This is a genomic window from Methylomonas rapida (genome assembly GCF_024360925.2).
Lineage (GTDB): Bacteria > Pseudomonadota > Gammaproteobacteria > Methylococcales > Methylomonadaceae > Methylomonas > Methylomonas rapida.
Map to the genome: position 1 here is coordinate 114,446 of NZ_CP113517.1, position 230,686 is coordinate 345,131.

At 54.8% G+C, this 230,686-nt stretch carries 210 protein-coding genes, 1 tRNA gene, 1 other RNA gene and 2 riboswitches (2 of these 214 cut by a window edge); of the genes, 91 read left to right on the plus strand and 121 right to left on the minus strand.

All coding sequences use genetic code 11. The features are described from left to right. Window positions 1-1,193: the 5' portion of an anthranilate synthase component I gene (trpE, locus tag NM686_RS00520; RefSeq protein WP_255189992.1), read on the minus strand. 289 nt of this gene lie to the left of the window's left edge; only the first 1,193 of its 1,482 coding nucleotides appear in the window; it begins with the start codon at window positions 1,191-1,193; the stop codon falls past the left edge of the window. Between the two features lie 145 nt (window positions 1,194-1,338). Here trpE and NM686_RS00525 point away from each other — a divergent pair, with 145 nt between their 5' ends. Both NM686_RS00525 and NM686_RS00530 read left to right on the plus strand, forming a co-directional pair. Beyond that, window positions 1,339-2,211: a fumarylacetoacetate hydrolase family protein gene (locus NM686_RS00525; protein WP_255189993.1), complete on the plus strand. Its 873-nt coding sequence runs from the start codon at window positions 1,339-1,341 to the stop codon at window positions 2,209-2,211. A gap of 270 nt (window positions 2,212-2,481) precedes the next feature. Next, window positions 2,482-3,006, plus strand: coding sequence for a hypothetical protein (locus NM686_RS00530; RefSeq protein ID WP_269022136.1), 525 nt, complete (start codon window positions 2,482-2,484; stop codon window positions 3,004-3,006). On the opposite strand, the gene NM686_RS00535 is transcribed toward NM686_RS00530, so the two are convergent. Further along, complete coding sequence (locus NM686_RS00535; protein ID WP_269022138.1) at window positions 3,003-4,889, minus strand: potassium transporter Kup; 1,887 nt, start codon at window positions 4,887-4,889, stop codon at window positions 3,003-3,005. The genes NM686_RS00530 and NM686_RS00535 overlap by 4 nt on opposite strands. A 181-nt stretch (window positions 4,890-5,070) precedes the next feature. On the opposite strand from NM686_RS00535, the gene NM686_RS00540 reads away from it, so the two are divergent. From NM686_RS00540 to NM686_RS00550, 3 genes are read left to right on the plus strand one after another with little or no spacing between them, the layout of a single operon-like run. After that, on the plus strand, window positions 5,071-5,898 hold the full coding sequence (locus NM686_RS00540) for an energy transducer TonB (RefSeq protein WP_255189996.1): 828 nt from the start codon (window positions 5,071-5,073) through the stop codon (window positions 5,896-5,898). A 15-nt stretch (window positions 5,899-5,913) separates the two neighbouring features. Then, the gene (locus NM686_RS00545; RefSeq protein WP_255189997.1) at window positions 5,914-6,579 is read left to right on the plus strand and encodes a MotA/TolQ/ExbB proton channel family protein; all 666 of its coding nucleotides are present in this window, start codon (window positions 5,914-5,916) and stop codon (window positions 6,577-6,579) included. A gap of 8 nt (window positions 6,580-6,587) precedes the next feature. Then, window positions 6,588-6,998, plus strand: a complete 411-nt coding sequence (locus NM686_RS00550; protein WP_255189998.1) for an ExbD/TolR family protein — start codon at window positions 6,588-6,590, stop codon at window positions 6,996-6,998. A 35-nt stretch (window positions 6,999-7,033) separates the two neighbouring features. On the opposite strand, the gene rimK is transcribed toward NM686_RS00550, so the two are convergent. The 7 genes from rimK to rsmI form a co-directional block, all read right to left on the minus strand. Then, a complete protein-coding gene (gene rimK / locus NM686_RS00555) occupies window positions 7,034-7,930 on the minus strand; it encodes a 30S ribosomal protein S6--L-glutamate ligase (RefSeq protein ID WP_255189999.1) in 897 nt (298 codons plus the stop codon). A gap of 21 nt (window positions 7,931-7,951) precedes the next feature. Then, window positions 7,952-8,626 (minus strand): acireductone synthase, encoded by a 675-nt coding sequence (gene mtnC, locus NM686_RS00560; protein WP_255190000.1) that lies wholly within the window; start codon window positions 8,624-8,626, stop codon window positions 7,952-7,954. After that, window positions 8,623-9,180 (minus strand): 1,2-dihydroxy-3-keto-5-methylthiopentene dioxygenase, encoded by a 558-nt coding sequence (locus NM686_RS00565; protein ID WP_255190001.1) that lies wholly within the window; start codon window positions 9,178-9,180, stop codon window positions 8,623-8,625. The genes mtnC and NM686_RS00565 overlap by 4 nt, the downstream gene beginning before the upstream one ends. After that, window positions 9,177-9,800: a methylthioribulose 1-phosphate dehydratase gene (locus NM686_RS00570; protein WP_255190002.1), complete on the minus strand. Its 624-nt coding sequence runs from the start codon at window positions 9,798-9,800 to the stop codon at window positions 9,177-9,179. Before NM686_RS00570 ends, NM686_RS00565 begins: the two co-directional genes overlap by 4 nt. A gap of 32 nt (window positions 9,801-9,832) precedes the next feature. Next, window positions 9,833-10,182, minus strand: an RNA gene (rnpB, locus tag NM686_RS00575) — RNase P RNA component class A. A 198-nt stretch (window positions 10,183-10,380) separates the two neighbouring features. Further along, window positions 10,381-10,842 carry a CBS domain-containing protein gene (locus NM686_RS00580; protein WP_255190003.1) on the minus strand — a complete coding sequence of 154 codons (462 nt, stop codon included), beginning with the start codon at window positions 10,840-10,842 and terminating at the stop codon, window positions 10,381-10,383. A gap of 108 nt (window positions 10,843-10,950) precedes the next feature. Continuing rightward, window positions 10,951-11,796, minus strand: a complete 846-nt coding sequence (gene rsmI / locus NM686_RS00585) for a 16S rRNA (cytidine(1402)-2'-O)-methyltransferase (protein WP_269022142.1) — start codon at window positions 11,794-11,796, stop codon at window positions 10,951-10,953. A gap of 48 nt (window positions 11,797-11,844) precedes the next feature. Between rsmI and NM686_RS00590 the strand changes: the two genes are divergently transcribed. The 3 genes from NM686_RS00590 to NM686_RS00600 are packed head-to-tail and all read left to right on the plus strand — an operon-like array spanning window position 11,845 to window position 14,598. Next, complete coding sequence (locus NM686_RS00590; RefSeq protein ID WP_269022144.1) at window positions 11,845-13,635, plus strand: penicillin-binding protein activator; 1,791 nt, start codon at window positions 11,845-11,847, stop codon at window positions 13,633-13,635. Beyond that, window positions 13,632-14,003 (plus strand): YraN family protein, encoded by a 372-nt coding sequence (locus NM686_RS00595; protein WP_255190006.1) that lies wholly within the window; start codon window positions 13,632-13,634, stop codon window positions 14,001-14,003. The genes NM686_RS00590 and NM686_RS00595 overlap by 4 nt, the downstream gene beginning before the upstream one ends. A 7-nt stretch (window positions 14,004-14,010) precedes the next feature. After that, window positions 14,011-14,598, plus strand: coding sequence for a phosphoheptose isomerase (locus tag NM686_RS00600; protein ID WP_255190007.1), 588 nt, complete (start codon window positions 14,011-14,013; stop codon window positions 14,596-14,598). Between the two features lie 164 nt (window positions 14,599-14,762). On the opposite strand, the gene NM686_RS00605 is transcribed toward NM686_RS00600, so the two are convergent. Next, entirely contained in the window at window positions 14,763-16,247 is a 1,485-nt protein-coding gene (locus NM686_RS00605) for a S8/S53 family peptidase (RefSeq protein ID WP_255190008.1), read from the minus strand. A gap of 512 nt (window positions 16,248-16,759) precedes the next feature. Between NM686_RS00605 and NM686_RS00610 the strand changes: the two genes are divergently transcribed. The 5 genes from NM686_RS00610 (at window position 16,760) to NM686_RS00630 (ending at window position 24,967) form a co-directional block, all read left to right on the plus strand. Further along, on the plus strand, window positions 16,760-20,182 hold the full coding sequence (locus NM686_RS00610) for a site-specific DNA-methyltransferase (protein ID WP_255190009.1): 3,423 nt from the start codon (window positions 16,760-16,762) through the stop codon (window positions 20,180-20,182). A 3-nt stretch (window positions 20,183-20,185) separates the two neighbouring features. Beyond that, entirely contained in the window at window positions 20,186-20,722 is a 537-nt protein-coding gene (locus tag NM686_RS00615) for a zeta toxin family protein (RefSeq protein ID WP_255190010.1), read from the plus strand. Next, window positions 20,719-20,937 (plus strand): hypothetical protein, encoded by a 219-nt coding sequence (locus tag NM686_RS00620; protein WP_255190011.1) that lies wholly within the window; start codon window positions 20,719-20,721, stop codon window positions 20,935-20,937. Before NM686_RS00615 ends, NM686_RS00620 begins: the two co-directional genes overlap by 4 nt. Before the next feature lie 40 nt (window positions 20,938-20,977). After that, window positions 20,978-21,499, plus strand: a complete 522-nt coding sequence (locus NM686_RS00625; protein ID WP_269022881.1) for an REP-associated tyrosine transposase — start codon at window positions 20,978-20,980, stop codon at window positions 21,497-21,499. 93 nt (window positions 21,500-21,592) lie between these two features. Further along, window positions 21,593-24,967 carry a DEAD/DEAH box helicase family protein gene (locus NM686_RS00630; protein WP_255190013.1) on the plus strand — a complete coding sequence of 1,125 codons (3,375 nt, stop codon included), beginning with the start codon at window positions 21,593-21,595 and terminating at the stop codon, window positions 24,965-24,967. 360 nt (window positions 24,968-25,327) lie between these two features. Here the strand turns inward: NM686_RS00630 and NM686_RS00635 are convergent. Both NM686_RS00635 and NM686_RS00640 read right to left on the minus strand, forming a co-directional pair. Continuing rightward, window positions 25,328-25,404 (minus strand) — tRNA-Pro (locus NM686_RS00635). Between the two features lie 286 nt (window positions 25,405-25,690). Further along, a complete protein-coding gene (locus NM686_RS00640; RefSeq protein WP_255190014.1) occupies window positions 25,691-26,701 on the minus strand; it encodes an asparaginase in 1,011 nt (336 codons plus the stop codon). A 50-nt stretch (window positions 26,702-26,751) separates the two neighbouring features. Between NM686_RS00640 and NM686_RS00645 the strand changes: the two genes are divergently transcribed. The 6 genes from NM686_RS00645 (at window position 26,752) to phoU (ending at window position 34,417) form a co-directional block, all read left to right on the plus strand. After that, entirely contained in the window at window positions 26,752-27,279 is a 528-nt protein-coding gene (locus NM686_RS00645) for a dihydrofolate reductase (RefSeq protein WP_255190015.1), read from the plus strand. 222 nt (window positions 27,280-27,501) lie between these two features. Further along, entirely contained in the window at window positions 27,502-28,491 is a 990-nt protein-coding gene (locus NM686_RS00650; protein ID WP_255190016.1) for a PstS family phosphate ABC transporter substrate-binding protein, read from the plus strand. A 393-nt stretch (window positions 28,492-28,884) separates the two neighbouring features. Beyond that, on the plus strand, window positions 28,885-31,164 hold the full coding sequence (locus NM686_RS00655; protein WP_255190017.1) for an ABC transporter permease subunit: 2,280 nt from the start codon (window positions 28,885-28,887) through the stop codon (window positions 31,162-31,164). Further along, on the plus strand, window positions 31,161-32,816 hold the full coding sequence (pstA, locus tag NM686_RS00660) for a phosphate ABC transporter permease PstA (RefSeq protein ID WP_269022149.1): 1,656 nt from the start codon (window positions 31,161-31,163) through the stop codon (window positions 32,814-32,816). The genes NM686_RS00655 and pstA overlap by 4 nt, the downstream gene beginning before the upstream one ends. Window positions 32,817-32,852: 36 nt before the next feature. Beyond that, window positions 32,853-33,686 (plus strand): phosphate ABC transporter ATP-binding protein PstB, encoded by an 834-nt coding sequence (pstB, locus tag NM686_RS00665; RefSeq protein ID WP_255190019.1) that lies wholly within the window; start codon window positions 32,853-32,855, stop codon window positions 33,684-33,686. Between the two features lie 11 nt (window positions 33,687-33,697). Next, window positions 33,698-34,417, plus strand: coding sequence for a phosphate signaling complex protein PhoU (gene phoU / locus NM686_RS00670; RefSeq protein ID WP_255190020.1), 720 nt, complete (start codon window positions 33,698-33,700; stop codon window positions 34,415-34,417). 166 nt (window positions 34,418-34,583) lie between these two features. On the opposite strand, the gene NM686_RS00675 is transcribed toward phoU, so the two are convergent. The 6 genes from NM686_RS00675 to NM686_RS00700 form a co-directional block, all read right to left on the minus strand. Beyond that, window positions 34,584-35,867 (minus strand): ERG4/ERG24 family protein, encoded by a 1,284-nt coding sequence (locus NM686_RS00675; RefSeq protein ID WP_255190021.1) that lies wholly within the window; start codon window positions 35,865-35,867, stop codon window positions 34,584-34,586. A gap of 20 nt (window positions 35,868-35,887) precedes the next feature. After that, complete coding sequence (locus tag NM686_RS00680) at window positions 35,888-36,457, minus strand: ERG2 family protein (protein ID WP_255190022.1); 570 nt, start codon at window positions 36,455-36,457, stop codon at window positions 35,888-35,890. 304 nt (window positions 36,458-36,761) lie between these two features. Further along, window positions 36,762-37,874: an inorganic phosphate transporter gene (locus NM686_RS00685; protein ID WP_255190023.1), complete on the minus strand. Its 1,113-nt coding sequence runs from the start codon at window positions 37,872-37,874 to the stop codon at window positions 36,762-36,764. Window positions 37,875-37,885: 11 nt separating this feature from the next. Next, a complete protein-coding gene (locus NM686_RS00690) occupies window positions 37,886-38,515 on the minus strand; it encodes a DUF47 domain-containing protein (protein ID WP_255190024.1) in 630 nt (209 codons plus the stop codon). A 426-nt stretch (window positions 38,516-38,941) separates the two neighbouring features. Continuing rightward, window positions 38,942-39,559, minus strand: coding sequence for a class I SAM-dependent methyltransferase (locus NM686_RS00695; protein ID WP_255190025.1), 618 nt, complete (start codon window positions 39,557-39,559; stop codon window positions 38,942-38,944). Window positions 39,560-39,561: 2 nt separating this feature from the next. Then, entirely contained in the window at window positions 39,562-40,503 is a 942-nt protein-coding gene (locus tag NM686_RS00700; protein ID WP_255190026.1) for a Tim44 domain-containing protein, read from the minus strand. A 141-nt stretch (window positions 40,504-40,644) separates the two neighbouring features. Here NM686_RS00700 and NM686_RS00705 point away from each other — a divergent pair, with 141 nt between their 5' ends. From NM686_RS00705 to NM686_RS00735, 7 genes are all read left to right on the plus strand, one after another. Continuing rightward, on the plus strand, window positions 40,645-41,034 hold the full coding sequence (locus NM686_RS00705) for a hypothetical protein (protein WP_255190027.1): 390 nt from the start codon (window positions 40,645-40,647) through the stop codon (window positions 41,032-41,034). A 118-nt stretch (window positions 41,035-41,152) separates the two neighbouring features. Next, window positions 41,153-42,466: a TolC family protein gene (locus NM686_RS00710; RefSeq protein WP_255190028.1), complete on the plus strand. Its 1,314-nt coding sequence runs from the start codon at window positions 41,153-41,155 to the stop codon at window positions 42,464-42,466. Next, window positions 42,463-43,554 (plus strand): efflux RND transporter periplasmic adaptor subunit, encoded by a 1,092-nt coding sequence (locus NM686_RS00715; RefSeq protein WP_255190029.1) that lies wholly within the window; start codon window positions 42,463-42,465, stop codon window positions 43,552-43,554. The genes NM686_RS00710 and NM686_RS00715 overlap by 4 nt, the downstream gene beginning before the upstream one ends. Next, window positions 43,554-46,616 carry an efflux RND transporter permease subunit gene (locus NM686_RS00720; RefSeq protein WP_269022154.1) on the plus strand — a complete coding sequence of 1,021 codons (3,063 nt, stop codon included), beginning with the start codon at window positions 43,554-43,556 and terminating at the stop codon, window positions 46,614-46,616. The genes NM686_RS00715 and NM686_RS00720 overlap by 1 nt, the downstream gene beginning before the upstream one ends. Beyond that, window positions 46,613-46,918: a DUF3240 family protein gene (locus tag NM686_RS00725; RefSeq protein WP_255190030.1), complete on the plus strand. Its 306-nt coding sequence runs from the start codon at window positions 46,613-46,615 to the stop codon at window positions 46,916-46,918. Before NM686_RS00720 ends, NM686_RS00725 begins: the two co-directional genes overlap by 4 nt. Window positions 46,919-47,232: 314 nt before the next feature. Next, window positions 47,233-47,961 carry a DUF3240 family protein gene (locus NM686_RS00730; protein WP_255190031.1) on the plus strand — a complete coding sequence of 243 codons (729 nt, stop codon included), beginning with the start codon at window positions 47,233-47,235 and terminating at the stop codon, window positions 47,959-47,961. Between the two features lie 21 nt (window positions 47,962-47,982). Further along, window positions 47,983-48,417: an RNA recognition motif domain-containing protein gene (locus NM686_RS00735; protein ID WP_255190032.1), complete on the plus strand. Its 435-nt coding sequence runs from the start codon at window positions 47,983-47,985 to the stop codon at window positions 48,415-48,417. A 59-nt stretch (window positions 48,418-48,476) separates the two neighbouring features. Here the strand turns inward: NM686_RS00735 and fdxA are convergent, their stop codons facing one another. From fdxA to NM686_RS00760, 5 genes are all read right to left on the minus strand, one after another. Then, on the minus strand, window positions 48,477-48,800 hold the full coding sequence (fdxA, locus tag NM686_RS00740; protein WP_255190033.1) for a ferredoxin FdxA: 324 nt from the start codon (window positions 48,798-48,800) through the stop codon (window positions 48,477-48,479). A 148-nt stretch (window positions 48,801-48,948) separates the two neighbouring features. Continuing rightward, window positions 48,949-51,054 (minus strand): elongation factor G, encoded by a 2,106-nt coding sequence (gene fusA / locus NM686_RS00745; protein ID WP_255190034.1) that lies wholly within the window; start codon window positions 51,052-51,054, stop codon window positions 48,949-48,951. 126 nt (window positions 51,055-51,180) lie between these two features. Beyond that, complete coding sequence (locus tag NM686_RS00750; RefSeq protein WP_255190035.1) at window positions 51,181-52,128, minus strand: ketopantoate reductase family protein; 948 nt, start codon at window positions 52,126-52,128, stop codon at window positions 51,181-51,183. Continuing rightward, entirely contained in the window at window positions 52,128-52,823 is a 696-nt protein-coding gene (hda, locus tag NM686_RS00755) for a DnaA regulatory inactivator Hda (protein WP_255190036.1), read from the minus strand. The genes NM686_RS00750 and hda overlap by 1 nt, the downstream gene beginning before the upstream one ends. Before the next feature lie 11 nt (window positions 52,824-52,834). After that, the gene (locus NM686_RS00760; RefSeq protein ID WP_255190037.1) at window positions 52,835-53,173 is read right to left on the minus strand and encodes a DUF2069 domain-containing protein; all 339 of its coding nucleotides are present in this window, start codon (window positions 53,171-53,173) and stop codon (window positions 52,835-52,837) included. An 80-nt stretch (window positions 53,174-53,253) separates the two neighbouring features. On the opposite strand from NM686_RS00760, the gene NM686_RS00765 reads away from it, so the two are divergent. Next, entirely contained in the window at window positions 53,254-53,907 is a 654-nt protein-coding gene (locus NM686_RS00765) for a YceI family protein (protein WP_269022158.1), read from the plus strand. Between the two features lie 82 nt (window positions 53,908-53,989). Here the strand turns inward: NM686_RS00765 and NM686_RS00770 are convergent, their stop codons facing one another. Next, window positions 53,990-55,627, minus strand: a complete 1,638-nt coding sequence (locus NM686_RS00770) for a GGDEF domain-containing protein (RefSeq protein ID WP_255190039.1) — start codon at window positions 55,625-55,627, stop codon at window positions 53,990-53,992. Window positions 55,628-55,961: 334 nt separating this feature from the next. Here NM686_RS00770 and NM686_RS00775 point away from each other — a divergent pair, with 334 nt between their 5' ends. Then, a complete protein-coding gene (locus NM686_RS00775; protein ID WP_255190040.1) occupies window positions 55,962-57,167 on the plus strand; it encodes an HD-GYP domain-containing protein in 1,206 nt (401 codons plus the stop codon). A 24-nt stretch (window positions 57,168-57,191) separates the two neighbouring features. Here NM686_RS00775 and NM686_RS00780 read toward each other — a convergent pair whose 3' ends face one another. After that, window positions 57,192-57,722, minus strand: a complete 531-nt coding sequence (locus NM686_RS00780; RefSeq protein WP_255190041.1) for a flavin reductase family protein — start codon at window positions 57,720-57,722, stop codon at window positions 57,192-57,194. A 126-nt stretch (window positions 57,723-57,848) separates the two neighbouring features. On the opposite strand from NM686_RS00780, the gene NM686_RS00785 reads away from it, so the two are divergent. Continuing rightward, window positions 57,849-58,517 carry an ABC transporter ATP-binding protein gene (locus tag NM686_RS00785; RefSeq protein ID WP_255190042.1) on the plus strand — a complete coding sequence of 223 codons (669 nt, stop codon included), beginning with the start codon at window positions 57,849-57,851 and terminating at the stop codon, window positions 58,515-58,517. Further along, window positions 58,498-59,289 (plus strand): ABC transporter permease, encoded by a 792-nt coding sequence (locus NM686_RS00790; protein WP_255190463.1) that lies wholly within the window; start codon window positions 58,498-58,500, stop codon window positions 59,287-59,289. The genes NM686_RS00785 and NM686_RS00790 overlap by 20 nt, the downstream gene beginning before the upstream one ends. Window positions 59,290-59,384: 95 nt before the next feature. Here the strand turns inward: NM686_RS00790 and NM686_RS00795 are convergent, their stop codons facing one another. Continuing rightward, window positions 59,385-60,203 (minus strand): hypothetical protein, encoded by an 819-nt coding sequence (locus NM686_RS00795; protein WP_255190043.1) that lies wholly within the window; start codon window positions 60,201-60,203, stop codon window positions 59,385-59,387. A 364-nt stretch (window positions 60,204-60,567) separates the two neighbouring features. Between NM686_RS00795 and NM686_RS00800 the strand changes: the two genes are divergently transcribed. The 9 genes from NM686_RS00800 to NM686_RS00840 all read left to right on the plus strand — a co-directional run bounded on the left by NM686_RS00800 (window position 60,568) and on the right by NM686_RS00840 (window position 68,579). Beyond that, on the plus strand, window positions 60,568-62,457 hold the full coding sequence (locus NM686_RS00800) for an ATP-binding cassette domain-containing protein (protein WP_255190044.1): 1,890 nt from the start codon (window positions 60,568-60,570) through the stop codon (window positions 62,455-62,457). A gap of 2 nt (window positions 62,458-62,459) precedes the next feature. Then, entirely contained in the window at window positions 62,460-62,972 is a 513-nt protein-coding gene (locus NM686_RS00805) for a hypothetical protein (RefSeq protein ID WP_255190045.1), read from the plus strand. Between the two features lie 7 nt (window positions 62,973-62,979). Continuing rightward, complete coding sequence (locus tag NM686_RS00810) at window positions 62,980-63,420, plus strand: universal stress protein (protein WP_255190046.1); 441 nt, start codon at window positions 62,980-62,982, stop codon at window positions 63,418-63,420. Continuing rightward, on the plus strand, window positions 63,413-63,934 hold the full coding sequence (gene cobU, locus NM686_RS00815) for a bifunctional adenosylcobinamide kinase/adenosylcobinamide-phosphate guanylyltransferase (protein ID WP_255190047.1): 522 nt from the start codon (window positions 63,413-63,415) through the stop codon (window positions 63,932-63,934). Before NM686_RS00810 ends, cobU begins: the two co-directional genes overlap by 8 nt. A gap of 302 nt (window positions 63,935-64,236) precedes the next feature. Then, window positions 64,237-65,277 carry a nicotinate-nucleotide--dimethylbenzimidazole phosphoribosyltransferase gene (gene cobT, locus NM686_RS00820; protein WP_255190048.1) on the plus strand — a complete coding sequence of 347 codons (1,041 nt, stop codon included), beginning with the start codon at window positions 64,237-64,239 and terminating at the stop codon, window positions 65,275-65,277. A 6-nt stretch (window positions 65,278-65,283) separates the two neighbouring features. Continuing rightward, the gene (locus NM686_RS00825) at window positions 65,284-65,697 is read left to right on the plus strand and encodes a TM2 domain-containing protein (protein WP_255190049.1); all 414 of its coding nucleotides are present in this window, start codon (window positions 65,284-65,286) and stop codon (window positions 65,695-65,697) included. Between the two features lie 53 nt (window positions 65,698-65,750). Continuing rightward, window positions 65,751-66,473: an adenosylcobinamide-GDP ribazoletransferase gene (locus tag NM686_RS00830; protein WP_255190050.1), complete on the plus strand. Its 723-nt coding sequence runs from the start codon at window positions 65,751-65,753 to the stop codon at window positions 66,471-66,473. Beyond that, window positions 66,470-67,120 carry a 5,6-dimethylbenzimidazole synthase gene (bluB, locus tag NM686_RS00835; RefSeq protein WP_255190051.1) on the plus strand — a complete coding sequence of 217 codons (651 nt, stop codon included), beginning with the start codon at window positions 66,470-66,472 and terminating at the stop codon, window positions 67,118-67,120. Before NM686_RS00830 ends, bluB begins: the two co-directional genes overlap by 4 nt. Continuing rightward, window positions 67,110-68,579 (plus strand): cobyric acid synthase, encoded by a 1,470-nt coding sequence (locus NM686_RS00840; RefSeq protein ID WP_255190052.1) that lies wholly within the window; start codon window positions 67,110-67,112, stop codon window positions 68,577-68,579. The genes bluB and NM686_RS00840 overlap by 11 nt, the downstream gene beginning before the upstream one ends. Window positions 68,580-68,583: 4 nt before the next feature. Here the strand turns inward: NM686_RS00840 and mltB are convergent, their stop codons facing one another. The 4 genes from mltB to NM686_RS00860 all read right to left on the minus strand — a co-directional run bounded on the left by mltB (window position 68,584) and on the right by NM686_RS00860 (window position 72,404). Then, on the minus strand, window positions 68,584-69,747 hold the full coding sequence (mltB, locus tag NM686_RS00845) for a lytic murein transglycosylase B (RefSeq protein WP_255190053.1): 1,164 nt from the start codon (window positions 69,745-69,747) through the stop codon (window positions 68,584-68,586). 6 nt (window positions 69,748-69,753) lie between these two features. Further along, a complete protein-coding gene (locus NM686_RS00850) occupies window positions 69,754-70,887 on the minus strand; it encodes a PilT/PilU family type 4a pilus ATPase (RefSeq protein WP_255190054.1) in 1,134 nt (377 codons plus the stop codon). A gap of 15 nt (window positions 70,888-70,902) precedes the next feature. Then, window positions 70,903-71,940: a type IV pilus twitching motility protein PilT gene (locus tag NM686_RS00855; RefSeq protein WP_255190055.1), complete on the minus strand. Its 1,038-nt coding sequence runs from the start codon at window positions 71,938-71,940 to the stop codon at window positions 70,903-70,905. 122 nt (window positions 71,941-72,062) lie between these two features. Next, entirely contained in the window at window positions 72,063-72,404 is a 342-nt protein-coding gene (locus NM686_RS00860) for a TraR/DksA family transcriptional regulator (protein WP_255190056.1), read from the minus strand. A gap of 191 nt (window positions 72,405-72,595) precedes the next feature. On the opposite strand from NM686_RS00860, the gene NM686_RS00865 reads away from it, so the two are divergent. After that, a complete protein-coding gene (locus tag NM686_RS00865) occupies window positions 72,596-73,822 on the plus strand; it encodes an NADP-dependent isocitrate dehydrogenase (RefSeq protein ID WP_255190057.1) in 1,227 nt (408 codons plus the stop codon). Window positions 73,823-73,856: 34 nt separating this feature from the next. Here NM686_RS00865 and NM686_RS00870 read toward each other — a convergent pair whose 3' ends face one another. Continuing rightward, entirely contained in the window at window positions 73,857-74,450 is a 594-nt protein-coding gene (locus tag NM686_RS00870) for a DUF502 domain-containing protein (RefSeq protein ID WP_255190058.1), read from the minus strand. A 119-nt stretch (window positions 74,451-74,569) separates the two neighbouring features. Between NM686_RS00870 and NM686_RS00875 the strand changes: the two genes are divergently transcribed. The 3 genes from NM686_RS00875 (at window position 74,570) to NM686_RS00885 (ending at window position 76,813) form a co-directional block, all read left to right on the plus strand. Next, complete coding sequence (locus NM686_RS00875) at window positions 74,570-75,706, plus strand: efflux RND transporter periplasmic adaptor subunit (protein WP_269022883.1); 1,137 nt, start codon at window positions 74,570-74,572, stop codon at window positions 75,704-75,706. Continuing rightward, complete coding sequence (locus tag NM686_RS00880; RefSeq protein ID WP_255190060.1) at window positions 75,703-76,365, plus strand: ABC transporter ATP-binding protein; 663 nt, start codon at window positions 75,703-75,705, stop codon at window positions 76,363-76,365. The genes NM686_RS00875 and NM686_RS00880 overlap by 4 nt, the downstream gene beginning before the upstream one ends. A gap of 286 nt (window positions 76,366-76,651) precedes the next feature. After that, window positions 76,652-76,813, plus strand: coding sequence for a hypothetical protein (locus tag NM686_RS00885; protein WP_255190061.1), 162 nt, complete (start codon window positions 76,652-76,654; stop codon window positions 76,811-76,813). 23 nt (window positions 76,814-76,836) lie between these two features. Here the strand turns inward: NM686_RS00885 and NM686_RS00890 are convergent, their stop codons facing one another. From NM686_RS00890 to lptF, 3 genes are all read right to left on the minus strand, one after another. Continuing rightward, window positions 76,837-77,145, minus strand: a complete 309-nt coding sequence (locus NM686_RS00890) for a hypothetical protein (protein ID WP_255190062.1) — start codon at window positions 77,143-77,145, stop codon at window positions 76,837-76,839. Window positions 77,146-77,230: 85 nt separating this feature from the next. Beyond that, window positions 77,231-78,298: an LPS export ABC transporter permease LptG gene (lptG, locus tag NM686_RS00895; protein ID WP_255190063.1), complete on the minus strand. Its 1,068-nt coding sequence runs from the start codon at window positions 78,296-78,298 to the stop codon at window positions 77,231-77,233. Further along, entirely contained in the window at window positions 78,295-79,365 is a 1,071-nt protein-coding gene (gene lptF, locus NM686_RS00900) for an LPS export ABC transporter permease LptF (RefSeq protein ID WP_407942377.1), read from the minus strand. The genes lptG and lptF overlap by 4 nt, the downstream gene beginning before the upstream one ends. 201 nt (window positions 79,366-79,566) lie before the next feature. Between lptF and NM686_RS00905 the strand changes: the two genes are divergently transcribed. Together NM686_RS00905 and NM686_RS00910 are read left to right on the plus strand one after the other, a co-directional pair. Next, window positions 79,567-81,051 carry a leucyl aminopeptidase gene (locus NM686_RS00905; protein WP_255190065.1) on the plus strand — a complete coding sequence of 495 codons (1,485 nt, stop codon included), beginning with the start codon at window positions 79,567-79,569 and terminating at the stop codon, window positions 81,049-81,051. Further along, complete coding sequence (locus NM686_RS00910) at window positions 81,038-81,511, plus strand: DNA polymerase III subunit chi (protein WP_255190066.1); 474 nt, start codon at window positions 81,038-81,040, stop codon at window positions 81,509-81,511. The genes NM686_RS00905 and NM686_RS00910 overlap by 14 nt, the downstream gene beginning before the upstream one ends. A 154-nt stretch (window positions 81,512-81,665) precedes the next feature. On the opposite strand, the gene NM686_RS00915 is transcribed toward NM686_RS00910, so the two are convergent. From NM686_RS00915 to hemF, 6 genes are all read right to left on the minus strand, one after another. Further along, entirely contained in the window at window positions 81,666-82,868 is a 1,203-nt protein-coding gene (locus tag NM686_RS00915) for a glycoside hydrolase family 5 protein (RefSeq protein ID WP_269022180.1), read from the minus strand. A 525-nt stretch (window positions 82,869-83,393) separates the two neighbouring features. Then, on the minus strand, window positions 83,394-84,356 hold the full coding sequence (locus NM686_RS00920) for a hypothetical protein (RefSeq protein ID WP_255190068.1): 963 nt from the start codon (window positions 84,354-84,356) through the stop codon (window positions 83,394-83,396). A gap of 173 nt (window positions 84,357-84,529) precedes the next feature. Then, window positions 84,530-85,282, minus strand: coding sequence for a hypothetical protein (locus NM686_RS00925; protein WP_255190069.1), 753 nt, complete (start codon window positions 85,280-85,282; stop codon window positions 84,530-84,532). Window positions 85,283-85,613: 331 nt separating this feature from the next. Continuing rightward, window positions 85,614-86,594: a DUF3592 domain-containing protein gene (locus NM686_RS00930; RefSeq protein WP_255190070.1), complete on the minus strand. Its 981-nt coding sequence runs from the start codon at window positions 86,592-86,594 to the stop codon at window positions 85,614-85,616. Window positions 86,595-87,027: 433 nt separating this feature from the next. After that, on the minus strand, window positions 87,028-89,199 hold the full coding sequence (locus NM686_RS00935) for a zeta toxin family protein (protein WP_255190071.1): 2,172 nt from the start codon (window positions 89,197-89,199) through the stop codon (window positions 87,028-87,030). Between the two features lie 141 nt (window positions 89,200-89,340). Beyond that, window positions 89,341-90,255 carry an oxygen-dependent coproporphyrinogen oxidase gene (hemF, locus tag NM686_RS00940; RefSeq protein ID WP_255190072.1) on the minus strand — a complete coding sequence of 305 codons (915 nt, stop codon included), beginning with the start codon at window positions 90,253-90,255 and terminating at the stop codon, window positions 89,341-89,343. Between the two features lie 146 nt (window positions 90,256-90,401). Here hemF and NM686_RS00945 point away from each other — a divergent pair, with 146 nt between their 5' ends. The 9 genes from NM686_RS00945 to NM686_RS00985 all read left to right on the plus strand — a co-directional run bounded on the left by NM686_RS00945 (window position 90,402) and on the right by NM686_RS00985 (window position 102,477). Continuing rightward, a complete protein-coding gene (locus NM686_RS00945; protein ID WP_255190073.1) occupies window positions 90,402-90,995 on the plus strand; it encodes a Tll0287-like domain-containing protein in 594 nt (197 codons plus the stop codon). A gap of 79 nt (window positions 90,996-91,074) precedes the next feature. Continuing rightward, complete coding sequence (locus NM686_RS00950) at window positions 91,075-91,605, plus strand: mechanosensitive ion channel domain-containing protein (RefSeq protein WP_255190074.1); 531 nt, start codon at window positions 91,075-91,077, stop codon at window positions 91,603-91,605. Between the two features lie 367 nt (window positions 91,606-91,972). Beyond that, complete coding sequence (locus NM686_RS00955) at window positions 91,973-94,399, plus strand: site-specific DNA-methyltransferase (RefSeq protein WP_255190075.1); 2,427 nt, start codon at window positions 91,973-91,975, stop codon at window positions 94,397-94,399. Continuing rightward, window positions 94,396-96,891 (plus strand): DEAD/DEAH box helicase, encoded by a 2,496-nt coding sequence (locus tag NM686_RS00960; RefSeq protein WP_255190076.1) that lies wholly within the window; start codon window positions 94,396-94,398, stop codon window positions 96,889-96,891. The genes NM686_RS00955 and NM686_RS00960 overlap by 4 nt, the downstream gene beginning before the upstream one ends. A gap of 17 nt (window positions 96,892-96,908) precedes the next feature. After that, window positions 96,909-97,463, plus strand: a complete 555-nt coding sequence (locus NM686_RS00965; protein ID WP_255190077.1) for a Panacea domain-containing protein — start codon at window positions 96,909-96,911, stop codon at window positions 97,461-97,463. A 3-nt stretch (window positions 97,464-97,466) separates the two neighbouring features. Beyond that, window positions 97,467-97,895, plus strand: a complete 429-nt coding sequence (locus NM686_RS00970; RefSeq protein ID WP_255190078.1) for a hypothetical protein — start codon at window positions 97,467-97,469, stop codon at window positions 97,893-97,895. A gap of 92 nt (window positions 97,896-97,987) precedes the next feature. Then, window positions 97,988-100,720 (plus strand): DNA polymerase I, encoded by a 2,733-nt coding sequence (gene polA, locus NM686_RS00975; protein WP_255190079.1) that lies wholly within the window; start codon window positions 97,988-97,990, stop codon window positions 100,718-100,720. A 13-nt stretch (window positions 100,721-100,733) separates the two neighbouring features. Beyond that, entirely contained in the window at window positions 100,734-101,576 is an 843-nt protein-coding gene (locus NM686_RS00980; RefSeq protein ID WP_255190080.1) for an HDOD domain-containing protein, read from the plus strand. Window positions 101,577-101,589: 13 nt separating this feature from the next. Next, entirely contained in the window at window positions 101,590-102,477 is an 888-nt protein-coding gene (locus NM686_RS00985; RefSeq protein ID WP_255190081.1) for an MBL fold metallo-hydrolase, read from the plus strand. Between the two features lie 90 nt (window positions 102,478-102,567). Here NM686_RS00985 and NM686_RS00990 read toward each other — a convergent pair whose 3' ends face one another. Continuing rightward, entirely contained in the window at window positions 102,568-103,452 is an 885-nt protein-coding gene (locus NM686_RS00990; RefSeq protein ID WP_255190082.1) for a M28 family peptidase, read from the minus strand. 215 nt (window positions 103,453-103,667) lie between these two features. Here NM686_RS00990 and NM686_RS00995 point away from each other — a divergent pair, with 215 nt between their 5' ends. The 3 genes from NM686_RS00995 (at window position 103,668) to NM686_RS01005 (ending at window position 104,791) form a co-directional block, all read left to right on the plus strand. Then, window positions 103,668-104,105 carry a CBS domain-containing protein gene (locus NM686_RS00995; protein ID WP_255190083.1) on the plus strand — a complete coding sequence of 146 codons (438 nt, stop codon included), beginning with the start codon at window positions 103,668-103,670 and terminating at the stop codon, window positions 104,103-104,105. Then, window positions 104,083-104,325: a hypothetical protein gene (locus NM686_RS01000; protein ID WP_255190084.1), complete on the plus strand. Its 243-nt coding sequence runs from the start codon at window positions 104,083-104,085 to the stop codon at window positions 104,323-104,325. Before NM686_RS00995 ends, NM686_RS01000 begins: the two co-directional genes overlap by 23 nt. Window positions 104,326-104,488: 163 nt before the next feature. Then, the gene (locus NM686_RS01005) at window positions 104,489-104,791 is read left to right on the plus strand and encodes a hypothetical protein (RefSeq protein WP_255190085.1); all 303 of its coding nucleotides are present in this window, start codon (window positions 104,489-104,491) and stop codon (window positions 104,789-104,791) included. Between the two features lie 42 nt (window positions 104,792-104,833). On the opposite strand, the gene yihA is transcribed toward NM686_RS01005, so the two are convergent. Next, window positions 104,834-105,448, minus strand: coding sequence for a ribosome biogenesis GTP-binding protein YihA/YsxC (yihA, locus tag NM686_RS01010; protein WP_255190086.1), 615 nt, complete (start codon window positions 105,446-105,448; stop codon window positions 104,834-104,836). 109 nt (window positions 105,449-105,557) lie between these two features. Here yihA and NM686_RS01015 point away from each other — a divergent pair, with 109 nt between their 5' ends. From NM686_RS01015 to NM686_RS01040, 6 genes are all read left to right on the plus strand, one after another. Continuing rightward, window positions 105,558-106,238: a c-type cytochrome gene (locus NM686_RS01015; protein ID WP_255190087.1), complete on the plus strand. Its 681-nt coding sequence runs from the start codon at window positions 105,558-105,560 to the stop codon at window positions 106,236-106,238. 92 nt (window positions 106,239-106,330) lie between these two features. Further along, entirely contained in the window at window positions 106,331-108,289 is a 1,959-nt protein-coding gene (locus NM686_RS01020) for a cytochrome c biogenesis protein ResB (protein WP_255190088.1), read from the plus strand. A 7-nt stretch (window positions 108,290-108,296) separates the two neighbouring features. After that, window positions 108,297-109,454, plus strand: coding sequence for a c-type cytochrome biogenesis protein CcsB (gene ccsB, locus NM686_RS01025; protein ID WP_255190089.1), 1,158 nt, complete (start codon window positions 108,297-108,299; stop codon window positions 109,452-109,454). After that, window positions 109,454-110,059, plus strand: coding sequence for a thiol:disulfide interchange protein DsbA/DsbL (locus NM686_RS01030; protein WP_255190090.1), 606 nt, complete (start codon window positions 109,454-109,456; stop codon window positions 110,057-110,059). The genes ccsB and NM686_RS01030 overlap by 1 nt, the downstream gene beginning before the upstream one ends. Window positions 110,060-110,170: 111 nt before the next feature. Further along, complete coding sequence (locus NM686_RS01035) at window positions 110,171-111,688, plus strand: GGDEF domain-containing protein (RefSeq protein WP_255190091.1); 1,518 nt, start codon at window positions 110,171-110,173, stop codon at window positions 111,686-111,688. Window positions 111,689-111,717: 29 nt separating this feature from the next. Further along, window positions 111,718-113,034: a GGDEF domain-containing protein gene (locus NM686_RS01040; RefSeq protein WP_255190092.1), complete on the plus strand. Its 1,317-nt coding sequence runs from the start codon at window positions 111,718-111,720 to the stop codon at window positions 113,032-113,034. Window positions 113,035-113,037: 3 nt separating this feature from the next. Here NM686_RS01040 and NM686_RS01045 read toward each other — a convergent pair whose 3' ends face one another. Next, complete coding sequence (locus NM686_RS01045; protein WP_255190093.1) at window positions 113,038-113,724, minus strand: hypothetical protein; 687 nt, start codon at window positions 113,722-113,724, stop codon at window positions 113,038-113,040. A 159-nt stretch (window positions 113,725-113,883) separates the two neighbouring features. Continuing rightward, window positions 113,884-115,470 carry a glycoside hydrolase family 17 protein gene (locus NM686_RS01050; protein ID WP_329959158.1) on the minus strand — a complete coding sequence of 529 codons (1,587 nt, stop codon included), beginning with the start codon at window positions 115,468-115,470 and terminating at the stop codon, window positions 113,884-113,886. Window positions 115,471-115,813: 343 nt separating this feature from the next. Between NM686_RS01050 and NM686_RS01055 the strand changes: the two genes are divergently transcribed. Continuing rightward, a complete protein-coding gene (locus NM686_RS01055; protein WP_255190095.1) occupies window positions 115,814-117,541 on the plus strand; it encodes a multicopper oxidase domain-containing protein in 1,728 nt (575 codons plus the stop codon). Between the two features lie 83 nt (window positions 117,542-117,624). Here NM686_RS01055 and cbiB read toward each other — a convergent pair whose 3' ends face one another. The 3 genes from cbiB to NM686_RS01070 form a co-directional block, all read right to left on the minus strand. Beyond that, the gene (cbiB, locus tag NM686_RS01060; RefSeq protein ID WP_255190096.1) at window positions 117,625-118,542 is read right to left on the minus strand and encodes an adenosylcobinamide-phosphate synthase CbiB; all 918 of its coding nucleotides are present in this window, start codon (window positions 118,540-118,542) and stop codon (window positions 117,625-117,627) included. Between the two features lie 96 nt (window positions 118,543-118,638). After that, window positions 118,639-119,214 (minus strand): hypothetical protein, encoded by a 576-nt coding sequence (locus tag NM686_RS01065; protein ID WP_255190097.1) that lies wholly within the window; start codon window positions 119,212-119,214, stop codon window positions 118,639-118,641. Between the two features lie 15 nt (window positions 119,215-119,229). Continuing rightward, the gene (locus NM686_RS01070) at window positions 119,230-121,047 is read right to left on the minus strand and encodes a TonB-dependent receptor domain-containing protein (protein ID WP_255190098.1); all 1,818 of its coding nucleotides are present in this window, start codon (window positions 121,045-121,047) and stop codon (window positions 119,230-119,232) included. A 109-nt stretch (window positions 121,048-121,156) separates the two neighbouring features. Then, window positions 121,157-121,379, minus strand: a riboswitch (cobalamin riboswitch). Between the two features lie 114 nt (window positions 121,380-121,493). Between NM686_RS01070 and fliW the strand changes: the two genes are divergently transcribed. Further along, on the plus strand, window positions 121,494-121,955 hold the full coding sequence (gene fliW, locus NM686_RS01075; protein WP_255190099.1) for a flagellar assembly protein FliW: 462 nt from the start codon (window positions 121,494-121,496) through the stop codon (window positions 121,953-121,955). A 41-nt stretch (window positions 121,956-121,996) separates the two neighbouring features. On the opposite strand, the gene panD is transcribed toward fliW, so the two are convergent. The 5 genes from panD to pcnB form a co-directional block, all read right to left on the minus strand. Beyond that, window positions 121,997-122,377: an aspartate 1-decarboxylase gene (gene panD, locus NM686_RS01080; RefSeq protein ID WP_255190100.1), complete on the minus strand. Its 381-nt coding sequence runs from the start codon at window positions 122,375-122,377 to the stop codon at window positions 121,997-121,999. Between the two features lie 84 nt (window positions 122,378-122,461). After that, window positions 122,462-123,328, minus strand: coding sequence for a pantoate--beta-alanine ligase (gene panC, locus NM686_RS01085; RefSeq protein ID WP_255190101.1), 867 nt, complete (start codon window positions 123,326-123,328; stop codon window positions 122,462-122,464). A 4-nt stretch (window positions 123,329-123,332) separates the two neighbouring features. Continuing rightward, window positions 123,333-124,142, minus strand: a complete 810-nt coding sequence (panB, locus tag NM686_RS01090) for a 3-methyl-2-oxobutanoate hydroxymethyltransferase (protein ID WP_255190102.1) — start codon at window positions 124,140-124,142, stop codon at window positions 123,333-123,335. Beyond that, window positions 124,139-124,642, minus strand: a complete 504-nt coding sequence (gene folK, locus NM686_RS01095; protein ID WP_255190103.1) for a 2-amino-4-hydroxy-6-hydroxymethyldihydropteridine diphosphokinase — start codon at window positions 124,640-124,642, stop codon at window positions 124,139-124,141. Before folK ends, panB begins: the two co-directional genes overlap by 4 nt. Further along, window positions 124,639-126,018 (minus strand): polynucleotide adenylyltransferase PcnB, encoded by a 1,380-nt coding sequence (gene pcnB, locus NM686_RS01100; protein ID WP_407942378.1) that lies wholly within the window; start codon window positions 126,016-126,018, stop codon window positions 124,639-124,641. The genes folK and pcnB overlap by 4 nt, the downstream gene beginning before the upstream one ends. A 244-nt stretch (window positions 126,019-126,262) precedes the next feature. Between pcnB and NM686_RS01105 the strand changes: the two genes are divergently transcribed. From NM686_RS01105 to NM686_RS01115, 3 genes are read left to right on the plus strand one after another with little or no spacing between them, the layout of a single operon-like run. Further along, entirely contained in the window at window positions 126,263-126,442 is a 180-nt protein-coding gene (locus NM686_RS01105) for a hypothetical protein (protein ID WP_255190104.1), read from the plus strand. Then, on the plus strand, window positions 126,443-126,922 hold the full coding sequence (locus NM686_RS01110) for an RDD family protein (protein ID WP_255190105.1): 480 nt from the start codon (window positions 126,443-126,445) through the stop codon (window positions 126,920-126,922). Continuing rightward, window positions 126,864-127,361, plus strand: coding sequence for a hypothetical protein (locus NM686_RS01115; RefSeq protein WP_255190106.1), 498 nt, complete (start codon window positions 126,864-126,866; stop codon window positions 127,359-127,361). The genes NM686_RS01110 and NM686_RS01115 overlap by 59 nt, the downstream gene beginning before the upstream one ends. A gap of 44 nt (window positions 127,362-127,405) precedes the next feature. On the opposite strand, the gene NM686_RS01120 is transcribed toward NM686_RS01115, so the two are convergent. Continuing rightward, entirely contained in the window at window positions 127,406-128,419 is a 1,014-nt protein-coding gene (locus NM686_RS01120; protein WP_255190107.1) for a TIGR03790 family protein, read from the minus strand. 287 nt (window positions 128,420-128,706) lie between these two features. Here NM686_RS01120 and cysD point away from each other — a divergent pair, with 287 nt between their 5' ends. Further along, window positions 128,707-129,615 carry a sulfate adenylyltransferase subunit CysD gene (gene cysD, locus NM686_RS01125; protein ID WP_269022196.1) on the plus strand — a complete coding sequence of 303 codons (909 nt, stop codon included), beginning with the start codon at window positions 128,707-128,709 and terminating at the stop codon, window positions 129,613-129,615. Window positions 129,616-129,651: 36 nt separating this feature from the next. Beyond that, window positions 129,652-131,280, plus strand: coding sequence for a sulfate adenylyltransferase subunit CysN (gene cysN / locus NM686_RS01130; RefSeq protein ID WP_255190109.1), 1,629 nt, complete (start codon window positions 129,652-129,654; stop codon window positions 131,278-131,280). A 54-nt stretch (window positions 131,281-131,334) separates the two neighbouring features. Here cysN and NM686_RS01135 read toward each other — a convergent pair whose 3' ends face one another. From NM686_RS01135 to NM686_RS01160, 6 genes are all read right to left on the minus strand, one after another. Then, a complete protein-coding gene (locus NM686_RS01135) occupies window positions 131,335-131,607 on the minus strand; it encodes an oxidative damage protection protein (protein WP_255190110.1) in 273 nt (90 codons plus the stop codon). Beyond that, window positions 131,591-132,658 (minus strand): A/G-specific adenine glycosylase, encoded by a 1,068-nt coding sequence (gene mutY, locus NM686_RS01140; RefSeq protein WP_255190111.1) that lies wholly within the window; start codon window positions 132,656-132,658, stop codon window positions 131,591-131,593. The genes NM686_RS01135 and mutY overlap by 17 nt, the downstream gene beginning before the upstream one ends. Before the next feature lie 86 nt (window positions 132,659-132,744). Next, a complete protein-coding gene (gene guaA, locus NM686_RS01145; RefSeq protein WP_255190112.1) occupies window positions 132,745-134,325 on the minus strand; it encodes a glutamine-hydrolyzing GMP synthase in 1,581 nt (526 codons plus the stop codon). Window positions 134,326-134,446: 121 nt separating this feature from the next. Then, entirely contained in the window at window positions 134,447-135,910 is a 1,464-nt protein-coding gene (gene guaB / locus NM686_RS01150) for an IMP dehydrogenase (RefSeq protein ID WP_255190113.1), read from the minus strand. Between the two features lie 85 nt (window positions 135,911-135,995). Continuing rightward, a complete protein-coding gene (locus tag NM686_RS01155; protein WP_255190114.1) occupies window positions 135,996-136,469 on the minus strand; it encodes a hypothetical protein in 474 nt (157 codons plus the stop codon). Then, window positions 136,441-137,049 carry a CPBP family intramembrane glutamic endopeptidase gene (locus NM686_RS01160; RefSeq protein ID WP_269022200.1) on the minus strand — a complete coding sequence of 203 codons (609 nt, stop codon included), beginning with the start codon at window positions 137,047-137,049 and terminating at the stop codon, window positions 136,441-136,443. Before NM686_RS01160 ends, NM686_RS01155 begins: the two co-directional genes overlap by 29 nt. 102 nt (window positions 137,050-137,151) lie before the next feature. Here NM686_RS01160 and NM686_RS01165 point away from each other — a divergent pair, with 102 nt between their 5' ends. From NM686_RS01165 to NM686_RS01185, 5 genes are all read left to right on the plus strand, one after another. Then, window positions 137,152-137,424: a YcgL domain-containing protein gene (locus NM686_RS01165; protein ID WP_255190116.1), complete on the plus strand. Its 273-nt coding sequence runs from the start codon at window positions 137,152-137,154 to the stop codon at window positions 137,422-137,424. 90 nt (window positions 137,425-137,514) lie between these two features. Continuing rightward, window positions 137,515-138,534, plus strand: a complete 1,020-nt coding sequence (locus NM686_RS01170; protein WP_255190117.1) for a DUF2333 family protein — start codon at window positions 137,515-137,517, stop codon at window positions 138,532-138,534. A gap of 4 nt (window positions 138,535-138,538) precedes the next feature. Beyond that, complete coding sequence (locus tag NM686_RS01175; protein ID WP_255190118.1) at window positions 138,539-138,841, plus strand: DUF4389 domain-containing protein; 303 nt, start codon at window positions 138,539-138,541, stop codon at window positions 138,839-138,841. Window positions 138,842-138,844: 3 nt separating this feature from the next. Further along, on the plus strand, window positions 138,845-139,933 hold the full coding sequence (dinB, locus tag NM686_RS01180; RefSeq protein ID WP_255190119.1) for a DNA polymerase IV: 1,089 nt from the start codon (window positions 138,845-138,847) through the stop codon (window positions 139,931-139,933). A 380-nt stretch (window positions 139,934-140,313) separates the two neighbouring features. Then, window positions 140,314-140,853, plus strand: a complete 540-nt coding sequence (locus NM686_RS01185; protein ID WP_255190120.1) for a C40 family peptidase — start codon at window positions 140,314-140,316, stop codon at window positions 140,851-140,853. An 87-nt stretch (window positions 140,854-140,940) separates the two neighbouring features. On the opposite strand, the gene NM686_RS01190 is transcribed toward NM686_RS01185, so the two are convergent. Beyond that, entirely contained in the window at window positions 140,941-143,157 is a 2,217-nt protein-coding gene (locus tag NM686_RS01190; protein ID WP_255190121.1) for a primosomal protein N', read from the minus strand. A gap of 305 nt (window positions 143,158-143,462) precedes the next feature. Then, the gene (locus tag NM686_RS01195; protein WP_255190122.1) at window positions 143,463-143,966 is read right to left on the minus strand and encodes a disulfide bond formation protein B; all 504 of its coding nucleotides are present in this window, start codon (window positions 143,964-143,966) and stop codon (window positions 143,463-143,465) included. Between the two features lie 281 nt (window positions 143,967-144,247). Here NM686_RS01195 and NM686_RS01200 point away from each other — a divergent pair, with 281 nt between their 5' ends. After that, the gene (locus NM686_RS01200; protein ID WP_255190123.1) at window positions 144,248-145,468 is read left to right on the plus strand and encodes a potassium/proton antiporter; all 1,221 of its coding nucleotides are present in this window, start codon (window positions 144,248-144,250) and stop codon (window positions 145,466-145,468) included. A 211-nt stretch (window positions 145,469-145,679) separates the two neighbouring features. On the opposite strand, the gene NM686_RS01205 is transcribed toward NM686_RS01200, so the two are convergent. After that, on the minus strand, window positions 145,680-146,630 hold the full coding sequence (locus tag NM686_RS01205) for a hypothetical protein (protein WP_255190124.1): 951 nt from the start codon (window positions 146,628-146,630) through the stop codon (window positions 145,680-145,682). A 566-nt stretch (window positions 146,631-147,196) separates the two neighbouring features. On the opposite strand from NM686_RS01205, the gene gltA reads away from it, so the two are divergent. Next, complete coding sequence (gltA, locus tag NM686_RS01210; RefSeq protein WP_255190125.1) at window positions 147,197-148,492, plus strand: citrate synthase; 1,296 nt, start codon at window positions 147,197-147,199, stop codon at window positions 148,490-148,492. Window positions 148,493-148,812: 320 nt separating this feature from the next. Here the strand turns inward: gltA and NM686_RS01215 are convergent, their stop codons facing one another. The 4 genes from NM686_RS01215 to NM686_RS01230 all read right to left on the minus strand — a co-directional run bounded on the left by NM686_RS01215 (window position 148,813) and on the right by NM686_RS01230 (window position 152,708). Beyond that, entirely contained in the window at window positions 148,813-149,082 is a 270-nt protein-coding gene (locus NM686_RS01215) for a late competence development ComFB family protein (protein ID WP_255190126.1), read from the minus strand. Between the two features lie 88 nt (window positions 149,083-149,170). After that, window positions 149,171-150,370 (minus strand): ABC transporter permease, encoded by a 1,200-nt coding sequence (locus tag NM686_RS01220; RefSeq protein ID WP_255190127.1) that lies wholly within the window; start codon window positions 150,368-150,370, stop codon window positions 149,171-149,173. A 4-nt stretch (window positions 150,371-150,374) separates the two neighbouring features. After that, entirely contained in the window at window positions 150,375-151,580 is a 1,206-nt protein-coding gene (locus NM686_RS01225; protein WP_255190128.1) for an ABC transporter permease, read from the minus strand. Between the two features lie 321 nt (window positions 151,581-151,901). Then, window positions 151,902-152,708, minus strand: a complete 807-nt coding sequence (locus NM686_RS01230; protein ID WP_255190129.1) for an ankyrin repeat domain-containing protein — start codon at window positions 152,706-152,708, stop codon at window positions 151,902-151,904. Window positions 152,709-153,066: 358 nt separating this feature from the next. Between NM686_RS01230 and NM686_RS01235 the strand changes: the two genes are divergently transcribed. Beyond that, window positions 153,067-154,032 (plus strand): L-threonylcarbamoyladenylate synthase, encoded by a 966-nt coding sequence (locus NM686_RS01235; protein WP_255190130.1) that lies wholly within the window; start codon window positions 153,067-153,069, stop codon window positions 154,030-154,032. Continuing rightward, on the plus strand, window positions 154,029-154,484 hold the full coding sequence (gene tadA, locus NM686_RS01240; protein WP_255190131.1) for a tRNA adenosine(34) deaminase TadA: 456 nt from the start codon (window positions 154,029-154,031) through the stop codon (window positions 154,482-154,484). The genes NM686_RS01235 and tadA overlap by 4 nt, the downstream gene beginning before the upstream one ends. 26 nt (window positions 154,485-154,510) lie before the next feature. Here the strand turns inward: tadA and NM686_RS01245 are convergent, their stop codons facing one another. From NM686_RS01245 to NM686_RS01270, 6 genes are all read right to left on the minus strand, one after another. Next, on the minus strand, window positions 154,511-155,287 hold the full coding sequence (locus NM686_RS01245; RefSeq protein ID WP_255190132.1) for a class I SAM-dependent methyltransferase: 777 nt from the start codon (window positions 155,285-155,287) through the stop codon (window positions 154,511-154,513). Window positions 155,288-155,431: 144 nt separating this feature from the next. Further along, complete coding sequence (gene motB / locus NM686_RS01250; protein WP_255190133.1) at window positions 155,432-156,385, minus strand: flagellar motor protein MotB; 954 nt, start codon at window positions 156,383-156,385, stop codon at window positions 155,432-155,434. Between the two features lie 4 nt (window positions 156,386-156,389). Beyond that, window positions 156,390-157,238: a flagellar motor stator protein MotA gene (gene motA / locus NM686_RS01255; protein WP_255190134.1), complete on the minus strand. Its 849-nt coding sequence runs from the start codon at window positions 157,236-157,238 to the stop codon at window positions 156,390-156,392. 300 nt (window positions 157,239-157,538) lie between these two features. Beyond that, entirely contained in the window at window positions 157,539-160,235 is a 2,697-nt protein-coding gene (locus NM686_RS01260; protein ID WP_255190135.1) for an MMPL family transporter, read from the minus strand. 2 nt (window positions 160,236-160,237) lie between these two features. After that, the gene (locus tag NM686_RS01265; protein ID WP_255190136.1) at window positions 160,238-161,212 is read right to left on the minus strand and encodes a calcium/sodium antiporter; all 975 of its coding nucleotides are present in this window, start codon (window positions 161,210-161,212) and stop codon (window positions 160,238-160,240) included. Window positions 161,213-161,272: 60 nt separating this feature from the next. Continuing rightward, window positions 161,273-162,100: an undecaprenyl-diphosphate phosphatase gene (locus tag NM686_RS01270; protein ID WP_255190137.1), complete on the minus strand. Its 828-nt coding sequence runs from the start codon at window positions 162,098-162,100 to the stop codon at window positions 161,273-161,275. A 558-nt stretch (window positions 162,101-162,658) separates the two neighbouring features. Next, window positions 162,659-162,741: riboswitch (cyclic di-GMP riboswitch) on the plus strand. A 71-nt stretch (window positions 162,742-162,812) separates the two neighbouring features. On the opposite strand from NM686_RS01270, the gene NM686_RS01275 reads away from it, so the two are divergent. From NM686_RS01275 to NM686_RS01305, 7 genes are all read left to right on the plus strand, one after another. After that, a complete protein-coding gene (locus tag NM686_RS01275; RefSeq protein ID WP_255190138.1) occupies window positions 162,813-163,955 on the plus strand; it encodes a choice-of-anchor E domain-containing protein in 1,143 nt (380 codons plus the stop codon). Window positions 163,956-164,016: 61 nt separating this feature from the next. Next, entirely contained in the window at window positions 164,017-165,972 is a 1,956-nt protein-coding gene (locus NM686_RS01280) for a thrombospondin type 3 repeat-containing protein (protein ID WP_255190139.1), read from the plus strand. Window positions 165,973-166,064: 92 nt separating this feature from the next. Further along, window positions 166,065-166,652: a hypothetical protein gene (locus tag NM686_RS01285; protein WP_255190140.1), complete on the plus strand. Its 588-nt coding sequence runs from the start codon at window positions 166,065-166,067 to the stop codon at window positions 166,650-166,652. A gap of 195 nt (window positions 166,653-166,847) precedes the next feature. Beyond that, window positions 166,848-167,537 (plus strand): tRNA (guanosine(46)-N7)-methyltransferase TrmB, encoded by a 690-nt coding sequence (gene trmB / locus NM686_RS01290; RefSeq protein ID WP_255190141.1) that lies wholly within the window; start codon window positions 166,848-166,850, stop codon window positions 167,535-167,537. A gap of 111 nt (window positions 167,538-167,648) precedes the next feature. Then, window positions 167,649-168,614 (plus strand): helix-turn-helix transcriptional regulator, encoded by a 966-nt coding sequence (locus tag NM686_RS01295; protein WP_255190142.1) that lies wholly within the window; start codon window positions 167,649-167,651, stop codon window positions 168,612-168,614. An 86-nt stretch (window positions 168,615-168,700) separates the two neighbouring features. Next, complete coding sequence (locus tag NM686_RS01300) at window positions 168,701-170,173, plus strand: polysaccharide biosynthesis C-terminal domain-containing protein (RefSeq protein ID WP_255190143.1); 1,473 nt, start codon at window positions 168,701-168,703, stop codon at window positions 170,171-170,173. Between the two features lie 111 nt (window positions 170,174-170,284). Then, window positions 170,285-171,919 (plus strand): SulP family inorganic anion transporter, encoded by a 1,635-nt coding sequence (locus tag NM686_RS01305; protein ID WP_255190144.1) that lies wholly within the window; start codon window positions 170,285-170,287, stop codon window positions 171,917-171,919. Between the two features lie 204 nt (window positions 171,920-172,123). On the opposite strand, the gene NM686_RS01310 is transcribed toward NM686_RS01305, so the two are convergent. The 14 genes from NM686_RS01310 to NM686_RS01375 all read right to left on the minus strand — a co-directional run bounded on the left by NM686_RS01310 (window position 172,124) and on the right by NM686_RS01375 (window position 188,302). Next, window positions 172,124-172,408 carry a hypothetical protein gene (locus NM686_RS01310; RefSeq protein ID WP_255190145.1) on the minus strand — a complete coding sequence of 95 codons (285 nt, stop codon included), beginning with the start codon at window positions 172,406-172,408 and terminating at the stop codon, window positions 172,124-172,126. Window positions 172,409-173,026: 618 nt separating this feature from the next. Next, window positions 173,027-173,479: a hypothetical protein gene (locus tag NM686_RS01315; protein WP_255190146.1), complete on the minus strand. Its 453-nt coding sequence runs from the start codon at window positions 173,477-173,479 to the stop codon at window positions 173,027-173,029. 9 nt (window positions 173,480-173,488) lie between these two features. Continuing rightward, window positions 173,489-174,712 (minus strand): type II secretion system F family protein, encoded by a 1,224-nt coding sequence (locus tag NM686_RS01320; protein WP_255190147.1) that lies wholly within the window; start codon window positions 174,710-174,712, stop codon window positions 173,489-173,491. A 1-nt stretch (window position 174,713) separates the two neighbouring features. Continuing rightward, on the minus strand, window positions 174,714-176,366 hold the full coding sequence (locus NM686_RS01325) for a GspE/PulE family protein (protein ID WP_255190148.1): 1,653 nt from the start codon (window positions 176,364-176,366) through the stop codon (window positions 174,714-174,716). Window positions 176,367-176,374: 8 nt separating this feature from the next. Further along, window positions 176,375-177,085: a hypothetical protein gene (locus NM686_RS01330; RefSeq protein ID WP_255190149.1), complete on the minus strand. Its 711-nt coding sequence runs from the start codon at window positions 177,083-177,085 to the stop codon at window positions 176,375-176,377. Window positions 177,086-177,087: 2 nt separating this feature from the next. Beyond that, on the minus strand, window positions 177,088-178,869 hold the full coding sequence (locus NM686_RS01335) for a hypothetical protein (protein WP_255190150.1): 1,782 nt from the start codon (window positions 178,867-178,869) through the stop codon (window positions 177,088-177,090). 498 nt (window positions 178,870-179,367) lie between these two features. Then, window positions 179,368-180,465 carry a type II secretion system protein gene (locus tag NM686_RS01340; protein WP_255190151.1) on the minus strand — a complete coding sequence of 366 codons (1,098 nt, stop codon included), beginning with the start codon at window positions 180,463-180,465 and terminating at the stop codon, window positions 179,368-179,370. A 65-nt stretch (window positions 180,466-180,530) separates the two neighbouring features. Then, window positions 180,531-181,061: an REP-associated tyrosine transposase gene (locus NM686_RS01345; protein WP_255190152.1), complete on the minus strand. Its 531-nt coding sequence runs from the start codon at window positions 181,059-181,061 to the stop codon at window positions 180,531-180,533. A gap of 320 nt (window positions 181,062-181,381) precedes the next feature. Continuing rightward, window positions 181,382-182,128, minus strand: a complete 747-nt coding sequence (locus NM686_RS01350) for a prepilin-type N-terminal cleavage/methylation domain-containing protein (protein WP_255190153.1) — start codon at window positions 182,126-182,128, stop codon at window positions 181,382-181,384. Window positions 182,129-182,301: 173 nt separating this feature from the next. Continuing rightward, on the minus strand, window positions 182,302-184,086 hold the full coding sequence (locus NM686_RS01355) for a PglL family O-oligosaccharyltransferase (protein WP_255190154.1): 1,785 nt from the start codon (window positions 184,084-184,086) through the stop codon (window positions 182,302-182,304). Window positions 184,087-184,417: 331 nt separating this feature from the next. After that, window positions 184,418-185,383: a type II secretion system protein gene (locus NM686_RS01360; RefSeq protein ID WP_255190155.1), complete on the minus strand. Its 966-nt coding sequence runs from the start codon at window positions 185,381-185,383 to the stop codon at window positions 184,418-184,420. 368 nt (window positions 185,384-185,751) lie between these two features. Further along, window positions 185,752-185,955 carry a hypothetical protein gene (locus NM686_RS01365; RefSeq protein WP_255190156.1) on the minus strand — a complete coding sequence of 68 codons (204 nt, stop codon included), beginning with the start codon at window positions 185,953-185,955 and terminating at the stop codon, window positions 185,752-185,754. A 68-nt stretch (window positions 185,956-186,023) separates the two neighbouring features. After that, complete coding sequence (locus NM686_RS01370; RefSeq protein ID WP_255190157.1) at window positions 186,024-186,485, minus strand: SEL1-like repeat protein; 462 nt, start codon at window positions 186,483-186,485, stop codon at window positions 186,024-186,026. Further along, window positions 186,482-188,302 (minus strand): type II secretion system protein GspD, encoded by a 1,821-nt coding sequence (locus NM686_RS01375; protein ID WP_255190158.1) that lies wholly within the window; start codon window positions 188,300-188,302, stop codon window positions 186,482-186,484. Before NM686_RS01375 ends, NM686_RS01370 begins: the two co-directional genes overlap by 4 nt. A gap of 594 nt (window positions 188,303-188,896) precedes the next feature. Between NM686_RS01375 and NM686_RS01380 the strand changes: the two genes are divergently transcribed. Both NM686_RS01380 and NM686_RS01385 read left to right on the plus strand, forming a co-directional pair. Continuing rightward, entirely contained in the window at window positions 188,897-189,550 is a 654-nt protein-coding gene (locus NM686_RS01380; RefSeq protein WP_255190159.1) for a response regulator transcription factor, read from the plus strand. Window positions 189,551-190,166: 616 nt separating this feature from the next. Further along, window positions 190,167-190,436 (plus strand): DUF6316 family protein, encoded by a 270-nt coding sequence (locus NM686_RS01385; protein WP_255190160.1) that lies wholly within the window; start codon window positions 190,167-190,169, stop codon window positions 190,434-190,436. Window positions 190,437-190,613: 177 nt separating this feature from the next. Here the strand turns inward: NM686_RS01385 and NM686_RS01390 are convergent, their stop codons facing one another. Then, entirely contained in the window at window positions 190,614-192,248 is a 1,635-nt protein-coding gene (locus tag NM686_RS01390; protein ID WP_255190161.1) for an alpha-D-glucose phosphate-specific phosphoglucomutase, read from the minus strand. 74 nt (window positions 192,249-192,322) lie between these two features. Between NM686_RS01390 and NM686_RS01395 the strand changes: the two genes are divergently transcribed. Next, the gene (locus NM686_RS01395; RefSeq protein WP_255190162.1) at window positions 192,323-192,877 is read left to right on the plus strand and encodes a L,D-transpeptidase family protein; all 555 of its coding nucleotides are present in this window, start codon (window positions 192,323-192,325) and stop codon (window positions 192,875-192,877) included. An 82-nt stretch (window positions 192,878-192,959) separates the two neighbouring features. Next, window positions 192,960-193,238: an Lpp/OprI family alanine-zipper lipoprotein gene (locus NM686_RS01400; protein WP_255190163.1), complete on the plus strand. Its 279-nt coding sequence runs from the start codon at window positions 192,960-192,962 to the stop codon at window positions 193,236-193,238. 71 nt (window positions 193,239-193,309) lie between these two features. Here NM686_RS01400 and NM686_RS01405 read toward each other — a convergent pair whose 3' ends face one another. From NM686_RS01405 to NM686_RS01485, 17 genes are all read right to left on the minus strand, one after another. Continuing rightward, entirely contained in the window at window positions 193,310-194,269 is a 960-nt protein-coding gene (locus NM686_RS01405; protein WP_255190164.1) for a L,D-transpeptidase family protein, read from the minus strand. Beyond that, complete coding sequence (gene rdgC / locus NM686_RS01410) at window positions 194,269-195,177, minus strand: recombination-associated protein RdgC (protein WP_255190165.1); 909 nt, start codon at window positions 195,175-195,177, stop codon at window positions 194,269-194,271. Before rdgC ends, NM686_RS01405 begins: the two co-directional genes overlap by 1 nt. A gap of 300 nt (window positions 195,178-195,477) precedes the next feature. Next, window positions 195,478-197,361, minus strand: a complete 1,884-nt coding sequence (locus tag NM686_RS01415) for an ATP-binding protein (RefSeq protein WP_255190166.1) — start codon at window positions 197,359-197,361, stop codon at window positions 195,478-195,480. Window positions 197,362-197,456: 95 nt separating this feature from the next. After that, window positions 197,457-198,707, minus strand: coding sequence for an ISL3 family transposase (locus NM686_RS01420; protein ID WP_255187011.1), 1,251 nt, complete (start codon window positions 198,705-198,707; stop codon window positions 197,457-197,459). A 66-nt stretch (window positions 198,708-198,773) separates the two neighbouring features. Beyond that, window positions 198,774-201,017 (minus strand): PAS domain-containing protein, encoded by a 2,244-nt coding sequence (locus NM686_RS01425; protein ID WP_255190167.1) that lies wholly within the window; start codon window positions 201,015-201,017, stop codon window positions 198,774-198,776. 28 nt (window positions 201,018-201,045) lie between these two features. Continuing rightward, window positions 201,046-201,960 (minus strand): PAS domain S-box protein, encoded by a 915-nt coding sequence (locus NM686_RS01430; RefSeq protein WP_255190168.1) that lies wholly within the window; start codon window positions 201,958-201,960, stop codon window positions 201,046-201,048. Window positions 201,961-201,962: 2 nt separating this feature from the next. Beyond that, window positions 201,963-202,292 (minus strand): circadian clock KaiB family protein, encoded by a 330-nt coding sequence (locus NM686_RS01435; RefSeq protein WP_255190169.1) that lies wholly within the window; start codon window positions 202,290-202,292, stop codon window positions 201,963-201,965. An 11-nt stretch (window positions 202,293-202,303) separates the two neighbouring features. Then, window positions 202,304-202,621: a circadian clock KaiB family protein gene (locus NM686_RS01440; protein ID WP_255190170.1), complete on the minus strand. Its 318-nt coding sequence runs from the start codon at window positions 202,619-202,621 to the stop codon at window positions 202,304-202,306. After that, the gene (gene kaiC, locus NM686_RS01445; protein WP_255190171.1) at window positions 202,618-204,360 is read right to left on the minus strand and encodes a circadian clock protein KaiC; all 1,743 of its coding nucleotides are present in this window, start codon (window positions 204,358-204,360) and stop codon (window positions 202,618-202,620) included. Before kaiC ends, NM686_RS01440 begins: the two co-directional genes overlap by 4 nt. Window positions 204,361-204,362: 2 nt before the next feature. Next, window positions 204,363-205,568 carry a PAS domain S-box protein gene (locus tag NM686_RS01450; RefSeq protein WP_255190172.1) on the minus strand — a complete coding sequence of 402 codons (1,206 nt, stop codon included), beginning with the start codon at window positions 205,566-205,568 and terminating at the stop codon, window positions 204,363-204,365. An 84-nt stretch (window positions 205,569-205,652) separates the two neighbouring features. Continuing rightward, window positions 205,653-206,741 carry a response regulator gene (locus NM686_RS01455; RefSeq protein WP_255190173.1) on the minus strand — a complete coding sequence of 363 codons (1,089 nt, stop codon included), beginning with the start codon at window positions 206,739-206,741 and terminating at the stop codon, window positions 205,653-205,655. Next, window positions 206,720-206,941: a hypothetical protein gene (locus tag NM686_RS01460; protein WP_255190174.1), complete on the minus strand. Its 222-nt coding sequence runs from the start codon at window positions 206,939-206,941 to the stop codon at window positions 206,720-206,722. Before NM686_RS01460 ends, NM686_RS01455 begins: the two co-directional genes overlap by 22 nt. A 190-nt stretch (window positions 206,942-207,131) precedes the next feature. Then, window positions 207,132-207,632, minus strand: a complete 501-nt coding sequence (locus NM686_RS01465) for a hydrogenase maturation protease (RefSeq protein WP_255190175.1) — start codon at window positions 207,630-207,632, stop codon at window positions 207,132-207,134. Then, window positions 207,629-209,128, minus strand: a complete 1,500-nt coding sequence (locus NM686_RS01470; protein WP_255190176.1) for a Ni/Fe hydrogenase subunit alpha — start codon at window positions 209,126-209,128, stop codon at window positions 207,629-207,631. The genes NM686_RS01465 and NM686_RS01470 overlap by 4 nt, the downstream gene beginning before the upstream one ends. A gap of 12 nt (window positions 209,129-209,140) precedes the next feature. After that, window positions 209,141-209,680: an NADH-quinone oxidoreductase subunit B family protein gene (locus NM686_RS01475; RefSeq protein WP_255190177.1), complete on the minus strand. Its 540-nt coding sequence runs from the start codon at window positions 209,678-209,680 to the stop codon at window positions 209,141-209,143. Beyond that, window positions 209,670-210,434 carry a 2Fe-2S iron-sulfur cluster-binding protein gene (locus NM686_RS01480; RefSeq protein ID WP_255190178.1) on the minus strand — a complete coding sequence of 255 codons (765 nt, stop codon included), beginning with the start codon at window positions 210,432-210,434 and terminating at the stop codon, window positions 209,670-209,672. The genes NM686_RS01475 and NM686_RS01480 overlap by 11 nt, the downstream gene beginning before the upstream one ends. Before the next feature lies 1 nt (window position 210,435). Then, window positions 210,436-212,214 (minus strand): NAD(P)H-dependent oxidoreductase subunit E, encoded by a 1,779-nt coding sequence (locus tag NM686_RS01485; RefSeq protein ID WP_255190179.1) that lies wholly within the window; start codon window positions 212,212-212,214, stop codon window positions 210,436-210,438. 37 nt (window positions 212,215-212,251) lie between these two features. Here NM686_RS01485 and NM686_RS01490 point away from each other — a divergent pair, with 37 nt between their 5' ends. After that, window positions 212,252-212,707 carry a DciA family protein gene (locus tag NM686_RS01490; protein WP_255190180.1) on the plus strand — a complete coding sequence of 152 codons (456 nt, stop codon included), beginning with the start codon at window positions 212,252-212,254 and terminating at the stop codon, window positions 212,705-212,707. A 47-nt stretch (window positions 212,708-212,754) separates the two neighbouring features. On the opposite strand, the gene lpxC is transcribed toward NM686_RS01490, so the two are convergent. The 17 genes from lpxC to mraZ all read right to left on the minus strand — a co-directional run. Beyond that, window positions 212,755-213,678: a UDP-3-O-acyl-N-acetylglucosamine deacetylase gene (lpxC, locus tag NM686_RS01495; protein ID WP_255190181.1), complete on the minus strand. Its 924-nt coding sequence runs from the start codon at window positions 213,676-213,678 to the stop codon at window positions 212,755-212,757. 83 nt (window positions 213,679-213,761) lie between these two features. Further along, complete coding sequence (gene ftsZ, locus NM686_RS01500) at window positions 213,762-214,919, minus strand: cell division protein FtsZ (RefSeq protein ID WP_255190182.1); 1,158 nt, start codon at window positions 214,917-214,919, stop codon at window positions 213,762-213,764. Between the two features lie 33 nt (window positions 214,920-214,952). After that, a complete protein-coding gene (gene ftsA, locus NM686_RS01505) occupies window positions 214,953-216,179 on the minus strand; it encodes a cell division protein FtsA (protein WP_255190183.1) in 1,227 nt (408 codons plus the stop codon). Between the two features lie 24 nt (window positions 216,180-216,203). After that, window positions 216,204-216,941, minus strand: a complete 738-nt coding sequence (locus NM686_RS01510; RefSeq protein WP_269022222.1) for a cell division protein FtsQ/DivIB — start codon at window positions 216,939-216,941, stop codon at window positions 216,204-216,206. Between the two features lies 1 nt (window position 216,942). After that, window positions 216,943-217,878 carry a D-alanine--D-alanine ligase gene (locus NM686_RS01515; protein ID WP_255190185.1) on the minus strand — a complete coding sequence of 312 codons (936 nt, stop codon included), beginning with the start codon at window positions 217,876-217,878 and terminating at the stop codon, window positions 216,943-216,945. Continuing rightward, window positions 217,875-218,765, minus strand: a complete 891-nt coding sequence (gene murB / locus NM686_RS01520; RefSeq protein WP_255190186.1) for a UDP-N-acetylmuramate dehydrogenase — start codon at window positions 218,763-218,765, stop codon at window positions 217,875-217,877. Before murB ends, NM686_RS01515 begins: the two co-directional genes overlap by 4 nt. Further along, window positions 218,762-220,192 (minus strand): UDP-N-acetylmuramate--L-alanine ligase, encoded by a 1,431-nt coding sequence (murC, locus tag NM686_RS01525; protein ID WP_255190187.1) that lies wholly within the window; start codon window positions 220,190-220,192, stop codon window positions 218,762-218,764. Before murC ends, murB begins: the two co-directional genes overlap by 4 nt. Then, a complete protein-coding gene (gene murG / locus NM686_RS01530; protein WP_255190188.1) occupies window positions 220,189-221,271 on the minus strand; it encodes an undecaprenyldiphospho-muramoylpentapeptide beta-N-acetylglucosaminyltransferase in 1,083 nt (360 codons plus the stop codon). The genes murC and murG overlap by 4 nt, the downstream gene beginning before the upstream one ends. Next, window positions 221,268-222,434 carry a putative lipid II flippase FtsW gene (gene ftsW / locus NM686_RS01535; protein WP_255190189.1) on the minus strand — a complete coding sequence of 389 codons (1,167 nt, stop codon included), beginning with the start codon at window positions 222,432-222,434 and terminating at the stop codon, window positions 221,268-221,270. The genes murG and ftsW overlap by 4 nt, the downstream gene beginning before the upstream one ends. Next, window positions 222,434-223,801, minus strand: a complete 1,368-nt coding sequence (gene murD, locus NM686_RS01540) for a UDP-N-acetylmuramoyl-L-alanine--D-glutamate ligase (RefSeq protein WP_255190190.1) — start codon at window positions 223,799-223,801, stop codon at window positions 222,434-222,436. Before murD ends, ftsW begins: the two co-directional genes overlap by 1 nt. A 3-nt stretch (window positions 223,802-223,804) precedes the next feature. Continuing rightward, a complete protein-coding gene (gene mraY / locus NM686_RS01545; RefSeq protein ID WP_255190191.1) occupies window positions 223,805-224,887 on the minus strand; it encodes a phospho-N-acetylmuramoyl-pentapeptide-transferase in 1,083 nt (360 codons plus the stop codon). Continuing rightward, window positions 224,888-226,255: a UDP-N-acetylmuramoyl-tripeptide--D-alanyl-D-alanine ligase gene (locus tag NM686_RS01550; protein ID WP_255190192.1), complete on the minus strand. Its 1,368-nt coding sequence runs from the start codon at window positions 226,253-226,255 to the stop codon at window positions 224,888-224,890. It abuts the gene before it with no gap. Beyond that, complete coding sequence (locus tag NM686_RS01555) at window positions 226,246-227,715, minus strand: UDP-N-acetylmuramoyl-L-alanyl-D-glutamate--2,6-diaminopimelate ligase (RefSeq protein WP_269022226.1); 1,470 nt, start codon at window positions 227,713-227,715, stop codon at window positions 226,246-226,248. Before NM686_RS01555 ends, NM686_RS01550 begins: the two co-directional genes overlap by 10 nt. Then, window positions 227,712-229,436 (minus strand): peptidoglycan D,D-transpeptidase FtsI family protein, encoded by a 1,725-nt coding sequence (locus tag NM686_RS01560; protein WP_255190194.1) that lies wholly within the window; start codon window positions 229,434-229,436, stop codon window positions 227,712-227,714. The genes NM686_RS01555 and NM686_RS01560 overlap by 4 nt, the downstream gene beginning before the upstream one ends. Continuing rightward, window positions 229,437-229,709, minus strand: a complete 273-nt coding sequence (gene ftsL / locus NM686_RS01565; protein ID WP_255190195.1) for a cell division protein FtsL — start codon at window positions 229,707-229,709, stop codon at window positions 229,437-229,439. Then, window positions 229,709-230,638 carry a 16S rRNA (cytosine(1402)-N(4))-methyltransferase RsmH gene (gene rsmH / locus NM686_RS01570; RefSeq protein WP_269022891.1) on the minus strand — a complete coding sequence of 310 codons (930 nt, stop codon included), beginning with the start codon at window positions 230,636-230,638 and terminating at the stop codon, window positions 229,709-229,711. Before rsmH ends, ftsL begins: the two co-directional genes overlap by 1 nt. Window positions 230,639-230,643: 5 nt before the next feature. Beyond that, window positions 230,644-230,686: the end of a division/cell wall cluster transcriptional repressor MraZ gene (gene mraZ, locus NM686_RS01575; RefSeq protein WP_255190197.1), read on the minus strand. It continues 425 nt past the right edge of the window; 43 of the gene's 468 nt are visible here — the last part of the coding sequence; the start codon falls outside the window, past its right edge; it ends in the stop codon at window positions 230,644-230,646.

Below are 230,686 nucleotides of genomic sequence, written 5' to 3' on the forward strand. Positions count from 1 at the left end.
ACGGTGCCGGCCGGGAAGGTCGCCGCCAGGACGTCGAAGGCGTTCTTGCCGTCCTGCAGTTCGCCGGTCACATTAGACACGATGTGCATCACGTGCGAGTAGCGTTCGATGATCATCTTGTCGGTCAGTTTGACGCTGCCGATCTTGGCGACCCGGCCGGTGTCATTGCGGCCCAGGTCTATCAACATCAAGTGTTCGGCGATTTCCTTGGGGTCAGCCAACAGCTCTTTTTCCAGCGCCAGATCCTGTTCGTGGGTTTCGCCGCGGCGGCGGGTGCCGGCGATCGGTCTGACCGTGATTTCGTCGTCTTCCAGCCGCACCAGGATTTCCGGCGACGAGCCGACGATGTGGAAATCCTCCAGGTTCAGGTAATACATGTACGGCGACGGATTCAGGCAGCGCAGGGCGCGGTACAAATCCAGCGGTGCGGCGCTGAACGGGATCGACATGCGCTGGGATAGCACGACCTGCATGCAGTCGCCGTCGGTAATGTATTGCTTGGCCTTGCGCACCGCGTCTTCGAAACCTTGCTGGGTGAAGCCGGAGACGAAATCGTCTTCCTGCACATGCTTGCTGGTCGAGTGCGGCTTGGGGTGGGCGTGCGGCTCGCGCAATTTCGCGACCAGCCGGTCCAAGCGAGCCTTGGCGTTATGGTAGGCGTTGTCGTGGGACGGATCGGCGTGGGTCAACAGCAGCATTTTGCCGGACAGGTTGTCGAATACCAGCAAGTCCTGCGACACCATCAACAGGATGTCCGGCGTGCCGATGGGGTCGGGCTTGTCACTCGCCCGCAAGCGAGGTTCGATGTAGCCAATCGTTTCGTAGCCGAAATAACCGACCAGGCCGCCGTTGAAGCGCGGCAGCCCTTCGACATCCGGCACTTTATATTGTTGGCGAAATTCCTCTATCCATTCCAGGGGCTTGGGATGCTCGAAACTTTCGGTTGCGCCCTCTTTTTCCAGCGTGATTGCATTGCCGCTGATTTTGACCCGTGTCTTGCACGGCAAACCGATGATGGAATAGCGTCCCCACTGCTCGCCGCCATGCACCGACTCGAATAAATAGGAATAAGGGCCGTCGGCCAGTTTTAGGTAGGCGCTGAGCGGCGTGTCCAGGTCGGCCAGCACTTCGCGGCAGACCGGGATGCGGTTATAGCCCTGTTGGGCGTATTCGGAAAATTGCGCGGGAGTCATGCTGTTATGTTGGGGTTGCTGTCTGTATGGGCAGGCAAAACGCCGACTTGCTGTGATTGTGCCAAAAACGGCTTTCGATTATATCGTTTTTCGTCCGTTTCGGCTTCGTTATAAAATCGGCGAATTTATCGCAAGGGATACCCTCATGAAACTGGTTACATGCATTTTTAACGGGCAGACAGTCGTTGGCGCCTGCGTCGATGATGGCGTGGTGGTCGCTACCGGCCATATCGAGCATGCCGACAACATGCTGGCACTTTTATCTGCGGGCGAAGCCGGCCTGCAAGCCATGCGGGGCTTGATCGCGTCGGGCCAGCACCGCGTAGGCTTGGATCAGGTGAAATTATTGGCGCCGATTCCAAGACCGGGCAAATTTCTCGGCATTGGCCTCAATTATGCCGATCATATCAGCGAAACCGGACGCGACAAACCGGACTATCCGACCTTTTTTACCAAGCAAAGCACTTGTGTCATCGGTAATGGCGCAGCGATTCATGTGCCCGACATCTCCGAAAAGGTCGATTATGAAGGCGAATTGGCGTTTGTGATTGGCCAGCGTTGCAAACACGTACCGGTGGAAAGGGCGCATGAAATGATCGCCGGTTACACGATTTGCAATGACGTCACCGTGCGCGACTGGCAGCAGCGCACGCCGACCTGGACGCTGGGCAAGTCTTTCGATACTCACGGGCCGATGGGGCCGTGGCTGGTCACGGCCGACGAAATCCCAGATCCGCACAATCTGAGTCTGAAAACCTGGGTGGACGACGAATTGCGGCAAAACGCCAGCACTGGCGAGATGATTTTCAATTGCTATGAAATGGTAGCTTATTTGAGCCAGGCTATGACCTTGGAGCCGGGGGATGTGATCAGCACCGGCACGCCGGCCGGCGTTGGTGTCAAAATGAAGCCGCGCGGCTATTTGAAGCCAGGGCAGACGGTACGGATAGAAATCGAGGGCATAGGCATGTTGACAAACCCGGTCATTGCGGAGCCGGCGGGATTTTGCGTGCAATAGCGGGTTAAGCGTCGATTAAGTCTCTATTGGCTATGCTGGCATCAACCTAAAAACAGCACTAGTCCACGAAAAACACGAAATACACGAAAGCAATCAATGCGTTATCAACTTTATGCCTTCAGTTGTTGGGTGGCATTGTTCGAGGTGATAACGGTTTTAAATTTTTCGTGCTTCTTTCGCCCGAGCTCAGGGCTGGTTTTGTGGCTTTCGTGGACAAAAGTCTTTTTCCAGGATCAACAAAAACTAACAGGCATTGGCCTAGAGGCATTTATGAAAAAGCTGGTTTTGCTTTTTTCCATGCTCGTCGTCGGATTGGCGGGATGCGCGCATCCCGGTTATCAGCGCAGTTATGTCGGCTACAGCAGTGGCTATAGCGGCGGCTATGGCGCGTATCGCTATTCCGATTACCCGTCTCGCACTTATTATCAGCCGGGAGGCGTGATTCGCTACCAGCAGTATTATGCGCCAGCGTATCCGCCCCATCACCATGATCATGGCCATGAGCGTTATGGCAGGCGCGATTGGGATGGGCCTGCCAAACAATATAGAAGCGAGCGTTGGAAACCGAACATGCCGCATAGGTCCTGGCAAGAGCGGTCCGATAGGCCCGGGCAGGCCTGGACATCCGAGGCCAGAAAACGCAAGTCCATGATAGAGTCCAGGCGATTTCCGGGGTTTGAAAGACGCGCGGGCGAGGGTGGACGAGGCGATGTCAGTCGCTCGCAACGCCGAATGGAATCAGGGATGGACTTCCGGCGGGAAAACCGGGATCGCCAGCGTCGGAACAGGGATTAGAGTTCGACCCGAATGCCCAGTTCTATGACGCGCTCGACCGGAATCCTGAAGAAGGCAATCGCGCTGGCGGAATTATGCGTCAAAAATCTGAATAACGATCTTTGCCAGCCTGGCATTGGATTATTGCGGCGGAAAGATAGACGCTCGCTACCGATGAAAAACGAGACGGTCTTTGGGTTGATATCAAGGCCTTCGTGACAGCACAATTGTAACGCTCGACGCACATCCTGTTCTTCCTGGAAGCCGAAATACAGCTTCACGCGGAAAAAATTGCCGGTGTCGCCAAACGAGCGAATCTTCACGCGATGAGCTTCGTCGACATAAGGTTCTTCCTTGGTGACGATGGTCAAGACGATGATCTTTTCATGCATCACATGGTTATGCTCCAGGTTGTGCAGCAATACCTGCGGTACCCCATGCAGACTGCGTGCCATGTAGATGGCCGTGCCGGGCACCTGGGCCAGCGGACGATCCTTCAATTGTTCCTGCAGATCCTCGAACAAGATCCGTTTTTCGTCCAGATATTTGGCCAGCATTTCCTTGCCTTTGATCCAGGTGGTCATCACCGCAAACAGCGCCGCGGCAACAACCAGCGATAACCAGCCGCCGTTAGGTATTTTGAGGCTGTTGGACAGCAAAAACATCAAGTCGATAAATAAAAACACCGACAGAAAGGCGATGCTCGTGAATTTGTTCCATTGCCACAAGGCTTTGATCACGATGAATGCCAGTATGGTATCGACGATCATGGTACCGGTTACCGCGATCCCATAGGCCGAGGCCAAGGCGGATGAATTTCTAAAGCTGACGACCAAAATCAATACCGCCGCCATCAATGACCAGTTGATCACCGGAACAAATACGCGTCCCGCTTCGGCGTTAGCGGTATGCCGGATTTCCATGCGCGGACAGTAGCCCAGCTGAATTGCCTGGCGCGTGACGGTAAATGCGCCAGAAATCACGGCTTGCGAGGTAATCAGAGTGGCCAATGTCGCCAGCAGCAACATCGGATACATCGCCCAGCTCGGCGCCAGCAGATAAAAAGGGTTGCTCAGTGTTTCCGGGGCGTGTATCAGTAAGGCCCCTTGGCCAAAATAATTGAGTAGCAGGGTCGGAAACACAAAGCCAAACCAGGCCAGGCGTATGGCCTTGAGGCCGAAATTGCCCATGTCGGCATATAAGGTTTCGGCGCCGGTGATGGCGAGCACCACGCCGCCCATGATCACAAAGCCCTTCCAGCCCAGTTCCGCCAGTAGGTTAAAAGCATAATAAGGATTGACGGCATTCAGCACATCCGGATGTTTGGCGATATTGATCAGTCCGAGCAGGCCCAGCGTTGCAAACCAGACGCACATCACGTGCGGAAAAAACTTGTTGATTTGGCGGCTCCCTTTGGTCTGCAGTACGAACATCGCGATCAGCAGTATCAGGGTTAGCGGAATCACCAGATTCTCGAATCGGGGCGAGGCGACTTTGATGCCTTCCAGCGCGCTCACGACGGAAATGGCTGGCGTGATGATGCTGTCGCCATAAAACAGCGCGGCACCCAGCAGACCAAGGGTTATCACGAGTTGTTTGCGTTCGGGATGATCACGGGAACCTTGAAGGGCGAGGGCCATTAGCGCGATGATGCCGCCTTCGCCCTTGTTGTCCGCGCGCATGATGAAAACGGTGTATTTGGTTGCCACCACCAGCGTCAAGGCCCAGAAAATCAGGGATAGCACGCCTAAAATATGCGTGGCATCGTTGGCGACGCCACCATGAAATATTTCCTTTACCGCGTACAAAGGGCTGGTGCCGATGTCGGCGAAAACGACGCCAATCGCTCCAAAGGCCAAGGTGGAAAGCGGTTGTTTGGATTGGATGGGGTGATTCAAGGCCATAGGACAGCTACGGAAAAGAGACGTGTGTGGAAATTATGCCACAGATTGTGATTTTTACGCTAAATTGTCGCGCTGATGATCTTTGCCGGACACGCTAAATTACCGAGACATTCACGCTGACGTTGGCTCGGTTTATCTATTACAATGCGTAGAATTTTGGCCGGTTTTTCAAAACTGTTTTATGTTTCCATTCAAAAGCAACGAGGGTGCTTTGCAGAACAACGATTGGATATTTTTCGGTGGATCGTCGAATGGTGAAACTAAGCCAGGGGGGCGGCCTTGGCTGGAACTCTGGGGGGAAGAGCGTCCGCGCAACATGTTGGTGTTGTTGACGTTATTCGTATTGCTGGTACACGTTTGGCTGTTCACCTGGTTGATGCGGCGCCCGGAAGAAAAGCTTACCGAGGCGGTACCGTTGGTCATGGAGGTGTCGATGATAGCCATGTCGGCGCCAAAACCGGCGACCGCGCCGCCCAAGCCGGCACCACCACCTCCGCCGCCGCCGGAAAAAAAGCCGCCTCCGCCTAAAAAGGTCAAGCCCAAGCCGGTCGTGAAGAAGCCGGCGCCGGTGGTGCAAAAGGCGCCGGACTTTGCACCGCAGGAAGAGGTAGAGCCGGTTCCTGCACCCGTGCCGCAAGCCGCTCCGACAACGCAAACGAGCAGCAGCGCGAGCACGACGACATCGACGACGAGTCAGGCCACGTCGGCAAATACGGCGGAAACCTTTACCGAAGCCAATTTCCGAGCCAACTATGCGCATAATCCCAAGCCGGACTACCCGACGATTGCGAAAAGTCGGGGCTGGCAGGGTAAGGTCCTATTGAGAGTCAAAGTATCGGCGCAAGGGTTGAGCGATGATGTGACGGTGGAACAATCCAGCGGTCACGAAATACTCGACGAATCAGCGGTGGAAGCTGTTAGAAAGTGGCGGTTCATCCCTGCCAAGCGGGGCGAGACCCCTGTAGCCAGTTCGGTCATCGTGCCGATTGTTTTTACTTTGCGCAATTAAAATCAGGAGACTTTAATGCCTTTTCATTTCGAAACTGCCTTCATCATCGATGGCACTTTGTACACGTTGCTGGTGTTCTCGTTGGTAACGTGGACATTGATCTTTTTCAAAGTCTGGCAGTTCGCCAAAAACAACTATTACAACAAACGCTACGGTACCGCGTTTTGGAATGCCACGGACCTGAAAGCGGCCGAACAATTGCCCGAAGAAACGAAACGAGGCACCAAATCCCGCGTCGCCGCTTGCGGCTTTGCCTGGCTGGCGGAATTGAAAGATCCCGTCGCGGCGGCTAGTCTGAAATTTCGCGGTTCGCCGCAGGATTTGCTGGAGCAAGCTCTGAAAAAACAGACGCAAGACGAGCAAAAACGCATGGAAAGCGGTTTGACCATGTTGGCCAGCATAGGCAGCACCGCGCCGTTTGTCGGTCTGTTCGGCACCGTGATGGGGATCATGAACGCGATGCATGATATTAGCGCCAGTGGTTCGGCCAGTCTGGACGTGGTCGCGGGTCCCATCGGCGATGCCTTGATCGCCACCGCGATCGGTATCGCCGTGGCCGTGCCGGCGGTATTGGCCTATAACTTTTTTCAACGCCGCGCCAAACATCATCGGGCTTCGCTCGAACATTTTGTCGACGGTTTCTTACACATTGCCTTTGGCGAAAGAACTACGAAGGAGTAGAGCACTCGATGGGATTTAAGACGCAAGCAGACGACGATGAAGCGGTAAGCGAGATTAACGTCACGCCGCTGGTGGATGTCATGTTGGTACTGGTGATCATATTGTTGGTCACGGCACCCTTGTTGACACAATCAGTGAACGTGGCGCTTCCCAAAACCGCATCCACTACCCCTGATACCGAGAAACAGCCCATGCAACTGGGCATCGACGCCCAAGGCGGCGTCACGCTGAATAAAAATCCTGTCGCCGATTTGGCCGCGCTGGAAAAGACGCTGCAAACCGAATTGGTCGCCAACCCGGAACTGACCGTGCACGTTTACGCCGATCAAGCGGTCAATTACGGCAAGGTCGCCGAAGTGATGGCAGCCGTGCAGCATGCCGGCATCTCCAAACTGGCCTTTGTGACCCTCGAACAATAGTCCGGTGGTGGTCGGCTGTGCTGTGAGCCTGGTTCTCAGCCTGCCGGCTTGTTTTTGACACCTGTGCTTTTCTCGATGAATTCAATCATCAAACGTGCGATGTCTTTGCCGGTAGCTTTTTCTATGCCTTCCAGACCGGGTGACGAGTTGACTTCTATGACCAGCGGTCCGCGGTTCGAGCGCAACAGGTCAACGCCGCAGACATCCAACCCCATGATTTTCGCCGCCCTGACCGCGGTGGCGCGTTCCAGCGGCGTCAGGCGTTCCACGCTAGCCGTGCCCCCACGGTGCAGGTTGGAACGAAATTCGCCTTCCCGGCTTTGACGCTTGATCGCGGCGACCACCTTGTCGCCAATCACGAAGCAGCGAATGTCGCTGCCTCTGGCTTCCCGGATGAATTCCTGCACCATGATGTTGGCGTTCAAACCCATGAAAGCCTGAATCACGCTGCGGGCGGCGTTGTCGGTTTCCGCCAGCACCACGCCTATGCCTTGCGAGCCTTCGACCAGCTTGATGACCAAGGGCGCGCCGCCGACTTCGGCGATCAAGTCGTCGATGTTGTCCGGATTGTGGGCAAAGGCGGTGATCGGCAAATCGATATCCTTGCGGGCCAGCAATTGCGTGGAAGCCATTTTGTCGCGCGAGCGGCTGATGGCGGCGGAATTGTTCAGGCAGAACGTATTCATCACTTCGAACTGCCGTAAAACGGCGGTGCCATAAAACGTGATCGAGGGGCCTATGCGGGGAATCACGGCGTCGTAATCGGCCAGATTTTCCCCCTGATAATGAATCGACGGTTTCATCGAAGTGATGTTCATATAGCAATGGGTCGGGTCGAGTACCCGAGCCTCATGGCCGCGAGCCTTAGCTGCTTCCAGTAGGCGCATGCTGGAATACAGCGAGGCATCGCGTGACAGAATGGCGATTTTCATTCAGAAGAGATCGGGCGCGTTTTACAATACGATCGTATCGAAACTGGATACCTGGCGATGTTCGGCCCGAGGGTCCAAGGCTTGCTCCCGTATCAGCCAGCAGGTGTTGAAGCCGGCCGCTTTGGCCGCGTCGAGCTCTTCCTTGATGTCGGACAAAAACAGAATCTGTTCGGCTGGCATAGTGATTTGCTGGGCGATGGCCTGATATGAGCTTGCTTCCTTTTTGCCGCCGATATGGGTGTCGAAATAACCGGAGAACAACGGCGTCATATCGCCATAGGCGGTGTGGCCGAATAGCAGTTTTTGCGCATGCACCGAGCCGGACGAATAGACGTATAGCGCATAACCTTGCTGTTTCCAGGCTTTGAGCTGCCGCGCGGCGTCTTCATAAATATGGCCGTCGAAATCGCCTTTTTGATAGCCGGCTTCCCAGATCAGACCTTGCAGGGATTTGAGCGGGGTGATTTTTTGGTCGCGATCTATCCAGTCAAGCAGCTGCGCTATCAACGCCTCGTCGCTCAGTTCGGCGCCGGCTTCGCGGCGGGCGTCCGCCATCAGGCGCGCGACTTCGGGGTCCTGGGCATGTTGCCTGACGTAATCCGGCAAATGCGTCCGGGCATAAGGAAACAATACATCCTTGACGAAGGACAGCGACGATGTCGTGCCTTCGATGTCGGTAACGATGGCTTTTATCATAGCGTCGCCAGATATTGATCAAAGTTTGGAAAACTGTCGGCAATTTTGTCGCCGGTATATTCGGCGACCCAGCCATCCTCCGTCGTGAACAGGCGTATGCACTTGAAAGCCGGATTTGCGCCCATGTCGAACCAGTGCTTGGTGTTGGCAGGCACGCTGATCAGATCGCCTTGTTCGCACAGTACCGCGTAGACTTTGTTGCCTACGTGCAAATTGAACAGGCCGCGGCCTTCCACGAAAAAGCGCACTTCGAAGTCGCTATGGGTATGTTCCGACAGGAATTTCTGCCGCAACTGCTCCTTGTTGGGGTGATCGGCATTGAGGCTGATGACGTCGGCAGACTGGAAGCCATATTGTTTTTTTAGCCTGTCGACCGAGGCTTGATAGGCGTTCAAGACGTCTTGCGCGTCCGCGTCGGCACCGAATTCGCATTCGGCCTGCCAGCGCTCGAATTGAACGCCTATGGCAGCCAATTCTTCGGCAATGGCGGCAAAATCGCGCGTAGTTGTGCCATCTTGCGCGCTGGCGGCTGGATAAATGGTTAGTGCACTCATGCTTTTTTTACTCCGTGCAGACGTATTTCACAATCGAATAAAAACTCCAGGGCTTCCAGATGACGCAGCGTATCCGCCACCGAGGCGCCCCAGGTGTAAAAGCCGTGACCGGCGATCACGTAGGCGTGGATGTCGCCATGCTGGTCCAGATAATCTTCCACCACAGCGGCCAGGCGCTGAATGTCCTGGTCGTTGGGGAAAATCGGAATCGTGACGCGAGTTTCGTGAGTATCGATGCCGACCAAGGCCTTCAGCAATTCGTAGTCTTCCAGCACGATTTCATGTTTGAACAAGCGCGCGGCCAAGGTGGCGTTGATCGAATGCGGATGTAAAACCGCCTGGATGTGGGGATAACGCCGATACAGCGAGGTATGCAGCAAGGTTTCCGCCGACGGCTTTTTGCCGTCCAGGGATTGCCCGTTGGCGTCGATCAGCATGATGTCGTCGCGTTGCAGGTGGCCTTTATGCCGGCCCGACACGGTGATGGCGATGTTGCCGTCGGCTAGGCGTGCGGAAAAATTGCCGCTGGTGGCCGGCACCCAGCCTTTGCTGTCGATGAAGCGCCCGGCGGCGATCAATGCGTCGGCCTTGCTATAAAATTCGTCGGTTTTCAAGGTCATGAGGGGTGGTTTTGCGGAATGCAAAAGAAAGAAAAGCGAGTTGGCCTGTAAGCCGGGTTCTGTCGAGAACAGCCATTCATCTAGGCGCTTGGTCACCCAAGCGCTCAAGCAATCTACCCAGGCGCCGCGCGGGCCACGCGTATGCGCCTCTATTTGATCTTGCTCCGGGTGGGGTTTTCCCTGCCACGCCTGTTACCAGTCGCGCGGTGCGCTCTTACCGCACCATTTCACCCTTACCGGGCCGTTGCCGGCCAGGCGGTATATTTTCTGCGGCACTTTCCGTAGGCTCACGCCTCCCAGGCATTACCTGGCACCCTGCCCTATGGAGCCCGGACTTTCCTCCCTCCCACTGATGCAGGACGGCGGCTGTTCGGCCAACTCTGCTGGCGATTATACAGAAGTTCAAAAGCAAAAGGGGGGAGGAAATGCAGGACAGGGGAACGGGCGCTGTACGGGAAAAAATGAAGCCTTTTGCTCCGGAACGTATCGGAGTGCAATAGCATCAGCTATTGCACGGGTTTGAATGCGACGCAAGCGACAGTCGATGTCTATCGATATACGTCGTTACCAGCAAAGGGGATTAGCCTTGAGCTTCGCTGATCTTTTTTTCACGTTCTTCGCGGGCATGCTCCAGTTTGGCGAAGATTCTCAAAATGTCGGTGGCGGACAGGATGCCGACCAGTTTGTTGTTTTCCACTACTGGCAACGCGCCAATGCGGTGTTCCGCCATCATTCCGGCGGCTTCTGATAACAGGGTTTCTGGCGTGACGGTATACACGCCGCGATGCATGATGTGGGCGACCTTTTGCGATACCACGTGTAACTGGGTGTTGTCCTTGTTGGCTTCGACGGCGTTGGAATTGCTTTTGGGGCCCAAGGCTTTGTACAAATCACGGTCGGAAACGATGCCGACCAGCTTGCCTTTCTCGACCACGGGCAGGTGGCGAATTTTTTCGTAGTGGATCAAAAAGAAAACCCGATCGATCAAATCACCGGGTTCAACGGTAAATACTTTGCTGGTCATCAACTCGGCGACGCGCATGCTGTTCTCTCCTGAATAAAAAATAGCCGCACAGAATAAGTAAATCGGGCCTGCTTGACAAGAACGGAGTTGAGCCAAAAATCCCGTTTGAAGTGCGGCGCCTTGCCGTCAGTGGCTTTGTTGCATGTCCAGGGCGGCTTGATACAGCAGTTTTTTGCGCTGGCCAGTGATTTCGGTTGCTAACGCCACCGCGGATTTTATCGAGCATTCCTGCAACAGCAGGCGCAAGATTCTGAGCTGTTCGTCACTGACGGCGTCATCATCGGATGTGACTGGGTTGCCGGCGACGATGACGACGAATTCCCCCTTGCGCATGTTCTCGTCGCTTTGCACGCGCTGTAAGGCGTCCGCCAATGGCGCTTTGAGAATGGTTTCATGCAGTTTGGTGATTTCGCGGGCGATCACAATCTCGTGCTCGGCGGGGAAAATCTGCGACAGATCTTCCAGCGCGGCTTGAATGCGGTGGCTGGACTCATAAAAGGCCCACGTCGAACAGTCCTTGAGTTTGCCCTGAAAGAAATTTTTTCGCGCGGAAGACGTGCGCGGCAGAAAGCCTTCGAAGGTAAAGCGGGTGACAGGCAGGCCGGACACCGACAGGGCTGCGATCAACGCGCAGGCACCGGGAATCGGCGAGACCTCCAGTCCTTCCTGCCGAGCGAGTTTCACCAGCGGCAAGCCGGGATCGCTGAGCAAGGGGGTTCCTGCATCGGAAACCAGCGCTATCGACTGGCCCGCCTTGATTTTGTCCACCAGGCCTTGCGAGGCCTTGTCTTCGTTATGTTGGTGCAGTGATACCAAGGGTTTGTTGATGCCATAATGCTGCAGCAGCATCTTGACGTGGCGGGTATCCTCGGCGGCGATCAAGTCGACTTGTTTCAGCACCTCGAGCGCGCGAAAGCTGAAATCCGCCAGATTACCTATTGGTGTGGCAACCACGTATAATTTCCCGGACATCTGTATCAAAAGCCCTCCGCCGCAATGTCTGATTCTGAGTATTTCATTATGCCCCGTCGCTTGGGGCTTTGCTGGATTTTTGCCATGGTGTTGCTGGCGTCATGCAGCAGCGAGCCGGTAAAAGATACCGCGCAAGGGGAAACCCCATACCAGCGCCGGCAAGCCCAAGTGGCCAAGCCAGCGGTGAAAAGTTATGGCTTGAAGGACGATAAAGGCAGTCGGCGTTTATTGAATGCCGAAACCTTGGTTCAGTCCGGAGATAGTCAAGCGGCCCAGGCCGAACTGGATTTGATCAATCAGGCCGAATTGTCACCGGAGCAGCGTGGCAAATTCAATTTACTGGGCGCGCAGATTGTACTCAGCATGGGCGATGCCGAGCAGGCGTTGCAGCAATTACGGCAGATCCGTCCTGCATTGCTGGCGCAGCCGGATAAGATCACTTATTACCAGTCGCTGGCGTTCGCTCATTCTTTGATGGGTGATGCGCTGCTGGCCGTCAGCGCCCGGCTCAAACTGGATAATCTGTTGCAAAAGCCCGAACAACGGCAAGCCAATATTTCCGCCATCATCGACATGCTCAGCATGCTGCCCGAGGCAACGTTGATAGGGCAGCCGGAGCTGGCCGGCGAATTGAAGGGCTGGATGGCTTTGGCCAAAATCCTGAAACAGCGTAATCAGGCCGGCGTCGACATCAACGAACGCATTCAGCAATGGCGTTTCGATTACCCAGGACATGCCGCCAACGCCGAGTTTTTGCAAGCCTATTTGGCCGTGCCGGTCGCGGCCGATCAAAGCGAGGAAGCCAGCCCGGAAACGGCCACCCCGGTAAGCGAAGCCGGCCTGTTGGCCGTGTTGCTACCGGCTTCCGGGCCCTACGCGCCGGCCGGCAAAGCCATCAGGCAAGGTCTGGAAGCCGCCTACCGGCTCGCCGCCAGCACCACTGCTCGTTTGCCGCTGAAGTTTTACGATAGTGCGCAAGATGACATCGTCAGCGTTTACCAGCAGGCCGTGGCCGAGGGCGCCAAACAAGTGATCGGGCCGCTGGTCAAAGAACAAATTCAGGCATTGGCGGCGAGCGCCGACTTGAGCGTGCCGGTGCTGGCGCTGAATCACGTGGAAAATCTGAGTCAAACCCATTTGTATCAATTCGGCCTGAGTCCGCTGGACGAAACCGAAGCACTGGCGACCAAGGCGCAACGCGACGGTCGCCGGAGCGCGCTGGTGCTGGTGCCCAACACTTCGCAAGGCCAGCGCATCGGCAATTATCTGATGTCGTCCTGGCAGAGCAAGGGCGGAACCGTTGCCGGCATCCAGAATTATGACCCCAAACAACACGACATCGGCGCTATGTTGAATCAGCTGATCGCGTCTTCCGCCTATCCCTCCGGCCAGACGCCGCCGCGCGCGATCTTGCTGAGCGCCAACGACGATGCCGCCCGCGAGCTGGCGCCGCAACTCAAATATCATCAAACCGACGACATCGCCGTCTACGCGATGCCGACCATTTATGCAGGCCGGCCCAGCCCTGTTCAGGATGCCGAGTTGGGTTCCTTCAGTTTTTGCGACATGCCGTGGCTGTTTGAGGACTATTATGCCGGCGCGTTGAGCCAGTCGGCGTTACGTGAGAGTCTGCGCGGGCTGTCGGATGCGCAGACCCGGCTGGTGGCGCTGGGTATCGATGCCTACAATCTGCTGGAGCATTTGCCTGAATTGGCCAGCACGCCTTATGCCGGGGCGACCGGCCGCTTGGGTTTGAATGGCGAAAATCGCATCACCCGCCAGCTGGTTTGCGCCCAATTCAAGGGCGGTGTCCCGGTAGCCAGTGGTTTTGCCGAATGAGTCTATTCGACAAAGCCAAGCCCGCTCATTTGCAGAAGGGCGATAACGCCGAACGGCTGGCGCTTGAATTCTTGCAAAGCCAGGGTTTGCAATGGGTCTGCGCTAATTTCCGCTGCAAGGTCGGTGAATTGGATTTGGTGATGCGCGATGGCGAAGCGCTGGTCATCGTCGAAGTGCGTTTTCGCCAATCCGAGCAATTCGGCGGGGCGCTTGCCAGCATCACCCGACAAAAACAGGCGCGCATCGTCGCCGCCACGCAACACTATGTCATAATCAACCGCCTGAGCCATTGCGCCATCCGCTTCGATGTGGTGGCCGTGTCCGGCGATGGCCGCATCCACTGGATTAAAAACGCATTTCAAACCTGAACACGCTATGAGCTTACAAGACCGCATCATCAATCATTTTACCGACAGCATCCAGACCAAGCAGGACGCGATGACCAGCTTGTGCGAACTGATCGAGTTCGCCTCGCAAAAAATCGTCGAAGCGCTCGTCAACGACAAGAAGGTGCTGACTTGCGGTAACGGCGGCTCGGCTGGCGATGCGCAGCATTTTTCCTCGGAAATGCTGAATCGCTTCGAGCGCGAGCGGCCCGCGCTGCCGGCGATTGCGTTGAGCACGGATACCTCGACCATCACTTCGATCGCCAACGACTATACCTATGACGAAATCTTCGCCAAGCAAATCCGCGCGCTGGGCCAGCCCGGCGACATTTTGCTGGTCTACACCAGCAGCGGCAATTCCGGCAACATCATCAAGGCCGTGAAAGTCGCGCATGACCGCGACATGACCGTGATCGCGCTGAGCGGCAAGGACGGCGGCATCCTGGCCGGCACCTTGAACGAGGCCGACATCGAAATCCGCGTGCCGTCGATGTCCACCGCGCGGATACAAGAAGTGCATTTATTGATCTCGCACTGTCTGTGCGATCTGATCGATCACCAGTTATTCGGGGGGTAGTTCTTTGTCGCCTTCTCCTTTATGCCCTGCGGGTGAAGCGGGAGAAGGAGTTATCTTGACTTTACGGCACCTTCCGTCGGCAGCCGGAACCAGCCCCCCCCAAGGAGGGATCGAAGCTTGCCATCCACGGCACTGGTACAGCTTGCGGCCAATTTCCCTCGAACTCAGCCTTTGCGCCGGGTGAAAGCACCAAAGCCGGCCAGCGCGCTGGCAAACAAGTAAAACGCGCCGGGTAAGGGCACGGGCGCTGCCGGGATTGGCGTCATGTGCCAGGCCAGAGCGTAATCCCAATTAAAGTTGGCGGTTTGGCCAGATTTGACCAATAACTCGTAACTATGGCCCATCGCCAGGGCGACCCACAGGTTTTCACTGTTGTCGATGTCGCTATTCGAGAAGGCGGTCGTGCTTTGAGTGGTGACGTCGAACAATTCCAAATCGAGGTCATGCAAGGTGGCGGTCAAATTGCTATCGTTGGAAATACCGATGTTCCATACCAGGGACGCCGCCAAATTTAAATCCGTTGCCGCGTCGAATTTGTAGGTGGCCGTTTTGTTGCTGCCTTGACCGCCGCCAAACGCGCCATCGTAATCGAAACCCGATAAATCAATCCTTCCGCCTCCCGTATGATCATCTTCGGCGCTGCCTTGTTCGCCGGCGGCAATGATTTGATAGCTGTGCAAGACGTTCAATTGGCCGGCGCCGAACCGGTCGTCCAGGCCATTCTGGGTGGCATGGCCGCCGCTTCGGTAATCGGTGATATTGGCGTTCGTAGAGCTGTTGTCCGTCACGCGATCGGCGCCCGCCATCAGGGCGGCCTTAACGGTTTCCGCGCGCTCGGCGTTATAAATCGTGCCAACCCCGGAAACGGTGCTGGAGCCATGGGACAGGCTCGAACCGCCAGCATGTCCCGTTTCGACCAATAAGGCCGACGCAGCCGCGACTAGCGGCGTGGCGGCGCTCGTCGTGGATTGTGGCGCGACGAGATCCGGACGCGTCCTGCCGGCGGTATAGACGCTGTCAACCGCATCGGCGCCGCGATCCTGTCCGCCATCGGTCCTGCCTACGGCGATGACGTTGTAAGCGCTGCCGAGTAGTGGATTGACACTGAGCCCATTGGCCATGCCGACCACCTGGATATATTCATTGCGCTGCACTTCGCGGTCTGCCAAGCGCAGTATCTTGCCGCTGTCGCTTGGGGTGTTGCCGTTGCCGACCCAGCTATGGTTGGCGATTCTGCTGGCATTGACAGGCGCCGACACCGTATTGGCGACAAGGCTGCCGATCCAGTTGTTCGTTTCGTAACTGGTAATGGTGTCGATGCCGTAGGCCATCGCCGAGTTGCCATAAAAGCGGGCGCCTACGCTGGTTGCATGGCCAGAAGCCGAAGTGCTGGCGGGGCCGGGGAAAAGAAAGGTTTTACCTGAAAATTGAGGGTTGTCGGTATCCGGCGCGTAGACCGGATAGGACGGGTCGGCATAAGCCACCGAGGAGGCTTCGACCTGAGCCACATGGACGCCGGCACCGGTCGGCGTATTGCCGCCCAATTGATCGACCAATGCGGTATAGCCAATATCGTCTTTGTAATCCGCAAAAACAGCTTGTGTCCAGCATAAGGCCGGCAGAGCGTACAGCCAGTATTTTTTAGTCATTCTCATCGTATCCTTCGAAAAATCATGCATCAGGTAAGTTGCCGAATTGGTCGGCGCGGGCTTAATTCGGCCCGGCATCGGCAAGCATGAATCATGCCCGCGGTTCAAGGTGTGGTTTTTACGAATGACTTGACGGCGAATTAGGTTATTTGCCAGTCATCGGTGCGTGATTTGACGCAGACACGCATTTAATCCCATCTTATGTTTCGCATAACGGAGGATTGCTTATCTTTATCTAGCGCAATATGTGGGCGGCTTGCTGCTGGCTTTGTATCACCGCATCGGCGAGTGACTGGTTAAGGAGTGGCATGTTTAATGAGAAGTGAATTCTAGTGGTGAAAACAATGGGCTGAGCTTGTTGGTGTTAGCCACTTCGATTTGACCGCAACGCCTCACGCCAATACCATGCCCGAGATAACACCCTCCCCACTTGGAGGGTTACTTTTTTGTAGCGGCTTGAACAAACCAGCATAAACAACAACCCAGCCGAACCGATTATTGAAAAAGGATTTATGAGCAACACCGACAAATACCGCAATCGCCTGATTAACCTGCTGAAAGAGCTGTTTCAACTCGACCAGCCGGAGCTGGATTTTGGCTTTTACAAAATCATGCACGCCAAAAGCGTGCAAATCAGCCGTTTCCTGGAAGACGATTTGCTCGACGTGATTAAGGATGCGTTTGGCGAAGTCGACGAACAACGGCTGGCGGAAGCAAAAGCTCGGTACAAAGCGGCAATCGAACAAGCCAAGAAATTCGGCGCGCCCGATCCGGAACAAACCGACGGCGTCAAAGAAGCCAAGGCCCAATACGAGCAAGCCAAAGATGGCGGCAATGCCGAGAGCGAAATTTACGATCACTTGTACCGCTTCTTCGAACGCTATTACGACAATGGCGATTTCATGTCGCGCCGTTATTACGCCCGCGAAAGCGACAGCCGCGCCGCGCCCTATGCGGTGCCTTACGACGGCCGCGAGGTGTATCTGCATTGGGCTAACAAAGACCAGTACTACATCAAAAGCAGCGAGTACTTGAGCAATTACAGTTTCGACCTCAACGAAGCGATACGCCAGCAAGCGCAAACCGGCAAAACGCCAGGACTGGAACAATTCGCCAGCCACGATGAACAGCCGCTAAAAGTACATTTCCGCATCGTCGATGCCAGCGAAGGCGAGCATGGCAACATCAAAGCCACTGCCAATCAAAAGCGCTTTTTTTTGATTCATGCCGCCAAGCCGGTCGAGTTGCTCCCATTCCCACGGGATGAGGAGGACCGTAGGGTGGATAAGCGCAGCGCATCCACCGATACCGAAGGGCTCATGGTGGATGCGGCTAACGCCTTATCCACCCTACACATCAACTTCGAATACCGCACCGATCCCGACAAAACCGGCCAGGACGCCAAATGGCAGGAAACCCGGCTGCAACAAGCAGAAGCGGCGATTATCCAAGCCTTGCAGGACCTGAAAGCCAGCGCATTTTTGCAAGCCCTGCAAACCCCGGCGCCGACCGACAGCAAGAACAAACGCACATTGTTGGGAAAGTACCTGCAAAAATACGCGGCCCGCAACACCATGGATTATTTCATCCATAAAGACTTGGGCGGCTTTTTACGGCGCGAGCTGGATTTTTACATCAAGAACGAAATCATGCGCCTGGACGACATCGACAACGCCGATGCGCCGCAAGTGCAAAGCTACCTAAGCAAAATCCGTGTGCTGCGTAAAATTGCCCAGCAATTGATCGCCTTTTTGGCGCAACTGGAAGAATTTCAGAAAAAGCTGTGGCTGAAAAAGAAATTCGTCACCGAATGCCACTACTGCATCACGCTGGATCGTATCGACGCCAAGTTTTACCCGGAAATCGCCGCCAACGACCACCAACGCGACGAATGGGTCAAATTGTTTGCCATCAATGAGATTGCCGGTGATTTAGCTACGCCAAGTTACAGCGAACCGCTCACAGTTGAGTTTCTCGCCGCCAATCCGTATTTGCTTGTCGATACCACGTTGTTCAGCGCAGACTTCGAACAACGGTTATTGTCGGAAATACCCAATCTGGACGCGCAATGCGACGGCGTATTGATTCATTCGGAAAATTTTCAGGCTTTGGGCTTGATGCAGGAAAAATACCGTGAACAAGTGAAGTGTATTTATATTGATCCGCCGTATAACACCGATGGCGATGGTTTTGCCTATAAAGATAGTTACCAGCATTCGAGCTGGTTATCGAATATCCATAGCCGATTAGCTTTAGCAAAATCCTTGCAAGCTGTTGATAGCAGCATTTCCGTTTCTATCGACGATAACGAGATGGTTAATTTATCCCTGTTGTTATCGTCGCTATATGGCGATGCTTGCAAAATAGCCGATCTAATCTGGCAAAAGCGATATTCCCCAGATATTCGCAAGGCAATTAGCGATGCACACGAATATATACTGGTTTACGCAACTGATCCTTCAGAATTCAAGGCAAAGCGAAATTTATTGCCTTTAGGAAATGACCAAATCAAACAGTTTTCTAACCCGGATAATGATCCTCGGGGACCTTGGAAGTCAGATAATTTTACGGCGCCTGGTTTCCGACCCAACCAAATGTATGAAATAGAAACACCCGACGGTCGCAAACTTACACCACCGCCGGGACGCTGTTGGATGGTTACACAGGAAAATTATGAAAAATTAAAAGACGATAAACGTCTTATTTTCGGCAAAGATGGCTCCGGTCGTCCTGCGGTAAAACGCTTTTTGCATGAAATGGAAGGCATGGTCCCTTGGACATGGTGGGACCATCAATCTTCCGGACATTCCCAAGAAGGCTTAAAGGAAGGCAGCGATCTTTTTTCCAGAGAAGGCGCGTTTTCTACGCAAAAACCGACCCGAATGATTCAAAAACTACTGCATATCACGACTTCGCAATCGGCGAATGTCTTTGACTTTTTTGCTGGTTCGGGTACAACCGCTCACGCCACTATCAATCTCAACCGACAAGACAAAGGGAATCGCAAATATATTTTGGTCGAACAAAACGACTACTTCAATACCGTCCTAAAACCCCGCATCCAAAAAGTCGTCTATTCCAAAGACTGGAAAGACGGCAAGCCGGTGTCCCGCGAAGGCATCAGCCATTGCTTCAAAACTCTGCGTTTGGAAAGCTACGAAGACGTGCTGAACAATCTGGTGTTCAGGCAAGACGACGCCCGCGAGCGCGCCTTGGACAACAACCCGGAACTGCGCCGCGACTATCTGCTGAACTATTTTCTGGACGTGGAAACCCAGGACAGCCAAAGCCTGCTGAACATCGCCGCGTTTCGCGATCCGTTCGCTTACCAAATGTGGATCAAAAAGCCGGGTAGCGAATCGCAAACCCTACAAAGCGTGGATTTGGTCGAAACCTTCAACTGGTTGATCGGTTTGTGGGTATCGCACATGGCCGCGCCGCAAGGTTTTTCCGCTGAATTCGTCCGCGAAACCGACCCGGATTTGCCGCAAGACCAAAATACCCGCTTGCGTTGTACGCGGTTGAAACCGGTGGCCGATGCCGGTGGATGCGCTGCGCTTATCCACCCTACGAAGGATGACAATGGTAGGGTGGATAAGGCGATAGCCGCATCCACCACGCCCCCAAACCACGACCAAGCGCACTATTGGTTTCGCTTGGTCGAAGGCTATACCTTGAAAGTGCCGGGCGACCCGTCGTCGAAAATCCCGACCTTGATCGTCTGGCGCAAACTCACCACCGACCCGGAAAAAGACAGCGCGGTACTGCAAACCTATCTGCTGGATAAATTGCAGATTTCGCCGCGCGAACAAAACTACGGCGCCATTTACGTCAACGGCAGCCATACCCTGCCCAATCCGGTGATCGAAAGCGAACAAATCAAAGTGCGTTTGATCGAAGAAGCCTTTCATGCGGCGATGTGGTCCGGGGAATAAGGCATGAACGCTAGGCCGTCTTCCACGGTAAAGAAAATCGTCATCATCGCCGGACCGAATGGCGCGGGTAAGACGACCTTTGCCCGCGAGTTTTTACCCAACGAGGCGCATTGCCCGGTGTTCATCAACGCCGATTTGATCGCCGCCGGTTTGTCGCCGTTTGCGCCGGAAGCGGCTGCCATCAAAGCCGGCCGCTTGATGCTGCAAAGCATTGAAGAGCATGTTGCCAGAGGCGACAGCTTTGCCTTGGAAACCACCTTGAGCGGCTTGCATTACGCCAGGGTCATTCCGCAATGGCGGGTGGCCGGTTATGTGGTGAAACTGATTTTTCTGGAACTGCCGAACACGGAAACCGCCATTGCCCGCGTCGCCGCGCGGGTAGCGCAAGGCGGTCACAACATCCCCGCCGAAACCATACTCCGCCGCTTCGAATCCGGTCGGCGCAATTTTCATCAAACCTACAAAGCCTTGGTTGATGTCTGGCTGCATTTCGATAATGCCGGCGATCAACCGCAATTGTTGGACTGGAGCGAATCATGAACACGCAACCTTTGAATCAAGCCAAAGACGAAGACGCCCGCCAGGTCGAAATCGCTTTACGCCGCGCCGCGCAAAAAGCACGGCAGCTGGCCGCGCAAACCGATACGCCGCTGGTGGTGGTACGGAATGGGCAATTGCTGGTTGAGCATGTAACGGCTCAGGATACGATGGATGCGCTACGCTTATCCACCCTACGAACTGTTGATTCAAGGTAGGGTGGATAAGCGCATCCACCAAACCAAAGCAATTACACTCATGAGCGAATACCGCCGCATCTTTGTCCCTGGAGGCCACTACTTTTTTACCGTGGTGACTTATCTCCGCCGCCCCGTTTTTTCCGAGTTTGCTAATGTCGAAGTTTTGCGGGCCGCATTCAAACAGGTGATGGCGGCGAAACCCTTTGAGATCGAGGCCATTGTGATCTTACCCGACCATCTGCATTGCCTTTGGCGCCTGCCTTTAGGAGACGCGGATTTTTCCGGTCGTTGGCGGGAAATCAAAAAATATGTTTCCAAACGGATCGGCGGCGAAGGCAAACGGACAGGCGAGCGCGACGTTTGGCAACGGCGGTTTTGGGACCATCTCATCCGGGACGAAGAGGATTGGCGGCGACATGTGGATTACGTTCATTTCAATCCGGTTAAACATGGGCTGGCGACTGCGCCGAGCGATTGGCCGTATTCCTCGTTTAGAAAATTCGTTGCAGCCGGTTTGTATGATGCCGGTTGGGCTTCCGGTGGATTGCCGGACAACATAAAAGACTTGCACTGCGAATGATTAAGGTAGGGTGGATAAACGCTAGCGCATCCACCAAATTTGCCTTCCATGGTGGATGCGCTGCGCTTATCCACCCTACATTGAGACGATTTAATGGCTGTAAAACCCAAAGCCGCCAAGGTTGGCGGCAAAAAGAAATCCGGGCAAACCTTGGCGTTTGCCGACAAGTTGGTATTGAACCAGTGGATCATGGAATTGTTGGGCGTCGATACGTTTGCCGATCATCAAGACGGCAAGCGCCGCGTCCGTCCGATGCAAATGCTCGCCAAGTTGCTGCGCGACTGCAAGGAAGGTCTGGAGAGCGACAACCTGCATTATTTTTACCAGCAACTGAAAAGCCATTGGCAACCGACGGCAACGCTTAATCCGAATGCTTTGCTAGGTTACGAGCAAAACATTGTCGCGCATACCTTATGGCTGAACGAAGGCCGCGAGCGGCCCATCGAATGGAAGTATTACCAATGGCTGTCGCTGTTGTTTGCCGAGATTTATCTGCATCAATACTTTACTGACCGTGAGCGATTGCTGGAGCAATTAAACGATTACGTCCGCCGGTTTAACGCGCATTGGCAAGCCAAGGAATTTAACACCGGCATCGGCGAATACACGCTGGAAGACTTGAACAAGTTGTGTCTGCAAAACGCCACAGGTTCCGGTAAAACGCTGTTGATGCATATCAATTACCGTCAATTTGCCCACTATGCCACCGAAGCCGGTCAGCATGATTTAGTGACGCGCACCTTGTTGATTACCCCTAACGAAGGCTTGAGCAATCAGCACGAACAAGAGCTGAAACAAAGCGGTATCGAAGTCGCACGCCTGGTGCTGGATAACAACGACATTGGCAGTACAACCAACATTTTCAGTAGTGGTTACGGTCATTTGAGTCGAGTCGATTTCATCGAAATTACCAAGTTAGGCGATAAAGATGGCCCCAATACTATTGCCACCCGTAACTTGGGCGACCGTAACCTGATTCTGGTGGACGAAGGCCATCGGGGCATGGGTAAGTCCGAGGAAGAAGGCTGGATGAAGCAACGCGAGCGCTTGGTGGAAAAAGGCTTTGCCTTCGAGTATTCCGCTACATTCAAGGAAGCGGTGAAAGCTGCCAATAATGCCAAGATCGAGGAAAGCTACGCCAAGGCAGTGCTGTTCGATTATTCCTATCGCTATTTCTACGAGGATGGTTACGGTAAGGATTACCGCATCTTCAATATCCCCAAGTCGCAAGCCGAGCATGAGTTTTTGTATTTGTCGGCGTGTTTGTTGAGCTTTTACCAACAGTTGCGTTTGTATCGCGAACGTAAGTCGCAATATGCGGCCTACAACCTGGAAAAACCGTTGTGGGTGTTTGTTGGTTCGAGCGTTTCCAAAGCGTCGGCAACAACCGGCAGCGACCAGGAAACGGTTTCCGACATTGTCCGTGTATTGAGTTTTATTGCCCAGTTTCTTGCCGAGCCGCAACAAGCCATTAAAACGGTAGCGACGCTGCTGAACGAAAATGCGACATCGACCGGTTTGATCGATAACAAAGGCCACGATATTTTTCACGGCGCATTTTTGTTTTTACGTGAGCGTTTGCGTAAGGGCGAATCGGTCAGTGAGATTCATACCGACATTCTTGCTACCCTGTTCAATAACCGGGCGGGCGGCCAATTACATGTCTGGCGTTTAAAAGGCGACAGCGGTGAATTGGTACTGAAAGCCGGTCATGGCGACAGTTATTTCGGCTTGATCAATGTCGGCGATGCCTTGGGGTTATCGAAACATATTCAAGAAACCTGTCCGCAGATCGTTGTGGATGACAGTGACTTTGTTGCTGCCCAGTTTGCCAGCATCAAAGAATCATCCTCGCCGATCAATCTGTTGATTGGTGCCAAAAAGTTTGTCGAAGGCTGGGATTGTTGGCGGGTCTCCACCTTGGGCTTGATGCGTGTCGGCCGTAGCGAGGGTTCGCAAATCATTCAGTTGTTCGGTCGTGGTGTGCGTTTGAAGGGTTACGAATGGTCGTTAAAACGTTCGCGCGCGGCCACCCCTGCGAAGCAACCTGAATACATTCACTATATCGAAACTCTGAATGTGTTCGGCGTACAGGCCGACTTCATGGAGAAATTTCGTGACTTCCTGGAAGATGAAGGTCTGCCGGCCAATGATCGTAAGGAAGTGTTCCAGATTCCGATGAATGTGACTTACGATTTTGGCCACAAGTTGAAGGTGTTACGCCCCAAGCTGAAAAAAGCCGATGGCCGCGAATATAGCTTTACCCGCGACGGCGCCATGCCGTTGTTTGGCAGCGTGCCCGACGTCATGCGCAAGAGTCGGATCGAGGTCGATTGGTATCCAAAAATTCAGGCGATTGTCGCTCGGCCTGTCGATGCCGGCGCCGCAGCAGCCGTGAACGTCAACGAGGCAGTGTTTTCCGACGAACAGATTGCCTTTTTGGACATCAGCAAGCTGTATTTCGATCTGGAGCAATACAAAGCCAGGGAAAGTTTATACAGCCTGATTATCACGCCGCAAGCCATTCCCGGTTTGTTGAAGCGTACTGATTGGTATGTGTTATTGGTACCCAAGCACCTATTGGGGATGAACAGCTTTGCCAATGTCAGGGTGTGGAACCAGATCGCCCTGGAGCTGTTGAAAAAATACAGCAAGCGCTTTTATCTGCATTGCGTTGACGAATTTATTCGGCCGAGGTTGCAATACCGCGATTTGGAGAGTGGCGACAGCAATTTGCCCACTGACTCCGAGTCTTATCAATTAATTGTCGATGCCACCGAACAGCAACTGATTGATGACATCGAAAAGCTGAAGGCCGAAGTTGCAGCGAACTGGCAATCCAAAACACCCAAGTTGATTGAAGCGGGTCAGTTAAAAGCCATCGTATTGAGCCATCATTTATACCAACCCTTGCTGTATGCCGAGCGCGGTTGTCCGATTACGATTGCTCCGGTATCCCTGAACGACAGCGAAAAGAACTTTGTGGTCGATCTGATGGCTTGGCTGGAAACCAATGAAGCCAAGCTGTTGGAAAGCAAAACGTCGATATTCCTGCTGAGGAATAAGTCACGCGGCAGTGGTATCGGTTTTTTCGAGGCCGGTAATTTCTACCCGGATTTCATTCTGTGGGCAGTCAAGGGCGATCAGCAAGTGGTGGCCTTCATCGAGCCGCACGGTATTGCTCATGAGGGACCGGAGCACCCGAAAGTGCAGTTTCACAAGACGATTAAGGATATCGAGCAGCGCTTAGCCGATAAAGACAATATCCGCTTGGAAAGCTTTATCGTTACGCCTACGCGTTTCCAACTGGTTGAAGCGATGGGGTATGATCGGGAATATTGGGAAGAGAGGCATGTATTGTTTATGGATCTGCCGGCTTATATCAATACCCTGATGGGTAATGTTGTCGGCAATGATTATAGGTGTTCGAGATTTTCCAGAACACTTACGTTTCGGTGTAACGAATAATGCTCGCTACCGGAGGAGTAAGGCATCGAAATGCCTGCGTTCAGCTTGGAACAGTTCTGCACAACGATCAGTTTGCCGGAAACCAACACGAGGTCAAAATCGCCGCAGCCCATTCCTTGAGACAGTTTGCTGAACAATGGCGAGCAAATCTGGGCGAGCTTGTGTATCAAAATACACTTTCTGATTTGTCGCTTGCCTGATGGATAGGTAGTGATTTGTGAGATTAATGATTAACCGCATCAGTCCTAGCTCGACTAGCAATGTGCTTTGAGTCTCTCTGCGCTTATGATGTCCAGGATTGTTTTTTCACTTTAGCTATTTTTAAAGCCGCAATTAAATCGGTAACACATTGATTTAATTTGGTCGGAGTGAGAGGATTCGAACCTCCGGCCCCTGCCTCCCGAAGGCAGTGCTCTACCAAGCTGAGCTACACTCCGATGGTTTCCTGGGATGGAAAGCCAGCCCATTTTAACAAAAGCTCCGGCAAATTTTCATCTCTGTCGCAAGCGATGACGGGATAAATCGGGAAAAACCGAAGCTTTTCACGCCAAAATTGCCGGGGAGTGCGATTGCTTTAACTATCGCAAAAGGTAGGTTGGGCTGAAGGTAAAAGGTAATGAAGCCCAATATTTTGATTCTGTTGGGCTTCGCCGTGCTCCGTTCAACCTAGACATTGTTTTTGTGACATCTACTATAGCAGGGCATGGGCGTTAAGTTGAATCCTCAGGGTTTTTCCCTGGCGACGTCCTGTTCCAGAAAAGTGTCGATCGTTTGGCTGTCGTTGAAATGGGCGAAAGCCAGCGCCAGTTTGGCGTAGGCGGTTTCCAGTGAGGTGTTCCAGATCATCTTGGCGCCGTGGCTCAATATGTCACGGGTGGAGCTGTAGGCCGCGTCCGATTGAAGCGAGGGGGCCAGATACAAAGGTATGTTGGCTTCCCGGCAGCGCTGGCTGAAGTCGATCAGGCTGTGCTGCGGCCCCCATTGCCGCGAGACGCAGGCCGTGCCGGAGTGATAGAGGTCGTGCAGCACGGCGTCCACGCCATGTAGGTGGTAATCGGCGTAGTTCATGCCGGGGTAGGGGCGCAGCAAGAGTATGCGGGCAAATTGGTTTTTTAACGTATGGGTCGGGGCTTCGGGCGGCGGGAGCGGATGCAACTGCCTGAATTTCCCGTCGGCATAACTCAGGTATGCTCTGGATTGCACGCTGATGAAGTCGCCACTGAGCGGCAGACAGGAACTCAGGCGGGTGCCGATATGCACATGCATGGTTTGCTCAGGATTTTGATACGGCACGAACACGCCGGCTTCCTGCTTTTGCAGGATGTAATCGACCGCGCAGATGAAGTTTTTCAGGCCGTTGGCTTCAGGATTATCCAGCGGCAAATTGCTGGAGACCAGTAGCAGCGGAATCTTCAGGTGGTTGAAATAAACGCCGAACGCCGCGGCGGTAAAGGCCAGGGTATCGGTGCCGTGGGTGACGATGATGCCGTCGAAATCAGCCAGCTCTTCGGTTTCTATCGCAGCAATGACTTGCTGCCAAAACGTGGGGTGCAGGTTTTCGCTGAGGATTTGTATCGGCTGCAGCGTTTTGAAGCGAACCCGCGCCTGTGCCGGATGGCATTGTTGAAACAGCTGAATCAGCTTGAAACCGGCAGTGGCGCGGGTGTCTATGGTGCCGTTTTCCACTTGCGAGCCTATGGTGCCACCGGTAAAAACCAATAATATGTTCGTCATAAAATAGTAAGATGAGCGCCTTTGCGTAAGGCGCATCTTAATCTGAAACCATGAAAATTTCATTGATCGTGGCGATGGCCAGCAACCGTGTCATCGGTTTGAATGGCCGGATGCCGTGGCATCTGTCGGCCGATTTACAACGTTTCAAACACATCACGCTGGGCTCGCCCATTCTGATGGGGCGTATAACCTTCGAGGCGATCGGACGGCCGTTGCCGGGACGGGAGAATCTGGTCATCAGTCGCAATGCCGATTACCGGCAGGACGGCTGTCAGGTGTTTACCACGATAGACGGCGCGCTCGAGTATGCGAAAAGTTGCGAGGAATTGTTCGTGATCGGCGGCGCCACGCTGTACGAGGCTTTGTTGCCGGCGGCGGACTATTTGTATTTGACCTTGATCGAGCGCGATTTCGACGGCGACACTTTTTTTCCGGAAATCGATTACGGCGCCTGGCGCGAGCTCAGCCAAGAGGTGGTCGAAGACGACCCGCGAGTCGATTATCGCTATCGGTTTTTAAAGCTGGAAAACCTGTATAAGGAACGAACATCGAATAACCTATGCAAATATTCGGGGTAGGTGCGGATTTATCCGCACAGTGCGAATGAATTCGCACCTACCAATGCCGAGATTATTTCTCGCACATTCCTAAGCATCCAATTCAAACGTTTAAGTGATGGTAAAAAGGCTGGTGCGGGCTTAAAATCGGCCTTTGTCATAAAACTGTCATATTCGCTTCATACTATTGTCACGCTCAAAGGGCAGTATTGCTTCTGGTTTAAACATTGATTGGGAAAGAATATGAAAAAAACATTTCAGCTGAAGTCGCTCATTTGGGGATTTGGCTTTGTGTCTTCCGCGTTTATGGCAAGCGGTGTTGCGGCCGCGCCTGCTGCGGTTGATCCCGCATTAACGGAATATGCCCCTGCCAGCGGCGTGTCGGGCAATATTTCCAGCGTCGGTTCCGATACGCTGGCCAACCTGATGACCCTGTGGGCGGAAGAGTTTGGCAAACTGTATCCCAACGTCAATATCCAGATTCAAGCGGCCGGCTCTTCAACCGCGCCGCCGGCTTTGACCGAAGGTACCTCTAACCTGGGGCCGATGAGCCGGAAAATGAAAGACAACGAAATCGACGATTTCGAAAGCAAGCACGGTTACAAACCGACCGCGATTCCGGTGGCGATCGACGCACTGGCGGTCTTCGTCAACAAGGACAATCCGGTCAAGGGCCTGAGCATTCCGCAAGTGGATGCGATCATGTCGTCCACCCGCAAATGCGGCCACGCCACCGACATCACCACATGGGGCGAAGCCGGGCTGACTGGCGGCTGGGCCGGCAAACCGATTCAATTGTACGGCCGTAACTCGGTATCAGGCACCTACGGTTTCTTCAAGGACGAAGCCTTGTGCAAGGGCGACTTCAAAAACAACGTCAACGAGCAACCCGGTTCGGCTTCGGTGGTGCAAGCGGTTACCACCTCCAGCAATGGTATCGGTTATTCCGGTATCGGTTACTCGACTTCGGGTGTAAAAGCGATTCCGCTCGCGGCCAAAGAAGGTGCGCCGTTCGTCGATCCGACCGCCGAAAACGCGATTTCCGGTACTTATCCGCTGTCCCGCTTTTTGTATATCTACGTCAACAAAAAGCCCAACGATCCTTTGGCGCCGTTGGAAAAAGAGTTCATCAAGATGGTGTTGTCTAAAACCGGCCAGCAAGTCGTCGTGAAAGACGGGTACATTCCATTGCCGGCCAAGGCCGCGGAAAAAGCCTTGGGCATGATTCAATGATCATCATTTAAGGACGAGTGATACAGGGAATGCTTGGCATGGATGCTTTCAAGGAATTTGTCTCAAAATCAATCTGAAATCGAATGGTTAAAGCCCCCTCTCCTCGCGGGAGAGGGCGGGGGTGAGGGGAATAAAATGTACACACCTTATTTATATCCCCTCCTAACCTTCTCCCGGCCGGAGAAGGCACTGTTTTGACTTTTACGACGCCCTCCATCAGAAGAGGAAGCAGATCGGCAATTAGTCCGGTTTTACGCTTTGCTGAACAGTTATGGGTTGATTTTGTGAATCTGCTGAAGCCGATGAATTACCCGGGTGATTTGTCGGCTTTTTTATACTTAACACCCTTGTCCGAAAGGCAAGGGCGGCACGTATCATTACTACCATTTTGCTATGTCAGAGACTCAATCATCCCCAGCGAAATCCACGCTGTTGCAGCTTTCCTCGAGCGATGCCTACCAGCGCTGGCGGCTGTTGAAGGATAGGCTGGTGGCGCATGCCGTCGTGGTTGGCGGCCTGGGCATCATATTCGCGATCGTGTTGATCTTCTTTTATTTGCTCTACGTGGTGTTTCCGCTGTTGTTGCCTGCCCATGCGGAAGCCGTCAGCCAGTATGACGCTCCTGAACCGGCGCTGGGCGGCACCGTATTTCTATCGATGGAAGAGCAAAACGAGGTGGGGGTGCGTTTCACCGATGCCGGCAAAGCGATATTTTTTGCCGTCGCCGATGGCCGCGTGATCAAAACCAATGATTTGCCGGTCCCAGCGGGCGTTCAGGTGGTCAGCTATGCCCATGGCGGCGTGGACAAAGGGGTGATCGTTTATGGTTTGTCCGATGGCCGCGCGCTGGTGGTCAAGCATGATTACAAGCTGTCCTATCCCGGTGGCAAGCGGCTGATCACGCCATCTATCAGCTATCCGATGGGCGCGGAGCCGATAGTCATCGATGGCAATGGGCAGGCGTTGAGCAAGATCACGGTAAAGGTGGGGGCAGATCAAAGCAGTTTTCTGGCCAAAACCGCGGACAACCGCTTGCTGTTGGTGTCGCTCAGTAAAAAGGAGTCGATGTTCGACGACGAAGTCAGCTGGGAACGCACCGAAGCCATGCTGGACATGATAGGGGCCGATGTCGATTTCATGTTGCTGGATAAAGAGTTGCGCAACCTTTACGTGGCCAGCAGTACGGGCGATCTGGCCGTGGTCGATATTTCCGACAAGAGTCAGCCCGTCATCAAGCACAAGCTCACTGTGCTGCAGCACGGTGTGCAAATCACCAGCATGGAGTTTCTGAACGGCGACATTTCCGTGCTGATCGGCGATAGTTCGGGCGAATTGGCGCAGTGGACCATCGTGCGCGACAAACAAAACCGCTATAGCGTGCAAAAGTTGCGTTCGTTCAAGGTGGGCGATGCATCGGTGGTAACCATCAATCCGGAACAGCGGCGCAAGGGGCTGCTGGTCGCGGATGCCAGCGGTAACATCGGTATTTACAACACCACGGCCGAGCGCGAATTGATCAAGGCGCAAGTGGTGAATGGTAAACCGGTGGCGGCGACCTTGTCGCCAAGAGCCAATGCGTTGTTGATGCAAGCCGGGGACGGCAAGATTCAGTACTGGAAGGTCGAAAACGAGCATCCGGAAGTGTCCTGGTCTTCGCTATGGGGCAAAGTCTGGTACGAAAGCTATTCGGAGCCGGCTTATATCTGGCAGTCTTCCGCCGCCAGCAACGATTTCGAACCGAAAATGAGTCTGACCCCTTTGGTATTCGGCACCTTGAAGGCGTCGTTTTACGCGATGCTGGTCGCGATACCCTTGGCCTTGTTTGGCGCGATTTACACGGGCTATTTCATGGCGCCGGGCATCCGCCAGTACGTCAAGCCGGGCATCGAAATCATGGGCGCTTTGCCGACCGTGATTTTGGGCTTTCTGGCGGGTTTGTGGCTGGCGCCGTTCGTTGAAATGCATTTGACCGCGATTTTCGCGCTGCTGATGATCGTACCGTTGGGGGTGATGGTTTTTGCTTACTACTGGCAAATGCTGCCGAAAACCTACCGCAACAAGATTCCAGACGGCTGGGATGCGTTGGTACTGATACCGGTCATCATTGTCAGCAGCTGGCTGGCGTTTGTGTTTAGCCCTTATATCGAAACCTGGTGTTTTGGCGGTGATTTGCGTACCTGGATGCGAACGGAATTTGGCATCGGTTACGACCAGCGCAATACCTTGGTGGTCGGTTTGGCGATGGGCTTTGCGGTGATTCCGATGGTGTTTTCGATTGCCGAAGACGCCATTTTCAGCGTGCCAAAGCATCTGTCCACCGGTTCATTGGCCCTGGGCGCAACGCCCTGGCAAACGCTGTCCAAAGTGGTGATTTTGACCGCGAGCCCCGGCATATTCTCGGCGGTGATGATAGGGCTGGGCCGCGCGGTGGGTGAAACCATGATCGTGCTGATGGCGACCGGCAACACCCCGGTAATGGATATCAGCATCTTCCAAGGCCTGCGGACCTTGTCGGCCAACATCGCCGTCGAAATGCCCGAATCCGAAGTCGATAGTACCCACTATAGGGTCTTGTTCCTGGCGGCTTTGGTGCTGTTCATGTTCACGTTTATCGTCAATTCCCTGGCGGAATTGATTCGTCAGAATCTGAGACAAAAATACAGTTCGTTATGATGAAAGCATGGTTTAAAAGCGGTTCGCCGTGGATCTGGATGACCGCGGGCGCGGTCAGCATCAATTTGTTGCTGGTCTTGTGCTTGCTGATACTGATCGCGATCCGTGGGCTTGGCCATTTCTGGCCGGCCGACATCGTCGAATATCACTATCAGGATAAATCCGGTCAGGACAGCGTGATCATCGGCGAACAGGTCGATGAATCGTTGTTGCACGAAGCTCAAGCCAGGGCGGCCGGTCACGAGGTATTGAATGGCGCCGAGTATCTGCTGCAGTTTTTAATCAAGACCGGTAACCGGGATTTATACGGTAGCGATTTTCGTTGGATACAAGACCAGTATGTTCGCAGTAAAGATACGCCTGACGATCTGATCGCCATCGAGCGTCGTGAATGGGGCAATTTTTACGGACGTTTACGCGCGGTCAAACAAGATGGCGGGGTGATCGCCGAAGGCGAGCAGGCTTGGCCCGTGGCGCAAGAAAAATTGGCCGCTGATCTGGCGCTTTTCGCTCAGATCAAAGCATTGCAAAATGACGACGTCGGCAGCATTAACTACGATTTGGAACGTTTGCGATTGAAGCAGCGCGCACTGGAACTGAAAAATCAGTGGGACGACGCTAAAAAACAGGCGTTTGCCGAACAAAAAGCGGCCTACGAACAGGAATATAAAGTCATTCAAGAAAAACTGGCAGAGTTGAACAAGGAAATCAAACGTTACAGTCTGGTGGTCGTGGAGGCGGGCGGGCGCGAAATCACGGTGCCGCTGCATCGCGTCGTGAAACTGACACGGCCGAACGCGATGAATGTATTCGATAAATCCATCGAATATGTCAAAAATTTCTCGACTTTCGTCAGTGATGAACCGCGCGAAGCCAACACCGAAGGCGGAATTTTTCCGGCCATTTTCGGCACGGTATTGATGGTGATGCTGATGGCGGTGGTCGTGACGCCCTTTGGCGTGATTGCGGCGGTTTATCTGCGGGAATATGCTCAGCAAGGCGTGGTGACTCGGATCATCCGCATCGCGGTCAACAACTTGGCCGGGGTGCCGTCTATCGTCTACGGCGTATTTGGCTTGGGTTTTTTCGTTTATATCATCGGCGGCAGCATCGATAAGTTGTTTTATCCGGAAGCCGCGCCGGCCCCGGTGTTTGGTACGCCGGGTTTGTTGTGGGCGTCGTTGACTTTAGCCTTGCTGACTTTGCCGGTCGTGATCGTCGCCACCGAAGAAGGCTTGTCGCGGATACCCAAATCGATACGCGAAGGCAGCCTGGCCTTGGGCGCGACCAAAGCCGAAACCCTCTGGCGTACCGTGTTGCCGATGGCCAGCCCCGCGATCATGACGGGCCTGATCCTGGCGGTGGCCCGCGCGGCGGGTGAAGTGGCGCCGTTGATGCTGGTGGGCGTGGTCAAGCTGGCGCCTACCTTGCCGTTGGACGGTAACTTCCCTTACCTGCATTTGGACAGAAAATTCATGCATTTGGGTTTTCATATCTACGACGTCGGCTTTCAAAGTCCCAACGTCGAAGCTGCCAGGCCATTGGTTTACGCCACTTCGCTGCTATTGGTTATGGTCATCATCGGCTTGAACATGTTTGCGATCGCCATTCGTAACAATCTCCGAGAAAAATATCGCGCACTGGAAAATTAACGTTGTTCTTCAACACGACACGTTTGGAAAAACACAATGACAACTGAAGTAAGAAAAACGCATGCCATTGACATCAATGCGCTGAATCGTTCGGACAAGAAAAGTCAGGAAAATTTCGATACTTGTATTAGCGTACAGAATCTGAACCTGTTTTACGGCAACAAACAGGCTCTGCACAACGTCTCGATGAACATGCCGCGCAAGAAGGTCACGGCCTATATCGGTCCCAGCGGCTGCGGCAAATCCACGTTGCTGCGCTGTATCAACCGCATGAACGATTTGGTCGATGGCGTCCGTATCGAAGGCAAAATCTTGTTGGATGGCGACGACATTTACGACAAGAACGTCAATGTCGCCGCCTTGCGCCGCCGCGTCGGGATGGTGTTTCAAAAACCCAATCCGTTTCCTAAGAGCATCTACGAAAATGTCGCCTATGGACTGCGCATTCAGGGCATCAACGACAGGCGCATCCTGGACGAAATCGTCGAAAAATCGCTGCGGGGTGCCGCGTTATGGGACGAGGTCAAAAACCGCCTGAACGACAATGCCTTGGGCATGTCCGGCGGCCAGCAGCAACGCTTGGTGATCGCCAGGGCGATCGCGATCGAGCCGGAAGTGATTTTGCTGGACGAGCCGGCTTCGGCGCTGGACCCGATTTCGACCTTGAAAATCGAAGAACTGATCGATGAGTTGAAAGAAAAATACACGATCGTCATCGTCACCCACAACATGCAGCAAGCGGCGCGGGTGTCCGATTACACCGCGTTCATGTACATGGGTGAATTGATTGAATTTGGTGATACCAGCGAATTGTTCACCAACCCCGCCAAAAAACAAACCGAAGATTACATTACCGGTCGCTACGGTTAAGGAGAACAGCCATGGATAACAGTATCATCAAACAGCATATTTCCCGCCAGTTCAACAATGAAATGGAAGATATCCGCAACAAAGTATTGACGATGGGCGGATTGGTCGAACAGCAAGTCGATCTGGCGACCAAGGCTTTCATGAGTTATGACATCGAAAGCGCGGAAAAAGTGATACAGCAGGATCAATTGGTCAATGCACTGGAAAAGGACATCGATCACGAATGCACCGAGATCATGGCCAAGCGTCAGCCGGCGGCCTTTGATTTGCGGATGTTGATCGCGACCCTGAAAATCATAACCGACCTGGAGCGCATCGGCGACGAGGCGGCCCGTATCGCCAAGATGACCATGCGCCTGGAAGGGGCGGATTATTATCAGGACAAATACTACGAAATCGAGCATTTGCTGGAATTGGTCAGGGACATGCTGAATGGGTCGCTGGACGCCTATGCACGCACCGATACCGAGGAAGTGATTGCGATTACCGCGCAAGACAGCAAGGTCGACCGTGAGTACACCAGCATCATGCGGCAATTGATCACCCAGATGATGGAAGACCCGCGCAACATCACCCGCGCGCTGGATATGCTGTGGACAGCCAGGGCCCTGGAGCGCATCGGCGATCACGCCTGCAATGTCTGCGAGCAAGTGATCTACATGGTCAAAGGCAAGGATGTCCGGCACGTCAGCCGGGAAGAACTGGAGAATATGGTCAAAACCGAGCGTTGAACCTAGAAATATCATTTTGTCCACGAAACACACGAAAATCACGAAAAGTTTCAAGCAGTTATCTCACCTAAGAACAGCACCGAACTGGTGAGCCGACAAGCCTCATAACGCAATGATTTCTTTCGTGTATTTCGTGCTTTTCGTGGACTTGCTGCGGTTTTAAGGTTCAGTAGAGTTTGGGCACGATTCGCCACGGCACCCGTGAGCGGTAGCGTAGCCAATCCTCGCCGTACTTCGCCAGGCACATGGCATCGTCTCGCCGCTCCCGATGCAGCAGCAGAATGGTGAAGTAGAGCATATGGAAATAAGGCAGAGGGCTGCCGAAAGCGGCCGGCAGGCACCAGGAAAGTGCGATCAGCAAATCGCCGAAGTAATTCATGTGTCGCGCAAGGCCCCACCAGCCCGAGGTCAGCAACAACGAGCCCCGGTTTGTCTTGATGTATTCGGCCGGGCGGCCCCAGACGGCTCGGTTCGGATCGCGCCGGAAATGGTGTTTCTGGATGTTGGCACCGCGAAATATCGCATAGCCGGTCAGGTTCAAAATCAGGATGGCTGCAGTTCCCCAGACAGGAAGGTCATGGGTGTGGTTGACCAGATATTGAGCTTGTAGCGTATAGGTGAAGGGCAGCCAGACCAGATCGCCCCAGCATAGCATCCAGCCGAATTTTTCATGCTTGATGTCCCATGTCGTCAGCACGGCTTCTTCGTGGATAAAGTAGTCGATCAGGTAAGCGCTTTGAAAGCCGACCACCAGCAGCATCGGCACGCTCACGACGCCATGAAGTTCATATTGTTTGGCCGCCATCGACAGATTCATGAGCATCCAGAAGATCATGCCCGGACGAGCTTCGCAGAAGAGCTTCAGGTCGAGGGAACCTATCCGCGGATTGAGCGCCGTACCCATGAAGTAGTCATACAAGGGCCGTCCCGTCGGCCTCTCCCAATCCGCGCCCCGCAGTCCCCAAAAATAAAGAAAGCCGGCGAAGGCGAACGTAAAGATATTGACCGTGCCGAGCAGCGGACCGAGCTGGTCATACAAGACCGTGGCATCCAGCCAGCCCAAAGCCAGCAGAGTGGCTACCAAGCCCAGTGTGAACAGGAAGGAAAACATGCCGTTCATCCGGTAGTCGAGCCGGCTGCCATCGGGTAATGCCATGCCCTGTACGGTCTGGCCGGGAGCCCAAACCTGCAAGGCCGCCTGGAGCAGGAACCACGCGCCGTAGAGGCTCGCAGCTTCCCAGGTGGGAGGCGAGACGTGGGCGAAAAATTGCTGCCAGGACGCGGTATCGGTGGGAAACACCAAGCGGCCTTGATAATAGGTGACGCAAATCCAGAGGTAATACACTAGCGGCGGCAAGGCCACCATCAGCACGAGCCAGGAAAGGCCGAAACCGTATTTTTGCCGCACAGCATCCACGGCGCGGGTTGTCATCAAATCTTGATCGTCCATTGGTCACCCTTTTGACCGCTTTAGAATTTTCGATTGATCATCAGTTCGCGTAGCGCCATTTTGCCGTACGTCCATACCGTCTCGGCCAGCGTCGTTCCGTCGACAGCGCTGAATACAACGTCGCCAAGGATCAGCGGGAAGGCGGCGGGGATAAAACCTCTGCCATATTCCAGCATCCAGGCTGAGTCTGGTATTTTGAAACCATTGACCTTGCCGCGTTCGAGGACGGTATGATCGCCCGGACGAACGACTTCGCGCACCCCGCAATGGTTTGGCCGGTAAGTCCAGATTTCACCGGCCATCAGAAAATCATGGATATCCATGCGGTAGCGCCCGGAGAAGCCTTCCGTGCCGACCGGCGTCCCGAAGATGAGCAGATATTCGCTGAAAGAAGCGTGGAGTATGGTCATTACCCCGGTAGCGCCCGCCGTCAGACTAAAAAGCCAGCGCCGGGGCTGGCTGGCGTCGATATGGGCGGGGTAGGCCTTGGCGCAGGCTTCCACCACGGTTTTGACCATGTCTTCGTGGGGTTTGCCCATTCCTTGCAAGGCGATGGCTTGCAGCGTCTCGATGTCGAACACATAGCGCATAAATTCCACCCGCGTGAGACTGAGAGGTTTTTTAACAAGTCAGGATGACTTGTACTCTTTTCAAATCAGGATGACAAGAATAACGCGCAACGTTAATCCCAAAAACGGCAGTAAGTCCACGAAAAGCACGAAATAAATCCATGCCTTATCAGCTTTATGCCTTCACCTATTGGATGGTAGCATTCGAGATGATGGCTGTTTGAAAGCTGGCGCGGGCCGGTTGACGGTTTTTGGGAATTGGGTTTGACATTGGCAATCGATGCCAACCCAGATGCATGGCGAAGGTGTCGATCAAATCATGACGTTAGCGTAACAAAGGCAATAAACTGACCATTATCCAGGCAATGCCGCCCGCTGCCGGAATCGTTAGAATCCAGGCCCAGACGATTCTTTCGATGACGGAAAGTTTGAGCGAGTGGGGGTTTTTCGCAAAGCCTACGCCCATGATCGCCGTGGAAATGCTATGCGTGGTGGAAACCGGCATGCCGAAATGGGCGGCGGCCACCAGAATGGTCGCCGAACTGGTTTCCGCGGCGAAACCGTTGATAGGATGCAGTTTGACCATTTTATGGCCAAGGGTCTTGATGATGCGCCAGCCGCCGACCGCGGTGCCAAGCGCCATCACAAAGGCGCAAGTCAACACAATCCAGGTATCTATGTCCTTTTCCCCGCCATCCGGCCGCAAGAATCCAGCCCATTGCGGCAACTGATCCAGCGAACCGGTGCTATTGGCGGTAAAAATGGCCAGCGCGATGATGCCCATGGTTTTTTGTGCGTCATTGCTCCCATGCGCGAATCCCATGTAACCGGCCGACAACAGTTGCGCCTTGCCAAATACGACGTTGATCCATTTTGGCCGCGAGATGCGCGCGGCCAGACCGCCGGCGGAATTCATGCCGCTGATGACGGCCATCAACAGGCCCATGATCAAAATGCCCAGCAAGAAGCCCGCAACCGGCGAGCTAACCATGGGGATGACCACTTTCCACAGCAGGCCTTTACTCTGAGTCCAGACATCCGCGGTTTTTGACCATATCAGGACATGAGGGTTGTTGTGACCGGCGGCCAGCGCGGCGCCACACAAGCCGCCGATCAAGGCGTGACTGGAGGAAGAGGGCATTCCGGATGCCCAGGTAATCAGGTTCCAGATGATGGCGCCGGTCAGCGCGCAGATCAAAACTTCGGAGGTGATATCCACCAGACTGGTATCGACCAGTCCGGAGGAAATGGTTTTGGCGACGGCAGTGCCGGATAAAGCCCCGACCAGATTGGTGGCGGCGGCGAGGATGACGGCCTGGATGGGCGTCAGTACCTTGGTGGCGACGACTGTGGCGATAGAGTTGGCGGTGTCATGAAAGCCGTTGACGAACTCGAATATCAGCGCCACCAGAATGACCAGAAAAAGCAATGTCAGCATGAAAAATCCTGTTATGAATTTTTTAAGACAATGTGATAAACGACATTGCCGGCATCGCGACAACGATCAATGGCTTTTTCCAGGATTTCAAACAAATTCATCTTGACCAGATAGCGGATGGGGTCGGATTCGTTGGCATAAACGTCCCGATACAAATCCAGTATTTGGTTGTCAGCCTCGGCTTCGATAGCCTGCAACTGATCGTTCAATTTTTTCACCTTGTCCAAATCCATGCCTTTGCGCAACTGGCCGACCATTTGCTCTAAAACTTGGCAGGCTTGTTCGAGCATGCGCGCGCGGCTGATGAAATCCACGTCGCCTATGCGTTCCAAGGCCAGCGTATAGCGCTCGGCAAACTTTTCCACCACTTTGGGGATTTTGTACAGCGCGTTATTGAGGGCTTCAATATCCTCGCGGTCCAGCACCGTCACGAAAGTATTGACCAGTTCCTCGCTGATTTGGCCGAATAAATCTTTTTCCCGGCGACGGGCCTGTTTAAACTTGTCCAGTGATTGTTGAGTAGCTGGCGAACCTAGAAGCTCTATCAATGCACCGGCCGACGAACACGCGGACTCCGCACTGGCTTCGAGTAAACCGTAGAATTTATCGCCTTTGCCGAAGATGGTTTGCAATGAGAACATCGTGTTTCCTTATTTTTAGCTATCAGCTATGAGTTAGCAGGGCTAAATATTGTATAACAGCATGATGTCATATGCAGACGATGTCGGCTAAATAGATTGCTGATTAGCCGCGCCGGGCTCCGACGGAGTTATGTTCTCCGGGGGAAATGGTGCATTAATGCAGTGTTGAACCCCAAACCGGCAGCAAGTCCACGAAAAGCACGAAATACACGAAAGAAATCATTGCGTTATGAGGCTTGTCGGCTCACCAGTTCGGTGCGGTTCTTTGGTGGATAACGGTTTGAAATTTTTGGTGATTTTCGTGTATTTCGTGGGCCAAATGATTTTTCTAGGTTGAATAAATCAGTGGCTACTTATGGACCTGGCTATCGAGGCACACTGGAACAAGGAGGCCGCGACGCTTTTGTCCGGTGATTGTGACAAGGATTATTTTACCGCTCTGATCAACTTGATCATGTCGCTGCTGGTGGGGTCGACAAGAATGCTTTTAAATGGACAGGCTTGCACGTTTTTGACCGTTTGGCGATTGATGTTGGCCCCCACTAGCCGAACCATCAGCGGATTGAGCAGATTCATCAGCTTGGCCATCATTTTATTGGAGCTCAAGACGTGCTCCAATAAAAGCAGCTGGCCGCCGGGTTTCAACACCCGGTATATTTCCTTCAAGCCTTTCCGGGGTTGGGGTACCGAGCAAAACACAAAGCTGGCGATGACGGTATCGAAGCTATTATCGGCATAAGCCAAGGATTGCACGTCCATCAAATCCAGATGCACGTCCAATTGCTTGCGTTCGCGTTTGCGCTTGGCTTGTTCGAGCATTTTCGGGCTGAAATCGATGGCGGTCATGCGGGCCCGGTCCGGATAAAACGCAAAATTCTTACCGGTACCGACACCCACTTCCAGCACATGTTCGCCCTGGACTTGCGCCCACAGCCTTTTTCGCAGGCGGCGGAAAATCAGGCCTTCCAGAAAGCCCTCCAGACTATCGAACCAGGGCGCCAGCCTGTCGTAGCGATGGCGGATTTTGTCGCCGCTGACCGACATGCTTACATGTCCAGCTGTTGGATGCCGTCCAGGAACCACTTGGTTTGCTGGCTACTCACCGGTTTGATGAAATGCCAAACCTCGCGCACCTGATCGGTATCGCCATCGTCTTCGCGCATGATGCAGTCGAACAATACGACCGCTTCCAGTTCATTGCCCACTTCGCGTACTTCCAGCAATTCCGGATTGACTTTCAGCACTTCGGTTTTGTTGTTGCCGCCCGACGAGCGAAATTGATCCTGAATTTCGGCGAAGACCTTGTCGGTGGTCAAGCCGCGGATCGCCGCCAGATCGCCCTTGTCCCAGGCGGTCTGCAAGTAGCGAAACGCACTTTCGGCGCCTGCCAAAAAGGCGGCCTGATCGAAGCCGGCAGGTATTTGCATGGCTGGCGCAGCGGAAACTTGCGCGTTTTTGCCGAACATGACGTCGGTGTTGAAGCCAGAGGCGCTTGAGTCCGTTGGTGGAGCGGCGGTGTAATTGGCTTCGCTACCGTTGTCGGTGTAACTGGACCGGCCATACGCGGTATTGGCCGCCGGCTGATTTTGTCTAGCTTTGGAGGCAAACAAGCGGTACAGCAAATAGGCGATACCGGCGAATAACAGCATATCCATCAGATTGAGATTTTCAAAGGCGCCACCGAAGAACAATGAGCCTAATAAACCGCCCAGAGCCAGTCCGCCCAGCATGCCCATCAAACCGCCGCGATTGGCCCAGCTTTGCCGGGCAGCCTGATTTTGTGTCGCGGCTTGTTGTTGACTGGCCGAACGGGTGGGTTGACTGGTTGGGCCTGGTGAAGTCGAACGTTGATAAGGCGTGCTGTAACTGGGCCGGCTGCCGAAGGACTTACCGCCACCCATGCGCTTGGCCTGGGCCTCTTGAATACCTGCCATCATCAGCGTCAACGCAAGGATCAGTGTCGTCAGAATATGGATTTTTCTCTTCATGGTGTTGTGTGCCTTTTATGAAAAAGTCTTGACTAATTTTAGGGTGCAATCGGCAATTTCAAGTAGAATAGCCGTTCGCTAAGCTCTCTACAACCGCCGTCTTGCCTTTAAGACAAACTCACAGACAATCCGATTGACCGAATGGTTGCATACCCACGTTTATTTTTGGTGCTGTTGTTAGTAGTGCTGCAGGTTGCGGCGCCGCTGGTGCATGCCCATGTCGATGACATCGGCGCCAAGCGGGGTTTGCACTTGCACGAATTCGAGGCCTTGCATCTAAAAGCCGATGCCTTGTTTTCGGCCGCCGACGATTATTTCGCCGCGGTGCAATCGGCCATCGTCGAAGTCGGGGCGGCCATCAAAATCCAGCAAACCGAGCAGAGTGATGCGCCGGTTTATTGTCTGAATGGCGATTTGCCGGCATTGCCGGAACAACCCGTGCTCGATGCGATCAACTTCTCGCCGCATCGGCTGGAACGCATCACCGAGCCCTTCCTCGATCAGTATCCCTCGCGCGCGCCTCCCGCCTGACCCCGTATCGACCGACCTGAGCGATGCTGGCCATCGTTTCTTCATGTTCGATACGTCTCCAAAAACCACTGACCGAAATTGACGGTCTTTTCTTAGTTTCATTGTTTTGGAGCCCAATATGACAGGCTATCGTCATATTAAATATTGTTTGCCGCTGCTGTGGTGGTCGGTGAATCCTTGCCTGGCAGAGGAATTAATGCTGTCCCCCCCCGCGCATGAGCAGATTCCGCTGGCAAAAAATGCGGGCGAGTTGGTCATAGAGCATTTGGACCCGATCGACGTCGATCCGCAACTGAACTTGGCGCAATTACTCGAACAAACCCTGGAAAAATATCCCGATCGCTTGATCAACGAAGCCTTGCAGCAGGAAGCGGAAGCGCTGAAGGAACGCGGCGACAGTTGGCTGGCGGGCTCGACGGCGTTGGTTTTGGATTATGCCGACGACACCGTCGGTAGCGATAGAGGGTCCAGGGAGGCTTCGGCCAATGTGGAATTTACCGTCTGGAATTGGGGGCAACGTTCCGCCGCGCAAGACGTGGCCGAGCGCGCCCAGGTGGCGGCCGGCAAGCAATCGAATGCGGTCAAATGGGAAGTGGCGCGCTTGCTGCGTGAGGCCTTATGGGATATGGCTCTGGCGGAAAATCGCCTGCAACTGGCCCGCAATACCATGCAAATCTCCGCACAATTGCTGGGCAAGGTGCGGCGCCGGGTGGAATTGGGAGATTTGCCGCGTGCGGACTTGTTGTTGGCGGAGAGCGATCACTTGCAAAACCAAGCCTTGCTCACACAGGCGGAAGCTGAACTGATGCACAGCCGTAAGAGCTACGCCAGCCTGACCCAGACCACTCGCATTCCGGCTAGTTATCAGGAGACATTGAGTGCGGTCCAAAGCATCCAGCCTGACCATCCGCTGCTGGAAGCCATCAATGCGCTAATCGCGCGCAAGCAGGCGATGGTCGAATGGACAAAAACCACCGACTCCATCAATCAGCCGAAAGTCAGCATAGGCGCCAAAACCACTCGCGACCAGCGTGGTGGCAGCGATGATCAAAGCACCAATATCGGCGTGGTCATTCCGTTTGGCCACAGCACTTACGATGCGCCGGAGATCGCCGCCGCGCATCTGGAGTTGAATCAGGTCTTGGCGCAACGTGAACATTTGCAGCGCCAGCTGGAGAAAAACCTGCATGAAGCCGAGCACGTGCTGGAAGTGAACCGGGCTGAGCTGAAGATCGCCACGCAAATGAAAGACATTGCCGAACAGCACTTGAAGATGATGGAAATCAGCTTCGAGTCTGGCGAAATCAACTTGCTCGATTTGCTGAAAATTCAGGCCCGCAGTCTGGAGGCGATTAGAAATGCCAAGGAACAGGAAGTGAAGTTGCAGCGTAATGTTGCCCTCTATAACCAAGCAGTTGGAGTCTTGCCATGAGAAAAATTGTTTTGATTGTCTTATTGGCAAGCATGCTGAACGTTTCGGCGGAAGACATGCAAATCCGCATGACCCCGGAACAGATCGATAATTTGGCGATCAAGCTGGGGCCAGTGATAGCCAGCCAAAAAATCCCCTTGTTTTCGGCACCGGCTACCGTGGTGGCACCGGCCAATCGCGATGTGTTGCTCAGCACCTCGCAGCCCGGTTTATTGACTCGCTTGAGCGCCAACATCGGCGACAAGGTCGAAAAAGGCCAGATGGTGGCACAAATTCAAAGCCCCGAGCTCGTGGCTTTGCAGCAACAGTTCCTGACCGCGCAGAGCGAACTCAACCTGGTGGGCTTGGAGCTCAAGCGTGACAAAAAATTGTTGGAAGAAGGCGTCATCGCCGAACGACGTTGGCAAGAAACCCAGGCGATGCACGGCAGCAAGGCCGCGCGCGGCAATGAGGCTCGTCAATTGCTAGGCATGGCCGGCATGTCGAAAGCCGAAATCGATGCGCTCGGCAAAAGCCATACGCTGTCCAGCACGCTGAACATAAGAGCCCCCATCAATGGCGTGGTGCTGGAGCGCCTGGCAACCTTGGGTACGCGCCTGGATCTGCAAGCACCGCTATACCGGATCGCGGATTTGTCCGAGCTATGGCTGGAAATCAATATCCCGCAGGAAAAATTGCATGCCGTTCGCATCGGCGATCGCGTGCAAGTGACGGACTCCGATGTCCAAGCGATCATCAGCCTGCTGGGACAAAGCGTGGATCAAAGCAACCAGACCGTCATGGCGCGCGCGGTTGTCCAAGGCAAGCCCGAACACTTACGGATCGGACAACACCTCAATGTGCAACTGATGCAGGATGGCCGGCAAGCGGGTTTTTTGGTGCCCAATACCGCCATCGCGCAAAACGCCGGCCATAGTTATGTGTTCGTGCGTAACCCGGAGGGCTTTGCGGTTACCGAAGTGACGGTGATCGGCAAACAAGGACAGGAGTCGATGATCACGGGGCCGATTGCCGAAAATCAAGCCATTGCCGTGCAGGGTGCGGTGGCTTTGAAGGCCAACTGGCTGGGTTTGGGAGGCGATGACTGATGGCCGCGTTGATACGTTTTGCGCTATCGCAGCGCTTGATGATTTGTTTGATGATGCTGGTATTGGTGGGTGGTGGTTATCATGCTTTCAAAAACATTCCTATCGACGCCTTCCCAGAGGTCTCGCCGACGCAAGTCAAGATCATCGTCAAAGCCGACGGGATGACGCCGGAGGAAGTCGAATCGCGCATCACTGCGCCGATAGAAGTCGAATTGCTGGGGATTCCACATCAAACCATGCTGCGATCGTTGGCCAAATACGCGATTACCGACATTACACTGGATTTCGAGGAGGGCACGGATATTTATTGGGCCCGGCAACAGGTCACCGAGCGCTTGAATGGCATCTGGGGCAATCTTCCCGCCGGCGTGGAAGGCGGCATTGCGCCGATGACGACGCCCTTGGGGGAAATGTTCATGTTCTCTGTCGAAGGCGGCGATTTGAGCTTGATGGATCGGCGCAATCTGCTCGATTGGGTGATTCGGCCGGTATTGCGCACCGTGCCCGGCGTAGCCGATGTCAACTCGTTGGGCGGTTTGGTGCGCAGTTTCGAAGTCGTGCCCGACAATGTAAGGATGGCTGCTCGCGGTATAGGCATGAATCAATTGATCGCGGCCTTGCAAAACAACAATCGTAACGATGGCGCAGGCCGCCTGACCGAAGGCGAAGAGGCATTGATCGTGCGGGCGGAAGGGCGGATCAAGGACGAGCGGGATGTCAGAGCCATCGTCGTCAGCCAAAACAAAGGCCTGCCAATCCGCATAGAAGACATTGCAGAAGTCAAGATCGGCGCGTTGACGCGCTATGGCGCGGTCAGCAAGGACGGCCAGGGCGAAGCCGTGACCGGCGTGATTTTGAGTTTGCGCGGCGCCAATGCCAGGCAAACCGTCGAGTTGATCGAAGCCAAGCTGGCGGACCTGCAAGCGACATTGCCGCAAGGCGTCAGCATCAAGGTGTTTTATAACCGCGGCGTGCTGGTCAATAAAGCCGTCAATACCGTGACCAAGGCGCTATTCGAGGCGATTGGGCTAGTGGTGATTTTATTGATTTTGTTTTTGGGCGATTTGCGGGCGGCGCTGACCGTGGCCTTGGCGTTGCCGATGGCGGCCTTGATTACCTTCATTTTGATGTATGCGTTTGATATGTCCGCCAACCTGATGAGCCTGGGTGGCCTTGCGATTGCGATCGGCATGCTGGTCGATGGCGCCGTCGTGGTGGTGGAAAACATCATCACGCAACTGGCGGATCATGAACGGGCGCAGCGCCTGCCGCGTTTGCACATGATTTATCGGGCAACCCGCGAAGTCGCGGTGCCGGTGACCTCGGGGATATTGATCATCGTCATCGTGTTTTTGCCACTACTGACCCTGCAAGGGCTGGAAGGCAAATTGTTCGGCCCCGTGGCGTTGACGATCGTGTTTGCGTTGAGCGGATCGTTGATATTGTCGTTGAGCGTGATCCCGGTGTTGGCGTCGTTTCTGCTCAAGCATGTCTCGCATGAAGAACCCTGGCTGCCGCGGCATTTGCAGCGTATCTATCAACCCTTGCTGATTTGGTGTCTGGGCAACGGTAAAAAAATATTCACTATTGCCGGCGGACTGTTGCTATTGACGCTGCTGGTGTTCACGCAGATCGGCAGTACCTTCATGCCGACGATGGATGAAGGCGACATCATCGTGCAGTTGGAGAAATTGCCGTCGATTACGCTGCAGGATTCGGTGGAACTGGATCTGCAAGTGCAAAAAAACATCCTGGACCATATTCCCGAAGTCGAAACCGTGGTGTCCAGGGTCGGTACCGACGAATTGGGTCTGGACCCGATGGGCTTGAATGAAACCGACACGTTTTTGATTTTGAAGCCCAAGGAACAATGGCGATTCGCCAGCAAGGAGGCGTTGATCGATGCGATTCGTGGCATCATGCCCCACACACCGGGCATCGCCTTTGGCTTTACCCAGCCGATCGAAATGCGGGTATCGGAAATGTTGACCGGAACCCGCGGCGACGTCGCCATAAAATTATTCGGCAACGACTTGGATGTGCTGAATCATAAGGGTGAAGAAATCGAGGCCTTGTTGCGCAGCATAGCTGGCGCCAGTGACGTATTCATGCGCAAGAACGAGGGCATGCAGTTCCTGCAGCTGACGATCGATAGGCAGGCGGCGGGACGCCTTGGCCTGGATGGCGATAGCATAGAAAACATGCTGCGGGCGCAGATCGAAGGCGTCCAGCTTGGCATCGTGCAGGAAGGCGCAAAGCGCACACCATTGTTGCTACGAGGACAAAGCAACACGGCCGATTTCGCCAGTCTGCAGATCACCTTGCCCAATGGCGAACACGTGCCGATTACCGCGCTGGCGAAAATACGGCAGGTGGAAGGCGTGGTATCCATCGGCCGGGAGAAAGGACAACGTTTCGTCGTGATTCGCAGCAACGTGGAAGGCCGCGATTTGGTCGGTTTCGTCGACGAAGCGCGCAAATTGGTCGCGGAAAAAGTCGAATTGCCGACGGGTTATCACGTCGAATTCGGCGGGCAGTTTGAAAATCAGCAACGCGCCGCCGCCCGTTTGTCGCTGGTCATTCCGGTGTCGCTCGGCTTGATTTTCCTGTTGCTGTTTTCTACGTTTGGTTCGGTCAGGCAGGCCGTGCTGGTGCTGTCCAATATTCCGCTGGCGATGATAGGCGGGGTGTTTGCGCTATGGATGTCAGGAGAATATCTGTCGGTGCCGGCTTCGGTGGGCTTCATTGCCTTGCTGGGTATCGCGGTCTTGAATGGCGTGGTGATGGTCAGTTATTTCAATCAACTTTGCGCCAGTGGCATGCCCGTTTCCAGGGTCGTCGTCGTGGGATCGATGCGGCGTCTGCGGCCGGTATTGATGACGGCCAGCATCGCGGCTTTCGGCTTGATACCGATGCTGTTTGCATCGGGGCCAGGCTCCGAGATTCAGCGGCCGTTGGCAATTGTCGTCACGGGCGGCCTGGTGTCCTCGACCTGTTTGACGCTGATCTTGTTGCCCATTTTGTATCAATTGTTCGGTCAAACCAGTGAGGAGGCCGTATGACGCATGAAACATTTCTGGTAACTATTAATGTTTCTTTGGCCCTGGAAGAGGCCATGGTCGATTGTTTGTTGACTTTTGAAAGCGCGCAAGGCTTTTCCAGCTTTCCGGTCAATGCCCACGATCACCGCAACCGGGGCTTGTCGGTGGCCGAGCAGGTCACCGGCAGGCAACGGAAAATGCGTTTTCAGATGTATATCGGTAAAGAACAGCTCGCCGAATTGGTGGACAAACTCAAGGCCGAGTTCAGTGGCACCGGTTTGCATTACTGGATCGTGCCGGTGCTTGAACACGGCGAGATTTGATTTATTTTTAATGGCTATTAAAGTTGAATGCAACTATCTTATTAAGCGTTTAAGATACCGGCATTAAAAACGCCGCTGTGCGTCCTCTCGCACAGCTTTACCGGACGGGCGAAACAATTCCTTCTACCGTCGGGAGAAGGTTGGGATGAAGGGATATAAGTCAGTTTTACATTATTTATTTCCCTCACTCCAAGCGGGAGGGGGCTTTTACGACAACCTCCAGTGGGCGAGGCAGCAAAATGTGGAATTTATTTTTAAGCAAATCCTTGATAACACGCGGCCAGAGTAACCGATTTCGATGAAGGGCGGATACGATGAATATTTTTTTAAGAAGAATTCCTGCCAATACCCAGCATGTCGAAATTTCGGAGTTCGTCAGTCCCGCGCTTAACAACGGTTTGTTCAGAAAGCCGAGTCGCATTCTGAATATCGAAATTCTGGCATTGCGCGACATTCGAGTCGATTCCATCGAATACCATGGCCTGGTGACGCTGGATTCGGACTGGGCGGTTAAGCGTGCGGTCAACGGGCTCAGAAATCGCCGCTTGAATGGGCGCTATGTGGTGGTTCGGCCTTATTTTCATCGCAGCTGGACTAATGATCCACGGCAGCATTCCCAGATTAATGCCGCCGATTTCGTCGAAAAACGGCAAGGTGACCGGCGCAGAGGTAAATATTTGGAAGTCATCAAAAATGTGTCGGATCAATTCAATACGGAGGACGATTTTTTCAAATCCGTCAATCATCAACCGGTTCAGATCACTTTTATCGTCCCGGCGCAGATCGAAATGGCGGTGGCCGAGTGCTTCGTCGGTTTCGAATTGGAAAAGGCCGCTGCGAAGGCGCAGCCGGACGATGCGATCGACTATCGCATTACTCGATTTTTGACCGAGCTGGAAGGGCCCGAGAAAAAGTCTCGTCGCTTTCAAATCTATAGTACCCGGCCCGTACTGGCGGAACTATTGGAAAAGCTCAGAAGCGAGTTTGCCCAAAACAACATTTATTACTGGATCACGCCGGTCATCGAGTTTGGCGTGATCTAACATCATGGAAGCCTATTCTTAGTGATACTTTTCATTAGAAAAATTCCGGCGAGCAGCAAACTCAGCGACCTCATCGAGTTCGTCGAGCCTGCCATTAAGGGAGGATTATTCCGACGAGCGGGTGCGATCATCAATGTCCGGATTCTGGCTTTGCGTGATGTTCGCTTGAGGACTGTCGAATTTCATGGCCTGGTTACCATAGAGCCCGATGCGGTAGCCTTGAAGGCAATCAAAAAGTTGAAGGGCCGGCGTTTCAAGGGCAAATTTGTCATTGTCAGGCAATATTTTCAGCGCGATTGGCATAACGACTTACGCCAGCCTCATCAGGCCAGGGCTGGACTGCAGGAACGTGAACGGCGGGTTGCCGACAGACGGCGCGGCAAGGATCTGGAGTTTATCGAGGATATTTCCGACTACTTCAGCAGCAGTGGGGATTTCGTGCGCAGAGGCCTATGAGTTAGGCCGAGCATGCGAGCAGCAACCGCCGATCGGGCCATTGCTGCTCGAAAAGCCTGTTATTTTTCCAGTAATTCGAGTTTGCCTGGTTTGCCGTTCCAGTCGTCGGCATCGGGCATGGCGTCCTTCACTTCGGTAATCGAAGGCCAAACTTTGGCCAGTTCGGCATTCAGGGCGATGAATTGTTGTTGATCTTCAGGCACTTCATCTTCCGCGTAAATGGCGTTGGCAGGGCACTCAGGTTCGCACAGGGTGCAGTCGATGCATTCGTCCGGATCGATAACCAAAAAATTCGGGCCTTCATGAAAGCAATCGACTGGGCAGACGTCAACACAGTCGGTGAATTTGCATTTGATACAGTTCTCGGTGATTACAAAAGCCATGGTGTTCTTCCAGGTTAGGTGATGGAACAAGCCTCCTTGGGTGCGGAAGCTTTTTGGTTGAAGGATACCGCCGTTTTCGGCGGTTGGCTATTTTCAGAGTAAGCGCAAGGCTCGAAGACCGGCATCGGCCTTCGAGCTCATGGATCGTTTACTTGTTTTTATTGCGCTCGTTCACTTCCTTGATGACTTCGTCAGCCACGTTTTTCGGACATGGGCTGTAGTGCGAGAACTCCATCGAGAACTGACCGCGACCGGAAGTCATGGTGCGCAGATCGCCGATATAGCCGAACATGTCGCTCAGCGGTACGTCGGCTTTGATGCGGACGCCGGTGACGCCTGGATCTTGCGATTTGATCATGCCGCGGCGGCGGTTCAAGTCGCCGATCACGTCGCCTACATGAGCTTCAGGTGTGAACACGTCGACTTTCATGATCGGCTCCAGCAATTGCGGAGCGGCTTTCGGGATCGACTGGCGATACGCGGCACGGGCGGCGATTTCGAAGGCGATGGATGACGAGTCGACCGCGTGGAACGCACCGTCGGTCAGGTTGACCTTGAAGTCCAAGCAAGGGAAGCCGGCCAATACACCTTTGTCGATACTGGCTTTGAAGCCTTTTTCGACCGCTGGCCAGTATTCGCGTGGCACGTTACCGCCCACGACGCTGGACTCGAACTGGAAGCCGCTGCCTGGTTCGCCTGGTTCGATGATGTAGTTGATTTTCGCGTATTGACCAGAACCACCGGATTGTTTTTTGTGAGTGTATTCGTCTTCGACGCGCTTGGTGATGGTTTCGCGGTAAGCCACCTGCGGTTTGCCGACGTTCACTTCGACGCCGTGGGTCCGTTTCAGGATGTCCACTTTGATGTCCAGGTGCAGCTCGCCCATGCCTTTGATGATGGTTTCGCCGGATTCCTGGTCGGTTTCGACGCGGAACGATGGGTCTTCTGCCACCATTTTGCCAATCGCAATACCCATTTTCTCGTTGCTGCCCTTGTCTTTCGGCGAAATCGCGATCGAGATGACGGGGTCGGGGAATACCATCGGCTCCAGCGTGGCTGGCTTGTCAGGGTCGCACAAGGTATGGCCGGTTTGCACGCTTTTCAAACCGATCAGGGCCACGATGTCGCCGGCTTGCGCGGTTTCGATTTCCGAACGATTGTCGGCATGCATTTCCACCATCCGGCCAACCCGTTCGGTTTTGCCGGTAAAGGTATTCAATACGGTATCGCCTTTTTTCAGCTTGCCGGAATAGATACGCACGAAGTTCAGCGCGCCGAAACGGTCGTCCATGATTTTGAACACCAGGCCACGGAACGGACGTTCTGGATCGACGATCGCATGTTGACCGGTTGGAACGCCTTCGATGTCGGTTTCTGGCTGCGGGTTGACTTCGGTTGGATTCGGCAAATAGTCCACGACGCCGTCCAGCACCAATTGCACGCCTTTGTTTTTGAACGAAGAGCCACAATAGGTCGGGAAGAAGTCCATCGCAATGGTGCCCTTGCGGATGCAGCGTTTGATTTCTTCGATGGTGGGCTCTTCGCCTTCCAGATATTTCTCCATGATCTCGTCGTCCTGGTCCGCGACTTGGTCGATCAGTTTCGCGCGCCATTCTTCGACTTGCTCAACCATGTCGGCGGGCACGTCCTGGATTTCGTATTTCAATGGATCGCCAGAGTTGTCCCAGATCCAGGCTTTACGGGTCAACAGGTCGACAACGCCGGAGAATTCGTCTTCGCGGCCAATAGGCAGGGTCATCACGACAGGTTTCGCGCCCAATACGTCTTCGACCTGCTTGACCACGCGGAAGAAGTCCGCGCCCAAACGGTCGAGTTTGTTGACGTAAATCAGTCGCGAGACTTTGGAGTCGTTCGCGTAGCGCCAGTTGGTTTCGGATTGTGGTTCAACGCCGCCGGAACCGCAAAATACGCCGATACCGCCGTCCAAAACTTTCAATGAACGATACACTTCGATGGTAAAGTCAACGTGACCCGGGGTGTCGATGATATTGAAACGGTGCGGTTGAAATTGGTTTTTGCTGCCGGCCCAATGACAGGTGGTGGCGGCCGATTGAATGGTGATGCCGCGTTCCGCTTCCTGTTCCATGAAGTCCATGGTTGATTCGCCTTCGTGAACTTCGCCGAGCTTATGGATTTTACCGGTCAGTTTCAAAATCCGTTCGGTGGTGGTGGTTTTGCCGGCATCGACGTGCGCGAAGATGCCGATGTTTCTATAAAGCGATAGATCAGTCATGGTTGTACTCTAAATGGAGATGAAAACGTTTTAACCCTCGGCACCATTGCCGCAGCTTTCTTCACAGACTATGTCAATGAAAAATCCACCCATTCTACCCGAAAATCAAAAAAAACAGAATGTCAATTATGGGGCGGATTTTTCTTGGCGGTCTGCCTGAATTTTCAGTTCACGTAATTTCATCAACGCATAGAGTGTCTGCAAAGCCGGACAAGAAACCCGATGTCGCTGAGCCGCGCGTGCCGCGTTACCCAGAATGGCTTCGGTCTCCATCGCCTGCCCGCGCTCGAAATCCAGCAGCATGCTGGTTCTATAGGGCGGCATTGCATAGGTATTTTGAATGTTGCTTTCGACGATGTCCTCCGGCAGAACGTGCCCGCAGGCCGCGGCGATGTCGCAAACTTCCTGCATGATGCGGCGCACCAAGGCTTCCTGGTTTTGCAGGATGTCCAGCGTCGGCAGGCCGCCGGATAACACGGACAGGGGATTGAACGGCGCATTCCAGACGCATTTTTGCCAACGACTGCTGACGATGTCCTCGCTGAGCGTGCATTCGATACCGGCTCGCAAGAAGAGTTGCTGTAAATGCCGGGTTTTTTCAGACACACTACCTGGCAGATTGCCCAGCGTCAGCTTGCCGTAGGACAGATGATGAATGTCGGCCGGCGCCAGACGATTGCAACAGATAAAGGCCAGGCCGCTGACCAGCTCATTATCGGGAAAGGCGGTTTGCAGTTCGGCTTCGATGTCGACGCCGTTCTGGATGAACACGATTGAGGTGTTTGCCTGAACCGCATCGCGTATCAGGGCGACCCGGTCGACGTCGGGAGTCACTTTGCTGCACAAGATCAGATAATCCGCCTCGCCTGAAAACTCGCGGCTATGGCGCAAAACCTGGGTGGGCAGGAATTGCCAGTGGCCCAACGCATAGCTGTTGATCCGATAGCCTTGTTGGCTAACGACATCGTAATCCGAGCGGCAAACCACCGACACCTCTGCGCCGGCCTTGGCCAGCAAGGCGCCATAAAAGCCACCGATGGCGCCCGCGCCTGCGATCAGTATCCTGTCGCTCATCACTGCTCTGCCAGAATCTGCTTCAAGAACGGCACCGTCAGCTTGCGTTGCGCCGCCAGCGTGGCGCGGTCGATTTTTTCCAGCAACAGCCACATGGCCGGCAGGTCGTGCACGTAATGATTCAGCAAAAAACGCCCGACCTTGGGCGGAATGTCAAAGCCGAGATAATGCGCTTTGAAGGTCATCGCGTCGATCAATTGATCGTCGCGCAAGGGCTGGATTTTCAGCGTCAAACCCCAGCTCATGCGGGTTTTCAAATCGGGTAGTTCGTAGGGCAGATATTTGGGAGGGCAGTCGGCGGCCAGAAGCAGCTTGTGATTGTTTTGCCGGTGGCTGTTGTAAAACGCAAAAAGCGCGCTTTCCCATTCGGCATGGCCGGCGATGTTCTGGACGTCGTCGAAACAGACCAATTCCATGTCCTCCAGGCCTTCCAATAACTTCGGAGAAGGCGGTTCGTCGTGGGCGAAGGCCAGGAAAAAAGGGTCCTTGCCTTCGGTCTTGGCTTGCTGGCAACAGGCTTGCAACAAATGGCTCTTGCCGCTGCCGCTTTCTCCCCACAGGTAAATTTGCTGTTCCGCGCCGTCGCCGGCCATGGCCAGCAATTGATTGACGATTTCCGCGTTGTCGCCAGGATAAAAACTGGCAAAGGTCAGATTGGTCTGAAATTCAAACTGCAACGGAAGCTGCGTGCTCATGGCGATCAGGCTTACTCGGCCTTGTAAACGTAAAAGCCGGCACCGAAACACAACAACAGGCTGAAGACGATTTCCAGCAAGGCGTAGGGGCGCAAGATTGGATCGACATAGGCTTCGATCACGCCATGAATGAAGTAAGGCAAACTCAGGTAGCTCATCCAGGTGCAGCTTTTCAGATTCTGGTTCAAAAAACCCTTGAACGGCAACAATAGTGGGCCGACGCCGATGAGCAACAGCACGGCCGTCGGGAATCGGGCCGATGGCGAGATTAAGGTAGGCCAGGCCATCAGCAAAAAAAACAAGCCGAAAAATCCAATCAAGGCGGCGTAGTAAAAATGGATTCGTTGCATGTGGTTGCGTCGGAAAATAGCCGCCGGTCGGCGGGAATGGCCGTTATTATCACAAACTATGTCAAAGAATGCTGGATTCCATGATCGATGCCGCGAAGGAAAAACTTGCCCGCTTGGCGAAAAAAGGCTTATCGTCCGGGTTTTGGATTCGTAGAGAGGATGTCGTCATGATCAAGCGCCTTTTCTGTACCGCCATTGCCGGCTTATGCAGTTTTTCGGCATTAGCCGCCGACAGCTATACCATCGATAGCCGGCATACTTTTCCCAGCTTTGAGATCGATCATCTGGGCTTTTCGACCCAACGCGGCCGTTTCGATGAAACCAGCGGCAAGGTAAACCTGGATGTCGCCGCCGGCAAGGGCAGCATCGAGGTCACCGTCAATATGAAATCCATCAGCACCGGCTTGGCGGAACTGGAAGAGCATCTGCGTGGCCCCGAGTTTTTCGATGTGGCTCGCTATCCCACGATGACCTTCAAATCCGATCGACTCGGTTTCGCCGGCGACAAGCTGATCGGCGCGGACGGTACCCTGACCCTGCATGGTGTCAGCAAACCGGTGCATTTGAAGATAGCTCATTTCCACTGCGGCATGAACCCAATCAAGATGGCGCCTGCCTGCGGCGCCGATGCGGTGACGACCATCAAGCGCTCGGATTTCGGCATCGATAAATTCGTGCCCATGGTGGGCGATGAAGTCAAGATCCTGATTCAGGTCGAAGCAAGCAAGGATTAGCGCGGGACTCGGTTCCCGTTGTGCTCGTGTTGGGGCAGGTTGTGTGCTTGATCGGAAAGCTTTTGGGCTTGGTTTAAACGGCTCAAACCAGCTGTATCCGGTTCCGGCCGTTATTTTTAGCGATATACAACGCAGCGTCCACCCGTTTCATGGCGGATTCGAGTTGGTCGTCGCTTTTCAATAACGTGACACCGATGCTGACGGTGATGCGAATCGATCCGGCATCGGTGGCGATCACCTCGTTTTCGATGCCCAGGCGCAAGCGTTCCGCCGCGATCAGCGCATTTTCGGCATCCCGATTCGGAACGATGACGCAAAATTCCTCGCCGCCAATCCGGCCGATGATGTCGATCTGCCGTAACCGGGTTTGCGCATAGAGGGCGACATGCGATAACACGGCGTCGCCGGCGGTATGTCCATAGCTGTCGTTGACGTGCTTGAAAAAGTCGATGTCCAGCATCATCAAAGCCGAGGCTTGCCGGGTGCGCTGAACCCGCATCAATTCGTTACGCAACTGGTCGCTGAAATGACGCCGATTGGCTATGCCGGTCAAGGCATCCGTGGTTGCCAGTCTCAATAGGTCGTTTTCTTTGTTCTTGTTTTCGATGGCCCGCATGATGATTTCGATAATCGTGTGCAGCAAATCGGAGTCGGCTTTGCCAAGCTTCAAGTTTCGCCTGCCCGAGGCCAGCACCAACATGAATTTATCGCCATCTGCCCTGGCGGTGGATGCGCCGAGCAGGGTTTTGCTGTGCAAGGTTTTTAAAATCGTCTTTTGCATCGTTTGATTTTCCGCCGAGGTTTTGCGGTCGGGCCAATACCAAATGCCGTTATGATCTCTTTGGGATTGCAGCCAGGCTTGGCATTTCTCCGCCAGCGCGGGTATCGCGGACAATAGCGAGGGAGATTCCGCGGGAAAACGCCATTCGATCGGGCAGCGGGTGTTATTCTGTGGGGCGCAATTCAGCAAATAGCAGTGGTTGGCCCTGGACTGGCACGCCAGCAATTGCAGCGCCCATTGAATGTTGCTCTCGATGTTTTCCTGGCTATGCTGAATGAAATGCCGCGATAAATTGCTGGTCATGGCTTCAAGTTTCAAGCGGCTATCCAGTAGGCGCAGGATGTAAACCAATACCAGAACGATGAATAGAAACATAAGGGCCGCAACGCCAAGAGATAGCTGCGTGCTGCGGCGAATTTGGTTTTGGATGGTGTTCTTGTAAGCGGTAATATGTTCCTGTAATCGAGTCAGGCCGGCGGAATAGATTTTCTTGTCCTTTTCATAGTCCGGACTAAACAGGATTTCGCTGGCTTGGCGGAGTTGGCCTTTGCTGGCCAGGCGCAGGGCTTGCAACTCCAGGTCGATTAAATTCAGATTGGCTTCGCGGGTGGCTTCCAAGGCTTCTTGGGCGTCTGGAAACAAGGCAAGGGTGTTTTGTAGCGCCAGATCCAGTTTTGGGACGCAGGCATGATAACGAACTTCCCAGTATTGTTTGCCGGTAAAGGCCGCCATTCGCGCGGACATCGTCAAGACTTCGTCGAAATAGAGAATGGCGTCCGCGTGTTGTTGAAGCTGGGTGGTCTTTTCTTGCGTGTGCTGGTAAGACGAAAAAGCTTTGAAAATCAGCAGCGATAGGCCGATGAACAGCAGGACGGCGAAAAGAATCAGTAACCGGAAGCGGGGTTCGGCCAGAACGGATTGCATTTTGTCGTTTGTCATGAGCATGCCCCGATTGAATATACTGCCAGGCACAGTGGCGACAGTCGGTTGACTGCATGTGCATGACTCGTGTTTTCTATCAGCAAGCCATCCTGTTTATCCTAGAAAAAATCATTTGGTCCACGAAGCACACGAAAATCACGAAAAGTTTCAAACAGTTATCACCCCAAAGAGCCGCACCGAACAGGTGAATCGACAAACTTCATAACGCAATGATTTCTTTCGTGTGTTTCGTGATTTTCGTGGAATTACTGCCGTTTTTAGGTTTATTGGAAATCGAGTGAATGCTAGCAGAGGCAAGCTGTTATCGGCAACATAGGCGGTTAACCCAGGCATGATCAAAAAAATTGAAGTGTCAGACCTTCGCGTCGGTATGTATATACACGACCTCAATCGTGCGTGGGTGGAGCATCCTTTTTTGCGCAATCGCTTTTTGTTGCAATCAGAGCGCGATATCGAGCGCATTCTTGAGCTGGAACTCCATGAAGTCTACATCGACACCGAGTTGGGGCGGGATGCGCCGGCCGCGCGGCCAAACGACGAGGTGGAGCGAATCCTGCACGACAGGCTGCATGATCTGGGCCGGACGCTCAAGCGTATGGCGCCGCAAATTTCGATGCAGGAGGAAATTCGCCAAGCCAGGCATGTCGTCAAGGAAGCCCATGTGATGGTACACGACATCTTGCAGGATTGCCGTTTGGGCAAACAGGTCGAATTGGAAAAAACCCGGCCTATCGTCACCTCGATCACGGAGTCGATTTTTCGTAATCCCGATGCCATCGTCAGTTTGCTCAGACTGAAGCAGGCGGACCAATACACTTATCAGCATTCGGTAGCGGTGGGGACTTTGCTGATCAGCTTTTGTCGGGCCTTGGGCATAGCGCGCGGGGAGATCGAGTTGGCGGGAATCGGCGGCTTGTTGCACGACATCGGTAAAATGAAGGTGCCTGCGGATATCCTGAACAAGCCCGGTAAGCTCACCGATAGCGAGTTTGGCGTGATGAAGACGCACGTCGAGCAAGGTCGCTTGCTACTGCAGGATACACGCGGTATCTCGCCCATTTCGATCAACATCGCCGCGGAGCATCACGAGCATTACGACGGTTCGGGCTATCCCCGGGGCTTGAAAGGCGACCAGATCAGTCAATATGGACAAATGGCCGCTATCGTCGATTTTTACGACGCCTTGACCTCTCAGCGGATTTATCACCCGAGCACCGAACCAACCGCTGTGTTGAAGCAATTACTGGAAGGCGGCGACAAGCATTTCGCGATGCCGCTGGTACATAGCTTCATTCGCACGGTTGGCATTTACCCGGTCGGCACGCTGGTGAAACTGGAAAACGACGACTTGGCCGTGGTCGTCGAGCAGCACCATGAAGATTTGTTGCATCCCAAAGTCAAATCCATCTTCAACTGCCGGCTGCACAGTTTCATCCGGCCAAAGGATTACGACTTGTCCAAGCCTGGCTGCCATCAGCGTATCGTTCGTTTCGAAACGCCTTCCCGCTGGCGCATCGATCCTGCGGCTTATCTCTAGTTTTCCGGGGCAGGTTGCGACCGGTTAGCGCATCTTCGAAACGATATGCAGCCTTTCGCCGTCGACGACGAATCGGCCATAGCCCTGGTGATGAATGGTTTTGGGATCGGTTTGTCTGGGGTCGAGCCAGGCTTGCACCACTTCCAGCACAAAAAGGTTGAATCTAGCGACCAAACTGCTATCGACCACCCGGCATTCCAGGTTGACAAAACATTCGGCTATCAACGGCGCACAGACCTGTTGAGCCGTTACCGGCGTCAAACCGAAGCTGCGGAATTTATCGACGTTTCGTCCGGATACGTTGCCAATGGCGACGACTTTTTCAGCCAATTCGACGGCGGGGATTGCGATGACGCATTCCTGCGTGGCGTTCAGCGCCGTGAAGCTGAAATCGTCGCTGCTGACCACGCAAGCCAATAAAGGTGGCTCGAATTCCACCATCATATGCCACGACAGCGTCATCACATTGCGGCGATTCTGATCGGCCGTGGTCAGCAATACCACGGGGCCAGGTTCCAGTAATTGATACACGTCTGCTAGCGGCAATGCTTTCATGGCGGTTTGATGCGTTTGACTCGTCAGTACAGAGTGTAGACCCGAGCAGGCGAACTGTCCAAACGCGGCAAAAGCCGCGAGAAGCTTTACAATGCCATTCAAATCCTTCATTTTTGCGATTCATCGATGCAGCCTATTATTCGATTCGATCAGGTATCGGTTACGGTTCAGGAAAAAACGCTCCTGTCTCGCGTGAGTTTTTCGCTTTATCCAGGGCAAAAAGCCGTGTTGGCCGGAAAATCCGGCGCCGGCAAAAGCAGTGTCCTCAGAACCTTGCTGGGGCTACACACGATCACGGCCGGCACGGTTTATTTTCAGGAACAGCCGTTGTCTGCACAATCCATTCAAGCCATTCGGGCTTGTACCGCGTATATCGGCCAAGAGCCGGTGCTGGGCGCCGAAAACGTGCGCGATGCCTTGTTGCTGCCTTTTCAATTCAAGGCCCATCGCGACCGGCGGCCGTCCGAGAGCCAAATCATCGAGGTGTTGCGGTGTCTCAAATTGTCACCGGAATTATTGGGGCGTGACAGCCGCCGTATTTCCGGCGGTGAAAAACAGCGTATTGCCCTGGCGCGTGGCTTGTTGCTGGGCAAAACCGTCTATTTGCTGGATGAAGTCACCAGCGCCTTGGATGCGGAAAGCAAACAGGCGGTCTTCGAGGTTTTTGCCGAGCCGCGATTCACCGTGCTGGCGGTGGCGCACGACAGGGAGTGGCTGCGGCGCAGCGACGCCGTTTTTTCAATCGAAGCGGGGCATCTGACCCGGTTGGGTGAACATGGAAACACTGGATATTGATCTGACGCGGTTGGGGCTGCTGTACGTCTTTTGTCTGTTGCCTTGGTCCTTGTTATGGCTGCTCGGAGTCGGCTTGACCCGCGACATCGGTGTCGGCATTGTGCGCATGACCTTGCAATTGGGCCTGGTCGGGATTTATCTGAAAACCTTGTTCACGTTGAACGATCCTTGGCTCAACGCCTTGTGGATGCTGGTCATGTTGATCGTGGCCGACCTCAGCATTCTGAAGCGCTCCGGTTTAAAGGCGCGTTATTTTGCGTTGTCATCGTTCAGTGCGATCGCGGTTAGCATCTTGCTGTCGACCGCTTATCTGGTTTTCCTGGTGATCCGGCCGAGCGAGGTGCATGATGCCCGTTATCTGATACCGTTGGCGGGCATGATCTTGGGGAATTGCATGCAGGGTAACGTCATCGCTTTGGAGCGGTTTTTCAACGCCTTGCGGCACAACCAGCAGGAATACGCCACATTTTTATTGCTGGGCGCCAATCGATGGGAAGCGGTACGGCCTTATTTCCGGCAGGCCGTCAAAGCCGCCATCAATCCCAGTATCGCCAACATGGCCACGATGGGTCTGGTGTCACTGCCGGGCATGATGACGGGGCAGATCCTGGGTGGCAGCGAGCCATGGGTGGCGGTGAAATACCAAATTGCGATCATGATTTGCATCTTTGCCAGCACCACGCTGGGCATATTGTTCAACTTGGGATTGAGCTTGAAAATCGCCTTCAACGAGTTCGATGTGCTGAAAGAAGGCGTGATAGACGGACGGTGAGGCAGTAATCATCAGGTACGGGGCCGCAATGACATGTTGGGCGTTTTCGCGATAGCAAAATGCCAACGCAAATTGAAGTCATTGGGGGTGGCCGGTCATTTTTTCGGCAATTTGACCAGCGCCCTCAGGCGATCGCCAAGTGCTTTGTCATTGTTGGCACCTGTGGGGTTTTCGGTCGGTATGCTGCGGAGCAGCGCCAGTTCCTCGCGGCGCTTTTGTTCGACCAGATTTTTGATGCGTTGTCTCTGGACGCTGGTGATTTCCAGGCGTATGAAATCGCTATCCTTGCGCAGCATGAAGCGGGCGATTTCATCCAGCAGTTCGTCGTTGACGTCCTCGGGCGCAAAGGCCTTTTTGTAGGCGTTGAAGTTTTCGTGATTGTTGATCAGCAGGTGGATTTTCGAGTTGTCATAGTCCACCTCAAAACGGAAACGCACCGGAATCCTGCGCGTTATCGTGAAGACCGCGCTGGGTATGGCGCTACGACCGTCCAGTAACTTCCAGTCGAAGTGGACATTGCGGGAGGTCAAAAAAGCCACTTCGCGTTCTATGCGGTTTTGCCCTTCCAGGTTGTAACTGAACGAGCCGAAACCGACGCAGAAGAAACGCACATTGATTTGCATCAGGCGATCGACGTCGGCGAAACCACCGTGATTGTCCGTGTATATCTTGTAATCCTGCTGTTTCATCTGGCCGAATTGCGGGTACTGGTTGCTATATTCCTCCACCACGACCGCGTGCTCGAGGAAATTCAGATATTCCACCAGCTCCTGCATGAACTTGAACGCTTTTTGCATCGCCGGCAGGATAGCCGCGCGATAACGGTCTTCGCGTTGTTTTTGCAGGTTGGTCTGAGACTCTTGCAGCTTTTGTTTTTCAGCCGCTTCCTGCTTGAGCTGATCGAGAATGCCCATGTTGGAGCCTATTATTCAGATAGGGATGGTATGGCATTGTAAAGCAACCGCAGAGAGTTGCATCGTCTTCTGTGTGCAGGTAAAAGGCTTTTACGCCCAAGAGACTCCAGGATTTTCGGCCCATATACGTGGCAACCAACGTAAAACAAGCCAACAAGCGTAGGGCGGAAGCCGTCAGGCGTTCCGCCAGCAGGGCTGCGGTAGATAAATGCACGCGGGGTAGACGGATAGGCGCGATAGGCCCTTGAAACAATACCCATTCCTCGAAAATCATCGCACCCGCAAAAGCGTCCCGCGATAAAATCTTGCCTCAGCGCTCGGTCGTTTACCGAAGCCATCCATTGAAGACTGTATCCCAACCACCATGCTCAATTTCAAAAACATCGCCATACGCCGCGGCAGCCGCTTATTATTCAGCGGGGCTTCGTTCATCATTCATAACGGCCAGAAGATTGGTTTGACCGGGGCCAACGGCGCCGGCAAGTCCAGTTTGTTTGCGATGCTGCGCGGGGAGCTGCATGCCGACGAGGGCGAATTTTCGATGCCGCCCAATCTGGAAGTGGCGCATGTCGCGCAGGAAACGCCGCCTTTGCCATGTGCCGCGATCGATTATGTATTGGATGGCGACCGTGAATTGAGGCAACTGCAACAACGCTTGGCCGAGGCGGAGGCGGCGCACGACGGCATCAGGCTAGCCGAATTGCATGCCGCACTGGATCATGTCGGCGGCTATACCGCCCAAGCACGCGCTTCACGATTATTGAATGGTTTGGGTTTTACGACCGCGCAAGAACAGCTGCCCGTCAGTTCGTTTTCCGGCGGCTGGCGCATGCGTTTGAATCTGGCGCAGGCGCTGATGTGCCGTTCCGATGTGCTGCTGCTGGACGAGCCGACCAACCATCTGGATTTGGATGCGGTGATCTATTTGCAGGATTGGCTGTGCAAATATCCCGGCACGCTGTTATTGATTTCGCACGACCGCGATTTCCTCGATGCCATCACCGACCACATCGTGCATATCGAGCAGGGCAAGGCCGAGATTTACACTGGCAATTATTCCGATTTCGAACGCATGCGCGCCGAAAAGCTGGCGCAACAGCAAACGGCTTACGAGAAACAGCAACGCGAGATTGCCCATATACAGAGTTTCGTCGATCGTTTCAAGGCCAAGGCCACCAAGGCTCGGCAGGCGCAAAGCCGAATCAAGGCCTTGGAGCGCATGGAAATCATCGCCCAGGCTCACATCGATTCGCCATTCGGTTTCAGCTTTCCACCGCCGAAGAAAATGCCCAACCCGCTACTCAAAATCGAGGAGGCCGATATTGGCTATGGCGACAAGGTCGTGATCAAAAACGCTGCGTTGTCGATTTCGCCGGGCGATCGCATCGGTTTGCTGGGACCGAACGGCGCTGGCAAGTCCAGCCTGATCAAAGTGCTGGCAGGGCAAATGACGGCCTTGAGCGGAAAATTGCAAACCGCGCAGGATTTGAACATCGGCTATTTTGCACAGCATCAGCTGGAATTGCTCAGGCTGGATGAAAGCCCGTTGTGGCATCTGCAACAGCTCGACAAACAGGCCACTGAAAAGGATTTGCGCAATTTCCTGGGCGGTTTCGATTTCAGGGGCGATAAGGTCAACGACCCGGTCGGACCGTTTTCCGGCGGCGAAAAAGCCAGGCTGGTGCTGGCGTTATTGGTTTATCAAAATCCTAATTTGCTGCTGCTGGACGAGCCGACCAATCATTTGGACCTGGAAATGCGCCATGCCTTGAGCGTAGCCTTGCAGGAATACGAAGGCGCCATTGTCGTGGTTTCACACGACAGGCATTTACTGCGTTCGGTGACGGACCAATTGCTGTTGGTGGCAGACGGCAAAATACAGCCTTTCGACGGCGATTTGGAGGATTACAAACAATGGCTGGCCGAGCAGAAAAAATCAGCCGATGAAACGGTGACGAGCGGGGAGACCGCGAACAGCGTTTCCCGCAAGGATCAGCGTAAACTGGACGCCGAACGCCGGCAGCGTCTGAAGCCCTTGCTGGACGCGGTGAAAAAAGCCGAAGCCGCGGTGGAGAAATATCACAAACAGCAGCAGGCGTTGGAGCAGCAACTGGCCGACCCGGCTATCTATGACGACGCAAACAAGGAACAATTGAAGAAACTGTTGAGTCTGAAAAACCAGGTCGATAACGCGCTGGAACAGGCCGAACTCGACTGGATGACTGCCGAAGAAAACCTGTCACAAGCGGAGTAAACATGTACGAATTGGTTTTGCTGTTTTTTCAAATCACCATTTTCAAGAAGGGGCCGCAGGACGTGCCGGTGTCCGCGTTTGTATTGAAGCTGTTGTTGCCGGTTTACGTGGCGGTCAATTATCTGATTTTGCTGATGAACGGCGCGCTGTCCACGGCGCTGCTGCAGATTTTGGCCGATTTCGCGATGATCCTGCTGTTTTGCTGGCCGCTGTTGTATGTTGCCGGCAAAAGCCATCGCTTCCCGCAAACCCTGGCGGCGATGATAGGCACCGACATCGTCCTCAGTTTCCTGGCCTTGCCGGCGATTGCCACCTTGAATACGCAGGCCAACGATCTGGCCTACTTTTCGATGCTGACGCTGGTGTTGTGGCGCTGGCTGGTGACTGGGCATATCATGAAGCACGCGCTGGATAGATCCTTGTTTTTCGCTTTGGGCTTGGCGCTTTTGTATATCATGTTGTCCTCGCAGGTGATGGCCGCGCTGTTTCCCGAGATCGTCAGCAATCCAGAATGAGGTGGAGATGAATAGCTATAAACACATTTTATTGGCCGTGGACTTTTCCGAACACGGCAAACAGGTGTCGAGCAAAGCGCGGCAACTGGCCGAGCAAAACCAGGCCAAATTAAGCCTGGTGCATGTGGTCGAAAATCTGCCGATCACCGATGCCGCGTACGGTCCGATCCCCTTCGATGTCGATCTGACCCAGGAATGGCTGGATGCCTCCAAAAAGCGGCTGGCCGATTTCGGCGCCGAAATCGGCGTGCCCGAGCAACGGCAATGGCTGGAAATGGGCAGCGCGAAACTGGAAATCGTTCGCGTGGCCGAAGAAAACGAGGTCGATCTGATCGTGGTCGGCTCGCATGGTCGCCACGGTCTGGCCTTGTTGCTGGGTTCCACGGCCGATGGCGTGTTGCATCATGCCAAATGCGACGTGCTGGCGGTACGCTTGAAAGATGATTGAGCTGGTACTGGGCGGCGCGCGTTCCGGCAAGAGCCGTTATGCCGAACGGCAAGCCATCGCCGCCAATTTACCGGTGACCTATGTGGCGACGGCCGAAGCCGGTGATGACGAAATGCATCGACGTATCCAGCATCATAGGCAGCGCCGGCCCGGAAATTGGCGGACGCTGGAAGAACCGATTCAATTGGCCGAAATCATCCGGCAGCATGCCAGCCCCGATACTTGTCTGTTGGTGGATTGTCTGACGCTGTGGCTCAGTAACGTGTTGTTCGATAGGCAGGGTAATCTGCAGGAAAGCTTGTTCGAAACCCAACGAGCCGCCTTGCTGGACGCCTTGAGCCAATGTAAAGGTCCCGTGATCATGGTCAGCAACGAAGTGGGCATGGGCGTCGTGGCCGCCGATCCCTTAACCCGTCGTTTCGTCGACGAAGCGGGTTTTTTGCATCAAGCCCTGGCCCAACTGTGCGATAGCGTGGTCTGGGTGGTCGCGGGTTTGCCGCAAAAACTCAAATAAACCTAAAAACATCAATAGCCCACGAAATACACGAAGGCAGGCAATGGGGGCTCTGAAAGTCATAATGAATCAAGCGGCGGAACACTTGGAAAAAGCTAACGCTTTTTCACTCCAACATCACGCGGGGGAGTGCGATGGCTTTAGCTATCGCATTCAGTGCAAATCTTTCCGGCTTGCTCGTTTTCTCCCGGTAGAGGTGACTTTCTTTTTACGGGGTGTTGCGGCACTTTCATGATCGTTCTTCGCCTGAGCTCAGGACAGGTTTTGTGTATTTCGTGGACCAACATCTTTTCCCAGGATAAATGAAAGCTCTATTTGCCCAGATTGCCGCCCCGGATGCGGTGTTTGCACAGCGCGCGCTGGCCAGACAAACCCAACTGACCAAGCCGCCTGGGTCGTTGGGTCTGCTGGAACAGTTGGCGGTCAGGTTGGCCGCGATGCAGCGCCGCGACGATCCCAGTTTGGAAAACATTCATATCAGCATTTTCGCCGCCGATCATGGTATCGCCGATGAAGGCGTTTCCGCGTTTCCGCAAGCCGTGACGATCGAAATGGTGAAAAACTTCGTTGCCGGCGGGGCCGCGGTCAATGTGTTGGCCAGACAGGCGCAAGCCTATTTTGAGGTGGTCGACGTAGGCTTGCGTCAAACCGTCGATTTGCCGGGCGTGGTAACGCAGCGCGCGGGTTGTGGTACCGAAAATTTCAAAATCAAACCGGCCATGACGGCCGAGCAATTGGTTACGGCACTGAATGCCGGCCAAGCGGCGGTCGGGCGGGCGCTTGCCAACCAAGCCGATGTCTTCATCGGCGGCGAAATGGGTATTGCCAATACCACCAGTGCCAGTGCCATTGCGGCCGCGTTGTTGGATGTGAGCGTTCGCGACATTACTGGCGCAGGCACTGGCCTGAGTCCTGAGCAAATCGGCATCAAGGCAGTGATCATCGAGCAAGCGTTGCAATTGCATGGGGCGGCATTGAACACGCCGCTGGCGATTTTGCAACATGTGGGTGGTTTTGAGATCGCGGCGCTGACCGCGGCTTATATCCATGCGGCGCAGCGGGGCTTGCCGGTATTGGTGGATGGCTTCATCTGTAGCGTGGCGGCCTTGCTGGCGGTCAGGGTCAATCCGGACTGTGGCGCCTGGTTTTTTTATGGTCACCGTTCCGAGGAAAAAGGCCATAAAATAGTGTTGGACGCGCTGGCCGCCGAACCGATTCTCGATCTGAAGATGCGTCTAGGCGAAGCCAGCGGCGCGGTGATGGCCGTTCCGATTTTGCAGATGGCGTGTCGCCTGCATAATGAAATGGCCACTTTTTCTCAAGCAAACATAACAACAGGATAATAAAAAATGCTTGGACACTTAGAAAGTTACGACGAACGCTGCCAAACCGGCGTGGTAAAGCACGATGGCAAATTTTACGAATTTCATCTGGATCAATGGACTTCACAGCAGCCGCCCAAGGAAGGCGATGATGTCGATTTCGTCGAAGAAAATGGCGAAATTACCGAGATTGGTCCCGTCGGCGCTTATCTGGTGGATAGCCAGCCGGTAAAAAGCCGCATCGTCGCGGCTTTGCTGGGGGTGGTTTTGGGCGCGATCGGCCTGCATCGGATGTATCTGGGCTTTTGGGGCCTGGGCATCACGCAAATCATTGTAACTTTTATAACCGGCGGCTTTGGTGTAGTCTGGGGCTTTATCGAGGGCGTTTTGATATTTACCGGCCATATCAACAAAGACGCCAAAGGCCGGTTCCTGAAATAATCGGGCAACATGGTACAAGGTCAAACAGACCTTGTGCCCTTTAACTTTTCAACATGGATTCATTTCTAATCGCACTGCAGTTTTTGACGCGTATTCCGGTCAGCCGATCCTTGCCTCACGATGATGCGGCAGTGGGGCGTTCGGTACTTTATTATCCCGTGGTGGGTTTTTTGCTTGGACTGGTGCTGAGCGGCCTGGCGTTGGCCTTGGCAGCGGGGCCGGACATGGTGGCCGCGGCAGTGGTGTTGACGGCTTGGGTCTGGCTGACCGGAGGCTTGCATCTGGACGGTCTGGCCGACTGCGCCGATGCGTGCGTGGGCGGCTTGGGTGATCGACAGCGCAGTTTGGCGATCATGAAGGATCCTGCGGCTGGGCCGATTGCGGTGGTGGTTTTGCTGTTAGTGTTATTGCTGAAATGGGCTGCCGTACTGGCGTTGTTGCAGCAGAACAATTTCATTTGTTTGCTGGCCGCGCCCATACTCGGCCGTAGCGCGGTGTTATTGCTGATGCTGTCCACGCCTTATGTCAGAACGAATGGCGTGGCCGAGAAGATGACGCAACATTTTCCGTTCGTCGAAGCTCGTTGGGTGGTGGTCATTTCGCTGGTTTTTGTCGGTGTGCTGATGGGTTGGGCCAATGTGCTGTTGGCGGGCGTGCTGTTGTTATGGTTGCGCTATGCCGCGTTGGTTCGTTTGGGCGGCGTAACCGGCGATGTGTATGGCGCGGCCGTCGAGTTAATCGAAACCGCCGCGCTGCTGGCGGTGGTTTTATTGTGAATACTCATCGCTTCAGCGACCAGGAATTGGCCGGCGTCTACCGTGCCATTGCCGAACGCCGCGATATGCGCCATTTTTTGCCCGATCCGATTGACCCCGAGACGCTTACGCGACTGCTCAACGCCGCGCATCAAGCCGGTAGCGTTGGCTTGATGCAGCCGTGGCGTTTCATTCGCATTACCGATAACGCATTGCGCGGTCGCATCCATGAACTGGTGGAGGCGGAACGTCGCCTGACCGCCACCGCGCTGGCACAGCGTCACGATGAATTCATGCGCTTGAAAGTCGAGGGCATACGCGACTCTGCCGAGTTGTTGGTCGTTGCCTTACCCGATCAGCGCGAAAAGCATGTTTTCGGTCGACGTACCTTGCCAGAGATGGATCTGGCCTCGGCGGCCTGCGCGATTCAAAATTTGTGGCTGGCGGCGCGCGCGGAAGGCTTGGGGATGGGCTGGGTCTCGCTGTTCGATCCAGCCGCCTTGGCCGAGCTGTTGCAGATGCCGTCGGGTAGCCGGCCGATTGCGATCTTGTGTCTCGGGCACGTCGCCGAGTTTTATCCCAAACCGATGCTGGAACTGGAAAATTGGGCCGTGCCGCAACCCTTGTCAGCGATGGTTTTCGAGAACGGCTGGCGCGATGATTCCTAAAGCGCTGATGGTGCAGGGCACCACGTCCGATGCCGGCAAAAGCACCTTGGTCACGGCCATTTGCCGCTATTACCGCCGGCAAAACATCGCCGTGGCGCCGTTCAAGCCTCAGAACATGGCGCTGAATAGCGCCGTCACGATCGACGGCGGCGAAATCGGTCGCGCCCAGGCCGTACAGGCGGCCGCCTGCGGTTTGCCAGCGCATAGCGACATGAATCCGGTGTTGTTGAAGCCCAATACCGATACCACAGCGCAAGTCATCATTCATGGCCAGGTCTTGCAAAACCAATCGGCCAACCAGTACCACGATTACAAAAAGGTCGCCAAACAGGCGGTATTGGCTTCCTGGGCGCGCTTGAACAGCCAGTATCAAGCCGTCATCGTCGAAGGGGCTGGCAGTCCGGCCGAGATCAATTTGCGTGCTGGCGACATCGCCAACATGGGCTTTGCCGAAGCGGTCGATTGTCCGGTGATATTGGTTGCCGACATCGACCGCGGTGGCGTGTTCGCACATATCGTCGGCACGTTGGCGTTGTTGTCCGCCTCGGAGCGCAAGCGGGTGATAGGCTTTGTGATCAACCGCTTTCGTGGCGACATGGCCTTGTTGCAGTCGGGGCTGGATTGGCTGGAACAGGAAACCGGCAAGCCGGTGCTGGCGGTGTTGCCCTATCTGCATGATTTGTATCTGGAGGCAGAGGATGCCTTGTCCAGTCGTCATGCCCACCAGGCTGGCGAGCAGGCTTTCAGGGTGGTCGTGCCGCATCTGCCGAGCTTCAGCAACCACACCGATTTTGACCCGTTGCAATTGCATCCCAGCGTGGACGTGCATTTCGCCAAGCATCCGGATCATGTCAATGGCGCGGATTTGATCGTATTGCCAGGCAGCAAGTCAGTCCGCAGCGATTTAATTCGGCTAAGACAGCAAGGTTGGGAGGGTTTCCTGCACAGGCATTTGCGCTACGGCGGCAAAGTGCTGGGCATTTGCGGCGGTTTCCAAATGCTCGGCCGGGCGATACACGACCCGCACGGCGTCGAAGGCGAATCGGGCAGCGCCGAGGGCTTGGGCGTGTTGGACATGGAAACGACCTTGCATACTGCTAAATGCCTGCGTCAAGTCAAGGGGCTATTTGCGGAAAAAGCGGTGGCCGTGCAAGGTTATGAAATCCACATGGGCATCAGTCAGGGGGCGGCTTTGTCCAGACCGTTGTTCAAATTGGCCGATAGGGACGATGGCGCGATTTCGGCGGACGATCAAGTGGCGGGCAGTTACGTGCATGGCTTGTTCGACGTTCCCGAAGCCTGCGACGCCTTGCTGGCGTGGGCCGGCCACACACAGCGCCAGGCCGTGGATTTTCATGCCCTGCGCGAGGCCGGCATCGATCGCATCGCCGATGCCTGGGCCGAACATTGTGACTTTGCCAAACTGGATGCGGCGTTGTCGGCGTTCTATGGCGCGTGAAAATCTATGGGTTGCTGGCTACCTGCTGCCGGTAGGCGCTTTTGATGGCTTGCGCCAGCTCGTGCACCGCCATCGCATAATGCGTGCTTTGGTTGTAGCGGGTGATGACGTAAAAATTGGGGTATCCCAGCAGATATTGGTCCTGGTCCGCATGCCTGAGCCACAACAAACGCAAGGGCTCGTTGCACTGGCAGTCTGTCGTTGGCATCAAGCCCGCTTGCTGTAAGGTGCTGAGCGGATATTGTTTGTCCAGACCCGGTTCCAGCGTGGCGACGGACGGATTGCCGCGTATCGGCGACACGACGGGTTGCCCAGGCTTCCAGCCGTGCTTGGCAAAGTAATTGGCCACGCTGCCAATGCTGTCTTCCGGATTCCACAGGTCGCGCTTGCCGTCGCCATTGAAATCCACCGCCCATTCCAGGAAGCTGCTGGGCATGAATTGCCCCAAGCCCATCGCGCCGGCAAAGGAGCCGACGGGTTTGGCCGGATCGAGGCCTTCGCCGCGCGACATCACCAGAAAATTTTCCAGTTCGCCGCGGAAATAATCGCCCCGGCGTTGATAATCGAAAGCCAGCGTGGTCAACGCATCGATGATCCTATGATTGCCGACGAAGCTGCCGAATGTGGTTTCGACGGCCATGATGCCCAGGATGTATTCGTCTGGCACACCGTATTGCTGGCTGGCGCGCTGCAAGGTGGCCTGATGGCGCTGCCAGAAATCGACGCCGGCGTTGATGTGTCTGGCATCGAGAAACTTGGCGCGGTAACGCGACCAACTGCCCTTGCCGGGTTTGCCGCCCAGGCTTTGATCGGACTTGGCCAGATAATCCAGCGTCCACTGTTTCCGCTTGGCTTGGGAAAACAGGCCGTTCAAATAGTCGCGTTCGAAGCCATGTTTCTGCACCATGACGTCGATGAACCGTTGCAAGGCCGGATAGCCGGCGTAGTCGCCGGTGATCGAGCTTGCCCGGTAAGCGCCGATGCTGGTCAGCGGGCGCAAGTACGGGGTGGCGGTTCTGGCTTGGCTGGGCGCCGCTTGCTGGGTTGGACCGCTGCGGGCGCGGTTGAAATTCTGCTCGGTTTTTTCCGGCGACGTAGCGCAGCCGGCAAAAAACAACAGCGTCAGACCAAGAGCCAGACGATTTGAAAAAGAGACTACTGCTTTCATGCTCGGTTATTTATACAGGCTGCCACCGTCTTCGTCGGTTTCGGTCAGCCTCATTTCGTCGTTATCGAAATTCGCGTTTTCAGCGCCCAGTTTGATCATCAACCTGACTTCGTTGCGGGAGTCGGCGGCATTCAAGGCGTCTTCATAGCTGATCTTGCCGGCGGTGTACAAGTCGTACAAGGCCTGGTCGAAGGTTTGCATGCCATGCTCGCGCGAGTTTTTCATCAATTCCTTCAGTTTATGCACTTCGCCCTTGCGGATCAAATCGGAAACCAACGGCGTGTTCAGCAGGATTTCGATCGCCGGATAACGGCCCTTGCCATCGGTACGCTTGACCAGTTGTTGGGCAACGATGCCGCGCAGGTTAAGCGATAAATCCATGAAGATTTGACTGTGCATGTCTTCCGGGAAGAAATGCAGAATCCGATCCAGCGCCTGGTTGGCGTTGTTGGCGTGCAGGGTGCATAAGCATAAGTGGCCAGTCTCGGAGAAGGTGATCGCATGCTGCATGGTTTCCTTGGTGCGGACCTCGCCGATCAGAATCACGTCCGGCGCTTGGCGCAGGGTGTTTTTCAGCGCCACTTCGTAAGACTCGGTATCCAAGCCCACCTCGCGCTGGGTGATGATGCAACCCAGATGCGGGTGCACGAACTCGATGGGGTCTTCTATCGTGATGATATGGCCGTTGCTGTTCTCGTTACGGTGGCGTATCAAGGCCGCCAGCGAGGTCGATTTACCGGTGCCGGTGGCGCCGACGAACAATACCAGGCCGCGTTTGTACATGATCAGTTCTTTCAGAACGGGCGGCAAGTGCAGTTCTTCCGAGGTCGGAACGGTGGTTTCGATGCGGCGCAGCACCATGCCGGCGGCATCGCGTTGGGTAAAGGCGCTGACACGGAAGCGGCCCAGGCCTTCCACGCCCAAGGCAAACTGACATTCCTTGGTATGTTCGAATTCGTCCTTATGCCGTTGATCCATGATGCTGAGCACCACGCGCATCGCTTGATCGGAGTTCAGCACGTTTTTGGAAACTTCAACGACTTTGCCGTCGATTTTCATGCACGGCGGTTTGCCGGCGGTGATGAATAAATCCGAGGCCTTTTTTTCCACCATCAAGGCCAATAATGCTTTGAAATCCATGACAGGCTCCTGAAGTTAACGGAACAAATCTTTGTTGACGGCTTTGACCATGGCCGATTTGGCGGTGATCAAGCCCTTGTCGACCATTTCTTTTAAATTTTGATCCAGGGTCTGCATGCCGTCCTTGCGGCCGGTCTGGATTGCCGAATACATTTGCGCGACCTTGGCTTCCCGGATCAGATTGCGGATCGCCGCAGTGCCGACCATGATTTCGTGGGCGGCAATCCGGCCACCGCCGACTTTTTTCAGCAGTGTTTGCGAGATGACGGCCTGCAAGGATTCAGACAGCATCGAGCGGATCATGTCTTTTTCCGCGGCTGGGAACACGTCGATGATACGGTCTATGGTTTTCGCCGCCGAGGTGGTGTGCAGGGTGCCGAACACCAAGTGGCCGGTTTCCGCCGCGGTCAGGGCCAGACGGATGGTTTCCAGGTCCCGCATCTCGCCGACCAGGATGATGTCCGGATCTTCCCTCAGCGCCGAGCGCAAGGCTTCGTTGAAGCCGAGGGTGTCCCGGTGCACCTCGCGTTGGTTGACCAGGCATTTCTGGCTTTCATGCACGAACTCGATCGGATCTTCGACCGTCAGGATGTGGGCATAATCGTTGGTATTGATATGGTTGATCATCGCCGCCAGCGTGGTGGATTTACCGGAACCGGTCGGACCGGTCACCAGAATCAGGCCGCGCGGCTTGGTGCAGAGCTCTTCGAAAAATTTCGGCGCCCCCAGTTCTTCCAGCGTCAAGACCTTGGAAGGAATGGTCCTGAACACAGCGCCCGCGCCTCTGTCCTGATTGAACGCGTTGACACGAAAGCGGGCGACGCCGGGCAGGGCGAAGGAAAAGTCGGTTTCCAGGAATTCCTCGTAATCGCGGCGCTGCTTGTCGTTCATGATGTCATAGATCAGCGCATGGACTTCCTTGTGATCCAAGGCCGGGATATTGATGCGACGGATATCGCCGTCGACCCGAATCATGGGAGGTAAACCGGCGGACAAATGCAAGTCCGAGGCTTTGTTTTTAACGGAAAAAGTCAATAATTCGGCGATGTCCATGACTCAATTACCAGGGGTTGAAGTGAAAACAAGTGGGGAAGCATAGTACAGGATTGTCGTTGATCTTGCCGGCGATAGGCGTTGGCGAGTCGAAACGTCTCGATAACGCGAAAGTAGCTGCGTCAGCGAAGTTCACGGCGCTGCGCGCATTGGATGCAGTAATTGGCATAAGGCAATGCCGCCAGGCGCTCTTTTCTAATCGGTTCGCCGCAGAGCAAGCAAATGCCGTAGGTGCCGGCGTCGATTCGGGAAATGGCCTGCTTGATTTTTTCCACTTCGGCGCGGGTCGTGTTGCCTAGCGCATCCAACACCTCGTCGTTTTCGGCTTCGACGGCTTGTTCGGAAAAATCCTGATCCAGGGGCTTGTCGATATGTTTGACGTCATCGGTGATTTTGCCCAAACGGTCGTCCAGTTCTTCCAGCATCTCCAGCAGATGATTGCGCACGTCTTGATATTCTTTCATGTAAGGTCTCCGCAGCAAGGCTGCCTATTGCGTGATGGCGCCCATTCCAATGGCGTTTCGAGCGTAGGGTTCTTATACAATGAAGCGGGCACAGGCGCAATATCGAAGCCCCAAGGCTGTGACATGGCGCAAGCGTATCGAGGTATGTCAGACTATACTCGACTTTAACTCATCAGCATTGGGAGCACGGCATGGGCAAGATACTCGTCAAAAACTCTATCGTCGAGCTCGACGGCGACGAAATGACCCGCATCATTTGGCGTTTCATCAAGGACGCGCTGATTCTGCCCTATCTGGATTTGCCCATAGAATATTATGATTTGGGCATGGAAAACCGCGATGCCACCGATGACCAGGTGACGATAGAAGCCGCTCATGCCATCAAGAGGCACGGCGTCGGCATCAAATGCGCCACGATCACCCCTGATGAAGCCCGTGTCGCCGAGTTTGGCTTGAAGAAGATGTACAAGTCGCCCAACGGTACGATACGCAACATCCTCGATGGCACCGTGTTCCGCGAGCCCATCATTTGCAAAAACGTGCCGCGTCTGGTGCCGAATTGGACCCAGCCTATCTGCATCGGCCGCCATGCCTTCGGCGATCAGTATCGCGCCACCGATTTCGTGACACAAGGCAAGGGCACGCTGAAAATCAGCTTTACCCCGGACGATGGCGGCCCCGAGCTGTCTTACGAGGTTTACCATTTCGAGGGCGACGGCGTGGCGTTGGCGATGTACAACACCGACGAGTCCATCGCCGGCTTTGCCCGCAGTTGCTTCAATGTGGCCCTGGATCGCGGCTGGCCTTTGTACCTGTCTACCAAGAACACGATCCTGAAAAAATATGATGGCCGCTTCAAGGACATCTTCGAGGCAATCTACCACGCCGAATTCAAACCGCTATTCGCCGCCAAAGGCATCGTCTATGAACACAAATTGATCGACGACATGGTGGCTTCGGCGCTGAAATGGAATGGGGCTTTCGTCTGGGCCTGCAAGAATTACGACGGGGATGTGCAATCGGACACGGTGGCGCAAGGTTTCGGCTCGTTGGGGCTGATGACGTCGGTATTGGTGACGCCGGACGGCAAGATCCTGGAGGCCGAAGCCGCTCACGGCACCGTTACGCGGCATTATCGCCAGCATCAGCAAGGTCAGCCGACCTCGACCAATCCGATTGCGTCCATCTTTGCCTGGACCCGCGGTTTGGCTTTTCGCGGCAAGCTGGATGGCAACGGCGAATTGATCCGATTTTGCCAGACGCTGGAGCAAGTTTGCGTCGAAACCGTCGAAGCAGGCCTGATGACCAAGGATCTAGCCTTGTGCATCCATGGTGAGCAGTTGCAAGCCTCGGATTATTTGACCACCGAGGCATTTCTGGACGTTTTGCGGGCCAATTTAGAGAAAAGCCTGGCTTGAGGCATTGCAAGCGCGGACTGGGGACAGGGCGTGCTCAATCAGGGTACAGGGCTTTGATATCGTCGGGTTTGGCGTAATCGACGCCGACACTGATGACGAAGCTGGAGACTTGCTCGATGTCCATATTGGAGCTGATTACCTTGGATTTATGCACCATCACGGTAAAGCCCGAGGTCGGATTGGGCGAGGTCGGCACATACAAAATATAACAGTCGCCGATGCGGTTGGTTACATAGGCCGGTACCCACATGCCGTCCTTGGGGTACTCGACGTAAACCGTTTCTCGTACTTGCGATTCTTCCGTGGTCAGAAACAGGTTCAACAATTTGCGGGTGACCCGGTAAAGACTGCCGATCAAGGGTATGCGCAGGATGAAGGATTCCAGGTAATACAGCAGATGGGCCCTGTCATGCTTCAACAACTTGCCGAAGTAGGCTAACAAGCCGATGGCGACGGCAAACAACGCAACCGTTACCAGGGGATTTTCATATCGACCATGCACCAGCAGTACAAAGTCGCGCAGAAAACGCTCTATGTACACCACGATTTGAAAAACCAAGGCAATCGGCAGAAAACCGATGACGCCGATCAGTACATAGTCGATGACTGTTTTCAGGTTGTCTTTCATGATCGATTCCTCTAATAGTTTCGGCAGATTTGAATTACCTGAAGCTGCGCAATCGCCTTGCAATTTATACTTATCGCTGTAGGCTAGAGCTTGTTAATCCTAAACCAATCCACATCGTGATTTCAAAAAAAACTTTGATCATAGCGGTTTCACTGGTTTTCGCCGTTGCGCTCGTCATTTACAGTCGTAGGCCCCGGCTGGTTGAAGTGGAAATCCATACTCTTGCCGACGGTGAAGTGCAAGCGACGGTGGCCAACACGCGGGTCGGTACGGTCAAGGCCTGCCGCCGTGCTTATTTGGCGCCAGCCACCGGTGGCCAGGTTGCCGCGCTGCATGTGCGGGAGAGTGACAAGGTCAAACAAGGGCAATTGCTGCTGGAAGTATGGAATCAGGATTTGAAAGCCCAAGTCGAATTGCAAAAGGCGCAAATCGAAGCCAGTCGCGCCAGCGCGGAACAAGCCTGTTATTTGGCGGGCGGCGCGGAGCGCGAAGCCGAGCGATTGTCGCGCTTGCAACAAAACAAGCAGATCGTTTCGGTAGAGCAGGTCGATAAATCCGTGACCGGCAGTAAATCGCAACGGGCCGCGTGTCGCGCCGCGCGGTTGGCAACAGAAGTTGCTGGAGCACAATTGGCGGTTGCCGAAGCCGCGGTGCGCAGAACCATGGTGCTGGCGCCATTCGATGGCACGGTGGCTGAGGTCAATGCGGAACTGGGTGAATTCGTCACGCCGTCGCCGCCCGGCATTCCGACCTTGCCGCCCATCGATCTACTGGATGTCAGCTGTCTGACGGTGTCGGCGCCGATAGACGAAGTCGATGCCGCCGCAATCAGAACCGGCATGAAGGCGTGCGTGTCGCTGGATGCTTTTGCCGACAAACGCTGTTCCGGCGTCGTGACCCGCATCGCGCCCTATGTGCTGGAAAAGGAAAAACAGGCGCGCACGGTGGAAGTGGAGGTTACTCTGAAAGATCCCAAGGATTTGGCGGAATTGCTGCCGGGTTATAGTGCCGATATCGAAGTGTTGCTGGCGCAAAAAGACCGGGCCTTGCGCCTGCCGGCCGAGGCGATTTTGGAAAATAACCGGGTGTTGCTGATCGACGACAATAATGTGCTGCATGAAAAAACTTTCCAGCCGGGTTTGGCTAATTGGAATTTCACCGAAGTGCTGGCTGGTCTCAAGGCTGGCGATAGGGTGGTGTTGTCGGTGGGCAAGGAAGGCGTGGTGGATGGCGCGCAGGTCAGCATCAAGCCATGATAGAGCTCAATGGTATTCGTCGTTATTTCCAGGTTGGCGAGCAAACGGTACATGCGCTGAATGGTGTCGATTTGTTGGTCGAGCGCGGTGAATATGTCTCGGTGATGGGGCCGTCGGGTTCCGGAAAGTCGACGCTATTGAATATCATTGCCTTGCTGGATCAACCTTCGTCCGGCCGCTATATTCTGAACGGCAATGATGTTACACGGCAGAGCGATGATGAACTGGCACGGGTTCGACGGGACAACATCGGTTTTGTGTTTCAGTTTTTTCATTTGATTCCCCGCCTGACCGCCGCCGAAAACATCGAAATGCCGATGATTTTGGCCGGTATCGATAGTCGCCAGCGCAAACAAAAGGTGAGGGAGGCTTTGCTATCGGTGAATCTGCTGGACAGGTCCGAACACAGGCCGAATCAGTTGTCCGGCGGCCAGCTGCAACGCATCGCGATTGCCCGGGCCATGATCATGCGGCCGGCGATACTGCTGGCCGACGAGCCGACCGGCAATCTGGATAGCAAAGCCGGCTTGGAAATCATCGAGTTATTGGAGCAGTTGAATCAACAGGGCGTGACCTTGATGATCATCACCCATGACAAAGCTATCGGCGAGCGCGCCAAGCGGCGCATCAGGATCGTGGATGGGGCAATTGTAGTTTGATGTCGACGGGGCCGACGATGGTCAAAAGTGGCCTGGGTCTATTCAGACGCTGGGCATGAATCATTTGAGCCTCCAGCTGCATTTCTGCGCATAAGGCACAGGCGGCGCCTTGTAAAAGCGCGGATTCTTCCGCTGAAATTTCGCTGCCGCAGCGTGGGCAATAGACTGTTTTGCGCACTTTTTTCATGGGGACCTCGGGGGCATGAACATGGCATCAGGGTAAGCACTAAGGCCAATGATTTCTGCTGGGTCGTTGGCATTTCCGCCGTTGCACGGCTTTGACAATGTGAAACAGTCCGGAGTTTTAATTTTCCGGCAAAAACAACTTGCCGAAAAGCGATTCCCGACAATATCAGGACATGCTCTTCTGGAGAAATACAGGGAAGTGATTTTTGATGATAATCCCAAAGCTGCCAGCTGTTTGCTGGCAGCTCCGGAGATTGGCTAAAGCAGGCGCGAGGTCAGGTTTTGCTACTGCTTGATGTTTTTGTAGCTTTCCTCGCTTTCGCGCATGATTTTCTGGCCTTCCTCGATCAGGCCGCGGCCTTCGTCGATTTTGGCCTGTCCTTCGCGCTGCAAGGCTTGTCCGCGCTCGACCAGTTGTTTGCCTTCCTGCCAGCGGGTGCCCAGCTGCGCGATGCCTTGGCTGTCACGCAGCATTTGGTCGCCAGACAGGATTTTTTCTTGCGGCGGTGGCGTGGGGTCGCTGGCGCAACCTGTCAGCAGCAATGCTGGCAGGGCGCAGGTCAGTACGAGTGTTAAACGGCTCGTGTTCCGCATCGTCATATTCCCTCGTGTGGATGAACATAAAAAGTAAAACTATCTCAAAACGCCCGTCAAACTGCAATGGCCGTGCTTGCTCGGATCAACTGACTCGCCATACCGCGTACAGCGCCGCGGAAAATACCAGGAAACTCGGCGTGATCGCCATCACTATCGGATTGATGTCGTAAATCAAACCCATATGGCCGGCAATCCTGTCCATGATGTTGAAGCTCATGCCTATCAAGACTCCCATCATGATGCGTCCGCCGGTGCTGATGCCGCGGCCTATGCCGATTACGAACGGAACCGAGACCATCAGCATCACGAAGGTCACCAAGGGGTTGACCAGGCGGCTCCAGAATGCCATTTCATAGTTCTGCGATTTCTGGTTGTTGGTTTTCAAGAAGTCGATGTACATGTACAAATCATACAGCGACAGGTTGTCGGAATTGACGACCGCGACTTTGAGTAAATCGGATTCGATGGTCGACTGCCACTGTATCTCTGCCTGGGTATCGGCGTTAATCTGCCGCGGGCTTATCGTGGACCGCTGGACGTTGGTCAGCAGCCATTGTTGATCGCCAAGAAATTTACCGTGTTCTGCGTGGGTGACTTGGTTTAGCTTGTGCTGATCGTCAATTTCGTAGACCCGAATGTCGCCCAGCGAGCCGTCATCGAGAATCTGGCGCACGTTGATGTAACGGTTGCCTTCCCGTAACCACATGCCGTATTGCGAACGCATGACGATGCCTTTGTTTTGCGCGGTGGTTTTCAGCAGCTGGGCGGCGCGTTCACTGGGAGGAGCGACGAATTCACCGACGAACACCGCGACTAATACCAGCAACAAGCCTGCCAGCATGATGCTGCGGATGATCCAGCCGGTCGACAAGCCGGCGGCGCGCATGGCGACGATTTCCCGGTTGTTGGCCATGGCGCCGACGACGAACAGGCTGCCTAGCAATGCAGCCGAAGGCACCAGTTCGAAAAACACCCGCGGCGAGGTTAGCGCGAGATACAGCAAGATCTGCTTTAGCCCGTAATTGCCATGGCCGATGTCTTTCAGTTCATCGCTGAAGGTGAACAGATTGAACAAGGTTAACAAAAGCAGCAAGGCTAATAACGAGCCTTTGCCGACTTCCTTGATGATGTAAAGCGTCAGGACATTCACGGGTTTACCTTGCCGGTCAATTTGAGGACTATCCATTTCCAGCTGTACAAGCGCGCGAGCATGATCAAGCCCACGGTGAGCAATAAGGCTTCCACCCAGAAATAGCCAAGCCAGGTAGGGACCTTGCCGCTGATGACCCAGCTGTGGTTGACGCGCTGTAAGTTGGCGTATGCGAAATAGATGCCGAATGCAATCAACATGCTGCCGTAGACACCTCCGCGCGGGGCGGACTTGGCCAGCGGTACCGCCAAAAAGGCCAGCAGCAATGTACCCATCGGCGCGTTCAAGCGATCTTGCAGCAGCGCAATTTCCCGTGTATCGGCCGAGCCCCAAATTTGTTTGGTTGGCAGGCCTTCTGTGGGAGGTACGAACGCGATGGTCTTTTTCTCCACTAAAACCGCATATTCTTGAAAGGCTTCGAGGGTGTAATCCTTCTGGCCGGGTATGCCCTGTACCCGTTCGCCATGTTCAAGAATCAAATACAAACCGCCCGGCAAATATTCCAGGCGGCCATTTCGGGCATTCACAACCCCCAGTTTTTCGCCTTGTTTGTTTTGCACGAAAACGTGCTGCATCTTGCCGGACACATCGACGTTCTCGGTATAAAAAATCAATTCGCCGCCGCTGTATTCGCTGAAACGGCCGGCGGAAATGCCGCGAATATCGGCATTTTCCTTGTCTTGATGCATCAGTTTTTGCGTCTGGGCTTCCGCCCACGGCGTGGCGTACATGGACAAGCCGGCCGCGCAGGCGCTCAAGGGCAACACCAGCCAGAATACCGCGCGGTAGATGGTAAAAACGCCGCCGCCGGCCGATGAAATGGCCGCCATCTCCTGTTCCCGGTGCATACGACCCAATACCATCAAAATGGCCATGAACAGGGCCGCCGGTAAAAACGTGGTCGTGGCGATGACGATTCTAAGACCCAGCAAGGCCATGACGGTGTCGCCGGCGATATTGCCTTCGATGGCTTGCGCGAGGACCTTGATGAATTTACGGCTGACGATGATCACGACCAGTACCGTCAAGACCGAGACGACGGTTTTAAACAGATCCTTGATGATCATCTTGTCCAACACCGTCAACAGCCGAATCGGTCGGCCGGCGCCAGGTATTGCTCGATCAGTGTTCAATAAACTTCTCCACGGAATAAGGAAGTGGGCCGACAGGCGTGCGTCCAGCCTCATGATTATCGGTGCTGTCATGTATAATTCCGGCAAACATCCCCTTCGGGAAGACTTTTACTTACGACACAGACAGACACTGCCATGGACTATTCTATAGAAAGCGTAACCTTAGACAAACTGCAAAGCGATTGTGTTGTGGTCGGTATTTACGAAAAGCAACAACTTAGCCCCGCGGCGGCGGCTCTGGATGGGCTTTGTGGCGGGCTGATCGGCAAGCTGCTCGCTCGCGGCGACATCAACGGCAAGAATGCCGAAACCCTGTTGATCAACAATCTGCCGTTCGAAAACATTAACCGCATCGTGCTGGTCGGTTTTGGCGAACGCGGCAAACTGAACCGCAAGCAGTTCCGCAAAGCGCTGGCCGCGGCGACCAAGGTGCTGAAAGACGCCAAAGTCAAACAGGCCAGTTGCGCCTTGCTGGACGTAGAAGTCGCGGCAAGCGATGCGCAATGGCTGGCGCGGCAAATCGTCGAGGTCGTCAACGACGGTTTTTACCAATATACCGCTACCAAGCAGTGCGATGATAAGGTCGCGCTGCAAGCCCTGACCATCGTCTGCAATGACGCCAATCAAGCATTGGCCGAAGCCGGCTTGAGCCAAGGCCGCGCCATCGCTCAAGGCATGGCCTTGACCAAACAACTGGGCGACTTGCCGGGCAACATTTGCACCCCGACCTATTTGGCGGAACAGGCTCTGGCCTTGGCCGGCGAGCACGAAAAGCTGAGCTGCGAAATTTTGGAAGAAAGCGATATGGAAGCCCTGGGCATGGGTGCCTTCCTGTCGGTATCGCGCGGCAGCCGTCAGCCGGCCAAATTGATTTGCCTGCAATACGAAGGCAGCGATGCGCACGTCAAACCCATCGTGCTGGTCGGCAAGGGCCTGACCTTCGATGCCGGCGGCATTTCGCTGAAACCGGGCCAGGGCATGGACGAAATGAAATACGACATGTGCGGCGGCGCCAGCGTGCTGGGCATCTTGCGCGCGGCCAGCCTGATGAATCTGAAGCTGAATATCGTCGGCCTGATTCCGTCTTCGGAAAATCTGCCGGACGGCAACGCCAACAAGCCGGGCGACATTCTGACCAGCATGGCCGGGAAAACCATAGAGGTCTTGAACACCGACGCAGAGGGCCGTTTGATTCTGTGCGACACCTTGACCTATGCCAAAAAATACGACCCCGACGTCGTCATCGACATGGCGACGTTGACCGGCGCCTGCATCGTCGCCTTGGGCCGCGTGCCCAGCGGTTTGTTCGGCAATGACGACAAACTCTGCGACGACTTGGTCAAGGCCAGCGAAACCGCCTGCGATTGGGTTTGGCGCATGCCGATCTGGGAGGAATATCAGGAGCAACTGAAGTCCAACTTTGCCGACTTGGCCAACATCGGTGGGCCCGACGGCGGCAGCATTACCGCGGCGGTGTTTTTATCCAAATTCGCCGAGGATTATCGCTGGGCGCACATCGACATCGCTGGTACCGCCTGGCGCACCGGCGCCAACAAAGGCGCAACCGGGCGTCCCGTGGCTTTGTTGAGTCAATATCTGATCAACCGTGCCTCGGCCTGAAGTCGTTTTTTACGTTCTGGCGTCCAGCTCCCAAGCCGAGCGCCAGGATTTCGCCTGCAAACTGATCGAAAAAATCTACCGCGGCGGCCAGTCCTGTTATGTGCTGACCGAGCACGCGGCGCAGGCCGCCGAAGTCGACAAATTACTGTGGACCTTCCGCGCCGGCAGTTTCGTCCCGCATCAGGTTTACCAAGGCGTATTGCCGGCCTACAAAAACACCATCCTGATCGGCGGCAACGATATTCCCGTGGATTGGCAGAAAATCATCGTCAACCTGTCCACGAACTTCCCCCCAACCGACGCACCCACCGAGCGCATCGTCGAAATTCTGGATAACAGCGAAGAAAGCAAACGCGCCGGCCGCCAGCGCTACCGGCATTACCTGGATGCCGGCCTGGAAATCATTACCCATAAACAGGAAGCCACGGGTTGGGTGGAGTCGCGGGCGCGCAAGGAATAAATGGGCGTTGAGGGGAAAGGGTATAAGCGCCAACTTACGGAGAAAAGATGTACGCACTGCGTACCCTACTGAGCTTCGAAGCTGGGTTTCATTGTCATCAGCCTGCCGCCGCAAGCCAAGTATTGGCTTATCATCAATTTGCAGACATCAGGGCTTAATTCGCCATGCCAACAATTTCTGGTTCAGCCTGTTTTTCTAATTTAGCGGAAAAGGCCTGAGTCGGCCGTTTCAGGTTTCGACCTGAGGTTGCTTTTTGCATGGCGTTGATGACGGTAGGGTTGGGTGAAAAATATTCCGGCGTGTTCCACTGACTCCATTTGTATTTGATCGTGTTGAAATCATCCGTAGCAACATCGGCAACATTGTTTTGCTCTGCTGCGTTGTACATGCCCCAGTTATTGCGGCCCATCACCTTATAAGACCAAGTTGTCCAGTGGCTGCCGGTTTCTGTAAATTGCTGAAGTCCGTAATTCCAGGATTCGGCATTTCCGAACAGCGTGAACTCCCCGATAAAATGCGGTACGTTGTATTTTGAACCCCATTTCTGAGCATCCTGTATCCATCCGTCCACGGCATTCTTCATCACCGTGAAGTCTTCATTGTTTTGCCATTGGTAATAATGCAAAGAATAGACGACGTTTTCCCAATTTTTCTGTTGGGGATTCGGAAGTGTATCCCACCACCAGATAGCTTCCATGATGATGATATGGTCGGGGTCAATAGCCCGGATAGCTTGATACAGGCGGTCATAAAGACTAACCACCTGGTCTCCCATCCTTCTGGGAAACGTCTCGGAGGGCTCATTCAGCAGGTCATAACCGGCCACGGCGGCATTATCCTTAAAACGCGAGGCAAGAGCTTCCCAAAACTCAACCAGTTGATTCTGATAAAGTGGAGAGGAGTAAAGCAGAGCGCCGTTTTGCCTGCCTGAATGATGGGCGCCGTTTTGTGACCCCGGCGCACCATGCAGATCAAGAATGGTATAGAGTCCATATTCCAGAGCTTTGTTGACGGTCCATTCTATCCGGGATAAATCAATGGCCCCGGTCTCATCCAGTCTCCAGTTGCCCTCATCATCCATGTGATTATGGGCATATATCGGTAACCGGATACAGTTGAGACCGGCATCCCTGATGTTCTTGAAATCGGTTTCCGTGATCCAGGAATCCCAGTAAGTGTTGTACAGCTCCCAGACAGCCTCTTTACCAAAACGATCGGCAAGAATGTTTCGCGCATCCCACTCGTTTGATGCTCCGGCTAATGGCGACATCCAGGGTTCATGCCCTCGCCAACCTCCCAGATTGGTGCCGTAAAGATGAGCCTCTTTACCCGCGCCGTAATTGTCCCTGATATCCATTCCATCCACTTTAAGAAAATCCGAAGCGAAACAACTTAAAGGAGACGATAGCATCAGCGTCCAGAGTAAGGCGGGTCGGCTAGGTAGACTTGAGAGAAAACCAGCATTCAGTTTCATAAGCATGAATATAGCATAGTTAGTTAAAGCCTCTACCCAACTTCACCCGAGTTATAAATAAATCGATTGTGCGTCTTGTAGGCTGATGACATGGACTCCCCCTTACCTCTAACCGGTGTCACAATGCACCAGGCAAATTAAACAGGGCAAAGGGTCGTAGGCTGTGAAGAGCAGAGCGAAACCCAGCGGAAGGTTTGAAATGACCGAGCTTGATCGCACAAACGACTCTCTGGATTTGAAAAAACCTATTGGCTTCGAAGCTGGGTTTCATTGTCATTCAACCCTGTCTACCGCCGCAAGCCAAGCATTGGCTTATCATCAATTTGCAGACATCAGCAAAACTCGATCGCTTGTCGCCTTTGGCTCGCTATGGATAGCTATCCATAGCGAGCCAAATCTACCAAACGTTCACCTGGACACCACTCGTTCCAAAAGCTCGCGGTACAGCGTCCCGCCGGAATGAAACACCAGGTAGTGTCCCGCCGCCGTCAGCAGCGCCAGAATCAGTACGAATATCAGCGTTTGGCCAAGCCCTCTCGCCGCGGTCTGCGCCGCCGAGCCGGGTGTCATGGCGTGCTGGGCCGTAGCGGGGCCGTAACCGACGTCCAGTCGCGGGGGATTGGCGCGGTAGGTCGCCACCACGGTTACTTCGGTATCAGCCGTCAATACCCGCTCGCGCAGCAACCAGTGTTGTTGCGCCAACCGTTGCCGATACTGTTCGACGCTTCCCCGCCCGTCCTCCATGCCAAGCGCCTGTCGGGCCAGTCGATTTATCAGATGCGTCGGCAGGTTGCCCGACTCGCCGGAGAAGGCGGCACGCGCCGTATCCATGTCAACCGACGAAAGATCCGGCGCTGCGTCCCATGCCGTGCCCGCCAGATGGTTTGCGGCCCGCTCGAAATGCTCCACGCCGAAAAACTGCTGTTCCGGGATGTCGGCAAACGTGGGTACGCCGGCCAAGGCAATGTTTCCGGATGCGGTCTCCAACGCGCATGGTGCCAGAGCTATGCCCCGAAACGAAGGCCTGGACTGCCGGTTCACCGCGTCCCAGTGTGGCGCCGTGGCGTTGTAGCTAAGCAGCAAAACCTCGCGTCCGCTGAACGGCGCCCGCAACAGCGGACCCAAGGCCCGCAGCACGCCGCCGATCCGCACCCTCTGCCCGTCCCGCCAGGAAAGGGGATCAGTCTCGGGTGTGGCTTGGGTTCTCCAAGCTTCCAGTACTCCCTGAAAACTGCCAAGCAGCAGCGTCACCCCCATCGCCAGCAATAGCGCCGGAATCCAGGCATGGGGCAGATTCAGCGCGTCGATGGCCATGCTTTCCAGCCCAAACGCCGTGGCAAATACCGCCAGCAAAATCAGGCAACCTTTCATCTTTAGGTTTACTCCGAATGAGTCAATTGGAACGCGTCACGCTATCCGCATTTTTGGGAAACGAGTCGGGGTACTGCCAGACCGCGAAGAGATTTTTCCTTTTGCAAGCACTATGCGAGCACAGGCAAAATGAATCAATCCCTTTGATTGACCCAGTTGTGTGCGATAAGGGCTCAATGGGCGTTGGCAGCGCTGCCTTCGGCATACCCGGAGAGATCGAACGACGCCAGCGTGCCGCGACCGAGCACCTCCACGCGCCAGCGGCGCGACCGCGGTTTACGGCTTTCGCCGCCGATCAGCCGGGGTTTCATGAACGGAAGGGTGACGAAGGTCGCGCCGCGACCGGTCCCGTCGGCGCGCTCGATAAACGCCGCCAATGGTTTGAGTCTGCTTGGGAAAGCAAGCGTGAACTCGAAGTGCCCGGAGTCAATTATTGCCAGATCGCTGCTGGCGACCCGGGCGGATTCGATTGGGATCAGCCTTGGTTTGCGCTGAATGTCGCCTACATGTTCGACGGCGTAGACATCCTCGCACACAAGTTCGACCCGCGGGGCATGTCCGTCCAGACGAGCCACCGCGCCGGGGCCTAGCCGTATTGCGCCCACGAGCCGGCCGCCCTGACGCAACCGGCTGCCCGGCTTCACTTCGAGCATGGCAGCGCCGCCACGACGCAGGCTGAAAGCGGTGAATAGGGCGCGCGCCACCCGCCAGAGTATCGCCACTAGGGCCAAGCCCAGCATCAGGCTGAACGGATTGAGATAGGACTCTTCCGCCAAAAGCGCCAAAATCTCCTGGAGGGCGTAGCCGTTCCACCAAAGTACGCCTGCCGGGAGCACGATCGCCACGACCAGGATCAAGACCTCTTCCCAGTCGGCAGCGATGCGGCCGCCCCGCTCGTCAGCGATTTCAAAAGGCAAGGGCTGCATGGTGCCTGGACCATTTGGTCAAATTTCCAAACGCCGAAAGAGCGGTCCTCATGATATTCGAAGCCTTGTTTTTGTTTACATGAATCATTCAATACACCATAAGACGCAAGACCAAGCCCTCTTCAATAGGACAAATAAAAATCCAATATAAAACAGTCGCTTAAAAATCGTTGGCACTTGAGTTTGGCGCAGCACGACATGTAGCTTATGGGTTTAGTTGTTAAATTCGGGATGGCTTGATCGTAGCACATCAAGCGTAATACCTTGATACGAAAAACGAAGCCTGCTTTCTTGTAACCGGTGTAGCGATCAGGCGCAATCTGAATCTCCGTCAGCGCAAGGCGATCATGCCGGCCGCAAGCACCAACAGTAACGCCAGCACCCAAGGCACCCAGCCGCCGTAGGCACGCGTTTCCAGCAATGCCAGCGCGGGATTGGCCGGATCATAATGGACGGTGACCCTGTCACCCGGCCGGTAAGGGCGGATGCGCTGGCGCGCGAAGGCGTCGAAGGTGGCATAGACCCGGCCGCCGAGGCTTATCCGCGTACCACGATATTCGACGTTGGCGACCGTGTAGCGATATACCACATCCGGGCGGAACAAGCGCTGCCAGCGCATGCTGATGGTGGAGTGATGGGGGTTGTGTTCCAGGGACATGAACTTATCCACGATTGCGCTCTCGATATGTCCCTCTGTGATCGGCCATGCCTGTGCGTCGCGGACCTGGCGGCGCAGAGCCTCGCCCATCAGCATCAGAAACGCCGCCAGACCCAGGCAGGCGGCGACCGGCACCGCGCGCGCCGGATCGCTCAGCTTGGTCTCGAGGCTGGTGGCCAATTTGTCAAAGCCCATGCCGCCACCCACCGCCAGCGCGACCAGCACCAGGAGGAAGATGATCATCGTGCGCCACACGCCTTCCGGCGCATCTCGCTCCAGTACCGCCTCGGATGGGGCAGCCGGGTTGTAGTACACGGTGACGCTGCAGCCGCGCGGGTATCGGCCCAGCGTGCCGGCCACGTCATGATCACCGAGATCCTCACCGATGCCGACGCGCTGGCCGGTGTAACGCTTGCCGTTCACCCGGTATTCGTAACGGATGTCGGCGAAGTTACGGATCTGCTCGTCGCCGCCCTTTTCCGCGCCGAAGCGTGTCTGTGCGGTCCTCAGCCGCCGTGACACCGCCTTGGCACTGATCACTTTGCCGTTGGTCTGCAGCCAATTGGCGGCCTTGTGGACCTGGTAGAACTTGTAACCGATGGCGAAGACAATCAGGCCGATCATCAGCGCACCGGTGATATAGATGACTTCCATCGTGTCTCCCGGATATGCGAAACCAAAGTTACGGAGATGACTCGTTCCCACGCGCAGCTTCAAGGCCATTACGCTGAAAGTCATTATTGGAGCGACGCCTTCGTCGCGACGAGGGTGTCGCTCCAGAAAACTTTCATTTGCCGGGATGATGTCGAGCCTTCATGGGCGTCAAGTTAAGAAAAACACGTCGTTCCGGCAGGGTTTGCCGAAACCCAGTAGCCAAGGACGGCAGAGGCCTTTTACTTCCCTGTGAACTGGATACCGGCAATCCATGCCGGTATGACGCCTTAACTTAATGGCAGTGACGCGCAGCATGGTGACACCGTGCTTGTTCGTGTCGCGGAACAGGCATCGCTGTAGGGTTGATCCGCATTCCCACGCGACGCGCGGGAACGAGAAAAAACCAGCGGCCGCCATTGATTTCGATTATTCGTCATTCCACCGTTCCCTGCAAGCGCGTGATCCAGGCCTGTTTCGCCGCCGGATCGACATGAAACGCCAGCGCGGTCGGTTTATGCAATAGACCTTCCTCGCCGGAGGCGTTGGGGTTGAGCTGGCGCTTTTGCACGAAATCCACCAGGCGTTTCAGGTTGTATATCAACAGCACCCGATTGTGCTCGCTGCCTCTATAGACTAGATAGCCTACGTTGTCTTCGCTCAGGCCCGGATTGCGGGCTATCAGGGCTTGCAAACTTGCTTCGTTGCCCTGGGCCAGATTTTTCAGTATCGAATCCTTGTGCCGGCTCATCATGGTGAGGCAATGCTGCGCCAGTGTGCCGTTGATTTGCTGCTGTTGCAGGTGTTCGACATCCTCGTCGTACAATAAAAAACTTTCCGCGACCAGATAATGTTGATCGCGCTCGCCGTCGTTGGCGAACAGCGACAGTTTCGCCAGTGCTGCATCCTGCAAGGCTTGCAGAAAGGACTGCGGCGAACGGATGTGTTTGTCTATCGTCACCACCCAGGGCAGGGCGCGGCCGGTGGCTTCGAAGCGGGCCTTGACGCTGCCGATCACGCCGGAACGCGACAATTCCTGCTCACGGCCGGCTGGCTTGACCAGAAAGGCGTCGACCGCAGTGATCTGGGTATGGAAACCGGCGGCCTGGAATTGACCGATCACGCCGGAATAGCGCGGCTGATAGGGAATGCCGGTGCCGTCGTACAGGAGATTGATCTTGCGTTGACGGGCATGTTCCGCGACCAGATCGCGCAATCGGTTGGCGAAGGGTTCCACATAGACGTAATCGTCACTGTGATGGTCGGCGGCCGTCAGCAGGCAATACAGATCGCTGAGCTTGCGGAATTCGTCGAGTGAAGCGATGACGAAATTCTCGCCGCATTGAGCGCGGGCGATTTCTTCGACCGCCGTTTTACCGGCTCCGGCCCCGCCCATGCACATGAACAATCTGGGCTTATCGGCCGGAATTTTGTCGGTGAATATCTTTTCCAGGGCGCGTTGCAGGGCTTGGTTGATCTTGGTCAGGCGCTGGTAGGCGATTTCCACCGTGCGGCGCAGGCGTGTTTCGCCTTGGGTGGCGGCCAGCATCTTGTTTTTTAATGTCGGGTTATCGGCCAAGGTGAACACCGTGGCGGATTCGCCGGCGAATTGCTTGATCAAGTCCAGCAACTCGGCGTGGCTGGGTGGGCGCAGACTGGTCAGGATGTTGATGTCCAGGCAAAACAACGGCGCCACGCCGTCTTCACGCACCGGAATGCAATCGATGGCGATCTTGCCGGGCGCGCGCAATTCTTCGGTGCCGGGCAGGAAGCCTATGACTTTTTCGGACACGCTCAATGGGTTGTCGACGAAATGCTGGCCGGTGATGAATTTGTCCACTTCGATGCTGCTCAGGGGCACCAGGCCGCCATTGACCGTGACGATGCACTCCACGCCGTCGGAGGTGGTATGCGACAGAAACGGAATGCCCTGCAAGAAGCGTTTGTTTTCCGGCCATTTGCCATAGCCGTTGGCCTGGTTGAGCAGGCTGCGGGTGCGCGTTGGGTCCAGCGCATGCCTAAAAGCCTGAGTGATCGCGGCATGATCGCTGTCGGGATCGTGTAGGGCCGCGGTGTCCTCCGGCGTCAGGCGGCGGAAGTCTATGCCCTGTTCGTAGACGGCCTTGAAGGCCGGCAGATTGCCCAATGCGGTGATGAAAAAGTCCAGCGTGATGCGGTTGCCGTAGGAATAAGGCCGGATGCAGCGCAAATCCTGGTACAGCCTGGCCATGCGTTCGGCGATGTCCTCGCAATGGATGACAAAGCCGTTGTTGTCGAAAATCGCGCTGTGGCGTTTGCTGCTGTCGCCGTCCAATACCAGGCGCTCGATGACGATGCGAAACTGCTTGCGTTTGTCCTTGTCCAGCATGGTGCCGGGCCGGTGATTGACGGTGACTTGTTCCCGCCAGTCGCTGAACATTTCCCGGTGGATGCGGGAGAACAAACCGGTCATATAGGTGACGCGCTTGGTCTGGTCGTGGGAGACGGTCGCCTCCAGTTCCTGCAGCAGTTTGGACAACAGCCGCGTACCCTGGGCAATCGCCAGCGCCGTGCGCAGGCGCTTCAGTTGCCGGTAGGCCGGGATGCGCCGGTGGGGGTTTTGACTCATATTATCCTTCCTCTCGCTGGCCCTGCTCTTGCTTGGCGGGCTCCGCATCGTTCTAATAATTATTCTGAGCCTTTTCCGTGGCTTGCCGTCTATCCTGCGGCCTCCCGTTGAGCTTCATGTCATTCAACACATCTTACGCTCTTATGTGTCCAGCCAATTTTGCGGTTTCAAATAGCATTCGTAGAGTTCCGCTTCGGGGCTGCCGGGTTCAGCTTGCCAATTATATTGCCAGTGTGCCACTGGCGGCATCGACATCAAAATGGATTCTGTCCTGCCGCCCGATTGCAGGCCAAACAGGGTGCCGCGGTCGTAGACCAGATTGAATTCGACATAGCGGCCGCGCCGATACAACTGAAAATTGCGTTCCCGTTCGCCGTAAGGCGTATCCTTGCGTTTCTCGACGATGGGCAGATAGGCCGGGATGTAATGATCGCCGACGCTTTGCATGAAACCAAAGGCTTGAGGGAAATCCGGCTGGTTCAGGTCGTCGAAGAACAGACCGCCGACGCCGCGGGTTTCATTGCGGTGCTTCAGGAAAAAATAGTCGTCGCACCATTTTTTGTATTGCACGTATTTGTCGTGGCCGAATGGCAGGCAGGCCTCGCGCGCGGTCTGGTGCCAGTGCAGCACGTCTTCCTTGAACGGATAAAACGGTGTCAAATCGAAACCGCCGCCAAACCACCAGATCGTCGGTTCGCCGTCTTTTTTGGCGATGAAGAAGCGCACATTGGCATGCGAGGTCGGCACGTAAGGATTGCGCGGATGGATCACCAGCGATACGCCCATGGCTTCATATTGGCGGTTGGCCAGTTCCGGGCGCTTGGCGGTCGCCGACGGCGGCAGATTGAAGCCGGAGACATGCGAGAAATTGACGCCGCCCTGCTCGAATACCTTGCCATTCGATAGTACCCGGGTTCGTCCGCCACCGCCTTCCTCGCGCTGCCAGGCATCCTCTATGAAGCGCGCCTCTGGCTCCTGCGTTTCCAATGCCGCGCAAATTTGATCTTGTAAATTCAGTAAATAGTTCTTTACTTGAGTAATGTCGTCTTCGGTCATGATAAAGCCTAATCATCGAATGAATTGCAGCCGACGAAACTACCAGCTTTTGTAGGTTTTGCACAAATTTAAAACTCAGCGGAGTGAAAAAGCTTTAGCTTTTTCTGGTTAACAATTTGTTACAACAGATTTTTACGGAGTCAGCGATGAAAAATGGCATTAAATATAGTGTGCTGCTGGTGTTGTTTTCCGGCGCGGTTTGCGCAAGCCAAGCCGATGACGATGCGGCCAAACAAACTTATTTGCAGGAAAGCCGGCAGATTACCCAGGCCTTCATGCAGAGCCTCGGCGGTACCTTGAAACAGCAACTGGAAACCACTAGCGCCGAAAATGCGATCGGCGTTTGTAAATACGTGGCGCCGGCCTTGGCCGCCGATTACTCCAAGGACGGCCGTCTAGTGAGGCGGGTATCGCTGAAAAACCGCAATAAAACCTTGGGGCAGCCGGATGCCTGGGAGCGGGACATTTTGGAAAAATTCGACCAGCAAAAAGCCCAAGACATCGCGACACTGGAAACGAGCGAGGTCATGGAAGACTCGGACGGCCGCTGGTTGCGTTATATGAAAGCCATTCCGACTCAGCCCATGTGCCTGCAATGTCATGGCCAGCCTAGCGACCTATCGGCGGGAGTCAAAGCCATATTGGCCAAGGAATATCCCGAAGATAGCGCGACGGGTTATCGCGTCGGCGATATTCGCGGCGCCGTGTCGATCAAGCAAAAATGGCCGATACAGCCATAGTAAGCGATGCGGTGGATTGCCCGTTTTTCCGCCGCCTTGAAGCGCCTGCAGCAGATCGAATTGCTGGCGCGCCAAGACGGTGAATGGTGGGTATGCGCGGCCGGCTATCCGCTTGTTGATCATCGTCGCCGCGATCTTTTTATTGATCACGCATTTGATGGAACCGACCCTGCAGAATTTCATCGCACTGCTGAGCGCCGTGGGTCTGGCGTTGGGTTTTGCCTTGAAGGATTACGTCAGCAGCCAGATCGCCGGCATCGTTACGCTGTTCGAAATTCCCTATCGGGTTGGCGATTGGATCAGCATCGACGGCAGCCACAAGTTGCTGTGCGTGGCCGATTTTTATCTGCACCCACGCCACGACGGCGAAACCGTCAGGGATGCGTTATACGACGTAGCCCTGACCAGCGCCTATTTGAACCTCGGTACGCCGATCAGCGTGGTAGCAAAAGGCGAGCCCTGGGGCATACATTACCGGCTGAAGGCCTATCCGATAGAGCCGCGCGATCAATTCCGCTTCATCATCGACTTGACCTTGAGAGGAAAGGCCATCTTGTTGGTGCATGGCGTCGAATTTGCCATTTCCCCGGGTCGCAATAGCGGGTTTTAGATTCTGGTATTTCGGCCTCGCGTCCAACTTTAAAACGCTGTACCTTGAACCCGGTAGGTATCTCACCTAAAATTACGCACTAGAAAGCGCCCTGGAAATCCGGTTTTGTAGATGGTAAAGCCGACGAAATCCGGGGTTTTTTATGCGCACACAACAATATGAACGATTCGCGGCAACGTAACTGTTCACCTCCCCCTTTAGAAAAGGGGGATTGAGGGGGAATCTCCCCTAACCCCTCGGCAACTGCTCCATGCGTTGCCCTACCTCCTGCATCCATGCAGTCGTCTTTTTCTAAGAGGGGGGGCTGAACAAATTATGCGGCAACCTGCCGATTCAAGAGTTCTAGAACAATAAATCAGGAATACCCGTGGCTTACCTTGAAGACAAAATCCAGCAAGTCCAGGACAAAGAGCTCCGGGACATTTTGTTGGCGGAAGTTAAAAAGCTCAAGAAAGAGAAAAAGTTCGGTTTGGTGTTTGAAGAGCATGTACCGGAATTGGTGCCTGTGTTTAGCGCACCGATTCGCCCGCGCGCGACTGTGGCGCTGAAAGATGGCGACTTGTTAGAGACCTTCCGGGTTAAACGGATTAAGGGCGACCAAGCCACCGTCAGCCAAGACAACGACGGCACTGAGCGGGTTTTTCCCATCAGCCAATTGGTCGTGGTACAGCGTTTCGGCGAAGCCATTTATCCCGCGTTGGAATTGAAAGACATGGTGCAAAATGGCGGCGACCGGCCTTTTCATACACTGATTGAAGCCGACAATTACCATGCCCTGCAATTATTGGACTATCTGTATGCCGGGCAAGTGGATTGCATCTATATCGATCCGCCGTACAACACAGGTGCCAAGGATTGGAAATATAACAATAACTATGTCGATAGCAATGACAGTTGGCGGCATAGCAAATGGCTGACGTTTATGGAAAAACGGCTGAAATTGGCAAAACGCCTACTAAAACCAGATACCGGGGTTCTCATTGTGACCATTGATGAACATGAGGTTCATCATTTGAGATGCTTGCTTGCTCAGATTTTGCCAAATGCATTCATTCAAATGGTTACCGCTGTTATCAATCCCAAAGGGGTTTCACAAGGTAGGTTTTCCAGAGTAGAGGAATATTTAATCTATTGCTTTATGCCTTCAGCAAATGTTCTTACGACTTTTGATGACCTCCTAAATAGGGACGAGAAACGTACCAACATTCCCAGATGGTCAAGCTTATTGAGATCAGGGAACAATGCGCGGCGCATTGATAGAAAAAATATGTTCTATCCAATATTAATTGACTTAGAAAAAATGATTGCGGTAGATGTTGGTGAACCGCTTTTGGATGGCGACCCGATTTTGGGCCAAAAGGAAAAAGGCTTATCACTAGCATGGCCTATCAGAGCAGATGGCACATTTGGCAACTGGGGCGTCGGCCACAAAACATTACTTACTTTAATTCAACAAGGATTTGTAGCCGTCAGGGGATACGACGATAAACGCAAAACGTTTTCTATTTATTATTTAAATGAAAAATTAAGACGCCAAATAGAAACTGGGGACTTGATCATCACTGGAAGGGATGAGGTTACTAATGTAGTGGAAGTCGAATATGCTGCTACTAAATTATTTCAACCAAAAACAGTGTGGCATCGAAGCATTCATGATGCTGGCGCATACGGATCAGACCTCATAAAAAAAATATTAGGTGAGTCAAGTGGGTTCACTTTCCCCAAATCTGTCTATTCAACTCATGATGCTGTTTTTCCAATAGTTAAAGAAAATAAATCGGCTTTGGTTGTTGATTTTTTTTCAGGTTCTGGAACGACCCTTAACGCGACAAACCTGATCAATGCCACTGATAAAGGCAACCGTCGCTGTATTCTGGTTACCAATAACGAAGTATCTGCCGAAGAATCAAAAGCCTTGCAGGAACAAGGCTTCATGCCCGGCGATGCCGAATATGAAAAACACGGCATTTGCCAATCCGTGACTTGGCCGCGTAGCAAATACACCATTCTTGGTAAACGCGATGACGGCACATTGTTGGAAGGAGATTATTTAACCGGTCGTACCATCACCAAAGAAAAACGCCGTACCTTTAAACAAATCGGCTTTATCGACAGCGAGCAACTAACGGTCGCACGCAAAAAAGAGTTGGTCAGTTTGCTAGACGGTATCCCGCAATCCAAAATCAATAAAGACGCAGCCTTTTTTGTCGATGAAGAATGCAAGGCTTCTATCTTATTTGATGAGGCAGAAGCCGATGCCTATCTGGATGCATTGGAAGACATGATGCATATCGAGACTTTCTATTTGGTCATGGCCAATAATGCGCTGTTCAAACGATTGAAGGACGCCATCAACGAACTGCTTGGTCCGCTGCAAATCAGCGAGGAAGAAAAGCGGCCAATGAGTAACGGGTTTGAGGCGAATTTGGCCTATTTCAAATTGGATTTTCTGGATGCCGACGAGGTGCAATTAGGCCGGAAGTTTGCCGCGCTGTTACCCATTTTATGGCTGATGGCCGGAGCCAAAGGACCATGCCCCAATAGTCCCAACAATGCGCCCTATTTTCTGCCCGAACAATGTCCGTTTGCGGTGTTACTGGATGAGCATTGCTTTCTGGCGTTCAAGACGGCTTTGCAGGCGCGTCCCGGTATAAGCCATGTGTTTCTGGTCACCAATTCAGAGGACGGTTTTTTCGCGATGCGCGACGAACTAGCCGGTCATTTGCAAGTAGTGCAGCTTTACAAAGATTATCTGGATCAATTCAAAATCAATACGCAACGGGAGCGATCATGAGATTGGTGCTAAAGGATTTTCAGGAAGGAACTGTTAAAGAATTGATTAAAAAAATCAAGCAAACCAAAAATTACGTGAAGGATGGTGATCCGCAAGCGATTATTTTTGCCTCACCGACAGGTTCCGGCAAAACGGTTATGGTCGCCGCCTTGATTGAAGCCATTTTTACGGGTACTGATGAAATTATGGCCGAACCGGAGGCTGTGTTTTTATGGTTGTCCGATCAGCCAGAATTGAATGAGCAATCACGCAGCAAGATTGCCAGTGCTTCCAACCGGTTACGTGATAGCGATTTAGTGATAATCGATAGTAATTTCGACCAGGAAACATTTGATGGTGGCAAGATCTATTTTCTGAATACGCAAAAGTTGGGCAAGGATAAAAATCTGGTCAAAATCAAAGGCGATGGTCGGCATAATACGATTTTGGAAACCATCCAGAAAACTCAGGATATTTTACAAGACAAGTTTTATCTGATTATTGATGAAGCTCATCGAGGGATGAACCAATCATCCAGGGATGCAAATACTGCAAAAACAATTGTTCAGCAATTTGTTTTTGGCCACAATGAACTGCCGGCCATTCAATTGATACTCGGTGTTTCTGCCACCCCTAAGCGTTTTCAAGATTTATTGCAGAATCCAAAGTCATACCATAATCGCGGACAGCAACAAGTTTCAGTCAATCCAGAAGATGTTACCGCTTCGGGGTTATTGAAAGACCAAATCGTTTTATACCATCCCACTGGAGATCAGCCGTCGGATTGGTCTTTGTTAGCCGCTGCCGCTCGCCAATGGTTTAAAGTGCGCGACAAATGGAATGCCTACACGCAATCCCAAGCTATTGAAGCGGTTAAGCCGATTCTGGTGATCCAAGTAGAAGACGGTAACGACCGCATATTGAGTAAAACTGATTTGGCCCAGGTGATTGCCGTTTTGGAAAAGGAAGTAGGTCCGATTCAGGATGATGAGCTGGCGCATAGCTTTCAGGACGACAAAGCATTAATAGTCGGTGACCGCAAAATCCGCAAGATCGATGCATCTAGGATTCAGAACGACGAGAAAGTTAAATTCGTGTTGTTCAAAATGAGTTTAACGACCGGCTGGGATTGTCCGCGCGCGGAAGTCATGATGTCTTTCCGCAAAGCCAACGACCATACTTTAATTGCGCAATTGATCGGGCGCATGGTGCGCACTCCGCTGGCTCGACGGATTGAAAACCAGGATTTTTTGAATTCGGTTTCCTTGTATTTGCCGCATTACGATCAAGAGGGACTGAATCAGGTGATTGAAAACCTGAAATCCGATCCCGAAAGCGTGCCACCAACTGATGTTGTCGAAGGTGCAGAGCAAGTTACGCTGTACCGCGCCACTGAACATTCCGAAACATTTGCCGCACTGCAAACGGTTCCGAGTTACCGTATCGAACGCATTCGCAAAACTTCGGATACCCGGCGCTTGATGCGTTTGGCGCGTTTATTAACGGCCATCCATAATCTTGATCCTGAAGCCTTGCCTAACGCCAAACAACAGATTTTGGACATGCTCAAAAGAGAAATTGAGCGACTGGAGCAAAATGATAGTCAGTTTGCGGAAAAATTGCAGGGCTGTAATGAAATCGCCATTCAGCCTGTAACCGTCGATCAAGGCAAGTGGACGACTTTGACGGGAGTCATTGAAAAAATTCCGTTGTCCGATGCCAATGTTGAAGAGCTATTTCAACGCGCCGGTCAACGACTCGGCGAAGGATTGCATATCGATTATTGGACGAAATTCTACGATACCAATGATCCGCAACGGCCTAAACTGGAGTTGTTTTTAGCATTGCAGCAGCAAGCGGTTTGGGAAGCTTTGGAAAAAAGCAGTTTGCAGCTTTTTAATGCCTTGCTGAAGCAAAATCACACCAAAATCGGGAAGCTGGCCAGTTCTGAGCGTGAGAAATACAACAAGCTGAAAGTCGTAGCCAAAGACCCTGAGCCGATCGATTGGGAATTGCCGGATGAAATTATCGTTAGCCGTTTAACGGATGCCGTTGAATGGGTTAAGCACGTTTATCTGGCTGAAGACGGTAAATATTTTTCGTCTTTGAATAACTGGGAAAAGAAGGTCATGGAAGCCGAAATGGCCCAGGAAAACATGATTGGTTGGCTACGGAACGAAGCCCGCAAACCTTGGTCGTTTACTATTCCTTATGAATACAACGGTGCTGTACAACCTATGTTTCCGGATTTTCTGGTGATTCGAAAGCAGGATGATGTTTTGATTGTCGATGTTTTGGAACCTCATGGCTCTGCATTAGCCGATAGTTGGGCAAAGGCTGTAGGCTTGGCAAAGTTTGCATCTAAACATGGTGATAGAGTTGGACGCATTGAGCTAATTCGAGTTGAAGGGAGTCATATCAAGCGGCTTGATGTCAACGACAACCATAACCGGCAAAAGGTGTTGGCTGTGAATAGTAACCAGCATTTGGATCAGTTGTTTGCTGATTTATGAACTGAATCGGAGGGGTTATGCTAATCACCCATGAACGCGAAAAACTGATTAACGCGATCCTGTATTTTGCGGAACATACCGAACATACTGGTAAGACCAAGCTATTCAAACTGCTCTACCTTTTGGATTTCGAGCATTATCGGCAAACGGGCCGCAGCGTGACCGGGTTGAATTACTATGCCTGGAAGCTGGGGCCGGTGCCGGTGGCGCTGGATGAGGAAATCGAAGAGCCCGCGGCGGATTTGGACGCCGCGGTCACATTGGGGCAAGAACCGGTTTTTAACCATATTCGTATGCGTATCAAAGCGCTGCAAACTTTCGACCCAAGCCACTTTAGCAAGCGGGAGTTGCGTTTGCTGGCAAGCATTGCCGAACGCTATAAAAACAGCTTTGCCAAGGATATGGTCGATGTCACTCATGGCAAAGGTGATCCATGGGATAGAGTTTATGCCGATGGCCAAGGCTTTAACGCGCCTATCCCGTATGAATTGGCCGTATTGGGAAAAGATAGCGCATTGATCCTGGAGCGAGCGCGAGAGTATCAAGCTTTACGCCAACATTATTCCGCTTGAATCATGGTTGCTTTGGGTTCGGTGTTTCACGATCCTGATTTTGTATTTCAGGATGGTCAGCATGGGAACAAATTGCTCATTGTGTTGGCTGTCGGCGAAATCTGTACCGTGGCCCGCACCACATCAAAACCCAGTGGTAAAAGCCGGTCTTACGGTTGCCATGTCGATGACCGCTATCCCAATTTTTTTATTCCGCGCGAAGCGACTCTCTTTCGCGAAGACACCTGGGTGTGTCTGGATTATTTGGTCGACTTCAATCATATAGCGTTTGCAAGCAAGGTAACCGCAGGCGCCATGCATAAAATTACCGAGCTTGGGCTGGGCTTGTTGCTGGATTTGTTGGAATGCGCGATTGCCGCGGACGACATTTCTGCCGATCAAGAAAGACGCTTACGCTTGGCGCTTGCGCAAGTCAAAGCCGTTCATGAGTGAATATTTATTTTTTCCTCACGCCGTAAACTCGAGTTGCAGCCGTTGACTATGCTCTGTATCTTTGCGATTTGCCCTTTTGTCGCAGCCTGAGCATGTCTGAAAATCCCGCCCACAAACTGATTCTGGTCGACGGTTCGTCGTTTCTATTCCGTGCCTTCCACGCCGTGCCGCCGTTGACGAACGCGCAAGGCGAGCCGACCAACGCCGTTTATGGCGTGTCCAATATGTTGCGCAAGCTGATCAACGATTATCCGACGCCGTATTTTGCCGTGGTGTTCGACGCGCCGGGCAAGACTTTTCGGCATGAGCTGTACGATCAATACAAGGCCCATCGCCCGCCGATGCCGGATGATCTCAGGGTGCAGATCAAACCTTTGCACGATTTGATTCGGGCCTTGGGGCTGCCGTTGATCATAGAGGAGGGCGTCGAGGCCGATGATGTGCTGGGCTCGTTGGCGCAAAACGCCGCAAGACAAGGTTTCGAGGTGATCATTTCCACCGGCGACAAGGATATGGCGCAACTGGTCGACGATAAGATCACGCTGGAAAACACCATGACGAACACGCGCATGGACATCGCCGGCGTCGAGGAAAAATTCGGCGTCAAACCCGCACAGATCATCGATTATCTGGCGTTGATGGGCGATGCGGTCGACAACATTCCCGGCGTGCCCAAGGTGGGCCCCAAAACCGCCGCCAAATGGCTGCAGCAATACGGCACGCTGGACAATCTGATCGACCATGCCGACGAAATCAAGGGCAAGATAGGCGACAATCTGCGCGAAGCGCTGCCGCAATTGCCGTTGTCGCGGGAACTGACGACGATCAAATGCGACGTGGCTTTGCATTACGGTCTGGACGATTTGAAACGCAAGGATGCCGATATGGCCGCCCTCAAGGACCAGCTAGGCCATCTGGGGTTCAGCAGCTGGCTGAAGACCTTGAACGGCGAAGGTGGCGCGGTTGCCTCCACGCCAGCCAGAGCAAGCGAACCCGCGGCCAAACCGGCGCCGGTCGAGAAAAGCTACCAGTGCCTCCTGAGCCAAGCCGATTTCGACGTCTGGCTGGACAAGCTAAAGCACGCCGAACTGTTTGCATTCGATACCGAAACCACCAGCCTGAATTACAGCGAAGCGCAAATCGTCGGTGTGTCGTTTGCCGTCGAAGCTGGCAAGGCGGCTTATTTGCCGTTGGCGCACGATTATGCCGATGTGCCGCCCCAGCTCGACCGCCAAGCCGTACTGGATGCGCTAAAGCCATTGCTGGAAGCCCCCGCCAAGCCCAAACTGGGGCAGAATCTTAAATACGATGCCCATGTCCTGAAAAATCACGGCATCACGTTGCGCGGCGTTCAACATGACACCATGCTGGAATCCTATGTCTTGAACAGCACTGCCAGCAAGCACAACATGGACGATCTGGCCAAGCATTATTTGGGCATCGAAACCATTCATTACGAAGACGTCGCCGGCAAGGGCGCCAAGCAGATCGGCTTTGCCGAGGTGGCGATAGAGCAAGCTACTGAATACGCCGCCGAGGACGCAGACATTACCTGGCGTCTGCATCAAGCCTTGTCGCGGCAATTGCAGCAATTTCCCAAACAATGGGCGCTTTACAATGACATCGAAGTGCCGTTGATCGGCGTATTGACGAGGGTCGAGGAAAACGGCGTGTTGATAGACTGCGCCGCGCTGGATCAACAAAGCCTGGAATTGGCCAACCGCATGATAGGGATAGAGCAACAGGCGCACGATCTGGCCGGCTCAGCCTTCAATCTCGGTTCACCCAAGCAGATTCAGGATATTCTGTACGACCGGATGAAGCTGCCGGTGTTGAAGAAAACCCCGAAAGGCCAGCCCTCCACCGACGAATCGGTGCTGCAGGAGCTGGCGCTGGATTATGCGCTGCCCAAGCTGATTCTGGATTTTCGCGGCATGAGCAAGCTGAAATCGACTTACACCGACAAGCTGCCGCAGCAAATCAACCCCAAGACGGGGCGGGTACATACCTCTTATCAGCAAGCCGTCGCCGCGACCGGGCGTTTGTCATCGACCGACCCCAATTTGCAAAACATTCCGATACGTAGCGAGGAAGGCCGCAAGATACGCCAGGCCTTCATTGCGCCGCCCGGCTACAAGATCGTCGCCGCCGACTATTCACAGATCGAATTGCGCATCATGGCGCATTTGTCCGGCGATGCCGGCTTGCTGAATGCCTTTTCGCAAGGCGTGGATGTGCATAGCGCGACGGCGGCGGAGGTGTTCGAAGTCGATATTTCTCAAGTCACCCACGATTTGCGCCGCTCGGCCAAGGCCATCAACTTCGGCTTGATTTACGGCATGTCGGCGTTTGGCTTGGCGCAACAACTCGGTTTGTCGCGCAATCAAGCCCAAGCCTATATTGATCTATACTTCAGCCGTTACCCCGGGGTGAAGCACTATATGGACAACATTCGCGAACAAGCCAAGCAGCAAGGTTTTGTCGAAACCTTATTCGGCCGTCGGCTGTATTTGCCGGACATCAATGCGCGTAACGCCGCCCAGCGTCAATATGCTGAGCGCACCGCGATCAATGCGCCGATGCAGGGCACGGCCGCCGACATCATCAAGCGGGCGATGATAGATTGCGATCAATGGATACAGAATAGCGGTGCCGACGTGAAAATGATCATGCAGGTGCACGACGAGCTGGTGTTCGAAGTGGCGGAATCCAAACTGGATGCCAGCATGGAGCGCATACGCGCGATCATGTCGGGCGCAGCGCAGTTGCATGTGCCATTACTGGTTGAAGTCGGTTCCGGTGAAAACTGGGATCAGGCGCATTGAAGAGGCTAAGCCTGTGACCGAAATAGACATCGAACAACTGGTGACCTTTGTCGACAAGATGCCGGCTTTTCGCAGCAGCGTGCAGCGCTTGCTGCAATTGGCTTCCGACATCAATGCCGATAGCCGGGAAATCGTGCATGTTATCGAATCGGACCCGCTGATGACGGTGAAGGTTTTGAAGGTGATCAATTCTCCATTTTATGGCTTGGTCAACAAAATCAGTTCCGTACAGCGGGCGGTCGTGCATCTGGGCATCAACAGCATCAAGAACATGGCCCTGTCGGTGGCGGCAATTGGCATGCTGCCGGCGCAAAATCAGGCGGGCTTGGATAATCGAGCGTTTTTACTGCATTCTTTGACTACCGCCGCGTTATGTAAATTGCTGGCGGAACGCTTGGAGGTGCCGGCCGTGCAGGGTGGCGATTATTTCGTGGCCGGTCTGTTGCATGACTTTGGCAAAATCGTGTTCGCTGAATTCGTGCCCGCTACTTATAAGACGGTGCTGCAAATTGCCAGCGAGCAGAATCTGGCGCTCAATCTGGTCGAAAGCGATGTGATGGGCATCAATCATAGCCAAACCGGTAAACTGCTGGCCGAGCACTGGGGCTTGGCTGATGATTTGATCGTTGCGATCGACCATCATCACAACGAGCACTTGAACTCGTTGTTAAGCGATTCCCTGTTTGCCGCCAACCAAATCGGCAAGCAGTTGAAATTCGGTTTCGCCGGTAATCCGGTAGTCAGGCAATTTCCGCCTGGCGTCAAACGGCGCTTTGGTGTGGATTTGGATGAGCTGATTGCCGAATTGGGCGATCTGGCCCGCATCAAAAACGAAGCCTTGGCGTTTATCGATTAGCACGGAGCCGGCGATGAGATTCAAGTTTTGGGGCGTCAGAGGCTCCATTCCAACGCCGGGCCCCAAGACCGTCAAATACGGCGGCAACACGACCTGCATCGAAATCAAGACATCCGCCAATGATTTATTGATCCTGGATGCCGGCACCGGCATTCATGCCTTGGCGCAAACCCTGCTGCACAAGAATCCCGTGGTGGCGCATATCCTGATTACGCATACGCATTGGGATCATATCCAGGGCTTGCCGTTTTTCCTGCCCTTGTTCGGGCCGAATAATCAGGTGCATGTCTATGGCGGACTAGACCCGGTTACCCAGCAGGGCATAGAGCGTGCCTTGAACGTGCAATTGCAATACAGCTATTTCCCGATCAGCGAAACCCAGCTCAAGGCGCGCATTCACTACCATACCCTGAAACCCGGCCAAACCATCCAGATTGGCGGCGCGAACGTAACGCCCACGGTATTGAGCCACCCGGTGTTGAATTTTGGCTATCGGGTGGAAGACAGCGATGGTAGTTCGTTATTCTTCACCGGCGATTACGAAATGCCGATTAACCCGTATCAGCCGGATGATCAGGATTACGCGTCCAATCAACAGTTCATCGAAGAAAAGCATCAAGAAGTATTGGCCGCCATGCATGCGGTGGATGCCTTGATCGTCGATTCATCCTACACCGATGTCGAATACGAAAAAAAAATAGGCTGGGGCCATGGCACTTACGGTACGGCACTGGCACTGGCGCGGCAAGCCAAGGCCAAAAAACTGTTCTTTACCCACCACGAACCCACCCGCAGCGACGACGAACTGGAAACCATATTCCAAACCGTGCTAAGCGATCTCGATGCCCCGGATTTTGCGGTTCATCTGGCGAAGGAAGGAGATGAGTATGGGTTAGGGTAGGTGGATGTCGTGATTGCGAAACAACAGGGACGAATACTCCGGTGTTTGCCAGCAAGTTCGAGGATTCGAAAATCGTTTAACAAGCCAATCCTACGAATCATGCCTGACAGCATTCGTTAGCCGGCATAACATCAAAAACAAGCCGTTGGTCACTTCCGCAAACGGAGCGTAATCGAGCTTATCTGGTGTGTCCTGTGCCGTATGGTAATACGGATAGCGATAGAACGCGGTATCGGTGATCATGAATGCCTTGTAACCCTGCCGCCAAAACGACAGATGATCGCTCAACGATACGCCGGGCACCAAGGCCAGCGTGGCAATCGATTGCATCGGGAAATCCGTGACGGCAGAAAAGGCCCCGAGACAATCGCGCATGATGCCTCGAGAGCGCAAGTTGGAAACGAAGGCGATGAAATTGCCGGTATCGGGATAAAAATACTTTAAAAAAGGTGGATACGCCTGGCTGCCCGGCTGGTTTTTATAACAACCCAGCATCTCCCGCGAAATCATGAAGCGGATCTTATCGCCCCGCTGCTTGGCGGCCTTTGCGTAGACCATGCTGCCCATATTGGGCCAGAAAAAGAAAGGCGGTTCCTCGTTGACAAAGGCGACAAAGCGCATCGCGGTTTCAGGGGCGATCTTCTGGAAAAGTCGGGAAAGCTCCAGTAGGGCCGCAACCCCGCTGCCATTGTCGTTGGCGCCGGGGCTGCCCAAGACCGAATCGTAATGGGCGCCGATCACAATGGCTTGTTGATCGAGGCCGCTGCCTGGAAGGTTGATTTCGAGATTGGCGCAGTCAACGCCGTGCGTGCGATACGCCTGTTTATGAACGGCATAACCCTGGCTCTGCCATTCTTCGGTAATGTAGGCTTCGGCGGCATGTAATGCTTTTGGGTGAAAAACGTTGTGCTCACCGATTTTACCGGCAAGCTCATAGACATGGTGGCGCAGGTGCTGGGTTAAATCTTCGTGCATGTTTCTGGCGCCATACAATCGAACCTTGAAGGGTATAGAGAGGTGTTATTCGACGGGTTTATTCGCCGCATCATAGCTCATTGCACCGGCTAAATTAATCGGAATCTGACAAGTTCAAAATCAAGAACATCGACTATGCTTTAACCCATTGCACAGCTTTGCGCCTACCTTCGGGCAGCGCAAAACCAACACCCCATCAACATAAGGAGGCTAGCATGCCTATTTCAGAAATATGCACCCGAGAAGTCATCATTGCGCGGTGCGACGAAACTGTATTGGAAGCGGCTAAGCTGATGCGGGAACGCAATGTCGGTACCGTCGTCGTGGTCGAAGAACGTGGAAGCGTTCGTGTTCCGGTCGGCATCGTGACCGATCGCGATCTAGTGGTGGAGATCATAGCCTCGGAAGTAGATCCGACCTTCATCAGGATGGGCGACATCATGCCGGCTGAGCTCGTCAGCGTGAAAGGGAGTTGCGGCGTCTATGAAGGCATTCAATACATGCGCAGCAAAGGCGTCAGACGGTTGCCGGTGATCGATGAGGACGGCGGTTTACTCGGTATCGTTACCTTGGACGATTTATTGGGTCTGCTGGCGGAGGAATTCAGCGCATTAGCAAAACTGGTAGAGCGTGAGCGCAAGAACACTCCCTGAATTGCTCGAGCCGGCAATTGATATGCCTCGCTTATTTCGGATTGTGCTGTCGGTCTGCCTTGGTTTTTTCCTGGCAGCGGTCATTGGCTACGCTCTTGTCATGCTGTTATCACCCAACAAGCACGATTTACCTGTTGAGGCGGCGATGACCGCTATCTTTGTGTGCGGGCCAATAGGTGCAATCGTCGCGGTCATCCTGGTGCCTTTTCGCGGTAAATAGCCTTGCTGTTTGGTTTGCGGCAAGCCAGGAGGGTTTGGTGTAAAAGGATCGTAGGCCCGTGAAACCCATGCGGCATCGTTAAGACTAAGTTAAGGCGGGCTGGCGATATTTATAGCTAATCAAACTGAATTGAATATTCGTAACGGTTAGCTGGAGAAATAGAATGGTACAAACCACGGAATTTGACTTGAACGATGCTTTGGCACAGATCAAGCTCGCGATAAAAAGCCTAAAGGATTTACAGGCCGAAAACGACGAGGACGATGTCTTCTACGCGGCTAATAAATTGAATTCCGTATTAAGAACGGTGCACGACAATTACCGCTCCTGGAATGGTGACGCGATCAGGGAATTTGTGCTGAGCAAGAACGATCCCTTGCGCTATATCAACGTCAAGTCGGATCAATTCGACCGCATGGTCCGTAACATACAGGAAGAGATGATCGTCAAATTTTCCAGGCATTGACAATGCTCTCAGACTGACTGCAAAGCATCGATAAGGCTGCGATCAATCGGCGGATGGTGGCGTAAATTGAAACCACTCGTCCAGAATCTGGTGCACATCGTCGATGCCGGTTTTGTTCAGCGCGGAAAACAATTGCAGGGTGATGACGATATCAGCCTGGCTCAATTCGCGCTGAACTTGCAGCAGCGTATTCTTGGCGGCGCCGAATTTGAGTTTGTCGGCCTTGGTCAACAGGATGTGCAACGGCAGCTTGCTGTGTTCGCACCAGTCCACCATTTGCCAGTCGAATTCGGTCAATGGATGACGGATGTCCATCACCAGCACGATGCCGCAGAGCGCCTTGCGGTTTTTTAGATAGTTTTCCATCATTTTTTGCCAATCCCGTTTGATTGCTTCGGGAACCTTGGCATAGCCGTAACCAGGCAAGTCCACCAGTTTGCGTTGTTCGTCGATCTGAAAAAAATTCAGCAATTGGGTGCGGCCTGGGGTTTTGCTGACGCGGGCCAAGGCGTTTTGCTGTACTAGCGTGTTGATGGCGCTGGATTTGCCGGCGTTGGAGCGGCCGGCAAAGGCAATTTCCATGCCTTGGTCTGGTGGGGCGTCTTGCAGGCGAGGCGCGCTGTTGATGAATTTGGCTTGATGGTAGACTGGATTCATCGCTATCTCGCTTACGGGTTATAAATCGGTTAGAATCCGGCCATTATAACGTCTGCTAGCCTATGAAAGGCTGATAACGTCGATTAACCTTCCTGAACAGGGGCCAATAATGATAAAAAAACTGCTGACTGTTTCCATTTCACTGGTGCTTGCCGCTGGCTCCAGTCTGGCTTTCGCGGAAGCTAAAGTCACTGCCGGCAAAGACAAGGCGGCTTCGTGCGCGGGGTGTCACGGCGAAGATGGTAACAGCATGATGCCGGGATTTCCGAAACTGGCCGGCCAGCACCAAGCTTATTTAGTCAAGCAATTGCAAGCTTTCAAAAGCGGCGCGCGTAATTCCGCGATGATGGCTCCTCTGGCCATGGGTCTGGATGAGCAAGCCGTAAATGAAATCTCGGCTTATTATGCGGCGCAAAAAATCTCGAAAAATCCCGCGCCCACCTTGCCGGCAGACGATAGCGACGATGACGCGCCGACCAAAACCGATGAGCAGAAAAAAGCCGAGCTGGATGATTTGATAGAACAAGGCAGCGATTTGTATCGCAACGGTAATATCGGTCGCGAAGTGTCGGCTTGCGTGGCTTGCCATGGCCCTTACGCGGAAGGCAACAAACCGGCTGCCTATCCGGCTTTGCACTCGCAGCATGCCGACTATTTGATCAAGACTTTGACGGATTTCAAAAACGGCGCGCGTACCAGCAACCGCGAGAACATGATGTACATGATCGCGAAAAAAATGACCGATGAAGACATCAAAGCGGTTTCTTATTACATTTCGACGCTGAAATAACCGGAAGTCCTACCTCGCTCCGGCTGGAATCGCCCTGTCGGAGCCGATTTGATCCCCGCATTGCGTAGGGATTGGCCTAAATGCTCCTGCTCATGCCGCAATCGACAATTCGTATCCTGTTCCGTTTCTTGGGTTCGATGAACCTGGCGATTACGTTGCTGGTGGCTATCGCCATCGCCGCCGTGATTGGCACCGTCGTTCAACAAAATCAGCCTTATCCCGATTATGTATTGAAATTTGGGCCATTCTGGTTCGAGGTTTTCAAAAACCTGGATTTGTTCAATGTCTATTCGTCGGTTTGGTTTTTGACCATACTCGGTTTTTTGGTGTTATCGACCAGCGTTTGCGTCTACCGCAATTTGCCGCGCATCCTGCGCGACGTCAACGATTACCGCGAGCATAGCCAGCGTAATGTCTTGCTGAAATTGCCGCATCGGTATGAGTTTCAAAATGGCCGAGACTTGCAAGCCAATCTGACACTGACCGCCGCGGTGTTGGATAACCACCGTTACCAATTCAAGTCGCGCAATGATGGCGCCGCTACGCTGATTGCGGCCAAAAAAGGCAGTGGCGGGCGCTTGGGGTATATCTTCAGTCATGTGGCGATCGTGGTGATCTGCATCGGCGGCTTGATCGATGGCAATCTGCCGTTGAAATTCGCCGAATGGCGCGGCAGGATCGCGGTGGAAACCCGGCGTATTCCCGCCAGCGAGATTCCGCCTATCAGCACGCTATCCGAGAAAAATCTATCCTTTCGCGCGAATATCGACATTGCCGAAGGCAGCCAGGCGGATTTGGCTTTCATCGACTACAAGAACGGTTATTTGCTGCAAAAATTGCCGTTTGCGATTCATGTCGAGGATTTTCGCATCGAGCATTATCCCAGCGGCCAGCCCAAGTCCTTTGAAAGTGATTTGATGATCATCGATCCCGAATCGAAGGAACCCGTCAAGCAGACGATTTCGGTGAATCATCCTTTGACCTACAAAGGCTATACCATCTATCAAAACAGCTTTGGCGATGGCGGTTCTAAATTGAACTTGAAAGCCTGGCCGGTATTAACCCAGCAAGCGCCTGCCGAAGTGCAAGCCACGGTCAAACAATTTACCCAGGTCGGCGATAGACGACTGGAAATTTCGGATTTCAGGCCGTTCAACGTCAATCCCGATCCCAGCGGAGAAAAACAGTTCGTCAATCTGGGGCCGAGCTTCCAGTACAAGCTGCGCCGCCCGGACGGCACCGCAAACGAATATCTGACCTATATGCAGCCCATTCGGCAGGAAGGGCGCTGGTTTTATTTAAGCGGCATGCGCAGCAAGGTATCGGAGCCTTTCAATTACTGGTTCATGCCGGCAGACAGTGAGAGGCGCCTGACTCGATTTATGGCATTTTTTCAAACCTTGCGCAATCCAGAGGCTTTGAAACCGATTGCGCTGCAAACCGCGGGTTCCAGCGAAAGCGGCAAACAATCGTCCGACAAGGAACGCCAGGCCGTCGCCGAATTCATGCTGGCCCTAGCTCAACAGTTCGTCGAGGGCGGTTATGAAAAAATCTCGGCCACCATCGAACAGACTATCGAGGAAGGCAAGCGCGAAGAAGTTTCAGGCGTGTATGCCGCGGTTTTGCAGCGCTTGCTAAAGAATGTTTACTTGAATGTGTTGCGTGGCGAAGGCTTGGATTTGAAGCAGCCCTTGTCCGATTTCGATAATCAGTTTTTGCTGGATGCGGTGGAGGCGGTCAATTTGGCCCATTTCTATGACGCACCGTTTTATCTGGAATTGAAAAACTTCCAGCATGTCGAAGCTACCGGCTTGCAGATTACCCGTTCTCCCGGCCAATGGCTGGTTTTTCCCGGCTGCCTGCTGTTGGTGTTGGGGGTGTTTTGCATGTTTTATTTGCCGCAACGCCGGTTATGGCTGGTGCTGGAGCCGCAAGGTCAGGGCTCCAGGATTTTGCTGGCCGGGAGCGCCTTGCGTAACCCTTATGACTTTGATAAGGAGTTTGAACTTATCAAACAGCAACTGACCCAAAGCCCATCTTCCGTTCAGTGAGATCGCCATGGATAATACCTTGCACAACCCTTATCAGCAGCCGTCCTATTTCCAGTTGAGAACTTCTTATGATTGGTTATGGGCCGGGTTGGTTTTTGCCGGCGCGGCTTATGTATTTGCCCAATATCACGCGCTGATGGATGGCTATGAGTTGGCGATTTTGGCTGGCGTAGCGCCCTTGCTGGCTTGGTTGGGCTGGAGTTGGCCGGCATTGCAGCGTTTCAGTCTGATCGTTGCTGCGTTTAGTTTGTTGGCCATTACGCAGTACGGTGCTGATTTGGCCGTTGGCGAGGCCAAGTTTTTATTGAAATATCTGTTTGCCAGCCAATCGGCCATCATGTGGATGAGCGCCTTGTATGTGATGGCGACGGTGACGTATTTCGGCTTTTTGTTTTCCGGACGCGAATTCGTCGGCAAAGTCGGGTCGGCCCTGACCTGGAGCGCCACGGTAATGGGCTTGACGGGCTTGATGGTGCGCTGGCGCGAGTCGTATCTGATGGGTGCCGACATCGGCCATATTCCAGTCAGTAATTTGTACGAAGTGTTCATTCTGTTTTCCATCATCACGGCCTTGCTTTATCTGCATTACGAACAACATTACAAAACCCGTAGCCTGGGAGCTTTCGTATTGCTGGTGATCAGTGCCGCCATAGGGTTTTTGTTGTGGTACACCTTCGATAGGCATGCCGAAGGCATACAACCCCTGGTGCCGGCGCTGAACAGTTATTGGATGAAAATACACGTGCCGGCCAATTTCGTCGGTTACGGCGCCTTTTCGTTGGCGGCGATGATAGGCGTGGTGTATGTGCTGAAAAGCCGCGCCGGTAACGGCCCCATCATGGCGCGGCTGCCGGATTTGAGATTGCTGGACGATCTGATGTACAAGGCCATTGCGCTGGGCTTTGCATTCTTCACGTTAGCGACTATTCTAGGCGCCTTGTGGGCTGCGGAGGCGTGGGGCGGGTACTGGTCTTGGGACCCCAAGGAAACCTGGGCGTTGATCGTATGGCTGAATTATGCGGCCTGGCTGCACATGCGCCTGACCAAAGGCTGGAACGGCAAGCCGATGGCGTGGTGGGCCATCATCGGTTTTTTTGTCACCTTGTTTGCGTTTTTGGGCGTGAACATGTTTTTATCTGGATTACATTCTTACGGAGAACTCTGATGTTGAAAAAAATCGCATTTTTGGCGTTGTTTTGCTTGACTGGACTGGCTCGGGCCGAAGGCGGTTACGAAAACGTAACTCCCGTGCAACCCGTGCAGAATCCGGACAAAATCGAAGTCATCGAGTTTTTCTGGTACGGTTGTCCGCATTGCTATAGCCTGGAACCTTCCGTGGCCGCATGGCTGAAAACCAAGCCGGCCAATGTCGAATTCATTCGTCAGCCCGCGGTATTCAGCGAGTTATGGGGCAAACACGCCAAAGCCTTTTTCACGGCGGAAGCCTTGGGCGTCAGTGAAAAGGTTCATGCCGATTTTTTCGACGCGATCCAGAACAAAAAACAAAAATTGACCTCTGAAGATGAACTGGCCAAATTTTTTGCCGCGCATGGGGTCAAGGACGACGATTTTCGCGCGGCCTACAATTCATTTTTGGTCGACGCCAAAATGCGCCAGGCGGAAACCATGGGGCCGCGTTACGGCATCACCGGCGTACCCGCCATCATCGTCAACGGCAAGTATCGGGTGACGGCGACCACCGCCAAGTCGCAAGACAACATGCTGAAAGTGACCAGCGACCTGATCCAGCAAGAAAGCGCAGCCAAATAAGCGCTGTAGTTCCAGCTTTTGCCGGCAACGAGCAAATCGTTGCCGGAATCTCTAGGGCCGATAGTCTATAATCGATACCCTGTCAGTCTCTATTTGAAATATCGAGGTTTCATGGGGTTATCGAAATTCAAGGACGGCGGTCCGCAGTATTGGAAAGAAAAATATTTCAAGTTGCTGGATAGTCAGGAACAATTTGAAAAAGAGCAAAAAGTCACTCAGGATTTGCTGGGTAAAGCCATCGTTCGTCTATCCCAGGTCACCAAAGGTTTCGATACCTCACTCGATCCTTACCTAGCGCGGATTCGCGAGGTACTAAAAGCCGATCTCAAAAATCAACAACTGCAAAAGGAATTGCAAGCCTTTTCCGACGCCATGATGTCCATGGATGTTGCGCCAAGCAATGCCGATGCGTCGCTGTTATTTGCTTTCCTGCAAAAGTTTTATCCCGATCGAAAGGATGAGCTGAAATCTGTTCAGACGCAATACGAGCAAGGCCAGATGCTCGATAGCCAAAGCCTGTTTCTGTCGTTGGCGCAATTACTGGATCAAACCGTTACCGCCGAAGATGAATTTGCCGCGCAACAAGCCTTGCGAGATTGCAAGGTCATTGGCCTGGGCATGCTTGGAATCTTGGAAAATGTCGATCTGCCCGATGCTTTTGCCGAGGACGCCGAGCAACTAAAACTTCGCCTGTTGAGTGGACAGGCTGTGGGGGCGGTGTTTGACGATGCGTCCAAGTTGCTATTGGAGGTCAAGGAGCATATTAAGGCGGAAAAGCAGGAAATGGCCGACTTTCTGTCGACTCTGACCGAGGCCCTCACTGATTTGGGCTTGAAAGCTTCCGGGGTCAATGCGGCTCACGAAGATGCGCAAAAAAAACGCGATAACCTGGACCGGGATGTCGCGGCGCAAATGGCTGACTTGCAGAGCAAATCCGCGAATGCCACTCAACTGGAGCCGCTGAAACAGTTGATCGGCATGAGGTTGCAGAGTATCAGCCAGCAGATTCAGCAGCATAACCTAAAAGATCAGGGCGAAAGAGAAAAGAATCAGCGTGAATTGAAGGCGTTGATGCAAAGAATCAAAGAAATGGAGCGGGAAACCGTTGAACTGAAATCTCGCCTGGATGCGGCTCAGCAAAAGGCAACATACGATTCTTTGACAGGCTTGCCCAATCGACAGGCCCTAGATGATAGATTGGCCGAGGAAATTGCCCGCGCCAAACGTTACGGCAAACCTTTGTCGATAGCAGTATGGGATATCGATTTTTTCAAGAATATCAACGATACCTTTGGTCATAAGTCCGGCGACAAAGCCTTGATAATCATCGCCAAATTATTATCGAAATTTTGCCGGGAAACCGATTTCGTCGCCCGTTTTGGCGGCGAAGAGTTCGTGACCTTGCTGCCGGAAACGGAAGCCAAAAATGCGTTGTTGGTGGTCGATAAACTGCGCGCCATCGTTGAACGCAGCGGCTTCAAGGCGAATGGGGAAAACGTTTCTATCACCCTCTCGTGCGGTTTGACGCAATATGTCGAAGGTGATACCAACGAATCGCTCTTCGTGCGCGCCGACGGTGCGCTGTATCAAGCAAAACAGGGCGGGCGTAACCAGTGCGTTCTCGTATAGAAGAAGTAATGGCTATAGGGATATAGAGCATGACGAGCGCGGAGCCTTCGCAGTCGGATCAGGAAAAACTGCTTTATAAGCTGGTTATTCAGTTTTTGATTTTTTGCCAGGGCGGTCACAAATTATTGGAGCCGCATTTATTGCAGATCAGTAAGCGACTGAAAGCAGGCGCAGGTTTGAATGAATTGACGCCCGAACTGGATGCCATTTCCAAAACCTTGCTGCATATCTCCAAGCAGGGCGAGCAAGGCGGCCTCGAATCCTTGTTCAAGCAGCAGCACGATTACTTGATTCAGCGCATCGATGATTTATTGGAGCATGCACCAGTCCCGATGCGCTTTCAGCAGCAAAAAGCAGCCCTGAAACAACGCGTCAAAACGGGCGCCGGCGATTCGTCCTTCAATAAGGTCATCGATTCGGCAATCGCGTTATTGCTGGACATTAAGGATTATGCCGTTTCGGAGCGGAAAGACATTGATGGCTTCTTGTCTGGCTTGGGCGTGCAACTGGGCGAGATCGAACAGCAGGCGGAAATGGTTGGGCAATCCACGCGCTTGTCGCTCGATCATCGCGATCGACTGAATCTGGAAATCAATCGCCAGGTCGATGGCATCAAGGATGATGCGCGTCGAGCCGACGAACTGGTTGCGTTAAAAGCCATGACCAGCGAGCATCTCGATAACTTGATGCTGCAGTTGCTGTCGCACAAGCAAGTCGAAGACGAGCGGCAGTTACGGGCCGAGCAACAAATCGCCAGCATGACGGCGAAGCTGCAAGCCTTGGAATCCGAAACAGAGGCTTTACGGGTCAAGCTCAAACTGGAGCATGACCGCGCCCTATCCGATGCGCTGACCGGATTACCCAACAGGCTGGCCTATAAGGATAGGGTAGAAATGGAAGCAAACCGCTGGATGCGCTATCGGGCGCCGTTGTCGCTAGCGATTTGGGATATCGATTTTTTCAAATGCATCAATGACAATTATGGGCATAAGGCTGGCGACAAGACCTTGGCCTTGGTTGGACAGTTGTTATTGAATAATTGCCGGGCAACTGATTTCGTGGCGCGTTACGGCGGCGAGGAATTCGTCATGTTGATGCCGAATACCCAGGCCGGTCAAGCCCTCGAGATGGCGGAAAACGTTCGCGACATGATAGAGCATTGCGGCTTCAACCATAACGGGGAGAGCATCAATTTGACGCTTAGTTGTGGTATCAGCGAATTTACCGCAGACGATCATGTTGACGATGTGTTTGTGCGCGCCGACCAAGCGCTTTATCGAGCCAAGCAAGCCGGACGCAATCGTTGCGAAGTCTATCGGCATGATCGGGATGGCTTGCCTGGCTAGGGCCTAGCGACCAGAGAATTCGACGATGTTGGTCCAGCGTCCATGCTGTGGCGCTGATAAGCAGCTATCGAATACATTGATGGCTTCATCGCAGCTGATGATTTCCTGCCTGCTTTCGAGCATGAAATGGGCCAGGTTCTGGATGCATTTCCAGTGCCTTGCGTCAACGATGAATTTATAGGCTTCGGACAATAGCTCGGTCAGTTTTTTGGTGCGATGGGTCTTTGATGTGATGAAGTGTTCCAGATAGCTTTGCGCTCTTTCGAGGTCGCTATGGCCGCCATAGTGGCGCAAGGCATCCAGGCTCATCAGTTGCCGATTGAAAATTTCGCCGTCACGCTGTGCAATATATTTGGCTTCGGATAATGGGCCTACCAACAAGTTGACGACGTCGGCTTCGTAAGCGCGCTGGCAACTGTGTTGTCCGGTTTCTGCCAGGCTGGACAGGCTTTCAATGACGGCAATCGGCAGGTTATGGATTAGATTGCCGTCGACGACTTTGGCAACAAAGTCCTCATTTGCGTTCGCGGGTCTTTTTACCTGAATTTCAAAGAACACTGGTGGAAGGTGTTTTTGTCGATTCAGAATATGTATTGCTGCGGCATGGCCGGCTTCGTGAAAAGCGGTACGGCAATGCAGTTCATCCGGATGAGCCAGGATGGGGGCGGCAATTTGATAATTTCTTTCCATAAACAGCCTCGTCCAAAAAAAGATGCGGCATCAAAGCCGCATTGAGGAAGGATATTAAAACTCTTTACCCTTAGGAGAGGGAGCGCATACAAGAGTTGCACACAGTCTAATCAAGCAATTTGGCTTTGCAAATGTGACAAATTGCCGCGCACCAAATTGTCAAGGATTAATTTTTGTTGCGGTTTTGCTCCAGAACGGTACGGAAAGCAGCAGTAGACAGCCTAGCCAGCTTACAAGCTGTTGATTGTACAGGGTATATCCTAGGGCGATGGGTAAGCCTTCCGCAAGACTGGGATGGGCTTGGATAAAGTCTCTGCCTAGCATGAAGGCGTAGGTTTCGCCGACAATCATTGCTACCGCGGCAAAACTCAGAAAATAGGCAAACAGGCGGTCATGAGATGCATGGACGGTTCCGCCGCTTAAGCTAGCGAAATTCAAAAATTCCGTTGTTAGGCGACCTTGGCGTAGCCACTGGCAAATGACAAGTCCTATGATGCCGCACACGGGGAGGGCGAATTGTTCTATTGGAAAGCTTAGATAGCGGCCGTTGACGGCTAGGCCATAGGTTTTGTAAAGTGCCAGCAGTACAAAAAACAGATAGGCGCGTCTGAGCCATTTTGCCAGTCCTTCGGCATCCATATCGCCGTTTAACATATGCTGGTAGCGGCGTAGCAAAAGCGTGCCGAGCCCCGCGTTGGCGGCAACGATAAAAATGGTATAAGCCCTTTGTAACGGGCTGTAACTGGTGTACCAAAGAAAATCCGCCAGCTCTATCAGGCAGATGCTAAAGATTTGTGCCAATCCCAGAAATACTAGCGTTCGGGTTGGTGAATAATCCAGCAAGTTCTTGAAAGCCGCCACCACGATCAGCAGCCATAAAGCAATGGCCGCGCCGAAGTGGATGGACCAGTCGGGGTTTTCCTGCACCGGGCCCGTGAGCGGGAAAACCGGCTTTCTATCGGCGGATAACAAGCCCCAGTTGGCGCCCACGACGCCTTCCAGGTTGCTTTTCCAGGGCTGGTCAAATGCTTCGACGATGTTGTAGTCGAAGCCGTGCCGGTTGACGACCTGGATCATGTCGCGAATGAATCTGGCTTCGTTGACCACGCTCGGAATGGCCATGCCCCGTTGCCGGCCCGCGCTAGGCCAGCCAGATTCGCCGATCAATATCGGCTTGCCGGGCGCGATGCCCCGCGCTTCGTCTTCCACTTGTTTGACGATTTTTTCCAGATGCTCCGGGGCGTTTTCGACCGAAATCGGTTCGTCTTCCCAGTAAGGCAGGATATGGATCGTGATGAAATCCACTTCCTTGATCAATTGCGGATATTTCATGTACATCGACCAGACGTCGGCATAGGACACCGGTTGTTTTACCGAACGTTTCACTTCGCGGATGTAGTTGATCAATTTATCCACGGGCAAGTCGCCGCGTAATAGCACTTCATTGCCGACGATGACGCGTTTGACGACATCGGGATTTTCGTTGGCCGATTTGATCAACGCGGCCACTTCATTTTTATTGTCGATATAGCCGTATCCCAGCCAGCAGCCCTGGATCATGCTGATACCGTATTTACGGGCCAGTGCCGGCGTGTCCTCCATGCTGCCGCCAAGGCTGGAGTACGTGCGAATGCTATGCGTCTTGTCGGCCAATAAGCTCAGGTCTTCCTCGACATGTTCTCGGGGAGGAAAGACTTTTTCCAGAGGACTGAAGCCTTCTCGAAACGGCGCGAAGGATAGACTCATCAATTTGCCCGACGGCACATCGGCGCCGACATCTTGCGGTTGATTGAGCCACCAGGCAAGAGCGCCGTGAACTAAAACGATAAATAACGAACAAAGCAATAATCTGGATAAGCGCATAAAATGTAGTAAATGATCGGATGGGCTGGATAGCGAGCATTCAGGAATTATAACGATTTTCGCATGGCTAAGCTTTCGCCCTATCCAATCGGTTCGATAAAAGGCATTTTCGAAATAATTTCTGTACTTTACCTATGGGTTCTGGTTACAGTATCCAGATTTGCTGATATTGGACTCAGTTGTTTTGCCATCCAACAAATCGTCGTCAATTTTTATGAGGCTTTCTATGCATAAAAAAGTTCTTCCCATTTTGTGTGGAGCCATGCTGCTGCCTATGTCGTCCCTGGTCACGGCAGCTACCAACAAGCTACCTGCTTCCAGTAGCGTCAAGATGGGAGCAGTAGAAGAAGTTTGCTCTGATTTCGTAGATCCCAAATGGCGCGATGCGCAAGTAATCGATGGTGTGGAGATTCAGGAATCAAGAATGTGCAACCCTGACAATCCCGCCGATATTGCCGCATTCGTCAAGGGTACCAACAATATTTCGATGGCCACGCTGATGCAAACTCAGTTGGCGGCCGACGCCATCACCGTCGGCAATGACATGGATGGGGACGGCGATCCTGATCACTACATCATCAAACTGGAAATTGCCGAGCTGAACGGTCATTCGCCGGACATGCGCGAACCCACCACGACGTTCGACATCGCGCCCGGCATACAGCCGACTTTTTGGGTGTTTGCGCCCAAAACCCGCGATATGTCGACCCTGAGTTTGTACGAGCCTATCGCTAATCCACTGCTACGCGCCCCGTCTCCGGTAATTCGGGTAGAGCAGGGCGATATAGTCTGGCTGGTGTTGGAAAACAGTCATTATCTGCCGCACTCGATTCACTTGCACGGTATCGATCATCCTTTCATGGATCATAGCGGCGAAGGCAATGACGGCGTCGGACAAACCAGTTCGATGGACGTGATGCCGGGCAGCAGCAAAACCTATGTGATCAAGCCCCGCCAGCCAGGCACCATGTATTACCACTGCCACGTGCAGCCGCACGTGCATATTCCGATGGGCTTGCAAGGCATTTTCGTGGTCGAGGAAAATCGGCCGAATAACTGGGTGCAGGTATTCAACGTCGGTGCCGGCCAAGTCAGACACCCTTCGGTGGCCGTCAAAGAAAAATATGATTACGAATACGACATGCACTATCAATCGGCGGACAAAGAGCTGCATTTGATGGCGCGTTCCGCCAACGATCCGCGCTTGATCGGCAAACGTTTGAACCTGGAATACGACATTACCGATTCCACCCCTGATTATTTCATGTTGAACGGTCGCTCCTTCCCTTATACCTTGAGGGAATCCTTGATCATCATGGAAGAAAACAAGAAGGCCAAGATCAGGATCCTAAATGGTCATGAAGAAGCCTTTGCAATGCACATTCACGGCCATAAGCCGATGGCGACCCATTACGACGGCGTCGACAATGGCCCTTCCAGTTATATCAAGCGTGACGTGCATGGCATGGTGCCGGCGCAGCGGCTGGATTTGGAGTTGAGCGGCGTGGATGACGGTCTTAACAGTTTTGGCCAAGGTGTCTGGATGTTCCATGATCACGTCGAAAAATCCTTTACCACCGATGGCATAGGCGAGGGCGGCGACATCAGTCTGGTGGTTTACAAAAACTTCTTGAACGAGAAAGGCATCCCGGAAGTGCATGGCATGAGTCTGGCGCCTTATTTCACCAAGGAATTCTGGCAACGCAAATATCCAGCATGGCAGGACTACGATGCGTGGAAAAGCCTGGGCTTGCCCGAAATCAAGGCCACCAAGGAAAAAGCCTTTGTTCCGGCGGCTCCTGCCGCCAAACCGACAGCCGCTGGCACTGACACTCAGGCAGCCGCGAATAAGTCTTCCTTCATCGGCCAGCTGCTTTACGGTTTCGCATTGGGTTTGCTGGGATACGTTGCCTACCTGAAGCGAGAAAAAATTAAGGGCCTGTTCGGTAAATAGCCGGTCAAGCTCCTTCCCAAGCAGAAAAACCCGCGCCGGCTCGGCTGGTGCGGGTTTTTTATTGTCGACGACAAATCATCGTGTCAAATAAGGCTTTCCGCTACTGCGATGAGTCCCAGCCACAAACCCAGGGTCGCATAAACCAGGCGAATGGCGCGCATAATATCGCTGTTTTCCGGCGTGCGTTGACCGCCAAACCAAGGCTTGTTTTTCAATTGGCCGTGGTAGCGGGCGGGACCGCCCAGTTCCAGATTCAAGGCGCCGGCTCCCGCGGCCATGACCGGACCGGCATTGGGGCTATCGAGTAAATGCGCCTGATGTCTCCAGGCAAACAACCCCTGTCGGTAATCGCCGAGGGCGGCATAGCTCACAGCGGTCAAGCGTGCCGGCAGCCAATTCAAGACATCGTCCAAACGCGCCGCTGCCCAGCCAAAGTTCTGGTAGCGCTGGTTTTTATAGCCCCACATCGCATCGAGGGTGTTGGCCAGTCGATGCAGCAATATGCCGAATGGGCCCAGTAACACAAACCAAACCAGCGGCGCGAAGATCGCGTCGGCGCCATTTTCCAAAACCGATTCGATCGTTGCCCGGCGCACATCAAGTACGGTCATCTGTTCGCATTCGCGGCTGACAATCTTGCTGACTTGGCTGCGTGCCAGCGGCAAGTCGTCGGTCGCCAAGGCTGTATGGACGGCTTGCGCATGTTGTTGCAGGCTGCGGGCGGCGATGCAGAAATAAACGAGCAAAACATCGATCATATCGTGCAAGATTGGCTCATTCGGCAGGTAAAACAACCCGGCGAGGCAAGGGATCAGGACGCAGGATAGGGCCAGAACACCGGCGATTTTCTGGCCGACGGCGGAATGGTTCGTGTGGAGCAGGCCTTTCTCAACCGCTGTTGCCCATTTGCCGAAGGCAACCAAGGGATGATAAAGGGGGCGTGGTTCGCCGAGGCAATAATCGAGCGTGACGGCCAGCGCTAGGGTAAGCGTGAGGGACATGCAATAAAGAGCGGTTTGAATGAGAAAAGCAGACGAGGCGGGGAATGTACAGCGCTGTAGAGGGGACCTGAATCCCCTCTGTTGCGATAAAAGGCGTTAAATGGCTTCCTGGCGGGTTTTGGCAGGCAAAAATGATTTTGCGGCGCTCACCAAAGCAAAAATGACAACGCCATAGATCAGCGTGTGGGTCAAGTAAGGCGGATAGTACATCGCGACGCGTTCGATGTATTGGACCCAGGAGCCTTCAGGATAACGGCCAGATAACCAATAGAAACTGCCGTTGGAAAACAGGAAGGCGATGGAGGTCGACACGACCAAGGCCATGAACTGCTGTCCGGCGCTGACCAAGCTCAGGTGAGCAAATTGCCGGCACCATTTGCCACCCAGCCACATGGCGCCGTAACTGGCGATCAAAAATACATAGGCCTTGGATACGCAAAAATCGCTGACGCCGAGCTTGGTGATGGCCAGATAATCGATCAGACCGGCTTCCAGCAATAGCATGGCGAACAAATAGCGTCCACCCAGCCATAAGCCGGCGCAGAAGAATATCGCCAGCGAGGCATCGGGCAACGCGAACGGCGTGCCGAAATGATGAAAACGGGTGGCGGCCATCAGCGCCATCAAGGCGACGGCGCCGGGTTTAACTGCTAAAGTGGGTTTGTGGGTCATGTCATACTCCGAGGTTCAGTTGTTGTAGTGTATGGTAAAGAAAAAATTGCGTCCGGCATTATTATACGTATCGACGGTTTGATAATCCTTATCCAGCAGATTATTCAGCTTGGCGCTGAGCGTCCAGTATTTGTCGATATGATAAGCCGTGCGTAGATCGAAGGTCACGAATCCGTCCACTTCGTTGAGATTGGTTCTGTCATCGAAGCGACTGCCTTGCGCCAATATATGGGCGCCGACATCGAAAGCGTCGAACGAGCGTGACACGTCGTACGACAGGGTTTGCTCGGCGCGCCGTGCCAGGCGTAGATTGGTGACCCTATCTCTCGGGCTCAGCATCGCCATGTTCAGGCTATTGCGCCAGCCCAGGATTTGACCTGATATTTCCGCTTCCATGCCGTCTATTTGTGCCTTGTTGATATTTTCCACCGGAAAAATCGCAATCAGATCGTCGATGTCGGTATGGTAAGCGCGTAATTGCCAGTTTGCCCAATCATGGTTACCGGCAATGCCGGCTTCGAAGCTGGTGGATTTTTCCGCTTTCAGATTCGGATTGCCGTAGTTGGGAAAATATAGCTGGTTAAACGTCGGGGCCTTGAACGCGTTACCGAAGCTGGCAAAGGCGCTGAGTCCGTAGTGCCAGTTGTAACGCCAACCAAAATTGCCAGTGACGCTGTCGCCAAAGGCCTCGTTTTCGTCCCAGCGCAGCGAGGCATTCAGGAAATGATTATCGAAAACCCGGCTATGCAATTCGCCGAATACACCGACGTCGTAGCGCGACGATTCATTGTAACGGGTCGAGCTTTGGACTTCGTCGACCCGGTAATCGGTGCCTAGCGTCGCGCGGTGGTTGTCGGTCAAGGTGATATTGTTCAGCCAAGTCGCATTCCAGCGCGTGGTGTTGAAGCGGCTATAAAAATCCCCGTTGGGGCGAAAGTTATCTGCCTCGTCCTGCGTTTGTCCAAAACGCAACGTGGAACGCCAATTGTCCATGACATCGAAACTGGCCGAAGTACCGATCATCTGATTGACGAAGTCGGTTTTATTCGGGGTGCCGTCGAATTCGGTTTTGCCGAACGAGCGCAAGAAGAACGCTTCAACTTCGGTGTTGTTGTCGAAGCGATGGCCGGCGCGCGCGTTCAAGCCGGTATTGTAATAGCCGTCGCGGTCCGGTTCGTCGACAGGAAAAAAACCGTAAGTCGGTTGGCGGGCGTCGAAACCCTGGCTGTTCAGATGGGAGGCGCCCAGCGTGTACCAGCTGTTTCGCCATTTGCCGCTGACCGTGCCCGAGGTGGTAAAGGTATCGTAAGAACCCGCGCCGGTTTCGAAGCTGATGCTGGGTTGGTCGGTTTGCGCGCCTTTGCGGGTGAAAATCTGGATCACGCCGCCGATGGCCTCAGAGCCGTATAAGCTGGATTGAGGGCCACGGATGATTTCGATGCGTTCGATTTGGTCGATCGGGATGAATTGAAACGCCGCCTGCCCGGAGGTCACCGAGCCGGCCTTGATCCCGTCGATCAGCACCAGTATATGATCGGAGTTGGTGCCTCGCATGAATACGCTGGTTTCCTTGCCGTAACCGCCGTTTTCGGTAATATCGATGCCGGGTGCGGTTTTCAATAATTCCGGTAAGGTCCTGACTTGCAATTGTTCGATGTCCTGGCGAGTGAATATCGTGGTTGCCGTCGCTAATTCATCGGTCGCCGTTTCGCTGCGGGTTGCCGTTACCAAGGTGTCTGGTAGATTGGCGGCTTCGTCGTTCCTGGCCGCTTGTGCCGATGTCGACGCGCCGACGAGCGCCAGCACCAAGGGGGTGAAGAATGGTTTTTGCATGTTGTCCTCTGCGCCCACCGCGCATTCAGGTAAATAAACGACAGAGGAAAAATGGCGCACGAAAAAGACGGAGACAGGCTCTGACCATTCCGTAAACAGCCCTCCGCTGTCTCGAATGATCTTCCGGGCCAGTCTCCGGGCTCATAAGTGGTTTTGGCCTGAATCGCGGCCTTCCCATGCAAGATACACAGTGGCGTTTTCGCGATTCTTTTACTTATCTACCGTTGCGGGGGCAGCGTCGGCTTGGGCTGTTTTTGGTAAAAAGCCGTACCGACTTCCTGTTTAAGCTGAGTCGATGGTCTGACTCAGGCACCAGAAAGAGGGGGCGATTGTAGGCAGTTCAATCGGATCCTGCAAGCATCATTGCCTTGGGCGTTGCAATTAGTTTTTTCCGTGCTATAAATGCTCTATCGATTTTCACCATAGACGAAAAAACAGGCGGCAACATGGATATTCAATCTAAACAGCTAGGCGCGCAGGACATCGATTCCGATAGCATCATCACTTTCCCACTTGGCCTGCCAGGCTTTGAGGATCAAAAGCGCTTTAGATTATTTGGCGAAGAAGGCAACGAAATCGTTTATCGCCTGCAATCCGTGGATGATGAGAACTTGATTTTTTCGGTCGCGCATCCGGCCCATTTTCACATCAATTACGACTTTGTCCTGACCGATGACGAAGAAGCCTTGTTGCAGCTACAAAGCGTCGATGACGTACTCATTCTGATTTTGCTGCACAAGGAGGACAATGACGTCGAAGGCGGCAAGCCTACCGTCAAAGGATCCATCAAGTCGCCGCTGGTCATCAATACCGAACGGCGTATCGGCTTGCAGAAAGTATTGGCGACGATAGAACAAAGCATCACGCTGACCGAAAGAGTCAGTGAAATCGCCGTTTCGGAAGCTTGAGCGGAAAATCGGCCGCCGCGATGAGCGGCGGTTGCGGAAATTTAGGCGGCCTGGACCGGGATGGAATGGCTGGAATGGCTGATTTTGTTGTTGCCATCGAAATAAACCAGGGTAGGTTTGTAATTCTTCAATTCCTTTTCATCAAGGCTGGCGAAAGCGGCTATGATGATCAAGTCGCCAGGGCAAGCCAAACGGGCCGCGGCTCCATTGATCGAAAACACCCCGGAGCCTTCTTCCGCGCGAATCGCATAAGTGGTAAAGCGTTGGCCGTTGTTGATGTTGTAGATGTGAATTTGCTCGTATTCGCGGATTCCTGAAACATCCAGGATTTTGCCATCAATGGCACACGAACCCTCATAATCGAGCTCGGAATGCGTTACACGCGCCCGGTGTAACTTGGCTTTAAGCATGTTTATGTGCATGGTAAGCATCTTCAAATACTAGGGGAGGGGCGATTATGCCCGAAATCTGGCAGGCTATCAAATTTAAGCCGCTGCTGAATTAGATTAAAATTCAGTGCGATCAGCCAGTTGTCGGGAAAAATAGAGGTTATCGATCAAACGGGTTTTTCCGAGCTTGGCGGCGATCAAAACGACCAGATTCTGGTCGCTTGCTGTCGCCGGCAACAGGTCCACGCTGCGGCAAACCTGAAAATAGTCGAGCATGAATCCCGCTCTTTGCAGCACCTCGGCTTGCCGTTCGATAATGGTCCGATAATCATCCGGACCTTTAAGAATGGCATCCCGTACCGTTAGCAGCGAACGATACAGCAAGGGAGCCACTTGTCTTTCGCTTTCTGACAGATAGCCGTTACGCGAGCTCATCGCCAAGCCGTCGGTTTCCCTCACCGTCGGCACGCCTTGGATCTCGACCGGGATGTTTAAATCGGTCACCATGCGTCGAATCACCGCCAGTTGCTGAAAATCCTTCTCGCCCAACAGCAACAAATCCGGTTGAACCATGTTCAGCAATTTGCACACCACTACTGCCACGCCATCGAAGTGGCCGGGCCGGCTGGCGCCGCAATGCAGAATTGATAAATTTTTTACCGAAACTTGGGTTTGTAACGGCTGCGGATACATTTCTTCGACGGTCGGTAAAAACAACAAGTCGGCGCCACAGGCGATCAGTTTGTCTTGGTCCTGGGATTCCGTGCGGGGATAGCTGGCAAAGTCCTCGTTCGGGCCAAATTGGGTTGGATTGACAAAAATGCTGACCACGACTTTGTCGGCCTGATGACGTGCAGTTTCAACCAGCTTGATGTGACCGTCGTGCAGATTGCCCATGGTGGGGACAAAAGCAATGCTTTGCCCGGCTTGTCGCCATTGACGAATGGTTGCTCTTAATGCCTTGATGGTTTTGACGGTCTGCATGATTCTAATAACAGTGCTCCGCCGCGGGAAACGCTAGCGTTTTTACGGCTTGATGATAACGCCTGATTGCATCGGCGATGTTGTCGGCATTGGCCATGAAGTTTTTGGAAAAGCGCGGACGATTGCCGATGCTGATGTTCAGCATGTCATACAGGACCAGTACCTGGCCATCGCAGTCGGGGCCTGCGCCGATGCCAATCACGGGAATGCCGAGGTTGCGGGTGATTTCGGCCGCCAATAACGACGGAACGCACTCCAGAATCAACATGCCTGCGCCGGCTCGTTCAATGGCTATCGCGTCCTCGAGTATTTTTTGCGCATGAGCCGGTTCCCGGCCCTGGACTTTGTAGCCGCCGAGACGGTTGACCGATTGCGGCAATAGCCCCAGATGCCCGCAAACGGGTATGCCTTGCGCGACCAAAAATTCAATCACCTCGAACTTGGCGCCTTCCAGTTTGACCATTTGCGCACCGCCGGTTTGCATCAACCGCGCGGCATTTTTTAAGGCGGATTTGGGGGTCGCATAACTGGCAAAGGGTAAATCGGCGACGACGAAGGCGCGTTTTCTGGCCGAGGCTACGCAACGGGTGTGATAGGTCATATCTTCGTTGCTGACCGGTATGGTGCTGGCATGTCCTTGAATCACCATGCCCAGGGAGTCGCCGACCAAGATGACTTCAATGCCGGCTTGATCGAGCAAGACCGCGAAACTGGCATCGTAAGCCGTCAGGCAGCTTATTTTTTCCCCGGTATTTTTCATGGCCAACAAATCGCTGATCGTCAACGCTTTGCTGGTGTCGGCATAAAGGGTCATGGCACTATCCTGTGCAAGCCCTCCGCTGGGCAGGCGGTCAGTAAGCTGGCCAAACTGCCCTGGCCGGCTATCGATAAATTGGCAGGAGCGATGTCGGCCAAGGGGTAGAGCACGAATGCCCTGCGGGTCAATTCCGGGTGGGGTATCACCAAATCCGGCAGCGTAATCCGTTGGTCGCCGTACAGCAAAATATCGAGGTCCAAGGTGCGGGCGCCCCAACGCACCAAGCGCACGCGGCCATGCTGGTTTTCGATGTGCTGGCATTGTTTGAGCAATTCCAGCGGTGCCAGGCGGGTCAGGATGCGCATGACAGCGTTGACGTAATCGGGCTGATCCTGGGGGCCGACCGGATGGCTGGTATAAAGAGGGGATAATGCCTGTTTTTCGATGTCGGCCGACGCGGCAAGTTCGCGTGCTGCCGATCTCACCTGTTCGACGGGATTGTCCAGATTGCTGCCTAGGCCGATATAAGCCTCGATCCAGTTGTTCGAGGTGTTCATTGTTGCGTGTTGGGCTTGGGGCGAGTGCGGCGGCGCGGTTTGCCGCGTGATTTGGATGAGCCGCCTTTCGGGGGGGTGGTCATCTTGCGCCGCGTTTCGTCGTCGGCTTCCTGAAAGCGAGTCCACCAGTCCACCAAGGCTGGGTCGGCGCCGCCGGTTTCTGCGCGTAATTGCAAAAAGTCATAAGCCGCGCGGAATTTGGGTTGTTCCAGCAAGCGATAAGGCCTGGAACCCACGGTTCTGGAAAACTTGTTCTGCAAAAACCAGACATCGCGCATCGATTGCGTAATATGGCGTGGTAGCGCGATGATCTTGATTTGCCTGTTCAAGACCTCGTTGGCCGCATTTTGCATTGCGATGGTTTCGTTCTCGCCATGCTGAAGATGTTTTTGGGCGGCCCATTGCAAAGGCTCCCATAACAAGGCGGCCAGCAAAAAATAAGGTGTCAGGCTTTTGCCGTCGGCATAGCGCTGGTCAGAGTTTTCCAACGCCCGGATCAAAAACAGACGGGGAAAATCATGGTCTTGGGTTGCCAAGCACTTGTCGGTGGCCGGGAATAGAATCGCAAACAAGCCGTAATGCCTGAGCATCTCGAAGGTTTGCACGCCATAACCGGCCAAAAATAGTTTCAGCACTTCGTCATAGAGGCGAGCCGCGGGAATGCTTTTCAATAATTCGGCCTGCGAATAGATTGGCCGCTCAGTGTCAGGGTGCAAGGTAAAGCCCAGTTTCACGGCGAAACGGATCGCACGCAACATTCTTACCGGATCTTCGCGGTAACGGATTTCCGGATCTCCGATCAGGCGGAGTACCGCGTTGGCATGGTCCCGCATGCCGCCGGTGAAATCCACCACCGAAAAATCTCGAATGTTGTAATACAAGGCATTAACGGTGAAATCCCGGCGCCAAACGTCTTCTTCCAGCGTGCCGAACACATTGTCGCGCAACAGGCGGCCGTCTTCGTGTATGACTTGCTGATCGGATTGTTCCGGTTCGGAACCGCGAAAAGTGGCGACTTCTATGATCTCACGGCCAAAAAAGACGTGCGCCAAACGAAAGCGGCGGCCGATGATGCGGCAGTTTCGAAAGACCTGTTTGACTTGCTCTGGGCTGGCGTTGGTGGCGACATCGAAATCCTTGGGTTCGCGACCCAGCAATAAATCGCGGACGCAGCCGCCTACAAGATAGGCTTCAAAGCCGGCTTTTTTTAGTCGTTGCAGTACTTTCAGCGCGTTTTCGCTGATTTGCGACCGAGAAATGCAATGCTCGGATCTGGGATAGATTCTGGCCTGGCTTGCCAGCGATGATGCGGCAGGTTCGCTGGCCGATACCTCGGTAACCGAAAATATTTTTTTGAAGAATTTAAAAATGGCTATAACCCTGTTTTTTGTTTTCTAATGCGGGCTCGTCGGTGCTTTGCTTTACCGTAATTTCAAGCCGTCCATGGCTTTATCATAACACCGCGCTAGTTTGCAGCTCAATCCACCACTGTCTTTTACATCGCGGTTTAATATAGTAGAATCGGCCAGTTGGTTGTGCCATGGCCGGGTGGTACTGAGAAATTAAGTAGATTCATCGTTTTATTTGCTGCGATCGGCAATCGTTTAGGAGCGAGGGGAAATGTTTAAGAAGATATTGATGGGCTTTATAGACCAGCCTTTATTTACCAGTTTGTTCGTGGCGGACTTTGCGCTGTTGCTGTTCCACAGACCGCCGTTTTTGTTCTCGTTGGTCATGGTGGGTGCACTGGTGGCAATGAGCATGTACATGGGACAAAAACTCGAATTGTTCCGCAAGTAATTGCCAGCAGTCGATTTTAAAAAAAATCCTAAGCCCGTCGCCGAAAAGCTTTCGGTGCCGGGCTTTTTGCGTAGAATGGGCGCGGTTATTTATGATGCGCTTTTGCTGGCGGCGGTGCTCTTTTTTGCGACTGCGCTGGCTTTGCCGTTCAATGGCGGACGAGCCTTCGCCGCCGACCAATATTATTTCCCTTTCTATTTGCTCTGCGTCAGTTATGTTTTTTATGCCTGGTTCTGGACGCATGGCGGACAAACCTTGGGCATGCGCGCCTGGAAAATCACACTCGTCAATGCCGATGGTGGCCAAGTCAACTGGTGGACGGCCACGTTGCGCTTTGTTGTCGCTCTGCTGTCATGGGCCTGTTTGGGGCTGGGGTTTCTTTGGTGCCTGATCGACAAAAACAAGCGGGCCTGGCACGACCATGGGTCCGGAACCTTTCTATATTGGCGGGCGGGAGAAAAAAATAGCGGGTCAAAATGATTATGCTATATTCCCGATTCAACCTATCTATTCGCTCAGTCGGGAGAATTCAATGAAAAAAATAACAACACTGCTATCCCTGTTGGCTGCGCTCGTCGCTTTCTCCGCCAACGCCGACGTCAAGCTTCAGGATAATTCCAAAATTCTCGGCAAATGGCAGGTCACTCACGAGGCCCTTGCCTTGGACAGAGAAAAGAAACCACTGCACGTGACTTGGGAATTTCAAAAAGACGGGACCTTGGTAACCACCGGTGAAGATGCCCGCAGCGGCATTGGCGCAATGAACATTCCGATCAAATATAGCGTGGCTGACGGGGTGATCAAAAAACAAATCTCGCCCGGCAGGGAGAAATACGAAGATTGCGCTGTCGTGGAAGTCAGCGACAAAGACATGATTTTGAAATGTAAATTTCTATACTTCTTCATGACGCGCATGTAACCCGTCGGTCATGGGCAGGCGGAAAAGCCGCCTGTCTATCTCGTTTATTTTATGCCTGGCTTGACCTCATAGGCGAATGGTTTGGCCAGCGGTTCACCGACGAATAGACCTTGCCCCGGCTGTTCGACGCTCTTCCAATAAGCCTCGATTAACGAGCTTCCGCGCAGATAGTGGTACATGACCAGTCCGGGATTAGGGAATTTAGCCGGGAAATTGCAAGGTTCGACGACGGCGCCGTAGCTGGCGGTGGCGCCCGCTTTCAACCACTCCAATACATTCATTTGCCTACTACCCGACATCACGCCACCGGCTGAGGTCAGGTGGTCGGCTATCGCGCCGGGCAGGAAACGATTCCGAGTTATATGCGGCACATCGATCAGGCCGGTAAAGTAAAACATCACGTCGTCGTGGCCGGCGATGTAGTCTTGTTCAAGATAATGCACCGGCCAGAAAGGTTTAAACGTCTCGGCGATATTTCGAAAAGCTAGCGCGCGCGAACTGCGCGCCTGATCCGATGTTTTGAGTAGGTAGGCGGAACCCGTGGGGCGGGAAAAGTCCGCCGCAATCCCTCGATCGATCAGTTTTCGCGTTTCGGCAAAATCATTCGCGGCTATAACCATGGTGGGACGCCAGCCGTGTTTGTCATAGGGGCGACCCATTTCGGAAGCAAAATAAGGGCTTTTACGCGTCGGCTTGCAGCCCTCCGCACAAAACGCCGGATCAAAGCCCGTCGCAAACGCAGTGGTGATGGACATGCAGTCTACCCGGAACGGTTGCAGCCAGGTTAGCGCGTAGGCCTGTACATGCTGGGGTGTTTTCTCATCCACCGTTCGTTTGATGTGTTCGAACTCGCCACGGGTCAAAACGGCCTTGTGCAGCGGCAGGCGGATATGGATGATTTGATCGAGCGGGATCTTGCGCTTTTGCCGGTAATAATCGGCAATCTGCAGGCTCAAGGCGTCGTTGTCGTTGACGATGACGGCCAAATCCTCGGCACCCAAGGCGGACGTTGGCCTATATAGCGGTGACACTTGCGCCGACGAAGGTTTGATGCTCAAGCAGAAGCATGCGAAAAAAAAGCACAAGGAAACGCAGAAATTATTGATAGACGACATTGCCAAGTAAACGTGAGGAGGTTGCCAGTATGGGGCGGCAATGATGGCACAACTCGGGCGATTCAGACGCGAACCCTGTTTGATATTTGTAATTTTGGGGCTTATGGGCCGGCTGATTTTTCAAGATCGTGGTTTTATCGCCAATGTCGATAGCATCCAGAACGGGTTTGCCTTTAAAATAGCGGATTTACACTCTTCTGCAAACATGGGCCGAGCGCCCCGTAATGTTCATGACCGACTATAAATTGACCCATCTGAAGCAGCTCGAAGCCGAAAGCATTCATATCATCCGCGAAGTGGCGGCGGAATTCGAGAAACCCGTCATGCTGTATTCCATCGGTAAGGATTCGGCCGTGATGTTGCATTTGACGCGCAAGGCCTTCTTTCCCGGCAAGCCGCCGTTTCCGTTGTTGCATGTCGATACCACCTGGAAATTCAAGGAAATGATCGAATTCCGCGACCGCATGGCCAAGGATTTGGGCTGGGATTTGATGGTGCATATCAATCAGGACGGCGTTGAGCAAGGCATAGGTCCCTTCACGCACGGCAGCAAAAAACACACCGACGTGATGAAAACCGATTCTTTAAAGCAAGCGTTGAACAAATACCAGTTCGACGCGGCCTTCGGTGGAGCCCGCCGCGACGAGGAAAAATCCCGCGCCAAGGAACGCGTGTATTCCTTCCGCGATAAGAATCACCGCTGGGATCCGAAAAACCAGCGTCCGGAGCTGTGGAACATCTACAACGGAAAGATCGACAAGGGTGAAAGCATCCGTGTGTTTCCTTTGTCGAACTGGACCGAGCTGGACATTTGGCAATACATTCATCTGGAAAACATTCCCATCGTGCCGCTGTATTTTGCCAAGGAACGCCCAGTGGTCGATAAGGACGGCATGCTGATCATGGTCGACGACGAGCGCATGCCCATAGGCCCCAACGATAAAGTCGAAATGAAAATGGTGCGCTTCCGCACCTTGGGTTGCTACCCCTTGACCGGGGCCGTCGAATCGACCGCGACGACACTGCCGGAAATCATTCAGGAGATGCTGCTGACCACGACCTCTGAACGCCAAGGCCGCTTGATCGACCACGACCAGGCCGGTTCGATGGAACAGAAAAAACGCGAAGGTTATTTCTAAACGATTATCCGATCAGCAACGAATTCAGAGAAAAACATGTCCCACCAATCCGATTTAATCGCAACCGACATCAACGCCTATCTGGCGCAACACGAACGTAAAGAATTGCTGCGCTTCTTGACTTGCGGCAACGTGGACGACGGCAAGAGCACCCTGATCGGGCGCTTATTGCATGATTCAAAGATGATTTACGAAGACCAGTTGGCGGCGGTGCAGGCCGACAGCGTCAAATCCGGTACGACCGGCGCCGGCAAGATCGACCTGGCGTTGCTGGTCGACGGCTTGCAGGCCGAGCGCGAGCAAGGCATCACGATCGACGTGGCCTACCGCTATTTCTCCACCTCAACTCGTAAGTTCATCATCGCCGACACGCCGGGCCACGAGCAGTACACCCGCAACATGGCGACCGGCGCCTCGACCTGCGATTTGGCGGTGATTTTGATCGATGCGCGTTATGGCGTGCAAACCCAAACCAAACGCCACAGTTTCATCGCCTCGTTGTTGGGCATCAAGCACATCATCGTCGCGGTCAACAAAATGGATTTGGTCGGTTACAGCGAGGAAACCTTCAACAAGATCAAGCAAGATTACTTGCGCTTCGTCGAAAAACTGGATTTGCACGACATTCACTTTATCCCGATGTCGGCGCTGGATGGCGACAACGTCGTCAATCCCAGTGAGAACATGCCGTGGTTCAGCGGCAAGCCGATGATGGAATTGCTGAATACCATCGAAATCGCCAGCGACCGCAATTTTGTCGATGCGCGTTTTCCGGTGCAATACGTCAATCGGCCGAACCTGGATTTTCGCGGCTTCTGCGGTACCGTGGCGTCCGGCGTGTTTCACAAGGGCGATGCCGTCACCGCGCTGCCGTCCGGCAAGACCAGCCATATCAAGTCCATCGTGACCTTCGACGGCGAACTCGATGAAGCGTTCGCCTCGATGGCGGTCACGCTGACCCTGGCCGACGAGATCGACATCAGCCGCGGCGACGTCATCATCGGCAATCATCAAAGCCTGCCGACGGTGGCCGACAAATTCAAGGCCGACATCGTCTGGATGTCCGAACAGCCGATGACGCCGGGGCGGCAATATTCAATCAAACTGGCGACCCGCAGCGTGTCCGGTTCGGTGTCGATGATACACCATCGTATCGACGTCAATACCTTGGAGCACCACGACGCCAACGAATTGAAACTGAACGAAATTGGTCATTGCACCGTGGCGGTCAATGCGCCGGTGGTGTTCGACCCTTACAAGCGGAATAAAACTACGGGTTCCTTCATCGTCATCGACAGGCTGAGCAATATCACGGTCGGTGCCGGCATGATCACGGGGGATGCCAGCGAGGAAGAGTGGTCGCCGGTGACTGCCGAAGAGCGCGCTACCCGTTTCGGACAAATTGCTTCGGCGATTGCCTTGACTGGAAACAATGCGCAGCAAGTGGTTTATCACCTCGAGCGCAAACTATTCGATACCGGTCATGCCGCGACCATTCTGGAAACCGGTAACGAAGAGTTGATTGCGGCGATCAAGCACGCCGGTTTGCTGTGCCTGTATCTGCATGGTAATGCCGCGCTTGCCGACGTGGCCTTCGATTGCGATGAGTCTAATGTCGACGAGATTTACGCGGCATTAAAGAATCGCGGTTTGATCCACGGATAAAAAAAGAGCCGGTTTGCGCCGGCTCTACTTTTCAAGGACTTGTACAAAAAACCATCAATCCTTTTTCGGCACATAGCCTTCCGGCATTTCGAAGCCGCCGGCGAACAAAAACTTTTCCCGTTCGGCTTCCAAAATCTTTTTCGAAGCCGGATCGAAGCTGGCCAGCCGCCGTTCGTTGATGATCATGGTTTGCATGGCCAGCCAGTCTTTCCAGGCCTGCTTGGAAATGTTCTCGAAGATATACTGGCCCTTGGCTCCTGGAAACGGCGGCGCATCCAGTCCTTCCGCTTCCACGCCCAGTTTTACGCATTTAACCATTCTGGTCATATTGATCCTCTGAATAAAGTTGTTGCAGCAGGCGCTTGATCGGCGCCGGCAAGCCGAGTGAATGAATTTCGTTGGCTTTATACCAGACCAAGCCTCCGTCTTCCATCACACAGTTATTGGGGTTTTGCAGCGGGAGCAGCACCGGCGTGTAGTCCAGATGATAATGCGAAAAACTGTGCCGCTGTCTGGATAAGATTTTGGGATTGCCGATGCGATAATCGCGTTGTGCCGCCCATGACTGTAACTGTTGGGCATCTTCAAATTCCGGCAGACTCCAAAGTCCGCCCCAAATCCCGGTCGCGGGTCGTCGTTGCAATAAAATCCGCCCATCCGAATCGTGCAGCACCAGAAAATAAATCTGCCTGCTGGGCATGTCCTTGCGCGGTTTGGGTGCCGGGAACTGGTTGACCCGGTCGAGTTGGCGGGCCCGGCAGCCTTGAGCCACCGGACAAGCCTCGCAACGCGGCCTGGATCGGGTGCAGAGCGTAGCGCCCAGATCCATCATGGCTTGGGTGTAATCGCCGCAGCGTTTGCTAGGGGTATGGCGCTGGCTGATACCCCACAATTCGGCAGCGATCTTGCTCTCGCCCGGCCAGCCTTCCACGGCATGAAAACGCGCCAACACCCTTTTGACATTGCCGTCCAGAATGGGTTGGCTTTGCCCGCAGGCGATGCTTAGAATCGCCCCGGCGGTGGAACGGCCAATGCCGGGCAGGGCACTCAGTTGTTCCAGCGTGTGTGGAAACTCGCCGCCATTGGCAGCGACAATCTGAGCGGTTTTATGCAGATTTCGGGCGCGGGCGTAATAACCCAGTCCGGCCCAATGCTGCAATACCTCGTCCAGTTCGGCCTGAGCCAAGTTGTGTACGGTAGGAAAGCGATCCATGAAACGCTGGAAATAGCCGATCACGCTGGCGACCTGCGTCTGCTGCAACATGATCTCCGACACCCAGACACGATAAGGATTGATGCCCTGCTGCCACGGCAAATCCTTGCGGCCGTGGATGTCGAACCAGGCAAGGAGGCGGCGCTGGAATTCGTCAGGGTTCATCCGCTACCATACTCCAGCGAGGGAATGTAGTACCGGACGCTCCATCGTCGAAGTCACCATGCAAACCGGTGTCTATAAACCGTTTTCTACTCCCACTCAATCGTCGCCGGCGGCTTGCCGGAAATATCGTAAGTCACCCTGGAAATGCCGGCCACTTCGTTGATGATGCGTCGTGAGATCAAGTCCAGAAAGTCGTAAGGCAAATGCGCCCAGCGCGCGGTCATGAAGTCTATGGTTTCGACGGCACGGATCGCGATGACGTAGTCGTATTTGCGGCCGTCGCCCATTACGCCGACTGATTTGACCGGCAGGAACACCGCGAAGGCCTGGCTGACTTTGTCGTACAACTCGTGGCGATAGAGTTCCTCGATGAAAATCGCGTCGGCCTGACGCAACAAATCGGCATATTGTTTTTTGACTTCGCCGAGGATGCGCACGCCGAGTCCGGGGCCGGGGAATGGATGGCGATGGATCATGTCGGCGGGCAGGCCCAGTTCCAGGCCGAGTTTGCGGACTTCGTCCTTGAACAACTCGCGCAACGGTTCGACCAGTTTCAAGGTCATGTTTTCCGGCAGGCCGCCGACGTTGTGGTGCGATTTGATCAGATGCGCCTTGCCGCTCTTGGCGCCGGCCGATTCGATGACGTCCGGGTAAATGGTGCCTTGCGCCAGCCACTTGGCGTCGGTCAGCTTGCCGGCTTCCTCGTCGAAAATCTCGACGAACAGGCCACCGATGATTTTGCGTTTGGCTTCAGGATCGCTGACGCCGGCCAGCGCTTCCATATAGCGGGCTTCGGCATCGACGCGGATCACCTTGATGCCCATGTGCTGAGCAAACATCGCCATGACCTGGTCGCCTTCGTGCAAACGCAATAAACCCGTATCGACGAACACGCAGGTCAGTTGCGAGGCTATGGCTCGATGCAGCAGCGCCGCGACGACAGAGGAATCGACGCCGCCGGACAGGCCCAGAATGACCTGGTCGCTGCCGACTTTTTCGCGCACGGCCTTGATGCTGTCTTCGATGATGTTGCTGGCGTTCCATAAGGCTTGGCAGCCGCAGATCTCCAGCACGAAGCGGCTCAGTATGCGGCCACCTTGCTTGGTGTGGGTGACTTCCGGGTGGAATTGCAGCGCGTAGAATTCTTTGTCTTCGTTGGCGATGCCGGCAATCGGTGCGCCGTCGGAACTGGCGATCAGCTTGAAACCTTCGGGCAGTTCGACGACGCGGTCGCCGTGGCTCATCCAGACGTCCAGGAGCCCAAAGCCTTCCGGCGAGACATGGTCTTCGATTTCCTTCAGCAGTTTCGAGTGGCCGCGGGCGCGAATCTGTGCGTAGCCAAATTCGCGATGGTCGGACGATTCCACTTTGCCGCCCAATTGCTCGGCCATGGTCTGCATGCCATAGCAAATGCCCAAAACCGGAACGCCGAGTTCGAACACGATTTGCGGCGCGCGCGGCGTGTCGCTGCTCGTGACGGTTTCGGGACCACCGGACAGGATGATGCCCTTGGCGCTGAAATTTTTGACTTCGTCGTTGCTGGCGTCGCAGGAATAGATTTCGCAGTAAACGCCGATTTCACGGATGCGACGGGCGATCAATTGTGTGTATTGCGAGCCGAAATCGAGGATCAGGATTTTGTCGGAATGGATGTTGGTTTGGGTCACGGGCGGGGCCTTCGGAAATGTGGGAATGGGTAGGGTGGATTCGCCCTAGGGGGCAATCCACCGCGAAGACTTTGGCGGGTTGCCTGCGGCAAACCCACCCTACTCGATGTACATGAATCGATCAATTCAACTGGTAATTCGGTGCTTCTTTGGTGATCGTCACATCGTGGACATGGCTTTCGCGCATGCCGGCGCTGGTGACGCGGACAAACTGCGCGTTTTCATGCATGTCGGCGATGGTCCGATTGCCGGTATAACCCATGCTGGAGCGCACGCCGCCCAGCAATTGGTGAATGATCGCCAGGACGCTGCCTTTGTAAGGCACACGCCCTTCTATGCCCTCTGGCACCAGTTTTTCGACCATCTCGGTTTCCTGGAAATAGCGGTCGCTGGAGCCTTGTTGCTGCGACATCGCACCCAGGGAACCCATGCCTCGATAGGATTTGTAGGAACGGCCCTGGAATAATTCGACATCACCCGGAGCTTCCTCGGTGCCGGCAAACAAGCCGCCCAGCATCACGGCGTCGGCGCCGGCGGCCAAAGCCTTGGCCACGTCGCCGGAATAGCGGATGCCGCCATCGGCAATCAGCGGAATGCCGGTTCCTTTCAAGGCCGCGGCGACATTGGCGACCGCGGAGATCTGAGGTACGCCGACACCGGCGACGATGCGGGTGGTGCAGATCGAGCCGGGGCCGATGCCGACCTTGACGCCATCGGCCCCGGCTTCGGCCAGGGCTTTTGCCGCGGCGGCCGTGGCGATGTTGCCGCCGATGACCTGTACTTGCGGAAAGTTTTGCTTGACCCAACGTACCCGGTCGAGTACGCCTTGCGAATGGCCATGCGCGGTATCGACGATGATGACGTCGACGCCGGCATCAACCAGGGCCGCGACGCGTTCTTCCGTGCCGGTGCCGGTGCCAACCGCCGCGCCGACGCGCAGTCTTTCCTGCTCGTCCTTGCTGGCGTAGGGGTTGTCCTTGGCCTTTTGGATGTCCTTGACGGTGATCATGCCGCGCAAATGAAAGGCGTCGTTGACGACCAGCACTTTTTCGATGCGGTGTTTGTGCAGCAGCTCGATGGCCTCTTTGTGGCTCGCTGATTCATTGACGGTGACCAGGCGATCTTTAGGGGTCATCACCGAGCGAATGGATTCATCCAGTCGGGTCTCGAAACGCAAATCACGACTCGTAACGATGCCGACCAGTTCTTCGCCATCGACGACAGGCACGCCGGAAATATTTTTGGCGCGAGTCAGTTCCATGACTTCCCGCACCGTGACGTCTGGTGAAACGGTGATGGGATCTTTGATCACGCCGCTTTCGTATTTTTTCACGCGACTGACTTCGGCGGCTTGTTGCGCGGTAGTCATGTTCTTGTGGATGATGCCGATGCCGCCTTCCTGCGCGATCGCGATGGCCAAGCGCGCTTCGGTAACGGTGTCCATTGCCGCCGACACCAGGGGGATATTCAGGGTAATATTTCGGGTTAGTCGGGTTTTCAGTTCCACTTCTCGCGGCAGAACGGCCGAGTGTGCCGGCACCAATAAAACGTCGTCAAACGTGAGCGCTTCCTGAATAATTTTCATGATTACACCTGAGCTAAATTCTAAAATAGCAGCGCATTGTACAGCGTAACCAGCGCTGCGACAAAAGCGGAAATAGCGGGCATTTCTATGTCGATAGGTCTTTTTTGGCGGCCAATGCGGCAACGATGTCCTGCAATTCCATCGATTTGGGTCTGTGCAGATAAATCCCTAGCGCGCCCAATAAGCTAAAAATGTAGAGCGTGTTGAAATCGTCCCCCAACAGGAACATCAGCGGGCCAAACAGGCTGACCGCTTCTATCATGCTTTGCGTGACGATGATGGTGACCAAATAGCGTTGTTCTGCGCTTTTTGCTCCGGGCATGGTCTGGTTCAGGCGCAGGAAGATGTGACGTATCAAATTGGTCAGTGGAAACAGGACGATGGCAACGATATACAGAATGGTGCGAATCAGGATGCGATCGGGCTCGGGGACATCGATACGAATCTCGCTGCCCCATGCGTGGCAAATCAGGTTGTAGATGGCCAGTAGCGCCAGCATTGCGGCACAGATCAGCCAGTGCGGAGTCAGATTATTGGTTTGTTGAGTCGGTGTGAGCATGCCGGTTCCTCGATAGATGATTGCGGTAATCGCGCAGGATAACGGTAAAGGCTATGAAGTCATAAAGAGCGTGAATCACGATGGGTGTCAGCAAATTGCGTTCGCCACCGTAATCCAGGCTCATGCCCAGATACAAGCCCATCAGCATTGCCAGTGCCGCATACAAGGGTGTTACCGCATGCACCAAGGCAAACACAACATTGCTCAATATCAGGCCGGCCGTGAGGCTGGTGATATTTTCCAGCCAGGGTTGCAATACGCCGCGAAACAGGGCCTCCTCCGAAAATCCCGCAATGGCGGCCAGAATCAATAAATCGGTCCAGTGACAGCGATGCAAGCGCGCGCCCAAGGTTTCCAGCAGCAAGGTCCTGATGTGTTGCAGGGGAACATAGGGTAATTGCTGCATCGCAAAAAACAACAGTACTAACGGCAAGGTCAGCAGCAAGCCATTGGCCAGCGATTGTTCGTTGAAGGTCAGGTCGGTAAAAGGATCGACGTTCAGCAGCCAGCCCAGTACGATCGCCACCAGTGTCAAAGCGGATTCGAAATAGCAGGCCGCGCGAAAAAAACTGTCTGGCATTGAGCTGGAGTTGGGCATGGCGGGCAGACCGGCAAAAGTGGGCTAAAAATTTTATCCAAAAACCGTTAAAATTGGCAGCGATAGTCAGCCGGAGCCAACTTGATGCAATGCTTCATCTATAAAAGTTTAAAAAAAGACGAGCTTTACCTCTACCTGGAGAGGAAGGACGATTTTTCCGTTGTGCCGGAAGAATTGTTCAAAAGCTTCGGCAGGCTGCAATTTGTCATGGAATTGAAATTGACCCCAGAGCGTAAATTAGCCAGGGAAGATGTCAATCGCGTGATCGCCGGCCTCGAGCGCAAGGGTTTTTTCGTACAAATGCCGCCAGTCTTGACCCCGATGCCACTGCGCATTGCCAACAATCAGCTTCACTGAGCAGATGCCTTCCCGGCAAACCGTGCTAACATACGCATAGGAAAGCGGTTATTTGCTCACTCTCTTTAGTCAGATCAGGATAAGCAACACATGTCAGACAATCCACAAGCTTACGAAGACGCAAAGTCGAAAGGGATACTTTGGGGTTTCGGCACAATCGTAGGTGTTGTTGCAGTAGTCATGCTGCTATTGGGGGAATGGTGGAGCCGCGAACCCGGACAGTTCAACGTCCAAGACGAGGCCATCGAGCGCATGAACGTGACCCATACCGATCAGATGCCTATCGGTTATGTTTATGCCAATACCTTGGCGCATATCGCCGAAACCATTCTGTTCAAGCCCGGCGGTTATCTGACCAACGACGTGGCCCCGCCCGGCCTGTTCTGCGACAACATCCAGAACTGGGAATACGGCGCTTTGGTGATGCTGCGCGATGCCACCACCGCCCTGCGTAACCACTTTGCCCGCGATCAATCCCAATCCGCCGAAGACCCTGATTTGGCGCAAGCTGAACCCTATTTTTACTACGAGCACAATTCCTGGGCCTTGCCTTCCACCGAGGCGGAGTATGTCAAGGGCATCGAGGCGCTGCACAAATACATGTTGCGCCTGCAAAATCCCAGTTCGACCTCGAAACCGGCACAATTTCACTCCCGCGCCGACAACTTGTGGCAGTACACCGAGGTTGTGATCAAACGCTTGGGTGGCTTGTCTACCCGCCTGGCGGCCAGTACGGACAAGTTTGCCGGCGCTGCGCATGGCGATCCGTCCAATCTGGTGAACATCAACATGCCGACGATTGGCCAAACGCCCTGGCTGGAAATCGATAACGTATTCTACGAAGCGCGCGGCGCCTGCTGGGCCTTGTTGCATATCTTGAAAGCCATCAAGCACGATTTTTCCGACATCTTGCTGGACAAACGGGCCATGAATACTTTGGACAACATGATTCAAGCCCTGGAAAATGCCTTGACGCCGACCTTGAGTCCGGTGGTGCTGAACGGTGACGGCTTCGGCTTGTTTGCCAACTACTCCTTGGCGATGGCCAACTATATCGCCCGCGCCAATGCCGCCGCGCTGGACTTGCGTGACGTGATGAACAGAGGCTAAGGCCATGCAGGATAGCATCAACGAAAACCTGAAAAAGCTGGACACCTGGAAGCGCATCATCTTCATGCTGATCTATGCTGCCATCGACAGCATGGTCAAGTTGTTGCTGTGGTTGGTCGTGTTATTGCAGGTCGGCTCGGTTTTGCTGACGGGTTCCGTCAATCCCAACATATTGGGGTTTGGCCGCAGTCTGTCCACCTATCATTACCATATCCTGCTGTTCCTGACGTTCAACACAGAGCGTTTGCCGTTTCCGTTTTCCGACTGGAATTTGACCAGCGAACCGGAGTCTCTCGACAAGTTGTAAACCATGCAGGACTCACCGCGAAAAATCATCCACATCGACATGGATGCATTTTATGCCGCGGTCGAGCAGCGCGATAATCCCAAGCTTCGCAACAAACCCGTCATCGTGGGCGGCAAACCCGATTCGCGCGGCGTGGTCGCTACTTGCAGTTACGAGGCCAGGCGTTTTGGCGTCCATTCGGCCATGCCGTCTTCCCAAGCCTACAGGCTTTGCCCGCAAGCCATTTTCATCAAGCCACGCTTCGATGCCTACCGCGAGGCGTCCGAAATCATCCGCGGCATTTTTGCCCGCTATTGCGAAAGGATAGAGCCTTTGTCGCTGGACGAGGCCTACCTGGATGTCAGCGACAGTACCCTGTTTCACGGTTCGGCTACCTTATTGGCCAAGCAAATCAAGCAGGACATCAAAGCCGAGACTCAATTGATTGCCTCGGCCGGGATCTCCTACAATAAATTTCTGGCCAAAATCGCGTCGGACCTCGACAAACCGGATGGCTTGTATCTGATTACCCCGGACAGGGCCCTGGAGTTCGTGGAAAAACTGCCGATTGGCAAGTTTCATGGCATTGGTCCAGCGACCGAAAAGAAAATGCGGGAATTGGGAATATCGACCGGTCTCGATTTGAAGCGGACGCCGTTGGCGGTGTTGCAACGGCATTTCGGCAAGTCGGCGGCTTATTACCACGATATAGCCCACGGCATAGACCGACGCATGGTCAATGCTCGCCGGGACCGTAAATCGATCGGCGTAGAAACCACCTTTGCCGAAGATCTCGCCGATCCGCTAGAAATCCAGCAACATTTGCTGGGTTTATTGCGGCAAGCGCTGAAAAAACTGACGGAAAAGCAGATGACGGCGTATACCTTGACCATCAAAATCAAGTACCAGAATTTCGTTCAGATTACACGGGGGCGCACTTTGCAAGAGGCCATCGCCGACACCCCGAATACGGTTCTGCTGCTGACCGATTTACTGAAAAATACCGGCCTTGGCGAGAGAAAGGTTCGCCTGCTCGGCGTCACATTGTCCGCCTTGCGGTCACGCGATACGTTGACCGGCTATCGGCAAATGGACCTGTTCGAGGTTATGTGAGCCAAGCCCGGCCGATTCTGGCAAAGGACTGAGAATGCGTTGGCGCGTGCGGGTCTTGAACCTAACGCTCATGAAGGCGTCGCTCCCACAATGACTTTCAGAGCAAAAACATCAGTAGTCCACGAAAAGCACGAAATACACGAAAGCAATCAATGCGTTATCAACTTTATGCCTTCACCTGTTGGGTGGCATTTTTCGAGGTAATAACTGATTGAAATTTTTCTTGCTCCCTTCGTCCGAACTCAGGACAGGTTTTATGTCTTTCGTGGATCAAAGTCTTTTTCTAGGTTGATTGAGTCGATCCGGTTGCACAGCGTAAAAGCAAGCAACCGGAATCCGACTATAATCTGACCCGTTAGCTTTTTTTGATTCTTGCGACGATGAGATTGCCTTACCGACACATCATGGGTTTAGCGCTGGTCATGCCGGTACTGTTATTGGCAGGTTGCACCAGCACGGAAAAATTGCCGATAAGCAAACAGGGTTCATTGGGCCCCGGCAATACCCGAGCCGCGATCGATGCCTTGCGATTGCAGGGCCAGCCTTATGTGTATGGCGGGAAATCGCCGGAGGAAGGTTTCGATTGCAGTGGGCTGGTGGTTTATGTCTATAACCGGCAGGGACTGAAGTTGCCGCGCACGACGCAATCGTTGGCGCAAAAACTGCCGATGGTAAACCCCGAATATCGCTTACCTGGCGATTTGCTGTTTTTCAATACCGACAAGCCGTTCTCGCACGTCGGGATTTATGTGGGGGATGATAATTTCGTGCATGCACCCAGCAGTCGCACCGGTCGCGTCATGAAGTCCAGCTTGCGGCAACCCTATTGGCGCGAACGCTTCATCGGCGTCCGTCGGCCGTTGCTTAATCCGGGGCTGTCATTCAACTCAACCGGCGATACGTCTTGTAATTATCAGTGAGTCATTAACGTGATGCGTCCACATAGGGCGTTGCGATTTATGGTTATGACTTATTGAAATTTTCGTGATTTTTATATCCTTCGTCGATCAATATAGATCTATCGGATCGACATCCAGCGACCAGCGCACTTTCTTGGCCTCCTTAAGCTCTGCAAGCAACGGTAATGCCGCATCCAGCAATTGATGCAGCGCTTTTCGCTGCGGGCTTTGCAGCAGCAATTGAAATCTAAATTGTCCGGCGCGACGAGCCATGGGGGCCGGTACGGGACCCAAGACCTGAATACGCCCAGCGTTCAATGGCGGAAGCAATTGGCAGACAGCCTGCAGAAACTGCTGCGGAGCCAGCGCATTGTTCGCGTGAACCCTTAGCAGGGCTTGGTAAGCGCAGGGAGGAAGACCGGCCTGTTTGCGCTCTTGCAGCGCAACTTGGGCAAAGGCTTGGTAGCCTTGGCTGAGCAATATAGTCAGCATCGGGTGGTGTGGCTGGCGAGTTTGCAGGACGACATGGCCGCGCTTATCGGCTCGCCCGGCGCGTCCCGCCACCTGTACGATCATTTGCGCCAGCTTTTCGGCGGCATGGAAATCGACGCTGAACAAACCGCTGTCGATGTCCAGGATCGCCACCAAGGTGACATCGGGAAAATGATGGCCTTTAGCCAGCATTTGGGTGCCCAGAATAATATCGGCATGGCCGCTATGGATTTGCCGCAGATACCCTTCCAGAGAACCTTTGCGCTGCGTCGTGTCCCTGTCCAGGCGCACGATGAGTTTGTTGGGGAACAAATCGGTCAAGGTCTGTTCGATGCGCTCCGTGCCCATGCCTAACGGCTGCAATTCACCGGTGCCGCAGGCCGGGCAGCGGTTGATCAGGCTTTGCTCGAATCCGCAGTGGTGACAGCGCAGGCGGCGTTCGCCGGCATGTATCACCATGTTGGCGTCGCAACGGATACAGCGGGAAACCCAGCCGCAGCCATGGCAGATCAGCACCGGAGCAAAGCCGCGGCGGTTCAGAAACAGCAAGACTTGCTGTCCTTTTTCCAGAGTGTTATGCATCAGTGTGATCAAGGGTTCGGACAAGCCCGCCTGCATCGCCTTGTTGCGGATGTCCAGAACCTGAAATTCCGGCTCGACCGCATTGCCCGCACGTGCCGAAAGTTCCAGCAGCCGATAGCGGTTACGCTGAACATTGAACAGGCTTTCCAATGAGGGCGTGGCGGAACCCAGCAATACCGGGATGTTCAGCATTTTGGCCCGGGCAATGGCCACATCGCGCGCCGAAAACCTAAAGCCTTCCTGCTGTTTGAAAGAGCTGTCGTGCTCTTCGTCCAATATGATCAAGCCCGCCCGCGGCAATGGCGTGAACAGGGCAGAGCGCGTGCCGAGCATGATGGGCGCCCGGCCTTGTTGCATATGCAGCCAGGCGTTCAGGCGCTGGCTGTCATTCAGCTTGGAATGAAAGCAGACGATGGGTACCTTGAAGCGCTGGCGAAAACGCTGCTCCAGTTGCGGGGTCAGTGTGATTTCCGGTAACAGCACCAATACCTGCAAACCTTGTTGTAATGCTTCGGCAATGATCTGCATATACACTTCGGTTTTGCCGCTGCCGGTGACGCCTTGCAGCAAAGATACCGAAAAGCGGCCCAAACCCGCAACGACAGCCTCGATGGCCTGCCGTTGCTCCGGATTGGCGAGCAGTGCCTTGGGTTTTTCAAAGATGTCGGCAGGGCGTGCCGGCTCGATGTGCTCCTGTACCAGGCCTTTTTCCAGCAGGGCCTTGAGTGCCGTCTTATGTGGCGCCAGCGCGCTCGAAGCAATGGCCGAGGGATGCTCTCGAAACAAGGTGAGCAAGGCTTGTTGTTTTGGCGCGCGCTTGAGTTGTTCGGGCTCTATTTGCCGTCCCGATTCGGTCAAGGCATAGCTGGATTCGTGTTGCAGTATCGCGGGTTTGCCTTGGCGCAGGGCAACCGGAAACGCGGTGGCAATCACCTCGCCCAGGGGATGGTGATAATAGCGGCTGGCCCATTCTAATAAACGCAAATCATGGAAGAACAGCAGTGGTTCGGCATCGAGAATTTCTTCCGCATGCTTAAGCCGCTTGGGATCGACCTTGCAATCCTTAGATTCGATAACTCGCCACACCACGCCAGTTTTCGTTGCCTTGCCAAACGGTACTGAAACCCGTACACCGGGGGCAATGGTCGATGAAGCGTATTGCCGGGGCGGCCAATAATCAAACAAACGATCCAGCGGTACCGGGATGGCAATTTGCAAAATCTGATTTGGCGGGTTATCGCGGTTAGCCATGCAAGGTGATGGTTTTTTGAAATTGCAGCTCTAAGTGATTATCGAGGCTGAGGAAAGTCGAGTTACTCACAAATGCTGTGGATAACTCTGTGGATTGGCGTTGAACAACAAGGCTTAGTGGCGGTTTTTATTACGGATTTGTTAAATTGGCCAAGATTGAGTCAGAAAGATTAAGTATAATAAAAACAATGAGTTATGGCTGTATTGAGCTTGGGCCTAAAAATTCGTTCGCCGAAAAAATGGCTTGCATTCTTTCAAATAGGGGTTTGTGAATAACCTTGACTATAAACAGCGATTCGATACTTTCATGGCTGCGTTTTGGATGCAGAATTCAGCCAAATTGCCCCTAGGCTAAAGGTCGCCAGCAATAAAAAGGCAATCAAGGTCCAACCTGGAATCGTCAATCCAAGGAAAATGCCCTCGATTTGCGAGCATTCGCCGGTGCCTGTCAACATCAGTTTGATGGTGTCCGCCAGCGGGAAGTTTTGAAAGACATACTCCAAACCCGGACTACATTCCGGGACTTGATCGGGCGGCAAATGCTGCAGCCAGACATGGCGCGCGGAAATGCCGGCTCCGACCAGCGCCAATGCCGCGCCGATCAGCGCATAGATTTTTACGCCCCGATTATGAATGGCCGCCGTCAGAAACAGCAGGCCGGTTGCCATGATCGCCAAGCGCTGGGAAATGCACAATGGGCAAGGCTCCAGCTCTTCGACGAACTGCAAAAAGGCGCCGAAACCCAGCAGGGAACAGCAACCGAGAAATCCCAGAAAAAACCAGAGGCGGGTATTGAGTGTTGCAAGCATCGTTATCATTGAGTACCGTAATAGTCGAATAGTGCGAGCATCCATGGCCAGCGTGTCAAAAACACCTTGCCCTGGTGGCCGAAAGAAGACGACGATAAAATTATGTATCATCGAATTGTAACCCGTCACCATCATTTGCGGACGGCTTGTCCGCCAAGAGCGGAAATCACGGGATGGAACCGCACGTTTGACGATTATACTCATCTATACAGCTCAGCGAGTTGTGTTCGGCTAAATTGACTTGGCCTTCAAAAACGCTTTAATGATTTAGAGAATATCTCATGCCATCGATTGAATTCGTCAGCTTGGCTGGCGCCGTGTTGTTGCTCATCAGCATTTTTTCCAGCAAATTAGCCAACAAAGTAGGCATTCCGTCGCTGTTGTTCTTTCTGTTGACCGGTTGGTTGATCGGCAACTTCGGTGGCGTCATGCTCGATAATATCGAAATCGCCAAATTCATCGGCGATTTTGCGTTGATTTTCATTCTGTTCGCCGGTGGGTACGATTCGCATTGGCCCAATATACAGCCGGTGCTATGGCAAGGACTGTGCCTATCCACCTTCGGCGTATTCATCACCATGCTGTTGTTGGGTAGTTTTGCCTGGTTCATCCTTGGTTCGTTCAGCAGTTTTTCCTTGGGCATCCACGGCATCACGTTTGCCGAAGGCTTGCTGTTGGCGGCCATCGTGTCCTCCACCGACGCGGCGGCGGTATTTTCGGTGCTTCGCTCCAGTCGACTGGATCTCAAGGGTAAATTGCAACCCTTGCTGGAACTCGAATCCAGCAGCAACGACCCGATGGCGGTATTACTGACAACCAGTTTGATCAGCTATATCGGCGCCGGACATGCGTCCTGGCTGGAAGGCGGCTTGTTCTTGGTCATGCAGTTGACGATAGGTGTCGTCATTGGCTACGGCGCCGGACGCGGCATGGTTTGGCTGTTGAATCATCTGGGCTTGAGCTCGGCGGGCTTGTATGCGATTGCCTCGATAGCGCTGGTGCTGTTGACCTTTAGCGCGGCAACCTTTTTCAAGGGCAACGGTTTTCTTGCCGTGTATGTGGCCGGGGTCGTGGCGGGTAACCACAAAGTGGTGCATCAGAATTATATAGGGGCTTTTCACGACAGTTTTGCCTGGTTGATGCAAATCATCATGTTTTTGACGCTGGGCATGCTCTCCGTGCCGCATAAGGCCGAGCTTTCCGCGCTGGCCAGCGTGGCCGTCGCCGTCAGCCTGTTTCTGATGTTCGTCGCCCGCCCGCTCAGCGTTTTCATCAGTTTGTCCTGGAGCAAGATCAGCATCAAGGAAAAGCTATTGATTTCCTGGGTGGGCTTACGCGGCTCGGTGCCTATTGTGTTGGCCACGTTTCCGCTGGCATTCGGCATCAAGGAAGCCGGCGAGATTTTTGTGCTGGTCAGTTGCATCGTGGTGATGTCGGTTTTGATCCAGGGCTTTTCTCTGGCACCCGTGGCTCGCTGGCTGGGATTGGCGGATAAAAAATGACGGACGCCAGATTGCTTGAATCCTGCCAAGCTGATTTTCCACGTCCTCTTGAAAGGCCCTGATTCTCATTGGAAAAATTAACGCCAGGCATAGCTCGGGAGTGCAATAGGATTTCGTCAGAAATAACTTCCGCATTCTGTTCCCTCTCCCTTCGGGAGGGTTAGGGTGAGGGATATAAATAGGGGCGTTATTAGGGACGAAATCCATAGCGCTAAAGAAACCACCGGTTACCGCTCGACAGGCGTTTTTTTAGTGTGCCCAGGATATTTCCACCGACTTTTTTCATTTCGTCTTGGATATATTGCATCTGCTCGCTCCGCGCCACTTCGAGCAACAAGGCCGAAACACCGACGAGGCCGGCTTTGCAACGTGCCCAGATCAATGGCCGCATCGCCGTGGCCGATGCCAGGACATGGGCGGCATACCCTTGCAGCCGTCTATCCCATGCCTGCGGCAGCCACATTTGATACAGGCTCAGGCCAATCTGAAAGTTTAGCGACAGCCCCAGCAAACCGCCGCTGAGCACCAGTAAATACGCAAAAGCCGGCGTTTCCCGCGTCAGATACCAGGCAAAGATGTCGGTCAGCATGCTCATGAACGGTATGCCTATCGTCAGGCGTTTTAGCCAGACCGGTATATCGCACAGAATGAACAGCTTGCCGACGAAAAACAAAATAAAGGCAATGCCGAACAGGTGGATATGCGAAACCCTGACCAGCGACGGAATCGACGCGCCGCGATCGGACTCGGTCAGTTTGACGACCTGTTCGTAGCTGGTCAGTGGCGGTACCTTCAGTCCACTGGCAGGAGAATGGCAAGCCAGGCAATCGCGCTGCAGGATTGGCGCAACCTGCGTTTCATAGAGCGCTTGCGGCGCGCCGGAGGCGATCCAATCCAGAATGGCGCTTTTGTCTTCGGTCGATTTCAGGTTGCCGGCCATCGGCCCATTGATGGCGGCCGCCAAACGGGTTTGCTCGGGACTGCCGTGATAGGCAATCGCAATATCGGCTATCGACAAACCGGCCTGCCCATCACGCCCTTGATGGGTAAAAAAAACCTGCCCCAGGGAAAATAAATAGCCCAATCCGATGCTTAACAAAAACAACGTATTGAGTATGCGTTCGGAAACGGAAATATCATTGAAGCGTTGACAGTTTGCCATGACCCACCTCTTGCCTACTAGAACACAATGTCATTCAGCAAGATACGTGCCTCAATAGATTCATTAAAATTCAATCAGTTATAAACTCGCATTCCAAAAATGAGGGCCTCGCTGGTGCATGTCCGCACCGATGTCGTGCGTTTTTAACATTAGTTGCGCATTCGCAACATCAGCGTAAGGACGACAGCCTCAGTCAGCACTCCCGAAGAAGGGCGAGGTAACAGTCAAAACAGTTCCCTCTCCAGCGAGGAGAGGCGCTTTTACGATACCCTCCGGCTTGAGGAGCGGGACATATCTTTTCAGGTAATATATTGATTGATGCGCCAGTCTATTCCATCGATCAGGCGATTTACGCCACATTCCGGCGGGCCAATAGGTGCCGGTGGGCGGTTATATCATGACGGTAACGATAGCCTTTCATGAGTTGTTGGGATGGCTATTGGCTTCGCGATACAGCGGGGGCAGACCTCGCACCAGGTTTGATTATTTCTCTAGCATTGGCTACATGGAATAGAATAGGCCAAGGCTTGCAATGAAGCAGGCAAATCCAATTTAGGAGAGAGTTAATGGTTGAAAAATATGTGTCCTTGTCCGAGGACGATCGAGAGCGAATACATCAATTGTCGGTAATGGACGGCACCCTGGGGCCTTCGGTGCTCGATATTCGCAGTCTTTACGCAAAAACCGGGTATTTCACCTATGACCCTGGATTTACCTCGACCGCGAGCTGCTCGTCCAAAATCACCTTTATCGATGGCGAAGCCGGCATTCTGCTGTATCGAGGTTACCCGATCGAGCAACTGGCGGAAAAATGCGATTTTCTGGAAGTCTGCTATTTGCTGCTGAACGGAGAATTGCCCAACGGCGCGCAGATGAAGGAATTCGTGACCACCGTCAGCCAGCACGTGATGGTGCATGAACAATTGACCAAGTTTTACAGCGGCTTTCGCCGCGACGCCCATCCGATGGCGGTTTTGGTCGGAGTCGTGGGCGCCTTGTCGGCGTTTTACCATGACGTGATGGACATTACCTGCCGCGAGGACCGCTACATGTCGGCCATCCGTCTGATCGCCAAAATGCCGACCATGGTGGCGATGTGCTACAAGTACAGTATCGGCATGCCGTTCATCTATCCCAAACGCAAGCTGGGTTACGCCGAGAACTTCATGCGCATGATGCACGGCGATCCCTGTGACGAATACATTCCCAATCCGGTGTTGACGCGGGCGCTGGACCGCATCCTGATCCTGCACGCCGACCACGAACAGAACGCTTCGACCTCGACTGTCAGATTGGCGGGATCCAGCGGCGCCAACCCCTATGCCTGCGTGGCGGCGGGCATTGCCTGTCTGTGGGGCGCCGCGCATGGTGGCGCGAACGAAGCTGTGTTGAACATGCTGGAAGAAATCGGCGACGTGTCGCGTATCGGTGAATATGTGGCTCGCGCCAAGGATAAAAACGATCCCTTCCGGTTGATGGGCTTCGGGCACAGGGTGTATAAAAATTACGATCCGCGCGCGAAATTGATGCGCCAGACTTGCCACGAGGTATTGGACGAGCTGAATCTGAACGATGATCGTTTGTTCAAACTGGCGATGGAATTGGAGCGGATTGCGCTGGAAGACGAGTATTTCGTCGAGAAGAAACTCTATCCGAACGTGGACTTTTATTCCGGCATCGTCCTGCGGGCCTTGGGGATTCCGACCGAGATGTTCACCGCGATCTTCGCGCTGGCAAGATCGGTGGGCTGGATTGCGCAATGGGATGAAATGATTTCCGATCCCGAATTGAAAATCGGCCGGCCGCGGCAGTTATATCGCGGGGTGCCGATGCGCGATGTCAAACCGATTTCCAGTCGTTGATCCTATAAAAATCATTGGGTCCACGAAACACACGAAAATCACGAACAGTTTCAAAAAGTTATTGCTCAAAAAGCCGACACCTTGTGGGTAACCAAGCCACGTGACGTAACCAACTGTTTTATTTCGTGTCTTTCGTGCTTTTCGTGGACTACTGATGCTTTTAGGTTGATCAGTAAAACGGCAAATTTTTTACAACGTCGAACATGGCGGGAGCCGTGCGGTTCCCGCGAAGCTTTTAAACATGACCTGGCGCCATAGGACGGTATTAATCGTTCGGCTTATTGTATGGTGCTGGTGAAGGTCATCGAACTGACGACGATTTATCGGCTTTCATGCGGGCGGCTGCTAACTTGGACAATGGCTTGCTCAATGGCCTTGGCTACCGCCATGCGCATGTCTTCGTGATCGCGTTCGGTCAGGTTGGCGCTTTTATCGGTCATGTTGCGCACGTAACAGGTCGGTAACTTGTTCAGGGCGATACAGGCCACGTCTTCCAGCGACGTCCGCGACAGGGGGGCCAGCGTGTTTTGTTGCATGAGCCATAAGTGGTCTATCACCAGCTGCTCATAGTAGTTGCAGATATCCAGCATGAAAGCCTCTTTATTGTCATGAGTTGCACTAAGGATAGCCAATAAATCGGCCTAAGGCCATCGTAGCCCAAGCATGATGCCGTGGTGCTTATTCCGCGCGCAAGGCTTCCAGCGGATTCAGCTGCGCGGCTTTCATGGCCGGCGTTATGCCAGAGACAATGCCTATCAATAGCGACACTGAAAAGGCCGCGGCTATATAACTCCAGGCCAGTTCTACCGGTAGCGCAGGCACAAGGGCGGCCGCCAGTTTGACCAGAGCCACCCCCAGCAGCACGCCGCCCGCACCGCCGGCCAGGCTCAGTAACAGTGCTTCGCCCAGGAATAATCTAAAGACCACACGACGTTCGGCGCCTATCGCGCGCAATAAACCTATCTCGGTGATGCGTTCGGATACGGCGATGGTCATGATGGTCAGGATGCCGACCGAGCCCACCAGCAACGAAATGCTCCCCAACGCGGCCACCGCCATGGTCAGAACGCTTAGAACCGAGTCCAATTTTTCCAGCATCTGATTCTGGGTGATGATGGTGAAGTCTTCCGCGCCATGACGGGCGATCAAGTGACGCTTGAGATTGCGCTCCACGATTTCGCTGCTGGCCTCGTTGTCGTACAGCACGTCGATTTCCATCAGGCTTTGGCGATCGAACATTTCCATTGCCTTGTTGCTGGGAATGTAGACGGTGTCGTCCATGTCGAATCCCAGCATTTGACCCTTGGGCTCCATGACGCCGATGACGCGAAAACGGTCGCTACCGATGCGGATGCGCTGCCCCAAAGGGCTGGCGGTGCCGAACAACTCCGCATGCATCTTGCTGCCCAAAACCGCAAACGCGCGCGGATTTTCCAGGCTGTCGTCCGGCAGGAAGCGCCCCATGGCGAGCTTGAGCTTCCATATTTCAGGCAATGCCGCGCCGACCCCGAATACGTTGGCGCGCCGTTGCTTGTTGCCTGCTTCGATCCGGGCATTGCCTTGTACCATCGGCATGGCCGCCTGGACGTAATCGAGTTTTTGCAGGCTGAGTACATCGGCATTCGATAGCGGGCGCACGGTACTGATGGTCGCGCCGGACAGGCCGAAGGTGGTGGTTTTACCGGGTGTAATGGCTATCAGATGCGTCCCGAACTGGGTGAATTCCGACAGGACAAAGCGATGGATGCCGCGGCCAATGGATGTCAGGATCACCACGGCGGCAATGCCTATGATCAAGCCCAAGGCGGTCAGCATGGAACGTTGTTTGTGGCTGCCGATGCTGCGTAAGGCTAGCTTGACTAAGTCGGTCCAGTTCATGGCTTTATCGTCTGCCCAAGGCCAAGATGGGATCGAGTCTTGCCGCTTTGCGGGCGGGCAGCACACCGAAAATCAGGCCGGTGGCCAATGCGACCGACCATGCGGACAACCAGGCCCAGGCCGGCAAGTTGAGCGGGAAATCGGGATAAAGCCAGCGTAACAGCCAGATTCCGATCTGACCTATCAGGCTACCGAAAACCGCGCCGATGAGCGACAGCAAGGCTGCCTCCGATAAAAATAGATTGTGTATTTGGCTTCGAGTCGCGCCCAGTGCTTTCAGTAGACCGATTTCAGCGGTGCGCTGAGTTACACTGACCAGCATCACGTTCATCACCAATACGCCGGCGACGGCTAAACTGACGGCGGCGATGCCGGCGACCGTCAGTGTCAGAGCCTTGAGGATTTTATCGAAGGTGTTGACCACGCTGTCCTGGGTAATCACGGTCACATCGTCCTCGCCTTCGTGTCGCTGTTTGATGATGGCGCGCACGTCGTCGACGGCCTTGTGCATGGCGGTTTCGGACTCGGCCTCGATCAATACGCGAAATAGGGAATGGCTATCGAATAGCGCCAGGGCCGATGCAACAGGCACGATGACGAGTTCGTCGAAACCCACCCCGATCGATTGCCCTTGCTTGGCCAACACGCCGATTACCCTGAAACGGCGGTCATTGATGCGTAGCCATTGGCCGACGGCATTCTGCCGCGGAAACAGTTCCTCGCGTATGGTTTGGCCTATTACGCAAACGGGGAGTTCTTTATTGGCGTCTATCACAGGCAGGAATTGGCCTTGCTCGATTGACAAATGACGCACTCTTTGCAGGGCGTGGCTGGAGCCCATGATATTGGTTTCCCGCTCCAGGCCCGCGAACGATACCGGAGCCGAGCATATGCTGACCGGAGCAATGGCCACGACATGCCGGCTTCTAAGCAGGGCGGCTGCGTCGTCCAGCGTCAAATCGCGCGGTGTTTCCCCAAACAGTGGAGGGTGGCCGCCGGTGGTCTCGGTGCGTCCAGGCAAAATGATCACCAGATGCGTACCCAACGATTTGAATTCATTGATGACATAATTACGCGCGCTATCGCCCAGCGCGGTCAAAATATTCACCGAGGCTACGCCGATGCTCATCGCCAACACAATCAGCGCGGCGCGCAATGGTTGAGTCTTGATGGCCTTGGCCGCATGCAGCAGGATGTCTTGAAATAGCATCGTCTAACTCGGGTTGTTATCCGGGCAGTTTAGCCGGATAAACGCCAAAGGCATAGCCGAGGCCGCTAAGTCATGGGCAGGAAATAAAGCAATGAATTGTGCGAATTGATTCGCACTGCGCGGATAAACCTAGAAAAATCATTTGGTCCACGAAATACACGAAAATCACGAAAAGTTGCAAACTGTTTTCATCCTCAAGAGCTGCACCGGACAGGTGAATCGATAAGCGTTAATAACGCCCCCACAGAAAACTGGGGTGATTGCCTAGCATCGAGCCAAACGCCTGTGCAAAAATAAGCTTTTTGGCAGGCTGTCGCAAAACTACTGTAGTCTTTTCAGCCACGCACTCACTTCGTGCGGCTTGGATGCGTGATCGGAAATCAAGACAATGATGTCTTCATAGCCAAATTTCCTGGCAAGCGATAAGGCATTGTCGCCTTTTGGCGTTTTGAGTTCTGGATCGGCGCCATATTCCAATAGCAGCACCACTATATCCGACTCACCCATTGAGATCGCCAACATTAGCGGCGTCCATCCCATCTGATTGCGCACGTTCAAATCCGCGCCATGTTCTATGAGTTGCATGGCCAATTCCTTGAAACCGCGTGTTTTTTTGCCGCATGCCTCTAAAAGAGGCGTCAGTCCAGAAGCATCTTTCACATCGGCATCGGCCCCTGCTTTGAGCAAAAGGTTGGCAATAATGGTGAAATTGTTCTTTATTGCAATTTGAAGACAGCTGTTTCCGAGTTCGTCACTGGCATTGACATTGATGCCGGCCCGGACGAATAGATCGACTAATTTTTGGCTGCCTTGATTGATGGCCTTTATAAATTCGGGCACCGTAAAATTGACGCCGATCGACTCAAGCTGTTTGATAGCTTCAATCTTTGTTTCCGCCTGCTTTAAATTCTCGGCTTCCCTGAAATGATAAAGCCGGTGTATGTCTTTAAAAGCATCTTCATCGAAGCCTTTACGTCCGCCTCGGGTGTCGATCAGAAGCGAGGTAAAATAGTCATTGATGCCAGGTTTATTCCATAGCGCAACAATCTTTTTAAATACATGGGGATATTTTTGTTGCAACGCCGCGGGGTAATCTTTGCCCAAAGATTCAAAGAGTTCATGTTTCATCTGTGTTTCATTATACCTCATCAAGACAGCGTTCGAATCCTACGCATCAGCGGCGTGACGGCGCCATGTTGCTTGCCCCGGACGGCCTCGTCTTCCGCATGCCGCCCCTCCTCTTTATCCTAAAAATGGCCGTAAGTCCACGAAAATCACGTAAGAAATCATTACGTTATGAAGTCTATCGATTCACCTGTCCGGTGCAGCTCCTAGGTGTGATAACTGTGTGCAACTTTTCGTGATATTCGTGTGTGTCGTGGACCAAATGATTTTTCTAGGTTTATAAGCCAATGCGGCGGATATTCGCCACGCAAGCCGGTGAACCGGTAAAATAACGCTTTGATTTCGATACCGAGTTTTTAAATTGACGCCTACCGCCGTAACACCAGCATCCATTGAACAGGCCGCCGATTTGCTGCATCGGGGCAAATTGGTCGCCATTCCCACCGAAACCGTTTACGGCCTCGGTGCCGACGCCTCGAATCCCGAGGCTGTCGCCAAGATTTTCCAGGCCAAGGGCAGACCCGCAGACCATCCCTTGATCGTGCATTTGGCCTACGCTTCGCAAATGAAGGACTGGGCCGAAGAAGTGCCCGACTCTGCGTTGCGCCTGGCCAGCGCATTCTGGCCCGGCCCGTTGACGATGATTTTACGCAAGAAAACCTCCGTGCCTGCCGTCGTCACCGGCGGCCAGGAAACCGTCGCCTTGCGCGTGCCCGATAATCCGGTGGCCTTGTGGCTGCTCAGGGTGTTTGGCGGCGGCATCGCTGCGCCGTCGGCGAATCGATTCGGCCGTATCAGCCCCACCACCGCGCAGCACGTAGCCGAAGAATTGGGCGATGCCGTGGACTGCATTCTCGACGGCGGCCCCTGTACGGTCGGCGTGGAATCGACCATCATCGACCTGACCGACCAACAACCGACGATCTTGCGCCCCGGCCGCATCACCCGCAGTCAACTCGAGGAAGTCTTGCAGCGCGAAGTCGCGCTGAAATCGCAGCATAAAATCCGCGCGCCCGGCATGCTGGCTTCGCATTATGCTCCGCACACGCCAGCCTATCTGTGCGCCACCGCAACCTTGCTGGAATTGTTGGAAGAGAAGAGCGAGCAAGGTAAACAGGTCGGGGTATTGGTGTTCAGCGAATCACTCAATCTGGCCTGCCAACATTTGCTCAGGCTGCCACAGGTGGCGGAAGACTACGAAGCCGCCTTGTATGGCGCGCTACGGCAACTGGATAAATTAGGGCTGGACAGCATCCTGGTCGAGCAGCCGCCCGAAACGGAAGAATGGATGGCGGTAAACGACAGGCTCGGCAAAGCCACGATATGACGGACGCCGACTGGATGCAACATGCGCTGAGACTGGCGCAACGGGCAGAACAACAGGGCGAAGTCCCGGTCGGTGCGCTGTTGGTCCATGAAGAGCGCTGTATCGCCGAAGGCTGGAATCAACCCATCCAAACCAACGATCCGACCGCGCATGCCGAAGTCGTCGCCTTGAGAAAAGCCGGCCAAATCCTGCAAAATTACCGCCTGATAGACACCACCCTGTATGTCACGCTGGAACCTTGCGTCATGTGCATGGGGGCGATTGCACATGCCCGCGTCAAGCGTCTGGTATTTGGCGCCTTCGACCCCAAACGCGGCGCGGTATGTCATGCGCTGCAACTGAGCGATGCGCCGTTCCTGAATCACCGGGTGGAATGGAGCGGCGGCGTTCTGGAACCAAGCTGCGCCGAGCTGCTGACCGATTTTTTCAAGGCCCGCCGCGGACGCCCGTGAGCGATTGGTCCAAGCTTTGCGACAAACTAATCCAACAAGCAGCCAGTTGCAGACAACCGATAGCAATACAGAAGGGTGGCGCGGCTATCGCTCAGTTCGATGATCTCATCCGCAGTCCATGCCGGTACCGGAAAAGACGAAGACAGCAACAGGCTTCCCTTCGGCATTTCCCGGCGACATTTTTCGCCCAAGCGCCGCATCACCGCCGGCGACAGAAAAGCAAACACGATTGCGTAATCGGCAAGCCCACATTGCCAGAAGTTATTTCGGATCACCGTCACATTGGGTAAATGCCGGCAACGCCAAGCCAATATCAGCCACGGCAAGGGCGCGTTTTCCACTGCGGTGATTTTTAGCCGTGGGTTCATTCTGGCCAACGGCGTCACGACGCTGCCCAAGCCGGCGCCCAAATCGATCAGACTGTCCGCTTGTTCGGTTTCCACGATGACACTCAAGGCTTCGGCTACTTTGGTCGACGACAAAAACAACGGCACTTCGCCCTTGAACGTGCCCCAAAACACCAATAGCGACAACAACAAAGCCATTGGATACAACCAAGCCGGCAGCGGATGCTGCACTAGCAGCCAGGCGGCCGGCAAAAACGAAAGATGTATCGGCAGCCACCACACCGGTTGCCCAAATCCACGGGAAAGCAAGGCGGCCAGCAAGCCTTGAACGCCAATGATCCAGCCAGGGCTCAGCCCAAACCGCGCCAGCCTGCCGGCCAGCGCAAGCACGCAAAGCAAGGCGAGGATTTGGCAAATCAAGGCCTTGATGGGTTGCAGCCCGACTATTCGCGGCACGAGTGAATCGATGAAGGGAAAGTAGCGGACTTATTCGGCATCGGCCGTAAAGCATGCCGCCGCGATCTCGTTATCGCCATGGGCCACAAATAAATCCGGCAGCACGTGATCGGCAAGACGCGTGAACGCAGCAAGCCATCATGTTTACGGGCTGATTGCGGGTCCCGAGACACGCGTGTTTTGCTTAACTTGCGGGGATACGCCCGGCAGGCTAACGGGCGCTGCCGCATCGGGGAGGGCGCCCTCATGCAGCACCTGCCGTTCGGTTTTTTTGTTCATGACGATGATCGAAATCCGCCGATTCATCGGATCGTTTGGATTGTCGGCATTGTAGGGAATGCTCGAAGCCAAGCCGACGATACGCAAAATCTTTTCTTCACCCAAGCCGCCCAGGTTGAGTTCATGCCGGGCGACATTGGCGCGGTCGCTGGAGAGTTCCCAATTGGAATAGCCCGTTCTATTGCTCGGAAACGGCAATGCGTCGGTATGGCCGTTGATGGTCACCTTGTTGGGCAATTCATTGATCACGGGCGCCAGCTCATGCAAGATCATCTTGGCATGATCTTCGATGCCGGAACTGGCCAGCTTGAACATGGGCCGGTTCTGGGCATCTATGATCTGGATTTTCAGCCCTTCCGGCGTCGTTTCCAGCTGGATTTGCTCCCGATATTCCGCCAGCTTGGCATTGGCATTCAGCATGGATTCGATTTTTTCCTCCAGCTTTTCCAGCTGAATTTTCTCCTGCTCTTCCGCCAATTTTTCAATATCTTCCGGGCTCGGCTCGGACGGTATTTCTTCCCCCATGTGAACCTGCCCCTGATCCTGGGAACTCAGATCGGAACCGCCGCCCTGAATCACGCTGCTGCGATCGGCCATGCCTTCGCCGCCCGCTTCGATGCGGACGCCGAAAGGATCCTTAAAGTATTCGGCAACGCCTTTCCGAGTGCCCTCGTCAGTGGAGCCGAGCAGCCACATCAACAAAAAAAACGCCATCATCGCGGTCACAAAATCCGCATAGGCGATTTTCCACGCCCCACCGTGGTGGCCGTGGCCGCCTTTCTTTTTGACTTTCTTGACGATGATGGTAGGTTCGGCCATCGCGTTATCCTTTAGCGCCTTTCAACTGCTCTTCCAGCTCCGTGTAACCGGGGCGGATATGATGAGGGATGGTGGTGCGCATGAATTCGAGCGTCATGACCGGCGACGTGCCCTTGGCGCAATTCAGCAGGCCCTTTTGCGCGCAACGATACACATTGGCTTCGTCTTCCAGCCGGTCTTCCATCACGGCGGCAACCGGCGCGACGAAACCATAGGAAATCAAAATACCCAAAAATGTACCCACCAGCGCCGCCGCGATCAATTTACCCAATTCCGCGGGCGGGATACCTACCGATTCCATCGTGTGAACCACCCCCATCACCGCGGCAACGATACCGAAAGCGGGCATGCCGTCAGCGAGGCGTTGCACGGCCTTGATCGGGGCATGGCCTGCTTCGTGATGAACTTCGATTTCGGCATCCATGATTTCTTCCAGTTGATTGACATCGACACCGGTCAATATCAAGCGCAATTTGTCACTGATGAACTCCATCAAATGATGATCGTGGACGATTTTTTCGCCGAAAATCGAGCTGCCTTCAGGATCGTCGACGACTTTTTCCAAAGACAATAAGCCCTCTTTACGCGCCTTTTGACTCAGGGCATTGAAGCTCATCAATAATTCCAGGTAGTAATCCTTGGTGTAACGGCTACCTTTCAATGTTCCCATGCCACCGGCCACGGCCGCCTTGATCGTGCTCAGCGAATTACCCGCCAGAAAAGCACCCATGGCCGCGCCAAAGATGATCAACAATTCGACAGGTTGTATCAAAACCCCGATATGGCCACCGGCGATCAGGAACCCGCCCAATACGCAGCCCAAAATCACCACATAACCAATGATGACGAACATGTCTACCTCAAAGAAAAGTTAAACTGCAAATAAGTCAGGATTCCGTCAAAAACGACTTCGGCATTTTCCCTCACCCGCAGGATTGGGGGAGGGGATGCACAGGGAAGTGATGTTTGACCATAGTCTTAATTGTGGCGAGTAATCGATGGCCACTCAAGAGATTTCATCAAGCTACCCGGATTCCAAAAATGCGGTAATCCTTCAGTCCCTTGCCGCTAAAACAAACCGGCAGCCTGGCTCCCCCCTTTATTGAAAAAGGGGGCTGAAGACTTACCGAAAACGCTTGGAAACATCCTGTCGTCAGCTGACCGCAGCGCTTTCATCGTGCGGCGAATGCATGGCTTTGTGTTTCAGCACCAATTTGCCCAGGGCCGGCAGCAACACAAAAGTACAGGCCATGATCCAGAAAATCCCGATGGTGATTACCAGGCCCATGCTGGCAATCCCTTCATGCGGCGAAAAAGCCAGACCGACGAAGCTGGAAATGGTGGTCAAGGCACCGTAGAACATGCCGCGCGCGGTGCTGGACTGGTAGATGTTCTGCTCCTCCGACAACGAATGATGCAATTTCTCCACCATGTGTATGCCGTTATCCACGCCCAGGCCCATCAATAATGGCAACGCAATGATATTGGCAAAGTTGATCGGCGTGCCGGTGAACACGGTGGAGGCCATCGTGAACAAACCCGCCAGCACCAAAGGCGTCATCACCAGGAAGGTATCGACGAAGCTGCGCCGAATGAACATCAACAGCAGCGCGATGGAAACCAGCGCAATGATGATGGCCTGCTGAAACGCCGCAATCACCGCTTTCATCGACTCCCAATACATCACCGGCAGGTCGGTCGCATTCGGCGCCACCGCTTGCACTTCGGTGATGAAATTCTGTAAATGCTCCAGATCGTTCAGATCTTCCTTGGGAAAAATCTGAATGCGGTATAAACCTTCCTTGCTCAGCCAGCGCTCGCGGATGTCATCCGGGATAGTTTCCGGCGTGATCTCTTGGGCTTGAAAACCGGCCAACAATTGATTCATGACCGTCGGCAGCGTGCCCAGCAAGGACGTTTGAATCTTTTCGATGAAAACGCCACGCTCGGGTTGGAAACGGGCATCGAGTTCGATCAGGACGTCCTGCAACTCCTTTTTGAAGACTTGCAGGGATTGAATGTCCCTAGGCTCGGTTTTCTTCGGCAGATTGGCGTCTATCGCCGCGATCATGCGCAAGATACCCGGCTTGGGATCGGTAGCGGTTTTCAACTGCGGAAACGCCTGACTTTGCGGGCCCAGCGTCATTGCCATGTCGTCGATGATGGCCAGTTTGCCTTCCTGATCGTCCGGGACGAAATCGAACAGGCTGACGGTCTTGTCGACGGTCTTCAATCCAGCCAAAGTCTTCCGCATGGCTTTTGCTTCCGCTTCGTTGCTGGCCAAAACGGTTAGCGTCATCGGCGAGGTTTCGCGGGCCTTCATCAAATCCTTGAACGCGATCACCGATTCGGTATGCGGATCGCGCAAATTCAGCGGGTTGAAATCGGTTTTGACCTGAAACACCAAAAAGATGGCCGCGACCGTCGCCAAAGCCGTCAAACCGGTAATGGGCTTGGCATGATGCAGGGTAAAGGCCGCCAGCCATGCCGAAAACTTGGAGGCGCCCGGCAGTTCGCCGCGTTTCAGATGATGTTCGGGCGGATTCGGCAAGACTCGCAACAATACCGGCAACACGGTCAAGGTCACGAACAGGCAGATGAACAAACTGGTGCCCGCCAGCAAACCCAGCTCGGAAATGCCTTGATAATCGGTCGGCACGAATGCGAATAAGCCAATGGAGGTCGTGCCCGCGCACAAGATCAAGGACGGACTGGTATTCAGCACGGCCTGCCGTATCGCCTTGAGCTTGTCCTTGCCGTACATATCCAGATTGTCTCGATAGCGCAGGCAAAAATGAATGGCATATTCCACCCCCAGGCCGATGTTGGAAACCGCGAAAGCAACCGAGATCAGATTGAGTTCCTTGACCGCCACCGAAGCAAACAAGCCGCAGAAAATCATGCCCAAGGTCAGCGTCAGCAGCGTGGCCAACATCAACAGCCAGGAATGGTAAGCGATCAGCAAAATACCGCAGACCAGCACGACGGAAAAAATGCTGGCATTGAACGTGCCCTCGCTCATGCCGGCCATTTCGTCATGTTCCAGCCCGACTTCGCCGGTAACCCAGACCTTTACCGCCGGCATGTTGGGGTCCTGTATCTTGTTGGCGGCGGCGCGAACGGCATTGATGGCGGGCTCGACCGGCAGAATGCTGCTATAGTCGAACTTGGGCGTAACGAAGATAAAAGCCTTGTCGGACTGGCCTTCCCGGATATTGTTCTCTGCGATCAACTTTTCCCAGGACAGCAGGTCGGTCTCGCCATTCAAAGTCTTATGCAGGGAGGTGCTGACTTTGTCGATCAGCGACATCAGGTCGATGGGCACTTCCTCGGTCTTGCTTTCGGCGTTCAGCGCATCCTCGAAAATCGAGAAAAAGCCGTTCAGGCTAGGGTCCTGCGAAATGCGGCCGATGAAGGGCTGGGCCTGTGCCAGCGTCACGGAAAAATCCTGCAGCTTGTCGCTATCCAGATACAACAAGCCATTGCGCTGGAAAAATACGTTTTCGTCGGGACGGTAGACTTTACTGAAATGTTCGCTATCGGCCCTTAATTCCCGTCCCAGGCGCTGCGCGGCCGCCTTGGTCAATTCCGGACTGGAGGACTCCAGCACCAACAGCAGGGTATGCACTTCCTGGCCGAACTGCTGCTCGAACTTGCGCCGATTCTGCTGAAATTGGGATTCCGGCGCGATCAGCTCGGCGGTATCCGTGTTGACGCTCAGATGCGTGCCCGTGTATTCCACGGCCAGATAGGCCAGCACTGCCGCCGCGGCCAGCACCAGCGCGGGCGAATACAGCAACCAGTTACTCCAGCGATAGGCCAGATTGCGTAAATGCAGTTCGATCGACATGGTTAAGCGCTCACCACCGTGTTGATCAAATAAAGGGTATAACCCGCGTAGACGGCAATCAGCACTGTGCCTTCCAGACGATTGATACTGCCGTTACCGTTGCGTTCGTAACCCATCGCGAACAGCGCCAGCGTCAATAGCGCCATCAAGGGCCAATCGCGATTGACGATCTCGAGCGGAATCGACATCGGATGAATCACGCCGGCCACCCCAACCACGGCCAGGGTATTGAACAAATTGGAGCCGATGATGTTGCCGACCGCCAAATCGTGTTCGCCCTTGCGCGCGGCCATGATCGACGATGCCAGCTCGGGCAGCGACGTGCCGATGGCGACGATGGTCAAGCCGATGACCAGATCGCTGACGCCCAGGTCCCGCGCAATCGATACCGCGCCCCAAACCAGCATGCGCGAACTGATCACCAGCAGCACCAGACCGGCAATCAGCCAAATCCAGGCCTGAAATTGCGACATGGCGTGTTCCTTCAGTTCGGCCTGCACTTCCTGCTCAAGTTTATCGGCGCTCGCTGTTTTCATGCCCTGAATCACCATCCAGGTCATGACGGCCGCGAATACGACCAATTCCAGGGCGGCATCCAGGCGGCTCAAATCACCGTCATAAAGCTGGGCGATGGCCAGCAAGGTCACGCCGAACAGAATGGGCAGTTCCTTTCTGATCACTTGCGAATGCACGGCGATCGGGCTGATCACCGCCGTGACGCCCAAGATCAGCGCGATATTGGTGATATTGGAGCCATAGGCATTGCCGAGGGCGATACCGGGGCTGCCTTCCAATGCGGAGAGCGCGGAAACCGACAGTTCCGGCGCCGACGTACCGAAACCCACGACCACCATGCCGATCAGTATCGGCGACATCCCTAAATGATCGGCGATCGCGGCCGCGCCCTCGACAAACAAATCGGCGCTCCAGACCAAAATAATCAAGCCCAGAAATATCATCAACAGTGGCAAAGCCATAAATTACCTTTCAAAAAATCAACAAATGGGGGAAACGCGCGACACGATACCGCGATCAAATCAATCGACGGTCCACTGCACCAGGCCGCTATAGGACGTGGCAATCACGCCCAGGCCGAACAGAATGCGATACCAGGCGAAAATGATGAAATCGTGATGGCTGATATAACGCAGCAATCCTTTCACCGCGACCAGCGCGCTGACGAAGGCCGCCATCAAACCGACCGCGAACGAGGCGGCATCGCTGTCGAGATGCAATAAGTCGCGGTGTTTGTACAAATCGTACAAGCTGGCGACAATCAGCGTGGGTATGGCCAGGAAAAACGAGAATTCGGTCGCCGCCTTGCGCGACAAGCCGAACAACAGGCCGCCGATGATGGTCGAGCCGGAACGCGACGTGCCCGGAATCAGCGCAAAGGCTTGCGCGATACCGAGCTTCAGCGCATCCAGCATGCTCAGGTCCTCCACCTCATGCACGCGGACTTTATGCTCCCGCTTTTCCGCCCAGATGATCACCAGCGCGCCGACGATGAATGCCAGTGCCACTGGAATGGGTTTGAACAATAAGGCTTTCAAATGCTTGCCGAACAACAAGCCCAGCGATGCCAGCGGCATGAAGGCAATGGCCAGGTTCAGCACGAATTTTTGTGCCCGCGGCTCGCTGGTCAAGCCCGCCAGTACCGAGCCGATCTTGACGCGGTATTCCCAGCAAATCGCCAGGATGGCGCCAACCTGAATCACGATGGTGAACAGCTTGGCCTTTTCGTCGTTAAAGTCCAGCAGATCGCCCGCCAGAATCAAATGACCGGTACTGGAAACCGGCAAAAACTCGGTCAAACCTTCGACCACGCCCAAAATCAGGGATTTAATCAGTAGTTCAATGTCCATATCGGCATACTCCGCGCCGAATCGGCGTATAGAAAAAAATCAGCATATTGATCGGGTAGTTGCTATTTAGAAAGCAGTTGGGAATCAGCAGGGCCAAAACCATGCAAACGGGGCCGGATTATAGTCGAAATGCCAGCACTTACATAACTTTAGCCAGCAAGCCTAGACTGCGAATCACCAAGCCCCGGCAAAATTTTCCTCCAACGCAGCGCATAAATGTCGCCTGCCTACCCAGATGCGGCCACCCGGCGCCCTGGCCGTTCGATTGTTCTTACCACTGACGCCCAGAATCGACAGCGGATAACCCGATACGCCACATCCGGCATATCCCACAACCGGAATAGGTCATATCCCGTAATTCGCCGAAGCCGCACTGCACGCTTCGCTACCGGAAAACATTCCGTCCCGCTGTAGGCAATTGATGACATGGAGATGAGCAAGTGGCACAAATTTTGATTATTCAAAAAGTAACAGTATTACAACATTTGAATATTGTTAGGAGTGACTACGCATCGCAAGTCGGCAGGGTGATGAAAAATCCTTGCTGACCTGAATGCTTTCACTTATCGCCAACCTCGTTGCGAAACGAGGCTCGGAAAGTCACGGGTCTTGCCGACGATCAAGACAGCCGGATTGCCCTCATGTGATAGGAGGGGCGGCCCAGGCCGCGTATCACGGAATGCATTCACTACAACATAACGGACTAAATTTCATGCAAGTACATTTTCAATTGACAGCCATTGCGCTCTTACTGGGGGCAAGCGGTATCTCTCAGGCCGCCTTGACCACGACCAGCGGACCGATCAACTTCACTGGCTCTGCTTCGGTTACGGCCGCGCAGGATTATCCAAACGATCCCTATGCCAGCGGCCCGAAATCGCTAACCAATACCAACGACGGCGCAAGCGCGGCCACCGTGTCGGTAGCCCGGTTCAACGCCGCCATGGGGGTTTTGACCGGCGTCGATCTGCAACTGAACTCCAACCGCACGCAATCCATTTCCGGTTCCGGTTATAAGGGCAACGGTGAAGGCAAAACCGTGAGTGGAAGCGGCGCCAGTTCCGCCGCCCTGGTCGCAGCCGGCGCCCAGATCCCGTTGGCTCCCGCGATTTCCCTGGAGGGCGGCTCCTGCTCATTGGCGATGGGTAAAACCGGAAATATCTCATGCAACTGGGGGCCATCCACGTCAGAAGCCACCGCGACTCATGGCACTGCCAGCGTGGACAGCAGCAACCTGGACGCCTATGCGGGCACAGGCAGCGTCGACGCGACTTTGACGCTACCCAGTCTGTCGGCCACGGTCACCCAATCCAGTTATAAGGGCCAGGCCAGCGGCTCATCCGCGACGTATACCGTCGATTGGTCCGGTACCTTACAGGCCAGCTACAGCTACTTGCTGCACGCCTTGGCTTCTTTCGACACCGACGCCGAAACCACCAGCCTGACCCTGGATTTCGGCAATGTTGCGCAAAACAGCACCGCGTCCTTGAATTTTAGGTTGTTCAACCTGGCCAATGCCGACCGTATCGGCCTGGACCTGGATAGCGTCATCGCCAGCGGCGATGCCGGGGCATTCGATACCGGCCTGTCGGCATTTGCCGACCTGGCCCAGGGTGGCAGCCAAAGCTTCATCGCCAATTTGCTGACAGCCAACGCTGGCAGTTTCAGCGCGCAATACCTGCTGAACCTGTCCGATGCGGATTTCGGCGCGGGCAGCACGCGTCAAAACTATCAACTGACCCTGAATCTGATCGGCAACGTCACGGCGGTACCGCTACCTGGCGCTGTCTGGTTGTTCGGTAGCGCCTTGCTGGGCTTTGTTGGCATCGGCCGCCGTAAGCGTAGCCTCGCTTAAAAATCAATGCAGGGCGGAGCGGAACAGGAGGTTCGGCTCTCCCCTCTATTCGAGACCTGTCATGAAAACCCTAAAAATAATCATGCTGACATTGGCGACTTTGTTGCCAGTATCGGTCGTAGTCGCCGGGACCTTTGTCGCGCCGCCGGCATCCGGCGGCAACCCAGCATTTACCACGACGCATTTTTCCGGCTCGCAAAATTGCGCTCTTTGCCATAACGGCATCAAGGACAAAAACGGCGCCGATGTGTCTATCGTCACCGACTGGTCATCGAGCATGATGGCCAATTCGGCCCGCGATCCTTTCTGGCGCGCCAAGGTGCGCAGCGAAATCGCCAAGCATCCGCAACTGGAAGCGCTGATCAACGACAAATGCAGCAAATGCCATGCGCCGATGGCCAGTTACGAGGCCAAGAAAGACGGCTCGCTGGCCACGCAAACGCTTTTCGACGGCGGCATCCTGACTGCAGGGCATCCCAGGCATGACGCCGCGATGGACGGTGTAAGCTGCACCTTATGCCACCAAATTCCGAACTCAAGCACCTTGGGCACATTGCCGGCGATGTCTGGCAATTTCAACATCAATACCACCAAGACCATCTATGGCCCATTCGGCGGTCCCGGCGACACCGCGATTTTCGCCAATCCGATGATCAACAACACCGGCTACACACCGGTCTATAGCGCGCATATCAAGGAGTCCAAGCTTTGCGCATCCTGCCATAACCTGAAAACGCCTTACGTCGATGAAGACGGCAAGGTGTTGAGCACGACGCCGGAAAGCGAGTTTCCGGAACAAACGCCCTACATGGAGTGGGAGCACAGCAGCTACGTCAATCAGAAAAGTTGCCAAGGCTGCCATATGAGCCGAACCGACGGCGTGATCATCACCACCCGGCCGCCCTGGTACAGCGTGCAGCGCAACAACTTCGCGATTCATGACTTGGTGGGCGCGAACAAGTTGATGCTGGACATATTGAACAACAACAAAACCCAGCTCGGCGTGTTGTCCAACAACTTTGCCGAAACCATCGCCAAAACCGACACGATGCTGAAAAGTGCCGCCACGGTGAGCGTCATCGATCAGCAGTCAACCGCAGGCACGCTGGATTTCACGTTGCAAATCAATAGCACTACCGGCCACAAGCTGCCGAGCGCTTATCCGTCCAGACGCGCGCACTTACATGTCGTCGTACTGAATGAACAGAATCAGGCGGTGTGGGAATCCGGCAAGGTCAATGCCGACGGCAGCATAGAAGGTGTGGATGCCGACGAGCAAGAAGGCGTTTTCGAGCCGCATTACGACCTGATCACGTCACAGGATCAGGTACAAGTCTACGAAGCCATCATGGGCAATCACCTGGGCGAAGTGACTTATACCCTGCTGCGCGGCAAGGAATACCTGAAGGACAACCGCATCCTGCCGGCCGGCTTCAACAAGGCCAGCTCGCCAGCCGATGTGCGCGTGGTCGGCGAGGCTTTGGCGGACGGCAATTTCGTCGGCGGCAGCGATCAAATTCGTTATCGCATTGCCGACTTGCCGGCCGGGAACTACACGGTCAAGGCCGAACTGGTGTACCAGACCTTGTCGCATGCCTTCGCCCGGGATTTGTTCGAGGACACCGCCACGGCCGAAGTCGTCGACTTCAAGACCATGTTCGATGCCTCCAGCCAAAAATCCAGTGTGATCGCCAGTGCCGAGTTCAACGAAACAATCGCGGCGCCAGCGATCGATAGCGATGGCGACGGCGTGCCGGACAATCAAGACAACTGCACCTTGGTCGCGAACGCCAACCAACGCGACACCAATGGCGACGGTTACGGCAATCTCTGCGACCCCGATTTCAATCAGAACAAGGTGGTCGATCCGCTGGATCTCAACACGCTGAAAGCCAAACTGGGCCTGGTTTCACCCAACCACGACCTCAATGGCAACGGCATCGTCGATCCTATGGATTTGAATATTGCAAAAACCTATCTGGGTAAGCCGCCAGGGCCCGCCGGTTTGCTGCCTTGATCCATTGAAAGGCTAGCGCGACAAGGATGTTGCGTGAACCTGCAAGACATGAATCGTTACCCAATACCCAAAACATTGACTGGAGATTTAATATGCATAACCAAAACACTCGTCGTTTTTCCCTGTTCTGCGGCCTGCTGACGCTGCTTTTATTTGGCCCCCAGGCTTCGGCCTCGCTGACCAACGTGGTCAGGTTTAGTCAGGGCGACCATCTTGCCGTAGCGAGTGGCGAACTACTGACGATCGATCTGATCGGCGAAAATTTCACCTTGGCCCCCGATGGCGCGGCCTTCTCATTGCAGTGGGACCCTGGCGTGCTGAGTTATGTTTCCAGCGCGGTTGCCAATCCACCCTGGGAATCTTCATTCATCAATGAAGCACACGCGGCTTCGGGACTTATCGACTACGCCTTCATGAGCATCACCAACGGTAGCAATGCGGGTTCCGATTTCGGCATCGCCCGCTTTACCTTCAGCGTACTCGGCAATGCAGGCGATATAAGCGCATTGGCTCTGGGCAACGATGCCTATAGCATCGGCTTCCTAAAAGGCGTGACCGGACTCGATGTCAATTTTGTCAATAGCCAGGTACAAGTCGTGCCGTTACCAGCCGCTGCCTGGATGTTTGGCGCCGGCTTAGTCGGCATGGCAGGCTCGATGAAACGCCGTCGTCCGAAATAAGTCGTCGATTCGGCATGGACTCACGCAAACCCCGGCCAACCCGGGGTTTTTTGCTTTTTAATGCCTTCCACCCGCGCCAGCGATCGAGATTACGCCGCCTGGTGCGAATATCCGGGTAAAATTGCGATGACAACATGAACATAGTCCAGGCCAAGCTTTCGGCCTTTGTTTTATCCGACCCATATCGCCACGCTCATGACCGAATCCAAAAAAATCGATCCCGCCCGCATCAGAAGCTTCATTCGCCGCCAAGGCCGCGCCACCGTCGGCCAGAAACAGGCGCTGGACAGCCATTGGGATAAATATTGCCTGTCGCCGCAGGCCGATTTCGCTGCAGAAACGGCTTTTGGCCGCAAGGCGCCGTTGATCGTCGAGATCGGCTTCGGCAACGGCGACAGTCTGGCTGCGATGGCGGAAGCCAATCCGGATTTGAATTACCTCGGCATCGAAGTGCATCGTCCCGGCGTCGGCCATTTGATGATGTTGCTGGAACAGCGCGGCATCAGCAATGTGCGGATATACCATCACGACGCCATCGAGATACTGGAGCAAAAGATTCCGGAGCATAGCCTCGCCGGCGTGCATCTGTTTTTCCCCGACCCGTGGCACAAGCGCCGCCACCACAAGCGCCGCATCGTCCGCCCCAGTTTCCTGATGTTGCTGAACAAGAAATTGGCCCCCGGCGGTTATTTTCATGCCGCTACCGATTGGGCGGATTATGCCAAGGACATGCTGGCGACCTTATCCGCGGATGCCGGCCTGAAAAACACCAGTCCGACCGGCGATTATTGTCCTCGCCCGGATTATCGGCCGTTGACCAAATTCGAAAACCGCGGCCTCAAACTGGGCCATGGCGTTTGGGATTTGATTTTTAGCAAAATCTGATGCAAAGGCCGCCCCATGCCGGTTTCGCCCTGTGTGAGCAACGCTGAAAACCGGGCAATCGACATGCGGGACCAAGCTTGCCGAGACGACAAGCCAGACCAAGGGAGCAGCATGTCCGCGAAATCGAGTCCCGCCAGCTCAACCAGCATCCGCAACGATGACCCGGCCCTGCAACTTGTTGCGCATGACGACTGCTTGCGCCAGCATTTGCCGGAAACTTTGGGCCGGGGATACTCCAACCTCTTCAAGCTCGATCCCGAGTTGCATTGCATCGAGACCCATTACGCGCCCCGCCAGGATTTATCGATTTTGACGCGGACGGACAATCAAGAAACCAAGATGGTCGTGACGCTGGCTTTACAGGGCCATTCCCGGTTCAAGCCAAAGCATGGCGACAGTGTGGTTTTCAAGCAGGGCTACACGTCCATCACCACGTTTCGCGCCAGCGAAGGCACGCGGGACTATCAGGGCCAAAAAACGGTAAACCAGCTGCGCTTCGTCATGGGCAAAACCTGGCTGACGCGCCATTTTGGCGAACAGGCGGTGACCACATTGTTCGATCAGAACCTGATCCGCGTATTGAAACAGCTGCCGACATCGACACAAAGCATTGCAGCCGCGCGGGCCTTGCTAAGAAGCGATGTCGCCGACCTAGCCAAACCGTTATTCAGACAGGGGCTGGCCACGGCGATATTGGCGAGTGAACTGAGCGGCCTGTTGAGCGAGGACAGACCGGCGACGCGGTCTTTCGGCGCTAAGGAGCGCGCCATGGCGCATCATGCTCGCGACATCCTGCTCGCCGAATACCAAAATCCGCCCAGTGTGGAAGCCCTGTCCAGAAGGGTTGGCACCAACCAATTCAAACTCAAGCAATTGTTTCATCATTATTTCGACAGCACCCCTTACGGCTTATTGCTGGACATCCGCATGAAAGAGGCTCACCAGTTGCTGCAGTCCGGCCACTGTTCGGTCGGCATGGCCGCCGCCGCGGTGGGCTACAACCACGCCAGCAATTTCAGTGCGGCTTTCAGCAGATATTTCGGTTTTCCACCCAAACGCCTGGCCGGACAGGATTGAACATCCGCAAACCGCTAATCGGCCCAATCGGATTAGAATAGCGGGATTTAACCCAATCGGGCCCAGGCCCCAACAGGAATCCACGCTTGAACCCGCTTCGCCAACTCGTCTCCCAAACCGCGATTTACGGCCTCAGCAGCATCATCGGCCGCTTTCTGAATTATTTACTGGTTCCGCTCTACACCTACACGTTCAGCGCGGGCGAGTACGGCGTGGTCTCGGAGTTTTACGCCTATGCCGGCTTTTTTGCCGTTTTACTGGTGTTCGGGCTGGAGACCGGTTATTTCCGCTTCCGGCAAAAAGCGGAATACGACGCCGATGCGGTTTATCACAATGCCCAAAGCTTTCTGACCATCGCCAATCTGGCGTTCGTCGGCGCGATAGGGTACTGGCTTCAGCCCCTGGCAGACTGGCTGCGCTACCCCGATCACCCTGAATATCTGTTGTGGTTTGCCTGCATCCTGGCGCTGGACGCATTCACCGCGTTGCCGTTCGCCCGTTTGCGCGCCGAAAATCGCGCCTGGCGCTTTGCCGGCATCAAGATGACGGAAATATTCGTCACCATCGCGCTGAATCTGTTTTTTCTGCTGGCTTGTCCAAAGCTAGTCTCACTGTGGCCGGATGCGCCACTGGCCGAGCTGTACGATTCGAACATGGGCGTCGGTTACATCTTCATCGCCAATCTGGCGGCCAGCGTCTTTAAAAGCATGTTATTGCTGCCGCAACTCCGCGCCATTCCATTCAGGCTGGATTGGCGGATACTGGCACCGATCAACCGCTATTCGCTGCCGATGGTGGTCATCGGCTTTGCCGGCATGGTCAACGAAATGCTGGATCGGGCGATTTTGAAAATCATGCTGCCGTATGATTTGCAAACCAATCTGAAAATGCTGGGCATTTACGGCGCCTGCTACAAACTGTCGATTTTGATGAGTTTGTTCGTGCAGGCCTTTCGTTATGCTGGCGAACCCTTCTTCTTTTCCTACGCCGGCCGCGCCGACGCCAAACGCACCTATGCGCTAGTGATGCAATATTTCGTTATCGCCGGCGTGTTCATCTTTCTGCTAGTGACGCTGTATATCGACTTGTTCAAATATTTCATCGGCGAAGAATTTCGCGCCGGCCTGCCGGTGGTGCCCATCCTGCTGCTGGCCAACCTGCTGCTGGGAATTTATGTAAATCTGTCGGTTTGGTACAAACTCAGCGACCGCACGGGCCTGGGCGCCTGGGTATCGCTGGCCGGCGCCGCGCTGACCGTGGCCTTGAACATCTGGTGGATACCGCTGTGGGGCTATGTCGGCTCGGCCTGGGCGACATTCGCCTGTTATTTTTTCATGGTCTGCCTGTCCTGGCTGCTGGGGCAGCGTTTTTATCCGGTTGCCTATCCCCTGGGCAAACTTGCGGTCTACGTGGCGTTGGGCCTGACGCTGTATTTCGGCAACCGCCATTTGCTGGAAACCTACGCCTGGAATCCCTGGCTCAGCGGCAGCTTGGGCCTGGCGATTTATCTGGCCGTGGTGGCGGTGTTCGATCTGAGACCATTGTTGCGGCGGCGTTGATGGAAGGCGATTTGTCACTTTCTCCCGGCCGGAGAAGGGATTTATAAGCGGCAATCGCTACAACCCAGGTGTTATCATGGGACTCATCGATAAGCCAGTGAAACCTTTCCAATGATTGCAATTCTTGAAGCCGGGCGCGCGGGCTTATTGTCCAAGGCGCATTGGCTGAACAACCTGTTGGCCGGTGTGATCGTCGGCGTAGTGGCGCTGCCCCTGGCCATGGCCTTTGCGATAGCCTCCGGCGCCAAACCCGAACAAGGACTATACACGGCCATCGTGGCCGGCGGGCTGACATCATTGTTTGGCGGCAGCCGCGTGCAGATCGCGGGGCCAACCGGCGCCTTTATCGTGATTCTAGCCGGCATTACCGGCAAATACGGCATCGGCGGCTTGCAAATAGCCACCCTGATGGCCGGCATCATGTTGTTGCTGATGGGGCTTACCAAGTTGGGCGGCGTCATCAAATACATTCCCGATCCGGTCATCGTCGGCTTTACCAGCGGTATCGGGGTCATCATTTTTGTGGGCCAATGGAAAGACTTTTTGGGCTTGAGTCCCGCAGCCGGCGCCGAGCATTTTCATGAAAAATTTTGGGCGCTGGCACAGGCGTTTCCAGGGCTGCACGTTGAAACCACCTTGCTAGGCGGCTTGACCTTGGCGGTGTTGTGGATTTCCGGCCGGATTCTGAAACGCGTGCCCGCCCCGCTGGTCGCCATGCTGATTGCCACCTGCGCGCAGTGGCAATTGGAATGGGACGGCGTGGCCACGATAGGCAGCGCGTTTGGCGGTATTCCGCAGCAGTTGCCGCAATTCCGGCTGCCGGCAATCTCGGTATCCGAGGTGCTGCAATTAATCGGGCCGGCTTTTACGATTGCCTTGTTGGGCGCGATTGAGTCACTGCTGTCCGCCGTGGTCGCCGACAGCATGGCCGGCACCAAACATGACGCCAATCAGGAATTGATCGGTCAAGGGATTGCGAACATATGCTCCCCGCTGTTCGGCGGCTTTGCCTCTACCGGCGCGATTGCACGCACGGCGACCAATGTGCGCAATGGTGCCAACAGCCCGCTGGCGGGAATTGTGCATATCTTGACCTTGATCGGCATCGTCATGTTGCTGGCCCCTTATGCGTCGTTGATTCCGCTGAGCGCGTTGGCCGCCATCTTGTTTGTCGTGGCCTACAACATGAGCGAGTTGCACCGTTTCGGTCACATGCTCAGAACGGCGCCGAAGCCGGATGTGGCAGTGTTGCTGATTACCTTTTTGCTTACCGTATTCGGGGATTTGGTCATTGCCGTCAATATCGGCGTGATGCTGGCCTCGCTGCTATTCATGAAACGCATGTCGGAAGCCGTGGGCATAGAGCGACAAGCGCACGACGTCGTCAGGGAAGAACTCGATGACGCGGATTTTACCCTGCCGGCCAATACCGTGGTTTTTGCCATGGAAGGACCTTTCTTTTTTGGGGCGGCGGCAAGACTGGAATCCGCGCTGGAAGTGATTCATGGCCATGCTGAAATTCTGGTCTTGCGCCTGGAAAAAGTGCCTTTCATCGACGCAACCGGCCTGCAATCGCTGTGGGATTTGCTGGATAACTGCAAACGGCACAAAACCCGTCTGATCCTGTGCGGTGCAAGACCGAATGTCTTCGAAAAACTGCGCCGCGCCGGCCTAGTTGGTCAAGTCGGCAAGTCAAATGTGCTGGACCGCATACAACAGATCGCTCAGGATATGAGCAAAAAATAACGTCCATCTCAGAAGGGTGTCGTAAAAGTCCCTCTACTCGCGGGTTGGGGCGAGGAGGGTATTGAAGTAAGTATTTGATTTATTGCTCTCATCCTAACCTTCTCCCGGAGTAAGAAGGAACTGTTTTGGCTTTTACGACGCCCCAAAGGGCGATGGCACAAAATGTGGAAAGTTTCCCGGCTTGCTCGGCCTTTACCAAACCGCTCATTTCGAGGCGGGCCTGTCGCTCGGTTCGATGTGACAGGGTTCGGGCTTACCGTCCTTGAACGAGGCGGAAATACTGATAGGCTCGGTAAGTCCCTTGCTCAACATCAAGTAAGCCTGCTCATCGATGCAAATCTTGTGCAGTCTCCAGGTCTGAACCTGCCCTTGCAAATTGATCTGCTCCAGGGTTATCTCTTCCAATGACAAGGACCGTGCCTCGCCCGGCAGTGCGTTGGCGACACTGACCGCCAGCGTGATCAACACGCCAAGAATCAATTGCTTCATAAGGGAATTCTCCGATTGAGCCTGAATGCGCAAAACAAACCCGGAATACCATTACCGTGCCCGTCAATCCCGACATTGCGGGCCAATTGCCGAAATATAATCCGACTTTAAGCTTGCTTTAAGTAACCATAGTAGAGACTATGGTCGACGTTAATAAATTTGGCCCTTCATGAAAACCTCGCATACAGCAATTCAGCAAAAACCAACGAACGCCAAGACCGGCGGCAATTTGTACGTTACAACCGACGGCATCTTGCGATTCTGCATCATTGCACCCCTCCTCGAGCTCCCGCATGATTTCAAGGAATGGTATAAACCGAGCAATCCCGACGTTGCCAATGCTTACCCGCGGTTCGCGTATTGAAAAGCCGGGTGAATCTAGAAAAATCATTAGGTCCACGAAACACACGAAAATCACGAAAAGTGGCAAACAGTTACTATCCTAAAGAGCTGCTCCGAACAGGTGAATCGATAAGCGTTCATAACGTAATGATTTCTTTTGTGTATTTCGTGCTTTTCGTGGACTGCTGATATTTTTAGGGTGAACAAGGCCCCCACTGATTCCGGGGTACAGAAATCCAATACCCTTTGCAATGCCACCACGGCTGGCGGCGCAAGCTATCTCAAAACCCTGATCGAACCCAGCATTCCGGTCTCGACGGTCACGCTCAGACGAGTGATTTTGTCGATGCGAATCGCGTTTTTCGGCTGCGAAGGGTCGATGTTGAACTCATCGCCCTCGCGCACCATGAACGTACCGACGCCCGCCACTTCCAGCAAAGCGATGAAGTCACTGCCACTCTGATTCAGCAAGCCGCGCAATTTCATGCTGGGCACATGCATGCCGTCACCGGACGGCATGAAACCGTAAGCCCCGCCGCCATTGGCGGATTGCGCGCCCACGGACTCGTACATCAGCGTGCTCGGGGTAAACGGGTCGCGCCCCCGTTGCTGATTCAATTGAGGCGGCGCGCTAGCCTGGGAAGGCAATGGCGTTTCCGCCAAAGCTTGCGCCGAGCACAATGGCGCCACTGTCAAAACCCAACCACAAAGTCCAAAAAAACGTTTCACGACACCCTCTTATCTGCCCGACACCAGCGAAAACAACGCCTGAAAAAATGCATAATAAACAAAGCCCACCATACTGCCGATCACCAGAATCATTGCCGGCTCTATCATCGCCGACAAACGCTTGATGGCAATTTCCAATAGTTTTTCATAATAAATCCCCAGTTCCAGCAACACATTGTCCAGGCTGCCGGTGCTTTCGCCCACCGCGATCATTTGCACGACCAATGGCGGAATCCTGGGATGATCCACGCTTCTGGCAATATCCCAGCCTTCCAGAATCTTGTTCGAGCATTCCATCAGCTTGTCGCTGTACACCCGATTGCCCAGCAAGTTGGCGGTGATTTTCATCGAATCGAATACCGTCACGCCGCTGCGTAACAGTATCGACAAGGCCCAGGTCATTTGCGCCATGGACCCCGTGATCAACAGATTGCCCATCACCGGGAGGCGCAGCAAAATCCGGTCGAGCCATAAGCGGCCTGGCCGGGTTTGATAAAGCAGCAACACCGTGACGACGAGCGCCGCCAGGCCGCCCAGGATGAAGGGGCCATTCAGGCGCGCATAGTCCGACATGTCGATCAACAGCTGCGTGGACGGCGGCAGCGCCTTACCCTTGCCGAGCAAGAACTTGGCGAATTTGGGAATGATCTTGACCACCATGAAAACGCCCACGCCTATCGCCGCCAGAATCACGATGACCGGGTAGATCATCGCGTTGATCATTTGCGCGCGCAACGCCGCTTTTTTATCCAGATGCACCGCCAGCCTGTCCATGATCGCATCGAGCTCGCCGCTGCTTTCTCCAGCCACCACCAGGTTGACCGCCATGTCCGGGAACACCGCCTTGTGCTTGCCCATCGCCGACGACAGCGACTGGCCCGCCTCGATGTCCTTCAGCATCAAGCGTATGGTCAAATTCAAACGGCTATCGGCAAGCTGCGCCTGCGCCAATTCCAGCGCCTGTGCCACCGGCAAACCGGCCCGCAACATGAAGGCCATCTGGCGGAAGAAAAAAATCAAGGCCGCCTTGCCGACCGAGCGTTGCGACGCCAGCCAGTCGGAAAAATTTTCCTGCCCCAAAAATCCCGCGCGGCCGCCTCCCGCTTGTAATTCCATCAAACGCAAACCGCGTTGCCGCAACATCATCGCGGCGGTCGCGAGATCGTCGGCCTGCACGCGGCCCGTGACTTCGGCGCCGCGGCTATCCAGGGCGGTATAGGAGAACAGCGGCATCTCAACTCAAGGCGAACATGTCGCGGGTTTTGCGCACCGCCACGTCGCGGACCTCGTCCAGCGTGGTCAAACCCAGCCTCACCTTGCGGCAGCCATCTTCCCACATGAATTGCAGGCGTTCACCGGCGATGGCTTCCAGAGCTTCCTCGTCGGCGCCGCGCTCAACCAGCCGCGCCAGCTTTTCGTCGAACCACAGCGTCTCGAACAGGCCCAAGCGTCCACGAAATCCCGCGCCCTGGCAAACCACGCAGCCCACCGGTTCGAAAATCTGAACCTGCTGATCCGGCGCGCCCAACTCCAGCAGCTCTTGCTCCGTGGCCCAACGTGGTCTGCGGCAATGTTCGCATAGCCGGCGAACCAGGCGCTGCGCGATCACGGCCGCCATGGTCGAGCCGATCAAAAACGGTTCGCAACCAATGTCGATCAGCCGGGTCACGGCACTGACGGCGTTGTTGGTATGCAGGGTGGAAAACACCAAGTGCCCGGTCATCGCTGCCTTGACCGCCACGTCAGCGGTTTCGTGGTCGCGAATCTCGCCCACCATCAATACATCCGGATCATGGCGCAGAAAGGAACGCAGCGCATCGGCGAAGTTGATCTTAGGCCCGGTCTGCACCTGGGAAACGCCATCCATCACATATTCGATCGGATTTTCCACCGTCATGATATTGATGTCCGGCCGGTTGATCTCCTGCAAGGCCGCGAACAAGGTCGTCGATTTACCGCTTCCGGTCGGGCCGGTCAGCAAAATCATGCCGTAGGGTTTGTGAATCGCCTGACGGAAACGGCGCAAATCCTCTTCCATCATGCCCAGATCGGTCAGCGTCAAGCCGCTGGCTTCCTGTCCCAGCAAGCGCATGGTGATGCGTTCGCCCAGGCGGGTAGGGGCCGTGGCGACACGGATATTGAAGGCCTTGTCGATGGGCGGCGACAGGTGGTAGGTGAAACCGCCGTCCTGCGGCTGGCGTTGCTCGGCGATGTCCAGGCCGGACAGCACCTTTACCCGCGAGACCAAGGCCGCCGCCACGGCGGCGTTGGCTTCGACCGGATAATCGCGCAACTTGCCGTCCACCCGCAAACGCACGCGCAAGCCGCCGGCTTCGGTGAGCAAGTGGATGTCGGAGGCGCGATTGAAATAGGCCTCCCGAATGATGGTATCCAGCAAGGCCACCAAATCGGTTTCGTTGTCGGCCGAAACCGCCGTGCTTCCAAGCTGCCCGCCCTTGCCCGCCGTGACTTGGCTGACCTTTAGCTGCAGCAGGGCCAGATCCGCCATCGCCAGCGGCAAGACCCTGCCCAGCAAGCGTTGTATCGAATCGATAGTGCCTCTGTCGCCAGGGTCGGCCACGACCAGCCGGGTCTGCTCGCCGTCGCTCATCGGCAGCGCCAGCTTGCGCTGTACCAAGCTGGGCGGAATTTTTTTCAACAACGCGCCGTCCACGGATAGCGTTTGCAAGTCGACGAAAGCCACGCCCATTTTCTCGGCCACGGCCCGATACAGCGCCGATAACGGAAAACGATAATGCGCCTGCACCATGCCCAGCACCGATACGCGCTGGCGCCGCGCTTCCAGACGAAAGCGCTCCACCAGCTGCGCGTCGATCAGCCCGCTGCGAATGCCGGCCTCGATCAATTGTTCATCGTTCAATGCCATGATTTCCTCTACAAGGCCAGTACCAATTCCGCCAGCAAGCTTTGCGGATAACCCGGCGGCGCCGGCACCGGCATTTTTTCCACCGTCAACCGCACGACCGTGATCTGGTACGGCAAGGTTTCCAAGCCATGGATGAATTGGCGCAAGGCCAGATAGGAACCTTCCAGCTCCAGGCGCTGCATCGGTCGATAAAACACCGTGCCGGGGGCCATGCGGGCCATCCAGCCCGCGCTGGCCGGCGGCATCACCAAAGCGCTATTGTCCGCCTTGGGCGCGGGCGAGGCCTTGGCCTTTTTCTTGCCGCCGGGTTTGGTTTTGCCGGCATCCGCCGCGGCTACCGCCGCCGAGGTTTTAAAGGGTTCGTTGACCCGCACCCGCAGTTGGGTCTGGCGCGCCAGTTGCGAAATACTCATGATGGCGTCGTGAGAGTCCATCGGCGCCAGTCGCCGCTCCAAAGCCTCCGCTTCCGCGCGAACCGCCCCTATCATCCGCTCCTGCTCGTCCAGTTGCTGTTCCAGCTTTTCCATGTCTTCGCCGGGCTCTTCCGGAATGCTGGTGGTCAGCAAGCGCTGTTCGGTGGCATCGGCGCTTTGGGTCAGGTCCGCTATCACGCGATGGGCCGGCACGAAACGCAGCCAGGCGTAGCCGCCCAAGACGATCACGCTGATCGTCACGGCCAGCAGGAGCTGCTCACGGTCTTTCAAATTGGGCAATTTCATCGTCAGCCCTCCTTCGCCGGTTTCGCCACCGCGCCTTCCGGCTCGATCAGCCGCACCAATCGCATCGTCACGGCAAAGCCATCGGCATTCAACGGTCCTTTGCGGGCGGCGACCAGGGCGTCACGCACCTCCAATTGCCAGGGCTGCACCGCCTGCGTCATGACCTGGATGAAGCTTTGCGCGGCATTTTCATTGATGGCCCAGGCTTCCAGCCGGAAATTTTCCACCTCGATACGCTTGTCTTGCTGCGCGTTGCCGGGCGGCGTCACGACAGGCAACGCCGCGGTTTTGTCCGGCTCGTCTATCCCTATCATGACCACGTCATCGCCCACCGTGTTTTGTAATATGCCCAACACGCCTTGCACCAATGCCGTCCTGGCGGGAATCTCGCCGCCATAAAAATCCAACAAGGCTTGATAGCGTTGCTGATCGGCTTTTTGTTGAGCCAGGGCCTGTTTGCGCTGGTTGATTTGTTCGATTTGGGCATTGATGCGTTTGGTTGCCTCGTCGACGACCTTCCAGCGTGCGTCCACCTCCTGCTTGCGACTGTCTATGGCACTTTTTCGCACCAGCAAGGAAATTTCCGCCGCCGCAACCAGCAGCAATAACGACACCAGCAAGGCTGCGGCCCGGAATTCCAAACGATGCGGCAGGGCAGGCAACGGGCCGCCCTCGCGCACCCCGACGCAACGGCTGTCGTCGGCCAGGCCCAGGGCATGTTGAGCGGCCCCCAGCATGCCGGGGGAAACCCAGTCCGACAATGCCTCATGTTCTAGCTCATGCACGTCGATCGCCAACATCTGCCGCAACTCGCCGGCCAAATCCGGCGTTTGCCGCCAGGATGCCAGCCAAAGTGCTTCATTGGGCGCGACGTGCATCGCATGATAGCTTTCCAGGCAAATTTCCAGCGGCGATTTCGCCAAATTCATGTATTGATGCTGGCCATTCACCGCGTTCGCCGCCAGGCGGGTGCCAAAGGCCAGACCGGGGTGAGACTCCAGGATCACCGCGTTTGCCGCGCTTTTCGGCAACAGCGCGCCGCTACAGCCCGTCAAGGGATACAACTGCTTCAACTTGACGCCGTGGCGGGCGAATACCGACACCCAGCGCTGTACCAGCGATTTGTTGACACAGCTGACCAGCCAATTGAACGTGCCCGGCACATCCGCCAACGGTCCTTGCGGCACCCAGCCGCACTCGATTTGTTCGTCATCGGCCTTCAACCACTCCTGCCCGGTCAGGCAGGCATTGAGTTGGCTACGTTTGATATAACCCAGTTCCTCCGCCAACTCGCCAAAACGCCGCAGCGAGAACTTTTCCGACAGTTCCAGGCCGCCGGCCTGATTGGGTTTGCCCTGTTGCAAGTCCATCACCGCCAGCGCCTGCTCCTCGGTCATATAACCTTGGCCCACCAGCAAATGGCCGACCGACCAGCGGGTCATGTGCTGCATCAGCAACGGTTCGACTTCCCAGCGCACCAGCTCCAGCATCTGCGGCAAAGGCCGGGGCTTTTTCGGATTGACCGGCAATTCCACCAGCGTGGACAACACCGCCGGCGACAACAGGACCGCCTTGCCGCCGCCCTTCCAGCCCTCCGCCTTCAAGGCCGCAAACAAATCCGCCACCGCCTCGGCCATGTCCACCTGCTCGGTTTTGGCTTGGTACAACACGTCTACATGATTGCCAACCTTCGCCAGCACGGCCCCGCGCAGCGAAAAACCATCGGTTTCGCAGACCAGGAGTTCAGAGGGTTTTGCAAAATGCAAAAAACGGTCGAAATTCATCGGGTATTGTTATTCGGTTTTATCAAGGGTTATGGGTTTTCACGGAGACGGTGGGAGCCAGCGTAACCAGCAACTCTCGAGGCACCTCGTTCCCGCGCTCCCGCGCGGGAATGCAGACCCGCATGTCCATGTCGGCAATAACTCCGTACTGGCGCTCGAGCTCCGTATGGGTTCCCACGGAGGACCGTGGGAACCAGAGTAACCCCCGCACCGACCTCATTCCCACGCTCCCGCGTGGGAATGCAGACCGGCATGTCCACGTCGGCAGCAACTCCGTACTTGCGCTCGAGCTCCGTATGGGTTCCCACGGAGGACCGTGGGAACCAGAGTAATTTCCGGCCAGCCCCACCTCGTTCCCACGCTCCTGCGTGGGAATGCAGACCGACCTGCCCGCACCGGTATTGGTTCCATACCCGCGATCGAGCGCCGTATGGATTCCCACGGTGGACCGTGGGAACCAGGGAAAACTGAGCCACTCGGGGCTTGCGGTCGCAGGCACTAATCATCAATATCCCAAATCAGATTAAATTCCGTCGATTGCGAAAATGGCAGCATGGAGATTTTTCCAAACCGGTCGTGATCGGAATCACCCGGACATGAATTTGTAAACTCGGTGTCGTCGTCACATAACACTTCGAGGGTGTGCATTCCTAGTGGAGGCGTTTTTCCATCGGAAAAAGTGATCGGCGGGGAATAATCAGACGCGCCGGCAGGAATCGGATCGCTGCCCGACAAAGTAAAAGTATTACTTACTGCCAAACCTACCCCCCCATTGCCATCGGGATAATTTAGTTTCAGCTTTAGAGTGAAGGTATCGGCTGGATTTGGTGGCACTGGATTTGATGTCCTATTGATGAACAATACCCGACCAGACCAATTATCAAGCTTTACCTGATGGTCCCTAGAGTCAATGAGTGGTGTGACATTAGCGATGGTGTCGTTTGGGTAATCATCGGAACTATCCTCTTGGCCGTCAAAGCCTTTGCTTTTGATCCGAATCAGAACAGCTTCGTCGGGATTTGAAGTCTCTTCGTCATCAGCATCATACATTCGCCAAACCCAGCCAAAATTCAGATCATCGTCAATATCTTCGTTGCCGTAACCATCTCGAAAACGTCGAACACCATCATGATCGGGGACTACCGAGATATATGGCCCTCGCCAACCAAAAGCTATAGGTACCCATAGCTTACCGGCATCTTGACAATCACTTTCATTTGTAAAGGTCGAATCAACGCAAGCCCCGTTGCTATACTCTTTCAACGGCTGATCATTACAATCTGAAGGTTCTAGCAACTCTCTCCAACACCCCGGCAACCTTCCCATATCCGCCACAAAACCGCTAATCTCCGGCGCGCCGTTAACCGTGCGGGTCGGGTCGCCGACGATGGCTTTGCGGATCAACTCCATGCGGCGCTTGGTCTCGTCGTATTTGGCCTGGTCTTCGACGCCCTCGGTCAACATCAAGCCGGCGGATGCCACCAGCGCCATCAAGAAAATCACCAGCAGCATTTCCAGCAGGGTGAAACCTCGCGATCTCGCTCCCACGCTCCCGCGTACCCCACAGGGCGTAAATGGGAATTCAGAATGCGCCATGCAGCCGGCACGGGTTCCCACGGAGGACCGTGGGAACCAGGAAGTCCTGGGAACGCACAGGGTCTTCACCATGCGCGGCAAACCTCGATCAATCCCGGTTGCCCCATATAATTCCGCGCACTGGAATAGCGCCAGTGCTCCGGCAAATCCACAAACCCCCGCTCAACCGGATTCCGATGGATGTAGTCGACCTTCTGCCGCATCATCTCATCGTTTTGAATCCACTCCGGATGATAGCCCTCCTGCCAAAATTGATAGCCTCTGTCGTCTTTATGCGCTTTTTTGTAAAAAGCCAATTGCTCCAGAATCTGAGTCACGTTGTTTTCTGCCAGATAAGCGATAAGTTGCTTGGCCGTATAGGACTTGAAGCGGGCCATATCCCGATCCAATTGCGGGCTTTGCAGCACCATGTGCAGATGGTTTTCCAAAATCACGTAAGCATGCAATTTCAACCCGTTTTGCATCAGGAATCGCAAACTATCCAGCACGATATTCACCGTGGCCGGGCGAGTGAATACCGGAATCCAGTGCAATACCGTACAGGTGACGAAATGCGGCAATTCTGGATCGACGATTCGATAACGGCTTCTACCCATGCTTTGTCTCCTCAGTACTTACACTCGTTCCCACGCTCCCCCATCCCCTCGTTCCCACGGTCCTCCGTGGGAATGCAGACCGGCATGTCCATGTCAGCAACAGCTCCGTACTCGCGCTCAGGCTCTGTAGCGGTTCCCACGGGGGGCCGTGGGAACCAGAGACAGCTCGCAACGGCTCGCCACCCTCGTTCCCACGCTCCCGCGTGGGAATGTATACCAGCCACCGCTCTCCGACAGAGATACCCGATACTCGACAGTCTGTATCGGTTCCCACGGAGGACCGTGGGAACCAGGAATACCAGCACTCTTTCATATTCCGGCTACTGCAGCAGACACAGCACAAGATCGTCGCCAACGGCATCGCAAGGGTTGGCGGCATTTTGACTGTCGTAAACGCCATTCGGGCCGAAACTCACCAGCCGGGCCGTATCGGCCGCTGCGGTAAACGTGGTGTCATCCCAATTCGGATCGTCCGCCGTCAGGCATTCATACTCGCCGGTTGTCACATCCAAATCGCCGCCTGTACCGACTTTACAACGATACGCCGGGCGAAAATCCAATTCGGGATACAACAGCACAAAGCGATGCTCCCAGCCGTCGGCAAGACCGGTGTCTTTAACATAAGGCCCATTCCAGCCGCGCTTGGTATCCGGATTCCATAACAAGCCCATAACGTCGGTGTCGGTGTCGTCATAGGGAAATTTCAACAACAGGCTCAAGGCGTCGTCTTGCTGGCCGGCAAAGCCGTTACGGCACCAAGTTTGATAATCGGCCAAGGTCGGTGTTGCGGGTAAGCCGGCAAAAATCAATCGGTCCATGCTGTCGCTATCCGGCGCATAAGCGCCATCCCGGTAAACCTGACAAGGGAACTCGCCCGTATCACGCCGAAACTGCAACAAAGCCTCGCGGATTTGCGCCATTTCGAAGCGGGTGACATCGTCGCGGCCTTGATCCTGCACACCATCGTAAGCCATGACGGCTGCGCCGGCCAGCACGCCCAGCAAGGCGATGACTGCCAGCAATTCCAGCAAGGTGAAACCGGCTTGCGCGCGCGCACTCGTTCGCATGCGCCGGCCCCTTCTCGGTTTCTCGTTCCCACACGCTCTCGCCCCTTGATGGGCATCAATGGGAATGGATTCGGATTGCGCCAATGGCATGACGTTACCCTATGCGCCAAGGCCGGTATGGGTTCCCACGGGGGAGCTTGGGAACCAGGAGATGCGACTTATCTTCCGCGGCATCAATGCACCACCTGTTTGACCTTGGCCTTAACGCCGTTCGGTAAGTTAGCCTGCAATTGCGGATTAACCACAGGCAATAGTTGCGCCATCAGAACATCGATGCGTGGCCCCGCATAGGCTTGAATGCGCAATAATTCTTCGGCGAAAGCAATCGCATTGTTCGGATAGGCCGTCAAGGCTCTGTCGATGGTTTTACGGGCATTGACCACGTCGTCGGTTAGCGCCTGCAGCAGAGCCAAACGATAGACCAGGCTTGCGGTAGGGGTGAAGCGCACGGCGGCTTCGGCCAGCACCTTCAATTGCTCGCGCATGGCCGGATTTTCCGGGTGGCCGGTCAGGGTGAATACTACCGGTACATAGGGCTTCAGCAGTGGTGCGGTATCGGGAATCTCTTGGCAAATGTCGATTAGATACTGTTCCCGTTGCACATTTTGTTGCGCCATCGCGCTCAGCAAGGCTAGTTCCATCCGCGTATATTGCCATTCGTGTACGATAGCGGCAGCTAAGGCCAGTGACGTCAAGCTCCCGACCAGCACGGCGCCCAGCTTCGATACCGGAACCTGCCAAGACCGCTGCTCGCCTATAGCCAGCAGCCAAGCAGCAATTCCCAGAAAATGTGCATGCCACAGGGGATATTCCAACAAACTGTGGATAGCCAGTACTGCTGTTAGCATCAATAACCATGCCCGCATGCTGGCATCCATACTGTCGATAGGCGTGTCGGCCACGTTGCCTTGGCCAGTCGCCAGCACGCCTCGTAGCCAGAATGTCGCCGCACCCGTCAGTAACACCACCGGCAGCACGCCCAATTCGACCAGTAGATGCATGACGATGTTATGCGCGTGCTCGATGCGGGTGGCTTGTTCGGCGAAAAAATGGCCGGCCTGATAATAAGCCCAATCGAATTCGCCGAAGCCATGGCCCAACAGCGGCCGCTGTAAAAACAAATCCCAGGCAACGCTCCAGATGTGCCAACGCGGCGAGCTGCCTTCTATATTCGCCGCCAACTTTTCGGCGGCCGTCATTTGCGGGATGGGCAAAATGTCCAACGCCCACAGGCCTTGAAACAGCACATAGACGGCAAACCCGATACCTAGCGGTTTTAGCCAGTCAGGCCGGTAATACCAGGCAATGAGGGCCGCGGCCGACCAATACAGCCAAACGCTGCGCGATGCAGTCAGACTTAATCCTACGGCAATAACTATACCTGCCAGCATGCACAAGCCTTTGCGCCGCGTGGTAGCAGAACTTTGTAAATACAGCAACGAGGCTCCGCCCAACGCCAGCAAATCGCCGTAATGATTAGGTTGTCCTGTGCCGCCCCAAACACCCGCTTCACCCCATAGCCGGGCAGCCAGTTCCCGGCAGGAAGCCCACAGCGCCGCGGCCAGCAGACCGCCAGCCAGCCAACAGCTCAACGGCGGCCGGCCAATGCGTTGCCGCAACAACCCGACCAGCGCGATCAATAAGGCTGCCCACAACAAATAACAAATGGCCAAAGCCGCATGCTGGCTAATCATCTGCGGCAAGAATAGGGTTTGCAACAGGATGAAACCGGCAAGGGCCAGCGGCAGCCAAGCGATGACAGGCACAGCCAGGCGCGATGTGTTATGCAGCGCGGGCCAAGCGCCCAGACAAGCCAGCAAGCCAGCGGCCATGGCCAGCCATTCCTGTTGAAACGAAGTGACCGGAAATAATTGCCAAGGCGCAAATAACGGCAATACCGGCAATGCGGACAGTAAAACTAGGCTGAGATACGGTTTAGATGAAGGTCGATTAAACATGGACGGTTTGTAACAAGGGGCGTGATGCAAGTTTTCTCTCGTTTTCTTCTCGTTCCCGCGCGCCTGCGTGGGAATGCATACGGGCATTCATGCCGGTATCGGTTACCTCGGCGGACCGTGGGTACCAGGGAATGTCGCGTTTCATACCGGCGTTTCCATCTCTCGTTCCCACGCTTCCGCGTGGGAACGCATACCGGCCTCGCCAGGCAGATCGTGCTGGTCGGTTTAAGGATGGCCCCTATAGGCAAGGGCAATCTTTAAACCGGCTGGAGTTCCCACGGCGGACCGTGGGAACCAGATCAATGTCTCAGGCCGTTACCGGCTCAAGCCATTAGTTTTGTACGGCGGTCGCCAGGTTTTGATCGGCAATCGTGCCGTCGGGGGCGATGATGGTCAGCAGGCGGGCTTTGGCAAGATACTCGCTGCCGGTGATGTTGCCGTCTTCACTAGTATCCGACCCAACCAGGAACAGGCCAATATAACGTGAGTAGTGTTGGTTCGGATCGATGTTGTTGTCCGGGTTGGCGGTATCGGTTTTGCTGAAGCTAGGTGCTTTGCCGATGGATACTGATTTGCCGGTGGTGCTGGCGGCGGCATCGCTACCGAAGCCCAGCGCGACGACCAAGTGACACTCGTCGCCTTCCAGCGCATCGCTGTAACGGTTTTGGATGTAGTTGTCACCAGCATCCAATGGACCAGCGCCGTCAGGGTCAACTGTGGTGGCCGGAATGGTAACGCCAGAAGCTTGACACGTACCGACAGTTCCACCTAAGCCAGGGACAACGGCGATATTCAGGATCGGACCATCGTCACCCACACCATCGTTTTCGAAATGCTCGGATTCTACTGCGTTAATCGAGTTGAAACTTTCGTTATGAGCCAGATTCGGGATTACGCCGGCAGCATTGGAAGATTTCGTCCAAACTTGCCAGTTTTGCAGTTCGTTGATACCGGCTCTACCCAAGGACAGAGTGACGTCGGATGCCGCCGCACCCAAACTCCAGCGCGAAACGACACTCAGCAACTGGGTCGGCAACGCTTCGATCAATGAGGTGTCTTCCGCAACCAAGTTGTCCCATTGGTTCGGATAGACATTGGTGACCGCTTTGTATTGACGAATGGCATTGTCGATTTTGACGTTGGCATCCGCCGCTGCCGCCGCTTGCGCCTTGTCACCGACGCCGTCGTAGGCAATCAATGCGCCTACCGCCAGCGCGGCGATCAGGGTAATAACGACCAGCAATTCCAGCAAGGTGAAACCCGCTTGGCCGGTTTGTAGTTTTTTCAGTTGTTTCATTTTCATTTCCAATGTTCTCGCTAGTGAATTCCGCAGCCGCCTCGCGCGGCCTGTTGGTTTTCGGTTTACTTAATTTTGCGATGTGACCCAATCACACTCATTTCTCTCTCGTTCTCTCGCACCCGCGTCGTCTCCCGTATGGGTTCCCACGGAGGACCGTGGGAACCAGAGCAAAGGCTCGTAGGCTCTCTCGTTCCCACGCTCCCGCGTGGGAATGCATACCAGCCTCATCCAAGGCTCGTAGGTTTGCTTTACCTCTGCTCCGTAGGCCCATGGGTATCAGTCGGAGTACAGGCAGCGCTCGCGCGGGTTTCCACGGAGGACCGTGGGGACCAGAGCAAGCCAGAACCGCCAGGGCAAGGGCGGATTCATGCGCCGGTGCCTTCCATCGTGTCGACCACGAAGCGGTATTGCTTGCCGCAATGCAGGATCACTTCCTTTTGCCGGCGCTTGAGGATTTTGACTTCCACCCGAATGTCGCCAAAACCGTCGTGGTGCAGCATGTCGTCCAGCAGCTCCAGTAGTTTGCTTTTGACGGGGGCGGCGTAATTCTCTGTTTGTTTCGTCATCATGTTGTCCTCGTTTCCACGCTCACGCGTGGGAATATGCCTCGGCCAGGTTTCAGTAGGCGTCAGATTCATCACGGCGCTTGCAGGGCCAGTTTGTAGCCGCTTTGTTTGGCCTGTTTCAGCCAGTAATCGGCTTGTTCCCGTTCCAGCGGGTCGCTGCTGACCGAATAAATCTGGTACAGCATGTATTGGCTGTGGGCATGGCCCTGGCGCGCGGCCTTGTCGAACCATTGCCCGGCCAGGTTCATGTCCTGCGGACCGCCCAGCCCCAGGTAGTACAGTTCGCCGAGTAGCGCCTGGCTGTTGGCGTTGCCGAAGCGGGAGGAGCGGTAGCACCAGTCGAAGGCTTCGGCGAAGTTGATCTTGCGCAGTTTGTCGCCGTAGCGGTAGGCGTAGCAATTTTCCGCGGCCACGTCGGCTTCCGAGTCCATGCCGATGAAGGCCGGCTGGCAGGCTGTGCAGAGCAGCAGGGCGGCCAGGGTTGCGACGAGGGCGCGCGGGAACCGGAAGACTGAAAATCCGTGTGTTTTCATAGATCCGAGTTCCTCAGGTTGTCCGGCGCGCAAAATTCGCCGCAGATCGGCGGGTCGGATTGCTTGGGCGGCGGCACGGGCAACGATTGCATCGCGGTGTCCGGCGCGTAATGGTGGTATTTGTCGGTCGGGTCGTATTGGCCGTGGGTTTCGCCCTGGTTCAGGATGTAGGGCGTGATCAACAGCACCATTTCGGATTTGCTGTCTTCGTCGACGGTTTGGCGAAATATGTTGCCCAGCAAAGGAATGTCGGCCAGATAGGGCACTTTGCGCCGGTTGCGGGAAAAGCTGTCGCGGATCAGGCCGCCGACGGCGACGGTGTAGCCGTGGCGGGCGAAAATTTCGCCTTGCATTTTGGCGGTCGTGATGGTGTCTATAGGCAAATCCAGCACCGTGTCACCGGTACTGCTGGTCACGGGGATGCTGGCAGCCCCTTCATTTAACGTGGAGTTTTCCTGTAATAATTGAATCTGAATGCTGCCGTCATCATTGATGTGCGGAATGATCTGCAAGGTAGTGCCGATTTCAAGCAGTTCGGTTTCTGGACTGGAGAAGGTGGTTGCCGTAGTCGTATTTTGCACATTGCTGATTGCATAACCACGCACCATCACACGCTCTTCGCCGACGAACAGCGAGGCCGGGCGGTGGTTGGACGCCACCAACATGGGATTGGAAACCACGTTGAGGCGATTGTTTTTTTCCAGCAGTTCGATGTTGGCCTTGACCTTGTCGCTGACGAATTCGTAGACCAGGCTGCCGCCGCCCGTCATGGCCGCCGCGCCGCCGAGTATCAGCGGTTTGAGGCTGTCGCCCTGGATTTTGGTGTCCTTGATTTCGAAGTTGAACAGCGAGGAAAAGTCTTCGCCGACCTTGACGTCGATGATCTTCATTTCCAGCATGACCTGGGTCTGCGGGATGTCCATTTGTTCGACCAAGTTGGCTATGGATTTCAGAATACCTTGGTCGCTGCTTTTGACGATCAGTTGGTTGTGTTCGCTATTCACCGTGACAAAGACGACTTTGTTCATGCCGGATACTTCGGTGATCTTGTCGGCTTCCACATGTTTGCCGTCCCCGCTATCAGTGGAAAGTTGCTCCAATTGATCGACGCTCATATTGCTCGGTATCTGATCTTGGGGTATCAGTGTAGTCATGCCGCCAAACTGGCTGTTACGACCATCGCGATAACCGTAAGAGCGATTAAAACCGTATGCGTTGCTGCCTCTAACGCCTCCAGAGCCTAAGTACCCTCCACCATAGCCGCCACCCATGCCCATGCCACCGCCAAAACCGCCCATCGAGCCACCCACGCCACGCATGCTGCCGCTACGGCCGCCGGCGCCAAAACCACCCATACCGCCCATTCCCATGCCACCCATTCCCATACCAGAACTCATGACCGGATTAAAATTGACCTGCACCCTGGGGGCATATAGATTCTGAATCGCCATGGCGATGGCGATGACGTTGGGGTTGCGCAGTTGAAACACGCGGATGTTCTCATCCTGACCCAATACCAGGTCTTTGCTGTATTGTTCCTTGGTCATCAGGCGATAGGTGCCACTGCCGCCCTCGTCGTGGCGGTACCACAGGTCGCTGATGCGGCAGATGGATTTGATGGCGTCTTCCAGCGTGACTTTCTTCAGGAAGATGGTGACTTCTTTTTTGCCGGCTTCGGGCGTTGCCACGATATTGACGCGCGAGTCTTCGGCCAGGGCGCGGATGATGTCGGAAACCTGGGAATTCTTGAACTCCAGTTCTTCTATGACGAAGGGTGCGGCATCCGCCAGTGTGTTAGATCCCGTCAACCATATCATGATCAGCAAAACCGTTATGCACCTTGTCAACTTATTGAACAACCTGGGGTTCCTTTCGTTCATTATTCTTCGTCCGCTCGCCGGACCGTTTTAAACGCTTGCCTACCCTTCATGGCCGCCACCGGACCCGATCCGGCTGGTTCGTACCCATAAAAAAATCCGCGCCGCCAGGGAAAATAGCGGCGCAGATTCAGTTAAAAAACCAATAAATGTAGGAAACACAACACACTATTCCATTTACATCCTTGTATCGATCACTCCTTTGTGTCCTTTTCTCGGCTGACATTTTAGGCGGTACTTGATTACGGGCATTAGGGAATAAAGCCCTAAATGCACCGGGAAAAATTCCCGTTTCGCACGAAAATATCTTATTTTATCAATGGCCTAAGTTCTTGCGTTAGGGTTGCATCTCCTTGTATGACAAGGAAGTATTCCTGTTTTTATGACCTGCCCGCGCAGGCGCGGCAGCAAACGGGAATTATTCCTGTATTTTTTTGGGTCGGCGAAAGCGACCATGTCGATTTTACGGAAGCGTTCTTGACCGCCACGGGGTAGGGAGCGGCTACCAAAACCGTCAATATCGAGGAGGGGCTTTTGAGCGGAAAAATCAATGTGTTGCTGGTGGATGATCACGCCGTGGTCAGGATGGGGTTCAAGACTTACTTGGGCACATCCGAAAGGATTGGCCAGGTGTTCGAGGTCGATCGCGGCGAAAAGGCTTGTCAGCTTTACGATCAATTGAAGCCCGATATCGTGGTGCTGGATTTATCGATGCCCGGCATTGGCGGGTTTGAATGCATCAGACGGCTGATCAACCGCGATCCCAATTGCAAAATCCTGGTGTTCAGCATTCATGATGAGTTGATTTACGTTTCCAGGGCACTCAAAGCCGGCGCCAAAGGCTATCTGGTGAAAAGTTCGGAACCGGAAATGTTGATGAACGCGGTGTTTGCCATCATGGAGGGTGGGAATTTTTTAACCCCCGAATTGGCGCAAAAGCTGGCGGTAGGCGCCGCAAACGAAACGCCACCGGAAGAAAAGATCAAACAGTTGACCCCGCGCGAATTCGATATTTTTTATCTGCTGGCTCACGGCGCCACCACGCGTGAAGTGGCCGCTCACTTGTGCCTGAGCCACAAGACCGTCTGCAACAACGCGACCAGCATCAAAGAGAAGCTGGGGCTCAAAACGATGTCCGAGCTGGCCTTGTTTGCCAGTCGCCACGGCATCGTCAAGCATGTGGCCTGAACGCCGCCCTGTTCGGCAATAAGGATAGGGTCAAAATAACTTACCTGTCCCATGCTCCGCCTCGTTCCCACGTCAGCAACAGCTTCTTACTTGCGCTCGGGCTTCGCATGGGTTCCCGCGGAGGACCGTGGGAACCAGAGTAACGTTATTTTTGACGGAACCCAGCTAAGCAACAATCTAAAAACGGCTTCCGGATTTCGCTGGATTGGGAAGCCTGACCAAGCGGGGGGTAAACGCATGCGCATCCACCAAGATGCGCTCTCGTCCGGTGGATGTGGTTAATGCCTTATCCATCCTGCCGAATGTTACCTTAACGGTCATGAAAGCTCGGCATCGCACCGGCAAATGAAAATAGTCTAAGGGCAAGCAACCGCACCCTCACATTTTGTTACTTTCAGCGTAACGTCGCTTGATTTCACTGGGTGTGTCTATGCACAACTTCGGGATGAGCCGGTCATAACACTCGCGAGATAAAATCTTGCAATTCAATGGCCTATGGCTTTTGCCCGATTTGCGGCATAAGCATCTACAATTTAAGAGTTCTGCTTATCGGGTCAATCCTGTATAAGGCATTGATGAGGCCGCAAGCCGTGGGCAATATTTAATTTGGGCTTAATTGGAGAAAAGAGAAGCGAAAATGTTTAGAACCGACAGGATTTTTTGCCAAAACAATCCACAAACGGGCAGGATGGAATGGTTTTTTTCGGCTCGGGAAGGTTATTTTGGCCCTTTTGCCACGAAAGAAAAAGCCACCCAGGAGCTCAATGACTTTATTCAGCACTGCATCAAGACTGGCGACGATGGCGGGCGCAACAAGGAAGGCAAGAAGGGCGAGAAATTGCGGCTTGTGCCCATGCATGATTTTGCACTTAAACGCGACAAATAGCGACGGACGATGCGCCAGTTCAGGCGCTTTTCAACGCTCGTCACTACGCTTGTCTTACTCTGAAGGCCATTGTAGGAGCGACGCATAGTCGCGAATTGAAGCCATTCATCGCGACTGCGCGTCGCTCCTACAGCTAGAACTTTCATTTGCCGGGGCGATGCCGAGCCTTCATGAACGTTAGGTAATCACCGAGGGCTCGGTTCTACCGGTTCGCTGTTTGACCTGACACAGTTGTTCGGCAATCTCGATCAACTCCGCCAACGCGACTTGAGGGTCCTGGTCATGGTTGCGGACGTCGCGCTCGTAACGCTCCAGGTAGATGCGCAAGGTTGCGCCAACGGTGCCGGTGCCCGACAGGCGGAATACGATGCGCGAGCCATTGGCGAAACCGACGCGGATGCCCTGGTTGCTGCTGACGCTACCATCGACCGGATCGGTATAGCTGAATTCGTCGGCGAATTTGACACTGTAATCGCCCCAGGTTTTGCCGGGCAAGCTCGGCAATTGGTTTCGCAGCTGCTCTACGATGCCGTTGGCGATGTCGGCATCGACGGCTTCGTAATCATGGCGGCAATAGATGTCGCGGCCGTATTTTTGCCAATGTTCACGCACGATATCCTCGACCGGTTGACGCTTGCGCGCAAGCAAATTCAGCCAGAATAAAACGGCCCACAAGCCGTCTTTTTCCCGGACATGATTGGAACCGGAACCGAAGCTTTCTTCGCCGCACAGCGTGATTTTGTCGGCATCCAGCAAATTGCCAAAGAATTTCCAGCCGGTCGGCGTTTCGTAGCACGGCAGACTCAATTTATCCGCGACCCTGTCGACCGCCTGGCTGGTCGGCATCGAGCGGGCGACGCCGCTAATGCCCTTGGCATAGGCGGGAATCAATTGCGCGTTGGCCGCCATGATGGCCAGACTGTCGCTGGGGGTGACGAAAATATTGGCGCCCATGATCATGTTGCGGTCGCCGTCACCGTCCGAGGCCGCGCCGAAAACCGGCGGATTCGGCCCGAACATGATTTCGGTGAGCTCGTGCGCGTGCGCCATGTTGGGATCGGGATGGCCGCCGCCGAAGTCTTCCAGCGGTACGGCGTTGAATACCGAACCGGGCGCGGCGCCCAGCACGTCTTCGAGTATATGTTTGGCATAGGGGCCGGTAATGGCATGCATCGCGTCGAAGCGCAAGGTAATCAAGCCGGCGGCGATGCTTTGTTTGATCAGGTCGAAATCGAAAATCCGGGCCATCAATTCGGCGTAATCGGCCACGGGATCGATGATGCGGATTTTTATGCCATCGATTTGGACGTCGCCGACGCTATCGAGGTCGATGTCGTCGATTTCGGCCATCTGATAGCTGGTGATGGTTTTGCTGTTTTCGAACAAGGCGTCGGTGAACTTTTCCGGTGCCGGCCCGCCATTGCCGACGTTATATTTGATGCCGAAGTCTTCGTCGGGACCACCGGGATTGTGGCTGGCGGATAGAATGATGCCGCCGAAAGCGCGATATTTGCGGATGACATTGGAGGCCGCCGGTGTCGACAACAGACCGCCCTGGCCGATGATCAGCTCACCAAACCCGTTAGCGGCCGCCATTTTGATGATGATCTGAATCGCTTGTCGATTAAAATATCGGCCGTCGCCGCCTAAAACTAGAATTTTTCCCTGAAAATCTTCTAAACTATTGAAAATGGACTGAACGAAATTTTCCAGATAGCCGGATTGCTGAAAAACTTTAACCTTTTTTCTTAGCCCGGATGTGCCGGGTTTTTGATCATCATAGGGTGTGGTCTTATAGGTTTTTATTTGCATGTTCTACCCTTAATGCGACAATTTAAAAAGTTTAACTTACACCAAAATCCTACTCTTTAATAGACTGAATGGATATGAGAAAGAAATCATTGCTCCCTACTTTGCTTTTAAGCTTTTATCTCGCCCCTGGTCTTGCCGCTGCCGATCCCGACGTATGGTTGCTGATCGATACGCAGACCCGAAATCTCGAAATCAAGAAAGGCGATGAAACCCTGGAAGTATTGGACCATGTCGTGATTGGCCGCAAGGGCGCCGGCACCAAGGAGCATCGCGGCGACGACATCACGCCACTTGGCAGCTATCGCATCGGCTGGATCAACGATAAAAGTTCCTTCCGCAAATTTTTCGGACTGACCTATCCTAATCTGGAGCATGCGGAGAAAGCCTTGCAGCAAGGCAAGATCAACCGGGATGTGTATGACGCCATTGCTTGGGCCGAACAAAGCGGACAGGTTCCGCCGCAAAATACCGATCTGGGCGGCCAAATTGGCATCCATGGTTTGGGTAGCGGCAGCTTGAGCGTTCACGAGGTTTTTGACTGGACGCATGGCTGCATCGCCTTAACGAACGATCAAATTGATCGTCTGAGCCAGTACGTCGAAAAAGGCACGCTGGTCACCGTGAAATAACGTTGGTAAATTCCCAAAAAATGTTGGAGAATTACCACCGTATGTTCTTTTTGTTTTTTAAACCACAATCAAGGGGAAAACCATGATGAAAGCTGTAAAATTATCTGCACTTGTTGCTGTTGCTGCTCTGGCTACCGGTTGCGCCACCAATGGCGACATCGAGAACCTGCAAGGTCAAATCGATTCTCTGAAACCACAAGTTTCTGCTGCATCTGCTGACGCTGCTTCTGCTAAAGCTGCTGCTGCCGAAGCTGCTGCGAAAGCCGCCGCTGCTGAAGCTGCTGCCAACCGCGCTGCTCAATATGCTCAAGACACCAACAGCAAATTGGATCGCATGTTCAAAAAATCACAACACAAATAAGCATTATTGCTGTTGTTGATTTTAAAGCCCGTGAGTCGCAAGGCTCACGGGCTTTTTAATGTCCGTTGATTTTATTTCGCCGGTACTTGGGCCTGTACCTGAGCGGGACTTTGAGCCGGACGTTCGTAGACCGCAACCGGTAAGCCGGTTGGTTTTTCCAGCGCCATTTTCAGTATCGAACCTTTGATGACGGGCATTTGACCGCCATTGGCTTGCTGAATCAGATCCAGAGCCTTATTCAGGCGTTGCGCATAGGTCGCCGGCATCTCTTCCATTTCTGGATACGCTTCCATGTACAGAGTGTCGTGATGCCAGCCCACTTTGATGGCTTGATTGACGATATTGACCGGAGTGCCCGTCTTCACCATCGGGAAAAATTTTTCGATGTCGGCAGGATACATCCGCATGCAGCCATGGCTCACGCGCATGCCAATGCCGTTGGTTTTTTGCGTGCTATGGATCAGGTAACCCGGTATGCCCAGGCGGAAAGCAAACAAGCCCAGCGGATTGTCAGGTCCGGGCGGATAATAAGGTTCCAGCACATCACCCTCCGCCAAGTGCTCGGCAATGATGGAGGGTGGCGGCGTCCATGAAGGATTTTCCATTTTGCCGGCAATATGGGTTCGTCCTAGCGGGGTTTTCCAGTTGTTTTCTCTGCCGATGCCAACCGCGTATGTGACGACCGTGCTGGCGTTTGGATAATAATAAATCCGCATTTCCGGCAAATTGACGACGATGCCCTGGCGCGGGGCATTCGGCAGGATGAAGCTGGTCGGTATGCGCACCGGCGTTCCGGCCCCAGGTAGCCAGCGATCGACGGTCGGGTTGGCCAGAACGATTTCGTCTTGGCCAAGATGATGCTCGACGGCAATATCGATCAATGTATCTTCGTATTTGGCCGCCACATATTTGGCTTGATAAGGCGGATCGCCTACCACGCTGTCACCGGGACGATCCGGCGCGTTCAATGTCAGCGCCGACACCGTCGTGGCAGCAAGTGCTAATAAGCTAGATAGCAATAGGCGTTTCATCAAGCATTTTCCTCGGCATTAAACAATTCAAGTAGACGCGGAAAGAATTGCGCGAGTTCCGCACTCATAATGGAAAAATCGGCATCGAATTGCTCGACATCATCAAACGCTTCGACATCGGCCGCCTGCTCCTGGATCAAATCCAGAAATTTCAGGCGCTTGACCGCAAGATTCTCATCCAGCACAAATGACAGGCGCTCGGCCCAGCTCAGCGCGAGCTTGATGACCTGCTTGCCGTTGTCGAGATGATTTTTGATTTCCGGCAACGCCAAATCGTGACGCTTGCAACGAATGATGGCGCCTTCTTCCTCTGGCGAACGCAACTCGCATTCGTCCTCGATCAGGACGTCCTTGGGCGCATCGTGGTGCAACAACCAATGCGTCATCACGGATGCCGGCTTCAGCGACGCGCCAATCGGCACGACGGGCAAAGAACCCAGGCATTTGCGCAACAGGCTGAGCACGTCCTCGGCTTTTTTCGGCGAAGCCGCGTCGACCACGATCCAGCCACCCTGGCTGTCGATATAGGCGTAAGTCTTGCGGGAAAACGAAAATGCCCTGGGCAACAGTTCGAAGATCAGTTCGTCTTTGACGCGTGTGCGTTCCTTGCCGGGCAATTTACGCGCTTCCCGTTCCTCGATTTCGCTGATCTTTTCCTGCAGCATTTCATTGATCACCGAGGCAGGAATGACCTTTTCCTCTTTTTTGGCGCAAATCATCATGAAGCCATTGTTGGCATGCACCAAGGCATCGGATGCCTTACCCAACGGCGAGGTCCAGCCGAAACTGAACTCATCATGCCCGCCGCACGGCTGAAAGGGCTGCTGTTGCAGTTTCTGCTCCAAAGCCTCTGGCGACAAGGTAAAAGGCTCGGTAAAACGATAAATAGCAAGATTTTTAAACCACATGCATCGACTCAATAAAAAACCAAGTATTATCGCAAATTTACCCACTCCTTAGAACCACTAGCCTTGTCCAATGACACATGAGCTTGAGCGAGGCGCTGTATTTCCACCGTGAGATGAGCCTGGAGGCGTAAAAGTTGGGATCATGGAGGCATGATCGTAAATTAAATAGCATTCAGATCCAAAACTATCAGCGACCATTCGCCCCACACTTTAGATAGGCAAATCAAAATTTGAATTGCTTGGCACCGCATGCTCCGGCGCTAATACAGGCTGCCCCTGGCTTTCTAGGAGACTCTGGACCTACTCTTCAGCCCTGCCTGTCCGCCTTTCGGTCGCGAGTGCCGCGCGCACCCGGTCCAATGCTCCCGGAAAATCGAAGGTCTCGATGCTGCGCCGAATTTGGGCAAAGTCCTGTGCCAAGGCCGGCCTTAATGCGCCTTCGTTAGCCGCCAGAAAGTCGATGGTCGCGGTATCGTCGCTGGCCAGTAAATCCGCCAGGCGAGCCAGCAAGTCGGCATCGACCGGGACGTGGCTGACGACATGATCGGCCGCCACGACTTCACCCTGCGCCAAGGCCGCCTGCAAGGCCGAGATCAATTTGGACAGACGTTCGGTCAGCGGTCCCAGGATCGCTAGCGCCGTCGCACGGTCGCCGCGCTTGAGCGCGGCATCCAGGTCGCTGGCCAATAAATGAATGGGCATGGCACCGATATTGCCGGCCGCGCCCTTGAGGTCATGGGCCAAGTTTGCGGCAACGGGATCGTTTTGCTCCAGCTGTTCGGCGAGTTGGCGCGCATGATCGCCATACCGTTCGACGAAGAGTGCGAGCAGCTGCCGGTATAAGGGTAGCTTGCCACGCGCCATCTTGAGGCCCGCTGCCAGGTCGAGATCGGCGATCGAGGCCAGTCGCGCGCGCAGGTTGGCATCGGCGTCATTCGGCGACGCGGCGGCAGGGTCCGTGCCGGCTTGCGGCGGCGTCACGCCCGCGCCGATTTTTCCGGTGCGCGCCGGTAGCCACTGGTGCAAGGCCGCGTAGAGCAGCTCCGGCTCCACCGGCTTGGCGATGAAGTCGTTCATGCCGGCTGCCAGGCAGGCGCGGTGGTCCTCGTCGAAAGCATTGGCGGTCATCGCCAGGATGGGCTTGTCACGCCAGCCCGGCAGGCTGCGGATGGCGCTAGTGGCCTCCAGGCCGTCCATCACTGGCATCTGCACGTCCATCAGGATCAGGGCGTAATCCGTGGTCTGCGCCCTGGCCAGCGCGACGGCGCCGTTCTCGGCGGTTTCCACCGCCAGCCCGACAGCGTGCAGCAGTTCCATCGCCACTTCGCGGTTGATGGGATTGTCTTCCACCAGCAACACGCGCGTGCCGGCCTGTTCGCGTTGCAGGGCCAGCTCGGCATCGACTCCCTTCGCGGCTGGCGCCGGCATGATGCCGTGCCCTCGCTGCAGCCGCACCGTGAACCAGAAGGTGCTGCCTTCGCCTGGCGTGCTCTCTACTCCCGCCTCGCCCCCCATCATCTGCGCCAGGTTGCGCGTCAACGCCAGACCGAGGCCGGTGCCGCCATACTTGCGGGTGGTGCCGGCGTCGGCCTGCTGGAACACCTGGAACAGGCGGTCGATCTGCTCCGGCGTCACGCCGATGCCTGTGTCCTGCACTTCGAAACGCACTTGCAGGCCCTCCGGACCTTCATCCAGCAGCTTGGCGCGCAGACTGATGCTCCCGCGTTCGGTAAACTTGACCGCGTTGCCGGCCAGATTGAACAGGCATTGGCGCAAGCGCAGCGCGTCGCCGCGCAGCCACGGCGGCACGGCGTCCCCATCGACTTCGACGCGCAGGCCCTTGGCCTTGGCCGATTCGCCGATCAGCGAGGCGACATGGTCGAGCACCGCCGAGAGCGGAAAGTCGTCCATGGTCAATTCCAGCTTGCCGGCCTCGACCTTGGACAGATCGAGGATGTCGTTGATCAGGTTGAGCAGATGCCCGCCGGCCGCGCGGATCTGATCCAGCCGCGCGCTCTGCTGCGGGGTGACACCATCGCGCTGCAGCAGATGGGTCAGCCCGATGATGGCATTCATGGGCGTGCGGATTTCGTGACTCATGTTGGCCAGGAAAGCACTCTTGGCACGGTTGGCGGCCTCGGCTTGCTGTTGGGCCTGGGCCAGTTCGGCGGTGCGTTGGACCACCAGGTCTTCGAGGTGATGCCGGTAGCGGTCCAGCTCCTGGCCGAGGCGTTTTTTCGGCTCTTCCGTATTTCGCGGAGTAGCCCCGACATATAGGGTTATGCATAACCGAACAACCGTCTCCCTTCGATATCAAGCCAGATATGCTGAAACAGGCGGACGGTATTGTAAATGCCAAAGCAGCGTCGTTTGATGCTTTTGATTTTGTTGTTAAGCCCTTCAACAAAGCCACTGGTTTCCCGGCGAATGAAATAGTTGGTGATTTCATTTCGCCAGTTTTGATAGGTTTTGACAAACGCATCAAAGCCCTTCAACTTCAAGACTTTGATATGCTCCATCCAGCGATCCAAGGCTTTTTCGGCCTCAGCCTTATTGAGTCGGCGCTCAAAAATACCCGTCAAAAGCTCCCGTTGGATATAGACTTCTCGCAAAATGGGGGCTTGCTGGAATAGAAAAAGCAAAACGGTTTGCTGATCGGCAGAGAGTTCCATCCAGCGCTTCCGAAAAGCCCACATCGCGCCTTTCAGCTTGGCATAATCCTCGGCAGACAGGGTATTCTTGAGTTTTTTCATTTCCGCCTTGCGGACCTGGTCGGCGCCGTCTCGATAATGCTTGGCGACATGGAAGCGATCAACCACCACCTCGACGCCGGGCAATGTCTCATAGACGGCGTTGCGATACCCTTCATACATGTCCACGCAGACGCGTTGTAACGCGTGTTGCTGTGCCTCGGGAATATTCTGCAAAAAGGCTTTAACCGTTTCTTTTTTGCGGTCGGGCAGCACCGCCAGAATCCGCTTATGGTCCTCGGTATCGATAGCCGACACGATGACCACAAAATCTTGATGCCCTTTTTTCAAAGCGATTTCATCCAGTCCCAGCAAGCGAATGCCTTGGATGGCAGACCAATCAACTTGTTGGGCCACGTGCCGATTGATAATCCCTTCCGCCGCTTCGGCGCTGATGCCGTGCTTCACGTCCATGTCGGTCACGCTGCTGTTGATCAATTCACGCAATATCCACTGCTCATACGCTTTGGTATGGGGGCTTTTCCAGTTATACCAGCCACATTGTTGCGTGGTCGTCGGACCTTTGGGGCAGTCAGGGCATCGATAGCGCTTGGGGGTTAGCTTGATCCAAACCGGCCGATCGAAAATCGACAAATGACGCAAGGTGATTTCTCTGCCATAGCCATAAAACTTATCGATCCTCTGGCCGCATTGATGGCAGGTTGCACTGGTTAACGTACTACTGACCGTGATGATGAACTCGCCTTTGGCGGTGGTTTCAACTTTTTCGATACAAACATCAGGTATATCCAGCGGTATTTGAAGTAGCGACTGTGTCATCACGATACTCCAGCGTTAAATTGTCGACCTTAGCAAAACTCACTGTGGCAGGCAAAGACTATAGCACTACATGTAGTGGTTTCTCCGCAAAATACGGAAGAGCCGTTTTTTCTCGGTGATGTCCGCCTTCACCGCGACGTAATGGCTGATGCGGTCGTCCGCCTGCCGCAGCGGAGCGACGTGAGCGAACTCGACATACTCCTCGCCGCTGGCCTTGCGATTGATGAATTCGCCCTTCCAGGGCTGCCCGGCGGTGAGCGAGTCCCACATTTCGTCGTAAGTAGCGCGCGGCGTCTGGCCCGATTGCAGTATGCGCGGATTCTGGCCGACGACCTGATCGCGCGTGTAACCGGTGGTGGCCAGGAAGGCGGTGTTGACGTATTCGATCTCGGCCGCGAGGTTGGTGATGACGATACTCTCCGGGCTTTGTTCCACCGCCAGTGCCAGCTGGCGCAGCGAGGCTTCGACGCGACGCTGGTCTTGCAGCACGCTCAACAGCGCGCGACGCCCGCGTTCAAGCTCTCGGGTGTATTGCGCCGCCGCGGCCTCGGCCTGTTTGCGCTCGTCGATATTGACCGAATAACCCGCTCCCAGCAGGGGCCACCCGTCCGCATCCCGCTGCACCACCGTTTGCAGCCAGTGATAGCCCCCTGTGTTGTCGTCAAAGCGGTATTCACAATCGAAGTCGCGCGTGTTGCACGGTTGCAGCGTCTGCTCGACCAAGGCCGTGAATCGCCCACGGTCGTCGGGATGTATCCGCGCCATCCAGCCTTCCAGCGTATCCGGGGCAGTGGCCTGATCCAAACCCAGGCCGGTCATGGCGCTGCCATCGTAACCCAGCTTGCCGGTGGTGAAGTCGATCTCCCATATCAGGATCCTGGCCGCATGCATGGCCAAGCCGAGACGGCGCTCCATCCGCTTCTGCTCGCTGATATCGAGGAAGGCTGCCAGTACGCCGTCGGCCAGGACGATGCCCGAGATCAGGACGTCGCGCACGGCGCCGCCCTTGCAGGTAACGCGAAAGGCCGTCGGTTCGATTTCGCCGCCGGTCGCCACAGCCCGCTCGATGGCCGGGCTCCAGCTTGCCTGCACCGTGGCGCGATAGACCGGGTCGGGGTAGGCCAAACGCCACCAGGCCTCGATGTCCGGAATATCGGACAGGGTGTAACCCAACACCTGCTCGAACTTCCCGTTCAAGGCGAGCATGCGACCGTCCAGCGTCACGAAACCGAGGGCCATGGGCACATGCTCGAACAACTGGCGGAAGCGTTTTTCGCTCTCGCCCAACATCGCTTCCGCCCGCCGGCTGCTTGCCAGCTGTTGCTGGCGCCAGACCAAGCCCAACCCCAGGCTGGCCAGCAACACCAGCAGGGCGGTCAGCAGCCCGGTGGTCCAGGCCTGTTGGCGCTGCGGGGCATACACTTCGTCCTGGTCCACCTTGGCCACCATGCTCCAGGGCGTGCCGGCAATTGCGCGTATCGCGGCGAGAACCGGGACGCCCCGATAATCGGTTGCGCCTTCGACCAGGCCTTCCCGTCCCTGGGCGGCCATCTCAGACGGAAGGCGGGGGGGGGCTGAAATAGGCAGCCGTAGTTTCAGTGCGGTGTCGGCGCGGTGGCGCAGATCGTTCAAAAAAACCACCTCGTCGCCTTCGCGCCGGATGAGCATGGTTTCGGCGCTGGGGCTGGGCGTGGGCCAGGTCTGGATCAGCGGGTACAGGTAAGACCGTGGGTCGATGACGAACAGCAACGCCCCCGCGGCCGGCCGGTCCGGCTGCGGCGACAGGCCCACCGGTGCCGCAAAACTCATGTGGATGAACTGGTCGGGCAGATCATGCAGATCGTAAAAGACGACGTCGCGCGCCGACACGGCGGCCTGCGCGTGTTCGCTGGCCGCCACTAAAAACGCGGTGCCCTGCCAGGGTGCTTGCGCGGCGGTCGAGTGCAGAAGCAGCCTGCCAGCCGCATCGAACAAGGCCACCGCGCTGTAGCTATAAGTTCTTTGCGAACGGTTCAACCACTGCTGCATTTCCTGGCGCGTGGCGGGGTCGTGGGGCGCCTGCAGATAGCGTCGCGCCAGCGGCAGGTCGAGGGCGGCCGCGGCATCGGCCCGGCGTTCCCGCATCCATTGCGCAATCTGGTCGGCTTTAAGCGCTTCGATATGAGTCAACATTTCCTCGGCAAGGCGTTTGGCTTCGGCCTGCTGGCTGTTGAAATGCAGCCAGCCGCCGGCGACGATCAGCGCGACCAGCAGCGCCAGCAGGCCCAGCAGCCACGCGCCGGGGGAGCGGTTCGTCGGGATCTGCGGCATGCTATGAGTCCGTGGTTGTGAGATCGATTTAGTCATGACCGTGTTCCGTCGCTGGGCTGGATTTGGCGGTGTCATCCGCCTCGACAACGGTTGGCGCCACCGTGGACGAATCGGCGGCCAGTTCGACGGCATAGAGCGGCGGTTCGTCCAGCCGTTGGCGCAGGATATCGGCCTCGCGTTTGAGTTCGAGCACACGGTCCTCGCGATCCAGCATCACCTCATACCACTGCTGCAGTTCGGCGAGTTGCCGCTGGATCTCGGCTTCACTGCGCTGGCGCTGAGCGATGTGCTGTTGCAGTTCCAGGTTGGCCGCCTCGACCGCTTTTTTGGCTTCGACGGCGTCTTCCATCATGTTGAGGGCCGCCACGCGGGAAACCTCCAATTCACGCAGGGTTTGGGTCAGGGCGGCATGCGCCCGCAGCAATGCGTCTTCCCTCTGCTTCGACTCGGTCATGTCCATCACCACGACACAAACGACTCCGGCAGAGCCGGTCGGCAGGCGGGTCAGCGACAGGCGCAACGGTACCGAGGTATCGGCGGCGCGGCCATTGATTTCGCCGATGGCCCTCCCGTTCCGGCTGTCTTGCAGCAGGGTCAGGAAGGCCGGCAGGTCCGCGGGCTCCACGAAAGACGCAAAGGCCGCGCCGATTAACTGCTCCAGCGGAGTTTTGATGATCTCGGCGTAGCCTCGGTTGCAATACAGGATCAAACCTTCGTCCGACAGCGTCACCGCACCCTCGTTCATTTCCTCGATGAACACGCGGTAGGGATGGTCGGCGCTATTCAGCGTGAACACCTGATCGCCGTGGGGCCCCGCCACCACCAGGGCATCCACCTCGCCGCCGCGGATCGCCCGTAGCGTTTCCTCGGCCTCGTCGAGCCGGGCACGCAATGCCTCTACCTCACGCACCCATTCTTCCCGGGATTGTTGTTCCGCCGACATGCCTACTCCGTTTCCGGCTGGATATCCAGCGCGCGCAGGACCCGGTCGGGGTTCGACAGGTCGCCGGTCAGCCGGCGCACCGGCGGCGGGCTTCGCTTGACGAGCGTCGGCGCGCAAATGACCCGTTCGTCTCGGCCAGCGTCAGGCATCTGGTGGAGATCGACGATGGTCAGTTCGTAGAGGCCCCGCAGGCGGTTTTCGCACAACTTCTTCAGGTTCTCGATGGCGCGGTTGGACTGTGGCGTGTTGCCGGCGATGTAGAGCCTCAGCACGTAAGGCCCCTTGCCGGATGGGCCCCGCAGCGCTGCCAGGGTGGAACTGCTGTCGTTCATGGCAAGCTCCTTCATGGGCTGACGCGCAGATCGAGGCCGACCAACACCCGTTCGGTATTGGAGAGGTCGCCGATGATCTTGCGTATCGGTTGCGGGAGCTTGCGCACCAGCGTCGGCAGGGCGAAAATCTGCTCGTCCGCCGCCAATTGCGGATTCTGCAGGAGATCGATGACCTCGATGCGGTATCGTCCTTCGAGATGTTCCTCGCAGATGCGCTTGAGATTGCTGAAGGCGGCCAGCGCCTTGGGGGACTGCCCGGCCACGTAGAGGCGCAGCTCCCATACGGGATCGGATGCCTTGGTGGCGCTTTCTGGCTTTGCTTTGCTCATCTCGATTTCTCCTGATTGTTGGCGACGGCGGCATCGGCCTGGCGGCAACGGCGCATCTCGGCCATATCCTGCTCCAGGCGCTCGCGGCGCTGCTCGCCCTGGCGAATGAGGCGTTTGACTTCCACCTCGGTGGCGGCAAATTCGGCGCGCAGGGCGGCGATCTGGCTTTCCAGCGCGTGGCGTTTGCGTTCCAGGACCGCCTGCTGTTCTTCCACATCCTGTTGGGCGGCCAGGCGCTCCGCCCGTTCGCGCGCTTCCTGCGCCAGCCGCGTGGAGCCGGTCAACACGCCGGCGGGGCCGACATACACGTCCAGCAATTCCACGCCGTGCTGCGTGAGTTTGAACTCGCGGATCTGATTCGAGTGCGCCATGCCGCGCGATTTGAGGACATACATGCCACGGTTGCGCTCGCCGTTCAGTTCGATGTCGCGCAGCAGCAGCCAGGTGTCTATCAATGAGGAGATTTCCATCTCGGTGTACTCCGGTGCGCTGGCTCCGGTGGTCAGGTTGACCAGCAGCGCGGTGATGCCCTTGACCTTGAGAAAGTCCACCAGCCGGATGAGCATGGACTTGACCTGGAATGGACTGCTAGCCGCGCTGAAGCTGCTGATCGGGTCCACGACCACGACCGAAGGTTGAAACTCATCGATCGTCTTGAGCATGACGGCGAGATGCATTTCCAGGCCATAGAGCGAGGGCCGCGCCGCCTGCAACCGCAAAAGTCCCTGCTTCACCCACGGCTGCAAGTCCAGCCCGATGGAACGCATGTTGCGCATCAACTGGTTGGGGGATTCCTCGAACAAAAACGACAGGCAACGCTCCCCGCGCCGGCAGGTGGCGTCGGCCAAGTGCGCCGCCACGCTGGTTTTGCCACAGCCCGCCGTGCCGGAGATCAGGATGCTGCTGCCACTAAAATACCCCTGGCCGCCGAGCATGTCGTCCAGTCGTGGGATACCGGTGGGGATGCGCTCCATGACGACCTCGTGATCCAGCCCGAGCGAGGTCACCGGCAGCACGAAAATGCCCTGTTCATCGATCAGGAAGGGATATTCGTTGGTGCCATGCATGGAGCCCCGGTATTTGGCCACGCGCAGGCGCCGGGTGGACATCTGCTCGCTCACGCGATGGTCGAGCATGATTACGCAATCGGAGACATATTCCTCGATGCCGTAGCGCGTCAGGGTGCCCTCGCCGCGCTCGCCCGTAATGACGGCGGTGACGTTCTTGTCCTTGAGGAAACGGAACAGCCGGCGCAGCTCCGCGCGCAGGATCGCTTGATTGGGCAGGGCGGAGAACAGCGCTTCCACCGTGTCCAGTGCCACACGCTTCGCGCCGATGGAATCGATGGCGTACCCCAGGCGGATGAACAGCCCGCCAAGGTCGTATTCGCCGGTCTCCTCGATCTCGCTGCGTTCGATGGCCACATGATCCACCGCGAGCTTTTTGCCGGCGATCAATCCCGGCAGATCGAAGCCGAGCGAGGCTACGTTCTTGGCGAGGTCCGCGGAGGTTTCCTCGAAGGTCATGAATACGCCCGGTTCGCCGTATTCCAACGCGCCGTGGACCAGGAACTCCATCGCTAGCAGCGTCTTGCCGCAGCCGGCACCGCCGCACACCAGCGTAGTCCGGCCCGCGGGCAGGCCGCCGCCGGTGATGTCGTCCAGTCCGCGAATGCCGGTGGGGGATTTGGTGAGAAGGCTGAGAGTCTGAGCGGGCAGGGTCTTCATGGGTTTTTTCATGCCTATTTCTCCTCGCGGTTGTTGGCGGGTAACGAGTCCGTGGAAAGGGATAGCTGTTCGCTGTCTTCTTGCGGCAGGAACGCCAGCTCGTAGGGCGGCGCTTCGCCCAGCCGGCGCGAGAGTTCGTTGATCGTCTGCTTGAGTTCGATCATGCGCAGCTCACGACCGGCGGCAGCCTGGTTGAAGCGGGTCAGTTCATCATTCCGGCGCTTCAGATCCTCCACCGCCCGCTTGCGTTCGGTGATGTCATCCACCATGGCAAAGACATAATTCACGCTGCCATCGGGCTTGCGCACGGAGCTGATCAGTAGACGCGCGTAGATCAAGTGGCCATCCTTGTGGATGAAGCGCTTGTCCAACGCATAACCGTCGATCTCGCCGGCCAGCATGCGGTTGAATTGGGCCAGGTCTGGCGCCAGATCATCAGGGTGGGTCAGTTCCGCCCAGGTCATGCGGATCAGCTCATCCCGACTGTATCCCAGCGTGGCGCACAAGCTATCGTTGACTTCGATCCAGCCGTGTTCCGGGCTGGTGATGGCGAGACCGACGAAGGAATGATCGAAATAGGCATGAAAACGTTCCATGCTGGCGCGCATTTCAGCCTCGACTTTGTCCCGAGCACTTTTCAGCACCGCCTGATCGATCAACTGTTGTTCGTAACCCTGGAAAATCAGGCACAGGATCATGGTAGCCAGCGGGTAGAGCAACAAAAGCACCCACCCGGCCTGCTCGACAAAGGCATAACCAACGCGATTGGGCAGTTGCGTGAAGGCGGCCAACTGCGTCAACTGCACGACGACGCCCAGCGCGAGATAGTCGATCAACCACGGGGGGTGGGTGCGCCGCTGCCACCAGTGTCGGGCCAGCACTCCCAGCAAAGCCGACAGCAGCGCGGTCACGATGCCGACCGTAGCGCCGTTGCCGCCCAACTGGTAGCGATAGAGCGCCGTCATGCCCGCCGCAATCGCCGCGGTAACGCCGCCCCCCACCACTCCGGCCACCGTCAGCACAATCGAACGGCCGTCGAAGAACACACCGGGTGAAAAAATCACCGCGTTTGCCATGTCCAGCAAGGCCACGCTGCCAAACAGCACGCCGAGCATGACGCGGCAATTCAACGGTTTCTGGTAGAGACGCGCAATAACGATCTGTCCAGCCGCCACCAGCGCGATCAGGAAAGCCACGTTATTGATCAGGTTGATTAGCATGGATGAAGACGGGGGCGTGGCAACGTCATCGCATCAGATTCGAATCCTGTGGCGAAGTCTGGGCTGGTCGGGTTCATGGCGCCTTCAGGTGGAGGAGTCGTGATGGCGCTCGGCGATGCGGGCGAATTCCTCGAAATTCGCCAGGAAGGCATCGGCAACATCGGGATCGAAATGGCGGCCACGGCCGGCAACGATGATGTCGCGCGCGGCTTCGCAGGACATGGCCGGTTTGTACACACGCACCGAAATCAGCGCATCGAAGACATCGGCCAGCGCCATGAAGCGGGCGGCAACGGGGATGGCCTCTCCGGCCAGGCCATTGGGGTAGCCGCTGCCATCCCATTTTTCATGGTGCCAGTGGGCGATTTGCTTGGCCAGTACGAGGAAATCCAGGGGCATGTCGATGTCGGCCTCGGCCTTCTCGATAGCTTCGACGCCCAGCCTGGCATGGGTTTTCATGACCATCCATTCGGCCTCGGTGAGCCGGTCCGGCTTGAGCAGGATCGCGTCGGGAATGCCGACCTTGCCGATGTCGTGCAGCGGGGCCGACTTGGTCAGCAGGTCACAGTAGCGCGGGGTGAGCACATCGCTGAAGCGCGGGTGCCGGCGCAGCGCCGTGGCGAGCAGGTGGACATAGGCCTGAGTACGCAGAATGTGGTTGCCTGTTTCGGGATCGCGCGTTTCGGCCAGGTGGGCCAGGGCGCGGATGCTGACCAGTTGGGTCAGGTCATTTTCGCGCATGCGCCGCGCCACCTCTTCTTCCAGCAGCGTGTTGCGGTCGCGCAAAAAATCGCGGCCGCATTTGGCGTCGAGTTGAGTCCGCACACGGGCCAGCAGGATGCCGGGGCGAATCGGCTTGGTCAGGTAATCGGCAGCGCCCAGTTCCAGGCCAAGCTCCTCGTCGGCTTCGTCATCGAGTGCCGTGACGAAGAGGACTGGGATGTCGCGGGTGGCCGGTTCGGCGCGCAGCTCCCGCAGGACGTCGTAACCATTCATCTCCGGCATCATTACGTCGAGCAGGATGAGATCGGGCGTCCGAGGGGGCTGCGCCGCAACCAGGCAGCGACGGCCAGAATTGGCTGCGCGCACCCTGTAGTAAGGTTGCAGAAGCGTCGTCAGGATCGCGAGATTGGTTGGCTCGTCGTCGACGATTAGAATGGTGTGTTCAGGCATGGAGGCTCCTGAGCGAAAACGTTATCAGGATTGTAGTGTTTTTCTTCCCGGCGCGCATGAGGCAAATTCGCACGCGCCGCCCACCTAATCAGGTTTTCGAGAAAACCAGCCGTTTGAATGGCGGCGGCCATGGCAAAGGGTTTGTCAGACAGCACCTGGCCGTTGAGTGAGGCCACCAATGACTGCTCTGCAGCTTGCATTCAGTGGCTGCAAGCGGTTTATCCTAGAAAAATCATTTGGTCCACGAAACATACGAAAATCACGAAAAGTTTCAAGCAGTCATCACGCCTAAGAGAGCAGCGCCGGACAGGTGAATCGATAGGCTTCATGACGCAATGATTTATTCTGTGATTTTCGTGGGTTTGCTGCCGTTTTTAGGTTTATGCTCGGTTAAAACTCGGTTATTGACTCCAGCAGCATCCTGTTCCCGGCAATGATGTCGGATATAGGCATGGCTACTAGCCGTTCAGCAAAGTCGCAAGCGTGTTGCAGATTTTCCGCGGCGCTGGCGCTGAGATCTTCGCCGAGTTCGAAGGATTCGGTTTTGATGCTGAGTAAAAAGCTTGGTGGGGGTGTTTGGCCGGTTACGGTCTCGAAGACTTGCAGCAACGCGGAGGGGCTCATCGCGTGGCTGGTATAGCTGTTGTCGCGGCAGGGCTTGAGCCGGGTAAAGGCAAAGGCGTCGTCGCCCGTGACCGAGGCGTCGACGAAAATTACCAGCTCGCGTCCTTGCAAATCCAGCGCATGTTCGATCTGTAGTTGAAAATCGGTTAAAAATTCGATGCGGGCGGCATCGACCCGACGTTCCAGGTAGTCCAGAACCAGCGGGCCGACGGCATCATCGCCACGGCTGAGATTGCCGTAGCCGAACAGCAGGATGGGTTTGATCATGTCAGTCCGTGTTCGAAAGCGCCGTTTCCGTGGCGCACCAGGCGATCTATCGTTTCACCTTGGGAATCGATCAGTTCCAGTTGTAGCGGCATTTTGCCGACCGCATGCGTCGCGCAGGACAGGCAAGGGTCATAGGCGCGGATGGCCACTTCCAGATTGTTCAGCAAGGGCTCGGTGAGTTCGCGACCGGACAGATATTCTGCTGCCACCTGCCGCACCGATTCGTTCATGCCCATGTTGTTGCTGGTGGTCGATACGATCAGGTTGGCCTTGGTGACGATGTCGTTGTCGTCGACCTGATAATGGTGGAACAGCGTGCCGCGCGGCGCTTCGATCACGCCTATGCCTTCGTAACGTTTTTCACCCTTGGCGACCAGATCGTTGCTCATCACATCCGGATCGTGCAGCAAGGTTTTGATGCTTTCGGCACAATGCAGCACTTCGATCAGGCGAGCCCAATGGAAGGCCAGCGTGCTGTGTACCATGGCTTCGCCGCCGTGTTGTTTGAAGTCGGCGCGAGCGGCTTCCGCCAGTGGCGTGTCGATGAAGTCGCAGTTGTTGACGCGCGCCAGCGGTCCGACGCGATACCAGCCCAGGTCTTTACCCAATGATGTCAGGTACGGGAACTTCATGTAGCTCCAGGAACGCACTTCTTCATGGATCAGGTCGGTGTAATCGCAGTAGTCGAAATGATCGACGATGGTTTCGCCTTTGTCGTTTTTGGCCCGAATGCCGCCGTGATATAGCTCCAGCGCGCCGTTGGGTTTGACCAGGCCCAGGTAATTGCTGCGTATCGTGGCGAATTCGTCGTAGAACGGCAGGTTCGAGGTATGCACTTGTTTGATCAGGGCGACGGCGGCTTCCGACCAGGCAATCATCTGATCGATGTCCTGCAGCAGATAATCGCGTTCTTCCTTGCTCAAGGCCTTGTTCATGCCGCCGGCAATGGCGCCGGTGCCATGCACGCGTTTGCCGGACACCATGCGGATGACTTCCTGGCCGTATTTGCGCAATTTGACGCCTTGCAGGCCGATGTCGGGATATTCGGCCAGTACCGCGATCACGTTGCGTTTACCGATGTCGCTTTCGAAACCGAACAGCAAATCGGGGCTGGATAGATGGAAAAAGTGCAGCGCATGCGATTGCAGCACTTGGCCGAAATGCAGCAGGCGGCGCAATTTGTCGGCGGCCGGCGGCAGATTGTCCGGATCGACGCCGACCAGTTGGTCTATGGCCTTGGCTGCGGCCAGATGGTGGCTGACCGGACAAATGCCGCACAGGCGTTGCACCATGACGGGTAGTTCCCAGTACGGGCGGCCCTGGATGAATTTTTCGAAGCCGCGAAACTCGACGATGTGCAGCCGGGCTTGTTGTATCTTGTTGTTTTCATCGAGCAACAAGCTGACTTTGCCGTGGCCTTCGACGCGGGAAACGGGATCGACCACCACCCGTTTCAGGTTGGCGGGGTTGGAGGCGGTTTCAAGATGTTCGTACATAAGGGTTCCTCGTTAGTCGTAATGGACTAATTCATAGGGTAAAGCCGGTTCGCGGCCTTCCACCAGCGCGGTCAGGAAGGTCCAGAATACGTCGGCGGACGGTGGGCAGCCCGGCATGAAGTAATCGACCTTGACGATTTCATGGATGGGATGCACCTTGTCGAGCAATAACGGCAGCTCCGGATCGCTGGGGATTTGCGCGTTTTCGACGCCAATGCCATCGCGATAGGCTTCCAGCAGGCAGTCTTCCAGATTGACATAATTGCGCATCGCCGGCAGGCCGCCGTTGATCGCGCAGGCGCCGACGGCGACCAGGATTTTGCAGTTTTTGCGGAACTCGCGCAGCACATGCACGTTTTCCGAGTTGCAGACGCCGCCTTCGATCAAGCCGATGTCGCACGGTCCGCAATGTTCGATGTCGGTAATCGGCGAACGGTCGAATTCGGCGACCTCGGCCAGCGCAACGATGCGCTCGTCGATGTCCAGAAACGACATGTGACAGCCGAAGCAACCCGCCAGGGAGGTGGTTGCGACTTTGATCTTATTTGTCATGGGCGACCTCCTGGGATGGGGCGAGTGCGGCAGCGGGTCGGGAACAGGAGCCGCCTTCCGCGGCGAGCGCCACTTCGCTGATTTGTTTGTGGTCGTAAATACGTTGTCCAATCGGTACCTGGAAGCCCGTGCGTTTGATCAGAATCGCGCCGGTCGGGCAGATATGCGCGGCGCAGTCGTCGACCGCTATGTCGCTATCCTTCAGTTGTCCGCTCGGCGAATTGATGACCAAGCGCTTGTTGATGCCGCGGCCGGCGATGCCGAACACGTTCTTGCCGTCTTTTTCCTGGCTGGCGCGCACGCACAGATTGCAGAAAATGCAGCGGTTGTGGTCTATCAGAATGTCCGGATGCGAGGCATCGACTTCCCTAAGGGCGAAGAAATGCGGGAAATGGTTGTCATACATCTGTAAATGGTAGGCCACGCCTTGCAATTGGCAGTTGCCGGATTTTTCGCAGGACGGGCAGAAATGATTGCCTTCGACGAACAGCATTTGCGTGATGCGGCGGCGGTCATGCGCCAGTTCGTCGTTGTTGCTGATGACGGTCTGGCCGTCCGCGGCCGGAAAGGTGCAGGCCGAGCAGTTGCGACCATTGACCTTGACGGTGCAGAGCTTGCAGCTGCCGTGCGGGGTGTAGCCCGGTTTGTGGCACAGATGCGGAATGTAGACGCCGGCTGCGGTGGCGGCTTCGATGATGGTTTGGCCTTCGGTGAACGGGATGGTTTGGCCGTCGAGATTGATGGTGCCTGTCATGTTATTCCTCCACTTGCGACAAATGCGCGGCGGCATCGTCGCGATGCGCCATGCGGCGAGCGATTGCCAGCGAGCCGTCCAGATCGAAGCCGGGCTCGTAGCTGATGTCTTTCAGTTGCTTTTCATAGACGTCGGGATAGCGTTGCAGCGTGGTTAAAATGGGATTGGCCGCGGTTTGGCCCAAGCCGCAGTGGCTGTTGCTTTTGACCAGTTGGCAGATTTTTTCCAGTTCAGCCACGTCGCCCGCCGAGCCGTGGCCGTTGACGATTTTATCCAGTTGATTTTTCAGCAGCGAGGTGCCGACCCGGCAAGGCGTGCAGAAGCCGCAACTCTCGTGAGCGAAGAAGTGCGTGAAGTTCTGCGCGATGGCCAGCACGTTGCGGCTGTGGTTGAAGACGATGAACGAGCCGCCGGTGGCAAGATCTTCAAAGGCGAGCTTTCTATCCAATTCCTGATTGGAGATAAAGGTACCGGACGGGCCGCCGATTTGCACGCCCATGACGTCTTCGGCGCCGCAATCATCCAGAATCTGGCGAATTGGGGTGCCGAAGGGATATTCGTAGATGCCGGGCTTCGCGCAGTCGCCGCAAATGCTGAGTATTTTGCTGCCGGTCGATTTCTCGGTGCCGACCTTGGCGAACCAGTCGCCGCCGTGAATGGCGATATTGGCTGCGGCCATGAAAGTTTCCACGTTGTTGACGACCGTGGGTTTATTCAAATAACCGCTGCTGACGGGATAGGGCGGGCGATTGCGCGGTATGCCGGGCTTGCCTTCCAGCGATTCGATCAAGGCCGATTCCTCGCCGCAAATATAAGCGCCGGCACCCAGGCAGATTTCGATGTCGAAATCCAGCCCTAGGCCGAGGATGTCGGTACCCAGCAGGTTTTCGTCCCGCCGTTGTGCCAGAGTGGCTTGTAGTTTGTCGTACAGGTGTAGATATTCACCGCGCAGGTATAAAAAACCTTGTTTCGCGCCGATGATGGCCGCGCAGAGCGTCATGCCTTCAAACACCTGGTCGGCATAGCTGTTCAGCAATACCCTGTCCTTGAAGGTGCCGGGCTCACCCTCGTCGGCATTGCAAACCACATAATGGGCATCGGCTTTTTCTTCGGCGCAGAAGCGCCATTTCATCGCGGTTTTAAAACCGGCCCCGCCTCGGCCGCGCAGGCCGGAATAGTCGAGTTCGGCCAAGGTAGACGACGTGCCGTTGCTGAAGGCAGCCTGGATGGCCGTGCCTTTCTCGAACGAGGCATTGAGCAGCAACCCTGCCTTATGAATATTGTCGTTGACCGCAAACAAGTGTGCGGGCCATTCCTGCAACGGTGTTTGCCCTTCGATCAAAATCGCGATTTCATCGATTTTGGGTCTGTCCAGTCGCGTCAAAGCCAAACCGTTGACCAGACCGGCCGGTCCCTGGTCGCACATGCCGGTGCAGGAGGTGTTGTTCAAACTGACCAGGCCATCGGCCCGGACTTCGCCAACCTTGACTTTCAATGCGCTGGACAGGTAGCTGAGCAGGTTTTCCTTATCCAGCATACGGTCGGTGATCGAATCGCTGATCAGAATATCGTAGCGGCCCTGCGGGGTCAGGTGGAAAAAGCTGTAGAATTCGACGACCGCTATGATTTGGGTGCGCGGTATCTTGAGGGCCACGGCCAGAATGTCGATGGCTTCGGCGGGAATATGGCGATATTCGGCTTGTACGTCTCTCAGTATCGACATTAGCCTAACCGGTTGGTAATTTGCTTTTGCCAGCACTGTATCTAAGAATGTTTTCATCATAGGGCTACCGGTTAATTAAGTTGTTTGGAAAATTATGGATCACTCAAAAAAAACCGTTTTCAGACCGGCCTTGAATTTTGAAGGCGGAGCGCTGGCGAAGTGCCTGGAACAAATCGCCGAGCAAAATCGCGTTTTGCGCATCGTGCGCGCCGCGTTACCAGCAAGCATAGCAGAGCATGCGGAGCATTGTGTAATAAGCGCTAGTCGATTGGTCGTCTATACCGACTCTTCGGCTTGGGCGTCGCAAATTCGTTTCTTCCAGCAAGCAATACTAAACAAATTGCAGGAGTCTGGACAGCAAAAAATCGTTAAGGTGCAAGTAAAGCTTTATTCGCCTCTGCCGGAATTCAAGGCCAGTCCGGCTGCGCGTCTGCCTAGCGCCGAAACTGTTCAAGCGTTGTTAAGGCAAGTCGATGAAAATAGCGAGGATGTGCTGAATCGGGCGCTAGCCAAATTGGCGCGGACGCTGAGTAAGCGGCTTGAGAATTGAAGCCCGCAACCAGTCGGGCTTCAAATGGGTTTGGATCTTGACGGAGATTAGCGGGCGGCGGCCGCGGCTTGCGCGGAGCGCATGAAGGAAATCGGCGCATCGTCAGTGCTGTCAAAAGAGATCATTTCCCAAGCCTCTTTATCTTCCAGCAATGTCAGCAGCAATTTGTTGTTCAGCGCATGGCCCGATTTAAAGCCCCGGTATTCGCCAATCAGGCTGTGGCCCAATAAATACAGGTCGCCAATCGCGTCGAGGATTTTGTGTTTGACGAATTCATCGGCATAACGCAAGCCATCTTCGTTCAATACCTTGTCGTCATCGACCACGATGGCGTTATCCAGGCTGCCGCCCAGCGCCAGATTGTTTTCCCGCAGGAATTCAATGTCGCGCATGAAGCCGAAGGTGCGAGCCCGGCTGACTTCCTTGACGAAAGTCGTCGATGAAAAGTCCATTACTGCGGTTTTGAGATGATCTGAAAAAGCCGGATGTTCGAAATCGATGGTAAACGTCACTTTGAAACCGTCGAAAGGTTCAAACGCGGCCCATTTGTCGCCGTCCTCGACCCGTATGGTTTTTTTGATCCGAATGTATTTCTTGGGAGCTTCCTGCTCGACGACGCCGGCCGATTGCAGCAAAAACACGAAAGGGCCTGCGCTACCGTCCATGATCGGTACTTCAGGGGCACTGACATCGACGATCGCATTGTCGATGCCCAAACCCGCCATCGCCGACAGCAAATGCTCCACGGTTGAGACCTTGATGTCGCCGCTGACCAACGTGGTCGATAATTTGGTTTCACCCACATTTTCGGGGCGTGCCTCTATCATGACCGGGGTTTCCAGGTCGACCCGGCGGAAACGAATGCCGGTATTGGGTTCTGCAGGGTGCAGCGTCAGATAGACTTTGTCGCCCGTGTGCAAGCCAACGCCCGTGGCGCGAATGGTGTTTTTTAGAGTGCGTTGTTTGATCATGAAATGCCGGCAGAGAAATAAAGCAAAGCAGGGAAGTCTACCATAGTTTATATGATAGCCTCCCTTTCACGGATGGTTGGATGTTAGTCGGCTTGGCGTCTCAGGAAGGCCGGTACGTCCAGGTATTCCAGATCCGCGTCGCTACGCGGTTGGGCGCCGAAGCGGGTCTCGCGGGTCGATTCGGGTCTTTGTTGGCGAATCACGGTTGGTTTTTCCAGTTGACCGTAATCGACTTCGCCGGCGGCCACTTTTTGCACCAGTTTGATCGGTGCCGCGGCTTTGGCTTTTTCGCCCATGCCCGTCGCGACCACGGTGACCTTGACTTCAGTGCCCATGGCCGGATTGACCGCCATACCGATTTTGATGTCGGCGTCGTCGGAGGCGAATGCATGCATGATGCTGCCGATTTCGTCGAACTCGTTAAGACCCAGATCACCATTGGACGTGACGTTGACCAGAATGCCACGCGCGCCTTGCAGGTTCATATCTTCCAGTAATGGGCAAGCGATGGCTTTTTCCGCAGCCAGGCGGGCGCGGTTTTCACCACTGGCAATGCCAGTGCCCATGATCGCGCTGCCCATGTTGGACATGACGGTTCTGACGTCGGCAAAGTCGACGTTCATCAAACCGGGGTGAGTAATCAGTTCGGTGATGCCTTGAACTGCGTCCAGCAACACGTCGTTGGCGACACGGAAGGAGTCGACCAATGAGCGGTTATTACCCAAGGTTGGCAATAGCTTTTGGTTCGGGATGATGATCAGCGAGTCGACCAGTTTTTCCAGATCGCGCAGACCACTTTCCGCCACGGCTTTCTTTTTGGTGCCTTCGAAGTCGAACGGTTTCGATACCACCGCAACGGTCAGGATGCCCAGTTCCTTGGCTTCCTCGGCAAATACGGTGATCGCGCCGGTACCGGTGCCGCCACCCATGCCGGCGGTCAAGAACACCATGTCGGCACCTTCCATCACTTCACGAATGCGTTCGCGGTTTTCTTCCGCCGCCGCGCGTCCCACTTCAGGACGGGTGCCGGCGCCTAGTCCTTTGGTTAACTCGACGCCCAATTGCACGACGGTGTCGACATTCATTTGCCGCAAGGCTTGCGCGTCGGTATTGGCGCAGATGAATTGCACGCCGTCGATACCGGTTTCCACCATATGATTGACGGCGTTGCCGCCGCCGCCCCCAACACCAATGACTTTAATGACGGCATTGCCGCTATTGTCCATTAATTCGTATTTCATTTTCACACCCTCCAGACACACACATTATAAATGTTAAAAATTACCTTGAAACCAGTTTTTGATTGTCGACCACAGATTTGCGCCGTCGTCAGTCAGACCCAAGGCGCGACCATGATGGTCCTTGCCATAGATCAGCAAACCTACTGCGGTCGAATAAATCGGGTTTTGTGCTACATCGGTCAGACCGGACACATGCAGCGGTGTCCCCATGCGAACAGGCATGTGGAAGATTTCCTCCGCCAGCTCCGTCAATCCTCTTACCTGCGAACTCCCACCGGTGATGACCATTCCAGCGGCGATCAGATCTTCGTAACCACTTCGTCTTAATTCTGCTTGCACCAGCAACATCAATTCTTCATAACGCGGTTCTATGATTTCCGCCAGATTCTGCGCGGAAATTTTGCGTGGTTCGCGGTCGCCAATGCTGGGTACGTCGATCATATGTTGAGGATCGGCCAATTCCGTCAGCGCACAGGCGTGCTGACGTTTGATCTCCTCTGCATTTTTGGTCGGTGTTCGTAACGCCACGGCGATGTCGTTGGTGACTTGATCGCCGGCGATGGGAATTACCGCCGTGTGCTTGATGGCGCCTTCGGAAAATATCGCGATGTCCGTGGTGCCGCCGCCGATGTCGATCAGGCAAACGCCCAAGTCTTTTTCATCGTCGGTGAGTACCGCAGAGCACGAGGCCAGTTGCTCTAGCACGATGTCGTCGACATCCAGCCCGCATTTGCGGATGCATTTGACGATGTTCTGCTCGGCGCTGACGCTGCTGGTGACCATGTGCACCTTGGCCTCCAGGCGGATGCCGGACATGCCGATAGGTTCCTTGATGCCTTCCTGCTGGTCGATCACGAATTCCTGCGGCAGGATGTGCAGGATCTTCTGATCGGCCGGAATCGCCACGGCACGCGCCGAATCGATGACTCTATCGATGTCGTGCTGGGTGACTTCTTTTTCCTTGATCGCGACGATGCCGTGCGAATTCAGGCTTTTGATGTGACTGCCCGCAATGCCGGCAAACACGGATTTGATCTGGCAGCCGGCCATCAATTCGGCTTCCTCGATCGCGCGTTGAATGGAATGCACGGTGGATTCCAGATTGACCACGATGCCTTTTTTCAAGCCTTTGGAAGGCGCGGTACCAATACCGATCACTTCGATCTCGTCGCCGCCGCGGTATTCGCCCACGATGGCGGCCACTTTGGACGTGCCTATGTCCAACCCCACTAATAAATTTCGATCTGTCTTTTTGGCCATTTTTGTGCTCTATAAGCGTTTAAATCAGGTTTTATTCTTTTGTGCGATTGCTTTCCAATCGACCGCAGTCGCTTCCGGTTTCCAGGTCACCGCGTAGCCGTTCGGGTAACGGGTATCGACACTGGCCATCATGGCTATTTGTTCGTCACCGAGTAAATCCATGGTCTGCAAGAAGCGTTGCATGTTCTCCAGCGGCGCCTTTCTGCCCAAGTGCATCTCTAGGCCGCTGGCCAGCTTGATGCGCCACGCCCGTCGCTCGTTGACGTGGAATTCGGCCAGTTGCATCGATTTGTCCCGTAATACGATGTATACGCCTTTCATGATTTCTAGCAATTTTTTTTCTTGCCCCTCGGGGCCCGTAATCAGCGGCAGGTTTTTAAAAGCATCGATATTATCCGGTATCAATATATCGCCTTGCTTGTTCAATAAGGCGTTAGTCCCCCAGCGTACGATGGGTTTTTGTTCGACGATCTTGATGTGAACCGCATCCGGCCACACCCGTTTTACATCCACCTTTTCCACCAGCGGCAGTCCACTGATCAGACGATGGATATTCTCCATGTCCGCGTGGTAAAAGCCTTTTTTCATCTCCGGCGTCAATACCTGTTTCAGTTTGTCCTTGTCGGTGTACTGAAATGCGCCCTCGATTTTCACATAACGTATCGGTTTGCTGATGGCATCCCGGCTATCGAACAGTTGCCAGCCATACCAAGCGCCCACCAGTGCCAGCAGACCGAAGACGATCAACTTCAAACGCGACACCTTAAGCCACCATGCTGGTTTCCAGGATGCGCCAGACCAATTCGTTGAAATTCACGCCGGCGGCTTTTGCCGCCATCGGCACCAAACTGTGATCGGTCATGCCGGGCACCGTGTTGACTTCGATCAGCTGCACACAGTCGTTGTCGTCGATGAAAGCATCGACGCGCGCCCAACCCTTGACACTCAAACCTTCGCAGGCTTTCAAGGCCAGCGCCTGCAATTGTTGCTCGCGTTCCGCATCCAAGCCGCAAGGGCAATGGTATTGCGTGGTATTGGCGCGGTATTTGGCGTCGAAATCGTAAAACACGTTAGGTGTTTGCAGGCGGATGGCGGGCAACGCTTCGCCGGCCAGAATCGCTACAGTATATTCCCGGCCCTGTACCCATTGCTCGGCATAGACATCGCAATGGTATTGCTGGGCCAGTCGCAAGGCTGCAATCAATTCATTCCGGTCATTGGCCTTGCTCATGCCGATGCTGGAGCCTTCCTGAGCCGGCTTGACGATGACCGGAAAACCCAGCTGGGCGATGCAGGCGTCCACATCCTGTTCCGATTGCAGCACAAACCATTTCGGCGTGGCTAGCCCCATGCCCTGCCAGCACAACTTGGTGCGCAACTTGTCCATGCTCAAGGCCGAGGCCAGTACGCCGGAACCGGTATATGGCAAGCCCAACACTTCCAATACGGCTTGCAAAACACCGTCTTCGCCGCCGCGGCCATGAATGACGTTGAATACGCGGTCGATTTCAAATTTCGCTAAAGCCTCGATGGGGCTGCCGGTCACGTCTACCGCAACGGCATCGATGCCTTGGCTGATCAGCGCCTGATAAACCGCGTTGCCGCTACGCAGGGAAATTTCACGTTCGGCGGCTGAACCGCCCATCAATACCGCGACCCTGCCGAAATCGGCAGCCTGTTTTACTGTCAATGCTTTCATGCGTTTTCACCTGCCCGGCAAACCTCGGTTTGCAAATCGACCCCAAATTGCTTGCGTACCTGTTGTTGTATATGTTCGATCAGGGTTTCGATGTCGGCCGCCGTGGCATGGCCCTGATTTTCGATGAAATTGGCGTGTTTTTCCGACACCACGGCGCCGCCGATTTGATAGCCTTTCAAACCACAGGCTTCGATCAAGCGCGCGGCATAATCGCCGGGCGGATTCTTGAAGACCGAACCGCAGGTGGGTTTATTGGTCGGCTGGGTGGCATTGCGTTTTTCCAACAAGGCCTTGATGTGTTGCTGGCTGGCTTCGCTATTGCCTTTTTGCAGCTTCAGTTGGGCCGATAAAAACCATTCGGCTTCCAGACCTTTCACCGAGCGGTAGGCGACTTCGAATTCGTGTTTGCCGCGTTCGGTCACATGCCCGTGCGCATTGATCATTTCGACGCTGGCCACGATGCTCCAGGTTTCGCCGCCGAAGGCACCGGCATTCATCTTTAGCGCGCCACCCATGGTGCCGGGGATGCCGGCCAGAAACTCCGCGCCGGTCAGCCCCAAATCGCTGCAAAATCGGGCGACATGGGCGCAAGGTACGCCGGCTTCGACGTAGACACGGTCCGAATCCATCAAATACATGTTTTTCAGACGGTTACGGGTGTTGATCACCGTGCCGCGTATGCCGCCATCGCGCACCAATAAATTGCTGCCCAGGCCGATCCAATGCACGGATTCATGCTCGGGCAAGCCAGCGATGAAATCGATCAGGTCGGCTTTGTCTTCCGGAATATACATGCGCTCGGCCGGACCACCGACGCGCCAGCTGGTGTATTTGGCCAGCGGCTCGTTGTGCAGCAAAGTTCCGCGGAGTTTCGTGGCGGTACTCATGACAAGGCCTCCCGCAGTTTAAGCGGTAATTCGGCGGCGATTTGGCCGACGTTGCCGGCGCCCATGGTCAAAACCACATCATCTTTCTTGACGATGCCCGTCAGGATGGTCACCAAGTCGTCGCGATTCTGCACGAATATCGGATCGACCTGACCGCGTACCCGAATGGAGCGGCTCAGGGCCTTGCCGTCGGCGCCGGCAATCGGCGTTTCTCCCGCGGGATAAACGTCCAATAAAATCAAGACATCGACGCTGGACAAGACCTCGACGAAGTCTTCGAACAAGTCGCGAGTACGCGTGTAACGATGCGGCTGGAAGACCACGACCTTGCGGCGGCTGGGCCAGGCCTGACGCAGGGCTTCCAGCGTAGCCGCCAGCTCGCGGGGGTGATGGCCGTAGTCATCGACCAGGGTCAGCTTGCCGCCGTCGAAATCCAGATCGCCGTTGATCTGGAAGCGTCGGCCGACGCCCTTGAATTCGGACAGGCTCTTGACGATGGCGGCGTCATCCACGCCCAAGGACGTGGCAACGGTGATCGCGGCCAGCGCGTTCAGCATATTGTGCCAGCCCGGCAGATTCAACGTCACTTTTAATGGCGGCAAATCGCCCCAGCGCAGTACGGTGAAATGAGTGCGCAAGCCGTCCTGCTGGATGTCGACGGCGCGAACATCGGCGTAGGATTTGACGCCGTAGGTTTTCACCGGCTTGGAAATGTTCGGCAGTACGTCGCAAACCCCCGGATCGTCGATACAGAGTACCGCCAAACCGTAAAACGGTAACTGATGCAGGAATTTGATGAAGGTGTCCTTCAGTCGCTCATAACTGCCACCATAGGTTTCCATATGGTCCTGATCGATGTTGGTGACGATGGCCATCATCGGTTGCAAAAACAAAAACGAGGCGTCGCTCTCATCGGCTTCGGCCACCAGATATTTGCCCAGGCCCAGTTTGGCATTGGCGCCGGCGCTGTTGAGGCGGCCGCCGATCACGAAAGTAGGGTCCAGGCCGCCTTCGGCCAGCATCATCGTGGTCAGGCTGGTCGTCGTGGTTTTGCCGTGCGTGCCGGCTACCGCGATACCAAAACGAAAACGCATCAGTTCCGCCAGCATTTCGGCGCGTGGAATCACCGGGATGCGGTTTTCGTAAGCGCGGGTGATTTCAGGATTGCTGCGATCGACGGCGGTCGAGGTGACCACGACGTCGACATCGACGACATTGCTGGCCGCGTGTTCGAAATAAACCTTGACGCCCATGGCCTGCAAGCGGTCGGTCACCGGCGAAGCCTTGATGTCGGAACCCGAAACGTGGTAACCCAAATTGCAGAGAACTTCGGCGATGCCGCTCATGCCGGTGCCGCCGATGCCGACGAAATGGATCTTATCGACGTTGCCGAGTGCTTGCGCGGGGTGGATATTCGGTCTGTTCATCGGCTTGCCTCGCGCTTTTGGCCTGCAAATGCCGCGCAGACATTGGCAACGGTTTGGGTGGCGTCGAGTTTGGCCTTGGCTTTTGCGGCTTGGCTCATTGCGGGTAACTGGGTCATGACTTGTCTTATGGCTTTTTGCAGATTCACTGCATTCAATTCGGGTTGCGGCAAGAGCAGGGCGGCGCCGGCCTCGCTCAAATAGCGGGCATTGGCGCTCTGATGGTCGTCTATTGCATGCAACAAGGGGACGAAAATGGCGGGCAGGCCGCTGGCGGCTACTTCGCTGATCGTCATCGCGCCCGCGCGGCAAACGATCAAGTCGGCCCAATGATAGGCCGCTGCCATGTCATCGATGAACGCCAATACTTCCGCGTCCGCGCCCAAGGTTTGATAATGCTCGGCAACCTCGGTGCGCATGGCGCTTCCCGTTTGATGCTTGATGACCAGGTTGGGCAGGCCGGCCAAAGCTTCCGGTACATTATCGTTCAATACTTTGGCGCCTTGGCTGCCGCCCAACACCAATATTCTCAAAGGTCGCGCGGAATCGGGCCGCCATTCGCTGCGTTCGCTCAGATCGATGAACGCTTCGCGTAGCGGGTTGCCGGTGAACATCGCGTGCGTGGAAGCCGGAAAACTGCCCGGAAATGCTTCCAGTACTTTGGTGGCGGCCAGTTTCACTAGCCAGCGATTGGTCGTGCCTGGAACACGGTTTTGTTCATGCACGACCAGCGGGATGCCCAGCGATTTCGCCATCAAGCCGCCCGGACCAGCGACGAAGCCGCCCATGCCGAGAACCACATCGGGCTGGCGTTGTTTCAAGATGCGCCGTGCCTGTATGCAGGCTTGAAACAGCCGGAACGCCGCAATCAGCTTCGACAGCAAGCCTTTACCACGTATACCTTCCACCGATAGCCAATCGATGTCCAGGCCGTGAGCCGGAACTACCCGCGCTTCCAAGCCCTTGCGCGTGCCCAGCCAGCTGACTTGCCAGCCGCGCGCGCGCATTTCTTCGGCCACCGCCAGGGCTGGAAACACGTGGCCGCCGGTGCCGCCGGCCATGATCACGATACGGCCCTTCATCGCGTTCTGCCCTTGACGTTGCTCTTATGCAGTTCCGTCACTTCATAATGAATCCGAAACAGCACCGCTATCGCGCCGCACATGATGATCATGCTGCCGCCGCCGTAGCTCATCAGCGGCAGGGTCAAACCCTTGGTGGGCAAAATGCCCATGTTGACGCCCATGTTGACGAAGGCCTGAAAGCCGAACCAGATGGCGAGGCCGTAAGCCACCAGTGCGGAAAATTTTTCGCCGGCCATTTCGGCTTGCTCGCCAATGGCAAAGCCACGCAGAACCAATGTCGTGAACAAGGCGATGACTAAAACGACGCCAACCAGGCCGAGTTCTTCACCGAGTACCGAAAACAAAAAGTCGGTATGCGCTTCCGGTAAATAAAACAATTTCTGCAGACCATTGCCGAGCCCAACGCCCGACACTTCGCCGCGACCAAAGGAAATCAGGGCCTGGGTCAACTGATAGCCGCTGTCCCGGGCGTGTTCCCAGGGATCGACGAAACTGGTAATGCGTTTCAAGCGGTAAGGGGAGGTGTAAGCCAAGATAGCCGCGGCCGAAGACACCAGGGCCACCAGAAATACAAACGGCGACAGACGCGCGCCGCCCAAAAACATCATGCCCATCGCGATGATCAGGATGACCACCGCGGAACCGAAATCGGGTTCCAGCAGCAACAGGATGCAGGCCACCGAAAACAGCATCAACGGCCGCACCAAACCAAACAGCGATCGACGGACATGCTCGTTATGCCGGGTAATATAGCCCGCCATGTAAACCACCGAAATGAACTTCATCACTTCGGAAACTTGAATCCTGAGGCCCAGCAAGGATATCCAGCGCGTACTGCCGTTGACCTTGACGCCGACGCCTGGGATCAACACGATCAGCAGCAACGCCAAGCCGGCGATGAACAAAGGTTGGCCGAGACGCTGCCAATGCTTCATCGGCACAGCCAGCATGAAGGCCGCAAACATCAGGCCCAGAATGATGTGGATCAGCTGTTTGAAGGGGTAATAGGAAACGTCGTCCGCCATTTTGACGCCCAAGTGCATGGATGACGAAGCCACCATCACAAAGCCTATGCCGAGCAGGCACAAACAGGCCGTCAACAAGGCTTGGTCGATATGGAAGCGATGGCTTGGGCGTATTTTGGGGCTGGGTACGGACATCAGCTTAACTCCAGCACGGCTTGCGCGAATTGGTTGCCGCGGTCGGCGTAACTCTTATATTGGTCCAAACTGGCGCAAGCCGGAGACAGCAACACGCTGTCCCCGGCTTGCGCCAGTTTGGCCGCGATCTTGACCGCTTCTTTCATAGTGCCGGCGAAATGGGTCGGAACGCATCCCTTTAGCGCTTGATCGATCAAGGCCGCATCCTTGCCCATCAACACGACGGCTTTGGTTTTTTCTTTCACGATAGGCGTCAATTCGGTCATGTCCGCGCCTTTGCCGTCGCCGCCGGCAATCAGGATGACCTTGCGCCGATAGCCTTGCAACGCGGCAATAGAGGCGCCTATGTTGGTGGCCTTGGAGTCGTTGACCCAGCGCACGCCGTGAATGTCGGCGACTTTCTGCATGCGATGCGGCAAGCCCTTGAATTTTTTCAACGCCCGGCACATGGCGTTGACATCCAGGCCGAAAGCATGGCCAAGCGCCAGTGCCGCCAGTGCGTTGGCGATGTTATGGCTGCCTTCCAGATTCAGTTCGTCGGCATTCATCAAGACGTGGTCACCGTGCATCAACTGATCGATTTCGCCGCGTCTCAAATAAAAATCGGCTTGCCGTTCGATCGAAAATCCAAACCAGGTTCTGGCGGGATCTTTCATGGCCATGACCAATGGGTCGTCGACATTCAGTATCATCGCGCCGTCACCGCGGAAGACGCGTTGTTTTTCCTGGGCATAATCCGTCATGCTGTCGTGGCGGTCGAGGTGATCTGCGCTCAAATTCAATACGGTCGCGGCTTTGGCGTTCAGCGCGGTGGTGCGTTCCAGTTGAAAGCTCGACAGTTCCAGCACATAAAGATCGGCGTCTTGCTGCAGCAAATCCAGGGCAGGCGTGCCAAGGTTGCCACCGATCGCGGTTTTGAAACCCGCGGCGTTGCCCATGTCGCCCAGCATCGTCGTGACAGTGCTCTTGCCGTTTGAACCCGTAACCGCGAGGATGGGCTTGTCGGTGGCGCAAGCGAAGAGATCGATGTCGCTCAGGATCGTAACGCCGGCCTGCATGGCTTTGTGTATGGCTTTTTCGTTCAGGGAAACGCCGGGGCTGACCAACAAATGCGTGGCCACCTCAAAAGCCGATTGATCGAAACCGCCGGAAAAAACCGGTACGTCGGGCATTTGCTCGCGCAGGCTATCGATTTGCGGCGGATTGCGACGGCTGTCGATCACGGCGAACTTGATCGGCGTTTGCTGCAAGAATTGCGCGGCCGAATAACCGGTTGCCCCCAGGCCGACGATCAATAGACGCGTTTCGGCAGGGTCCAGCTTGAAATGAGCTTGCAGATTGCTGAGCAAGGTGGGGGTGGTATCCATGAGCTATCTCAGTTTCAAGGTGGCCAGGCCAATCAGTACCAAAATCACCGAAATGATCCAGAATCGCACGATGATGCGAGGTTCCGGCCAGCCCTTCAGCTCATAGTGGTGATGTATCGGCGCCATCAGAAACACACGTTTCTTGCGGGTTTTGTACGATGCGACCTGGATGATCACCGAAATGGTTTCCATCACGAAAATGCCGCCCATGATGACCAGCACGATCTCTTGACGAACCAACACGGCGACGACGCCCAGGGCGGCGCCCAAAGCCAATGCACCGACATCGCCCATGAAGACCATGGCCGGGTAGGCGTTGAACCATAAAAAGCCCAGGCCGGAACCGATCAGGGCCGCGCAAAACACCACCAGTTCGCCGGATTTGGGAATGTGCGGGATCTGCAGGTATTGCGAAAAATTGGCGTGGCCGGACAGGTAGGCAAAAATGGCCAGCGCCGCGGCGATCATCACGGTCGGCATGATCGCCAGGCCGTCCAGACCGTCGGTCAGGTTGACGGCGTTGCTGGAGCCGACGATGACGAAATAGGTCAAAATGACGTAGCCCCAATTCATGTCTAACGTGACATTCTTGAAAAACGGCACGATGAATTGGGTTTCCGCGGGGACTTGCGCGGTCTTAAAAAGATAAATCGCAGCGCCGGCGGCAACTACCGATTGCCAGAAATATTTGGCTCTGGCCGACAAGCCGTCGCTATTGCCGAGCAGCACTTTCTTGTAATCGTCGATGAAACCGATTACGCCATGGGCCAGGGTCACCAATAACACCACCCAGATATAGCGATTGCTCAAATCGGCGCATAACAGTGTGCTGATCGCGATGGCAAACAGGATCATCGTGCCGCCCATCGTCGGGGTGCCTGATTTGGAAAAATGGCTCTGCGGGCCGTCGTTACGCACGCTCTGGCCGATTTTTTTTCGGGTCAGCTTTTCTATCATCAGCGGGCCGAAGGCCAGCGAGATGGTCAATGCGGTCAGTACGCCCAGAATGGCGCGAAAGGTCAGATAATTCAGCACCCTGAAGCCACTGTCTATGCTGATCAAATAATCTGCGAGTAAAAGTAACATTTATGTCGCTCTAAAGTTGTCTACCAGGGCCGCGACCACGTTTTCCATTTTTTGTGAACGCGAGCCTTTCACTAATACGATTTCCTTACCGGTAATTGCTTGTTGCAAGGCGTTGATTAATTGTTCTTGGGATTCGAAAAATTGCCCGTTGTCGCCGAAGCCGTTTACGGTTTGCCTGGCCAGTTCACCGGTTGCGAACAGGCGTTGTACTCGTAGTGACCTGATCATCGTGCCCATCTCGGCGTGAATGGTTTGGCTGTCGCTGCCTAATTCTCCGAAAGCGCCCATCGCCAGCCAGATTGGTTGTTCGCACTGGCTGATGGCTTCCAGGGCGGCGCGCAGCGAGGCTGGATTGGCGTTATAGGTGTCGTCGATGACGATATTGCCTTTGCGGCCGTGCAAGGCTTGCATGCGGCCCGTTACCGGCTGCATGCGTTCCAGACCGCTTTTGATGTCCTCCAGGACGATGCCGAATTGCAATGCCACTGCCGCCGCGGCCAGCGCGTTTTTGACGTTGTGCTCGCCGGCTAGCATCAAGCGTATGGCTATGCGGCCGTTGCAGGTAACCAAGTCAAAACCGGTGTTGAAACCTTGTGGGTCCAGATGGGTATTGATGTTCTCCGCTCGAACGTCGGCGGAGGCAGCAAAGCCGAAGCTGACGCTTTTACGTTGACCGACTTTTTCGGCCTGCCAAAAATCAAAAAAGGCATCGTCCCGATTCAAAACGGCAATGCCGTCAGGCCCCAAGCTTTCGATGATCTCGGCCTTGGTGTTGGCGACGCCGGCGATGCTGCCGAAGCCTTCGATATGGGCCGGGCCGATGTTGGTGATGACGCTGACATCGGCTTGCGCATAACGGCTGGTGTAAGCGATTTCACCCGGATGATTAGCGCCCATTTCGATGACGGCGTAACGATGATGTTCGGTCAATTTCAACAATGTCAGAGGCACGCCTATGTCGTTATTCAAATTGCCCTGCGTGAATAAGGTCTCGCCTTGGGTGGCGAATATCGCCGCAATCATTTCCTTGACCGTGGTTTTGCCATTGCTGCCGGTGACGCCCGCAACTTTGACCGGCAGGCGCCGACGCCAATAGCCGGCCAATTCGGCTAGGGCCAAATGGCTGTCGTTCACGATGATTTGCGGCAGGCCGCTGTTGACGGTACGAGAAGCCAATAATGCCGCAGCTCCGGCTTGTTCGGCCGTATCGACAAAATCATGGCCGTCGAATTGCTTACCTTTGATGGCAATATAGAGGTTGCCCGGTTGCAGGGTGCGGGTGTCGATGCTGACGCCGTTGACCGTGGCATCATTGCCGATGAGCTTACCGTTGATGGCCGCTGCGATTTCGCTGAGCTTTAGCTGCATGATTTCGGACTCCATTGTGCTAATGCCTGTTGCGCCACGGCCTGATCGCTGAAGGGGATTTTGACGCCGTTGGTTTCTTGATAGCTTTCATGGCCTTTGCCGGCGATCACGACGCAATCGTTTTTGCCTGCTTGGCGTATCGCTGTTGTTATGGCTATGTTTCTGTCGCCGATGGCGCTGACGTTGTCGCTGGAACAACCGGCCAAAATGTCGGCGATAATCGTTTCCGACGCTTCGCTACGCGGGTTGTCGTCGGTGATGATGACGTGATCGGCATGCTTTTCGGCGATGCGGCCCATTTCTGGGCGTTTGCCTTTATCGCGGTCGCCGCCGCAGCCGAATACGACCCATAATTGGCCGTTGCCGCGCGCGGCCTGCAAGATCTTTTCCAAGGCATCGGGCGTATGGGCGTAATCCACGATCACCAAAGGCTGGTTTTGCCCGCCAAATTTTTCCATGCGGCCGATCACGGGCTTTAAATGCGCCAATTGCGCGATGGCTTTATCGAATGGCCAATCCATTGCCAATAACACGCATAAAACGGTCATGACGTTTTGCACATTGAACGCGCCAACGACTGCCGTGTGGGCGCGAGCGGATCGTTCGCCCCAGTGGACATCGAAACTGATGCCGGCATGATCGTGTCGGACATTGTTCGCGGTCAGGCATTGGGCGCCTTGCATGTGGCGGCCCGATGTGCTGAAGGTCCAGCGGACCACGCTTTCAGACAAAGTCGCCAATACTTGCGGGGCGGCTTCATCATCCAGATTGATCACAGCAAACTGCAAGGCGGGATTACCGAACAAGGTCAGTTTGGCTTGCAGATAGGCCCGCATGTCGCCGTGATAGTCCAGATGGTCGCGACTCAGGTTGGTAAATACCGCGCCTTTAAAGTCAACGCCATTCACCCGGCCTTGCTCCAGACCGTGTGATGATACTTCCATCGCGATGGCGCGCTTACCTTGATCGACCAGGGTTCTCAATATGTGTTGTACGGCCAGCGCATCCGGTGTCGTGTTCAGTGTGGCATTCAGATTTCCCGGCTCGCCCCAGCCCAAGGTGCCGATGATGCCGCAATCGGGTAAGGCCTGCGCGATCAGTTGGCTGCAGGTGGTTTTGCCATTGGTGCCGGTGATGCCGATCAAATCGACCTGGCGCGAAGGATGGGCATAAAATCGCGCCGCCAGCTCGCCCAACTGTTGCGCCAAGTTTGTGATGGCGATCGCGGGTACGGGAAACGCTGGTTGGGCTGGGTTATCCATTCCAGCCGGATCGTAAATGATCGCAGAGGCGCCGTTTTCAATGGCCTGTCTAGCATGAGCCATGCCATGCTGCAAGGCGCCGTTCAAGGCGATGAACACTTCGCCCATTTTCAACTTTCTACTGTCCAGACACAGGCCGCCGACCTCAATATCGGTGTCGATCTCAGCGATGCCTTTCAGTAACTGCTTCAAGTTCATTGTCTGGTCAATAATAAGGGCATGGTATCGAGGCCATCGGGCTCGACGCCGTAAATGCGTAAAATTCCGGCCATGACTTTCGAGAATGCCGGTGCGGCCACCAGGCCACCGTAGTATTGGCCCGTGGTGGGTTCGTCAACGACTATCGCAATCACGAAACGCGGGTTGCTGGCAGGCGCCATGCCCACGAATACCGAAAGATATTTGTCTTGGGTGTAGCCTCCGGTGGCCGAGGTTTTCTTCACGGTACCGGTCTTGCCGGCCACGCGATAACCTTCAACCCTGGCCTGATAAGCCGTACCTTCCTTGCTGATCACGTGCTCCATCATGCTGCGGACGCGTTGAGCGGTTTCCGGTTTGAAGACTCGGCGGGCGTCTGGGTCTTCGTCCCGTTTCAACAACGAAACCGAATGCACGATGCCGTCATCGGCGATGGCGGTATAGGCTCTGGCCAGCTGTAATATCGATGTCGATACGCCATAACCGAAGGATAAAATCGCCTGATCAAACTCGTGCCAGCCTTGATAATCCAGCAGCGAGCCGCTGGCTTCGCCGGGGAAGCCCACGCCGGCGGATGAACCAAAACCCAGGTTGCTGTAAACGCCCCAAAAATATTCCGGCGGCATGGTCATCGCCAGTTTGGTGACTGCGATGTTGCTGGATTTTTGCAAGACCAGCGTCAAGTCCATCGTGCCATAGTTATGTATGTCCTTTACGACATTCCGGCCTACGTGATAAACGCCGTGGGTTTCGATCAGCACGTTCGGGTCTACATAGCCTCCGTCCAAAGCCGCCGCAACGACGAAGGGTTTCACGGTCGAACCGGGTTCGAAGCTGTCGACCATGGCGCGATTGCGGTAGCGGTCGCTACGCAATTCCTTGCGATTGTTCGGATTGAAAGCCGGTTGGCTGACGGAAGCCAGGACATCGCCATTTTGGGCGTCCAGCACCACCAGCGATGCCGAATGGGCCTTGTGCTTCAGCACGGCGGCTTGCAGTTCGCGATAGGCCAGATATTGAATGCGCTCGTCTATCGTCAGCATCAAATCCTGGCCGGGAATGGCTTCTTCGATGTTTTCCACGTCCTTGATGATGTGGCCCTTGCCGTCTTTGATCACGCGTTTTTTGCCGGGTTTGCCGCGCAGAATGTGGTTATAGCCATGCTCCATGCCTTCCTGGCCGATGTCGTCGATGTTGGTAAAACCCAGCAAGTGACCTGCGGTGGCGCCGGCAGGATAATAGCGCTTGAACGCCTTTTCGAAATAAACCCCGGTAATTTCCAATGCCTTAACTTTTTCCGCCAAATCCGGATTGATTTGACGCTTGACATAAACGAAGCGCTTGCCCGCTTCTTTTTTCAAAAAAGCCTGCAGGTCCTTGTCGGACATGCCCAAAATCTTCGCCATTTGCGCGAGTTTTTCTCGCTCGTCGTCTTTGAGTTGACGCGTATTCAGCCAGATGGACTGGACCGGCGTGCTGATGGCCAGTGGTTCGCCATTGCGATCCTTGATCTGTCCGCGATAGGCCGGCACGTCGACAATGCCGACGTGCTGCAAGTCGCCCTTGTCTTGCAGAAATTCCTTGTCAAGCACCTGTAAATACAAGGCACGCATGGTCAATGCCATCATTCCGGCCAGCATCGTGCCCATCAACAATTTGCGTCTGATGGGAAAATCCAATGCTGTCTGCGTGCTGCGTTTGACGCCTGTAGAAATTCGCATTTACGGTTTGATGTAAACAATTTCGTTTTGGGCGGGCAAGGTCAGCATCAGCCGGCTTCTGGCCTCGATTTCCACCCGGTTTTCTTCGGTTAGCGTTGTCAGTTCCAATTGCAAACGCCCCCATTCAACTTCGTAATCCTCCAGCTGCTTCTCTTTTTTCTGAATTTCAATGAATAACTGCCGCGATTGGTATTTGCTGTAAATCACCGCTATGGCCGATAACATGAGCATCGCAATCAAAATGCTTAGTAGGATGTTTCTAACCGCAGCCATTAAATCTTCTCGGCCACGCGCATGATCGCGCTACGGGCTCTCGGATTTTGTTGCAGTTCCTGTGCTTGCGCGCGTATCGATCTACCCACTTTCTTTAGTTGCCCCTGGGCAATGTCTTGTTCTCTCACCGGCAGTTTGCCCGGATTATGTTTGCGTCCGGATTCATCCCGGATAAAGCGTTTCACGATTCGGTCTTCCAGCGAATGAAAGGAAATGACGACGAGTCGTCCGCCGGGAGCCAGAACTTGAAGCGCCTGCGACAAGGCGGCTTTGATCTGTTCCAGTTCCTGATTGATTTCAATTCGAACTGCTTGAAACGCGCGCGTTGCGGGATGTTTGTGCTTGTCCCGAAACGGTACGCTGTCTTCGATCAATTTCGCTAGCTCTTGCGTCGTTTGTAATGCTTGCTGTTGGCGGCGTTGCACAATAGCCCTGGCTATGCGCCTGGCAAAACGTTCTTCGCCATATTCAAAAAGCACGCGAACCAAATCCTGTTCTTCGACTTCGGCCAGATACTGCGCGGCGGTTTTGCCTCGATGGGTGTCCATGCGCATATCCAACGGGCCGTTGCGTAAGAAACTGAATCCGCGTTCGGCGGTGTCTAGTTGCGGCGATGACACGCCTAAGTCCAGTAAAACGCCGTTGACTCGGCCTTGATAGCCCAATTGCTCCACTACACTGGCCAGTTCGGCGAAACAAGCGTGGCGAAGGCTGAAACGTTTGTCAGTCGACAGTCGCTTGGCTTGATCGCTGGTTATGGCTTCGATGTCCCGGTCGAGCGCGATTAATCGGCCGGATTCTCCCAGGTGTTGCAAAATACCCGAGCTATGTCCGCCGCGGCCAAACGTTCCGTCGACATAAATGCCATCGGGTTTTATTTGCAGGCTGTCGAGAGCCTCTTCGTATAAAACGGCCTGATGCGATGGCATGGTCATCAAAACGACAATGTGCCCAGTTCTTCCAAGCCCTCGGTGTCG

Bases quoted from the DNA above. Each gene is read 5' to 3' on its own strand.
- NM686_RS00525 (WP_255189993.1), top strand. From the start codon at position 1,339: ATGAAACTGGTTACATGCATTTTTAACGGGCAGACAGTCGTTGGCGCC.
- NM686_RS00530 (WP_269022136.1), top strand. From the start codon at position 2,482: ATGAAAAAGCTGGTTTTGCTTTTTTCCATGCTCGTCGTCGGATTGGCG.
- NM686_RS00535 (WP_269022138.1), bottom strand. From the start codon at position 4,889: ATGGCCTTGAATCACCCCATCCAATCCAAACAACCGCTTTCCACCTTG.
- NM686_RS00540 (WP_255189996.1), top strand. From the start codon at position 5,071: ATGTTTCCATTCAAAAGCAACGAGGGTGCTTTGCAGAACAACGATTGG.
- NM686_RS00545 (WP_255189997.1), top strand. From the start codon at position 5,914: ATGCCTTTTCATTTCGAAACTGCCTTCATCATCGATGGCACTTTGTAC.
- NM686_RS00550 (WP_255189998.1), top strand. From the start codon at position 6,588: ATGGGATTTAAGACGCAAGCAGACGACGATGAAGCGGTAAGCGAGATT.
- rimK (WP_255189999.1), bottom strand. From the start codon at position 7,930: ATGAAAATCGCCATTCTGTCACGCGATGCCTCGCTGTATTCCAGCATG.
- mtnC (WP_255190000.1), bottom strand. From the start codon at position 8,626: ATGATAAAAGCCATCGTTACCGACATCGAAGGCACGACATCGTCGCTG.
- NM686_RS00565 (WP_255190001.1), bottom strand. From the start codon at position 9,180: ATGAGTGCACTAACCATTTATCCAGCCGCCAGCGCGCAAGATGGCACA.
- NM686_RS00570 (WP_255190002.1), bottom strand. From the start codon at position 9,800: ATGACCTTGAAAACCGACGAATTTTATAGCAAGGCCGACGCATTGATC.
- NM686_RS00580 (WP_255190003.1), bottom strand. From the start codon at position 10,842: ATGCGCGTCGCCGAGTTGATGACCAGCAAAGTATTTACCGTTGAACCC.
- rsmI (WP_269022142.1), bottom strand. From the start codon at position 11,796: ATGTCCGGGAAATTATACGTGGTTGCCACACCAATAGGTAATCTGGCG.
- NM686_RS00590 (WP_269022144.1), top strand. From the start codon at position 11,845: ATGCCCCGTCGCTTGGGGCTTTGCTGGATTTTTGCCATGGTGTTGCTG.
- NM686_RS00595 (WP_255190006.1), top strand. From the start codon at position 13,632: ATGAGTCTATTCGACAAAGCCAAGCCCGCTCATTTGCAGAAGGGCGAT.
- NM686_RS00600 (WP_255190007.1), top strand. From the start codon at position 14,011: ATGAGCTTACAAGACCGCATCATCAATCATTTTACCGACAGCATCCAG.
- NM686_RS00605 (WP_255190008.1), bottom strand. From the start codon at position 16,247: ATGACTAAAAAATACTGGCTGTACGCTCTGCCGGCCTTATGCTGGACA.
- NM686_RS00610 (WP_255190009.1), top strand. From the start codon at position 16,760: ATGAGCAACACCGACAAATACCGCAATCGCCTGATTAACCTGCTGAAA.
- NM686_RS00615 (WP_255190010.1), top strand. From the start codon at position 20,186: ATGAACGCTAGGCCGTCTTCCACGGTAAAGAAAATCGTCATCATCGCC.
- NM686_RS00620 (WP_255190011.1), top strand. From the start codon at position 20,719: ATGAACACGCAACCTTTGAATCAAGCCAAAGACGAAGACGCCCGCCAG.
- NM686_RS00625 (WP_269022881.1), top strand. From the start codon at position 20,978: ATGAGCGAATACCGCCGCATCTTTGTCCCTGGAGGCCACTACTTTTTT.
- NM686_RS00630 (WP_255190013.1), top strand. From the start codon at position 21,593: ATGGCTGTAAAACCCAAAGCCGCCAAGGTTGGCGGCAAAAAGAAATCC.
- NM686_RS00640 (WP_255190014.1), bottom strand. From the start codon at position 26,701: ATGACGAACATATTATTGGTTTTTACCGGTGGCACCATAGGCTCGCAA.
- NM686_RS00645 (WP_255190015.1), top strand. From the start codon at position 26,752: ATGAAAATTTCATTGATCGTGGCGATGGCCAGCAACCGTGTCATCGGT.
- NM686_RS00650 (WP_255190016.1), top strand. From the start codon at position 27,502: ATGAAAAAAACATTTCAGCTGAAGTCGCTCATTTGGGGATTTGGCTTT.
- NM686_RS00655 (WP_255190017.1), top strand. From the start codon at position 28,885: ATGTCAGAGACTCAATCATCCCCAGCGAAATCCACGCTGTTGCAGCTT.
- pstA (WP_269022149.1), top strand. From the start codon at position 31,161: ATGATGAAAGCATGGTTTAAAAGCGGTTCGCCGTGGATCTGGATGACC.
- pstB (WP_255190019.1), top strand. From the start codon at position 32,853: ATGACAACTGAAGTAAGAAAAACGCATGCCATTGACATCAATGCGCTG.
- phoU (WP_255190020.1), top strand. From the start codon at position 33,698: ATGGATAACAGTATCATCAAACAGCATATTTCCCGCCAGTTCAACAAT.
- NM686_RS00675 (WP_255190021.1), bottom strand. From the start codon at position 35,867: ATGGACGATCAAGATTTGATGACAACCCGCGCCGTGGATGCTGTGCGG.
- NM686_RS00680 (WP_255190022.1), bottom strand. From the start codon at position 36,457: ATGCGCTATGTGTTCGACATCGAGACGCTGCAAGCCATCGCCTTGCAA.
- NM686_RS00685 (WP_255190023.1), bottom strand. From the start codon at position 37,874: ATGCTGACATTGCTTTTTCTGGTCATTCTGGTGGCGCTGATATTCGAG.
- NM686_RS00690 (WP_255190024.1), bottom strand. From the start codon at position 38,515: ATGTTCTCATTGCAAACCATCTTCGGCAAAGGCGATAAATTCTACGGT.
- NM686_RS00695 (WP_255190025.1), bottom strand. From the start codon at position 39,559: ATGTCGGTCAGCGGCGACAAAATCCGCCATCGCTACGACAGGCTGGCG.
- NM686_RS00700 (WP_255190026.1), bottom strand. From the start codon at position 40,503: ATGAAGAGAAAAATCCATATTCTGACGACACTGATCCTTGCGTTGACG.
- NM686_RS00705 (WP_255190027.1), top strand. From the start codon at position 40,645: ATGGTTGCATACCCACGTTTATTTTTGGTGCTGTTGTTAGTAGTGCTG.
- NM686_RS00710 (WP_255190028.1), top strand. From the start codon at position 41,153: ATGACAGGCTATCGTCATATTAAATATTGTTTGCCGCTGCTGTGGTGG.
- NM686_RS00715 (WP_255190029.1), top strand. From the start codon at position 42,463: ATGAGAAAAATTGTTTTGATTGTCTTATTGGCAAGCATGCTGAACGTT.
- NM686_RS00720 (WP_269022154.1), top strand. From the start codon at position 43,554: ATGGCCGCGTTGATACGTTTTGCGCTATCGCAGCGCTTGATGATTTGT.
- NM686_RS00725 (WP_255190030.1), top strand. From the start codon at position 46,613: ATGACGCATGAAACATTTCTGGTAACTATTAATGTTTCTTTGGCCCTG.
- NM686_RS00730 (WP_255190031.1), top strand. From the start codon at position 47,233: ATGAATATTTTTTTAAGAAGAATTCCTGCCAATACCCAGCATGTCGAA.
- fdxA (WP_255190033.1), bottom strand. From the start codon at position 48,800: ATGGCTTTTGTAATCACCGAGAACTGTATCAAATGCAAATTCACCGAC.
- fusA (WP_255190034.1), bottom strand. From the start codon at position 51,054: ATGACTGATCTATCGCTTTATAGAAACATCGGCATCTTCGCGCACGTC.
- NM686_RS00750 (WP_255190035.1), bottom strand. From the start codon at position 52,128: ATGAGCGACAGGATACTGATCGCAGGCGCGGGCGCCATCGGTGGCTTT.
- hda (WP_255190036.1), bottom strand. From the start codon at position 52,823: ATGAGCACGCAGCTTCCGTTGCAGTTTGAATTTCAGACCAATCTGACC.
- NM686_RS00760 (WP_255190037.1), bottom strand. From the start codon at position 53,173: ATGCAACGAATCCATTTTTACTACGCCGCCTTGATTGGATTTTTCGGC.
- NM686_RS00765 (WP_269022158.1), top strand. From the start codon at position 53,254: ATGATCGATGCCGCGAAGGAAAAACTTGCCCGCTTGGCGAAAAAAGGC.
- NM686_RS00770 (WP_255190039.1), bottom strand. From the start codon at position 55,627: ATGACAAACGACAAAATGCAATCCGTTCTGGCCGAACCCCGCTTCCGG.
- NM686_RS00775 (WP_255190040.1), top strand. From the start codon at position 55,962: ATGATCAAAAAAATTGAAGTGTCAGACCTTCGCGTCGGTATGTATATA.
- NM686_RS00780 (WP_255190041.1), bottom strand. From the start codon at position 57,722: ATGAAAGCATTGCCGCTAGCAGACGTGTATCAATTACTGGAACCTGGC.
- NM686_RS00785 (WP_255190042.1), top strand. From the start codon at position 57,849: ATGCAGCCTATTATTCGATTCGATCAGGTATCGGTTACGGTTCAGGAA.
- NM686_RS00790 (WP_255190463.1), top strand. From the start codon at position 58,498: ATGGAAACACTGGATATTGATCTGACGCGGTTGGGGCTGCTGTACGTC.
- NM686_RS00795 (WP_255190043.1), bottom strand. From the start codon at position 60,203: ATGGGCATTCTCGATCAGCTCAAGCAGGAAGCGGCTGAAAAACAAAAG.
- NM686_RS00800 (WP_255190044.1), top strand. From the start codon at position 60,568: ATGCTCAATTTCAAAAACATCGCCATACGCCGCGGCAGCCGCTTATTA.
- NM686_RS00805 (WP_255190045.1), top strand. From the start codon at position 62,460: ATGTACGAATTGGTTTTGCTGTTTTTTCAAATCACCATTTTCAAGAAG.
- NM686_RS00810 (WP_255190046.1), top strand. From the start codon at position 62,980: ATGAATAGCTATAAACACATTTTATTGGCCGTGGACTTTTCCGAACAC.
- cobU (WP_255190047.1), top strand. From the start codon at position 63,413: ATGATTGAGCTGGTACTGGGCGGCGCGCGTTCCGGCAAGAGCCGTTAT.
- cobT (WP_255190048.1), top strand. From the start codon at position 64,237: ATGAAAGCTCTATTTGCCCAGATTGCCGCCCCGGATGCGGTGTTTGCA.
- NM686_RS00825 (WP_255190049.1), top strand. From the start codon at position 65,284: ATGCTTGGACACTTAGAAAGTTACGACGAACGCTGCCAAACCGGCGTG.
- NM686_RS00830 (WP_255190050.1), top strand. From the start codon at position 65,751: ATGGATTCATTTCTAATCGCACTGCAGTTTTTGACGCGTATTCCGGTC.
- NM686_RS00840 (WP_255190052.1), top strand. From the start codon at position 67,110: ATGATTCCTAAAGCGCTGATGGTGCAGGGCACCACGTCCGATGCCGGC.
- mltB (WP_255190053.1), bottom strand. From the start codon at position 69,747: ATGAAAGCAGTAGTCTCTTTTTCAAATCGTCTGGCTCTTGGTCTGACG.
- NM686_RS00850 (WP_255190054.1), bottom strand. From the start codon at position 70,887: ATGGATTTCAAAGCATTATTGGCCTTGATGGTGGAAAAAAAGGCCTCG.
- NM686_RS00855 (WP_255190055.1), bottom strand. From the start codon at position 71,940: ATGGACATCGCCGAATTATTGACTTTTTCCGTTAAAAACAAAGCCTCG.
- NM686_RS00860 (WP_255190056.1), bottom strand. From the start codon at position 72,404: ATGAAAGAATATCAAGACGTGCGCAATCATCTGCTGGAGATGCTGGAA.
- NM686_RS00865 (WP_255190057.1), top strand. From the start codon at position 72,596: ATGGGCAAGATACTCGTCAAAAACTCTATCGTCGAGCTCGACGGCGAC.
- NM686_RS00870 (WP_255190058.1), bottom strand. From the start codon at position 74,450: ATGAAAGACAACCTGAAAACAGTCATCGACTATGTACTGATCGGCGTC.
- NM686_RS00880 (WP_255190060.1), top strand. From the start codon at position 75,703: ATGATAGAGCTCAATGGTATTCGTCGTTATTTCCAGGTTGGCGAGCAA.
- NM686_RS00890 (WP_255190062.1), bottom strand. From the start codon at position 77,145: ATGCGGAACACGAGCCGTTTAACACTCGTACTGACCTGCGCCCTGCCA.
- lptF (WP_407942377.1), bottom strand. From the start codon at position 79,365: ATGATCATCAAGGATCTGTTTAAAACCGTCGTCTCGGTCTTGACGGTA.
- NM686_RS00905 (WP_255190065.1), top strand. From the start codon at position 79,567: ATGGACTATTCTATAGAAAGCGTAACCTTAGACAAACTGCAAAGCGAT.
- NM686_RS00915 (WP_269022180.1), bottom strand. From the start codon at position 82,868: ATGGATATCAGGGACAATTACGGCGCGGGTAAAGAGGCTCATCTTTAC.
- NM686_RS00920 (WP_255190068.1), bottom strand. From the start codon at position 84,356: ATGAAAGGTTGCCTGATTTTGCTGGCGGTATTTGCCACGGCGTTTGGG.
- NM686_RS00925 (WP_255190069.1), bottom strand. From the start codon at position 85,282: ATGCAGCCCTTGCCTTTTGAAATCGCTGACGAGCGGGGCGGCCGCATC.
- NM686_RS00930 (WP_255190070.1), bottom strand. From the start codon at position 86,594: ATGGAAGTCATCTATATCACCGGTGCGCTGATGATCGGCCTGATTGTC.
- NM686_RS00935 (WP_255190071.1), bottom strand. From the start codon at position 89,199: ATGAGTCAAAACCCCCACCGGCGCATCCCGGCCTACCGGCAACTGAAG.
- hemF (WP_255190072.1), bottom strand. From the start codon at position 90,255: ATGACCGAAGACGACATTACTCAAGTAAAGAACTATTTACTGAATTTA.
- NM686_RS00945 (WP_255190073.1), top strand. From the start codon at position 90,402: ATGAAAAATGGCATTAAATATAGTGTGCTGCTGGTGTTGTTTTCCGGC.
- NM686_RS00960 (WP_255190076.1), top strand. From the start codon at position 94,396: ATGAGATTGGTGCTAAAGGATTTTCAGGAAGGAACTGTTAAAGAATTG.
- NM686_RS00965 (WP_255190077.1), top strand. From the start codon at position 96,909: ATGCTAATCACCCATGAACGCGAAAAACTGATTAACGCGATCCTGTAT.
- NM686_RS00970 (WP_255190078.1), top strand. From the start codon at position 97,467: ATGGTTGCTTTGGGTTCGGTGTTTCACGATCCTGATTTTGTATTTCAG.
- polA (WP_255190079.1), top strand. From the start codon at position 97,988: ATGTCTGAAAATCCCGCCCACAAACTGATTCTGGTCGACGGTTCGTCG.
- NM686_RS00985 (WP_255190081.1), top strand. From the start codon at position 101,590: ATGAGATTCAAGTTTTGGGGCGTCAGAGGCTCCATTCCAACGCCGGGC.
- NM686_RS00990 (WP_255190082.1), bottom strand. From the start codon at position 103,452: ATGCACGAAGATTTAACCCAGCACCTGCGCCACCATGTCTATGAGCTT.
- NM686_RS00995 (WP_255190083.1), top strand. From the start codon at position 103,668: ATGCCTATTTCAGAAATATGCACCCGAGAAGTCATCATTGCGCGGTGC.
- NM686_RS01005 (WP_255190085.1), top strand. From the start codon at position 104,489: ATGGTACAAACCACGGAATTTGACTTGAACGATGCTTTGGCACAGATC.
- yihA (WP_255190086.1), bottom strand. From the start codon at position 105,448: ATGAATCCAGTCTACCATCAAGCCAAATTCATCAACAGCGCGCCTCGC.
- NM686_RS01015 (WP_255190087.1), top strand. From the start codon at position 105,558: ATGATAAAAAAACTGCTGACTGTTTCCATTTCACTGGTGCTTGCCGCT.
- NM686_RS01020 (WP_255190088.1), top strand. From the start codon at position 106,331: ATGCCGCAATCGACAATTCGTATCCTGTTCCGTTTCTTGGGTTCGATG.
- ccsB (WP_255190089.1), top strand. From the start codon at position 108,297: ATGGATAATACCTTGCACAACCCTTATCAGCAGCCGTCCTATTTCCAG.
- NM686_RS01030 (WP_255190090.1), top strand. From the start codon at position 109,454: ATGTTGAAAAAAATCGCATTTTTGGCGTTGTTTTGCTTGACTGGACTG.
- NM686_RS01035 (WP_255190091.1), top strand. From the start codon at position 110,171: ATGGGGTTATCGAAATTCAAGGACGGCGGTCCGCAGTATTGGAAAGAA.
- NM686_RS01040 (WP_255190092.1), top strand. From the start codon at position 111,718: ATGACGAGCGCGGAGCCTTCGCAGTCGGATCAGGAAAAACTGCTTTAT.
- NM686_RS01045 (WP_255190093.1), bottom strand. From the start codon at position 113,724: ATGGAAAGAAATTATCAAATTGCCGCCCCCATCCTGGCTCATCCGGAT.
- NM686_RS01050 (WP_329959158.1), bottom strand. From the start codon at position 115,470: ATGAGTCTATCCTTCGCGCCGTTTCGAGAAGGCTTCAGTCCTCTGGAA.
- NM686_RS01055 (WP_255190095.1), top strand. From the start codon at position 115,814: ATGCATAAAAAAGTTCTTCCCATTTTGTGTGGAGCCATGCTGCTGCCT.
- cbiB (WP_255190096.1), bottom strand. From the start codon at position 118,542: ATGTCCCTCACGCTTACCCTAGCGCTGGCCGTCACGCTCGATTATTGC.
- NM686_RS01065 (WP_255190097.1), bottom strand. From the start codon at position 119,214: ATGACCCACAAACCCACTTTAGCAGTTAAACCCGGCGCCGTCGCCTTG.
- NM686_RS01070 (WP_255190098.1), bottom strand. From the start codon at position 121,047: ATGCAAAAACCATTCTTCACCCCCTTGGTGCTGGCGCTCGTCGGCGCG.
- fliW (WP_255190099.1), top strand. From the start codon at position 121,494: ATGGATATTCAATCTAAACAGCTAGGCGCGCAGGACATCGATTCCGAT.
- panD (WP_255190100.1), bottom strand. From the start codon at position 122,377: ATGCACATAAACATGCTTAAAGCCAAGTTACACCGGGCGCGTGTAACG.
- panC (WP_255190101.1), bottom strand. From the start codon at position 123,328: ATGCAGACCGTCAAAACCATCAAGGCATTAAGAGCAACCATTCGTCAA.
- panB (WP_255190102.1), bottom strand. From the start codon at position 124,142: ATGACCCTTTATGCCGACACCAGCAAAGCGTTGACGATCAGCGATTTG.
- folK (WP_255190103.1), bottom strand. From the start codon at position 124,642: ATGAACACCTCGAACAACTGGATCGAGGCTTATATCGGCCTAGGCAGC.
- NM686_RS01105 (WP_255190104.1), top strand. From the start codon at position 126,263: ATGTTTAAGAAGATATTGATGGGCTTTATAGACCAGCCTTTATTTACC.
- NM686_RS01115 (WP_255190106.1), top strand. From the start codon at position 126,864: ATGGGTCCGGAACCTTTCTATATTGGCGGGCGGGAGAAAAAAATAGCG.
- cysD (WP_269022196.1), top strand. From the start codon at position 128,707: ATGACCGACTATAAATTGACCCATCTGAAGCAGCTCGAAGCCGAAAGC.
- cysN (WP_255190109.1), top strand. From the start codon at position 129,652: ATGTCCCACCAATCCGATTTAATCGCAACCGACATCAACGCCTATCTG.
- NM686_RS01135 (WP_255190110.1), bottom strand. From the start codon at position 131,607: ATGACCAGAATGGTTAAATGCGTAAAACTGGGCGTGGAAGCGGAAGGA.
- mutY (WP_255190111.1), bottom strand. From the start codon at position 132,658: ATGAACCCTGACGAATTCCAGCGCCGCCTCCTTGCCTGGTTCGACATC.
- guaB (WP_255190113.1), bottom strand. From the start codon at position 135,910: ATGAAAATTATTCAGGAAGCGCTCACGTTTGACGACGTTTTATTGGTG.
- NM686_RS01155 (WP_255190114.1), bottom strand. From the start codon at position 136,469: ATGCTCACACCGACTCAACAAACCAATAATCTGACTCCGCACTGGCTG.
- NM686_RS01160 (WP_269022200.1), bottom strand. From the start codon at position 137,049: ATGCCAGACAGTTTTTTTCGCGCGGCCTGCTATTTCGAATCCGCTTTG.
- NM686_RS01165 (WP_255190116.1), top strand. From the start codon at position 137,152: ATGCAATGCTTCATCTATAAAAGTTTAAAAAAAGACGAGCTTTACCTC.
- NM686_RS01170 (WP_255190117.1), top strand. From the start codon at position 137,515: ATGTCAGACAATCCACAAGCTTACGAAGACGCAAAGTCGAAAGGGATA.
- NM686_RS01175 (WP_255190118.1), top strand. From the start codon at position 138,539: ATGCAGGATAGCATCAACGAAAACCTGAAAAAGCTGGACACCTGGAAG.
- dinB (WP_255190119.1), top strand. From the start codon at position 138,845: ATGCAGGACTCACCGCGAAAAATCATCCACATCGACATGGATGCATTT.
- NM686_RS01185 (WP_255190120.1), top strand. From the start codon at position 140,314: ATGAGATTGCCTTACCGACACATCATGGGTTTAGCGCTGGTCATGCCG.
- NM686_RS01190 (WP_255190121.1), bottom strand. From the start codon at position 143,157: ATGGCTAACCGCGATAACCCGCCAAATCAGATTTTGCAAATTGCCATC.
- NM686_RS01195 (WP_255190122.1), bottom strand. From the start codon at position 143,966: ATGCTTGCAACACTCAATACCCGCCTCTGGTTTTTTCTGGGATTTCTC.
- NM686_RS01200 (WP_255190123.1), top strand. From the start codon at position 144,248: ATGCCATCGATTGAATTCGTCAGCTTGGCTGGCGCCGTGTTGTTGCTC.
- NM686_RS01205 (WP_255190124.1), bottom strand. From the start codon at position 146,630: ATGGCAAACTGTCAACGCTTCAATGATATTTCCGTTTCCGAACGCATA.
- gltA (WP_255190125.1), top strand. From the start codon at position 147,197: ATGGTTGAAAAATATGTGTCCTTGTCCGAGGACGATCGAGAGCGAATA.
- NM686_RS01215 (WP_255190126.1), bottom strand. From the start codon at position 149,082: ATGCTGGATATCTGCAACTACTATGAGCAGCTGGTGATAGACCACTTA.
- NM686_RS01220 (WP_255190127.1), bottom strand. From the start codon at position 150,370: ATGAACTGGACCGACTTAGTCAAGCTAGCCTTACGCAGCATCGGCAGC.
- NM686_RS01225 (WP_255190128.1), bottom strand. From the start codon at position 151,580: ATGCTATTTCAAGACATCCTGCTGCATGCGGCCAAGGCCATCAAGACT.
- NM686_RS01230 (WP_255190129.1), bottom strand. From the start codon at position 152,708: ATGAAACATGAACTCTTTGAATCTTTGGGCAAAGATTACCCCGCGGCG.
- tadA (WP_255190131.1), top strand. From the start codon at position 154,029: ATGACGGACGCCGACTGGATGCAACATGCGCTGAGACTGGCGCAACGG.
- motB (WP_255190133.1), bottom strand. From the start codon at position 156,385: ATGGCCGAACCTACCATCATCGTCAAGAAAGTCAAAAAGAAAGGCGGC.
- motA (WP_255190134.1), bottom strand. From the start codon at position 157,238: ATGTTCGTCATCATTGGTTATGTGGTGATTTTGGGCTGCGTATTGGGC.
- NM686_RS01260 (WP_255190135.1), bottom strand. From the start codon at position 160,235: ATGTCGATCGAACTGCATTTACGCAATCTGGCCTATCGCTGGAGTAAC.
- NM686_RS01265 (WP_255190136.1), bottom strand. From the start codon at position 161,212: ATGGCTTTGCCACTGTTGATGATATTTCTGGGCTTGATTATTTTGGTC.
- NM686_RS01270 (WP_255190137.1), bottom strand. From the start codon at position 162,100: ATGGACATTGAACTACTGATTAAATCCCTGATTTTGGGCGTGGTCGAA.
- NM686_RS01275 (WP_255190138.1), top strand. From the start codon at position 162,813: ATGCAAGTACATTTTCAATTGACAGCCATTGCGCTCTTACTGGGGGCA.
- NM686_RS01280 (WP_255190139.1), top strand. From the start codon at position 164,017: ATGAAAACCCTAAAAATAATCATGCTGACATTGGCGACTTTGTTGCCA.
- NM686_RS01285 (WP_255190140.1), top strand. From the start codon at position 166,065: ATGCATAACCAAAACACTCGTCGTTTTTCCCTGTTCTGCGGCCTGCTG.
- trmB (WP_255190141.1), top strand. From the start codon at position 166,848: ATGACCGAATCCAAAAAAATCGATCCCGCCCGCATCAGAAGCTTCATT.
- NM686_RS01295 (WP_255190142.1), top strand. From the start codon at position 167,649: ATGTCCGCGAAATCGAGTCCCGCCAGCTCAACCAGCATCCGCAACGAT.
- NM686_RS01305 (WP_255190144.1), top strand. From the start codon at position 170,285: ATGATTGCAATTCTTGAAGCCGGGCGCGCGGGCTTATTGTCCAAGGCG.
- NM686_RS01310 (WP_255190145.1), bottom strand. From the start codon at position 172,408: ATGAAGCAATTGATTCTTGGCGTGTTGATCACGCTGGCGGTCAGTGTC.
- NM686_RS01320 (WP_255190147.1), bottom strand. From the start codon at position 174,712: ATGCCGCTGTTCTCCTATACCGCCCTGGATAGCCGCGGCGCCGAAGTC.
- NM686_RS01325 (WP_255190148.1), bottom strand. From the start codon at position 176,366: ATGGCATTGAACGATGAACAATTGATCGAGGCCGGCATTCGCAGCGGG.
- NM686_RS01330 (WP_255190149.1), bottom strand. From the start codon at position 177,085: ATGAAATTGCCCAATTTGAAAGACCGTGAGCAGCTCCTGCTGGCCGTG.
- NM686_RS01335 (WP_255190150.1), bottom strand. From the start codon at position 178,869: ATGAATTTCGACCGTTTTTTGCATTTTGCAAAACCCTCTGAACTCCTG.
- NM686_RS01340 (WP_255190151.1), bottom strand. From the start codon at position 180,465: ATGGCGCATTCTGAATTCCCATTTACGCCCTGTGGGGTACGCGGGAGC.
- NM686_RS01345 (WP_255190152.1), bottom strand. From the start codon at position 181,061: ATGGGTAGAAGCCGTTATCGAATCGTCGATCCAGAATTGCCGCATTTC.
- NM686_RS01350 (WP_255190153.1), bottom strand. From the start codon at position 182,128: ATGCGAACGAGTGCGCGCGCGCAAGCCGGTTTCACCTTGCTGGAATTG.
- NM686_RS01355 (WP_255190154.1), bottom strand. From the start codon at position 184,086: ATGTTTAATCGACCTTCATCTAAACCGTATCTCAGCCTAGTTTTACTG.
- NM686_RS01360 (WP_255190155.1), bottom strand. From the start codon at position 185,383: ATGAAACAACTGAAAAAACTACAAACCGGCCAAGCGGGTTTCACCTTG.
- NM686_RS01365 (WP_255190156.1), bottom strand. From the start codon at position 185,955: ATGATGACGAAACAAACAGAGAATTACGCCGCCCCCGTCAAAAGCAAA.
- NM686_RS01370 (WP_255190157.1), bottom strand. From the start codon at position 186,485: ATGAAAACACACGGATTTTCAGTCTTCCGGTTCCCGCGCGCCCTCGTC.
- NM686_RS01375 (WP_255190158.1), bottom strand. From the start codon at position 188,302: ATGATATGGTTGACGGGATCTAACACACTGGCGGATGCCGCACCCTTC.
- NM686_RS01390 (WP_255190161.1), bottom strand. From the start codon at position 192,248: ATGCAAATAAAAACCTATAAGACCACACCCTATGATGATCAAAAACCC.
- NM686_RS01395 (WP_255190162.1), top strand. From the start codon at position 192,323: ATGAGAAAGAAATCATTGCTCCCTACTTTGCTTTTAAGCTTTTATCTC.
- NM686_RS01400 (WP_255190163.1), top strand. From the start codon at position 192,960: ATGATGAAAGCTGTAAAATTATCTGCACTTGTTGCTGTTGCTGCTCTG.
- NM686_RS01405 (WP_255190164.1), bottom strand. From the start codon at position 194,269: ATGAAACGCCTATTGCTATCTAGCTTATTAGCACTTGCTGCCACGACG.
- rdgC (WP_255190165.1), bottom strand. From the start codon at position 195,177: ATGTGGTTTAAAAATCTTGCTATTTATCGTTTTACCGAGCCTTTTACC.
- NM686_RS01420 (WP_255187011.1), bottom strand. From the start codon at position 198,707: ATGACACAGTCGCTACTTCAAATACCGCTGGATATACCTGATGTTTGT.
- NM686_RS01425 (WP_255190167.1), bottom strand. From the start codon at position 201,017: ATGCCGCAGATCCCGACGAACCGCTCCCCCGGCGCGTGGCTGCTGGGC.
- NM686_RS01430 (WP_255190168.1), bottom strand. From the start codon at position 201,960: ATGTCGGCGGAACAACAATCCCGGGAAGAATGGGTGCGTGAGGTAGAG.
- NM686_RS01435 (WP_255190169.1), bottom strand. From the start codon at position 202,292: ATGAACGACAGCAGTTCCACCCTGGCAGCGCTGCGGGGCCCATCCGGC.
- NM686_RS01440 (WP_255190170.1), bottom strand. From the start codon at position 202,621: ATGAGCAAAGCAAAGCCAGAAAGCGCCACCAAGGCATCCGATCCCGTA.
- kaiC (WP_255190171.1), bottom strand. From the start codon at position 204,360: ATGAAAAAACCCATGAAGACCCTGCCCGCTCAGACTCTCAGCCTTCTC.
- NM686_RS01450 (WP_255190172.1), bottom strand. From the start codon at position 205,568: ATGCTAATCAACCTGATCAATAACGTGGCTTTCCTGATCGCGCTGGTG.
- NM686_RS01455 (WP_255190173.1), bottom strand. From the start codon at position 206,741: ATGCCTGAACACACCATTCTAATCGTCGACGACGAGCCAACCAATCTC.
- NM686_RS01460 (WP_255190174.1), bottom strand. From the start codon at position 206,941: ATGCAAGCTGCAGAGCAGTCATTGGTGGCCTCACTCAACGGCCAGGTG.
- NM686_RS01465 (WP_255190175.1), bottom strand. From the start codon at position 207,632: ATGATCAAACCCATCCTGCTGTTCGGCTACGGCAATCTCAGCCGTGGC.
- NM686_RS01470 (WP_255190176.1), bottom strand. From the start codon at position 209,128: ATGTACGAACATCTTGAAACCGCCTCCAACCCCGCCAACCTGAAACGG.
- NM686_RS01475 (WP_255190177.1), bottom strand. From the start codon at position 209,680: ATGACAAATAAGATCAAAGTCGCAACCACCTCCCTGGCGGGTTGCTTC.
- NM686_RS01480 (WP_255190178.1), bottom strand. From the start codon at position 210,434: ATGACAGGCACCATCAATCTCGACGGCCAAACCATCCCGTTCACCGAA.
- NM686_RS01485 (WP_255190179.1), bottom strand. From the start codon at position 212,214: ATGAAAACATTCTTAGATACAGTGCTGGCAAAAGCAAATTACCAACCG.
- NM686_RS01490 (WP_255190180.1), top strand. From the start codon at position 212,252: ATGGATCACTCAAAAAAAACCGTTTTCAGACCGGCCTTGAATTTTGAA.
- lpxC (WP_255190181.1), bottom strand. From the start codon at position 213,678: ATGATCAAACAACGCACTCTAAAAAACACCATTCGCGCCACGGGCGTT.
- ftsZ (WP_255190182.1), bottom strand. From the start codon at position 214,919: ATGAAATACGAATTAATGGACAATAGCGGCAATGCCGTCATTAAAGTC.
- ftsA (WP_255190183.1), bottom strand. From the start codon at position 216,179: ATGGCCAAAAAGACAGATCGAAATTTATTAGTGGGGTTGGACATAGGC.
- NM686_RS01515 (WP_255190185.1), bottom strand. From the start codon at position 217,878: ATGAAAGCATTGACAGTAAAACAGGCTGCCGATTTCGGCAGGGTCGCG.
- murB (WP_255190186.1), bottom strand. From the start codon at position 218,765: ATGAGTACCGCCACGAAACTCCGCGGAACTTTGCTGCACAACGAGCCG.
- murC (WP_255190187.1), bottom strand. From the start codon at position 220,192: ATGAACAGACCGAATATCCACCCCGCGCAAGCACTCGGCAACGTCGAT.
- murG (WP_255190188.1), bottom strand. From the start codon at position 221,271: ATGAAGGGCCGTATCGTGATCATGGCCGGCGGCACCGGCGGCCACGTG.
- ftsW (WP_255190189.1), bottom strand. From the start codon at position 222,434: ATGTCCGTACCCAGCCCCAAAATACGCCCAAGCCATCGCTTCCATATC.
- murD (WP_255190190.1), bottom strand. From the start codon at position 223,801: ATGGATACCACCCCCACCTTGCTCAGCAATCTGCAAGCTCATTTCAAG.
- mraY (WP_255190191.1), bottom strand. From the start codon at position 224,887: ATGTTACTTTTACTCGCAGATTATTTGATCAGCATAGACAGTGGCTTC.
- NM686_RS01550 (WP_255190192.1), bottom strand. From the start codon at position 226,255: ATGCAGCTAAAGCTCAGCGAAATCGCAGCGGCCATCAACGGTAAGCTC.
- NM686_RS01555 (WP_269022226.1), bottom strand. From the start codon at position 227,715: ATGAACTTGAAGCAGTTACTGAAAGGCATCGCTGAGATCGACACCGAT.
- NM686_RS01560 (WP_255190194.1), bottom strand. From the start codon at position 229,436: ATGCGAATTTCTACAGGCGTCAAACGCAGCACGCAGACAGCATTGGAT.
- ftsL (WP_255190195.1), bottom strand. From the start codon at position 229,709: ATGGCTGCGGTTAGAAACATCCTACTAAGCATTTTGATTGCGATGCTC.
- rsmH (WP_269022891.1), bottom strand. From the start codon at position 230,638: ATGCCATCGCATCAGGCCGTTTTATACGAAGAGGCTCTCGACAGCCTG.